Source organism: Paenibacillus sp. FSL R5-0636, from assembly GCF_037974255.1.
Taxonomy (GTDB): Bacteria; Bacillota; Bacilli; order Paenibacillales; family Paenibacillaceae; genus Paenibacillus_AQ; species Paenibacillus_AQ odorifer.
The window spans coordinates 5,709,471-5,940,156 of record NZ_CP150232.1 but is presented as its reverse complement, the minus strand read 5'-3'; the positions used below and the strand labels follow the sequence as shown (position 1 = coordinate 5,940,156).

Annotated in this window: 227 protein-coding genes, 2 tRNA genes and 2 riboswitches (2 of these 231 only partly in view); of the genes, 191 read left to right on the top strand and 38 right to left on the bottom strand. The window is 45.8% G+C overall.

Annotated elements, in window-relative coordinates:
• A protein-coding gene (locus MKX34_RS27180) for a CPBP family intramembrane glutamic endopeptidase (RefSeq protein ID WP_076296376.1) crosses the window boundary here: on the bottom strand, window positions 1-17 show its start. The gene continues 1,660 nt to the left of window position 1, outside the view; the window shows 17 of its 1,677 coding nt (coding positions 1-17); the start codon lies at window positions 15-17; its stop codon lies beyond the left edge, outside the window.
• Window positions 18-337: 320 nt separating this feature from the next.
• Window positions 338-513, top strand: a riboswitch (cyclic di-AMP (ydaO/yuaA leader).
• Window positions 514-577: 64 nt separating this feature from the next.
• Between MKX34_RS27180 and MKX34_RS27175 the strand changes: the two genes are divergently transcribed.
• Window positions 578-1,936: a TrkH family potassium uptake protein gene (locus tag MKX34_RS27175; RefSeq protein ID WP_235219432.1), complete on the top strand. Its 1,359-nt coding sequence runs from the start codon at window positions 578-580 to the stop codon at window positions 1,934-1,936.
• Between the two features lie 13 nt (window positions 1,937-1,949).
• On the top strand, window positions 1,950-2,621 hold the full coding sequence (locus MKX34_RS27170) for a TrkA family potassium uptake protein (RefSeq protein ID WP_036679808.1): 672 nt from the start codon (window positions 1,950-1,952) through the stop codon (window positions 2,619-2,621).
• 524 nt (window positions 2,622-3,145) lie between these two features.
• On the opposite strand, the gene MKX34_RS27165 is transcribed toward MKX34_RS27170, so the two are convergent.
• Window positions 3,146-4,048, bottom strand: coding sequence for a LysR family transcriptional regulator (locus tag MKX34_RS27165; protein ID WP_036679806.1), 903 nt, complete (start codon window positions 4,046-4,048; stop codon window positions 3,146-3,148).
• A 402-nt stretch (window positions 4,049-4,450) separates the two neighbouring features.
• Here MKX34_RS27165 and MKX34_RS27160 point away from each other — a divergent pair, with 402 nt between their 5' ends.
• The 7 genes from MKX34_RS27160 to MKX34_RS27130 all read left to right on the top strand — a co-directional run bounded on the left by MKX34_RS27160 (window position 4,451) and on the right by MKX34_RS27130 (window position 11,256).
• Entirely contained in the window at window positions 4,451-5,116 is a 666-nt protein-coding gene (locus MKX34_RS27160) for a succinate dehydrogenase cytochrome b558 subunit (RefSeq protein ID WP_036679804.1), read from the top strand.
• A 45-nt stretch (window positions 5,117-5,161) separates the two neighbouring features.
• A complete protein-coding gene (gene sdhA, locus MKX34_RS27155; RefSeq protein ID WP_076127961.1) occupies window positions 5,162-6,904 on the top strand; it encodes a succinate dehydrogenase flavoprotein subunit in 1,743 nt (580 codons plus the stop codon).
• A gap of 75 nt (window positions 6,905-6,979) precedes the next feature.
• A complete protein-coding gene (gene sdhB, locus MKX34_RS27150) occupies window positions 6,980-7,744 on the top strand; it encodes a succinate dehydrogenase iron-sulfur subunit (protein ID WP_036679800.1) in 765 nt (254 codons plus the stop codon).
• A 210-nt stretch (window positions 7,745-7,954) separates the two neighbouring features.
• Window positions 7,955-8,746 carry a DUF3891 family protein gene (locus MKX34_RS27145; RefSeq protein ID WP_076296377.1) on the top strand — a complete coding sequence of 264 codons (792 nt, stop codon included), beginning with the start codon at window positions 7,955-7,957 and terminating at the stop codon, window positions 8,744-8,746.
• Between the two features lie 57 nt (window positions 8,747-8,803).
• A complete protein-coding gene (locus tag MKX34_RS27140) occupies window positions 8,804-9,733 on the top strand; it encodes a metallophosphoesterase (protein ID WP_081383869.1) in 930 nt (309 codons plus the stop codon).
• Window positions 9,734-9,771: 38 nt separating this feature from the next.
• Entirely contained in the window at window positions 9,772-10,314 is a 543-nt protein-coding gene (locus tag MKX34_RS27135; RefSeq protein ID WP_051491088.1) for a GNAT family N-acetyltransferase, read from the top strand.
• A 210-nt stretch (window positions 10,315-10,524) separates the two neighbouring features.
• On the top strand, window positions 10,525-11,256 hold the full coding sequence (locus MKX34_RS27130; RefSeq protein WP_256717607.1) for an NADPH-dependent oxidoreductase: 732 nt from the start codon (window positions 10,525-10,527) through the stop codon (window positions 11,254-11,256).
• Window positions 11,257-11,399: 143 nt separating this feature from the next.
• On the opposite strand, the gene MKX34_RS27125 is transcribed toward MKX34_RS27130, so the two are convergent.
• Together MKX34_RS27125 and MKX34_RS27120 are read right to left on the bottom strand one after the other, a co-directional pair.
• A complete protein-coding gene (locus MKX34_RS27125; RefSeq protein ID WP_076296378.1) occupies window positions 11,400-12,209 on the bottom strand; it encodes a histidinol-phosphatase in 810 nt (269 codons plus the stop codon).
• A gap of 71 nt (window positions 12,210-12,280) precedes the next feature.
• Complete coding sequence (locus tag MKX34_RS27120) at window positions 12,281-13,183, bottom strand: LysR family transcriptional regulator (RefSeq protein WP_038573173.1); 903 nt, start codon at window positions 13,181-13,183, stop codon at window positions 12,281-12,283.
• Between the two features lie 254 nt (window positions 13,184-13,437).
• Here MKX34_RS27120 and MKX34_RS27115 point away from each other — a divergent pair, with 254 nt between their 5' ends.
• The 6 genes from MKX34_RS27115 to MKX34_RS27090 all read left to right on the top strand — a co-directional run bounded on the left by MKX34_RS27115 (window position 13,438) and on the right by MKX34_RS27090 (window position 26,379).
• Complete coding sequence (locus MKX34_RS27115; protein ID WP_036679793.1) at window positions 13,438-13,893, top strand: chemotaxis protein CheX; 456 nt, start codon at window positions 13,438-13,440, stop codon at window positions 13,891-13,893.
• A gap of 28 nt (window positions 13,894-13,921) precedes the next feature.
• The gene (locus tag MKX34_RS27110) at window positions 13,922-14,698 is read left to right on the top strand and encodes an SDR family oxidoreductase (RefSeq protein ID WP_036679791.1); all 777 of its coding nucleotides are present in this window, start codon (window positions 13,922-13,924) and stop codon (window positions 14,696-14,698) included.
• 97 nt (window positions 14,699-14,795) lie between these two features.
• Window positions 14,796-16,304 carry a DEAD/DEAH box helicase gene (locus MKX34_RS27105; RefSeq protein WP_038573172.1) on the top strand — a complete coding sequence of 503 codons (1,509 nt, stop codon included), beginning with the start codon at window positions 14,796-14,798 and terminating at the stop codon, window positions 16,302-16,304.
• A complete protein-coding gene (locus MKX34_RS27100) occupies window positions 16,301-17,047 on the top strand; it encodes an ABC transporter ATP-binding protein (RefSeq protein ID WP_036679788.1) in 747 nt (248 codons plus the stop codon). The genes MKX34_RS27105 and MKX34_RS27100 overlap by 4 nt, the downstream gene beginning before the upstream one ends.
• Before the next feature lies 1 nt (window position 17,048).
• Window positions 17,049-18,269 carry an ABC transporter permease gene (locus tag MKX34_RS27095; RefSeq protein WP_038573169.1) on the top strand — a complete coding sequence of 407 codons (1,221 nt, stop codon included), beginning with the start codon at window positions 17,049-17,051 and terminating at the stop codon, window positions 18,267-18,269.
• Between the two features lie 262 nt (window positions 18,270-18,531).
• On the top strand, window positions 18,532-26,379 hold the full coding sequence (locus MKX34_RS27090) for a glycoside hydrolase family 3 N-terminal domain-containing protein (protein WP_256717605.1): 7,848 nt from the start codon (window positions 18,532-18,534) through the stop codon (window positions 26,377-26,379).
• A gap of 558 nt (window positions 26,380-26,937) precedes the next feature.
• On the opposite strand, the gene MKX34_RS27085 is transcribed toward MKX34_RS27090, so the two are convergent.
• The 3 genes from MKX34_RS27085 to MKX34_RS27075 form a co-directional block, all read right to left on the bottom strand.
• Window positions 26,938-27,057, bottom strand: a complete 120-nt coding sequence (locus MKX34_RS27085; RefSeq protein WP_212592220.1) for a YjcZ family sporulation protein — start codon at window positions 27,055-27,057, stop codon at window positions 26,938-26,940.
• A 150-nt stretch (window positions 27,058-27,207) separates the two neighbouring features.
• Window positions 27,208-28,509 carry an aminotransferase class I/II-fold pyridoxal phosphate-dependent enzyme gene (locus MKX34_RS27080; protein ID WP_076212747.1) on the bottom strand — a complete coding sequence of 434 codons (1,302 nt, stop codon included), beginning with the start codon at window positions 28,507-28,509 and terminating at the stop codon, window positions 27,208-27,210.
• A 111-nt stretch (window positions 28,510-28,620) separates the two neighbouring features.
• Complete coding sequence (locus tag MKX34_RS27075) at window positions 28,621-29,238, bottom strand: pyridoxamine 5'-phosphate oxidase family protein (protein ID WP_036679785.1); 618 nt, start codon at window positions 29,236-29,238, stop codon at window positions 28,621-28,623.
• 143 nt (window positions 29,239-29,381) lie between these two features.
• Here MKX34_RS27075 and MKX34_RS27070 point away from each other — a divergent pair, with 143 nt between their 5' ends.
• From MKX34_RS27070 to gpmA, 3 genes are all read left to right on the top strand, one after another.
• A complete protein-coding gene (locus MKX34_RS27070) occupies window positions 29,382-30,887 on the top strand; it encodes a PLP-dependent aminotransferase family protein (RefSeq protein ID WP_076296379.1) in 1,506 nt (501 codons plus the stop codon).
• 313 nt (window positions 30,888-31,200) lie between these two features.
• Window positions 31,201-31,986: an AraC family transcriptional regulator gene (locus MKX34_RS27065; protein ID WP_036679782.1), complete on the top strand. Its 786-nt coding sequence runs from the start codon at window positions 31,201-31,203 to the stop codon at window positions 31,984-31,986.
• 781 nt (window positions 31,987-32,767) lie between these two features.
• Window positions 32,768-33,511 carry a 2,3-diphosphoglycerate-dependent phosphoglycerate mutase gene (gpmA, locus tag MKX34_RS27060; protein WP_036679780.1) on the top strand — a complete coding sequence of 248 codons (744 nt, stop codon included), beginning with the start codon at window positions 32,768-32,770 and terminating at the stop codon, window positions 33,509-33,511.
• A 794-nt stretch (window positions 33,512-34,305) separates the two neighbouring features.
• On the opposite strand, the gene asd is transcribed toward gpmA, so the two are convergent.
• Together asd and MKX34_RS27050 are read right to left on the bottom strand one after the other, a co-directional pair.
• Entirely contained in the window at window positions 34,306-35,097 is a 792-nt protein-coding gene (gene asd / locus MKX34_RS27055) for an archaetidylserine decarboxylase (RefSeq protein WP_036679739.1), read from the bottom strand.
• A gap of 86 nt (window positions 35,098-35,183) precedes the next feature.
• Entirely contained in the window at window positions 35,184-36,278 is a 1,095-nt protein-coding gene (locus MKX34_RS27050; RefSeq protein WP_036679737.1) for a YheC/YheD family protein, read from the bottom strand.
• Window positions 36,279-36,495: 217 nt separating this feature from the next.
• Here MKX34_RS27050 and MKX34_RS27045 point away from each other — a divergent pair, with 217 nt between their 5' ends.
• The 5 genes from MKX34_RS27045 (at window position 36,496) to MKX34_RS27025 (ending at window position 45,083) form a co-directional block, all read left to right on the top strand.
• A complete protein-coding gene (locus MKX34_RS27045) occupies window positions 36,496-41,184 on the top strand; it encodes a WIAG-tail domain (RefSeq protein WP_076296380.1) in 4,689 nt (1,562 codons plus the stop codon).
• 626 nt (window positions 41,185-41,810) lie between these two features.
• On the top strand, window positions 41,811-42,653 hold the full coding sequence (locus MKX34_RS27040) for a glycosyltransferase (RefSeq protein ID WP_305953534.1): 843 nt from the start codon (window positions 41,811-41,813) through the stop codon (window positions 42,651-42,653).
• Window positions 42,650-43,570 carry a glycosyltransferase gene (locus tag MKX34_RS27035; protein WP_143763717.1) on the top strand — a complete coding sequence of 307 codons (921 nt, stop codon included), beginning with the start codon at window positions 42,650-42,652 and terminating at the stop codon, window positions 43,568-43,570. The genes MKX34_RS27040 and MKX34_RS27035 overlap by 4 nt, the downstream gene beginning before the upstream one ends.
• Window positions 43,567-44,304, top strand: a complete 738-nt coding sequence (locus tag MKX34_RS27030) for a glycosyltransferase family 2 protein (protein ID WP_076100938.1) — start codon at window positions 43,567-43,569, stop codon at window positions 44,302-44,304. Before MKX34_RS27035 ends, MKX34_RS27030 begins: the two co-directional genes overlap by 4 nt.
• A gap of 47 nt (window positions 44,305-44,351) precedes the next feature.
• Entirely contained in the window at window positions 44,352-45,083 is a 732-nt protein-coding gene (locus MKX34_RS27025; protein ID WP_038573158.1) for a sugar phosphate nucleotidyltransferase, read from the top strand.
• 65 nt (window positions 45,084-45,148) lie between these two features.
• Here the strand turns inward: MKX34_RS27025 and MKX34_RS27020 are convergent, their stop codons facing one another.
• Window positions 45,149-45,664: a GNAT family N-acetyltransferase gene (locus tag MKX34_RS27020; RefSeq protein WP_256715424.1), complete on the bottom strand. Its 516-nt coding sequence runs from the start codon at window positions 45,662-45,664 to the stop codon at window positions 45,149-45,151.
• A 195-nt stretch (window positions 45,665-45,859) separates the two neighbouring features.
• On the opposite strand from MKX34_RS27020, the gene MKX34_RS27015 reads away from it, so the two are divergent.
• From MKX34_RS27015 to MKX34_RS26965, 11 genes are all read left to right on the top strand, one after another.
• A complete protein-coding gene (locus tag MKX34_RS27015) occupies window positions 45,860-46,147 on the top strand; it encodes a hypothetical protein (RefSeq protein WP_036679726.1) in 288 nt (95 codons plus the stop codon).
• Between the two features lie 24 nt (window positions 46,148-46,171).
• Window positions 46,172-46,516 carry a hypothetical protein gene (locus MKX34_RS27010; RefSeq protein ID WP_036679724.1) on the top strand — a complete coding sequence of 115 codons (345 nt, stop codon included), beginning with the start codon at window positions 46,172-46,174 and terminating at the stop codon, window positions 46,514-46,516.
• Window positions 46,513-46,815: a hypothetical protein gene (locus MKX34_RS27005; protein WP_051491084.1), complete on the top strand. Its 303-nt coding sequence runs from the start codon at window positions 46,513-46,515 to the stop codon at window positions 46,813-46,815. The genes MKX34_RS27010 and MKX34_RS27005 overlap by 4 nt, the downstream gene beginning before the upstream one ends.
• Window positions 46,816-46,819: 4 nt before the next feature.
• Window positions 46,820-47,236, top strand: a complete 417-nt coding sequence (locus MKX34_RS27000) for a hypothetical protein (RefSeq protein ID WP_076103710.1) — start codon at window positions 46,820-46,822, stop codon at window positions 47,234-47,236.
• A 142-nt stretch (window positions 47,237-47,378) separates the two neighbouring features.
• On the top strand, window positions 47,379-47,909 hold the full coding sequence (locus tag MKX34_RS26995; protein ID WP_076296381.1) for a GNAT family N-acetyltransferase: 531 nt from the start codon (window positions 47,379-47,381) through the stop codon (window positions 47,907-47,909).
• A 1,056-nt stretch (window positions 47,910-48,965) separates the two neighbouring features.
• The gene (locus MKX34_RS26990; protein WP_256717642.1) at window positions 48,966-49,097 is read left to right on the top strand and encodes a hypothetical protein; all 132 of its coding nucleotides are present in this window, start codon (window positions 48,966-48,968) and stop codon (window positions 49,095-49,097) included.
• Between the two features lie 524 nt (window positions 49,098-49,621).
• Window positions 49,622-49,720, top strand: a riboswitch (purine riboswitch).
• Between the two features lie 70 nt (window positions 49,721-49,790).
• A complete protein-coding gene (locus MKX34_RS26985) occupies window positions 49,791-51,128 on the top strand; it encodes a 5'-deoxyadenosine deaminase (protein ID WP_036679719.1) in 1,338 nt (445 codons plus the stop codon).
• 131 nt (window positions 51,129-51,259) lie between these two features.
• Entirely contained in the window at window positions 51,260-51,832 is a 573-nt protein-coding gene (locus MKX34_RS26980) for an RNA polymerase sigma factor (RefSeq protein ID WP_076297081.1), read from the top strand.
• Window positions 51,829-53,001, top strand: coding sequence for a hypothetical protein (locus tag MKX34_RS26975; RefSeq protein WP_179089311.1), 1,173 nt, complete (start codon window positions 51,829-51,831; stop codon window positions 52,999-53,001). The genes MKX34_RS26980 and MKX34_RS26975 overlap by 4 nt, the downstream gene beginning before the upstream one ends.
• A 206-nt stretch (window positions 53,002-53,207) precedes the next feature.
• Window positions 53,208-55,106, top strand: coding sequence for an LTA synthase family protein (locus MKX34_RS26970; protein ID WP_076297082.1), 1,899 nt, complete (start codon window positions 53,208-53,210; stop codon window positions 55,104-55,106).
• 8 nt (window positions 55,107-55,114) lie between these two features.
• On the top strand, window positions 55,115-56,530 hold the full coding sequence (locus MKX34_RS26965) for a hypothetical protein (RefSeq protein WP_076297083.1): 1,416 nt from the start codon (window positions 55,115-55,117) through the stop codon (window positions 56,528-56,530).
• Window positions 56,531-56,677: 147 nt separating this feature from the next.
• Here the strand turns inward: MKX34_RS26965 and MKX34_RS26960 are convergent, their stop codons facing one another.
• Window positions 56,678-57,436, bottom strand: coding sequence for an AAA family ATPase (locus MKX34_RS26960; protein WP_038573143.1), 759 nt, complete (start codon window positions 57,434-57,436; stop codon window positions 56,678-56,680).
• Window positions 57,437-57,690: 254 nt separating this feature from the next.
• On the opposite strand from MKX34_RS26960, the gene MKX34_RS26955 reads away from it, so the two are divergent.
• The 12 genes from MKX34_RS26955 (at window position 57,691) to MKX34_RS26900 (ending at window position 69,490) form a co-directional block, all read left to right on the top strand.
• Window positions 57,691-58,791 carry a DUF3880 domain-containing protein gene (locus MKX34_RS26955; protein ID WP_036679709.1) on the top strand — a complete coding sequence of 367 codons (1,101 nt, stop codon included), beginning with the start codon at window positions 57,691-57,693 and terminating at the stop codon, window positions 58,789-58,791.
• Window positions 58,792-58,845: 54 nt separating this feature from the next.
• A complete protein-coding gene (locus tag MKX34_RS26950) occupies window positions 58,846-59,961 on the top strand; it encodes a glycosyltransferase (RefSeq protein WP_036679773.1) in 1,116 nt (371 codons plus the stop codon).
• A 53-nt stretch (window positions 59,962-60,014) separates the two neighbouring features.
• The gene (locus MKX34_RS26945) at window positions 60,015-60,185 is read left to right on the top strand and encodes a hypothetical protein (RefSeq protein WP_155288192.1); all 171 of its coding nucleotides are present in this window, start codon (window positions 60,015-60,017) and stop codon (window positions 60,183-60,185) included.
• A 170-nt stretch (window positions 60,186-60,355) separates the two neighbouring features.
• On the top strand, window positions 60,356-61,828 hold the full coding sequence (locus MKX34_RS26940; protein ID WP_076297084.1) for a glycosyltransferase: 1,473 nt from the start codon (window positions 60,356-60,358) through the stop codon (window positions 61,826-61,828).
• A gap of 702 nt (window positions 61,829-62,530) precedes the next feature.
• Window positions 62,531-63,625 carry a UDP-N-acetylglucosamine 2-epimerase (non-hydrolyzing) gene (wecB, locus tag MKX34_RS26935; RefSeq protein WP_076103696.1) on the top strand — a complete coding sequence of 365 codons (1,095 nt, stop codon included), beginning with the start codon at window positions 62,531-62,533 and terminating at the stop codon, window positions 63,623-63,625.
• On the top strand, window positions 63,615-64,601 hold the full coding sequence (locus MKX34_RS26930; protein WP_036679704.1) for a polysaccharide biosynthesis protein: 987 nt from the start codon (window positions 63,615-63,617) through the stop codon (window positions 64,599-64,601). The genes wecB and MKX34_RS26930 overlap by 11 nt, the downstream gene beginning before the upstream one ends.
• A complete protein-coding gene (locus MKX34_RS26925; protein ID WP_076103694.1) occupies window positions 64,598-65,437 on the top strand; it encodes an SDR family oxidoreductase in 840 nt (279 codons plus the stop codon). The genes MKX34_RS26930 and MKX34_RS26925 overlap by 4 nt, the downstream gene beginning before the upstream one ends.
• Window positions 65,434-66,405, top strand: coding sequence for an NAD-dependent epimerase/dehydratase family protein (locus tag MKX34_RS26920; RefSeq protein WP_076272755.1), 972 nt, complete (start codon window positions 65,434-65,436; stop codon window positions 66,403-66,405). Before MKX34_RS26925 ends, MKX34_RS26920 begins: the two co-directional genes overlap by 4 nt.
• Window positions 66,402-67,118 carry a glycosyltransferase gene (locus tag MKX34_RS26915; protein ID WP_036679699.1) on the top strand — a complete coding sequence of 239 codons (717 nt, stop codon included), beginning with the start codon at window positions 66,402-66,404 and terminating at the stop codon, window positions 67,116-67,118. The genes MKX34_RS26920 and MKX34_RS26915 overlap by 4 nt, the downstream gene beginning before the upstream one ends.
• A gap of 5 nt (window positions 67,119-67,123) precedes the next feature.
• On the top strand, window positions 67,124-67,699 hold the full coding sequence (locus tag MKX34_RS26910; RefSeq protein WP_036679697.1) for a class I SAM-dependent methyltransferase: 576 nt from the start codon (window positions 67,124-67,126) through the stop codon (window positions 67,697-67,699).
• Between the two features lie 34 nt (window positions 67,700-67,733).
• Window positions 67,734-68,456 carry a glycosyltransferase gene (locus MKX34_RS26905; protein ID WP_036679696.1) on the top strand — a complete coding sequence of 241 codons (723 nt, stop codon included), beginning with the start codon at window positions 67,734-67,736 and terminating at the stop codon, window positions 68,454-68,456.
• A complete protein-coding gene (locus MKX34_RS26900; protein ID WP_076272757.1) occupies window positions 68,453-69,490 on the top strand; it encodes a glycosyltransferase family 4 protein in 1,038 nt (345 codons plus the stop codon). The genes MKX34_RS26905 and MKX34_RS26900 overlap by 4 nt, the downstream gene beginning before the upstream one ends.
• A 76-nt stretch (window positions 69,491-69,566) precedes the next feature.
• On the opposite strand, the gene MKX34_RS26895 is transcribed toward MKX34_RS26900, so the two are convergent.
• On the bottom strand, window positions 69,567-70,634 hold the full coding sequence (locus MKX34_RS26895; protein WP_036679693.1) for a glycosyltransferase family 4 protein: 1,068 nt from the start codon (window positions 70,632-70,634) through the stop codon (window positions 69,567-69,569).
• A 201-nt stretch (window positions 70,635-70,835) separates the two neighbouring features.
• Here MKX34_RS26895 and MKX34_RS26890 point away from each other — a divergent pair, with 201 nt between their 5' ends.
• Complete coding sequence (locus MKX34_RS26890) at window positions 70,836-71,858, top strand: YhcN/YlaJ family sporulation lipoprotein (protein ID WP_076272758.1); 1,023 nt, start codon at window positions 70,836-70,838, stop codon at window positions 71,856-71,858.
• 78 nt (window positions 71,859-71,936) lie between these two features.
• Here the strand turns inward: MKX34_RS26890 and nagA are convergent, their stop codons facing one another.
• The 8 genes from nagA to MKX34_RS26850 form a co-directional block, all read right to left on the bottom strand.
• Entirely contained in the window at window positions 71,937-73,124 is a 1,188-nt protein-coding gene (gene nagA / locus MKX34_RS26885; RefSeq protein WP_036679691.1) for an N-acetylglucosamine-6-phosphate deacetylase, read from the bottom strand.
• Entirely contained in the window at window positions 73,112-73,840 is a 729-nt protein-coding gene (gene nagB / locus MKX34_RS26880) for a glucosamine-6-phosphate deaminase (protein WP_036679689.1), read from the bottom strand. The genes nagA and nagB overlap by 13 nt, the downstream gene beginning before the upstream one ends.
• Window positions 73,840-74,718, bottom strand: a complete 879-nt coding sequence (locus MKX34_RS26875; protein ID WP_036679688.1) for a MurR/RpiR family transcriptional regulator — start codon at window positions 74,716-74,718, stop codon at window positions 73,840-73,842. The genes nagB and MKX34_RS26875 overlap by 1 nt, the downstream gene beginning before the upstream one ends.
• A 228-nt stretch (window positions 74,719-74,946) precedes the next feature.
• Entirely contained in the window at window positions 74,947-75,927 is a 981-nt protein-coding gene (locus tag MKX34_RS26870; protein WP_036679686.1) for a LacI family DNA-binding transcriptional regulator, read from the bottom strand.
• 197 nt (window positions 75,928-76,124) lie between these two features.
• Complete coding sequence (locus MKX34_RS26865) at window positions 76,125-77,729, bottom strand: FTR1 family protein (RefSeq protein WP_249267721.1); 1,605 nt, start codon at window positions 77,727-77,729, stop codon at window positions 76,125-76,127.
• Between the two features lie 238 nt (window positions 77,730-77,967).
• Complete coding sequence (efeB, locus tag MKX34_RS26860) at window positions 77,968-79,305, bottom strand: iron uptake transporter deferrochelatase/peroxidase subunit (RefSeq protein ID WP_036679684.1); 1,338 nt, start codon at window positions 79,303-79,305, stop codon at window positions 77,968-77,970.
• A gap of 5 nt (window positions 79,306-79,310) precedes the next feature.
• Window positions 79,311-80,198 (bottom strand): iron uptake system protein EfeO, encoded by an 888-nt coding sequence (gene efeO, locus MKX34_RS26855; RefSeq protein WP_036679682.1) that lies wholly within the window; start codon window positions 80,196-80,198, stop codon window positions 79,311-79,313.
• A gap of 795 nt (window positions 80,199-80,993) precedes the next feature.
• Entirely contained in the window at window positions 80,994-81,161 is a 168-nt protein-coding gene (locus MKX34_RS26850) for a hypothetical protein (protein WP_169744806.1), read from the bottom strand.
• 343 nt (window positions 81,162-81,504) lie between these two features.
• Here MKX34_RS26850 and MKX34_RS26845 point away from each other — a divergent pair, with 343 nt between their 5' ends.
• The 38 genes from MKX34_RS26845 (at window position 81,505) to MKX34_RS26660 (ending at window position 109,573) form a co-directional block, all read left to right on the top strand.
• Entirely contained in the window at window positions 81,505-82,635 is a 1,131-nt protein-coding gene (locus MKX34_RS26845) for a site-specific integrase (RefSeq protein WP_076297085.1), read from the top strand.
• 532 nt (window positions 82,636-83,167) lie between these two features.
• Window positions 83,168-83,239, top strand: a tRNA-OTHER gene (locus MKX34_RS26840).
• A 23-nt stretch (window positions 83,240-83,262) separates the two neighbouring features.
• Entirely contained in the window at window positions 83,263-83,457 is a 195-nt protein-coding gene (locus MKX34_RS26835; protein WP_076275247.1) for a hypothetical protein, read from the top strand.
• Between the two features lie 35 nt (window positions 83,458-83,492).
• Window positions 83,493-83,663, top strand: a complete 171-nt coding sequence (locus tag MKX34_RS26830; RefSeq protein ID WP_076297086.1) for a DUF3797 domain-containing protein — start codon at window positions 83,493-83,495, stop codon at window positions 83,661-83,663.
• A gap of 93 nt (window positions 83,664-83,756) precedes the next feature.
• Window positions 83,757-83,966: a hypothetical protein gene (locus tag MKX34_RS26825; protein WP_076274351.1), complete on the top strand. Its 210-nt coding sequence runs from the start codon at window positions 83,757-83,759 to the stop codon at window positions 83,964-83,966.
• An 82-nt stretch (window positions 83,967-84,048) separates the two neighbouring features.
• Window positions 84,049-84,255: a hypothetical protein gene (locus MKX34_RS26820; protein WP_076274352.1), complete on the top strand. Its 207-nt coding sequence runs from the start codon at window positions 84,049-84,051 to the stop codon at window positions 84,253-84,255.
• A gap of 97 nt (window positions 84,256-84,352) precedes the next feature.
• The gene (locus tag MKX34_RS26815) at window positions 84,353-84,601 is read left to right on the top strand and encodes a hypothetical protein (RefSeq protein WP_076297087.1); all 249 of its coding nucleotides are present in this window, start codon (window positions 84,353-84,355) and stop codon (window positions 84,599-84,601) included.
• Window positions 84,602-84,625: 24 nt separating this feature from the next.
• Window positions 84,626-85,387 carry a hypothetical protein gene (locus MKX34_RS26810; protein WP_076297088.1) on the top strand — a complete coding sequence of 254 codons (762 nt, stop codon included), beginning with the start codon at window positions 84,626-84,628 and terminating at the stop codon, window positions 85,385-85,387.
• Window positions 85,388-85,647: 260 nt separating this feature from the next.
• Complete coding sequence (locus tag MKX34_RS26805; RefSeq protein WP_076297089.1) at window positions 85,648-86,133, top strand: hypothetical protein; 486 nt, start codon at window positions 85,648-85,650, stop codon at window positions 86,131-86,133.
• Window positions 86,130-87,989 carry a phage terminase large subunit family protein gene (locus MKX34_RS26800; RefSeq protein WP_076297090.1) on the top strand — a complete coding sequence of 620 codons (1,860 nt, stop codon included), beginning with the start codon at window positions 86,130-86,132 and terminating at the stop codon, window positions 87,987-87,989. The genes MKX34_RS26805 and MKX34_RS26800 overlap by 4 nt, the downstream gene beginning before the upstream one ends.
• Before the next feature lie 28 nt (window positions 87,990-88,017).
• Window positions 88,018-88,248: a DUF6148 family protein gene (locus tag MKX34_RS26795; RefSeq protein WP_076274358.1), complete on the top strand. Its 231-nt coding sequence runs from the start codon at window positions 88,018-88,020 to the stop codon at window positions 88,246-88,248.
• Complete coding sequence (locus MKX34_RS26790; RefSeq protein WP_076297091.1) at window positions 88,245-89,933, top strand: phage portal protein; 1,689 nt, start codon at window positions 88,245-88,247, stop codon at window positions 89,931-89,933. Before MKX34_RS26795 ends, MKX34_RS26790 begins: the two co-directional genes overlap by 4 nt.
• Before the next feature lie 5 nt (window positions 89,934-89,938).
• Entirely contained in the window at window positions 89,939-91,042 is a 1,104-nt protein-coding gene (locus MKX34_RS26785) for a head maturation protease, ClpP-related (protein ID WP_076297092.1), read from the top strand.
• On the top strand, window positions 91,042-91,434 hold the full coding sequence (locus MKX34_RS26780) for a head decoration protein (protein ID WP_076297093.1): 393 nt from the start codon (window positions 91,042-91,044) through the stop codon (window positions 91,432-91,434). The genes MKX34_RS26785 and MKX34_RS26780 overlap by 1 nt, the downstream gene beginning before the upstream one ends.
• A 16-nt stretch (window positions 91,435-91,450) precedes the next feature.
• Window positions 91,451-92,491 (top strand): major capsid protein, encoded by a 1,041-nt coding sequence (locus MKX34_RS26775; protein WP_076297094.1) that lies wholly within the window; start codon window positions 91,451-91,453, stop codon window positions 92,489-92,491.
• 21 nt (window positions 92,492-92,512) lie between these two features.
• Entirely contained in the window at window positions 92,513-92,704 is a 192-nt protein-coding gene (locus tag MKX34_RS26770; RefSeq protein ID WP_076297095.1) for a hypothetical protein, read from the top strand.
• A gap of 12 nt (window positions 92,705-92,716) precedes the next feature.
• Window positions 92,717-93,031 carry a hypothetical protein gene (locus MKX34_RS26765; RefSeq protein ID WP_076297096.1) on the top strand — a complete coding sequence of 105 codons (315 nt, stop codon included), beginning with the start codon at window positions 92,717-92,719 and terminating at the stop codon, window positions 93,029-93,031.
• On the top strand, window positions 93,028-93,612 hold the full coding sequence (locus MKX34_RS26760) for a phage tail protein (protein WP_076274365.1): 585 nt from the start codon (window positions 93,028-93,030) through the stop codon (window positions 93,610-93,612). The genes MKX34_RS26765 and MKX34_RS26760 overlap by 4 nt, the downstream gene beginning before the upstream one ends.
• Before the next feature lie 65 nt (window positions 93,613-93,677).
• Window positions 93,678-94,058 carry a hypothetical protein gene (locus tag MKX34_RS26755; RefSeq protein ID WP_339203824.1) on the top strand — a complete coding sequence of 127 codons (381 nt, stop codon included), beginning with the start codon at window positions 93,678-93,680 and terminating at the stop codon, window positions 94,056-94,058.
• Window positions 94,055-94,381: a hypothetical protein gene (locus MKX34_RS26750; RefSeq protein WP_081383993.1), complete on the top strand. Its 327-nt coding sequence runs from the start codon at window positions 94,055-94,057 to the stop codon at window positions 94,379-94,381. The genes MKX34_RS26755 and MKX34_RS26750 overlap by 4 nt, the downstream gene beginning before the upstream one ends.
• The gene (locus MKX34_RS26745; RefSeq protein WP_076297097.1) at window positions 94,381-95,838 is read left to right on the top strand and encodes a phage tail protein; all 1,458 of its coding nucleotides are present in this window, start codon (window positions 94,381-94,383) and stop codon (window positions 95,836-95,838) included. The genes MKX34_RS26750 and MKX34_RS26745 overlap by 1 nt, the downstream gene beginning before the upstream one ends.
• Before the next feature lie 18 nt (window positions 95,839-95,856).
• Window positions 95,857-96,375 (top strand): phage major tail tube protein, encoded by a 519-nt coding sequence (locus MKX34_RS26740; protein WP_076274368.1) that lies wholly within the window; start codon window positions 95,857-95,859, stop codon window positions 96,373-96,375.
• 11 nt (window positions 96,376-96,386) lie between these two features.
• Window positions 96,387-96,701, top strand: a complete 315-nt coding sequence (locus tag MKX34_RS26735; RefSeq protein ID WP_076274369.1) for a phage tail assembly protein — start codon at window positions 96,387-96,389, stop codon at window positions 96,699-96,701.
• Window positions 96,702-96,703: 2 nt separating this feature from the next.
• A complete protein-coding gene (locus MKX34_RS26730) occupies window positions 96,704-96,895 on the top strand; it encodes a hypothetical protein (RefSeq protein ID WP_076274370.1) in 192 nt (63 codons plus the stop codon).
• Between the two features lie 3 nt (window positions 96,896-96,898).
• Window positions 96,899-99,739: a phage tail tape measure protein gene (locus MKX34_RS26725; RefSeq protein ID WP_076297098.1), complete on the top strand. Its 2,841-nt coding sequence runs from the start codon at window positions 96,899-96,901 to the stop codon at window positions 99,737-99,739.
• The gene (locus tag MKX34_RS26720) at window positions 99,736-99,939 is read left to right on the top strand and encodes a tail protein X (protein ID WP_076297099.1); all 204 of its coding nucleotides are present in this window, start codon (window positions 99,736-99,738) and stop codon (window positions 99,937-99,939) included. The genes MKX34_RS26725 and MKX34_RS26720 overlap by 4 nt, the downstream gene beginning before the upstream one ends.
• A gap of 1 nt (window position 99,940) precedes the next feature.
• The gene (locus MKX34_RS26715) at window positions 99,941-100,972 is read left to right on the top strand and encodes a late control protein (RefSeq protein WP_076297100.1); all 1,032 of its coding nucleotides are present in this window, start codon (window positions 99,941-99,943) and stop codon (window positions 100,970-100,972) included.
• Window position 100,973: 1 nt separating this feature from the next.
• Complete coding sequence (locus tag MKX34_RS26710) at window positions 100,974-101,189, top strand: hypothetical protein (protein WP_076274374.1); 216 nt, start codon at window positions 100,974-100,976, stop codon at window positions 101,187-101,189.
• A gap of 2 nt (window positions 101,190-101,191) precedes the next feature.
• Window positions 101,192-101,596 carry a phage tail protein gene (locus MKX34_RS26705; protein WP_256717643.1) on the top strand — a complete coding sequence of 135 codons (405 nt, stop codon included), beginning with the start codon at window positions 101,192-101,194 and terminating at the stop codon, window positions 101,594-101,596.
• A complete protein-coding gene (locus MKX34_RS26700) occupies window positions 101,593-101,928 on the top strand; it encodes a GPW/gp25 family protein (RefSeq protein WP_076274375.1) in 336 nt (111 codons plus the stop codon). The genes MKX34_RS26705 and MKX34_RS26700 overlap by 4 nt, the downstream gene beginning before the upstream one ends.
• Window positions 101,929-101,932: 4 nt before the next feature.
• Window positions 101,933-103,060, top strand: a complete 1,128-nt coding sequence (locus tag MKX34_RS26695; protein ID WP_076274396.1) for a baseplate J/gp47 family protein — start codon at window positions 101,933-101,935, stop codon at window positions 103,058-103,060.
• Window positions 103,053-103,604: a phage tail protein I gene (locus tag MKX34_RS26690; RefSeq protein WP_076274376.1), complete on the top strand. Its 552-nt coding sequence runs from the start codon at window positions 103,053-103,055 to the stop codon at window positions 103,602-103,604. Before MKX34_RS26695 ends, MKX34_RS26690 begins: the two co-directional genes overlap by 8 nt.
• An 11-nt stretch (window positions 103,605-103,615) precedes the next feature.
• On the top strand, window positions 103,616-107,197 hold the full coding sequence (locus MKX34_RS26685; RefSeq protein WP_339203817.1) for a phage tail protein: 3,582 nt from the start codon (window positions 103,616-103,618) through the stop codon (window positions 107,195-107,197).
• Window positions 107,198-107,211: 14 nt separating this feature from the next.
• A complete protein-coding gene (locus tag MKX34_RS26680) occupies window positions 107,212-107,751 on the top strand; it encodes a hypothetical protein (RefSeq protein WP_339203815.1) in 540 nt (179 codons plus the stop codon).
• Between the two features lie 50 nt (window positions 107,752-107,801).
• Complete coding sequence (locus MKX34_RS26675) at window positions 107,802-107,936, top strand: hypothetical protein (RefSeq protein WP_256720307.1); 135 nt, start codon at window positions 107,802-107,804, stop codon at window positions 107,934-107,936.
• Window positions 107,937-108,032: 96 nt separating this feature from the next.
• Window positions 108,033-108,431 carry a hypothetical protein gene (locus MKX34_RS26670; RefSeq protein ID WP_076297422.1) on the top strand — a complete coding sequence of 133 codons (399 nt, stop codon included), beginning with the start codon at window positions 108,033-108,035 and terminating at the stop codon, window positions 108,429-108,431.
• 2 nt (window positions 108,432-108,433) lie between these two features.
• Window positions 108,434-109,291 carry a M15 family metallopeptidase gene (locus MKX34_RS26665; RefSeq protein ID WP_076297193.1) on the top strand — a complete coding sequence of 286 codons (858 nt, stop codon included), beginning with the start codon at window positions 108,434-108,436 and terminating at the stop codon, window positions 109,289-109,291.
• Between the two features lie 3 nt (window positions 109,292-109,294).
• Window positions 109,295-109,573 (top strand): holin, encoded by a 279-nt coding sequence (locus tag MKX34_RS26660; protein WP_076297192.1) that lies wholly within the window; start codon window positions 109,295-109,297, stop codon window positions 109,571-109,573.
• Window positions 109,574-109,615: 42 nt separating this feature from the next.
• Here the strand turns inward: MKX34_RS26660 and MKX34_RS26655 are convergent, their stop codons facing one another.
• Window positions 109,616-110,128 (bottom strand): hypothetical protein, encoded by a 513-nt coding sequence (locus MKX34_RS26655; RefSeq protein WP_076297191.1) that lies wholly within the window; start codon window positions 110,126-110,128, stop codon window positions 109,616-109,618.
• An 80-nt stretch (window positions 110,129-110,208) separates the two neighbouring features.
• Entirely contained in the window at window positions 110,209-110,805 is a 597-nt protein-coding gene (locus tag MKX34_RS26650; RefSeq protein WP_076297190.1) for an Ltp family lipoprotein, read from the bottom strand.
• A gap of 130 nt (window positions 110,806-110,935) precedes the next feature.
• Here MKX34_RS26650 and MKX34_RS26645 point away from each other — a divergent pair, with 130 nt between their 5' ends.
• The gene (locus MKX34_RS26645; protein WP_076297189.1) at window positions 110,936-111,280 is read left to right on the top strand and encodes a LytTR family DNA-binding domain-containing protein; all 345 of its coding nucleotides are present in this window, start codon (window positions 110,936-110,938) and stop codon (window positions 111,278-111,280) included.
• 549 nt (window positions 111,281-111,829) lie between these two features.
• On the opposite strand, the gene MKX34_RS26640 is transcribed toward MKX34_RS26645, so the two are convergent.
• Window positions 111,830-112,246, bottom strand: coding sequence for a helix-turn-helix transcriptional regulator (locus MKX34_RS26640; RefSeq protein WP_076297188.1), 417 nt, complete (start codon window positions 112,244-112,246; stop codon window positions 111,830-111,832).
• A 159-nt stretch (window positions 112,247-112,405) separates the two neighbouring features.
• On the opposite strand from MKX34_RS26640, the gene MKX34_RS26635 reads away from it, so the two are divergent.
• From MKX34_RS26635 to MKX34_RS26395, 49 genes are all read left to right on the top strand, one after another.
• The gene (locus tag MKX34_RS26635; RefSeq protein WP_256717649.1) at window positions 112,406-112,675 is read left to right on the top strand and encodes a helix-turn-helix transcriptional regulator; all 270 of its coding nucleotides are present in this window, start codon (window positions 112,406-112,408) and stop codon (window positions 112,673-112,675) included.
• A gap of 295 nt (window positions 112,676-112,970) precedes the next feature.
• Complete coding sequence (locus MKX34_RS26630) at window positions 112,971-113,924, top strand: ParB N-terminal domain-containing protein (RefSeq protein ID WP_076297186.1); 954 nt, start codon at window positions 112,971-112,973, stop codon at window positions 113,922-113,924.
• Window positions 113,917-114,354: a hypothetical protein gene (locus MKX34_RS26625; RefSeq protein ID WP_076297185.1), complete on the top strand. Its 438-nt coding sequence runs from the start codon at window positions 113,917-113,919 to the stop codon at window positions 114,352-114,354. The genes MKX34_RS26630 and MKX34_RS26625 overlap by 8 nt, the downstream gene beginning before the upstream one ends.
• Window positions 114,351-114,872 carry a sigma-70 family RNA polymerase sigma factor gene (locus MKX34_RS26620; protein ID WP_076297184.1) on the top strand — a complete coding sequence of 174 codons (522 nt, stop codon included), beginning with the start codon at window positions 114,351-114,353 and terminating at the stop codon, window positions 114,870-114,872. Before MKX34_RS26625 ends, MKX34_RS26620 begins: the two co-directional genes overlap by 4 nt.
• A 21-nt stretch (window positions 114,873-114,893) precedes the next feature.
• Window positions 114,894-115,148 carry a hypothetical protein gene (locus tag MKX34_RS26615; RefSeq protein ID WP_076297183.1) on the top strand — a complete coding sequence of 85 codons (255 nt, stop codon included), beginning with the start codon at window positions 114,894-114,896 and terminating at the stop codon, window positions 115,146-115,148.
• Entirely contained in the window at window positions 115,145-115,315 is a 171-nt protein-coding gene (locus MKX34_RS26610; protein WP_179089314.1) for a hypothetical protein, read from the top strand. Before MKX34_RS26615 ends, MKX34_RS26610 begins: the two co-directional genes overlap by 4 nt.
• Window positions 115,312-115,503 (top strand): hypothetical protein, encoded by a 192-nt coding sequence (locus MKX34_RS26605; protein ID WP_076297182.1) that lies wholly within the window; start codon window positions 115,312-115,314, stop codon window positions 115,501-115,503. Before MKX34_RS26610 ends, MKX34_RS26605 begins: the two co-directional genes overlap by 4 nt.
• Window positions 115,500-115,859 carry a type II toxin-antitoxin system PemK/MazF family toxin gene (locus MKX34_RS26600; RefSeq protein WP_076297181.1) on the top strand — a complete coding sequence of 120 codons (360 nt, stop codon included), beginning with the start codon at window positions 115,500-115,502 and terminating at the stop codon, window positions 115,857-115,859. The genes MKX34_RS26605 and MKX34_RS26600 overlap by 4 nt, the downstream gene beginning before the upstream one ends.
• 380 nt (window positions 115,860-116,239) lie before the next feature.
• A complete protein-coding gene (locus MKX34_RS26595) occupies window positions 116,240-116,512 on the top strand; it encodes a hypothetical protein (protein WP_076297180.1) in 273 nt (90 codons plus the stop codon).
• Window positions 116,513-116,543: 31 nt separating this feature from the next.
• Window positions 116,544-116,810, top strand: coding sequence for a hypothetical protein (locus tag MKX34_RS26590; RefSeq protein ID WP_076297179.1), 267 nt, complete (start codon window positions 116,544-116,546; stop codon window positions 116,808-116,810).
• Window positions 116,811-116,900: 90 nt separating this feature from the next.
• A complete protein-coding gene (locus tag MKX34_RS26585; RefSeq protein WP_076297178.1) occupies window positions 116,901-118,532 on the top strand; it encodes a hypothetical protein in 1,632 nt (543 codons plus the stop codon).
• Between the two features lie 3 nt (window positions 118,533-118,535).
• Window positions 118,536-119,330, top strand: a complete 795-nt coding sequence (locus MKX34_RS26580) for a RecT family recombinase (RefSeq protein WP_076297177.1) — start codon at window positions 118,536-118,538, stop codon at window positions 119,328-119,330.
• Window positions 119,311-119,967: a hypothetical protein gene (locus MKX34_RS26575; RefSeq protein ID WP_076297176.1), complete on the top strand. Its 657-nt coding sequence runs from the start codon at window positions 119,311-119,313 to the stop codon at window positions 119,965-119,967. The genes MKX34_RS26580 and MKX34_RS26575 overlap by 20 nt, the downstream gene beginning before the upstream one ends.
• Window positions 119,957-120,775 (top strand): PD-(D/E)XK nuclease-like domain-containing protein, encoded by an 819-nt coding sequence (locus MKX34_RS26570; protein WP_076297175.1) that lies wholly within the window; start codon window positions 119,957-119,959, stop codon window positions 120,773-120,775. Before MKX34_RS26575 ends, MKX34_RS26570 begins: the two co-directional genes overlap by 11 nt.
• Window positions 120,776-120,798: 23 nt before the next feature.
• Complete coding sequence (locus MKX34_RS26565) at window positions 120,799-121,104, top strand: hypothetical protein (RefSeq protein ID WP_339203807.1); 306 nt, start codon at window positions 120,799-120,801, stop codon at window positions 121,102-121,104.
• A complete protein-coding gene (locus MKX34_RS26560) occupies window positions 121,094-121,282 on the top strand; it encodes a hypothetical protein (protein ID WP_339203805.1) in 189 nt (62 codons plus the stop codon). The genes MKX34_RS26565 and MKX34_RS26560 overlap by 11 nt, the downstream gene beginning before the upstream one ends.
• Before the next feature lie 16 nt (window positions 121,283-121,298).
• The gene (locus MKX34_RS26555) at window positions 121,299-122,186 is read left to right on the top strand and encodes a hypothetical protein (RefSeq protein WP_076297173.1); all 888 of its coding nucleotides are present in this window, start codon (window positions 121,299-121,301) and stop codon (window positions 122,184-122,186) included.
• A gap of 20 nt (window positions 122,187-122,206) precedes the next feature.
• Window positions 122,207-123,154 carry a hypothetical protein gene (locus tag MKX34_RS26550; protein ID WP_076297172.1) on the top strand — a complete coding sequence of 316 codons (948 nt, stop codon included), beginning with the start codon at window positions 122,207-122,209 and terminating at the stop codon, window positions 123,152-123,154.
• Window positions 123,084-123,497 (top strand): hypothetical protein, encoded by a 414-nt coding sequence (locus tag MKX34_RS26545; RefSeq protein WP_076297171.1) that lies wholly within the window; start codon window positions 123,084-123,086, stop codon window positions 123,495-123,497. Before MKX34_RS26550 ends, MKX34_RS26545 begins: the two co-directional genes overlap by 71 nt.
• Window positions 123,478-124,830, top strand: a complete 1,353-nt coding sequence (locus MKX34_RS26540; protein WP_339203802.1) for a replicative DNA helicase — start codon at window positions 123,478-123,480, stop codon at window positions 124,828-124,830. The genes MKX34_RS26545 and MKX34_RS26540 overlap by 20 nt, the downstream gene beginning before the upstream one ends.
• On the top strand, window positions 124,827-125,075 hold the full coding sequence (locus tag MKX34_RS26535) for a hypothetical protein (RefSeq protein ID WP_076297169.1): 249 nt from the start codon (window positions 124,827-124,829) through the stop codon (window positions 125,073-125,075). Before MKX34_RS26540 ends, MKX34_RS26535 begins: the two co-directional genes overlap by 4 nt.
• 211 nt (window positions 125,076-125,286) lie before the next feature.
• Entirely contained in the window at window positions 125,287-125,826 is a 540-nt protein-coding gene (locus MKX34_RS26530; RefSeq protein ID WP_081384008.1) for an AP2 domain-containing protein, read from the top strand.
• Window positions 125,823-126,470, top strand: coding sequence for a hypothetical protein (locus MKX34_RS26525; RefSeq protein ID WP_076297168.1), 648 nt, complete (start codon window positions 125,823-125,825; stop codon window positions 126,468-126,470). The genes MKX34_RS26530 and MKX34_RS26525 overlap by 4 nt, the downstream gene beginning before the upstream one ends.
• Before the next feature lie 174 nt (window positions 126,471-126,644).
• Window positions 126,645-127,328 carry a hypothetical protein gene (locus tag MKX34_RS26520; protein ID WP_076297167.1) on the top strand — a complete coding sequence of 228 codons (684 nt, stop codon included), beginning with the start codon at window positions 126,645-126,647 and terminating at the stop codon, window positions 127,326-127,328.
• A 5-nt stretch (window positions 127,329-127,333) separates the two neighbouring features.
• Window positions 127,334-127,759: a hypothetical protein gene (locus tag MKX34_RS26515; protein ID WP_076297166.1), complete on the top strand. Its 426-nt coding sequence runs from the start codon at window positions 127,334-127,336 to the stop codon at window positions 127,757-127,759.
• 16 nt (window positions 127,760-127,775) lie between these two features.
• Window positions 127,776-128,450, top strand: coding sequence for a dUTP diphosphatase (locus tag MKX34_RS26510; RefSeq protein ID WP_076297165.1), 675 nt, complete (start codon window positions 127,776-127,778; stop codon window positions 128,448-128,450).
• A 2-nt stretch (window positions 128,451-128,452) separates the two neighbouring features.
• A complete protein-coding gene (locus tag MKX34_RS26505; protein ID WP_076297164.1) occupies window positions 128,453-128,722 on the top strand; it encodes a hypothetical protein in 270 nt (89 codons plus the stop codon).
• The gene (locus MKX34_RS26500) at window positions 128,703-129,275 is read left to right on the top strand and encodes a hypothetical protein (protein WP_339203798.1); all 573 of its coding nucleotides are present in this window, start codon (window positions 128,703-128,705) and stop codon (window positions 129,273-129,275) included. The genes MKX34_RS26505 and MKX34_RS26500 overlap by 20 nt, the downstream gene beginning before the upstream one ends.
• Window positions 129,272-129,502: a hypothetical protein gene (locus MKX34_RS26495; protein ID WP_076297162.1), complete on the top strand. Its 231-nt coding sequence runs from the start codon at window positions 129,272-129,274 to the stop codon at window positions 129,500-129,502. Before MKX34_RS26500 ends, MKX34_RS26495 begins: the two co-directional genes overlap by 4 nt.
• The gene (locus tag MKX34_RS26490) at window positions 129,499-129,882 is read left to right on the top strand and encodes a hypothetical protein (RefSeq protein WP_076297161.1); all 384 of its coding nucleotides are present in this window, start codon (window positions 129,499-129,501) and stop codon (window positions 129,880-129,882) included. The genes MKX34_RS26495 and MKX34_RS26490 overlap by 4 nt, the downstream gene beginning before the upstream one ends.
• A 26-nt stretch (window positions 129,883-129,908) precedes the next feature.
• Entirely contained in the window at window positions 129,909-130,916 is a 1,008-nt protein-coding gene (locus tag MKX34_RS26485) for a DNA cytosine methyltransferase (RefSeq protein ID WP_305953668.1), read from the top strand.
• A 160-nt stretch (window positions 130,917-131,076) separates the two neighbouring features.
• Complete coding sequence (locus MKX34_RS26480) at window positions 131,077-131,340, top strand: hypothetical protein (protein ID WP_076297159.1); 264 nt, start codon at window positions 131,077-131,079, stop codon at window positions 131,338-131,340.
• A gap of 66 nt (window positions 131,341-131,406) precedes the next feature.
• On the top strand, window positions 131,407-131,592 hold the full coding sequence (locus MKX34_RS26475; RefSeq protein WP_076297158.1) for a hypothetical protein: 186 nt from the start codon (window positions 131,407-131,409) through the stop codon (window positions 131,590-131,592).
• Entirely contained in the window at window positions 131,589-131,996 is a 408-nt protein-coding gene (locus tag MKX34_RS26470; protein ID WP_076297157.1) for a hypothetical protein, read from the top strand. The genes MKX34_RS26475 and MKX34_RS26470 overlap by 4 nt, the downstream gene beginning before the upstream one ends.
• Before the next feature lie 2 nt (window positions 131,997-131,998).
• Window positions 131,999-132,283 (top strand): hypothetical protein, encoded by a 285-nt coding sequence (locus tag MKX34_RS26465; RefSeq protein WP_076297156.1) that lies wholly within the window; start codon window positions 131,999-132,001, stop codon window positions 132,281-132,283.
• Window positions 132,280-132,657, top strand: coding sequence for a hypothetical protein (locus tag MKX34_RS26460; protein WP_076297155.1), 378 nt, complete (start codon window positions 132,280-132,282; stop codon window positions 132,655-132,657). Before MKX34_RS26465 ends, MKX34_RS26460 begins: the two co-directional genes overlap by 4 nt.
• Window positions 132,658-132,769: 112 nt before the next feature.
• Complete coding sequence (locus MKX34_RS26455) at window positions 132,770-132,922, top strand: hypothetical protein (protein ID WP_155986620.1); 153 nt, start codon at window positions 132,770-132,772, stop codon at window positions 132,920-132,922.
• Window positions 132,923-132,950: 28 nt separating this feature from the next.
• Window positions 132,951-133,460 carry a hypothetical protein gene (locus MKX34_RS26450; protein WP_076297154.1) on the top strand — a complete coding sequence of 170 codons (510 nt, stop codon included), beginning with the start codon at window positions 132,951-132,953 and terminating at the stop codon, window positions 133,458-133,460.
• 66 nt (window positions 133,461-133,526) lie between these two features.
• Window positions 133,527-134,003, top strand: coding sequence for an ArpU family phage packaging/lysis transcriptional regulator (locus MKX34_RS26445; protein WP_076297194.1), 477 nt, complete (start codon window positions 133,527-133,529; stop codon window positions 134,001-134,003).
• A 44-nt stretch (window positions 134,004-134,047) separates the two neighbouring features.
• The gene (locus MKX34_RS26440; protein WP_076297153.1) at window positions 134,048-134,260 is read left to right on the top strand and encodes a helix-turn-helix domain-containing protein; all 213 of its coding nucleotides are present in this window, start codon (window positions 134,048-134,050) and stop codon (window positions 134,258-134,260) included.
• 196 nt (window positions 134,261-134,456) lie between these two features.
• Complete coding sequence (locus tag MKX34_RS26435; protein ID WP_019908812.1) at window positions 134,457-134,681, top strand: LuxR C-terminal-related transcriptional regulator; 225 nt, start codon at window positions 134,457-134,459, stop codon at window positions 134,679-134,681.
• 166 nt (window positions 134,682-134,847) lie between these two features.
• Window positions 134,848-135,609, top strand: coding sequence for a SagB/ThcOx family dehydrogenase (locus MKX34_RS26430; protein ID WP_036679680.1), 762 nt, complete (start codon window positions 134,848-134,850; stop codon window positions 135,607-135,609).
• A gap of 192 nt (window positions 135,610-135,801) precedes the next feature.
• Complete coding sequence (locus MKX34_RS26425) at window positions 135,802-136,827, top strand: AraC family transcriptional regulator (RefSeq protein ID WP_076103689.1); 1,026 nt, start codon at window positions 135,802-135,804, stop codon at window positions 136,825-136,827.
• Between the two features lie 172 nt (window positions 136,828-136,999).
• On the top strand, window positions 137,000-138,781 hold the full coding sequence (locus tag MKX34_RS26420; protein ID WP_076103738.1) for an ABC transporter ATP-binding protein: 1,782 nt from the start codon (window positions 137,000-137,002) through the stop codon (window positions 138,779-138,781).
• Window positions 138,778-140,517 (top strand): ABC transporter ATP-binding protein, encoded by a 1,740-nt coding sequence (locus MKX34_RS26415; protein WP_076297152.1) that lies wholly within the window; start codon window positions 138,778-138,780, stop codon window positions 140,515-140,517. The genes MKX34_RS26420 and MKX34_RS26415 overlap by 4 nt, the downstream gene beginning before the upstream one ends.
• 32 nt (window positions 140,518-140,549) lie before the next feature.
• The gene (locus MKX34_RS26410) at window positions 140,550-140,966 is read left to right on the top strand and encodes a hypothetical protein (RefSeq protein ID WP_081384007.1); all 417 of its coding nucleotides are present in this window, start codon (window positions 140,550-140,552) and stop codon (window positions 140,964-140,966) included.
• Window positions 140,967-141,118: 152 nt separating this feature from the next.
• Window positions 141,119-141,676: a hypothetical protein gene (locus tag MKX34_RS26405; protein WP_076297151.1), complete on the top strand. Its 558-nt coding sequence runs from the start codon at window positions 141,119-141,121 to the stop codon at window positions 141,674-141,676.
• 146 nt (window positions 141,677-141,822) lie between these two features.
• Window positions 141,823-142,722 (top strand): hypothetical protein, encoded by a 900-nt coding sequence (locus MKX34_RS26400; protein WP_076223484.1) that lies wholly within the window; start codon window positions 141,823-141,825, stop codon window positions 142,720-142,722.
• A gap of 93 nt (window positions 142,723-142,815) precedes the next feature.
• Window positions 142,816-143,280 carry a phage tail protein gene (locus MKX34_RS26395; protein WP_076223472.1) on the top strand — a complete coding sequence of 155 codons (465 nt, stop codon included), beginning with the start codon at window positions 142,816-142,818 and terminating at the stop codon, window positions 143,278-143,280.
• Between the two features lie 173 nt (window positions 143,281-143,453).
• On the opposite strand, the gene MKX34_RS26390 is transcribed toward MKX34_RS26395, so the two are convergent.
• Window positions 143,454-144,446: a hypothetical protein gene (locus MKX34_RS26390; RefSeq protein WP_339203786.1), complete on the bottom strand. Its 993-nt coding sequence runs from the start codon at window positions 144,444-144,446 to the stop codon at window positions 143,454-143,456.
• Here MKX34_RS26390 and MKX34_RS26385 point away from each other — a divergent pair, their 5' ends adjacent.
• Complete coding sequence (locus tag MKX34_RS26385; RefSeq protein WP_339203784.1) at window positions 144,447-144,623, top strand: hypothetical protein; 177 nt, start codon at window positions 144,447-144,449, stop codon at window positions 144,621-144,623. It begins immediately after the preceding gene.
• Window positions 144,624-144,746: 123 nt separating this feature from the next.
• On the opposite strand, the gene MKX34_RS26380 is transcribed toward MKX34_RS26385, so the two are convergent.
• The 4 genes from MKX34_RS26380 to MKX34_RS26365 form a co-directional block, all read right to left on the bottom strand.
• Entirely contained in the window at window positions 144,747-145,913 is a 1,167-nt protein-coding gene (locus MKX34_RS26380) for a DUF4179 domain-containing protein (protein WP_076296899.1), read from the bottom strand.
• Complete coding sequence (locus MKX34_RS26375; protein WP_038573112.1) at window positions 145,900-146,433, bottom strand: sigma-70 family RNA polymerase sigma factor; 534 nt, start codon at window positions 146,431-146,433, stop codon at window positions 145,900-145,902. Before MKX34_RS26375 ends, MKX34_RS26380 begins: the two co-directional genes overlap by 14 nt.
• A gap of 324 nt (window positions 146,434-146,757) precedes the next feature.
• Window positions 146,758-147,306, bottom strand: coding sequence for a hypothetical protein (locus tag MKX34_RS26370; protein ID WP_076103681.1), 549 nt, complete (start codon window positions 147,304-147,306; stop codon window positions 146,758-146,760).
• A 104-nt stretch (window positions 147,307-147,410) separates the two neighbouring features.
• On the bottom strand, window positions 147,411-148,622 hold the full coding sequence (locus MKX34_RS26365) for a sugar efflux transporter (RefSeq protein WP_051491080.1): 1,212 nt from the start codon (window positions 148,620-148,622) through the stop codon (window positions 147,411-147,413).
• A gap of 248 nt (window positions 148,623-148,870) precedes the next feature.
• Here MKX34_RS26365 and MKX34_RS26360 point away from each other — a divergent pair, with 248 nt between their 5' ends.
• On the top strand, window positions 148,871-149,797 hold the full coding sequence (locus MKX34_RS26360) for an aminoglycoside phosphotransferase family protein (protein ID WP_076296906.1): 927 nt from the start codon (window positions 148,871-148,873) through the stop codon (window positions 149,795-149,797).
• A gap of 201 nt (window positions 149,798-149,998) precedes the next feature.
• Here the strand turns inward: MKX34_RS26360 and MKX34_RS26355 are convergent, their stop codons facing one another.
• Entirely contained in the window at window positions 149,999-150,184 is a 186-nt protein-coding gene (locus MKX34_RS26355; protein WP_036679656.1) for a hypothetical protein, read from the bottom strand.
• 507 nt (window positions 150,185-150,691) lie between these two features.
• On the opposite strand from MKX34_RS26355, the gene MKX34_RS26350 reads away from it, so the two are divergent.
• From MKX34_RS26350 to MKX34_RS26235, 24 genes are all read left to right on the top strand, one after another.
• Entirely contained in the window at window positions 150,692-151,603 is a 912-nt protein-coding gene (locus MKX34_RS26350) for a dihydrodipicolinate synthase family protein (RefSeq protein WP_038573110.1), read from the top strand.
• On the top strand, window positions 151,572-152,249 hold the full coding sequence (locus MKX34_RS26345; protein ID WP_339203778.1) for an SGNH/GDSL hydrolase family protein: 678 nt from the start codon (window positions 151,572-151,574) through the stop codon (window positions 152,247-152,249). Before MKX34_RS26350 ends, MKX34_RS26345 begins: the two co-directional genes overlap by 32 nt.
• Before the next feature lie 148 nt (window positions 152,250-152,397).
• Entirely contained in the window at window positions 152,398-153,804 is a 1,407-nt protein-coding gene (locus MKX34_RS26340) for an extracellular solute-binding protein (RefSeq protein ID WP_076296898.1), read from the top strand.
• An 84-nt stretch (window positions 153,805-153,888) separates the two neighbouring features.
• Window positions 153,889-154,764 (top strand): sugar ABC transporter permease, encoded by an 876-nt coding sequence (locus MKX34_RS26335; RefSeq protein ID WP_036679648.1) that lies wholly within the window; start codon window positions 153,889-153,891, stop codon window positions 154,762-154,764.
• Window positions 154,765-154,777: 13 nt separating this feature from the next.
• Window positions 154,778-155,620, top strand: a complete 843-nt coding sequence (locus MKX34_RS26330) for a carbohydrate ABC transporter permease (RefSeq protein WP_080742596.1) — start codon at window positions 154,778-154,780, stop codon at window positions 155,618-155,620.
• Between the two features lie 24 nt (window positions 155,621-155,644).
• Entirely contained in the window at window positions 155,645-156,334 is a 690-nt protein-coding gene (locus MKX34_RS26325) for an N-acetylmannosamine-6-phosphate 2-epimerase (RefSeq protein WP_036679646.1), read from the top strand.
• A 23-nt stretch (window positions 156,335-156,357) separates the two neighbouring features.
• Window positions 156,358-157,236 carry an ROK family protein gene (locus MKX34_RS26320; protein ID WP_076103677.1) on the top strand — a complete coding sequence of 293 codons (879 nt, stop codon included), beginning with the start codon at window positions 156,358-156,360 and terminating at the stop codon, window positions 157,234-157,236.
• A 23-nt stretch (window positions 157,237-157,259) separates the two neighbouring features.
• A complete protein-coding gene (locus tag MKX34_RS26315) occupies window positions 157,260-158,114 on the top strand; it encodes a MurR/RpiR family transcriptional regulator (protein ID WP_051491079.1) in 855 nt (284 codons plus the stop codon).
• A 30-nt stretch (window positions 158,115-158,144) separates the two neighbouring features.
• Window positions 158,145-158,618: a YhcH/YjgK/YiaL family protein gene (locus MKX34_RS26310; protein WP_076103676.1), complete on the top strand. Its 474-nt coding sequence runs from the start codon at window positions 158,145-158,147 to the stop codon at window positions 158,616-158,618.
• 236 nt (window positions 158,619-158,854) lie between these two features.
• Window positions 158,855-159,847 (top strand): ABC transporter substrate-binding protein, encoded by a 993-nt coding sequence (locus tag MKX34_RS26305; protein WP_094902111.1) that lies wholly within the window; start codon window positions 158,855-158,857, stop codon window positions 159,845-159,847.
• Entirely contained in the window at window positions 159,828-160,604 is a 777-nt protein-coding gene (locus MKX34_RS26300; RefSeq protein WP_076103674.1) for an ABC transporter ATP-binding protein, read from the top strand. The genes MKX34_RS26305 and MKX34_RS26300 overlap by 20 nt, the downstream gene beginning before the upstream one ends.
• A complete protein-coding gene (locus tag MKX34_RS26295) occupies window positions 160,598-161,350 on the top strand; it encodes an ABC transporter permease (RefSeq protein WP_081383954.1) in 753 nt (250 codons plus the stop codon). The genes MKX34_RS26300 and MKX34_RS26295 overlap by 7 nt, the downstream gene beginning before the upstream one ends.
• Before the next feature lie 469 nt (window positions 161,351-161,819).
• Window positions 161,820-164,399 (top strand): alpha-L-arabinofuranosidase C-terminal domain-containing protein, encoded by a 2,580-nt coding sequence (locus MKX34_RS26290; protein WP_081383953.1) that lies wholly within the window; start codon window positions 161,820-161,822, stop codon window positions 164,397-164,399.
• A 75-nt stretch (window positions 164,400-164,474) separates the two neighbouring features.
• On the top strand, window positions 164,475-165,911 hold the full coding sequence (locus MKX34_RS26285) for an extracellular solute-binding protein (RefSeq protein ID WP_076099485.1): 1,437 nt from the start codon (window positions 164,475-164,477) through the stop codon (window positions 165,909-165,911).
• 166 nt (window positions 165,912-166,077) lie between these two features.
• Window positions 166,078-169,008: an extracellular solute-binding protein gene (locus tag MKX34_RS26280; RefSeq protein WP_052097293.1), complete on the top strand. Its 2,931-nt coding sequence runs from the start codon at window positions 166,078-166,080 to the stop codon at window positions 169,006-169,008.
• Entirely contained in the window at window positions 169,005-169,970 is a 966-nt protein-coding gene (locus MKX34_RS26275; protein ID WP_052097291.1) for a sugar ABC transporter permease, read from the top strand. Before MKX34_RS26280 ends, MKX34_RS26275 begins: the two co-directional genes overlap by 4 nt.
• 1 nt (window position 169,971) lies before the next feature.
• Entirely contained in the window at window positions 169,972-170,832 is an 861-nt protein-coding gene (locus MKX34_RS26270) for a carbohydrate ABC transporter permease (protein ID WP_038573103.1), read from the top strand.
• Window positions 170,833-170,840: 8 nt separating this feature from the next.
• A complete protein-coding gene (locus MKX34_RS26265) occupies window positions 170,841-172,334 on the top strand; it encodes an NHL repeat-containing protein (RefSeq protein WP_179089301.1) in 1,494 nt (497 codons plus the stop codon).
• Window positions 172,331-172,945, top strand: a complete 615-nt coding sequence (locus MKX34_RS26260) for a YIP1 family protein (protein ID WP_036679624.1) — start codon at window positions 172,331-172,333, stop codon at window positions 172,943-172,945. The genes MKX34_RS26265 and MKX34_RS26260 overlap by 4 nt, the downstream gene beginning before the upstream one ends.
• A gap of 18 nt (window positions 172,946-172,963) precedes the next feature.
• Complete coding sequence (locus tag MKX34_RS26255; protein ID WP_076296896.1) at window positions 172,964-175,336, top strand: DUF5696 domain-containing protein; 2,373 nt, start codon at window positions 172,964-172,966, stop codon at window positions 175,334-175,336.
• A 4-nt stretch (window positions 175,337-175,340) separates the two neighbouring features.
• Window positions 175,341-176,216, top strand: a complete 876-nt coding sequence (locus MKX34_RS26250) for a sugar ABC transporter permease (RefSeq protein WP_081383952.1) — start codon at window positions 175,341-175,343, stop codon at window positions 176,214-176,216.
• A gap of 3 nt (window positions 176,217-176,219) precedes the next feature.
• Complete coding sequence (locus MKX34_RS26245; RefSeq protein WP_051491074.1) at window positions 176,220-177,212, top strand: carbohydrate ABC transporter permease; 993 nt, start codon at window positions 176,220-176,222, stop codon at window positions 177,210-177,212.
• A 208-nt stretch (window positions 177,213-177,420) separates the two neighbouring features.
• A complete protein-coding gene (locus tag MKX34_RS26240; RefSeq protein WP_076296902.1) occupies window positions 177,421-178,509 on the top strand; it encodes a low temperature requirement protein A in 1,089 nt (362 codons plus the stop codon).
• A gap of 132 nt (window positions 178,510-178,641) precedes the next feature.
• Window positions 178,642-179,418, top strand: coding sequence for a Cof-type HAD-IIB family hydrolase (locus MKX34_RS26235; RefSeq protein ID WP_076138104.1), 777 nt, complete (start codon window positions 178,642-178,644; stop codon window positions 179,416-179,418).
• Between the two features lie 147 nt (window positions 179,419-179,565).
• Here the strand turns inward: MKX34_RS26235 and MKX34_RS26230 are convergent, their stop codons facing one another.
• Entirely contained in the window at window positions 179,566-180,561 is a 996-nt protein-coding gene (locus MKX34_RS26230; RefSeq protein WP_081383951.1) for a serine hydrolase, read from the bottom strand.
• Window positions 180,562-180,674: 113 nt separating this feature from the next.
• On the opposite strand from MKX34_RS26230, the gene MKX34_RS26225 reads away from it, so the two are divergent.
• From MKX34_RS26225 to MKX34_RS26200, 6 genes are all read left to right on the top strand, one after another.
• A complete protein-coding gene (locus MKX34_RS26225; protein WP_036679615.1) occupies window positions 180,675-183,047 on the top strand; it encodes a YcdB/YcdC domain-containing protein in 2,373 nt (790 codons plus the stop codon).
• A 706-nt stretch (window positions 183,048-183,753) separates the two neighbouring features.
• The gene (locus MKX34_RS26220; protein WP_076296895.1) at window positions 183,754-185,406 is read left to right on the top strand and encodes an extracellular solute-binding protein; all 1,653 of its coding nucleotides are present in this window, start codon (window positions 183,754-183,756) and stop codon (window positions 185,404-185,406) included.
• A gap of 183 nt (window positions 185,407-185,589) precedes the next feature.
• A complete protein-coding gene (locus MKX34_RS26215) occupies window positions 185,590-186,495 on the top strand; it encodes an ABC transporter permease subunit (protein WP_076296894.1) in 906 nt (301 codons plus the stop codon).
• A gap of 19 nt (window positions 186,496-186,514) precedes the next feature.
• Window positions 186,515-187,402 (top strand): carbohydrate ABC transporter permease, encoded by an 888-nt coding sequence (locus tag MKX34_RS26210; protein ID WP_076099478.1) that lies wholly within the window; start codon window positions 186,515-186,517, stop codon window positions 187,400-187,402.
• An 83-nt stretch (window positions 187,403-187,485) separates the two neighbouring features.
• Window positions 187,486-189,249, top strand: a complete 1,764-nt coding sequence (locus tag MKX34_RS26205) for a histidine kinase (protein ID WP_036679602.1) — start codon at window positions 187,486-187,488, stop codon at window positions 189,247-189,249.
• On the top strand, window positions 189,236-190,888 hold the full coding sequence (locus MKX34_RS26200; protein WP_339203765.1) for a response regulator: 1,653 nt from the start codon (window positions 189,236-189,238) through the stop codon (window positions 190,886-190,888). The genes MKX34_RS26205 and MKX34_RS26200 overlap by 14 nt, the downstream gene beginning before the upstream one ends.
• Before the next feature lie 78 nt (window positions 190,889-190,966).
• Here MKX34_RS26200 and MKX34_RS26195 read toward each other — a convergent pair whose 3' ends face one another.
• On the bottom strand, window positions 190,967-191,794 hold the full coding sequence (locus MKX34_RS26195) for a TerC family protein (RefSeq protein WP_036679597.1): 828 nt from the start codon (window positions 191,792-191,794) through the stop codon (window positions 190,967-190,969).
• A gap of 662 nt (window positions 191,795-192,456) precedes the next feature.
• On the opposite strand from MKX34_RS26195, the gene nifB reads away from it, so the two are divergent.
• The 10 genes from nifB (at window position 192,457) to MKX34_RS26145 (ending at window position 203,390) form a co-directional block, all read left to right on the top strand.
• Window positions 192,457-193,833: a nitrogenase cofactor biosynthesis protein NifB gene (nifB, locus tag MKX34_RS26190; protein ID WP_076179396.1), complete on the top strand. Its 1,377-nt coding sequence runs from the start codon at window positions 192,457-192,459 to the stop codon at window positions 193,831-193,833.
• Between the two features lie 3 nt (window positions 193,834-193,836).
• On the top strand, window positions 193,837-194,706 hold the full coding sequence (gene nifH, locus MKX34_RS26185; RefSeq protein ID WP_235219430.1) for a nitrogenase iron protein: 870 nt from the start codon (window positions 193,837-193,839) through the stop codon (window positions 194,704-194,706).
• Between the two features lie 75 nt (window positions 194,707-194,781).
• Window positions 194,782-196,245 (top strand): nitrogenase molybdenum-iron protein alpha chain, encoded by a 1,464-nt coding sequence (gene nifD, locus MKX34_RS26180; RefSeq protein WP_076179397.1) that lies wholly within the window; start codon window positions 194,782-194,784, stop codon window positions 196,243-196,245.
• Window positions 196,242-197,783 carry a nitrogenase molybdenum-iron protein subunit beta gene (gene nifK, locus MKX34_RS26175; RefSeq protein WP_076296892.1) on the top strand — a complete coding sequence of 514 codons (1,542 nt, stop codon included), beginning with the start codon at window positions 196,242-196,244 and terminating at the stop codon, window positions 197,781-197,783. Before nifD ends, nifK begins: the two co-directional genes overlap by 4 nt.
• 77 nt (window positions 197,784-197,860) lie before the next feature.
• Window positions 197,861-199,225, top strand: a complete 1,365-nt coding sequence (gene nifE / locus MKX34_RS26170) for a nitrogenase iron-molybdenum cofactor biosynthesis protein NifE (protein ID WP_036679585.1) — start codon at window positions 197,861-197,863, stop codon at window positions 199,223-199,225.
• Window positions 199,215-200,552 carry a nitrogenase iron-molybdenum cofactor biosynthesis protein NifN gene (nifN, locus tag MKX34_RS26165; RefSeq protein WP_076296891.1) on the top strand — a complete coding sequence of 446 codons (1,338 nt, stop codon included), beginning with the start codon at window positions 199,215-199,217 and terminating at the stop codon, window positions 200,550-200,552. Before nifE ends, nifN begins: the two co-directional genes overlap by 11 nt.
• The gene (locus MKX34_RS26160; RefSeq protein WP_036679578.1) at window positions 200,518-200,922 is read left to right on the top strand and encodes a NifB/NifX family molybdenum-iron cluster-binding protein; all 405 of its coding nucleotides are present in this window, start codon (window positions 200,518-200,520) and stop codon (window positions 200,920-200,922) included. Before nifN ends, MKX34_RS26160 begins: the two co-directional genes overlap by 35 nt.
• The gene (locus MKX34_RS26155; protein WP_076296890.1) at window positions 200,906-201,472 is read left to right on the top strand and encodes a DUF269 domain-containing protein; all 567 of its coding nucleotides are present in this window, start codon (window positions 200,906-200,908) and stop codon (window positions 201,470-201,472) included. Before MKX34_RS26160 ends, MKX34_RS26155 begins: the two co-directional genes overlap by 17 nt.
• Before the next feature lie 38 nt (window positions 201,473-201,510).
• Window positions 201,511-202,263, top strand: coding sequence for a HesA/MoeB/ThiF family protein (locus MKX34_RS26150; protein WP_076223453.1), 753 nt, complete (start codon window positions 201,511-201,513; stop codon window positions 202,261-202,263).
• On the top strand, window positions 202,260-203,390 hold the full coding sequence (locus tag MKX34_RS26145; RefSeq protein ID WP_038573087.1) for a homocysteine methyltransferase: 1,131 nt from the start codon (window positions 202,260-202,262) through the stop codon (window positions 203,388-203,390). The genes MKX34_RS26150 and MKX34_RS26145 overlap by 4 nt, the downstream gene beginning before the upstream one ends.
• Window positions 203,391-203,481: 91 nt before the next feature.
• On the opposite strand, the gene MKX34_RS26140 is transcribed toward MKX34_RS26145, so the two are convergent.
• The 3 genes from MKX34_RS26140 to MKX34_RS26130 form a co-directional block, all read right to left on the bottom strand.
• Window positions 203,482-204,372 carry a carbohydrate ABC transporter permease gene (locus tag MKX34_RS26140; protein WP_038573086.1) on the bottom strand — a complete coding sequence of 297 codons (891 nt, stop codon included), beginning with the start codon at window positions 204,370-204,372 and terminating at the stop codon, window positions 203,482-203,484.
• A 27-nt stretch (window positions 204,373-204,399) separates the two neighbouring features.
• On the bottom strand, window positions 204,400-205,284 hold the full coding sequence (locus tag MKX34_RS26135; RefSeq protein WP_036679565.1) for a sugar ABC transporter permease: 885 nt from the start codon (window positions 205,282-205,284) through the stop codon (window positions 204,400-204,402).
• 207 nt (window positions 205,285-205,491) lie between these two features.
• A complete protein-coding gene (locus MKX34_RS26130) occupies window positions 205,492-206,868 on the bottom strand; it encodes an extracellular solute-binding protein (RefSeq protein WP_036679562.1) in 1,377 nt (458 codons plus the stop codon).
• Between the two features lie 238 nt (window positions 206,869-207,106).
• On the opposite strand from MKX34_RS26130, the gene MKX34_RS26125 reads away from it, so the two are divergent.
• From MKX34_RS26125 to MKX34_RS26105, 5 genes are all read left to right on the top strand, one after another.
• Window positions 207,107-208,927 (top strand): sensor histidine kinase, encoded by a 1,821-nt coding sequence (locus MKX34_RS26125; protein WP_076296889.1) that lies wholly within the window; start codon window positions 207,107-207,109, stop codon window positions 208,925-208,927.
• Window positions 208,928-210,583, top strand: a complete 1,656-nt coding sequence (locus MKX34_RS26120; RefSeq protein WP_038573084.1) for a response regulator — start codon at window positions 208,928-208,930, stop codon at window positions 210,581-210,583.
• A gap of 71 nt (window positions 210,584-210,654) precedes the next feature.
• Window positions 210,655-212,346, top strand: coding sequence for an alpha-glucosidase (locus MKX34_RS26115; protein WP_076272773.1), 1,692 nt, complete (start codon window positions 210,655-210,657; stop codon window positions 212,344-212,346).
• A 151-nt stretch (window positions 212,347-212,497) separates the two neighbouring features.
• Window positions 212,498-213,232: a class I SAM-dependent methyltransferase gene (locus MKX34_RS26110; protein ID WP_076099469.1), complete on the top strand. Its 735-nt coding sequence runs from the start codon at window positions 212,498-212,500 to the stop codon at window positions 213,230-213,232.
• Complete coding sequence (locus MKX34_RS26105) at window positions 213,232-214,281, top strand: MBL fold metallo-hydrolase (RefSeq protein WP_339203759.1); 1,050 nt, start codon at window positions 213,232-213,234, stop codon at window positions 214,279-214,281. Before MKX34_RS26110 ends, MKX34_RS26105 begins: the two co-directional genes overlap by 1 nt.
• A gap of 1,729 nt (window positions 214,282-216,010) precedes the next feature.
• On the opposite strand, the gene MKX34_RS26100 is transcribed toward MKX34_RS26105, so the two are convergent.
• Window positions 216,011-216,619 carry a phosphatidylglycerophosphatase A gene (locus MKX34_RS26100; protein WP_036686950.1) on the bottom strand — a complete coding sequence of 203 codons (609 nt, stop codon included), beginning with the start codon at window positions 216,617-216,619 and terminating at the stop codon, window positions 216,011-216,013.
• A 269-nt stretch (window positions 216,620-216,888) separates the two neighbouring features.
• On the opposite strand from MKX34_RS26100, the gene MKX34_RS26095 reads away from it, so the two are divergent.
• The 3 genes from MKX34_RS26095 (at window position 216,889) to MKX34_RS26085 (ending at window position 219,602) form a co-directional block, all read left to right on the top strand.
• Entirely contained in the window at window positions 216,889-218,022 is a 1,134-nt protein-coding gene (locus MKX34_RS26095; protein ID WP_179089323.1) for a GerMN domain-containing protein, read from the top strand.
• 163 nt (window positions 218,023-218,185) lie between these two features.
• Window positions 218,186-218,944: a ribonuclease PH gene (rph, locus tag MKX34_RS26090; protein ID WP_036686952.1), complete on the top strand. Its 759-nt coding sequence runs from the start codon at window positions 218,186-218,188 to the stop codon at window positions 218,942-218,944.
• Between the two features lies 1 nt (window position 218,945).
• Window positions 218,946-219,602 (top strand): XTP/dITP diphosphatase, encoded by a 657-nt coding sequence (locus MKX34_RS26085; RefSeq protein ID WP_038573081.1) that lies wholly within the window; start codon window positions 218,946-218,948, stop codon window positions 219,600-219,602.
• A 412-nt stretch (window positions 219,603-220,014) separates the two neighbouring features.
• Here MKX34_RS26085 and MKX34_RS26080 read toward each other — a convergent pair whose 3' ends face one another.
• Window positions 220,015-222,417, bottom strand: coding sequence for a glycosyl hydrolase family 18 protein (locus MKX34_RS26080; RefSeq protein WP_081384036.1), 2,403 nt, complete (start codon window positions 222,415-222,417; stop codon window positions 220,015-220,017).
• Window positions 222,418-222,477: 60 nt separating this feature from the next.
• Window positions 222,478-224,427, bottom strand: a complete 1,950-nt coding sequence (locus tag MKX34_RS26075; RefSeq protein ID WP_076297345.1) for a glycosyl hydrolase family 18 protein — start codon at window positions 224,425-224,427, stop codon at window positions 222,478-222,480.
• A 512-nt stretch (window positions 224,428-224,939) separates the two neighbouring features.
• Between MKX34_RS26075 and MKX34_RS26070 the strand changes: the two genes are divergently transcribed.
• The 4 genes from MKX34_RS26070 (at window position 224,940) to MKX34_RS26055 (ending at window position 227,949) form a co-directional block, all read left to right on the top strand.
• Window positions 224,940-225,464 (top strand): NfeD family protein, encoded by a 525-nt coding sequence (locus tag MKX34_RS26070; RefSeq protein ID WP_256718601.1) that lies wholly within the window; start codon window positions 224,940-224,942, stop codon window positions 225,462-225,464.
• Window positions 225,464-226,399 carry an SPFH domain-containing protein gene (locus MKX34_RS26065; RefSeq protein ID WP_036686962.1) on the top strand — a complete coding sequence of 312 codons (936 nt, stop codon included), beginning with the start codon at window positions 225,464-225,466 and terminating at the stop codon, window positions 226,397-226,399. Before MKX34_RS26070 ends, MKX34_RS26065 begins: the two co-directional genes overlap by 1 nt.
• 102 nt (window positions 226,400-226,501) lie before the next feature.
• Window positions 226,502-226,957: a cupin domain-containing protein gene (locus tag MKX34_RS26060; protein ID WP_036686965.1), complete on the top strand. Its 456-nt coding sequence runs from the start codon at window positions 226,502-226,504 to the stop codon at window positions 226,955-226,957.
• 155 nt (window positions 226,958-227,112) lie between these two features.
• Window positions 227,113-227,949 carry an aldo/keto reductase gene (locus tag MKX34_RS26055; protein WP_076225256.1) on the top strand — a complete coding sequence of 279 codons (837 nt, stop codon included), beginning with the start codon at window positions 227,113-227,115 and terminating at the stop codon, window positions 227,947-227,949.
• 112 nt (window positions 227,950-228,061) lie between these two features.
• Here the strand turns inward: MKX34_RS26055 and asnB are convergent, their stop codons facing one another.
• The gene (gene asnB, locus MKX34_RS26050) at window positions 228,062-229,906 is read right to left on the bottom strand and encodes an asparagine synthase (glutamine-hydrolyzing) (RefSeq protein WP_076297346.1); all 1,845 of its coding nucleotides are present in this window, start codon (window positions 229,904-229,906) and stop codon (window positions 228,062-228,064) included.
• 144 nt (window positions 229,907-230,050) lie between these two features.
• Here asnB and MKX34_RS26045 point away from each other — a divergent pair, with 144 nt between their 5' ends.
• Together MKX34_RS26045 and MKX34_RS26040 are read left to right on the top strand one after the other, a co-directional pair.
• The gene (locus MKX34_RS26045) at window positions 230,051-230,407 is read left to right on the top strand and encodes a hypothetical protein (protein ID WP_036686975.1); all 357 of its coding nucleotides are present in this window, start codon (window positions 230,051-230,053) and stop codon (window positions 230,405-230,407) included.
• Window positions 230,408-230,616: 209 nt separating this feature from the next.
• Window positions 230,617-230,686: transfer RNA gene (locus MKX34_RS26040), tRNA-Arg, on the top strand; it runs 4 nt beyond the window's last position.

Sequence of the window (230,686 nt, the reverse complement as noted above, 5' to 3'; positions counted from 1 at the left end):
TGGCCGACGGGATTCATGTAACGCCTCCTTGTTATGTACTGACAATATTATGTTCCATTATAGTATTAGTGCCTGGCTGGTTACAAAAAACATTATATGTCCTTTTTATGGGTAATAGAGATAGTATAGAATAGTCATGTGAATTTATACCATGAATTTTATCGTGTTCATTTGTGTACGAATGGTGAGAATCGGTGTAATTGCAGGGAAAACACGGAAAAGTGATGAGAAAAGGTACTCCATTTGATGCAGTCTCTTTAAACCGCATTTTTTCATGTGAATGAGCATTAATTGTGTCTTTGTGAATTCACTAAATAACGTATATAATTTGTATGCAATTGTATAGTAGCCGAATTTCTGGTGAAAACGGGGGAACCATAAGAAGTGATGAAAAGTGGAGTGTACAAGATAAATGGCACTTTCATCAGGGGTGAATTTCGTTCTAGGAACGAATAGGGCAGCCTGCACAGTCCGAATCCGTCAGCTAACCTCGTAGGCTAATTTACTGCAGGAACCAAGTTAGCATTGGTTTTCCAGTGCTTTTTTTGTTGGAATTTTTGATAAGAAGGTGAGCATAGTGGCTTCACAGTTTCGCAGGATTTCTGAATTTAAGTTTCTGAAGCTCTCGCCGCCGCAGATACTGGTGCTTGGTTTTGCATCGATTATTCTGATAGGGGCCTTGCTGCTTATGTTGCCCATTTCAAGCACAAGCGGGAATTCCGTGGAATTTATTGATGCATTATTTACTTCAACTTCGGCAACCTGTGTAACAGGGCTTGTTGTGCTGGATACCGGAACTTCGTTCACGATTTTTGGGAAAACCGTAATTATGATCCTGATCCAGATCGGCGGCTTAGGTTTTATGACCATGGCCACTCTATTTTCACTGGTGTTAAAGCGTAAAATTTCTTTGCGGGACAGGCTAATCCTACAGGAAGCCATGAATCAAGGCTCTATGGAAGGAATTGTGCGACTGATCCGGAGAGTCCTTATATATTCTCTTGTCATAGAAGGCTGTGCCGCTTTGCTGCTGTCTATTCGCTGGGCTTTTGATATGCCACTTGGAAAAGCGATTTATTTTGGCGTATTTCATGCGGTGTCTATGTTTAATAATGCGGGGTTCGATATTTTTGGGGATTTTCGCAGTTTAACTGATTATGTATATGATCCGCTTGTGAATATTATTGTGATGTTTCTGATTGTCTCCGGCGGGATTGGTTTTATTGTAATGTCAGATCTGGTGGAGTTTCGGGTAACCCGCAGGCTGTCTCTACATAGTAAAGTTGTCCTGTCCACCAGCACAGGGCTGATTCTGATCGGAGCTTTGGTTATTTTTATATTCGAGTTTACTAACACTCGTACCCTAGGTTCACTGAATTTTGGCGGTAAAATATTATCAGCCTTCTTTCAATCCGTGTCTCCCCGTACGGCTGGCGCGAACACAGTTGATATTGCTGGACTTCGGCAGGCTACACAATTTTTTATAGTGATTCTTATGTTTATTGGTGCTTCTCCAGGCTCAACGGGCGGCGGGATCAAGACAACAACCTTTACGATGATGATTGGTGCTGTTATTGCTATGCTGCGTGGACGGGAAGATGTTGTGTTGTTCCGTTATCGGCTGGCTCAAGAGCGCATCTACAAGGCATTAACGATCACACTGCTGGCTTTGTTGTTAATCGCCTCTGTGTCGATGATACTCTCCACAACTGAAGACAGTAATTTCTTGGCAATCTTGTTTGAGACGACCTCCGCCTTTGCTACGGTAGGACTGACTATGGGGCTAACTCCGGAACTGTCAGCGATCGGTAAGATTCTACTCTGTCTGACGATGTTTGCAGGTCGGCTAGGTCCACTAACCTTGGCGTATGCACTCGGTCCCAAACAGGGTAAACCACTGTATAAGTATCCTGAAGGTAAAATAATTATTGGATAGGAGTTAATTAGAAATGAAAGCACAGCAATTTGTAGTAATCGGCTTAGGTCGCTTCGGTTCAAGCCTGGCGCTTGAGCTGATGGAAATGGGCTACGAGGTGCTCGGCATTGACCACCATGAAGAACGCGTGGAGGAAATGAGCGATCAGCTGACGCATACGGTAGTAGCAGATGCTACAGATGAGGGAATTATGCGCTCGCTTGGTGTACGGAACTTTGATTGTGGGATTGTTGCGATTGGTGACAATATGGAGAGAAGCATTCTGGCGGCCATTTTGTTAAAGGAGATTGGAGTTAAGCAAGTGGTGGCTAAGGCAATCTCCATCCTTCATGGCCGCGCTCTGTCGCGGCTGGGGGTTGATCGGGTTATTTTTCCGGAGCGGGATATGGGGATTCGTGTGGCACACCAGCTGGTGACGCCCAATTTGCTGGATTATATTGAACTGTCCAAGGATTATAAAATTGTCGAGCTGACCGTGCCATCCTGCATGAACGGCAGAAGCTTGTCCGATTTAAATACAAGAGCTAAATATGGCTGCAGCATTGTTGCCCTAAATAGGGAAAGCGGAATAATCGTCGCTCCAACTGCCCATGATTATTTAAGTGAAGGCGATGTTATGGTACTCATTGGTCCTAATGAAAGTATTGACCGTTTTGAGAGTGAAGTTGTGAACCAAGAATCATAGTAAAAGAAGCTGACTCAAAAGTAGTGAATTCTACTTGGGGGGCAGCTTCTTTTTTATGGAGTAAAGAGTAGGAAAAGTAATGGATTTTACTATGCCATATGACTATAGATCACGCGTAGTGATCTGTGCTATTGGGGTGTGTGGTGGGCGAGTTACTAGGTGTGATATTCGTACGGCTGTAGTAGATGATTTGTGGTATCTGTGACAGTGGACTATGGGCGAGATGCGTTCTTTGTTTGTACGATGTACAGAGTGGGTGTGAACTAATTAGGGAAAACTTCCCTGAAAACAGCCGCTATTCGCTCTAAATGAACGAAATTAGGGAATTTCTCCCTAATAATTAGAGGGATTCCTTATTAGCTACTGAATCGGCCAAAAATTAGGGAAGTTTTCCCTAATTATAAGTCTTATGAACAAAAATCTCTGAATTTTAGGGAGAAATCCCCTAATTTTTCGATAAGTGCTTCACTTATTGCCTCATTTGGAGATCAATAGGTGCGCCCCTTGATTCATTTGGTCCGGCTTTACTGCTCACGTTCTGTCAGAAACATCTCTTCGGTTACTTGCACCAGACTGCGAGCCGCCGTGCTCATGCTTCCATCGTCACGGTAAATCAGGCAGGTGGTCCGTTGAGTCTGCTCCAGCTCCTTGATATGTAAGGACACCAGTCCGCCGCCGTTCAGCAGCTCTGGACGCAGATAAGACTTTGGCAGCAACGCAGCCGCTTTGACAGTCGGAAGCAGCCGCACGATGGCTTCGAAGGAGTCAATCTCCATGCGCACATCGGGATCAATCCCGCAGCGCTGGAATAGATCGTCCGTCAGGCGCCGGTACCAGGTACCCTTTGAGAAGAGAATCATAGGCAGCCGGGATAGATTATCCATGGTTAGCTTGGAAGATAAATTTAAAGGATGCTGCTCTGAGACGACCAGTCGCAATTGATCCTCAAACAGAGAAATGCAGCGTAACCCGGGTTCTTGAATAGAGGAAGCGATCAGACCTACATCTGATTTCCCCTCACTAACTGAGGATACGATCTCATGCGTTCGGCCTGTAATCAGCTTCAGCTCTGCGGTCGGATATTTGTCCATATAAGCGTTAACCAGCGGCGGAAGCGTGGTCTGCAGTGAGGTAAGACTAGCCCCCAAGGTGACAAGCCTTGGCTCCCCCTCTTTGAATTTAGAAAGGGCTTCCAGAAACTTGGAACGCTGCTGCCGTTGTTCAAGCGCATAGGAATAAGTGAGACGCCCAACCTCGGTTAACTCCAGTCGTTTGCCATAACGATTAAACAGTGCGACCCCCAGACGTTCCTCGAGTTTAGAAATTTTGCGAGACAAGGCGGGCTGGGATAGATTGAGCTGGCGTGAGGCCCGGTTTAAGCTGGAATGTTCCACAACTGCTGCAAAAACATCTAAATCGTCAAACATAATTGAGTTCCTCTCCTAATGCGATGTACGATCAGTAGTGATGAAATTCATAGCCGTAAGAGTAACTGTTCTTATTACATAAGGAAAATCAGGTTATGTCGGAAAATGTTGTTTCGCTAAATGAGAATTATTATCATATAAAATCTATTCTTATGCGTTTATTGTATAACGTTTAATAATTAGATTGCAATTCCCTTATAAGCGAAAAAAGAGTAACATGAAAAGTGACACAAGATATTCACATTTTGTGAAAAATAAAACTAAGTCCGGTAAACTCTAGGATAACGGTAAATTAAGGAATTATGTCATTGGATTGTCAACGTTATCCTGTGTCAAATGTAGTTCCGGCGGTGAATACCCATTAATGAAAACGCTGTTTTAATCGGAAAGGGGTTACTTTGTATGAAAGGATTTTATTCCAGAAAGATTCATTCCTTGCTAGGCGTTATCCCACTTGGAGCCTTCTTCATTGAGCACATGATGACGAATTTTGCGGCTGTAGAGGGTGGCGCTTCCGGTTTCACTGACAGCGTGTTATGGCTGAACAGCTTACCGCTCGTCTTCTTCCTGGAATTGTTCGGTATATGGCTTCCTCTGCTGTACCATGGGGTATACGGACTTTATATTGCGTATCAATCCAAGCCGAACTTGAACCGTTTCAACATTGAAAGAAACTGGCGTTATACCCTGCAACGGATTACAGGTATTGTTACCTTTATCTTTATCGTCTGGCACTTGTTCCAAACACGGGTTCAGGTGGCAGTGGGTAATGTGGAGCACGAAGAATTAGGCGGTCTCATGCACGATATCGTGACTCAGCCACTTCTGCTGACACTGTATATTATCGGTATCGTTGCTGCATGCTTCCACTTCTCGAACGGTCTCTGGTCTTTCTTAATCAGCTGGGGAATTACCGTCGGTCCTCGTGCACAGCGGGTATCTTCTTACCTCTGTCTTGGCATATTTGTCTTAGTAACGTTCATGTTCCTGATTTCGCTGGTTACTTTCCGTGACAGTGAATTTCAAACTGCAGCAACTATTGCCCAGTCCATAAAGACCTTCATTTAATTTAAGAATCCTTTCTGATATTTTCGATAAAAGGAGTGAACTATCATGGCAACATCCGATATCATTATCGTGGGCGGCGGTCTGGCCGGCTTGATGGCTACCATCAAGGCAGCGGAAGCTGGTGCGCATGTCCATTTATTCTCATTAGTTCCTGTAAAAAGATCACACTCCGTATGCGCGCAAGGCGGCATCAATGGCGCGGTAAATACAAAAGGTGAGGGCGACTCCCCTTGGGAGCATTTTGACGACACTGTCTATGGCGGTGACTTTTTGGCGAATCAGCCGCCGGTTAAGGCGATGTGTGAAGCTGCGCCAGGTATCATTCACCTTATGGACCGGATGGGCGTTATGTTCAACCGCACACCGGAAGGTCTGCTCGATTTCCGTCGTTTCGGCGGAACGAAGCGGCACCGTACAGCTTTTGCCGGCGCGACAACAGGCCAACAGCTGCTGTACGCGTTGGATGAGCAGGTGCGCCGGTGGGAAGCTGAAGGTCTCGTAACTAAACGCGAGAACTGGGAGTTCCTTTCGGCTATTATCGACGACGAAGGTGTATGCCGCGGCATCAGTGCCCAGAATCTTAAGACGATGGAGATTGAGACTTTTCCTGCGGATGCTGTTATTTTGGCAAGCGGCGGGCCGGGTATTATTTTTGGCAAAACAACGAACTCCGTTATTAATACAGGGACAGCCGCAAGTGCGGTGTACCAACAGGGCGTACATTATGCCAACGGAGAATTTATCCAGATTCACCCAACCGCTATTCCGGGAGATGACAAGCTCCGCCTGATGTCGGAATCGGCACGTGGCGAGGGCGGCCGTATCTGGACTTATAAAGACGGGAAACCGTGGTATTTCCTCGAAGAAAAATATCCGTCCTACGGTAACTTGGTGCCGCGCGATATTGCTACACGTGAAATTTTTAATGTGTGTGTGGATCAAGGGCTGGGCATTAATGGCGAGAACATGGTGTATTTGGACCTCTCTCACAAGGATCCGAAAGAGCTGGACGTGAAGCTTGGCGGGATTATTGAAATTTACGAAAAATTCATGGGGGATGATCCCCGTAAAATACCAATGAAGATCTTCCCGGCTGTACACTATTCTATGGGCGGCATGTGGGTTGATTACAATCAAATGACGAACGTTCCTGGTCTTTTTGCAGCCGGAGAATGTGAATATCAATATCATGGAGCGAACCGTCTAGGCGCCAACTCACTGGTATCTGCTATTTACGGCGGTATGGTCGCAGGACCAAAGGCTGTTGAATACATTAAAGGCCTGAAGAAATCATCGCAGGATATCTCTTCTTCCGTATTCGATAGCTTCCACAAAAAGCAAACGGACAAATATGAATCTCTGTTAGCGATGTCAGGTACAGAGAATGCTTATGTGATTCACAAGGAACTGGGCGAATGGATGACCGCCAATATGACCGTGGTGCGGCACAATCCGAAGCTGGAAGCGACCATTGGCAAAATCAAAGAGCTTAAGGAGCGTTATCGCAAGATCAATATGAATGATGCATCGCGCTGGAATAACCAAGGTGTGGCCTTCACTCGCCAGCTCTGGAATATGCTGGAGCTGTCCGAAGCGATGACACTTGGAGCGCTTATGCGGAATGAGAGCCGTGGTGCACATTACAAACCGGAATTCCCAAATCGTAATGATGAGGAGTTCTTGAAGACCACAAAAGCAGCCTGGACTGCAGAGGGTCCACAAATCTCCTACGATGAAGTGGATGTCTCGCTGATTCCTCCACGGGTACGCGATTATTCGAAGGATTAATGCTTTCCAGTAACAGAATAGCTTGCGAGGCAAGCTTCATGAAATAAAATCAGGCAATTTGAGGAGGGAACCATTATGGCGGAAACAGCTGCAGCTCCCAAAAACGTAAAGTTTATCATCACCCGCCAGGACGATCCACAAAGTTCATCGTATGTCGAGGAATTTGAACTTCCTTATCGTCCAGGTATGAATGTGATCAGTGCTTTGATGGAAATTCAGCGTAACCCTGTGAATGCCAAAGGTGACAGCACAGTTCCCGTATGCTGGGATTCCAACTGTTTAGAAGAAGTGTGCGGAGCTTGCTCCATGGTGATTAATGGCAAACCCCGCCAAGCCTGCGCTGCACTTATAGACAATCTGGAGCAGCCTGTACGCATTGAGCCTATGAAGACATTTCCGGTGGTGCGTGACTTAGTCATTGACCGTACCCGGATGTTCAATGCGCTAAAAAGGGTGAAAGCATGGATTCCGATTGACGGTACGTACGATCTTGGACCGGGACCGCGGATGCCGGAGAAAAAACGGCAGTGGGCCTATGAATTATCCAAATGTATGACCTGTGGCGTATGTTTGGAGGCTTGTCCGAATGTCAACGAAAAGACGGATTTCATCGGACCGGCAGCCATTTCTCAAGTACGTCTGTTCAATGCTCACCCTACAGGTGAAATGAACGCTGACGAAAGATTGGACGCTCTTATGGAGGATGGCGGGATCGATGGCTGTGGTAACTCACAGAACTGTGTACGCGCTTGTCCAAAGGGGATTCCTCTTACGACATCTATTGCAGAAATAAACAAGCAAACAACGAAGCATATGTTCAAACGTTGGTTAGGTGTGTAATTAATAGTACCGCCAAATGTTTATCTATTGAGCTATCCTCAAAGTGGATTCCATTCGCTGGGGGTAGCTTTTTTTATGTTGTTAAGACTCTCTTAACTGCTTGAGGCGGGAAAGTCTTGCAGGGCTGGAGTAAGTTCAGAATATTGACCAATTTATGCTATAATATCCATTGTTAACGTAATGTTAGCTGTGGAACAAGGAGGAATAATCGTGATTTGTCGGGAGCAAGATGGAGCAATTGTAATGGTTAAGCAGCATGATCACGGGAAACTTGCCGGAGAGCTGGCCATTGGGTTCAAAGAGCAGCATGTGCCAACTGAAGGACGCCGGGAAGAGGTACTGTGGGCAGTAGCCCAGCATGATAGGGGTTGGATTGATCTCGATGAGACCCCTTTCTGGAATGATGCGGAGCAAGCACCCTACACCTTTATTGATTTTCCTGTAGTGCCTAAGTTGACCTTTTATAAGCGTGGATTAGATGAGATCGAGGAACACACACCGTACGGAGCGTTGCTGTGCAGCTTGCATTTTGAGCGGCTTATTAAGATTTCGGGACTCGATTATCCAGAACTAACGTTATATCAAGAACATGAAGAGGAACGCAGAGCACGTATCCATCGGGAGCTTGAAGCTTCTAAGCCTATCGGAGAAGATGAGCTGTATTATGATGCCCGCCTTTTAGAATTTTGCGATGATCTGTCCTTGTATTTGGCCTTAAATGAGCCGGGGTGTTCGAAATCAGAGGAGCATCCATGGTGGCGTGAAGGGTTCTCAGGCACTGAAGATTTCAGTTTTACGTCAGGTCGTGTTATCACAGCGGAGTGGCAGGATAAGTCAACGTTAATGCTTGAACCGTTTCCTTTTGTAAAAAACCTGGAAGTAGCATTTATGCTGAGACGAGTTCAAAAATCAGAAATCGCAAAAAAAGGGATTGCACGCGCTTACAGCGAAACTCCGGAAGAAGAATGCCGGATTGTTCTAACTGCCCGAAATAATATATAAGTTATTATTTGGACCGTCTGTTTTTCGGGGAAAAGGTAAAGAAAGGAGAATCTCCCTATGAAGATACAATCGTCTGGGGCTTCTCCCAATAAGAATGGCGATAAGATCCACAAGGACCCCTCTAAGGGGCGTTCTGGTAGCGAGTCTACAATTACCCGCCGGCAGTTCCTGACTCGGAGTGCGGCTGCTGTAATCGGCGCAGGATTGCTTACAAGCGGATATGCATGGCAGGGGGAGCCGAACTGGATTGAGGTCACTAAGCTGGACTTGCGTTTTAAGGAGCTTCCTTCCGCTTTTTCAGGGATGAAGCTTGTTCATTTCAGTGATACGCATCTCGGATTTAATAAGGATGCCAGGGATCTGGCCCGACTCGCTAAACATATAAGCAAAGCTGAACCGGATCTTATTTGCTTCACGGGTGACATTGTGGACAGCGATCCTGAGGATCTTGTTGAAGCCATACCGGTGCTGGCAGCGTTAAGTGCGCCATTGGGTAAATTTGCGATATTAGGCAATCATGATTACAAGAATACCCAGCTGGTTACCGAGCTGCTGGAGTCTGCGGGCTTCCGGGTGCTGAGGAATAAATCCTACCTTCTAAAAAGAGGCGGGGCAGTCATGGCGGTTACGGGTCTGGATGATCTGTTACACGGTAAACCCGACCCAGCGAAAGCCATTACTGGTGTTCCAGAAGGAACCTTTAACGTCCTTTTGATGCATGAGCCGGATTATGCGGATACAGCACAGGCCTATTCATTTGATCTACAGCTTTCCGGGCACAGTCATGGCGGACAAATTCGCCTGCCCTTTATAGGTGCGCCATTTACACCTTATGGATCTCTTAAATACATAAATGGATTGTATTATACAGAAGACAAAGCCATGCCTGTGTATGTGAATAGAGGGTTTGGAGAGACTTACATGCCTTTTCGGTTATTGTGTAGGCCAGAATTAACGGTTCTGACGCTGCATCGGTCCATGAGCTGATTAGGCTGGAATTTTAGCTGCACGGAAGGGGAGAGAAGATGAGCACCTATGGAGCAGTGTTGTTAGAGACACAACATGGTTTAGCAGTTGATCTGAGGCTGATCATGCCTGAGGATGTTTTAGCTTTGCGGCAGCTGCTCTCCCATCCAGATGTGCAGCGCCATATTCTAGTACGCTCTGGCCCTGGATCAGCATCTGCCCAGGTGGAGAAGCTGGTAAACCGGATGTTATTTGCCTTCGATCCTTGTGCGCTGCATGCCGGGATCTATTTAAAGGGGCAGCAGCGGTTGATCGGTATAGTGGCTTTGCAGAATTGGAACCGCCGTGAGGGCACAGCTACCTTAGGATATATGCTGGACCCGGCATGGTGGGGATGCGGGCTGGCGACGGAGGCCGTGGGTTTGTTTTTGAACTATAGTGTTCATACCCTTGGGATAACAAGGATCGAAGGACGCTGCACAGGAGATAATATTAGATCGGAACGTGTGATGCTCAAGAACGGTATGAAGCTGGAGCGGGTGATGCCCAAAGTCGGCTCCTTGGACGATGTAATGAAAGTATTCACATTGTTACACAAATGAAATAATGCCGTTATCAAACTCTAACAGTGTGCGGTTAAACTAAGTACATGACCCCCTTTTAAAAATATACTGCTTTGGGACCCGATGATTCGGGTCCATTTTTTTTGATTGAAAAGAGTAGCGTAAGTGATTGGCAGTACCGAATCCGATCGTTTATGATTAACATACTATGGAGTGGAATGACCAAGGAGGCGTAACATTTTGAATGAAGTGGTACAAACATTAAAAAATCATCGTTCTTTCCGGCAATATTCAGACCAGCCTGTGGAGCCAGAGAAGCTACAAATTATGATTGAATCGGCTCAAGCCGCACCGTCATGGGTTCATGGACAGCAGGTATCGATAATCGCCATCAAAGATCCTGTGCGTAAGCAGCAGCTTTCAGTTTTGTGCGGAAATCAGAAGCATGTAGCGGCAGCACCGGTTTTTTTGGTATTTTGCATGGATTTTTATAGAGCTAAAGTAGCTAGTGAGCTGGAAGGCAAGTCTTTTGAAGCCGTGAAAGATGTGGATGCACTTTTGGTTGGAGCTACAGATGTGGGAATCTCATTGTCTAACGCGATTGCAGCGGCGGAATCCATGGGACTGGGCATCATTCCTATTGGGGGTGTGCGACGCAACACAGCGGGTGTTATTGAACTGCTGAAGCTGCCGGAGTACGTATTCCCTGTCGTCGGCCTTTGCGTGGGATACCCAGCGGAGGAGGTTTCTCAGAAGCCGCGGCTGCCACTGGAAGCTATATTTCATGAGGAGCAATACAATCCGGACGTACAAGGCCTCTTGGAGGCGTATAATCAAACCCACCGTGAATTCTTGCAGCAGCAGGGGATGACGGAGAGAGATTGGACCAGTACGATTGCTCATTTTTATGATATCAACCCGGAATATGGAGATGCGAAACGTACGCTGAAACAACAAGGTTTTAGCTGTGATAATCTGTAAATAAACAAAAAGATGCACCAAGCTGAGATTGGTTTAACGGAGGGTGAACCCTGCCCCTAAACCAATAACGCTTGGTGCATTATTTAATTTCTCGCTTAAACGCTTACCGTCCTTATAGGGACGGTGAAGGCGTTTAAGCTTGTTTACAGAGAAACTTTGACTTTTTGGCGCTGCTTGTAATAAACCCAGTGTGTAAAGCCTATTTCTTTAAGCTGTGCAGCTACCGCATCCCGATCCTCGGCGACCCGGGACGGCTTATGTGCATCCGAACCAAAACTAACCTCTACGCCAAAATGTAGTGCCCGCTCCAGAATATCTTCAGAGGGATACCAGCCGCCGACCAGCTTAGTCCCGCCTGAGGTATTGATTTCGATGGCCACGCCACATTCACTGATTACACGCAGACAATCGTCAATCGGCTGAGGTGCAGGGATTTCGGAAAAAGGAGGATAATTCCCCTTCATCGCATCAATATGTCCGAGTATTTGGAACATACCACTGCGTGCGGAATCAGCAATTAACCGGTAATATTCAGACTTCACGCGGATCTTCTCATTTTTGCTAAGGTTTTTCCAGCGCCCTTTGTTAAAAATGCTGACTCCACCAACACTATGTACCGATCCAATCACATAATCAAAAGGGTAGGCGGATAATGTCTTACGGTATATCTCAGCATGTTCGGGGAAGTAATCTGATTCGATGCCTAACAGTACGTCGATAACGCCTTCGTACTCTTTTTTGAGGGAGAGAACATCATCTACATAATTAGCAAATTCGGATTTAGCCATTGCGATTTTGGGAAAAGCCTGATCGGATGGATCTCCGAAATAGGGAGTATGATCGGAAATACCTATAACTCCCAATCCAGCGGCAATCCCAGCTTCGATATAATCTCTAATCGTTCCGTCAGCATGGCCACAGCGGAAATGGTGGGTGTGTAAATCAAATTTCATCAAGAACATCTCCTTTAAACAAGGTTATGCAATCAGCTCAGAAGTAATCGGTTCCACTTTGTGGGTGGGATTTATTCAGACCCGATAAATTGGGTTTCTGGCATGCCTTTAAGATCGCTTAGGAACTGCCTCATAGCAGAGTTTACGTATTTTCCTGATTTTGTGATCACGCCAACAGGATGGGTGACTTCCAGCTCAATAATTGGCACAATTTTGAGGGTGCCGGCTCGAACCTCAGCGGTTACTGACTGCTTGGAAATAATGGCGGCGCCCAAATCGAGCTCGACCATCCGTTTCACTTCCTCGCTGCTGGTCAGCTCCATAATGACCTGAGGTTGAATGCCATGTTTGTTCAGAACCTCATCCGCAAATTTACGGCCCACTGTATCTGGTGAGAGCAGAATTAGCGGGGTCTTGCTTAAGGCTTCTATCCCAGCGGTCTTCACTTGAGCGAGAGGGTGTCTGGGAGAGACCACCAGTTCGAAGGTATCATAATACAAAATGGAAGTAGACATGCCCGGGCTACGTCCAATTAAATAACCGATGCCGACATCAACAATGCCGTTTTCGACATGCTGATAAATTTGTGATGAGGACATAGAGGAAATTGATGTTTTGATATGGGGGAACTGGTCTTTAAAATAAGATAGAATACGCGGTAAAATTTGAATGGCGATTGAGGTAGTTGTGCCTAGAACTATATGACCTTGGGGATTTTCATCAAGATCTGCAAGCCGTTCCTTAAGTTCCTCGACAATCCTCACTATTTGTTCCGCATGCTCCAGAAAGACAGTCCCTCTATCCGTTAATGTAACAGGCTGGTTTCGGTCAACCAGCTGAGTCTTGAACTCTTCTTCAAGGCTCTTAATCTGTGCTGAAACCGCTGGTTGGGTCAGATTAAGCAGTTCTCCGGCCTTGCGAAAGCTCATCGTTTTGGAAATTGTTATTAGTGTCTCCAGCTGGCTGATGTTCATGGAATACCTCCTTTGGACCATCGAATTGGATGTGTAATTGCGTTAATATCTTACGTTCCACGTTGGCATTTGTTTAAATTATAGGAGATAATACCCGGCAGAGCAATGTTGCTGCGTAAACTATCTTGGGTTTGAATTCGACATATGCATTAATTTTTGCTGAATTGTGCCGATATATAAAGTATAATATATCCATATTGCTTGGGACTTTTGGTATATGACCAAAGCACGATAAAGGGGGAGACTAGACATTCATGAAAGCAGAAGTAATTAATCCGTTTCTAGAGTCTGCACGGACTGTTATAGAACAAGTAATTCAGGTCTCGCCTTCTACGGGGAGTTTAGGCATTAAAGAAATTGAACTGATCGATAATCATATATGGATTCAAGTAGGGATGACAGGCCAACTGAGCGGAAATATTATATTTGGTATCGCGGAGCAGGTAGCCTTGCGAATGGTATCGATTATGATGGGAGGCTTTGTGATCACCGAGATGGATGAGATGGGTCAAAGTGCGATTTCAGAGCTGAGCAATATGATCAGTGGGAATGCCAGTACCATTCTATATAATCAAGGTGTTTCGGTGGATATAAGTCCTCCTCAGATTATGAAGATGGAAAGCATGTCTTTTATGCCTCGTAAAGCGCTTAGTATTCCGTTGTTGATGGATGGGGTTGGAGAGATGGATATTCAGGTGATGATCTCTTAGGCAAGAGTTAGGAGCTGAAATACTTTTCATGGTACTCAAAGATAAGGTTGTTGTGATTACAGGAGCGTCAAGCGGCATTGGTGCATTAACAGCACAGATGCTTAGTAAAAAGGGGGCAATCCCCGTCCTGGTAGCACGTTCTGAAGCGAAGCTGAAAGAAACAGCGGCCGGTATCCCGGGCGTTTTTGGACTGTACACCTGTGACGTAACAGATGCTGAAGGTGTTCAAAAGACCTTCGCACAAATTTTGGCCGCATATGGCAGAATTGATATTTTGCTAAATAACGCAGGGTACGGCAAATTTGCTGCTTTTACGGAGATGGAGCCTCATGAATTTGACGATATGATGGATGTTAATTACATGGGGATTGTCCGGTGCACGAAGGCTGTTGTTCCACATATGCTGGAGCGGGGAAGCGGCCAGATTGTAAATGTGGCTTCCATGGCAGGGAAGATAGGCACAGCCAAGTCCGTAGCCTATACAGCTACCAAACATGCTGTACTCGGATTCACAAATGCGCTCCGTCAGGAGCTGCGGAAGAGTGGAATTATCGTCTCGGCTGTGAACCCGGGGCCGATTGCCACCGATTTTTTCAAAACGGCTGACCCGTCTGGCAATTATGAGAAGAGTGTAGCCCGGATGATGATGACCCCAGAGCATGTATCTTCCAAGATCGTTAAGGTTATGGAGACCGGCAAAGAAGAGCTCGATCTTCCGGGTCTGGCAGGGTTTGGCATACGGCTTTACGGGCTGTTTCCTCGCCTGGCGGACAAGCTTACTTATAATGCGATGAACAGAAAATAGACCCTGTTGTCAGCTTTATTGGCCTTCCATTTGGTGGAGAGGCCTTTTTGGCATATAATGAAGATATTATCTCAAGCGAAAAGGATGAATTACACTTATGAATAAAGCTTCTTTTGCGGCTATCGGCATTCAGGAAGACCTCATTGCCCGGTTGTCGGAATTCGGCATTAACGCTCCATCCCCGGTACAAGAGCAGACAATACCGCTTCTACTAGAGGGAAGAGATGTTATTGCAGCTTCCCAGACTGGAACGGGTAAGACGCTGGCCTATCTATTGCCGCTGCTTCAAACGATTAATCCGGAGCAGAAGGTGGTCCAAAAGCTGGTGCTCGCCCCTACACAGGAGCTGGCGATGCAAATCTTACGCGAGGCGGAACGTTATGGCGAACAGCGCGGAATCCGAGTTATGGGTCTTATTGGCGGGGCCGCAATCAAACGCCAGATTGACAAGCTGCGTGAGCATCCACAGCTAGTTGTGGGAACGCCTGGGCGGATCCGCGAGCTGATTGGACTTCGTAAATTGAAGATGCATGAAGTCAGTACTATTGTTCTGGATGAGGCGGACCAAATGTTCCAGCTTAGCGGAGCTGGCGAAGTTACAAAAATTGTCAGCAGTGCGCTGCGTTCACGCCAGCTCGTTATGCTGTCGGCAACGATCGGACCAGAGACGAAAGCGCTGGCTAATCGTGAAATGAAGAACCCGGCAGAGGTCGGAATTGCTCCAGGTGTAATGACAGCTGAAAGTTTGGAGCATCATTATGTTGTTGCTGAAGAGCGTAACAAAATGGACATGCTGCGCCGGGTGATTCGCCATTACAATCCCGATAAAGCGATTGTGTTCGTGAATGCTACAGATGATATTGCCGAGGTTGAGGCTAAGCTGAATCATCTTGGGCTTACTGCGGCAGCACTCTACGGAGATGCCGATAAGGTAACGCGCAGCAATGTATTAAAAGGTTTCCGGGAAGGTAAATTTCGTGTGCTTGTTGCCAGTGACGTAGCTGCCAGAGGACTGGATATTGAGAATCTTTCTTTGGTAGTTAGCTACGATCCGGCTTTTGATTCTGAACATTATGTACACCGTGCAGGCCGTACCGGACGGATGGGACGCCGCGGCTTATCTGTAACGATTGTTACAGAGCAACAAACCTTTATCATGCGGAAATTCGCCCGCGAATTGGATATTGCGCTTGAGGAGCGGGAGATGGTCGGTGGTAAGGTGCTTGCAGCAGATGAAGCGCGCAGCGCTTTGCGCAATGGACGGGGACGGAGTAGTGAAGGCAGTGGGCAACGCCGTGATGGATCCGCTCCAGGCAGCGGCAAGCCGCCTGTAAGCACATCTGGAGCCTCCAATGTTCAGTCGCCATCCGTTGGAGCAGGTACACCGCCTGCCAAAAGAATGGCTACGATTAACACAAGTGAAACAACAAGCGGAGAACAACAGCGCGATCCACAGCGCAGCGTGAATCCTTCTGCGGGAGCACGCGGAGATGCGACTCCTGCACGGAGCAAACGCAGCAGCAATGCGGAACGTGAGAAGAACCGTAAAAATAAAGGAGCTCCAAAGTGGTTGAAAGACAAAACTCCGAGAGGTGACGGTCAATGAATAATGCTCCCGTATTGCAAATTACGGGTCTCAGTGGTGGGTACAGCCTGAATAAGCCAGTGCTGCATGATATTGCACTTCAGGTGCAGCCTGGCGAAATGGTTGGTTTGATTGGTTTAAACGGAGCAGGAAAAAGTACGACGATGAAGCATATTCTAGGATTGATGTCGCCCCATAAGGGCGATATCACCGTACAGGGCAAGACGCGTGCTGAAGATCCCGTTGGATACAATAATGCGTTGTCTTTTGTACCGGAATCGCCGCTACTGTATGACGAAATGACGGTTCGTGAGCATGTTGAATTTACTGCCAGAGCTTATGGGGTAGATCAAAAGGATTATGAATCCCGCACCTCGCATCTTGCCAAGCTGTTCCATATGGAGGATAAGATGGACACCCTATCGACCCATCTATCCAAAGGGATGAAACAGAAGGTTATGATCATGTGCGCTTTCGTTGCACGACCTGCATTATATGTCATCGACGAGCCCTTTTTAGGATTGGATCCGCTAGGTATCCGCTCCTTGCTTGATTTCATGATGGATCTAAAGAACTCTGGATCGTCGATTCTGTTAAGCTCTCATATTCTTTCCACAATAGAGAATTATTGCGACCGTTTTATTGTATTGCATAAAGGTAAGGTGATTGCACAGGGTACGTTGGCGGAAATAGCGGCAACTGCCGGGCATCAGGGGCTGACTTTGGAGCAGCTGTTCTACGAGCTGGTTCAAGGAGGGAAATAATATGGATTTGAAAGAGCTGCGGCGCACGCGGCGCGGTCGATTCATGGGAAGCATGCTTCCTTATGTGGGATATATCATTCAAAGCGGCGTAGCCATGGTTTTCCTGTTCGTGTTGATTGTCTTCTCTGCTTGGTATACATCGCTGCTACAAAATGTACCTGAAGGCATTCCCATTCGCTGGATTATGTTAGCATTACTGTTGCCTGCGACAGTGCATAGCGGCTTCCGAACCTATTTGCAGACCCCGGATACGATCTTTCTGCTGCCTCAGGGTCACCGCATGAAGGAATATTTTGCACCCTCCTGGGTCAGTGGAAACGTGTGGAAGATCATTCGTTTGTTATTTGTACTGATCACCCTTTGGCCGTTGTACATACGTACAGATGATTCTCCTAAGCGACTTTTATTTACAGTGTTGATCCTGATTGCTGTGAAGCTGATCGCGAGCTATGGATTATGGAAAGAGATAGCTATGCTGTCACGTCCGATGGCAGGTGTGTTTGCTTTCTTGCGCTGGGCAGTTGGAGGTTTGATTATTGCCGCTTGGCTGTGGCAGCCTGCCGGCCCGAGCCTGATATTTATGGTGTTATTGGCAGCAGCCTATCTTGCTGCACTGTCTGTGCCCGGACGTCACGCTGTGCCATGGGAAAGACTGATCGCCATGGAAAACAATCAAGGTGCACGTGCGCTGATGGTTCTGGGCTGGTTCGTGGATGTACCGGGCCGTGAGCAACGGGTGTATTCCCGCCGTTATCTTTCCAAATGGGGCGCTAAGCTGCCTTGGCGTAAGGATACTGCTTATCGGTATCTGCTAACCAAAAGCTTTGCCCGGGGCGATATCTTTGGAATCATTATGCGGATATCGGTGCTGGCTCTGCTGCTGAATTGGTGGAACCGTGATAGTTACTTTGGCACCGGAATTTATTTGTTCTTCCTGTTCATCATTGGTGTTCAATTGTCGGCACTCCGCAAATTGCATAGCGAGTCTTTTTGGCTGACAGTGTATCCTTTTCCTGAAGGCAGTAAGGCGGACAACACGACACAATTTGTATTCCGTGCGCATCTGGTTGTGGCATTGATTCTTGGATTACCTTTCTTAGCTTCCATAGGTGACCGTCTGATGCCAGTGGTCTTTACCTTAGCGGCAGGTGTTGTGGTAGTCTTTCTGTTTAAAGGATACTTGTCCCGTAAATCGGCACGATTGGATGATGACGATCTGTAAGGCAATTTCATAGTCACAATAAAAAGGCTGTCTCACAGTAGAGAAATTCTACGAATGAGAGAGCCTTTTTTTGCTGGAATCATAATTTGAGCCGGGCAAGTCCTTAAATTTGCAAAAACGGAACAGAGTATTTAAAAAATGCTGTATGTCTTTTACCAGATAGCTCCAGCATAATAAGCCTGTATCTTACATCATGTATACGCTTCCATTCATAGGCGTAGTCATCCGTACCAACAAAACAGTATTGGGGGAGGATTCAGGCGTGAAAAGAAGATTATCAATATTCATGGTGGCGCTTTTACTATCATCCTTATTCTTGAATGTGCTTGAGGCGGGTATACCACGGGCCGCAGCGGATGCCGCAGGAGTTCCAGTGTACTATGATCCCACAAAAAGTGTGGAGGAGCGCACTGCGGATCTATTATCCCGAATGACGCTGGAAGAGAAGATTGGGCAGATGGTTCAAGCAGAAAGAGCTGCCGTCACTCCTGAGGAGGTACAGAAATATGCTCTTGGCTCTGTACTCAGCGGGGGAGGCTCATTCCCTAACGGAAAAGAAAGTGACAGTACCCGCGATAACTGGAGAGACTTGATAGATAGCTATCAGGATGGTGCATTGTCTACCAGATTAGGCATTCCGCTGCTCTATGGGGTGGATGCGGTACATGGACATAACAATGTCAAAGGCGCAACGCTTTTTCCGCATAATATTGGCCTAGGGGCTGCTAATGATCCCGCATTGACTGAGCTTATTGGTGCAGCTGCTGCTAGGGAAGTAGCCGTAACAGGAGCGAACTGGACATTTGCCCCAACGATAGCCTCCCCTCATAATGCAAGATGGGGTAGAACCTATGAAGGTTTTAGTGATAATCAGGATATTTCAGCAGAACTAGGTGCGGCTTATGTGTTTGGACTGCAAGGACGGACTGCTGCTGCATTGGCAGGGACAGATACAATCACGGCAACAGCAAAACATTATCTAGGTGAAGGTTATACGGATAATGGTGTAAATCAAGGCAACATCACTAAATATACCGAGCAAGAGATCATGGATAAGGATTTGAAAATTTATAAAGCAGCTGTAGACGCAGGGGTGCAGACGGTTATGGCCTCCTATCACAGCATCCAAGGTCTTAAAATGCATGCCCATAAACATTTACTGACCGATGTTTTGAAGGGTGACAAGAAAAATGGCGGGCTTGGCTTTACCGGTTTCGTGATTTCGGATTATAACGCTGTGCAGCAAATCACAGTGGATAGCGAGGGCAAAGCAGTTAGCGGGTTGAAGAACCAGCTGTATGTGTCCGTAAACGCCGGAGTCGATATGTTCATGATGCCGACCGTTTGGAAGGATACGATTAAGTACATCACAGAACTTGTAGGCGAAGGTAAAATTACTACTGAGCGCATAGATGATGCGGCAGAACGTATCCTGCATGTCAAAATCGCTTCAGGATTGTTCGAGCATCCCAAAAGCGAACCGGATCTGTTGAGTGCATTTGGCTCAGCAGAAAGCCGCAAATTAGCCCGCCAAGCTGTGGCGGAGTCGCTTGTTCTTTTGAAGAACGATGAGGTAAATGGAAGTCCAATTCTATCCCAATTAAGCGGGATGGATAAAATATTCGTAGCAGGTAAAAACGCTAATAATATCGGTAACCAAGCCGGTGGTTGGTCGATCACTTGGCAAGGGAAGTCGGGCAATATAACTGAAGGCACGACGATTCTCGAAGGGATAAAGGAGGCTGTTCCTGCTTCTACAACGGTCACATATAACCTTAATGGGCGTGGGGCTGCTGGTTATGATGCAGCGATCGCAGTTATCGGTGAGACACCTTACGCCGAGACCGATGGCGACCGGACCAGCTTGAATCTGGATGAGCAGGATCTGGCGACACTTGCGAATATACGTGCTGTTGATCCTAATATTCCGCTTATCGTTGTATTGGTGTCTGGACGTCCAATGACGGTAGCCAGCCAAGTGGAAGATTGGGATGGGCTTGTGGCAGCTTGGCTACCAGGTACAGAGGGTGCTGGAGTAGCTGATGTGTTATTTGGTACTAAGGATTTTGTAGGCAAAAATCCAATTCGTTGGCCATTCGCTTTGAACAATTATCCGGCAGACAATAACAGTACTAATGTGTTGTTCAAAACAGGATATGGCTTGACCAAAAATGAGAAAACACCAAAGCTTCCAACTGCTCCTGTCGATCCGGAAGCTCCAGAGATTCCTTCACTGCCGGTTCCCGGCAAAATTGAGGCAGAGGACTTTTTGAACAAAAGCGCAGGACTGCAAACTGAAAATACGCAGGATATAGGTGGCGGTCTCGATGTCGGCTATACCTCGGCTGGACAGTGGCTCGAATATAACGTGAATGTGGAGCAAGCAGGTACGTATCAAGCCGATTTCCGCTATTCCGTTAATAGTGGCACTACAGGCATCAACATCAAATCAGCAGAGGGAACCAAGCTAGGAACATTAAGCGTGACCTCAACAGGTGGCTGGCAGAATTGGCAGACGAAAGCTGTAGAAAACGTTGTGTTTAAGAAGGCAGGATTGCAAAAGATCCGTCTGGAATTCACCGGTGGGGATATCAACCTGAACTGGGTGAGCTTCACTCGAACAGGTGATGTGCCTGTAGATCCATCAAATCCCGGAGATGGCGGGGAAAGCACTAAAGATGTTATTAAATCAGATGTAGTTAGCTCCTGGGTATCGAGTGAGCGAGATCCTTCCGATCGGAAATGGTATTATGCTGACCGTTATCAAGAGGGTGATTTGAAGCTGGAAGAGCAGACGAAGCTGGATATTGTAGTTCCCGACGTGAAGGCAGGTACAGAGATCCATATTGATCCGGACCGGAAATATCAATCTATTCTAGGGATCGGTACCTCCATGGAGGAATCGACGGTTAATAATTTGGCGAAGATGTCTGCGGCGAAGCAGGAGGAATTGCTGCGGAAAATGATTGATCCTGTATCTGGGATCGGAATGAGTATGCTACGGTTGACGATTGGGACGGCTGACTTTACAGATAAACAATTTTATACCTACGATGATATGCCTCCAGGACAAACCGATATTAATTTGGAGCATTTCTCCATCCAAAAGGACATTGACTACCATATCATCAGCACGGTTAAAAAAATTCAAAACATCAATCCGGACATTAAGTTTTTTGCTTCACCTTGGAGCCCGCCCGGTTGGATGAAGACTACAGACAGTATGATCAAAGGCCAAGTGAAGGATGAATATCTGCCTGTACTGGCCAAATATTATCTCAAATTCGTACAGGAGTACGAGAAGCTGGGGATTACCTTTGAAGGTTTGACCTTGCAGAATGAACCTTTGCTGGAAATTGAATATCCAAGCACCAAAATGCCGTGGGAGCAAGAAGCACAGCTGGCTAAACTGCTGCGGAAGGAATTAGATGAACATGGTTTTAAAGACGTGAAGCTGTGGACATTTGATCATAATCCTGGTGACACGATGGCCTATCCAGCACAAATCCTAGGCAATCCTGAATTAGGTGCCTACGATGCGGTGGACGGAACTGCTTTTCATGATTATGGCGGTGACCTTGGTCTGATGACCCAGCTCCATAATCTCTATCCTGACAAAAATGTATATTTGACCGAACGCGCAGTCTGGGGTACCTCAGGCGCAGACCGCATTGCCCAATATTTCCGTAATTGGGCCCGCAGCTATAACTCCTGGGTAGCGATGCTGGACAGTGATATTGCCTCCCATCAGTGGACCGGAACGCCAGACCCAACCCCGATTGTGCAGGATTCGGGAGACCGTAACCATTACTGGCTGCTGCCAGAATATTATCTGATGGGCCAATTTACGAAATTCGTTAAACCGGGGTACGTGCGGATTGATAGTGACTACGGCTCAAGCAGCACTATAACGAACGTAGCTTTTGCTAGTCCGGATGGAAAAGAGATTGTGACGGTAGTGATCAACCAGACGTCGGATCCACAGCCGTTCAAATTGCTAGTGGACGGTGCGCAAATTAGTGCTGTGCTGCCGGCGAAATCAGTGGGCACTTATAGCTGGGAACGTCTGAATGGTATACAGACGGTGCCGGGTGTAGTGAATGCTGTTGATTTTGAAGAAGCGCAAGGGGTTTACACTGTAAATGAGCAGGGTTATATTGGCGGGTTCGCGCCAGACGCCTCGTCCACCTTCGACTATGTGATTGATGTTAAAGAAAGCGGTAAATATTCACTTCAATTTAAGCATGCCGCTCAATTCAGCGATGGCGCCGGAAAATCGGTGGAGATTAGTGAAGATGGTAAGGTTATTGCTACGCTTCCAATTGTGCAGCAGACGGAGAGTATGACCGATTTTGCAGATTATCAATCCTTGATCTCTCTGAACAAGGGCATTCACAAGCTCACCTTGAAGACGAACGGGAACGGTTATAATATCCGTTCATTAGTTTTACGCCAAGCGTCTTCCGGATCACATGAGCTTCCTGTTGTGCTTCAAGGACAAGACTACACGACAGCTTCAGGTGTATTAGTAACGGGTGGTGCAGTGGGTTATACTGACCCCGGCGATTGGGTGAAGTACAAGATTAATGTACCTGCCAGCGGTACCTACCCACTCCTGATCTCCTATGCTACTAATCAGGATGATGCAGAGCTGGAACTGCTGACGGGAGAGGATGGAGCAACGGTAACGGCAGCGACTTATGCTTTGACGAAGACGGGGGGATGGTCCAATTGGCAAATAGCTAATGGAACAGTAACCTTGCCTGCCGGGGAGCAGACGCTGACCATGAAGGTAAATGGAACAGGATTTCATCTGCAGTCGCTTACGATCGGACCCGCGCTTCAATCGGAGACTGCTTTGGTAGAAGGAAATGAGGAGGGTGCAGAAGTTATCGTCAAGCTAGTAAATGACAAATATGCACCTGAACTGGATACCGCTTATTGGTCTATTGAAGGTTACGAGGGAACGGTTGTGGATAGCGTATACCGGGTGGATGATTATACAGCGAAGGTCGTATTAGCGGGGACGCGAGCTATTGATTTCGACACTGATCGTACGCTTACGGTTACCGCTGATGTGTATCAGACAGAATCAAATCAGTCTTTTGGCAGCGTCCATGTTCTGAAATTGCCACTTATAGTTACAGCAATCAACGACGAAGAGAGCATCAGTCTTTCTCCGAGTGCTCTTCCATATCAAGTGAACGGGAATGAATTGGTAGTCAGCCTTACAGGAGGGACATTTAATCCTGATGCCATTCAGAGCATCTCTGTCTCTGGCCCAGGTAGGGATCAGGGGCATGTAAGTATTGGGGCAGCTGCCTTACTTGACCCAACCCATGTGAAGCTGACGCTGGCATGGAATGATCATACCCCGTATTATAGTGATTTGCAGCTTACCGTGAATGTGCCTGCAAATGTTTATGCCGATTCAAGTGGTGGCGTGCTGCGTGCGGAGGTTAAGCTCTTAGGAACAACTAGTGCTACAGCACCTATAGAAGTCACAAGTTTGAACGCACTCGATCAATTCTACCAGCTTCAAGGTATCACAGTCAGCGGCCAAGGCAGTGGAGCGAAGCTGACCGGCATTGATGCTGGAGACAGCATTGATTACTGGGTAAATGTGCCGCAGGATGGAAACTATGCTTTTACGCTTACCGTGACTTCCGCGAATGGTGCTCCTAAGGGCATTATTTATAAAACGGAGGATGGGAAGACATTAAGAACCGTTGATGTGCCGAATCTTTACTCGCAAACCGTTGGCATACGCACCGTTCTTCAATTGAAGGCTGGTGAACAGAAGCTGCGCCTGCAAGCTGGATCAGCAGGATACGAGCTTAGTGGTATTAGAATAGAATCTTATACTGAAGTAATCATGGATGGCACTGGTTCTTTGAAAGTGGAAGCCGAGAATTATTACGATGCTACACCCAATGGAATTCAGAGTACCATGACTGGCGATGTGCTGGATTTTAGAAATGTCGGGTTTACCGTTGCAGGCGGTTCTATGGATTATATGCTTGATATTACTGAAGCCGGATTTTATAAAATCGTATATCGGTATGCTACAGCACAAGGCGGAGTAAGCACTACGCTATCTGTAAATGGTACAAAACTCTCGACAGTGCCTATGCCTACTACAGGTGGCTGGTCGAATTACACGCTGGCGAGTGGTGTCGTACAACTTGCGCAAGGAAAACAGGTAGTACGGATGAACTTCAATAATGACGGTGCCAATCTAGATTGGTTCACGCTTGAACGGACGGAAGAAGGAGAGCAGCCGATTCATTCAAAGACTTCCTTACCTGTTTCTTCTTTGAAACCGGGAGCTTACAGCGGATTACAAACGATCAGCCTTACTACAGCGACATCAGGAGCAGAGATTCATTACACAACCGATGGGTCGTTGCCTACAGCAGACAGTCCACTTTATACCGGAACTATTGACGCAGCAGGAGTCACAGTTCTTCGTACGATAGCGGTAAAAGAGGGCATGGAGAACAGTTTTGTAGCTCCATTCACGTATGTGATCAGCGGAGCGGTTGATATGAAGACGGTGTCAGCACCGCAGGCTGATCCTGCCGGGGGAACTTATACAGGGCAGGTTGCTGTGAAGTTAACTACAGCTACAGCTGGAGCGTCTATTCACTACACGTTGGATGGCACTGTACCTACAGCAGCCAGCGAACTGTATAGTGGAGTGATTTATGTAGGCAAGAGCAAGACGATTAAGGCGATTGCTGTAAAAGAGGGCTGGAAGCCAAGTGATATTTCCAGTTTTGAATATATCGTTTCTGCGGATAAACCTGAACCAACACCAACACCTACACCAACAGCAACGCCTGAACCAACCCCAAGTCCAACCTCTGAACCGACTACTCAGCCAACGACAGCACCAACTTCCGGAAGCGGGGGTACCTCAGGTGGTGGCAACAGCGGAACAACAGGGGGGGATTCAAGCGGAAATGCAGGCAGTGTAACAGGCAGCACCATCCTTACAGCAGCACCAGTGCTGAACAGTAATACCGGTGCGGCAAGAGCAAGTATAGACCTGGAAAGCTTGAAAAAGGCTGCTACAGCAGGCTTAAGTGGAGCAACTTCAGCGGTTACTGTTGATATACCGGCAGTAGCTAAAGCTAAGGGTTATGAGCTGCAATTGCCAAACGGTATAATCTTTGCAGATGATAAGACTTCATTGGTCGTTCATACTGAATTTGGTGTGCTGGAGCTGCCAGGTAGTCTGCTGAAACAAGCGGCAAAAGAGGCAGGAACCCCATGGGTAATTACGATAACCAAGGTGGATTCAGATTCTCGCCCAGAATTTAAACTGAGCGTAACTATCAATGGCAAGGAAGCCGTATGGAACAGTTCTGACATGCGGGTTAAGGTGTCCCTGCCGTATACTCCACAATCAGAAGAACGTGGTAAAGAAGGACATATAACGATTCATAGTCTGAATTCGTTGGGGATTCTAACGGTTGTTCCAAGTGGCAGATATAACGCTGCTACGGGGATGGTTTCCTTTACAGGAATTCTCTCTGGTACGTACAGTATCACCTTTACGGAGAAGACATTCCGGGATATCGGCAAATTTGAGTGGGCCCGCAATGCGATTGAGGTGCTTGGCTCTAAAGGCATCATCAACGGAATGACAGAGGATCAATTTGTGCCTCAAGCGGAAGTGAAGCGGGGAGATTTTGTGCTCCTGCTTATAAAAGCGTTTGGCTTGGAAGGAGATAGTGCAGAAAGCTTCACAGATGTGCAGCCTGGCGATTACAGATATGAAGCGTTGGCTATGGCGAAGCAGTTGGGGATCACCACTGGTCGTCCAGATGGAAGCTTTGATCCTAACGCTTCTGTTACGCGGCAGGAAATGATGACACTGGCTGCAAAAGCGATTGCAGCAGCCGGCAGACAGCTTCCAGCCGGCAACGGAGCTTCAATGTCCAGTTTCACGGATAGCCAGCAAGTATCAGCATTTGCACGTGACAGTGTGGCAGCACTAATACGTGCTGGCCTGATCAAGGGAGACGGCTTGCGGATTCATCCACAAGGTGTTACCACCCGTGCAGAGGCAGCGGTCTTGATCTACAACCTGTACAATCTGTAATACATCAGTTGTAAAGATACTTTAGCTTTTGGGCTGTCGCATCCGTAGATTTTCTACGTTTGCGACAGCCTTTTTTAGGTGTGGTTATTGGGTGAGTATCTAAGTTTAGAAGTTCGCATTAGCTAGATCTACATTAAGCCTGCAACTCCGCCGCCGATCATAATTATCCCCGGAGGCTTACGGACCCCGCAGACGTTATTTGCAAATATATAACCTTTATCGGGGAAATTCGGACACCAGTGGCGTTATTCCCTATGAAGAGGTTCATATTTGGGGTTTGGCATGCTAATAACGGCTTTGGGGTCCGTAAGTAAGTAAAATATGGGATTATACTGCCTTTAGGGTCAGGGGTGTCCGATAGCTGCTTTGTGCGGGCAAATGTGATCTGGGGTAACGAAGGTTGGTGCGGTTGGTGCTTAGACCAAGGTGGAATAAAAAAAGACGTGGACGTCACAGCAGCCATTATCATGACCTACTGGACACCCACGTCTATTGTAAAAAAAAGGGATTGAAAATAGGAAAGAGCTTAAAGCTCTCTCCCGAGACTGTCATTAATGGTTAGACAAAAAGTGAACGGCTGATGATAACCAGCAAGATAAAGAGAACCAGGATGGCGCCAGTGCTAGTGAATGGGCCACCTCCACAACATCCATATCCGCCTCTAACTTCTTCGCTCATGTTCATTCCCCTTTCGGTGTGTGTGTTGTACTTGAGTACATCGTATTGTATGTGCGGAGAGAGGGGCGTGTATAGGCCAATGTCGGAGTCGTGTACAAAAAAAATCAGCTCCATGAAAACGGAGCTGATTGTAAGCTATATAAAGTTCAGTTAGGCTTTTTCTAAATCGCGAACACCTGCGTATACAAGATCGAAAAGATCTTCGAGCTGTTCCTCTTCGATACATGAGAAGGCAATACGTAGATCAGTTTCACCCAAAGCAATAGTGCCTAGTCCGTAATTATGAATCAGGTGAAGCCGGAGCTCTTCAGCCGCAACTGTGTGCAGCTTCAGACACATAAAGTAACCGGAGTTAAAAGGATAATACGTCCATACATCCTCGCCGTATTTACCGCTATCGAGCAGTGCTTTTACTTTATTCGCACGGCCTTTCATGATCTGGAACTTCTCTTCCTTCTGTGCTTCGAATTCCGGCGACTTCAAGGCGTCTAGTACGAAGGTTTGCGAAGGATGCGCACCGCTGGAAATGGTGGCACGGATGATACCTAGTGTTTTTTGCTCCAATGCTGCCAGCAGGTCTTTGTCCTCCGAGGCATAAGTGATGAAACCCACACGGAAGCCCCAGACAAATTCTTCTTTGGTCGCACCGTCAATCTTGATTGGAAGCACACGAGGATGCAGATGAGCCAGTTTGCCGAACAGCGATTCTTTTAGTGAATCCTCAAAGAATAACCCGAAGTATGCATCATCACTTACAACAACAACGTTGATGCCTTCCTCAGCCGCACGAAGGATAGCTGCGACGATCTTATCGCCTTCCTTAATTCCTGGAGTATATCCGGTAGGATTGTTAGGGAAGTTCAGCAGCACAATCGCTTTGCCGCGTTCTTTTTGAGCGAGCAGCGCGTCTTCCAGACCTGCACTGTTGAAAGTCATTTCTTCTGTGAACAGCGGATAGTTAACGGTCTCCCCATGGCGGCGGATTCCGAAGGTTAATTCGTAGTTCTCCCAGTTCTTGTCCGGGTAGATAATCGCGTCACCTGGCTCTGCGAAGAGGTCAGCGACAATGCTAAGCCCGTGAGTCAGGGCATTGGTTACAACGGGATTGCTGATGGTTTTACCTTCTAGCGATGGATTTTCGCGCAGCATCTTTTCACGCCATACAGTACGCAGCTCTGGTTTACCTGCCGGAGGGGCGTAACTATAAAGATCCTTAGGACTGTAAGCGGAGAGTTTATCCTGAATGACGCCGAGGTGCATAGGTACGCCACCTTCAGTAGCAATACCGATGGTTGCGTTGTATTTCTTGGCGTGAGCTCCTGCTTCAGCGGATTGGCTCAGGATGCCCTCTTTTGGGAAGTAAATCTCTTTGCCAAGCGTAGAGAGCATATCATACACATGTTCATTTCCTGCTTTGATACTTTCGTTTAATTGTCCAGCTAGTGGATTCATCAGTTTCATCCTTCCAGGGTTCTTTGGGGATAACATACTGTTAACATTGCCTAACATTATATCACCGCCAATTGCAACCGTCACTTGGAAAGATACGATTTTTAAAAAATATCATTCGGCGTGGAAAGGGCAGTATTTTTTCATCATTTCTATCGTTTCTTCATCACGTGGATTATTTCTTTCGGACAGGCCGGAAATGATGCCGGAGCGCTCTTCTTCTTTTAGGTTTTGCCCAAACTTAAACTTCGCAGTGATCTCCTCGGGGGTAATGCGCACAACGGCAACTCCTTTTAGACGGGGACGGTATCTAGGGTCCTCTGCATCGATGGAATCATACCCCCCCTCGGGCTGGAGCTTTTTCATAAATAAGGAGAGTACGCCGGCTTTTTCATTAATGTCTTCGACAGGTTCGGCTGTGCCGTAGGCGGTCACACTTTTAAAATAGGCGGTTGCAGGGCATGCCAGCTCGGGATCACTAAAATAAGACGGGATAAGAGCATACTCATCCGCTACCGTAAAGCAGACCTTCTGCTGATTGCGGATCGACTTCATTTTGCCACCAGCATGACTGCCATGGAAATAGAAACAACCATCTGTATACACAAAATTCAGCGGTGTCACCCGCGGTTGCCCCTGTTCATCGCTTGTCCCGAGAAAACCAAAACTCATTCCGTTTAGAAAAGAGACCAATTCTTCCTCCTGATCTACTTTAAATTCTTTTCTGCGCATAGGGATCACGTCCTCTTTCTTTTTAGTCTAGAGCGTCTGCTCCAATGTAATTGTTCTTTAAAGAATAGTAGAGTGGTTGACAATTAAAAAGGACCAATTAAGATAGTTTTTAATGGACCACTTGCTGGTCAAGGAGGATAACGATGAATATCACGCTGGCATACGATCAATATCTGGCGATACACCGCTACAAATATTTAGCGTTATATCACGCGCTCCGCGCAGGAATATTGGAAGGAACACTTCCGGGAGGCACTCCGTTGCCGTCTACACGAAGTCTTGCTAAGCACTATGAGCTGTCGCGCGGATCGGTCTCGCAGGTGTATGAAATGTTGCTCGCTGATGGGTATGTAAGGACTGAAACGGGGCGGGGGACATTCGTATCGGAAGATAGCTTTGCTTCAGCTGCCAGTCGCAGTGACGGTGAGAATCAGGCTTTGGGTGAAGCCACAGATGCTGCTGGAGGAGATTGTGAAATCGAGACTACGATTCCTATTTCAGCATGGGGAAAGCGGCTGCTTGCGCGCCCGATACCCTTTTATGAAAAGAGTAATAAGAAAGCAGTGAGCTTCCAGAGTAGTGGTATGCGGATGGAACATTTTCCTTACTCCGAATGGCGCAGTGCGCTCTCTTATGCCGGAGGGAAGGAAGGTGGATTGCTGCAAAGCACTTGTCCACCTCAAGGCGATGAAGGACTTCGGAAAGCTATCGCTGCACATCTGCGGATTACCCGCGGGATTCGCGCGGATGCAGAGCATATCGTATTGTTCAGCGGTTCGATGCAAGGCATCGTTATTTTGACGCAGCTGCTGCTGGATGCAGGGGGCTCAGCGGTCGTAGAGGACCCGGGCTTTCACGGGATCCGGCGAGCCGTAGAGATCACTGGAGGCCGATTGCTGGCAGGGAAGCTGGATGGCAACGGCCTTATTCCGGAGGATTGGGATGCCCGGCTGTTGTTTGTTACGCCGAGCCGTCAATTTCCTACGGGTGTGGTACTGCCTTTGGAACGACGACGGACCTTGTTGGAATGGGCGCAGCGGCATAATGCAGTAATCATTGAAGATGATTATGACAGTGAGTTCCGTTGGGCTGGGCGTCCCATCGAGCCCTTAAAAGCACTGGATCGCGAAGAGCGAGTCGTGTATGTGGGCTCCTTTTCAAACACGATGTTTTCAGGCCTTCGGCTCGGCTTTGCAGTGCTTCCGCCCTCTCTGGTAAAGCCGACTATCGCCGCCAAGGCGCTATATGAGCCCTTGCCGGTAGGGCTGCTGGAGCAGCGAGCCTTGGCGCGGTTCATGAATACAGGCGGCTATGGCCGTCATCTGCGCCGGATGACACGCATCTATGGTGAACGCGGACGCATCCTCAGGACGCTGCTGTCGGAACGGCTTGAGGAGCTCTTCGAGCTGCTGCCTGGTGATGCGGGCTTGCATGTATATGCCCGCTGGCTGCGCAGCAGCGAAGAGTTTGTTGCTTTCCGAGCGGCAGCGCTTAGGCGCGACACGGATTTTAGAGATGCCGCGTTATATCAGCTATCACCGGGAGCGCCGGCCGCTTGTTTTTCTTTTGCCCATCTGAATGCCGAGGAGCTGGAGGAAGGGATAACAAGCCTGCATCTGGCGTGGGAAGATGTACAAAATGCAACATGACAAGGTATGATAAAGAAGATGAAATGCAAAACTAAGCGAATGCTTACGAATTTTGACGAAGAAACTCGGAGTAGATTAAGCTAAACAAAACTATATGGACGCTGCGAAGTCAGAGCAGATTTTGTTGACAATACTAAGCGGATGCTTACGAGGCAAGTTTTGCTAACAAAACAAAGCGGATGCTTACGAAGCAAGTTTTGCGAAGTGGTTCAAGGTAGATTTGCTAACAAAACAAAGCGAAATGCTTACGAAGCAAGTTTTGCGAAGTGGTTCAAGGTAGTTTATGCTAACAAAACTTTTAGGAGGGAACGTTATGCTGCATGCATCGCCGTCCTCTTTTGTTATTTTGCCGGCTCTGGCTAAGATTGTATGCGAGCCGGGCTGGAAATGGCAAAAAAGAGAGAAGTCGCTGCAAAATTATGATTTATTTTATGTATGGAGCGGGGAAGGGACGGTTGTGCGTAACGATGAACCCTTTCAAGTAGGTAAGGGAAGCTGCTTCCTTTTTCGTCCGGGTGACCATACAAGTGCTACACATAATCCGCAAAAGCCACTTGTACTTACATATATTCATTTTGATGTCTCCGAAGAGGTGACGGATATTCCGCTGCCCTATCGTGAGCTTACAGAAACCGTTGAATTTGAACATCTGCTTGCTAGGTACGTTCGACTATTTCTGGTGGATACTTACGCCGCTGAGGAAGAAGGGCAGCTTGTACTGAAGCAGCTGATGATTCATCTGCTGAGGGAGGACCGTGTGAAGCCAGTAGAACGTTATGTTAGCAACCATTTGACAGAAATCATTCACGAAATAGCGAACTATGTGAGCCAGCATCCGGGGATTGCACATCGTGTAGAGGATCTTGCTGCTCGTGCGGGGCTTTCGCCTCGGTACTTTTCAATTAAGTTTAAGGAGCTTACGGGCTCTTCTGTGCAGTCTTATGTCATCCGAGCCCGGATTGAGCGTGCGCAGCATTTACTGCTGTACGCAGGAATGAATGTTACTGAGGTCGCAGATGCGCTCGGATATCGTGACATTTTCTTTTTCAGCCGCCAGTTCAAGCAATATACCGGAAAAAGTCCATCTGAGATCCGCTGATTCACTTTTTTTGTTTCAGTTTGTTCAACCAAGGGTAAATACTTTGCAGTTTAGTTTACAGAGAATTTACATAACTTCTTGGAAGGAGACTCTTGGCATGATCATCAGACGCAGAATCTGCAACACGGATTGTAAGAGTGGAGGCGGAGGTATTTTTAGAAACCGCTTAAAACGGTTAAAGCAGGCGAACGCTTTTGTCGTGGACAGCTGGTTCTAAACGGAACAAGCAAGCATACAATCGCATGATATGACTAAAAATATAAATAGCCGGGGCCATGAGGCATCCGGTTTTTTTGTGTTGTTAGAAATTGATATATATAATGAACTTAAGTCGAAGACTAGAGTAACTGATGGACATTACATCGTGCCTCACGTTGTATTTTGTACAATGGGATTGAGTCTAAAAGCAGTCGGATTTGAATTCTGTTGCACATCTCACATTCAAATTCAGGAGAAGCAGCCTTTCTAGAGATCATCACGATAATCTATTGCACGAAGTACAATGTAATGTATTTCCAAGTAAAAGTTAAGATTTTCTGTTGCACATTCTGCAATGAAGCGTAAGCTCATGTACCGCACTATCCACACGCCGTTCACGGTCCATGCACGCCTCATTCACGTACCTTTGAGGATGTTTAATTGGTCTAACTATGAGGTAGCGGTAGATATTTATTTCTACGATTGGGTTATTACTAAGGTGAGAGCTTTCCGCGATACGTTTCGCATAATGTTGTTCGTCGGTAAAATATATAAGGTCCATAGTTGGAAGGAGAGAGAGAAAATGTACGAAATCGTACTAATACGTCATGGTGAGAGCCAGTATAATGTACAGAATTTGTTCACAGGCTGGAGTGACCCGGATTTAACTGAGAAGGGTATCCAAGAGGCAAAGACTGCTGGCAAGCTGTTGAAGGACGCTGGGTATACATTTGATCTGGCTTTTGCTTCGGTACTCAAACGCTCGATTAAAACTCTTAACTATGTACTGGAAGAGATGGATTTGCTGTGGATACCCGTGCAAAAGTCTTGGAAATTGAATGAACGCCATTACGGGGCATTGCAGGGATTAAGTAAAAGCGAGACAGCGCTAAAATATGGAGATGAGCAGCTGCATATCTGGCGGCGGAGTTTATCGGTGAGACCCCCGTTGCTGGAGCTTGATGATCCTAGGTATGCCAGAAACGATATTCGCTATAGCGGTGTTCGTCCGGAAGATATCCCGCGTGGAGAGAGCCTGGAGGACACTGTACATCGTGTAGGCGATTTCTGGGGAAACCGGATCGTCCCTCTTTTGCGTAAAAAAGAACGGGTGCTTATCTCAGCCCACGGCAATACGCTGCGTGCATTGATTAAATTTATGGAGGATATTGATGAAGCGGCATTGCTGGAGCTCAATATTCCTACCGGAGTACCGCTCGTGTACAAACTGGATGAGGACATGAATCCTATCAGTCGCTTTTATCTAGGAGATCCGGAACAGGTAGCGGCCAAGGCGCTTGATGTTGCTAAGCAGGGACATGTGTAATTGGCGTGTAATAAGCGTATAGGCGTAGCAGGTGTATTAAGATAACGGTGTGGCAGGTTGAATAAGCAAAACAGGCGGCGTAATAATCACATTAGGGCGTAGCAGGTTAATAAGCGTAACAGGCGTATTAGGTGGTTTACATGAAAAGATAAAAGGACAGCCACGGGGCTGTCCTTTTTGCTATTAGTGTGTTTGTGACCAATCAAATGTGCGAAAATGGCGCGTATAAGGTCAGCTGGGTGCGAAAGCGTTGAATGTTAACCGTTGACCAACTCTCCGTAGATCCTCGACCAACGCTCCACTAGCCCTCAAATCCTCAACTAACTCTTGACCATCCCTCCACCAACTCTCGACTAGTCCTCCACTAATGCTCAACCATCCCTCAACTAACTCTCGACCAACCTCGACCAACGCTCTAGCAAATGCTTACGGACTCAGCAGCCGCTATTTGCCCATTTATCGCCATTTGAGCGGAGTTTCGGACTCCAGCGCCGCTATTGCCTAAGAATCGACTCTAATAAGGCGTTTTTGGTGCCAATAGCTGCGGTGGAGTCCGATAGAATCGCAAATGTGTCAAAAATCCGCGTATAAGGTCAGCTGGGTCCGATAGCTAACGATAGGTATACGATAGCTAACGATAGGTACACGATGGTTAGACGATAGGTATACGATAGCTAGAGGGTTCGTGTCCGCAACTGTGCTCCACACTAAGTCCCCAAAATTAGAGGGCACCCCAGCAGCCATTTCATGGCTTTTGAGGCACCCTCTAATTTTTTACATTCGCCCAACTCTCCCTACAAAGGTCGATGCAACGTTCCCAGTAGTTCGCCCATCTTTACCTTCGAGTTGACCTCAAGCTTGGGTCTCGGGGTAAAGGTACCGCTTTCCGTGAGCAGCACTACGGTGGAGCCAAACTCAAAATAAGCCAGATCATCGCCTATTTGCCACTCGGCAGCCGTAGCATCCGTATAACGGATGCTACTGACGTTCATTGCGCCTACCTTTACTACCGCGGTTTCCCCGTAACTCCCGGCAATATACGTAATGAGACGTTCGTTGCGGTTCAGGACACCCTTCATATGTCGCATTCCGAAATCGTTGACAGGATAGGCCCGTCCGCGAATATAATCGCTCTCCACCTTTTGTCCGGTAAGGGGAGAGTGAATCCGGTGATAATCGGTAGGACTCAAATAAAGAACGAAGAAAAAACCCTTCTTGTACAGCTCCAGATGCGGGGAGTGATTAAGGAGATCCTCGATCTTATAATCCTGCCCTTTTACATTCATAATCGTACCGGCGGTAATGTCACCCATAGCAGTAATCGTTGCGTCTACGGGACTAACCAAAGCGTCAGCATCGGTTGCAATAGGCCGCATGCCCGGCTTCAGCCGGCGGCTGAAAAACTCATTAAGAGTGAGATATTCTCCAGGATTTTTCTCCGCTTGAGCGGAGGGGATTTGATAAGTCTTAATAAATGCCGGGATAAGAAAACGGCTGATTCTACTATGAGAAAAAGATCCCATTAACCGTGAAAGCCACCGGTGTGAGGATAGCTCGGTCATCAGCCGTAGCAATTGTTTTACCATGCCCATCTCCCTTCCATAATGCAGCAGTACGGTTGTATACGGGTCGTCTCTGCTCTGCATTATATTGACATAGAATAGGAGACAAATCAATAACTGTTATATACCGTACTGTTCGTTTCTATTAAAAAACGCGCGTATCCCATAGGTCTGCGATAGCTGTCTTTCCAAATTTCCGTAAGGCCGGCTTTATGAAATCCGTAGCGTTGGTCGCGACCGTTACATTCTATGAAGAAGAGTCGTCCGTCCTTAGTAATGCCTATATCCAGTCCGATATCGGCCAGTCCGGGAAGGTCTTGCTCCAGACACCGTGCGATTGCAAGGCTAAGTATTTCGACAGACATACGGATGTGGGCCGCTGTGGATCTTGAAAAGGCTTTTTCTAGCGCCAAGGAGGAGCTTAACGCTTCTCCTCCGCGGGCTATATTGGAGACAAAGCCCCCTGGGGCAGCCAGTTTGGCGAAGAGCCCAGTGACCTGCCAATCTCCTCCCCAGCCGCGCTGAACGGTGACGCGTAGATCAAAGGGACGTCCTCCAATCTCAGCAAGGGGAATACGTTCTTGAACAAGATAAGGCACGGAGGTTAGGCGTGCGCGGAGCGCTTGTGGCAACGCCGCCTGATTTACGGGAATATTTCTCCAGCGCTGCATCGAAGGGGAGAGGTAGCTCAAGGTCCAACGCTGAGATCCCTTGCGGACCAGCCGCATGACCCCATTCCCTATACTTCCACGGCAAGGTTTAAGAATGAGATCGGGATAAAGATTCATCATTTCTTTTAGGCCTGAGACTCTCGTTGTTACGGGTAAATATTCGCGAAGCTCCGTATTTTTTTCAAGCAGCTGATGGATCTCATCTTTGCCGTATCGATTACATGTATTGAAAATCAGGGGATAGTGCTTCAGCAGACGCTGCATCCCAGGGCTGTTTTTGCTGTATATTGCCCGGTTATGGATAACAGCAGGCGTAGGAACAACTACGCTTTTATATCCGTTGGCTCCCTTTATATAGGCGGCACTAAAGCCTGTGTCCGTATCGATGTCCGCGAGCTTCAGGAAGCAAGGGACTAAACCGTATGCCGCCGCGGCCTCTTCATAGTTGGATAGAGACTCCTGTCCTGTTTTTAGCCGGGGAACGCCCCGGTGCATATCGGCATTTAGTAATATTCCAACGAGCTTATGCCCCATGTTTGTTCCTCCTGTTTCATCGGTTACATGATCCCTGCTTTTTCTACTCTTGTCATAGTATGTTTGTACCCGCGTGTCAGGGTGGACGAATGCGCGAAGGCAGATGCCTTTTTTTACACATAATCTTATGAAGGCCTCATCGCAAAAGGGTGTCATAAGCCCATACCGCTGCATATGATGCCTAGGAGAAACATTAGATGGAAGGAGGAGACTGCTTGTGAGGGGTTCCAAAAAAAAGCAGCCGCGCAGTCCACAGAAACGACTCTATTTTGTAGATAATCCCAATAAAGAGGAACTGAGTATGCTGGATACCAAAAGCAGCTCTAGAAGCTCGGGGAATAACAGTGACGGAGTCAGTGAAGCAGAGATCGCGGAAGTTCAGGTAAGTGGGGGAGCAATAGCTGAAGTCGTTCTAGAGGAGCCAACTTCTGCTCCAGTTCTACAATTGGAGCCGGAGCTTATAGAGGAAGCGCAGCTTCAGAAACAGGCGGATAATCTTCCTGAAACCGTATGGTTCGCTCCTCCAGAGAAAGAACGTTTTCAGCCCGTTTATACAGATGATCTTTCGGATGCAGCGGTGACCGGAGCCAAAATCGCTCCACGTACCATTGACGGTTCTAAGCTAAAGTTCGGCATTATTGGTACACCTTGGCTGCAAGATTACGCTGTACAGAGTATCAATATCGCGGACAAGGCAGTCACTTCTGCAAAAATCGCACCAGAATCGATTGTGGGCGAGCATTTAGCAGAAGGAAGCGTTAGTGGCGGTAAGCTGCTGGATCATTCGATTAGTGGAGAGAAGCTGAAAAATGGCAGTATTAGTCCAGAGAAGCTGGCTGATCGGATTATAGGCGGCGGTCAAATTGCAGATAAAGCCATTGAGAGCCGCCATTTAAGCGATTTGATTATTACTGCGGATTTACTGGAAGATGGAGCCGTTACTAGTGACAAAATAGGAAGCAGCAGCATCACAAGTCGCCACCTAGCTAACGGCAGTGTTGACCGTTCCAAGCTGGCCGATGCAGCGGTATCTGGCGATAAAATTGCTGATGGTGAAATCAGCAGTTCAAAGCTAGCGGATGCTGTTATTGAAGGCCGCCATCTTAGCGACGCTTTGATAACCGCCAGACATCTGGCCCCGGGAGCGATTGGTTCTGATCAGCTTGCCAGCAAATTGATCGGTAAGGAACAGCTGCAGTCGGGTATTATCGAAGGCGGGCATTTAGCTGATGGAGCTATAGGCTCTAAGCAACTTGGTGCAGATGTCGTGAGAAGCGTCCATTTAAGCCCAGAAAGTGTGAATGGTAATCATATCGGTGATGGCGAAATATCGAGTCGGCATTTGGCTGACCGCAGCATCTCTTTTTTAAAGCTGGCTGAGGGTGCAGTAGGAACTGCACAGTTAGTGGAGCAAGCGGTAACCTCGTCCAAAATTGCTGACCAAAGCATTCTCCCACATAAGCTGGCAGACGAAGCAGTGACCACAAGACATATTGCTAAATCCGCCATTCGCGGACCGCAAATTGCTATGCAAGCCATAACTTCTATTCATCTGGAACGCGAAGCAGTGAATCATTCGCATATAGCGGCGGAAGCGGTCGGCTCGGAGCAGCTTAAGGAAGAAGCTATTCAGACTCAACATTTATCTTCCGGTGCTGTGACTGGAGAACAGCTGGCTTCAGAATCTGTGGGCGGGGAGCATCTTCGTGCACAGAGCGTTACTTCTGCCAAGTTGGCAGATGGAAGTGTAAATGCAGCTAAGCTGGCAGCAGGTGCAGTGATTGGGAGCACGATTGCGCGTGAAGTAGTCAGTGGTGAACATATCGCTTTTTGTACAGTGGAGGAAAAGCATCTGGCGGATGCCAGTGTGAGCGGCCGTGTATTGCAGGATGCTGTGGTAAATAAGGATCATTTGGCCACGGGAGCCGTGGAACGAAGACATCTTGGTGAAAATAGTGTGACTTCCGCTGCGATTCAATCGGGCTCAGTTTCAGGAGATAAGCTGGCTTCCGCTGCGGTGAGAGAAATTCACCTGGCAGCAGGAGCTGTGCAGCCTCACCATCTGGCCGATCATGCAGTGACCTCGTTGAAGCTTTCACCGGAAAGTGTCTCAACGGATAAAATCAGTGATTTAGCAGTCACTTCGGCTAAGCTTGCAGACGGCAGCATAGAATCCAGTAAACTGGCAGCGTCAGCAGTTCATGCTGAGCATTTGTCGGTAAATGCTGTAAGTTCGAAAACCATAAGCGAAAGTGCCGTTCAAAGTAGACATTTGAATCCCGGCAGTGTCAGTGGGGCGCATATCCGGCCGTTGTCTATAGGGAATGGTCATATCCTTCCGAATTCTATTTCTGCGGTTCAAATCCAAGAGGGCAGTATTAATAGCTCTAAGCTGGTAAAAGGTGCCGTGGATTCTCAGCATCTTTCACCTGGTAGTGTAGACGGCAGCCATCTGTGTATCGATACCATTGAAGGTCGTCATATCCTACCGGGTGAGATCACGCTGGCTCATCTGGCGGAAGAGGTACGTAGCTCTGAGTTGCTGCCAGACGGCTGCATAACTGGGGAGAAGCTGGCAGAAGGATCGGTAGATTCCAACCATCTCCTGCCTGGAAGTGTGAACGGAAGCCATTTGAATTCGGGTTCTGTAGAAGGTCGACATATCCTACCGGGTGAGGTCACGCTTGCTCATCTGGCTGCAGATGCATATACCTCCGACTTGCTGCCTGAAGGCAGTATTACCGGGAAGAAGCTGGCGGGAGCATCCGTGGATTCTATTCATTTAGTGTTTGGAAGTGTGGAAGGCGGACATCTGAGTTCAGGTTCCGTCGAAGGACGTCATATTGGAAATGGTGAGATTACTCTGGCTCATCTCGCCGATGAAACCCGAAGCGCTGATCTGCTGCCAGACGGTAGTATTACTAGAGAGAAGCTGGCGGAGGAATCCGTAAGTTCTATTCACCTAGTGCCTGGCAGTGTGGATGGCAGCCATTTAGGCCCAGACACAGTAGAAGGCCGTCATATCCGATACGGTGAGATCACGCTGGCTCATTTGGCAAAAGAAACACGCAGCTCCAAATTGCTGCCAGACGGTAGTATTTCTGGTGTAAAGCTGGCACATGCTTCCGTAAATTCAAATCATCTAGTACCTGGCAGTGTGGAAGGCGTTCATCTAAGTTCAGGTTCTGTCGAAGGGCGCCATATTGGAAAAGGTGAGATTACGTTAGCTCATCTGGCCGAAGAAACACGTAGCGCTGACTTGCTGCCAGACGGTAGCATCACTCGGGAGAAGTTGGCGGAAGAATCCGTAAATTCTAATCATCTGGTGCCTGGAAGCGTAGATGGCAGTCATTTGAGTCCGGACACAATAGAAGGACGTCATATCCGATATGGTGAGATCACGCTGGCTCATTTGGCCGAAGAAACACGCAGCTCCAATTTGCTGCCAGACGGTAGCATTACTGGGGAGAAACTGGCGGAAGCATCCATAAATTCAAATCACCTTGTACCTGAAAGCGTGGAGGGAACTCATCTGAGTCCGTCTGCAATAGAAGGACGCCATATTGGAAAAGGTGAGATCAAGCTAGCGCATCTGGCGGATGAGGTACGTAGCTCCGAGCTGCTGCCAGACGGAAGCATTACTGGGGAGAAGCTGGCGGAAGCCTCCGTAGAAGCAATTCATCTAGTGCCTGGCAGTGTGGATAGAACTCATCTGAGTCCGTCTGCAGTAGAAGGTCTCCATATTGGAAAAGGTGAGATCAAGCTAGCACATCTAGCGGATGAGGTACGCAGCTCCGAGTTACTGCCGGATGGCAGCATTACCGGTAAAAAGTTGGAGGGTGGATCTATTACTGCCTACCATTTGGCTCCTGGCAGTGTCTATGGGGGACACTTAGGGGGAAATGCGGTAGATAGCCGCCATATCCGTGCTGGAAGCATTACTCTGAATCATTTGGCAGAAGAAGTGCGCAGCGCTGATTTATTGCCGGAAGGCAGTATTACAGGCGAGAAGATTGAAGTCGGAACGATCCAGTCTTTCCATTTGGCCCAAGGCAGCGTCTCTGGAGGTCATTTGGCCGGGGATGCGGTGGAAGGCCGCCATATTCGATCGGACAGCATCACCCTGAAGCATTTGGCAGAAGAGGTACGCAGTGCGGATTTGTTGCCAGATGGCAGTATTACTGAAGAAAAACTCGCCGAAGGCTCCGTGAGTTCTTCACATTTACAACCATGGAGTGTTTACGGAGAGCATCTTGCTGACAAGATCGTGGCAGATCGGCATTTGCAGCCTGGCATCATCAAATTAGAGCATCTTGCGGATGAAACACGCAGCTCAGCACTGCTCCCGGATGGCAGTATCAACGGAGCTAAGCTGAAGGAAGGCAGTATCGAGTCCGCTCATCTGACAGAAGGTGCAGTAGGGACAACAGAGCTTCAGGATGAAGCGGTAGTAGCATCCAAAATCTCTTCGTTTGCGATTCAAGCCCGCCATCTGGAAGAAGAGAGTGTTCAGGAATATCATATTTCCCCAGGTGCAGTAAACGGGACTCATCTGGCACCGAACTCTGTAAATACAGATCATCTGTCCTTCAGTCCGATTCAAACAGCTGGGAAGCGAGAAGCACTACAGCAGTTTGGAATGACAGCATTTATGTTCAATGGGGATGCAGAGAGTGTAGAGGTGACCGTATCGTTTGATGAGAGCTTTGGGCATACGGGTTATGTGCTTGTTGCCATGACCAATCAGCCTTACTTCTACGCTTCCTTAAAGAGCAGAGCCAATGGAGAAGCAGTGATTCAAGTAGTGCGGTTGCGCGAGACTCCGCATTTCTATGGGGTTATCTCTTGGATTGCTATAGGCGCTCCCTTAGCTAAGCCGGCAGCAGATGATCGCGTATTTGATTGAACCTTAAGCAGTTCCTCTTAAAAATAGAAGAGTAGCGAATCTCCTTATTGGAGATCGCTGCTCTGTTTTTTTGGGGGGAACGGTACATGTCAGCATCGCCGGGTTCTAATCATTCGCTGTGGCTACGGCTCTGTCCGATAGCCTGGTAGTCTAAACATCCGCTGCTACTTACGGACCCAGATGGCGTTATTTGCAGGTTTGTCGTTTTTTGAGGCTGGTTTCGGACTCTAGTGACGCAATTGTATAGAAATAGAGCATTATTGAGTTCTTTTCATGCCAATAGCTGCTACGGAGTCCGTTAATAATCCATAAGTGTGATAATGCGGCGAATAGGAGCAACTGTGTCCGATAGCGCTAATGTCTAAACATCCGCTGCAGATTCGGTTTTGTCCGATACCGCCCTAACCTAATCAACCTGCTGTGGTACTGCGTTCGTTACCGTCGCAGATTGTGTCCGCGGCAGCTGGCTATGCGCAATGTATCTAAGCTGAAGTTTGGTGGGGAGTACATTTGTCCTGTTTTCAGAACGACAGGAGACAATTGCCGTTACCCTGTGCGTTGTAGTACATAAACTGTGATGTAACCCTCAGCCTGAAGAATTGGCTCTGTAAGGAAGGTGGATGAGCATGAAGCCCAAACGAACTTCTGCCCGCCGCACAGGACGGCGGGTCTCTCGGATGAAGCGGCGGACTTCACGCCCAGTGCGGCAAGTCGCTGTAGTCCCTATAGTTAACCATCCTAATCCCTATGTTTCGGTTATTATTCCAGCCATGAATGAAGCTCAGACCATTGCGGGAGTGATATCTGGAGCCAGAGGGGTCCATCCGCGCTGCGAGGTAATTGTGGTCGTGAATGGATCCACTGATCAAACGGCAGGGATTGCACAATCGCTGGGTGCGCGTGTTATTTCCTATGAGTTGCCGCTTGGACACGACGCTGGCCGTAGTGTGGGAGCTGAGGCTGCCAAGGGAGAAATCCTATTGTTTACAGATGGAGATTTGGTGATACCTGCTTCGGGGCTGCGTCCTTACGTCACTGCTGTTAGTGGTGGAGTGGACATAGCGCTTAATGATTATTCCGGTCCGGTCCGGAAGCTATCCCCCCATCCGGTGGTGCTGTCTAAACATGCACTGAATATTCTGCTTGGCCGTCCAGATCTGAAGGGATGTTCGATGACGGCAGTTCCACACGCAATCAGCCGCAGAGCACTTGATATTTTAGGGAGCGATTCATTATCACGTCCTCCACTGGCGCATGCCCAGGCAATTCTTAGTGGACTGCATGTGGTAGCCGCTCACAAAGTGCCTGTAGGGAAATTGAATGCGGTAAGACGCAAGGAAGACGGCAAAGATCCATTGCAGCAGTTGATTACAGCGGATCATATGGAGGCTGTATCCCTGTTGCTGGAACATCGGGGGATCAGAGCGGGCTTTGGCGACGGAGCCCGGCGCAGAGAGATGGTGAGATGATGGTTGCAACTTTACGAGGCACAGCAGCTCGAACGGCAAAGAAACGCCCAATCCGTCACAGGTCAGTCAATCGCTCTGTAAAAGGCAACGCTGCTACTCGCCCGCTTCTGTCTCGGCAATCGAAGGCAGGCAAGGAGACTCGGAAGTTACCGAAGTTACGCGGGACTTTGTCAGTCATTATCTCCGCGCGTAATGAGGAGCAGACCTTGTCACGTCTGCTGCATCAGGTTGCACGGCTTGAACCTGCAGAAATTATCGTCGTACTTAATGGCTGTAGTGATAACTCTTTTCCTATTTCTAGACAACATCGTCAAGCCATTGTAGTACACTGCCCAGAGTCTGTCGGACATGATGTGGGTCGGGCTATCGGTGCGAAGCTGAGTCGCGGGGATATATTGCTTTTTCTGGATGGAGATATGGTCATTCCGGCCTCTCAGCTCGGTTCATTCACGGCGGCTGTAGATCGTGGGATTGATGTAGCTCTTAATGATTTAGACTCATTGATGCCCTCTTTTGGATTATGTGATGATGTCACCCGCAGCAAACTGTTTCTGAATTATGCTCTGGATAGGTACGATCTCGGAGTTAGCTCTATGACAGCTGTTCCTCATGCGCTTTCGCGGCATGCGCTTGAGACCATAGGCTACCGTGAATTAATGGTTCCACCTAAAGCCCAAGCTCGTTCTGTATTAGAAAAGTTACGGGTGGAGAAGGCTGGGACGGTAAATGTTATTAAACATAATCGGCTGCGCAAGGCAAATACAGGGGTTGGAAATGCTGTGGAAAAACTGATCATAGGAGATCATGCTGAGGCTCTACATGAGGTTCTTTCCCGGCGAAAAGCTGGCGGTCTGCTAAGTAGTGAGACTCAGCGCGAGTACCGCAGACAGGTAGCCGCTTGGAGGAATCGCATATGACGCTGACGAGTATTATTATTCCAACCTACAATGCGCTGCCCTTGCTGCGGGCCTGTGTGGAATCTATTCTTGCCTACACTCCGCCGCCTTATGAGATTATCGTAGTGGACAATGCTTCAACGGACGGAACAGACACTTATTGCCGTGCGAATCATATAACGTTTATTTCATTGCCTGACAATCGCGGCTTTCCAGCTGCATGCAATATGGGGCTACAGCTAGCTTCAGGTGATGAATTACTGCTGCTGAATAACGATGTAGTGTTATCTCAAGGATGGTTAACTAATCTGAAGAGAGCTCTATATAGTGCTCCTGATGTTGGTATTGTTGGGCCAGTCACAAACTATGCTAGTGGACGTCAACAGGTGAAGACTGATTATGAAGGTCTGATAGATTTTCATCAGGCTGCTGAGAGGGCGAACCTTCCAAATCCCCAGAAATGGTTGGAGACGAGACGGCTGGTAGGATTATGTTTTTTATTCAAAAGAGAGCTGCTTACTTCCGTAGGTCTACTGGATGAGAGATTCTCACCTGGACATTACGAAGATGATGATTATTGTTACCGTACCAGGATAAAGGGATATCGGTTGCTTATCGCCGGGGATTGCTTGGTGCACCATGAAGGAAGTGCAAGTTTCAAGCAAGTTTACAATACCGGACTGCAAGAACTGGTGGAACGAAATCGCAAGATTTTTATAGATAAATGGAATGTAGACCCTATAAATTTCATATGAAGTGCAGATCCGAAGGCAAAGGACGTAGATAAAGAGGAGGAAAGTAAGTGAAAGGAGTCATACTGGCGGGCGGAACAGGATCTAGACTTCAACCGCTGACCCGGCTTATGAACAAACATTTGCTTCCGGTCGGCAAATATCCTATGGTCTGTTACGGCATAGACCGGCTTCGCCGGGCAGGAATTACCGACATTCTTCTGGTCATAAGCAAGCAGTCTGCTGGCCTGTACACGGATTTTTTAGGTAGCGGTGCTGCATTTGGTGTATCTCTGACCTATAAAATTCAGGAAGCTGCCGGAGGCATTGCCGAGGCGCTTGATTTAGCAGAAGGGTTCATTTTCCCGGGGGAACGATTTGTTGTATTGCTCGGGGATAATCTTTTTATGGATGATCTGAAGCCTTATGTGGAGAGTTATCTCCGTCAGCCAGCGGGCACAGCAAAGGTGTTGCTGAAGCCGGTGGAGGACGCGCGCAGATACGGTGTACCTGTGTTTGATAGTCAAGATGCGGCATGGATTGCTTATATCGAAGAAAAGCCGGAGCATCCGAAGACCAATTATTGTGTAACTGGTATTTATATGTACGATGAAGCTGTATTTGATATCATCCGGCGGGTATCACCTTCCAAAAGGGGGGAGCTGGAGATTACTGATGTAAATAATATATACGCCGCTGATCGCAGACTTAGTTATGATGTGCTTAAGGATTGGTGGAGTGATGCGGGGACGTTCCAGTCTTTGCACGAGGCGGGGGAAAAGTTAAAGGATGCACTGCCATAAGGCAGTGCTTTTTTTGATGTAATCTTGCTATAGATAGCCGCAAGGGCTTTGAAATCACGCGTTACTCAGAGGGCTCGGGGGTTGGAAATCCTCCACCAGATTAAATCCTCAGTTTCTTTGTATCTCTCAGAGCCTAGACGCTCCAATACTTTGTGGGAGGCTGTATTATCTTTTTCAGTGTCAGCGATTACATAGACAGCTTGGGGATGGGAGAAAATCCATGCAGTAATTGTGCGTAGTGCCTCTGTTGCATACCCTTTTCTTCTATATTTCTCATCAATCCCATATCCTATAATAACCTCGCCTTTCTCATTCGGGTAACCTTTAAGGATAATGAATCCTATAATACAATGATCTTCCCGATGGACGATGGCCCAGTTCGTTAACCATAGGTAATGGTCGGGGTCCTGCTGCACCTTTTTTAGCCTGATCTGCATAGCATATTGCATTTCATCATCAAGCGCCGCACTGATGGCAGCTAAGCCTAATTGTTGCTGTAGCTCCGAATAGTTATCTATTGCTAGTGAGAGCTCTGGGGCAGTTAAAGGTATTAGATCGATCCGCTGGCTTTCAAGCTTCATATATTCCCCACCAATCATTGGTAAACTCAGGATTGCGCATTTCACATTTTAATCCTTTTAAATGTACTTAGCAATAACGTAATCTTTATGTCATCCAGTCACTTATAGAGCCTTAACTTGTCGAGGATCCCCGGCACCGTAACGGCTCCTGCCGCATATGCTGTAGCAGGGCGTTTGAGCAAAGGAGACATGAAGGTGCAGAGTAAAATAACTAAAGTCCTGCAGCACATGGCCCATACGCATGAACAGATGGCGCGGATTCTAGACGCTGAGCGCCATGTGGCTGTCCGTATGTCGCAAATTGTCCACGATCTGCCAGATGCGGAGCCTGATTTTGATGGGATCAGCGGGATGATCGAAAGCTCAACTCAGGTAAACAAGAATATTATTGCTTACTTGAATGCACTTGCAGATCTGGAAGAAGCGATGGCTGATGGGGTAGGCAGAGTGATTAAGGAATTGAACGGTCAAGAAGAAGAGTAACGCTATAGGAGCGGGAGGCGGAAGATGAGCAGAGAAAAGGCTTATCTGCAAATGCTGGAGTCCACCGCCGCCATCCAGTGGAACGTTGCGTTGATTCTGGAAGCTAAGGCGGTTGAAGCTGAAAAGGTAAAGCAGTGGGCACAGCATCATATCCACGCTAGAGCCTTTGATTCCCACAGTGAGCAACTGAAGGAGTCCCTCTCTATACACGAGGTCATCGTGGAGATGGTCGAAGGGCTGACCAAACTGGAGAACGGACTCTACAGCAATTTAAAAGCAGTGCTGGGCAGTGGCGAAGACGATGGTGGCGGGGAAGGTTTTGGAGACATGTCAGGTGATGGCTTTAGTTTTGGAGAAGACAGCAAATGAGCGGGGACCGTCTCTCTGAACATGCCGTCAAGCTGGAGATGATTCGCTCCATTTCGCGCAGTCAGGCTGCTTTGGCGGCCATCTTGGAGAGCATCGCCGAATTGACGGAGCAATCTGAGTTGACGGCCCGCAAATTGAGCGACAATATCAGGATTTTAAGTGGGTATCAGAGTGCGATGTGCCGGATGATGTCCGGGATTTCACTACATCGTCCTAAACGGGGAATTCCTGCTGCGCCATGGCTGAGTAAGGCATACGCCGTAGGAACCTCCAGAGAACATGGAGCACAGGAGGAGTAGAAGCATGAAGAAGAAAAGCCGCAGAACGCTACGTTCAGGCAGAACCCGTAGACGCACATTGCTGCTCTCGCGGAGAGCAAAAGTTCGTAAAGGGCTAGCCCGTAAAACCCGCAGAGTTCTTGCCCGGAAAACTGCTCGTTATGGGAAGTCGAAAAAAGGCCTATTGCTACGCAAGAAAAGAAGACTTCGTCGTAAGCTTGTTCGTAAAGTAAGGGTTTCACAGCCACCGGTGCTTGTGGTACCCGTGAGCGAGGCTCCGCCTGCTCCACAGGTAATTCCGCTCCCCCCGGAGCTGGGCGTTTCGCCGGAAACGCCCCCGGCAGACGCCTTTCAACAGGGCTACACCGAAGCATACAACGTGGGGTTCGACGCCGGTTTCGCCAAGGGCTTCGAGGACGGGCATAAGCTGGAATTCAGCTAGGGGACACAGATGACAAGATCCGCTCCGCCCGTGAGCGGGTCTTGCGGTTTTCGTGCGGACTGGTTTGCTGCGCTGCCGATGTGATAAACTTCATAATGAAAGTGAAAATAATATGAGGTTAAGATGAAGGCAGGGATGATTCATGGATACTGAGATTCGCAGAGCACGCAAAGATGAGATTGATGAAATTATGGAGTTGATTGCCAAATGCGTACAGGTGATGCAAGCAGGTGGCAGCGATCAGTGGGACGAGCATTATCCGAACCGGGAGATCATCTCCCTTGATATTGAACGTGGCAATCTATGGGTATGTGAGGAGAACAATGTGGTGGCCGGCATTCTAGTGTTGGACGAGCACCAATCCGAGCAGTATGGGAAGATTGACTGGACAGAAACGCAAGGGCCTCATTTAATTATGCATAGATTGGCTGTGCATCCTGAAGTTCAAGGGAAGGGAATTGCACGCCGTCTTAGCACTTATGCAGAAGAATATGCTCGCCAGAATAGTTATTCAAGTATCCGTCTGGACACATATGCTAAGAACACTGGGGCACTCGCCCTATATCCCAAGCTGGGTTATGACCTCAGGGGTGAGGTAACTTTTCCAGGGCGTACCGCTAATTTTCCGGTGTTCGAGAAGGTTCTAGAAAAACACGGGAATTCGGAAGCTTAACATAGCGAGAGAACCAGAGGATATCTCATGAGCCATCTAATGGCTACTGAGATATCCTTTTTTTGTGGAAATAACACCGTTTTCTAAACAAAAACTTTGTTTGATTAGGTAGCAATTTGCGCTTACGGAAACCCTGCTCAAAAGGCGATAAGTGTGCAAATAGCGTCATTGGAGTCCGAAAGCATCAGTGGCTGAGTGTGACTCGACAGTAACGGACCCAGCAGACCTTAAATGCGGAATTTCCCCACACTTGGAATGCTATCGGACTCCAGAGCAGCTATTGGTATAAAACACACTGCATATGGGCCTGTAACGAGGGAATAGCGCCACTGGAGTCCGAAATCTTGCTCAAAAGGCGATAAATGTGCAAATAGCGTCATCTGGGTCCGAAAGCATCAGTGACTGATTGTGACTCGACAGTAACGGACCCAGCAGATCTTAAACGTGGCATTTCCCCACATTTGGAATGCTATCGGACTCCAGAGCAGCTATTGGTATAAAACACACTGCATATGGGCCTGTTTCGAGGGAATAACGTCACTGGAGCCCGAAACCATGCTCAAAAGGCGAAAAATGTGCAAATAGCGTCATCTGGGTCCTTAAGCATCAGTGGCTGAGTATGACTCGACAGTAACGGACCCAGATGACCTTAAACGTAGCATTTCCCCACATTTGGAATGCTATCGGACTCCAGAGCAGCTATTGGTATAAAACACACTGCATATGGGCCTGTTTCGAGGGAATAACGTCACTGGAGACCGAAACCATGCTCAAAAGGCGAAAAATGTGCAAATAGCGTCATCTGGGTCCGAAAGCATCAGTGGCTGAGTGTGACTCGACAGTAACGGACCCAGCAGACCTTAAACGTGGCATTTCACCACATTTGGAATGCTATCGGACTCCAGAGCAGCTATTGGTATAAAACACACTGCATTTGGACCTGTAACGAGGAAATAGCGCCACTGGAGTCCGAAATCTTGCTCAAAAGGCGATAAATGTGCAAATAGCGTCATCTGGGTCCGAAAGTACTTGGGAGGATTATGACTCGCCTGTGGTGTGGACGTAGCGAGAGCAGTAGAAGCAGAAGCAGAAGCAGAAGCAGAAGCAGAAGCAGAAGCAGAAGCAGAAGCAGAAGCAGAAGCAGAAGCAGAAGCAGAAGCAGAAGCTCCAGACGTAGCAGTGGAATAGGCACAAGGGGAACGCAGAAGTGCGGAAGTAGGAGTAGTGTAGTAGCCGTAGCAGTGCTGAAGTAGCAGTTGAGTAGCAGTAGGGAAGGCATAGGTTCAAATGATGAATAGAGCTAGACGTACACTTTCGGGCTCTAACCAGTCCACCATACCGCGCTATATGCACAGCGGTTTAGCACAACGCGTTAGAGTAAGCAGAGATACTGTCCGAAATGGCCGATCTAATCATTCGAAATGTTCGACCTTATCGTACGAAACGGCTGTCTCTTAAGCCATGAAATAGCTCTCGGATAGCTTATTTTCTATGTTTTTATGACAGTAAATATGACACAATTCACAAGGTAGCGTAATCACAAATCTTTTCAAACAGAATAATCGTGATCAAAAAGTGTTATGTGTTATTTAAAATAACATGTAATACTGATTCCCTTTTATAAATCACTATTTAAAATACATAATCGATATTGTGTGTAATGTATATTGACATGTAACCTGTCTTTAGATTATTATTGGACTATTCAAATTACAAATGAATAGTCTTTTTTTCGTATATCCTTAATAATTGGTTTAAGGGTCTCTACCGGGAACCGTAAATTTCTGGCTACGAAAATATGCTCAAGCATATTTTTGTGGCCTTTTTGTGTTACAAGCGTGAAGTTGTGCTGGAATTAACTCAATGAGGGGGAGAAGGGCTATGGGAAATATTTTGATCAAAAATGCCGAAATCATTACGATGAACAAGCAAGAGGAAATTTTACACGGGGATGTCCGGATTAAGGATGATCTCATCGTTGAAATCGGCACTGGCCTGATCCCGCAGGGTGACGAGAAGATCATTGATGCTACGAACCGTACATTAATTCCGGGTTTTATCCAAACTCATATTCATCTATGCCAGACGTTATTCCGTGGTAAAGGGGACGATCTGGAGCTGATGGATTGGCTGCGCAAACGAATCTGGCCATTAGAGGCCGCGCATGATGAAGAATCCCTTTATTATTCGGCTATGCTTGGCATCGGCGAACTGATCACCAGCGGCACGACGACGATTGTGGATATGGAGACTGTCCATCATACGGATTTTGCGTTTCAGGCTATAGCTAAAAGTGGAATCCGGGCCTTGTCCGGCAAGGTGATGATGGATCAAAAAGGGGGAGATGTGCCTGAGGCGCTGCAGGAGGATACCGCATCTTCTTTGCAGGAAAGTGTCGATTTACTGGAAAAATGGAATGGTTATGGAAACGGCCGGATTCAGTATGCATTTTCTCCACGTTTTGTGATTTCCTGTACAGAGCCTTTATTAACCGAGGTGCGGGATCTGTCCGCAAGATACGATGTGAAGGTGCATACTCATGCATCTGAGAATTTAGGGGAAATTGAGATTGTGCAGGCCATGACTGGCATGCGTAACATCGTCTATCTGGATCATCTAGGATTAGCCAATGAAAGGCTTATACTGGCGCATTGCGTGTGGCTGGATGCTGAGGAGCGGCGGATTTTGCGGGATCGAGGAGTGCATGTAAGTCATTGCCCGGGTTCCAATCTGAAATTGGCCTCCGGAATTGCGGACACACCAGGGATGCTTCATGAGCATGTTTCTCTTAGTCTGGGAGCGGATGGCGCTCCATGCAATAACAATCTGGATATGTTTAATGAGATGCGATTGGCGGCGATTATTCAAAAGCCTCATCACGGACCCACAACCATGGATGCCCGCAGCGTATTCCGTATGGCTACTATTGGTGGGGCGAAGGCCGTAGGGATGGAAGATAAGATCGGGAGTATCGAGGTAGGCAAAAAAGCAGATCTAGTGCTCCTCAATCTCTACAATTTTCATACTTTTCCCTCTTATGACGTAGATCCCATCTCTAGAATTGTATATTCCGCTACGCGGGCAGATGTGGAGACAACGATAATCGACGGGGAGATCGTGATGGAAAGAGGTTTGCTAAAGACTGTGGATAAAGAAATTGTACTAAATGAAGCTAACCGTTCTATTAAAAGATTACTTACGCATACCTCGATCGTTTGAGGAGAGAGGTCGATTCGGATATCTTATCATTTGCAGGGGATCACTGGACCCCCTGTTTTTTTATGAGAAAATATGAACATAAGGGAACTAAAGTGCCTTTTATGAGGTCGTATTAAGTGAGGTGAAGCTAATTGGAACTGGAAGGTCTTCAGCATAGCGAGACGATGAATGAACAGCAACTAAGAGAAATCATGAGCCGTTACGGAGAGGATATATGGAATTATATCTATTATCTTACCAAAAATTCTGAACAGGCCGATGATCTGGCCCAAGAAGTATTCATTAAATGTTATTACCGGATTGGCACGTACCGGGGGAATTCTTCATTTAAAGCATGGTTGCTTGCGATTGCCAGGAATACTGTTTTTTCGCACCGGAAATCTCGCTTTTTTCGTTCGGGCTTATGGGGCGGTGTACAGCCATTGTCCACGGTTGATGTGGAGCAGCGGGAAAAAACTATTGAACCTCTTGGCACAGCCCGATCTGCGGAGATGGAGTATTTGGGTAATCAGTCCATTGGTGAGATATGGGATTTAATTATGGCATTGTCTCCCAAGCTGCGCGAAGTATTGGTCCTGGATTTGAAATATGAGCTCTCTATAAAAGAAATAGCTGAACTGATGAACTTGAGTCATGGAACGGTAAAATCAAGATTGCACCGAGCGCGGCAAAAAATTCAGAACAAATTAAAGGGGGTAGAATGATGGAGGATCATCAACCGGAATGGTATGCTCAGGCCCGAAAAGGACCTTTTGGAAATGAAAAGTTTACTATGAGGCATGCAGACAACGTCATTCGCCGAATTCAAGAAGATCAACAGGGAACGAAATCTTTTTCAGGAAAAAGACTATCTGTGCAAATGTGGGCTGTGGCAAGTTTTATTGTACTGTTGGGCTTAGGCATATTCTTTCTGAACGGAAGGTTCCTTGGTAATGAATCAAGCAACCCTGCGCAAACTGAGGTTTCGTCGCATTTCACGGAGGCTGAGCTACAGCGGAACGCAGATCAGGTGATGCAGAGTTTACTTGGAAAGACTTATCCGCTAGATCACCGGGAATGGCTTAAGGAGCAACAGCAGATATTTTACTCTTACCAGAAAGGTGAGGACTCCGCATATATCTGGATCAATTATGTGACAGGAGAACTGGTGCAAACGAAGATGAGTACGATTCTGACAGCTGCGGAGATCGACGCTGAAATGAAAACCCGTGCGGAAGAGATCAAGGGCAAACTGGGTTATGCGAATGATTCAGCTTATGATGTGCTCAGATATGTTGAATATGATGCTACACAAAATTCTTCTGGCGTGAAAATTGAAAATAACTTTAGGGCGGAGAAATGGCGTATCGGATTTGTAAATGGTGAATTCGATTACGCATCAGCCACGCTTGAGGCCTCGGCGGTATCAGAAGAGATGCGTCAAGCTGGGGAAGAGGCATTGAAGATGTTGAGAGGTACCGGAGGTGATGAAGAGCTTAGTTTAGTATTTCGGGCTATGGACAAGGACCAGGATAGACTTACGCTGCAATACGGATCAAAGGTTTCGGTTACGCTAAATACTGTTACTAGAAGGATTGAGCAGATTAGTGATTCAAATCCTCGTGCTAGTGATAAAACAGATCCCAAACAACTAACGGTATTAGACCGTGAGCTGTCTCTAATTGATGGGGATCGTCTACGTGAGAAGGCCGCGCCTCTGCTGACTAAGATATTTAGCGTTGCTGATGTGGGCGAATATAGCTTGCTTAAAAGAGATCAGGAGCCCGGGAATCTCACCTTTCATAAGCTTGGCAGTCCTGAGATCACTGTATATTATGATAGTGATTTAACGATCTGGAAGGTGAAAGAGGATTCGCCAGCAAGCCAGTCTTAGATTGAAAGGCATAACATAATAGGCTTAAATAGGGAGGCTCCACAGCCGAAAAGGCGTGGGGTTTCCCTATTTGTAGTGGGAGCGAACGGTGCACATTTTTGATAAAAAAAGTAAGTATTGTTATACTAGAACAATCTGATATTTTACAGAAAAGATGAATAGATTTCATAATCAGAACAAATGAAAAGGTAAGAGGGGATTAAAACGTGAAAAAGCACGGGCCGAATCGAGCTCAGTTCTATATTGTTGTCCTGCTGCTATGGTTGAAGCTGCTCCTGCTGAGAGTGCTGTTCTTTGATAGAATTGCTTGGGAGTGGATTGCAGCAGATGTTGCTCCAGTCCTCTTCATCATGGGGATTCTGACGGTCATTACTCCTTCGCGGGTGAGAACAGCCGTCTATTGGACATTTAACGGGATATTATCGCTGCTGCTGTTCGCAGCCAGTGTATATTTCAATCACTTTGGTTCTGTTCCGACGTATCTGGCTTTATATGAACTGAATCAGGTATTTCAAGTGAAGGCAAGCGTAGAATCAACGATACAGACTATTGATTATTTATTTTTCGCTGATCTTGTGATCATGGTGATCTATGTCTTGATCCGCAGATGGAAGCATGGAAAAGCCTATCCGCATGAGCGTGAGCGATTCAGCTCCCGGAACACACGATTGGCACATATGATGGTGATTCTGGTGGCTATTCTTGGAGGTTTTGCTTTTTCGGCCAATTCTGTCAATTCTGCGCGGGGAATTACAAATGAACTTGTGCAGGCAGAAAGTGCCGGATTCCTGAATTATGAGGTCGTTGCCGCAATCAAGGTCAAGGAAGATAACAATCTCATTGGAACCGGAGATATTAAGGATACAATCGCGAAGATTGATGAGCTGCAAGCTTCCTATCCTTATAGTAGTAAAGCCGCGGGCACAGCACCTGAGTATTTCGGCTCGCAAAAGGGCAAAAATGTAATTGTCATTCAAATGGAAGCTTTTCAAAACTTCCCGTTGCATCAATCCCTGAAGGGTCAAGAGCTGACTCCAGTGTTGAACAAGTTGGCAGATGAGGGATTTTACTTCCCCCATGTCTACCAACAGATTGGTCCGGGCAATACTTCTGACGCTGAATTTATGAGCAACACGTCGATTTATCCAATCGGGACGTTGGCAATGTCCACTGGATTCGGGGACAGAGAACTGCCGAGCCTACCACGTCTGCTGAGAGATAAAGGATATGAGGCGTACACCTTTCACGTGAATCAAGTAGGCTTTTGGAATCGGAACGAGCTATATCCAGCGCTTGGCTTTAACGGTTATTATGACAAGGATTATTTTACTAATGATCATTTTAATGCGTTTGGTGCTTCCGATGAACAGCTTTATATTACGGGTGTCGAGAAAATGGCAGAATTGCAGAAGAAAGGAACTCCTTTCTACGCACAAATGGTGACGGCATCCAGCCATCATCCCTTCCAAATTCCGGACTCTTTTAAGAAGATCTCAGTGCCTGATGAGTTGAAAAACACGATGCTTGGCGATTATTTGACTGCTATTAACTATACTGATTATGCCATTGGAACTTTAATAGAGGGTTTGAAGAAAAACGGAATGTGGGATAACACTGTGCTGGTGATGTATGGTGATCATTTTGGCTTGCAGCCGCGGGATGTTCCACCGGAGCAAGTGGAAAGTGCACTGGGGATCCCATACGATTCCCGGATCAGTCGCTTTAATATTCCATTGATTGTACATGTACCAGGAATGGAGCAAGGGAAGGTAGTAGAGCGAACAGGTGGACAGTTGGATATTCTTCCTACAATAGCTAACCTATTGGGGGTTTCTTTAAGGGAAGAAGGTTATACAGCATTTGGTCATGACCTCTTGAACATTGATCGTAACGTGTTAGGGATGCGGTATTATTTACCTTCCGGTTCATTTTTTAATGATGATATTCTCTATGTGCCTGGTAAAGATTTTGCTGATGGTGAAGCTGTGTCGCTGGATACGCTTAAGCCAGTATCGGATTTTACAAAATATCAGACTGATTATGATTATATTTTGAAGCTAATGAATTTGTCCGACGAATATGTGAAGCTGTTACCACAGAGATAGGGGGAATCATGAAAAAGTTCTGGAAACCGGAGTATCTCGTAGGCCTTGCCGGCTGCGGTATCATTATTTATTTGCTATTCGTAGGGCCATTTATTGGTGTTGCCGATAATGGAGATTTTCTGCGTATGATGAATACCATCGGTCTGAACTACTACGATACTGCTGCATCGTATGCCGATCAGTTTTTCAGCTTTAGCCATTCTCGTTTTGCGTATGAGGATTTGTTTAGGGGCTTTTATCCTTCCTCACAGATTTTTATAGTGCTTGTGCCGAGGTTGATCGGCGGGCTCATCCATGGCAGCTTTTTTGATGTTCGTTTGCTGGGTGCAGTTTATGGGCTTCTTTTACTGGCGGCAACTTGGCTGCTGGTGAAGTATAATGCTCGTGGCTCTTATGTTACAGGACTGCTGCTGGGTGCAGCTATCTTATTTGTATTTTATGATATCGGGTATGTGGCCTATTTCAACTCCTTGTTTGGAGAACCGGTGTCGATGGTGTTTATGTTGCTGACATTTGCATTAGGATTAAGATTAACTAGCCAAGAGAAGCCAACCACTAAAGGCTTAACTTTGTTTTTTATCGCGATTCTGTTTCTGGTCACCTCCAAAATCCAGAATGCACCGATTGGGATTGCCTTTGCTGTGATTTTCTTGCGGTTTATGATGCTTGACGGAGAGGGCAAATGGAGGAAGCTGGCTTTACGTTTTTCGATTGCCATCTTTCTTGTATCCATCGTTTTGTATGTGGCAGCGCCAAAAGATCTGAAGCATATTAATCTGTATCAAACGGTGTTTTTTGGGATTTTAAACGAATCGCCGGATGTGAAGGGAGACTTGCAGGATCTCGGATTACCGGAGCGGCTGGAGGTACTGGCGGGTACGAATTATTTTCAGACCGATACAGCGATTAAGCAGGATGATCCTTCGCTGGTTCCGGACTTCTATGACCGTGTATCTCATAAAGATGTGTTGTTCTTCTATCTGAAGCATCCGGACCGATTGATAGATAATATGAAATATGCTGCGAGTAACAGCATGGCGATTCGCCCGTATTATCTAGGAAACTACGAGAAAAGCGAGAATAAACCAGCAGGTGCATTATCCTATACTTACAGTGGATGGAGCCAATTCAAAAATAAACATATTCCGCACACGCTCGGATTTCTCTCCATATTCTATCTGGTGTATTTTGCGGGAGCCTTGTTCCAGTATTTCCGCAGCAGAGATATTCGCGGCAAAATTGCCGGCGAGCTGCTGATGCTGCTAGGGCTGATAGGGATTTTCTCCTTCTTGGTTCCGATTCTTGGGGACGGAAGGGCTGACATCGGTAAGCATTTATTCTTGTTTAATGTGTGCTTCGATATGATGGTCGTGGTCATGTTTGGGTGGATTGTTCACAAGGTAGTGGGATTTGTAAGACGTTAGCTTATGGAACAAATCAAACAGCAAGTTTCCGATTATGGAGACTTGCTGTTTTTATTAAAATATAAGAATTTATATGTTCCATATTGTAAATTATCCTTGTATTTCTCGCTTAAACGCTTACCGTCCTTATAGGGACGTCGAAGGCGTTTATGCTTGTTCATCCTCAAATAACTCACGCAGCATCCCTTGACGATCGTTCATAAACGCTTTGGTCACGGTATAATGTTCAGTTTCCTCCAAGGCGACGGACCGTATTCCCTCCCCCTCCAAGAGAAAAATTTCAGCACCGGGATAGGACATCAGAATGGGGGAATGCGTTGCGATAATGAACTGTGAATCCTGCCCGACCAGCTCATGCATACGCACCAGCAGAGACATTTGACGTAAGGGGGAAAGCGCTGCTTCAGGCTCGTCGAGGATATAAAGACCGCGGCCGCCGAAACGGTGAACGAATGTAGCTAAAAAAGACTCTCCGTGGGACTGCTCATGCAGAGATTTGCCTCCGTAGGAGTCTTTGATCGGTGGGCCACCGGGTTGTTCATCCAACTCATCAATATAAGAAGCCACATTATAGTAACTCTCCGCACGTAGAAAAAAGCCGTCCTTCGGCCGTCTAACCCCTCTAGCAATTCTAAAATACTCATAAAGATTCGAATGCGAGGAACGAGTGTTAAAAGAAAAGTTTAGCGTTCCACCCTCAGGGTTAAAGCCCCAAGCAGCAGCAATTCCCTCTAACAAGGTTGATTTGCCCGTGCCGTTCTCTCCAACAAGAAAGGTCACTGGTTTTTGAAAAGTCAGGCGATCCAGCGTTCGAACAGCAGGCAGATGAAAAGGATAGGTTTGAAAGGATGGCACCAGATCACGCAGCAGCTCCGCGTGTCGCAAATACAACGTGGTGTTATTCATAGTTCCCCCCTTGTGAATTTCAAAAAATAATCATCTTCGGACAGATTGGACAGAGATGACAAGTTTAGTGCCTCTAGCTAGACCTTTATAGTATAACAGCATCCAGCGAGTGGATGAAATCTTGACGGGGTTCGGGCAAGCCGGGCAAAAGACAGGGTACATCTGCCAATTTAGTTCTAGTAATGACAGATGTCCATGAGGCGAGTGCTGACTCCGCATATAGTTATACTGTCTTGAGAATACAACGGGGCAGGGTGAAGGCCGTGAAAGCAAAAAGGAGAAAACACAAGCGTCCGCGAGATTATCGCGACGGTTATCACGAAGGATATCGTCTCGGCATGTGTGAGGCTGTACAGCGTCGGAGTACTGTAGAGGTCGAAGCCTCTCGGCCATTTAAGCTAATGTATGTTCCTCAAGGGTTCCATGCAATCGATACTGGGGTAATTGAGGCGCTCCAGCAGCTTGTAAGTGAGCTTGTGATTAGCACTCCAGAAGCTATGCTGGAGACTGCGGCTCGGGAGATGCCCGGGGCAGTGCTGGTTATGAATGGACTGCATGTTTTTCCGGAAAATCATTTAGAACAGATTACAGAAATCAGAAAGCTGGGCATTCGGACTGCGATCTGGTTTGTGGATGATCCTTATTTTACAGAGGATACTTCAGTGATTTGCCGGCATTATGATCACGTTTTTACGCATGAGCTCGGTTGTGTGGAGTTTTATCAATCCTTTGGGGTTCCATCCGTTCATTATTTACCGCTTTGCGTCAATCCAAAGATGTTCTATCCGCGCCGTACGGCACCGCAGTATAAGTACGACATTGTGTTTATTGGCAATGCATTTCATAATCGGACAGCGCTGTTTGATGAACTTGCCCCCTATCTAAAGGATAAGAAGGTGCTGATCGCTGGGGGGTTCTGGGAACGGCTTGCGACTTATGACCAGCTTGCCCCTTTTATTAGCAATGGCTTTATCCCGCCTGAGGAAACTGCGAACTATTACAGTGGCGCAAAGCTAGTCATTAATATTCACCGTCCGTGGGAGGAGGGGCAGGATAACCGGAATAGCTTCCGTTTACCATCACGCTCTATCAATCCGCGTACTTATGAGATCAGTGCCTGCGGTACTATGCAGCTTACGGATGTTCGTGAGGATCTGGGCAATTATTATCGACCAGGTTATGACTTGGATACTTTTGGCTCTGCTAAGGAATTGCAGGAGAAGATTGAGTACTATCTGAAGCATGAAAAAGAGCGCCGAATTTACGCTTTACGGGGACTACAGACAACCATGCGCAACCATACATTCACTGCGCGTTTGCCTCATTTGCTGAATGTGATTGCTTCAAGTGTATGAAATCTATAACGGGACAAAGGAGCGAGGATGATGATGAACAACAATGAATTTATTATGCCTGCACCACCGCTACCTCTGACACCTCCAGAGGAAGAAAAGCTTCGTGGTCGTCTGAGTGGTTTTAAGGGCGGATATGATGAGGGATATTTACGGGGGCGGCTTGCGATTTTGGATGGTCGGCCAGAAGAAGTATTTCCTGTACGGAATATTCATGTAATGTATGTGGCTTCTGGTAAAGGATATCCCTACTCTCCATTAGACGATGCAGTCCTCTACGCGCTGCAAAAATTAACCGCACAAGTCACGATAACGGATGTACGCCAAAACTTAGTGGAGTTAGCCGCCGCTCAAAGACCGGATCTGGTACTTGTGCTGGACGGTATGGATTTACCGCTTGAGCAGATCTCCGTTCTTCGGGCTAGCGGGATTAAGACAGCCATTTGGCTTACAGATGATCCTTATTACACTGATTTTACAGTTAAAATTGTGGCACATTACGATTTTGTGTTCACGCTTGAGCGTAATTGTATTGATTTTTATAAGGGACTGGGCTGCCCTGAAGTTCATTATCTTCCTTTTGCCGCTCACCGCGAGCATTACCGTCCAACTACAACACGTTCACCATTGAATCGCGAAGTTAGTTTTATTGGCTCTGCCTATTGGAACCGGGTTAATTTCTTCCGTGAGATTCTTCCGGATTTGATGAACTATAACACGGTGATTAACGGCATCTGGTGGGACCGTCTGCCTGAGGCGGCACTCTATGGAGATCGAATTGAGATTGGCAAATGGATGTCACCACAAGAAACCGCGGTAGCTTACAGCGGATCCAAAATCGTCATCAACCTCCACCGCTCGCACATTGATGAAGTAGTGAACAACAATACGCTTTCGATTCCGGCGGTATCTCCTAATCCGCGTACTTTTGAAATCGCGGCAACGGGTACGCTGCAATTAGTGGATGCCAGAGATGATATGGGATCCTTTTACAAACCTGGTGAAGAAATTGAGACTTTTGCAAGCCCTCAAGAAATGATGGATAAAATCCGTTATTACCTGACTCATGAGGAAGAACGCCGTGCGATAGCCCTGCGCGCTTTTGAACGGACGCTTAAGGATCACACCTACACTAAACGTATACACCAGCTGTTAACAGTAATTTACGGCTAGGTCATATGCCCGAAAATGGAATGGAAATGTGCGCTTACCAGGGGACAGGTGTCGTGCCGGCATCTGTTTTTCCTCGATATACTGTAGAACCGAACCTCAGCTTATGCCTGTGGCCTGATGAAAAGAAGCAACGTCTGGAGAGGGCTTGTATAGCGGAGCGGAAGCGACTGGCTAGATTCGAGAGCAGAGTGGAAGCGAAGGGGCGAAGCTCGGGAGCGAAGTGAAATTGACTGACGAGATTCTAGAGCTAAGCGGAAGCGATGTTGCGAGTCACAGGAGCGACTATCTTCAAAGAGAGTTTACTACGAAGGATAGAACTTAGCGCAAAGTTTGTAAATTTTTTAAGGAGGTGAATGGCTGCTCCAGGCCCCTCGTTAGGGAGCGCCGAAACGCCATGGCTGACAAAGCTACAATCGTCCTCTTTTCACATGTATCCAATACACGCAGTATTACGGGAGCGGAGAAGCTATTGTTGTTTTTCGCTCAGGAGCTTTCTCCGTACTTTAATTGTATTCTCGTTGCACCTCAGGACGGCAAGCTGACTTCTCAGGCTCGAAGCTGTGGAATAAGTGTACAGTTGCTTTCGATTCCTCTTTTATATGGAATGTACACTCCTTATGCAGGGTTGGAGGCAGATGCTCAGAAATTCCAGGAAAGCAGGGAGTATCACGAGTTAACAGACTGGCTGAATTCCCTGCGCCCGGCGTTTGTTATTACAAGTACCTGTGTGCATGCTCTGCCAGCAATGGCTGCAAAGTCACTGGGCATTCCGGTGATATGGAAAATATCAGAGACGATAACAGACAATGAATATACACCTATTAGTGTAGGGCTGATTCATCGGAATAGTGATGAGATATTAGCTATTTCACAAACAGCTGCAGCTTGCTTTCCAGAGGACGTGAGAGCGGAAAAAGTGATCCAGCTGCCTCCTTCTTGGAATGATAAAGAGATGATGATTGAGGCTTGGAGCAAGCTTCGGAGCGAACGGCGGCGGGAATTGCGGGTTAAACCGCATGAACAGCTGGTCGGTTATATTTCTTCTTTTATCAACAAGGAAAAAGGGCTAGAACATTTTGTGAAAATGGCTGTGCTTGTGCACGCGGTTCATCCAAGCTCGAAATTTGTTGTCATTGGGTCTGCTGGTGATAAAAGCTACTATGAGCGTTGTGTCCGCAAGGTGAAGCTTGAGGGACTGTACACCCGGTTTAAATTTGTTGGTTATGCTGAATGCCTTCCATCCGCTTATTGCGCCATGGATGTGCTAGTGGTTCCTAGTCTGATCCGCGAAGGCTTCGGCATGACTGCTCTGGAAGGAATGGCTTTTGGAAAACCCGTGGTCGCTTACGACTCTGGGGGTTTACGAGAAATTCTGCACGCAGCGGGCTGCGGCGAAAATCTCGTGCCAGCATCGGACATTTCCGCGCTGGCAGAAAGAGTCAACGTCATGCTGGCGCAGCCAGGAATGGCGTTAACTATAGGCAGTCAAGCGCGGGAGCGCGTCGACGCCGTCTATGGTCCGGCGGCTTATCGGAGCCGCCTGCAGGGTCTTGCGGAGATGTGGAACCTCCGCTATTGCAGCGCACCCGCGGTGCGCGAGGCTGACAGCGTGGTGGTGGTGGAACCACCCGCTGTCCAGCCTGACTTACACGCAGCGTCGCCGGCTTTGCCGCCGCGAAGCAAGGGCCTGCCGAGCCGCGTCGCCCGCAAGCGGCGCGGTAAAGCCCGGGCGCGCCGGCGAAGCGGGCGCCCGTTGGTTTTGCGCCGCGTTGCTCGCAAGCGGCGTAAAGGTTCTGCCCGGCGGCGCAGCACCGCCGGGGGCAAGCGCCGCCGGGCCCGCCGCGGTGGACGGCGGCGCGCGGCGTAAATGCCTCGATTGCAGCGAAGTGGCAAGCTGAGTACAAAGAGAGATAAAAATGCTCTTCATTGAGCTCAATCCAGCAACCAGAGCCAAATGAACGGTACATTTCCCGCAAAAAGAGCTCAATCCAGCAACCTGAGCCAAATGAACGGTACATTTCCCGCAAAAAGAGCTCAATCCAGCAACCAGAGCCAAATGAACGGTACATTTCCCGCAAAAAGAGCTCAATCCAGCAACCAGAGCCAAATGAACGGTACATTTCCCGCTAAATGAGCTCAATCCAGCAACCAGAGCGCAATGAACGGTATAAGTCCCGCAAAATGAGCTCAATCCAGCAACCTGAGCCAAATGAACGGTATAATTCCCGCTAAATGAGCTCAATCCAGCAACCAGAGCCAAATGAGCAGTATAAATCCCGCAAAACAAGCTCAATCCAGCAACTTGAGCCAAATGAACGGTACATTTCCCGCAAAAAGAGCTCAATCCAGCAACTTGAGCGCAATGAACGGTAAAAATCCCGTTTAAAGAGCTCAATCCAGCAACCTGAGCCAAATGAACGGTAAAAATCCCGCAAAATGAGCTCAATCCAGCAATCTGAACGCAATGAGCGGTATAAATCCCGCTAAATGAGCTCAATCCAGCAACCAGAGCACAGTCCGCTGACTGAGCCAAGTCAGACCATAATTAAACAGGCAGGGGAGTGAACTCATGAAGATCATGACGATTTTAGGCACGAGGCCTGAAATCATTCGCCTCAGTGTAATCATTCCGCTTCTCGACGAACATGCTGAGCGGCACATCCTGGTGCATACAGGCCAGAACTTCACCGCCAGTCTCAGCGGTATTTTCTTTGCTGAGCTGGGACTGCGGGCACCGGATTATGTGCTGCAGGATAAACAAGCAGGACTAGGCGGTCAGCTTGCCGCCATGTTCGGAGGGTTAGAAAGCATTTTACTAAAAGAACAGCCAGATCGTGTCTTGCTTCTGGGCGATACGAACAGCGCGTTATGCGCGATTTTGGCTGAACGTATGGGAATTCCGGTGGTGCATATGGAAGCGGGCAACCGTTGCTATGACCTCCAAGTACCAGAAGAGAAAAACCGCCGTGTCATCGACGCCGTTTCGACCATTAATATGCCTTATACGCAGCAGAGCAAAAGACATCTAATCAGCGAAGGTTTCCCCAGCAGGCGTATCGTGTTAACAGGAAATCCGATCCATGAGGTCATGACCCATTTTGAGCACAAAATCCAAACTAGCGACATTCTGGAGCAGCTGAAGCTTACCTCAGGACAGTATTTTCTAGTCACGGCCCACCGTGCTGAGAATGTAGACGATCCAGAGTCCCTTGTACAAATTATGTCGGGTCTTAACGCAGTGGCTGAGCATTTTGGAATTCGTTTAATATGCAGCATTCATCCTCGCACTCGCTCCAAACTTACCGAGCAATTTTCCCTTCCAATGAACCCACTAGTTGAATTTCATGAACCTTTCGGATTTTTTGATTTTGTCTATTTGGAACAGCACGCCTTATGTGCCATCACCGACAGCGGGACTGTACAGGAGGAATGCTGCTTGATGAAAGTGCCAACAGTTACGATTCGCAGAACGACGGAACGTCCAGAAACAGTGGATTGTGGCAGCAATGTAGTCTCAGGTGTAGATCAGAAAAGTATTCTTCGCAGCGTCAAGCTGATGACGGCGCTCAATCGGGATTGGGAGGCACCGGAAGGATACATGACTCCGGATGTTTCGGTCAAGGTAGTTAAATTCTTGCTTGGAGGGAACCTGCATGTTCAATAATAAAAGGATTGTGGTCACAGGCGGAACTGGTTCCTGGGGGCATGAGCTGATTAGGCAACTTCTGCCACAAAATCCTAAGGAAATCATCGTATTCTCCCGCAGTGAATCCGCTCAAGTGGCGATGAGCCGGGAGTTTGAAGATCAACGTCTCAGCTTTATCATTGGCGATATCCGTGACAAGGATGCGCTGATTGCAGCCTGCCGTGGCGTTGATTACATCTTTCATCTGGCGGCGCTCAAACATGTTCCAGTCTGTGAAGATCAGCCTTATGAAGCACTCAAAACCAATGTAGTGGGAACTCAAAATGTGATCGAAGCTGCCATTGTAAATGGCGTTGAAAAAGCAATTTACATCTCTACCGATAAGGCTGCGAACCCATCCAACTTCTATGGAATGACCAAAGCGATCGGGGAAAAATTGTTCGTTTATGCCAATCTGATTGGCTCAAACACCCGGTTCGTTACTGTACGCGGAGGTAATGTGCTCGGAACGAACGGCAGCGTCGTGCATTTGTTCATGAAGCAGATTAAGGATAAGGGTCAGGTACGCATTACGGATATGAAAATGACCCGCTTCTTTTTTACCCTACGCGATGCTATTACATTATTATTTAAAGCTTCTGAGGTTAGCTTGGGTGGAGAAATCTTCGTCATGACTATGCCTACCTGCCGAATTATCGATCTTGCTGAGGTGCTGATTGAAGCTTCCGGAGAGTCCAATGTGAGTATTGTCGAGACCGGGATTCGTCCGGGGGAGAAAATCCACGAGATTCTGATGAGCGATTTCGAAAGCTTAACTACCGTTGTCTACGATGAACAGTATCTAGTAATTCTCCCTACGCTGAACATGCCGGAATTAAAGGCACATTATAGCGCTTATCCTCATGTCTCTTTCAATAGCTTCAGTTCAGAGACGAATCTGATGGATCGGGAAGAGATCAAAAGCATCTTGATCCGGGGAGGGTTCCTGCAATGAAGCTGCTTATCCTAGGTGGAAACGGTATGGCGGGGCATATGCTGGCGGATTATTTTCGCCGCCAGGGCAAGCATCACGTCTTCCATACAACCCGGGATAAGAGCGATCTTGGCGGGCTGTATGTAGATGCGAACGATATAGCCGGAGTTGAGAAGCTGGTCGATATCGTTTCCCCTCATTGCATTATCAATGCAATGGGGGTTCTCAATCAATTCGCGGAGCGTGACAAAATTGGGGCTTACCACGTGAATGGCTTTCTCCCTCATCACTTGTGGCGAAAGGCGGAGGATGTTCAGGCAAGGCTCATCCATATCAGTACCGACTGCGTGTTCGAAGGAACACGCGGAGGGTACACCGAAGAGGATGCTCCTGATGGAACCTCTGTATATGCAATTTCGAAAAGCCTCGGTGAGGTGCAAAAACCCGGGCATCTTACGATTCGCACTTCCATTATTGGCCCCGAAATCCGCTCAGGCGGTATTGGTCTGATGGATTGGTTCCTGGCGCAGAGTGGTAAAGTTTCAGGATACCGGCGGGTGATGTGGAACGGGGTCACAACGCTCCAATTAGCCAAAGCAGTGGATGTAATGCTGGATTCCTCCGTATCGGGGCTGATCCATTTAGCGCATCCAGAGCCAGTAAGTAAATATGAGCTGCTTCAGCATATTCAGGCGGCTTTTCATAAAGAAAATGTGGAGATCATCCCTGAGGATGAACATATTCAGGATCGTACACTAGTGAATACAAGAGCGGATGTCCTCTTGCCGCTGCCTTCATATCCTTTAATGCTGCAGGAACTGGCTGACTGGATGAAACAGTCAGAGATGTATTTATGACAGGGCAAAGACTTCTGATTACCGGAGCCGGTGGATTCACCGGGCAACATGCGGTTCGATTATTTTCGGCTGGAGGGGCTGAGGTTATCGCTGTATTGCGGCCGCAATCGACAGCTGCCTCCACTCTTTTTCCAGAAGGAGTAAAGATATATGTTTGTGATTTAAGTGACCGGAAAGCAGTAGCTGAGATGATCAAGCAAACTGCGCCGGACGCTGTCCTTCATTTGGCTGGGAAGAACTCCGTACCCGAGTCATGGCTTAATCCCTTGCTTTATATGGAGACAAATGTGATGGCCACCTTATATTTACTAGAGGCAATGCGAAGCTTGCCGAGCAGTCGGATTCTAGTGGCAGGCTCCAGACTTAAGTTCAAACCGGGTGTGGTGGCTGGGCCACCACACCCGTATAGCCTTAGCAAAACAATAGAAGAGCTGGTGTCCCTCGCTTGGGGCACCTTATTTAAACAGCCGGTTCTGCTGGCTGAGCCGTGTAATCTGATTGGTCCCGGTCCTTCCACCGGCTTCTGCTCTTTATTAGCACAGCACATTGTTCGAAGTGAAGTCCAGCCAGATGAGGAAATACCTCCATTTAAGCTCTCTTCTCGTTATGCGCTGCGTGATTTTTTAGATGTTAGAGATGCCGTTAGAGCTTATGACTACATTTTGCGTAAAGGTACAAATGGAACCATCTATCGCATCGATTCGGGGAAGCAGCGGGAACTCGGGGAGATCGCGGAGCAGCTGCTCAGTCATTCTGTAGGACCAGTGCCAATGGACTGGGGACCTGCAGATGCTGAACGGGCTATTTCAGAGATCGCAGCCACAGCGGATAAGAAGGTTCATTCAGAAGCATCAACCCCTGAGGCTGATGTGTTTTCACTGGGCTGGCGTCCGGAGATTGGGCTTAGCCAATCGTTAATGGATATTTTGAATTATTACCGAGTTAACGGGGAGGGGAGGTTGTTATGAGACCGAAGGTTTCGGTAGTGATTCCTTTTTATAATTGTCCTTATATTGAACACGCCCTGCAAAGTGCGCTCTCCCAGTCTTGGGAACCTTACGAGATCATTATTGTCGATGACGGCTCGCACGCTCATAGCAATCTAATTACACCGTATCTCTCCCGAATTCATTATTTGGGCAAAGGCAACGGGGGAACCGCCTCCGCACTGAATCACGGCATTTTGAATGCAACAGGGGACTATGTGGTCTGGCTTAGTTCAGACGATTTATTTTATCGGGATAAGATCAACAATCAGGTTCTGTTCATGGAGCAGAACCACTTGTTAATCTCCTATACCAACTTTAATTATATTAACGCTCAATCGCAGCTGGTTCAGCTGAATGCTGCGCCATTGTTTCCTAGTCACCTGGATTACTTACGTTGTTTTTTACACGGTAATCCTATTAATGGCTGTACGGTGATGTTTAAACGAGAGGTGTTTGGAGCCATAGGGCTTTTTGATGAATCACTTCCTTACACACATGATTATGACTTATGGTTCCGCGCCATTCTGAACGGATATCCACCTGTGATGTTGAATCAATCACTTACAGCTTACCGGACTCATGATGGCATGGGAACGATCAAATATTTTGATGTAATTATGGCAGAGGCAGCTGCGACCAATGCCCGCTACAAGAATTCGCTGCAGCACTTGATTTCTTCTATGGGGGGCTGAAGGTAATGTACCGGGAAATTGAAGTGAATGACTTTCTGCCAGTCTTACTGGAACAGTTGAAATTCTGCGAGAGTATTCTGGATATCGGCAGCGGCACCGGTACCCTGCTTGAACGATATGAAGCCGCAGTAGTGCTTGGATTAGAAATTCACAGGCCGTACCTGCTGCATCGTCAATATAAGTCACCTCATATTATTCCGGTACATGCAGATGCCAGTCATATGGATAAATTGTTCCTCCCCAAAACATTTTCAGCGGTTACCTTTATTGATTCAATAGAGCACTTTAATAAAAATGAAGCGAAGACACTGCTCGGGATGGCCGAAAGAATCGCCAATAACCGAGTAGTTGTATTTACCCCTCGGGGCTTTTTTCCACAGGAGGGTATGGATCATTATCATTTGCAGGGGGAGCATTATCAAAAGCACCGGAGCGGATGGGAGCCGGAGGATTTTATTGCACTGGGGTATGAGGTAACGGTACTGAAAGGCTTCCATCATGCCCAAAACCCATCGTTTCGAGAAGCGTTCGGTGAAGACCATGCACCAGTAGATGCCTTGCTTGCTTGTAAAACAGTATAAAAAGTTGAGCTCCGGGTGAAGGAGGTGAGCGCGTATGAGTGAAGAACCTAAAGTATCGGTGATCATCCCATTTTATAACTGTTCGTATGTGGATCTCGCCATCCAAAGTGTCTTGAATCAAAGCTATCCGAATATAGAACTCATTGTAGTCGACGACGGTTCTACCCTATGGCTGGAGAAGTTGACTCCCTTCCGTGACAGGATCATTTATATACAAAAGGATAATGGCGGGACGGCCTCTGCTTTGAACAAAGGGATAGAAGTGGCTACCGGAACGTATTTTGCCTGGCTCAGTGCAGATGATCAATTTCACCCGGATAAAATCAAAAACCAAATAGAAAAGCTCAAAAGTACGGGCACTTTGTTTAACTATACAGCCTATTATTATATAAATGAGCAGGGAGAACGGATCTCAGATACGGTAAGTATGCTTTTTAGCAGCAGGGCCCATTTTATTGAGACTATGATGTTGGGTTGTCCGGTGAATGGGAGTACAGTTCTTCTTCATATGGATATATTTCGTGCTGTAGGAACGTTCGATGAAATGTTGTTATATACTCAAGATTATGATTTATGGCTGCGTATTTTACCGCATTTTAGCTGGTCTTATATTGAGCATCCGCAGCTTGATTATCGAGTGCATCAAGAGATGGGCTCAGTGATTCATAGTGAGGCGCAGAAAAGAGAGATAGAACTGGTACAAGCAAAACATCACGGGGTTCTATCGCATCTGCTGCTAAAGGAGAGAGGGGAATGAAATTAATATTTCCTGTTCTAACTCTATCTAGGGGCGGAGCACAACGGATGCTGGCAGAACTGGCTAATCGTCTGTCAGAGATCGGTCATGAAATTACGATCCTCTTGCCCAGCGATGGTGTCGTTGAATACGAGATAAATTGTGAATTGCGTTATGCGGCAGATGATGATTTGTCGGCCAGCGATTTTCCAGTGGGGGACGTGATTGTCTCCAACTTTTATACCACAGTCGAGGTATCGCAGCAGGCAAGTAATGAGGGGAAAGGGATTCATATTCGCTTAGCACTTTGCTACGAGCCCACTTTTTTACCTGACAATAGCCGTTCTTTTGCATCTTATAGTTTAACCAGCAATCTGCTCGTACTTTCCCGCTGGCAGCAAGAAATCGTCCAGATGAATCATGGCATTAAGGGGACAATCGTGCCCATTGGTGTGAATCCTGTTTTTAGAAACCTGAACATTCGTGAACCTGAAAATAAGCTTGTAGTTTCCGCGGTTATGCGAAAGCCGGAGGGAGGATTCTCAGGTCATCGTGAACAAGATTATTTGCTTGAACAGTTAAATCGGGTCAGAAGACTTCATCCAGAAGTTGAACTTTATTTGATTATTCCTCCTGGTGAATTTGCTGAGTCGACTACACTGCAAACTTTATTAATGGATGAAAGATATCATATAAGGACTCCTGCAAATGATACTGAACTTTGTTACCATTATAGTGAGAGTGATATTTTTGTAAGCTCAAGTACGTATGATACGGGATCGCTACCAGGCATCGAGGCTATGCGTTGTGGAGCAGCACTCGTTACTGTTTACTCCGGTGGGAATATGGAATATGGCAGGCATGGCCACAACTGCTTAATGTCCTACCGGTTTGAGAATCGGCTCGCGGATGATATCTTAACCTTAATTAAAGACCCGGATTTACGCCAGCGGCTGGCTCGTAAGGGGGAGCAGGATTCACAGCATTTCACTTGGGAAAAAAGCACACAATTGTTTCAGAATGCACTGTTTGAGATCGTAGCGAGGAACTCTTAGTAATATGTCCTTAAAATATAAAAAACCTTCAGTACCACTTGAGAAGTGGCTTGAAGGTTTTTTTGCTTGATTTCGGTTAGAAGATGGCATATGAATTCATCATTTCACGAAAAGACTGCGCATACTTCTCGGTTCCGAAGCGTGAGACCATATATCCTCTTCCTTGCTGACGGAGACCCTCTCGCAGAGGAATATTGTTCATAAGCTCCAGTCCTTCGTTGACGGCAGTTGGAATATTGCCAAGCGGGTAAAATTTACCCGTGACATTATGAACAATAAAGGATCTGACACCATCGGAATCTGTACTAAGTACTGGACAAGTGCAGCAAATCGCTTCGGCAACAGCATATCCAAATCCTTCTGTAATGGAGGTGGCTAACAGGAATCCACCAGAATTGGCTATCGAGGAATAATAAATCGGCATTACATGATTAGGAATATTGGTAAAAGTACTTAGACGATCATTCAGCCCTAAGGCGTGTAGCTCCTCCTGAAAGGATTGTTTTTGATCCTCTGCGGCTAAATTAGGATCATGGAACATCCACAAATGAAGATCTGGTTTATAAAGGCGAATTTCATGGGCGATTCTCAAGTATTCCCGCCAATTTTTATTGCTCTCTAGCCGGCCTACCCAAGCGATAACCGGATTAGCCGGAGGTTCAGCAGGGATATGCTGAAAGGACTGGACATCAACAATATTCGGAATTACATAACGATGCAGCCAGGGACAGATTTCAATAAACAGCTCCAACAAATGATCGGTTGGCGGGATTAGTACCGCATTACAATAAGAACGTAAATAAGGGACAGCATCTCTGATCAGAGTTTCCGCATGACTGCGTTTTCCAAGGCCTTGAGATTCGTATATCATAATACCGCGGTAACCGAGTTCACGCAGACGTTTCAGTAATAAATAATCTGATGTAACAATAATAGCATCGTAATTATGGGTATCCAGCAAATTTTTAATTTCTTCATCTGAAGATGAGACAAATACCGGAAAATTGGTCGTATTCTGGCCTGAACCCGGCATTAGATATAAAACATGGCATTCGATCCCACTTCGCTGGAGACTTTCACATCGCAGCTTATTTAATGTCTCCACCCCGCCACTCGGTACATAAAACGTAAATAGAACTTTCATGCACAAGCCTCCTGACTTTTGCGGAGCAATACCGACTTGTTGAGATATGGCTTACTGTTTATAAGATACGCCGATCTGCACTCGCGGGTGACGGTCAAAGTGGCATAGTTCCAAATCCTTTCAGGATAGCTTGTTCTTCAGAAGGTCATCCTAACGATCGTACACTGCACACATACAACATTAGAGATGGAGGATGAATTCATGTTGCGATCCAAGATCAGTATGTCAGTCTCAGCTGCATTGCTTCTCGGCTTGGTGAGTATTACAGGGTGTGGAACCAATACGGCAGAAAAATCTAATGTGCAAACCAATAGTGTCCGGGGAGTAGATGATGGGCGTATTGGTGTAAATTCCGTACGCGGTGGCACGCATAACATCACTAAGATGGAAGTTAGTCAGGAGCTTGCAGACCGGATTGCTGCTATGCCTGAAGTCCGTTCAGCGAATGTAATGCTTGCAGGTAAAAGCGCGTATGTAGCAGTAACTTTAAATGATGCAACTGCTGGCTTGCGTGCCAAAGGGACTCCATCGTATCGGGCAAAATCTTCAACCACTCCTCACAATTATGGACCGACTGGCGTAATGTCTGGTACAGGAAGAGTGAAAATTGGCCGTGATGGAATGAATGATACTGGAGCCGTAACAAATGGTATGAACGGAGCCTTAAGAGGTACTGTAAATACAGTTCCTGGTACAACAAGTACTGGACCAGCAACCAGAAATGGAATCAATGGTATGGGTAATTTGGGAGCGGGTATGTTGGGTACAGGTACAGGTACTATGGGAACAGGTACGACAAGAAACCATACTTATAATAATGGTCCTCTGCTGAACAGCGATGGCTCGAAACATGATGTAGATATGGGGATGGGAAAAGGTATGGGAACTGGAATGGGCATGCGCAGTACCACTCCTAGTACCCATGACACGAATTACAGAAGTAATTCGACGCATATGTACAACACCAATAGCACGAATAACTCAAATAACACCATAAATACAAGAGAAACAGAAACAGTTACCAAAGCAATTAAAGATAAAATTGCTGCAGAAGTTAAAAAACATGATGCGAGAATTAAGGATGTATACGTATCAGCAAATCCTGACTTCGTGGAACGCGCTAATGTTTATGCTGAAGAGGCTCGTGCTGGTCATCCGATAAAAGGATTTGTGGATGAATTCCGTACCATGGTTGAACGAATTTTTCCAACACGTAATTATTAATGATTTTTGTGATCTAAATAAAAAAGCAACAATCTCACCATCTGGAGAGAATTGTTGCTTTTTTGTTTGGAGCTAATTTTATGAAGTGGTGATTGGACGTCCGCCGATCCATACGCCGCAAATATTAAATTCAGCATCAAGGCGCAGGATATCGCCGCGTTTTCCAGCCTCCAAGGAACCAATGCTACGCTCCATTCCAATGGACGCCGCTGGCGTAAGGCTTGCAGCACGGGAGGCTTCTTCCAAGCTGAGTCCTACCTCTTGGATCAGATAACGGAAGCCGCGAATCATCGTTAGTGTGCTTCCAGCTAGAGCAGCAGGATTATCTTTAAGGGTGGCGATGCCATCTTGAACGAGTACAGGTAAATCACCAATTGTATATTCACCATCACTAAGTCCAGTTGCAGACATGGCGTCAGTAATCAGTAATAAATTGTTCTCTTTCTTGAGACGGGTCAATATAGAAATGGCTGCGGGATGAACATGAATCCCGTCGGCTATAATCTCTGCGCGAATGCGTTTATCGAACAAAATAGCTCCAGCCGCTCCAGGTTTACGGTGATGTAGGGGTGTCATCGCATTGAACATATGCACAGCTTGGTTAAGTCCAGCATCTGCTGCGGCAATAACCTCTTCAAAGGAAGCATCCGTATGCCCGAGCGCTGCAGTTATACCGTGCTTGCGCAGCCAGAGAATAGCTTCGAGGGCACCTTCACGTTCCGGAGCAAGCGTGACTTGCCGGATCATTCCTGGATAATCGTTCTCCCATTGTGCTAGCCACTCAATATTGGCAGGAACAATATGCTCTGGATTTTGTGCGCCGGACCATTTCGGGCTGATGAAGGGTCCTTCCAGATGCATGCCTGCAATTTGTGTGTAAGGCATTTCAGCAGCACGATAAGCGCTGACTTCGGAGAATACTTGGTCAATAGCAGACTTGGAAGCGGTCATGGTTGTAGCCAGCATTGTTGTTGTTCCTTGGGAACTATGGAACTTAGTGATGGCATTCAGCGATTCAGTATCACTGTACATAAAGTCGTGGCCAGCTCCACCATGAACATGTACATCTACAAATCCGGGGATCAGAAGATCCGTTGCTTGACCACTGGCAGGCCAATGAGCGTAACGCTCTGGGAGCCAAGCCGCATCGCCAGCATAGTGGATCTGCTCTCCAGATACGGCAATCACACCATGCTCAATTAAACCTTGGGGAGTCAGTACCTTACCGAACAGCAACTGTTCTAGTTCTTTATTTATTTCAGCCATTTGCCTGCTCCTTCATCTACGAGAACGATTACATTTGGATGGCTCTGCAGCAAGGATGCAGGGCATTGGGTTGTAATCGGGCCTTCAACAGCATTGCGGATGGCTTCAGCTTTGCCGGCACCACGAACTAATAAGAGAATTTGGCGTGCTTTTAGGATGCCTCCAATGCCCATTGTGATCGCTTGCCGAGGTACCTCGTCCAAACTGTCGAAGAATCTGGCATTCGCTTCCCGGGTATCATCAAGCAGGTCAACGACATGGGTTTTGCTGCTGAGGTTAGCATCGGGTTCGTTGAATCCAATGTGGCCGTTGCTGCCAATACCGAGAATCTGCAAGTCAACGGGTCCGTTTTCTTCCAGCATTTTATCGTATGCAAGGCATTCTGCTTCCATATCCGCTGCGTTTCCGTTAGGGATATGTGTCTGTCCTGGATCAATATCTATATGGTTAAATAATTGCTCGTTCATGAAACTGCGATAGCTCTGTGGATGGTCGACAGGCAAGCCAATATACTCATCCAGATTAAAGGAAGTTGCTTTAGAGAAACTCACAAGTCCTTTTTGGTGCATTTCAACCAATTTGGCATAAACACCAACTGGGGAGCTTCCGGTCGCAAGACCGAGCACGGCTTTAGGATTGCTTTGCAGTAGGCTGGCGATAAGATTCGCACCCGTTTGTACGAAATCTTCATCACTATGGAACTTTAGAATATTCATTAGGATTGTCCTCCTCGTTTGTTTCGGTATTGTTGGACATTGAGATAAGATTGCTCCAGTCTAGGAATAAAATCCCCAAAACGGGTGCTGACCATTCCAGTGAACAAAATATCAATGATGTGAAGCTGAGCTATGCGTGAGGCCATGTCTCCCCGGCGCATACCTTTCTCCAAAGATGAGGAGAATAGGGGGATATCCGCCAGAGTAGCCAAGGTGCTGCTGCCATAAGAGGTTAGTGCGATAGTGCTTGCTCCGCTAGCCTTCGCACACATCAAGGCATCAATGGTCTCGGGAGTCTCTCCCGAATAGGATACTGCGAACACGACATCACCTTCGGAGAGTGATGAAGCAGAGGTAATCTGCATATGGGAATCAGCAAAAGCAGTGCAATTTACGCCTATGCGGATCAGCTTCTGATAGAAATCCTGAGCAACAATGGAAGAGGTCGCCATCCCGTATAGATCAACGCGGCGTGCTTGGCACAATAAATTAACTGCTGCCTGCAGTCGCTCCAGATCTAACAGGGAAGTAGTGTCCCTGATGGAGGTCAGATGGTTCGTCTGCATCGCTTCCACAATCACGGAGAGTGGGTTGCCTGCTACAATATCTTGATAAGAAGAGCCACCATCCTGCGGCGCGGCATCACTATGAGCAATTTCTGCTGCCAGCTTCACCTTGAAGTCGGGGAAGCCTTTAAAATGAAGCACCTTACAGAAACGTGTGATCGTTGCCGGGCTTATTCCGCATTGTTCTGCTAATTCTGTAATGCCCATATGAACGATTTCGCCTGGTGAGGAGAGAATTCGTTCAGCCAGCTTTCGTTCCATTTGAGAGAGCTTGGCCTTCTCATGCTCGAGTGCATGCAGTATTGGGGACATCCATTCATCCACCTCGTTTCAATGGGGTATTGAAATTATTTTTATAATTATTAACTAAATGTAGAAAATTATTTTCATACTTAGGATAAAACAAATTCCATTCGGAAGCAAGGGATAAAAATGAATACTTGAGGGGAATATGCAAAAATAAAAAACGGCCTACTCGCAGAAGGCTGCAAAGTGGACCGTTAAATGATGTAATTACGGAGATATAAGATAAAAGGGATGCTATACTGTATTGCGTTCTATAATACGGTACTCAAGCTTGCGGTGAACGGGTTGTCCATCATTTCGCTGGATCTGATCATAGATAATCCGAAAAGCGGATATGCCCATTTCAGTTAACTGATTATCTACAGTGGTCAGACCTAACGTTCGGCCGATAGGCTGATCATCAAATCCGATGACGGCCAGATCCTCAGGAATGCGGATACCCTTTTTCCAAGCTTCGATGATTAAACCGGCCGCTATATGATCGCCTGCTGAAATAATCAGGGCATCAGGACGATTCTTCATCTGCAGCAGTTGGTGTAGTACGCGGGCACCGTCCTCTTCGGTCACACAGTTATAGATCATCCATTCATCAATGTAAGGCTGATCTGTAGCCGCCAGAAAGTCTCTAAAGGCAATTTGTCGGATAGAGCTGCTGCTGCCGTATGGTCTTCCTTCACAGTAGCCAATATGGCGGTAACCTTTATCATTCAAATATTGAAGGCCGCTGCGAAAAGCAGAATAATGCTCAATATATACAGAAGAAAATTGGCGTTCTCCTCTATCCTGACATACCACAATAGGGCCATAAGCTGTATATTCTTCAATAGCTTCTGAGCTCATTGTTGAAGAGACCATAACCACACCGTCAATTTCTTTATTGCGCAGCATCTCAAGCACCTTAATTTCTTCTTCAGTACGATAATCGGTTTGGCACAGAACGAGCCGGTATTGAGCCAGCAGTGCTTCTTGAGCCAAGCCTGCTATAATGACTGAGAAATAAAATAAGTTGGTATACGGAATAATAACAGCTATAGCTTGAGTCCGCCCAGTGATCAGATGCACAGCGTTCATATTACGCGTGTAGTTTAATTTTTCAATTGTAGTTAGAACTGCGGTTCGTTTGACTTCACTTACATAAGGGTGATTATTGAGCACCCGCGAGACTGTTGTCACGGAAACACCAGCCATACGGGCAATTTCTTTAATATTAGCCATTAGAGTACAACAGCCTCCCTTTGGTGCTTGTGTATAATCATTTTATTTTATCATATTGTCCGCAAATAACCTCCCAAATAAAAAGCTTGCTATGGAATCCATTTCATAAATTAGACTGTAAATGCAAGAGATTACCGGACTAAACCGGCGTAACCACAAGGGCGTGACGGACCGGTAGATCTATTGTATTAATAAAACTAAGCTGTTCGTGAAGCTTTTGGCGATCTGTTCCGAAGCAGCTCCCACACAATAAACAGCAGGACAAGCAGCTGTGGAAGCAAGGTTTCCCAAGTTGGATACATGCCAAGCCAGTTAATTGAAGGCAAGCCCTCTTGTACATGCGCAGGAAGTTTGCCAGCGACCTGAAGCGAGTGAATGCTCTCCCCAAGAAAGCGGAATACTAGGTAATAAATAAGAATTGTAGCTGTACGGAAGAAGGCGGCAATCGGCAATTTTGCACTCAAGGCAATCATTGCATAGCCTACAATACCAAGAATAATCAGAGCACATCCAATCCCAAGCAGTAATTGAGACAGCTTGATGGATGGAGCCATGCCCACATAAAAAATAGTAGTCTCTGCACCTTCACGTAAAATCGCAAGCGCTGCAACGGAGGACAGTGACCAAAGGTTTCCTTTGGCCAGCGCGCCATCAACTTGCCTACCCACGTAGTTGTTCCAGTTCGCAGTGTTTGATTTGCTATGCAACCAGCGTCCGATGGTGAGCATCATAACTACCGCGACAAGACCAGTAATCCCTTCAATCATCTCCCGCGCTCCCCCGGAAGCTGCCCGAGAAATGGTATAAGTGAGCACAACAGCCAATCCGATACTTGCAGTGAGGCCGACAGCTGCACCGGACCAGATCCATTTTTGCGCTTTGGCGTTGCCATCACGTTTCAGGTAAGCAAGAAGAGCTGACAAGACGAGAATAGCCTCAAGTCCTTCGCGCAACAGAATCAAAGCGGCATCCCAAGCATTATAAGTGGTCTCACCAGCCAAAGGCGTTAGTTCACTAAGCATATTGTCCATGATGGTTAAAGCTTGATCCAGTTTAGGTGGATTTGAGAGCAGGTAACCTGTGACAGCCGCACTCTCGTTTTCGATATTGTTGTAGACTGTTGGTGAGGCGATCTGGACTTGCCCTTCGGCAGAAGGCCAGGCTACGATGAATTGCTCCATGATGTTAGCGGCCTCTGTGCTGTTATTGTCTTTGGCAGCGGAGGATGCTTTGTTCAGGTAGTTGATTAATCCCTCTATAGAAGCTGGTTCACTGGAAGTGTCCCCAGCGTCAATGGTTTTGCCTTCACTGTAATCAGCCAGCAGCTGATATAGTGCTTCTGCTTCCGATTTCGCCGACGCCTCACGGAGCGGTTCAGCCTGCAGCGCAATCCGCAGCAGGCTTATTCGCGTCTCCAGCAGGCTGTAGACGGCGGAATCGTCCGCCCGGATGTTGCGCTCCGCCGGCTTCCATCCGCTGACGATGTCGCGGTACGCTGCCGCTGCCGCGCTCCAGTCGGCGCTGCGCGCCGCATCCCGCGTGCGTTCCGCCGCGGGCAAAAGCTTCGCCGCCGTCTCGCGTCCGGCGGCTCCAGTGTCACCGCCGACCGTGCCGGAGGCGGCGGTGACGTACGCGTCCACGCTTCTCGCGAGCGTGGACAGTGCGGTTTTGGCGGGCTCGCCGCCGCCCGCCGCAAGGGCTTTCGCCGCGTCTGCAAGCGCGGCGTCAACGGCAGCAGCCGGACCGGCGAGTGCCGGGTCCGGCGTGCCTGTGTTCGCGGTGCGCCACAGCGCAGCGAACACTTCTACATCGGCGGCGGCCGCGTCCCAGCGGCTCTGGCCGGCTTCGACGAGCGCGCTGCCGACCGGCGGCAGGAGCTCGTCGACCGTGCCATCGCCCTCCGCCCCCGCGGGGCTGGAGAGCAAAAGCATACACAAAAAGCCAAAAAGAATCAGCAAGGCAACCTTTGGCATTTGCCGTTTAGGATGCGTAAGAGATAACATCGGGATAATCCCCCTTCAATAATGGACAGCCATAAATTTAGCTTAGTAGTGTTTCCCCGATAAAGCCGCCACTGCGGATACCCGGGAAGCAGGCAAATACCGCGCTGCCGGTGTGAGTCATATATTCGTTCAGGAGATCAGTCTTAGAGAGGCGCTGCTGAATGGCAACGAATTGTTTCATTAAATCACGTTGAAAGCTTATGAATAACAAACCTGCATCAAGCTGGCCCGTGGTGACATCCAAACCGCTGGAAAAAGAGTAGGAGCGGCGCAGCATTTTGACTGTACCGTCACCATGCGCCAATGCGGAGTGTGAATTCGCCGGAATGACAGGTTTCCCGAAAGCGTCCGCCGCTGAAAGATCCAACTCATCGAATTCATCCTTAGCTCCGAGTGGAGCTCCGGTGTGACGATAACGCCCGAAGGTAGCCTCCTGATCACTTAGCGAAGACCGATCCCAGACTTCAATACGCAGACGCACCCGGCGTACCGCCATATAAGTGCCGCCGCTCATCCAAGAAGGACCGTCACTGCTGCTGTTCCAGACCACTTTGTTCATTTCAGCGTTATCAGTTGTATCGGGATTGCCCGTGCCGTCTTTGAAACCCAAAAGATTGCGTGGCGTAGCCCCCTTGGGATCCGCTGCTCCAGTGCGTTGAAAACCTTCCTGTGTCCAGCGTAGTACAGCAGTCCCCCGGGCAATACGAGCCAGATTGCGGATCGCATGAAATGCAACCTGCAGATCATCGGCACAGGCTTGCACACAAATATCCCCGCCACACCATTTCGGATCAAGATTGTCACCCGCAAATGCCGGAAGATCGGCCAATAGGGCTGGGCGTTTCGAAGCTAAGCCGAATCTTTCATCAAAAAAGGAAGGGCCAACACCAAAGGTCAGCGTACACCGTGCAGGGTTTAGCCCGTCCGCTTCCCCGGTGTCTGAGGGCGGAAGATTGGGATTGTCATTTACGTCACCAATAAGCTCGCCAGTAGTAAGAGCGGCAGCGGCAGTGGTCCATGCTTGCATTAGTTTTTTCACATCGGCCAGTTTGGTTGTGGTGAAATCAAAGGCAGCAAAATAAATAAAGTTTTGTGCAGGTGTCAAAATTCCCGCCTGATGGCTCCCATAAAAAGGAATGGAACTGGAATCACCTTCTGCGGCTTTCGTTGGCTCAGCTACAGCATTACGCGCAGCTATAATTCCACCGACACCTCCGCCCCCTAACAAAAGACCAAGGCCAGTGGCGCCAGTAAGCCGCAGCATATCGCGGCGGCTTAATTTTTTACCAAATATAGGCTGATTCTTCGATTGATCATTAAGAGGGGGACTTTCAGGATTACCTGGTACTCCAGTGAACTTGTTATGTTTATTCATGAGGGTCACACTCCTAGAATAGTTCCCATGTTGGACAATGGCTCAGCCAAGGCGTCCAAATTCTGACTCAGTTTACGTACTTCATCTTCTTTCAGCTCTTCATAGGAAACATATCCATCTCCGGATTTGAAAGGGGCAAGCTCAGCTTGCAAGGCAGCGAATCGTTCACCAATGGTTTTTTCAAGATCGGCATCCTTTTTAGCTAGTTCTGGTTTTAACAGCTCGTATATCTTTTGCGCGCCCTCAACGTTTGCGACGAAATCATACAGGTCTGTGTGCGAGTAACGTTCTTCCTCTCCGGTTACTTTGGAGGAGGAGACTTCATTTAAAAGCTCAACAGCACCAGTTACGAGCAGATTCGCGTCGATCTCAACGGTCTCAACTTTCGCACGTAACAGCTGTGCATCCTTCAACAATTGGTCAGCAACTTCTGTCATATCTTTAGTTGTATTGTCCTGCCAGAGTGCTTTCTCAAGCTTGTGGAAACCGCGCCACTCTGCCGCATCTACATCATTTTCCCGGGCATCGATATTTGGGTCCAAGTCGCCAAGTGCTTCTGCAATAGGCTCAATCCGTTCATAATACATGCGGGCAGGAGCATAGAGCGCCTTAGCCTCATCAATCTTGTCCTCTTTTACAGCGTTGGTGAAACTCTCTGTTTGCTTAACAAATTCATCACATTGCTGGATGACGTATGTGCGATATTGATCTATAGCTGACGTGAAGTCAGCGGCGGCAGTCTCCGGTGTGTTGGTAGCCGCAGCAGTCGTCGGTGTGTTGGTGGCTGTAGTGCTGTTGGTAGCAGTATTTGTAGAATTGTTGTTATTGGCACATCCGGTAAATAGTATGGAGGCTGCAAGCAGACCTGCAGGCACCGCATAAGTAAATTTCATTAAAAAAACACCCCTTTTTTATATCTAAATGATAATCGTTATCAATTATGCTGGACTTATCATAAGTCCGTATACAATTACTGTCAATATAAAAATGTGATGTATCTCATTGTAATAATTGCCCGACAAAAAACTCCCAGGGTTGGGAGTATGGTTTGTGGTAATGTATCCGATTACAATTGAAAAAGCAGAATAGTAACCGCCCCAGCGAACAAGCGAACGTACACAGTACTATGTAATCGGCCCAACTATTCTCTTCGCATATTCAGCAACAACGAACTCAGCTCTAGCCCCAGCGAACCTTTGCGCGTACGCAGCAGTAAAGGCCCCAGCGAACCTTTATGCGTAGTCAGCAGTAACCGACAAGTTGATCTTTGGGCATACGCAGTAACTAAAGGACTCAGATGACACTAAATGCAGCATTATTCGATATTTGAGTCGCTATCGGACCGCATAGTCACTATTGACTTGAAAAGTACCGAATATGGGCCTGTTTCTAAGGAATAGCGTCACTGGAGTCCGAAACTTCGCTCAAAAGGCGATAAATTTGCAAATAACGCCATCTGGGTCCGAAAGCCTCAGTAGGGGCTGATGAATACACTATTGGAGCGGGCAGCCGACGGTCCACAACATAAAGCAGCGATTCCCATTAATGGCGAATCGCTGCTCTATATTGTTTACGATGTTTAAATGAAGCGAACCGTCTCATTTATAGTTAATTAAGCTGTTAATGCGACAGTCCCATTCTTTGAAGGTTTGATCTGCTTAAGAATAAGATCAAAGGTCATCTGCTTTTTATCGTTCATTATGGGATTCATGATCGGCAGAGGGTTGGTTTTCGAACACTTCTGCAGCTTCCTCTGCAGAAAATTCAGGTTCGAATTTACCTACGAGTGGTAATTTGTTTAATTTCGTAGTTTGTACTTCTGCTTTGGTGGGTTGATTGTTTTTTGAATGGCTCATACATACACCTCCTTTAATAAGGAACAACAAACCGTAGTTTGCCCTGAAAAAAGATGTTCTTATTCATGAAAATTTCAGGCTTTTGCATTTGAATGAACTAAGCCCATTTTATAATTGTTACAGCACCATTAACATCAACAATACATAATATGTTTTGACTGTATCCCTTTACCTTGTTATACCAAACAAACCCAGGGCAAGGAGGGGTGACACCATTGAAGGGTATTGGCTAAATCCTACGATCCCTTTATATATAAGGGGGAAACTGAAAATTTATTTGCTAAAATGATAATTTGGTGTTAATTTGGTGTTAATCAACTAAACTCATAAATGAGGTGGATTAATGTCAGTTCACAAGAACAAAGACGCTAAGAAGAATAAGTGGTACTACGTGTTTTATACAGGAGAGAAAGTGAACGGGGTCCGGGTACGGGCGAAGGCGGGGGGGTTTAAAACGCAGAAGGAGGCCATCGCTGCTGAAGCCGAAAGGAGAGACGCCCTGAACAAAGGGACGTACTTTGAGCCGGCAAAGACGCTATTCAAGGACTATATTGCAGACTGGCTGAAGAATAGGAGAAGTATATCGCAAGAAACAGTTGAACTCTACGAGAATAACCTGCGGCTCTACATAAACCCGGTGCTAGGGGATATCCCTCTATCAAAACTGAATGCCCAGCATGTAGAGGACTTCCTGACATCAATGGATGATAAAGGGCTGGGGGAGTGGTCCATAAAACGAGCATTTTCTATTCTTAACGCGGCGCTTAATTCAGCGGTGACGAAAGACCTCATACTGAAAAATCCAGCATCTAAGGTAGAGAAGCCGAAAGTGACCCGCAAGAGTATGGCGGTATGGGAGCCTGATTTCACATTCGAGTTTTTAGAGAAAACCAAAGGGGAAAGCAGATACTGGATCGCTATATATTTGGCGATCATGACCGGTATGCGGCAGGGCGAGATACTGGGGCTGCGGTGGTCAGATATCGACTTCGACAACAAGACTCTCCATATCCAGCAGACCGTAACGAAGCGCAGACGGATCAAGGATGGGGCGAAGACTCCGAGCAGCATTAGATCTGTGGCGTTATCTACAGACACGGTAGATAAGCTGAAAGAACATCGCAAGCACATATTAGAAGACCGCTTGATTGCCGGACAGAGCTATCTTAACCACGACCTAGTGGTTTGTACGGCAGTTGGCGGTCCTGCGACAACAAGGAGCGTGTATAGGGCCTGGGAAAGGTTCCTCAAGAAGTATGAAGCCCCACACATCACTTTCCATGACCTGCGGCATACACATGTTGCCATGATGATCAAACAAGGCGTTCATATGAAAGTAATCTCAGAACGGCTCGGGCACTCTTCTATATCTGTAACAATGGACATCTATGGGCACCTGCTACCAAACATGCAATCAGATGCCGCCGAGCTCATGGATAAACTGAATACAAGATTAGACGGAACCAACAAGTAACAACAGATACTCCCGGATACAGAGGAATAATAGAAGTAAATACAAAGGATCAACGATGAGCATTAGGTTTTTGATATGTTATTCTTATAGCATAGGAAAACAAAGAGAACAGTACCCGACACAAACATCTGTCAGCTGAGGCGGTTAGCCAAAGGACAGCATACACGGGCTGACTGTTCTTTTTGCTTTCTTAGATGTGGTGGCGGAATAGGTAGACGCTTAGACATAAGGCAGATACGACTCGGTGAGCCCCGGCACAACTGACAGGCGTGGAGAGAGAACGCCGAGCTCCCACTGAAGGAAGTAGAACCGGAACAAGGCCAGGGGAACCATTTGGGGAAGTCAGGGACGCTGCTACCCGTTGCGGGAAATGCTGCTATGCAAGGTGCAAATCCTTGCTCACATCATTAACGACATATCCTATCACGCCGTCTGAGGGCGCGTACCACGCGTTTTAGGTAGTGACGGGACAAATACACTCCATGTAGTACAGGCTGTACGAGAGGACTTCGTGCGGTCTGTCAGGGGCTATGTGGGGTTGGTGTAACGGTAGCACCTCGGCTGGGAACGGCCGATAGTGGAGGTTCGAATCCTCTTCTCCGCTTAAAAATATTGGAGGGATGTACATTGGAACAACCGTTGTTAGAAAAATATGAGTGTCTGTCAGAAGAGTGTGGCGGTCAATTCTTAGTTAATATGGAAAAGTCGAAGGGAAAGAACCTTGCTTGTCCGTTTTGTGGAGGAACCGCTGAAGCAACGGCTAGCGAAAATCCAGAAGCTGAGGAACGTGGCTTAGTGTATGGCTGTCTGTTTCCTCGCTAGATTACCAAGCGTTAGCCAACTTGGAGGGAATGATTATGAATTTCACAGAAGCGATTAGACTTTCGAAGAAGTATGCTGAGTGCCCAAAGTGCGGGAATGGAAATATTGGAGCAGGTGAAGGAACAGTCGATATTGACGAGAACTCATTTGAACGCACCTGCAAGTGCGGCTGGAGCATAACGGTGAAGGACAAACAGAATTCATAACGTTTTACAACTTCATGAGAAATAGGAGAATGCTAGTATCTCTTTTACGGTGTAGAATAGTCTCATATTACATCGAAGGAGCGAATACACATCATGAAAAATGACCCTTTTCTTCAAAAAAAGCTGAGTTGGCTAAAAAGACAGAAGGAGATCCCTGTGATACCTCTTTCAGGTTCTGGCGTTGTCTCCATACAAGGTAGGGATATTCTTTATTTGCAGTATGAGGACAATGGTGCTCTGATGGCTGTGACCGAAGTAGAGGACTTTTACTTAATCCCAGCGCATCAATACGAGAAAAAATAGTCTTAAGGAAAGTTTTCCTTACCCGGGGTCGCTGAAAAGTGGCTCTTTTTTGTGCTCAAACCAAATTGAGAGGATGTTTATCATGCCAAATCCACAAATCGAGAACAATTTTAAGTACCATGCTCCTAAACTAGGACAGCCTGAAATCTATGAGGAAATCCGCAACAAGGCGAAAGAGTTGGCTGAATTGATTGATGAGAAAGTACCGAACAGCCGCGAGAAGGCTTCAGCTCTGACCAAAGTAGAAGAATCTGTCTTTTGGGCAAACGCTGGGATTGCGCGTAATTAGGCAAGAGCACCGTTTGGGGATGAACACCCCGGTAATTAAATAAGCAACACATAAAGCCATCCATAACCTGGGTGGCTTTTTCTATACCCAGAAAGGAGTGAACGATCTGGATAAACGTATTAACATTCTATTACAGCTGATCTTTATAGCGGCTATAACATTAACCATCTGGAATGGTATAGAAGGAGTAAGACTGAACGAGCGATATGAGCGGTCTATCCAACGTCATGAGCAGAGCACTAAGCAATATGAGCAAAGCGTAAAAGAATACAATGATTATCTGCAGAGTACCAAGGCACGCATTGAAGAGAGAATCAGAGAGATAGAACAGGCTAAAGTTAATTAAACATTGAGAGGATCGGTGAACAAGATGATTAGAGTAGAATATCGCAATCGTGTTGGTGACGCGGATATCGAAAGGATCATAGAAGTGGGTGACATCAGTCAACTGACAGTGCAAGAACGCGCTGTAGTCATAGGGTTGCCCGTGCGGATAAGCGAATCAGTGTGTGAGGATTGCTGCGCCGAACGTGAAGAAGTTGACAACAGTACAACAGAAGAAAGGATGAACGATATGCAATTCGATCAAGTAGGAGCAATCATGTTCTATGATAAGGACAACGCGCTGGTAGGGAGTGTGGGAGTTGAGTCTGGCACGTACACTGAGGAACAGATTGAGTCTATCGCACAAGGGGCTCTAATGGATGTCTTCTCCTCTGAGGAGGTTAAACGTATCGCCTACTTCACTGTAGAGACTCATCACCTTATACCCTATAAAGGTGAGTGCACAGAGCCCGAAGGGCAGGGAGACTCAACAACAATATCTATACATCCAACAGAAGAGAAGGTAGAGGGGATCTCTGAGAGGCGTATTGAATTACTCCTACAACAAGGTGGATCTATAGAGGGGGTAGTTGATAGAGCCTCTGCATCCCATGTACAGAACCTTGTAGAGCATGGACTGTTTGAGAAGGACTTCTATATTAAGCATAAGCTCGAAGCCTTGCGTATCCTTCACGGGGGAGAGAGCTTTAAAGTTCAACAATCCCTTATTGTTAAATCATTAATGAGTGATCTCGGCATTGATAACGAGGAATGCGGCGTAAATACGTCAGAATTTGATTTAAAATAACTTTTTTTAGCTTTTGGGTCCCTCTGAAAAATAAAAAAATAATGCGGGTGCGCGTGAGCCCGAAAACCGTTCAGATTTTATTTTTGGTTTTCGCTTTCCCTTTACCTTATCTTTACGCCTTCTGAGGGCTTCTCTGAGGGGTTATTTAGCGTTGCTTGGAGAATAATCCCTTCTAATAATGAGGCGCTATAACATGGCTTAAATTCGCTCTGAGAACATAGTTGAAATCATGAATCAAAAAGGAAAGTGGTGAACGACTTATGAGGAAAGGAGAAAACAAAACGGAGGGCATCGTCGGCACAAGTGAATTAGCTGCTGTTGTGGGGAAAACGAAACAATGGATTGGTCAATTGACACGTGACGGGGTGCTTGCTCAGGTAGCACGGGGGAAATACAACCTAGCTGAATCAGTGCAGGCTTATATTCGGCATGTGACCGGAACAGCGGAAGTAGGAAAGATCAGTTACAACGATGAGAAGGCACAGCATGAACAAATAAAGAAGGAAATTGCGATTCTGGAGTTGGAGGAGAAGAGAAACAACCTGCACACAACGGGGGATGTGCTGGATGCATGGGGCGAATTGGTTGTGAATTTTCGGGAGAGGTTGCAGGGTCTGCCTCCGAGGATGGCAACCGAACTGTCACACATGACTGATGAAAAGGAAATCCGTTTATTAATGGAATCCAAGATCAACGATGCTCTAACTGAGCTCGCTAAATATGACCCGTTTGCTGAGAGAGAATGAACGCACAGCGAAAACAGACCTTTACTCTCTTGCGTCAGGCAATCCAACTCGTCAAACCTCCGGAACCGTTAAGTATTGCAGAATGGGCTGACCAACACCGTGTTCTTTCGCCGGAAGATTCCTCGGAGAAAGGACCATGGAGAACAAGTCGATCTCCCTTCCAGAAAGTGCCGATGGAAGCCATATCCGATCCCGAAGTAGAGTCTGTTGTCATGATGTGGGGTGCTCAGCTAGGTAAAACAGCCGTTCAATTGAACACAATTGGCTATTATACGGGGCATGATCCGGCTCCGATCATGGTAGTTCAGCCGGATTTAGTAGTCGCGAGGGACTTTTCCAAGGACCGACTTGCTCCAATGTACCGGGACTCGCCGCAATTGGCGAAGCTCATAACCAAAGATAAGAGCAGAGACACCAGTAATACCATACTATACAAGTCCTATCCAGGCGGCAGAGTCAACATAGCAGGAGCGAATTCTCCGGCTTCACTAGCTTCCAAACCTATTCGTGTTGTTATCGCGGATGAAATTGATCGTTTCCCAGTGTCCGCTGGTAAGGAAGGAGACCCTGTGTCACTGGCTACAGCCCGTACAGACACGTTCTATAACAAGAAGCTAGTGTTTGTATCCACTCCTACGCTTAAAGGCTCCTCAAGGATTGAGAAGCTGTATGAAGACAGCACGAAAGAAGAATGGTGTGTACCGTGTCCATCCTGCGAAACGTACCAGCCGTTCAAATGGGCTCAGATCAAGTTTGAGTACGATGAGGAGACTTCTAATTGCGTTGAAGTGAACATGGCCTGCAAGGACTGTGGAGCCCTGCACCCAGAGCATGAGTGGAAGCATGACTACGCCGAACGTGGTAAGTGGATCGCGGGTAAAAAGCACGCAACAACACGGGGTTTCCACTTGAATAGTTTGGCTGGGACAATAAATGTTACTTGGAAAAAGCTTGTTAATGATTGGATGAAGGCTCAGCGGGGTGGATCTCAGCTGCTAAAGACGTTCATTAATACCAAATTGGCTGAGACTTGGGAAGAAAAAGGACAGAAAGTAGAGCATGAAGTGCTCCTCAATCGCCGTGAAATGTATCAGGCGCGGGTGCCGGAAGGTGTCCGTTACCTCACTGCTGCGGTCGATACGCAGGATACACGCTTTGAAATAGACGTGATGGGCTGGGGAAAAGGTTACTCAAGCTGGCGAGTTCAACGTCATATCATAGTCGGTGATCTCAATCAGCAGCAGCCGTGGGACGAACTAGATGAATTTCTGTCGCGAACATGGAATGATGTCTGGGGCAGAACGTTCCGACCGGTTAGGATCCTCATCGACTCAGGTGGTCACCACACGCTAAAGGTGTACAAGTTCTGCAAGCCCCGGCAAGGTCGGAATATCTACGCTCTGAAAGGCGAAGAGAAGGGTGACGGTACGGAGACCCCACTACTTAACGGGATCAGCACAAACAATGTGGTTAAGGCTACTGTAATCCGCGTAGGCGTCTCTGAGGGAAAGGCTACAGTATTTGCCTCTCTTAAATTGGAGCCAGGGAAGCCAGGGTCATGTCGATTTCCGTTGCCACACCCGGACAACCCAGATGCTTTCGTATATGACGATGAGTATTTCATGCAACTAACAGCAGAACAATTGGTAACCCGGTACAAGGAAGGTCTGCCTTACACCGTTTGGGTGAAGACTCGAGCGCGGAACGAGGCGCTTGACCTTGCAGTGTACAACCGGGCTGCCATTGAAATGATAAACCCAAACTTTGACCTTCCATTGCCGGATCCGGTGAGTGCGCGGGCGGCACCGACAAAAACAAAAAAGCCAAAGAAAAAGAATGTAGCCAGCAGCATATAGACCAGACGAAGGAGGTGAGAAAGGGAAAATGCCTAGAATACCTTATGAGGAAGCTAAAGCCAAATATCAAATGTGGAATGAAGCTGAGGATGCTATAGCTACAGGGAGTTCCTACAGTATTGCTGACAGATCATTAACCCGTGCCGATATGGCTACCGTTCTTATGATGAAAAGAAAGTATGGACGTATTGTTGATGCTTATGAGAATGGTGGTAAACGCCGTTCTAGGACAGCGGGATACTACCCTGTTGACCGATGAATATCATCGATAAAACACTTAACCTAATTGCTCCTGGAATTGCCGCTAAGCGGGAACAAGCTCGAACTGAGGTTGTAAGGCAACAGGTGGTACGCAATGTCACCAGCCAATTAATCGGAGGCTCCGGAAGTAATGGGCGGGGTTACGGCAAGCATGGAGCCAGTACAACCAAGTCATCCATGCTTTTCTGGCAAACACCTGCAGGAGATGCAGACGTGGACATCCATCAGAACGTCCCTAAACTGCGGGAGCGGGCTCGGGACTTGCATATGGGTACTGATATCGTAGCAGCTGCACACAAAGGGTTACGGACAAATATCGTTGGAACCGGATTGCGCCTCAACCCTGCTTTTGATGCTAAATTCTTAGGTTTGGATGAGGTTAGGGCTGAGGAACTACGAAGTTCTATTCAACGCGAATGGGCATTATGGGCGGATACAACGAAATGTGACGCTGCTGGACTCAGTGATTTTTATCAATTACAGGCGTTAGCGTTCATATCAACCATGATGAGTGGTGATGTATTCGCACTTATGCCGAGTAAAAATCGCCCGTGGTCAGTATACGATCTCAAGGTGAATTTAATCGAAGCAGATAGATGCGCAACGCCGCCAGATAAAGTGATTACAGACAGGGATAGAGTTCAGTCTGGTGTTGAAATCGATGATGATGGAATGGTTGTAGCATATCATTTCAGCAATCGACATCCGGGAGCAGATGGATACAACTTGACCGGAGTGAATGAATGGGTGCGCGTCGAGAAATATGGCAAACGAACTGGACGGGTAAATGTCCTTCATTTGTTTGAAGCAGAACGTCCGGGGCAGCGCAGGGGTATTCCTGTTATTGCGCCAATCATTGAATCACTGAAGCAACTAAGTCAGTACACAAGTGCAGAGCTAGCGGCAGCTGTTATTACTTCTATGTACACAGTTTTTATCACAACCCCTGCAGATGACGAGGGCAGTACTCCATTTGATGGCGTTGGGATGGATGACGATGACTTAGATGGTGCAGGAAATGTGCCGGGTTCTACTGGTGACGAAATCAAACTTGGTCAAGGTGCTATCATGCGGACTGATCCGGGTGAGGATGTGAAATTCGCCGACCCGACTAGACCTAATCCAAACTACGAGGCGTTTGTTCGTGCCATGCTTAAGCAGATGGCAGCAGCGCTTGAGTTGCCTTATGAAATATTGACTAAACAATTCACCAGCTCATATTCAGCGAGTCGAGGCGCCCTTCTGGAAGCTTGGAAGATGTACCGCATGCGCCGTTCATGGCTATCAAAAACGTTTTGTCAGCCTATCTATGAAGAATGGTTTGTAGAGGCAGTTCTTAAAGGAAGAATTAGTGCACCCGGCATCTTTGATGATCCGGCTATTTTTGCTGCCTATACAAAAGCAGAATGGCACGGTCCTTCGCAGGGATTGCTTGATCCAACCAAGGAAGTTGACGCAGCTGTTAAACGGATGGAAAACAATCTTTCCACAGCAACGCGTGAAACTGCTGAGATTAACGGCGGCTCATGGGAGGACAACGTTCGGCAACGGGCGTACGAAAAGTCTCGCTTAAGAGAGCTAGGGTTAACTGAGTCTCCAGCGGGACCATCAACTCCTATAACGCCACCCGATCCTTCGAAAGAAGGTGATGAAGATAATGATGACGAGGAAGGAGGTGATTAAAAAGAATGGCAAAAAAAATCAAACTTAACGGAACAGTTGTAGGAGATAGAAATGCTCGCGTTTATGAATGGCTTGAGATTCCGCACATCAGCCCTTCCTCAGTAAGTAGGTTGCTCGAAGAAGCAAATGGCGAAGAGATTGAGATATACATTAGTTCAGGCGGGGGCGATGCTTGGGCTGGCAATGAAATCTTTACTTTAGTGAAGGAGTATAGCGGGTTTGTAACTTCAAAAATCCCTTCCATTGCCGGCAGTGCCGCATCTGTATTTGCAATGGCAGCTGACAAAGTCCTAATCTCACCAACTGGTCAAATTTTCATCCACAATTCAGCGACTTGGACAGATGGGAATAAAGAAGATCATCAGCAAACAATTCAAATGCTTGAAAGTGTTGATGAAGCAATGGTCAATGCTTATGTTCTCAAAACAGGGAAAACGCGCGAAGAATTGCGCAATTTAATGAAAAATGAAACGTTTTTTAACGCACAGCGTGCGGTTGAATTGGGGTTTGCAGACGAAATTATGTTTGCAACTGAAGAACTTAGCCCGACAGCAAATCTGTCAATGGGTGCAGAGTTACCACCGGATGTACTGGATAAAGTACGTAATAAATTGCTTTCCATGACACCAGTGAAGGATGGTTCAAACAGTCAAATTGAATCGTCTGTGGTGAAGGCGAAAGAGCCTAAGGCAGCAGATAAAACAAAGGAGGAACCAAAGACAATGGATATTAATGAATTAAAGGAAAAACACCCTGAGCTTTTTGCACAGGTAACTGGCGATGCACAGGCAACTGAGAGAATAAGGGTTGCTGCAATTACTGCCCTAGCAGAAAAGACACCTGGCTCTGCCGAACTTGTTAAAGCTGCGATTGCAAATGGTGAAACCGCTGGCGAACTTGCGATTAAGATTGTAGAAGCATCGCAATTGCGCATTAGCACTGCTGCTAAAGAACGCGAACTTGATGTTGAAGAGAGTGGAATTGATACAGTGGAATCATTAGAAGCTAAAACGCCTGATGCAACTAAGGAAGAGGATGCAGAGGCAGCAGTCACCAGTATGATTGCAATGGCACAAAAAATGAAACCCAAGAATGGAGGTCGTAGATAATGTCAGAGTATACTAGCCCATCGTTTGATGAATTGTTTGCAGGTGGAGTAAAGCCGGAGAGAATGACGGCGATCATTATTAAAGCTGGTTCCGGGATAGTAACACGGGGAACTGTATTGGGCGCTGTGTCTCAGCTGCCTGAAACGGATTTATACGCTGGAACACCTATCACAGCTCCAGTTGATTCTACTAAATCAGATGGCTCTGAAGCACCATATTGCATTCTGGCGGATAGCAGCATTGATGCAACCACAGTTGATGTACGAGCTGCTGCTTATCTAGATGGTGAATTCAATCGTGATGCTCTTAAGTTCGGCGGTACAGATAAAGTAGCCACACATGAAGTGGCTATGCGCAAGATCGGCATGATTACAAAACGAGTAGTTAAATAAGGGAGGATAAAAAAATATGCCATCATATCATGACATTTTAGAAATTCCAACACTAGTACGAGTTGTTGAAGCATTTCCTGAAGACTCGTACTATCTGACAACCACGTTCGCTAGCGAAGGCGAGACATTCACGACTGATGAAATTGAAATTCAAACAAAAAAAGGTCATCGTCCACTGGCGCCATATGTAAACGAGTTGCTGCCAGGGAAGGTAGTCCTTCGTACTGGGTTCACAGCCAAGACGTATACTCCTGCACTATTAAAACCGATGCGCGTCATCACTAGACACGACCTGAAGGTTAAACAAGCAGGAGAAACACTCTTGAATCCAAAGACTCCCGAACAACGTTATCAAGAGTTGATCGTAAAGGACCTGTCCGAGCTTACGGATACTATCGATAGACGTAAAGTGCAGCAACTATCTGAAATTATGTTTACAGGTAAGACCGAACAGATCGGTGAAGGCGTCAGCCAAGTGCTTGACTGGGGCTTTACGAATATTGAGGTGTTGTCTGGTACAGATTTGTTCTCCAACCCAGACACCAATGTCATTGAGTACCTTACCGACTGGGTGCAGGAAGTCATGGATAAGAGTGGCCGCACAATGCGCCGTGTACTTACCACCGCGAAGGTAGCTCGGACCATTGTAAACCACCCAACATTGACGAAGCTGATCGAAGCAAAGAAAGAAACTCTTGATGTAGGTGATCTGAATCAACAGATCTTACCTGAAGGTGTTATCTATCATGGATATCTGCGTCAGGCGAATCTTCAAATTTGGTCGTACACTAACTCCTATACGGATGAAGCTGGCGATGAGGTGAGTTATATCCCAGAAGGAACACTCGCCCTGTTACCGGATGGTCAGCCATTCGAATTTATGTATGGTGCGAACTTAGTTGCTGATAAGGATGGCGACTTCATGTTTGCCCAAGCTAAAATCTATCCGCAAGTACTGAGTGAAGTGGAACCGCCAAGCCGTAAACTGCAATTGCTTTCCCGTCCAATCTGTGTTCCTGTTAACGTTGATGGCTGGTATGTCGCAAAAGTTCTTTAATTCAAAGGAGGATATTTACTCATGGTATATATTGCTGAAATGAACATTCGTCACAATGGTAAGAAAATTGCGATCGGGGAACAAATTCCCAAGGACATGAAGAAAGAAGAAATTGAACGTTTGCTTTCTATGAAAGCAATTAAGGATCCGGAAACTGAGGCTAAAGCAATTAAAGAAGCGGCAGCAAAGAAAGCAGAAGCGGCTGGCGAGTAAGGGGTGTTTGTTGTGAACCTCCGTGATCAAATCAAAATTGATAATCAGCGAACATTTTTAAACACAAATGAATTCGCTGATGACTATATCATCAACGGAAAGCCAGTTAAGGTAGTTCTTAACGCAGCTACCGACAACAAGCACCCCCTGGCATATGCTGAGGGGGTTTCGCTTGTCAACGATACATTGCATGTGGATGTGCTGGAGCTAGGCTACACACCAAAGCAAGATGAATGGCTGAACATCAACGGCACCGAACATAAGGTAGTGCGAGTAGCGTCCGAAAAGGGAATGCTTGCAATTTATCTGGAGGCGAATGTCGGATGAAAGTAGAAGGCTTGAGCCTAGCAATCAAAGGCACAAAGGCTCTAAAGGATAAGATGCAACCAGCAGCCTCGCTCGCTCTTAACCGTGTTGGTAAAGGTGTTGTAACCGAAGCCTCACGCAAGGTAAAGGAGACTTATAACATCAAGTCAGCAGACGTTAAAAACGCTATGCGGCTGGTGTTATCGTCTCCTGATGCTGGAGAGGTTCTGATTAAGTCCAAGGGGCGAAATCTTCCAGTTACCCGTTTCAAAGTTACACCAAAAGCACCGACAGGTAAGCGGCAGAAGATGGTCAAGGTCGCAATTAAGCGCGGAGATGCTAAGAAGGTCGGCAATGCCTTTGTAGCGGTACGAAGAGGCGCTGTTGGGATTATGAAACGGCAGAAACCTACCGGGCAAAGTGGACGAGCGCGTGTAACGAATGCGAAAGGTTTTAAACCGGAGCTACCGATCGAAGAACTTCACGGACCAGCTATCCAACGAATGCTTAACGAACCACAAGTTGTAGAACATATCCAAAATGAAGCGCAAGACCGAATGGAGAAACGTTTAATCCATGAGATCAACCGCATTTTGAAGTGAGGTGATAGGTCATTTCTACTCCTATATTACTTATCCAAGCGATAAAAGGGTTTATCGAGAATGTGGTGAAAGACGGAGTAATTGATGTGCCTGCTGTTCACTTGGGCTTTTTGCCTCGGAAGAACAGAGATAATGCCGATGCTCCAGAATTTCCTTACATCATAGTCCGCCCTGCAATCGGCATTGATAACGATGATTGTAAAGTCACTGTGCATTTGTTGTTTGGGAGCATGGCTGATGATGATCAGGGGTTCCTTGACATGTTCAATCAAATGGAACGAGTACGAATTGCATTGCTTAAGCAGGAAGTAATAGAACGGCGGTTTCGAATGGAGCTGCCTTACAAGTGGGAATTTCCGCCGGAACAACCGGAGCCATACACCATTGGGCTTGTAACAACCATATGGACATTGCCAGCGGTACAAAAAGAGGAGGGGTTACTTTGAGTGTTAAGAAGGAAAAAGAAGTACCGGATTTTGAAATTCCTGATGTTTTGTCTAAAGAAGAATTGCCGCAGGAGTCCGGAGGTGTCAAAGAAAGGATTGCTCCGTTAATTTACTTGGGACCAAACCTGCCGGGTGGGTTGTTATCCGGCAACACCGTTTTTAAAGGTGGAAAACCTGCACACATTGAGGAGTTAATCACTGCACAGCCAGAACTCGCTAATCTCATTGTCCCAGTGGATAACATTAATGAAACGTTGGCTCGCATTAACAGAGCAGGAACTGCGGAATACCAAGCCTATAAGGCTTTGAAGGAGGATAAGTAATGGCGTTTAATCATGGTGTTACCACTTCGGAGAGAGCAACGTCAGTACTCTCCACAGCCAGCGTAAGCGCTGGTATACCGATCGTGTTCGGCACGTCTCCTGTTAATCAGTCTGGACTTACTAAAGCCCCTGTAAATACCCCAGTGCTTGTTAACTCCTATGCAGAGGCTGTAAACGCCTTTGGATATAGTGACGACTGGGGATCGTACTCCATCTGTGAATTTATTAACGCATATTTCCAACTGAACGCTCTAAAACCTGCGATCCTAGTCAACGTCCTTGATCCGTCAGTACACAAGACCGTTGTTGCGGCTGCATCTAAAAACGTAGTCGAAAAATCTGTCATTATTGCAGATTCTGGAGTCATACATGATGCTACTTTGACTGTTAAATCATCGGATGGAGCTACGCCTTATGCTAAAGGCACGGATTACTCTGTAGCTTTTGATGGTGATGGTAATACGGTTATCTCCATTAAGTCAGGAGGTGATATTCCGAGTGGCGTTTCAACTTTGAGTGTAGCTTACACAAAGCTTAATCCGTCCGTTATTGATGCTGACGATATTATCGGTGGCTTAGACGCTGGTACAGGATTGGCAACGGGGCTAGAGCTTGTCAATCAGGTATTCCCACGATACGGATTGGTTTCGGGGTTGATCCTAGCACCTGGCTACTCCCATAACCCTACGGTCGCTGCTGTGATGGTCGCTAAAGCTGGTAACATCAACAGCACATTTACGGCATTCGCATTGACCGATATGCCTACAGACACTTTAAAGCAATACACCGATGTACCTGCTTGGAAAAATATAAACGGGTATACATCAGCATCGCAAGCACCGCTCTGGCCTAAGGTTTCCAAAGGCGGAAAACAATACTACATGTCTACGCACATCGCTTGTGCAATAGGGGTTGCTGATGCTTCAAATGAGGGTGTTCCTGTAGCTTCCCCATCCAACAAATCTCTTGTCATTGATGCGGCAGTCCTTGCTGATGGCACTGAGGTTCTCCTTGGTCCGGATCAGGCTAATTTCCTGAATAGTCAAGGAATTATGACTGTTTTGAACTTTGTCGGAGGATTTAAAGTGTGGGGTAACTATACAGGAGCTTATCCGGCATCTACGGATCCTAAAGATGTATTTATATCCATCCGTAGAATGTTTATTTGGGCAAAAAACAGCATCATCTTGACGTATTGGAGCCAAGTGGATAACCCAGCTACCCCACGACTGATTGAGACGATTACTGACAGCATTAACATTTGGCTTAACGGTTTAACTGCGAGCGGATATCTACTTGGTGGACGCGTGGAGTTCAATGCCGCAGACAATCCTGTCACCGATTTAATGGCGGGTAAATTTAATTTCCAGATTTATATCACACCACCGGGACCAGCTCAGGAGTTGGCGTTTACGTTTGAATATGACGCTGCATATCTTGAGACGTTATTCGGTTAAGGGGAGGGGAAATAACTTATGGCAGTAATACCTGAAAGACTAACGGGTTATAGTGTGTTTCGTAATGGATCTGAGAGAGTGGGTACATCGGATGTAGAGCTTCCAAGCTTGGAGGCTCTAACCGATACAGTTAGCGGAGCTGGGATTGCGGGGGAGGTGGATTCTCCAACAATTGGGCACTTCGGCAGTATGCGGACAACTCTCAACTTTCGGACGCTTGACATTCCGATGTTTAAACTTTCTGGACCCAAATCACAAGCCCTTGACTTCCGAGGCGCTCAACAGGTTTACGACTCCTCGGCAAGCGAGTACAAGAGCATTCCTGTCCGGGTTAGCGTTCGAGGTATCCCCGTGAATACAACGTTGGGAACTTTTGAAAATAATGCTGCGACTGGTAGTTCTATTGAACTGGAATGCACATACCTGATGGTAATGGTAGACGGCGTTAAAGTAATCGAGATCGACAAATATAACTACATCTGCTTTATCGATGGCGTGGATCACCTAGCTGTCGTTAAACAGCAGTTGGGACTGTGAGGGATATGAAAATGAGTGAAAAGAATATTGCAGTAGAGGCTGACGAGCGTGTGTTTACGCTGAGTCGGCCTTTTGTTTTTGAAGAGAAAGAATACACGTCGTTGATGCTGGATTTTGATGCATTACTCGGAGAAGACCTGATCCGTATCAATACACATTTTGATGCAGCACAAAAAAGCCCAGTGTTTGTAAAAGCATTATCCTTGCAGTATCAACTCAATATTGCAGCAGCAGCCGCAGGTGTGCCTGTAGAGTTTTTTAACAAGATGAACGGTAAGGATGTCTCCAAAGTGGGGCTGCTGGCACAGAATTTTTTGCTCATTTAGGATTGGCAGACAAAGAGGGGGCGCGAAAGCTGAAAAAGCTTGCAGCGTCCCTTTCTTCTGCTTATTTTTCGCCAATCCCATATTGGCTAGGTATGCCTGTTAGCGAGATGTATGACTGGGTTGATACCGCCAACGAAATGAACAAAGAACGAGAGCATAACCGGAAGCAACAGCAACGGGGAAAGAAGAGGTGATCTATGGCCGGAAAAGAGTATAAAATTGCGTTTGACCTTCAGGCAAAACTTGACTCCTCTTACAACGCTGGTATGCGTAAAGTGCTTGATAATCTCAACGATTTGCAAACTACAGCCCGTGCCATAGAAGCAATTCGAATCTCAGGGGATATGGTTCGACCGCTGCGTGAAGGTTTACAGGCAGCAGAACGAGAGTTTGATCAATTACGCCGAACACCGCGTATTGATGGAATATTCACTGAGACGGTTAAGGAGCTCAAAGAGGCTGTAAAGGAGTCAGCACAGTTAAGCCGCAACCTGCAGGAGATCGCACGTATCCGTATGCCGTCCAATATGTTTGGTAATGACCTACAACGGTACACCCGAGATATGCAAGATCTCGAACGCCGTATGCGGGAGATAAACGATATTCACGGTCCGTCTCCTGGTGAGGGTGGCGGTGGAGGCGGCGAAGGCTCAGACGGAGACAGTTCCGGTATGTGGGCACTTGGTGGCGCTGTTTTGGCTGGAGGTGCTATTGCGGGAGTTGCTGCTGGAGCAGGATTGGCTGCTCATGCTGTATTTTCGTTTTCGGAAGAGTATCAGGTAGCCATGAACCAGATTCAAGCGAGTACCGGCGCTTCTGAACAACAGATGAGTGGTTTTAGTGAAATAGCTACTAATATCTACAATCAGAATTTGGGCGAGAGTTTTTATGATATCGCGCAGAATATGAGCATAGTGCGTCAGGTTACCCAACAATCAGGAAAAGCGCTTGAAGATGCTACAAAAAACGCAATTATGTACAGCGATGTTTTCGGAGAAGATGTAACTGAATCGGTGAAAGCAACTGATACTATGGTGAAAAACTTCGGGATTACATCGACTGAAGCGTATAACTTATTAGCGCAAGGTGCTCAAAAAGGGCTTAACAAATCAGGAGAATTACTTGACAGCGCGAATGAATATAGTCCGTACTTTGCGAAACTAGGTTTTTCTGCTAATCAGATGTTTGATACATTTAGCGCCGGATTAGCGGCAGGTGCTTTTAATCTTGATAAAGTCGGGGATGGAATCAAAGAATTCGGTATTAGGACAAAAGACCAATCAAAGTCAACCTATGAAGCATACAAAGCGATCGGATTAAGTGGCGCTCAAATGACTACTCAGTTTGCGGCTGGCGGAGAAACAGCTCAGAAAGCATTTCTGACAACAGCTAAAGCTATAAATGCTATTAAAGATCCAGTTGTTGCAAATGCAGTTTCCGTTCAATTATTCGGAACTCAGGCTGAGGATCTTGAAGCGCGTGTTGTGAAGGCGATGACTTCAGCTAAAAGTCAGTTCGATATGACTAAAAACACTATGGAAGATATCAGTAACGTTAAGTATGACACCATCGGCAAGGCTTTAGGAGGAATAGGTCGGACGTTGCAAACCAGCCTGATCCTACCCATTTCCAAAAAACTCCTCCCTTTCTTTCAAGGATTAGCGGACAAGATGGTAGACTGGGTTCCTGCGGTTATGGCTTCGTTTGATACAGTGGGTGGGGCAATATCAAAGACATTCGGATTCATTCGGAATCTTTTTGCGCAGGGTTCATCTGGAGGAGGCATCCTTACTAGTCTAGGGTTGGACAGCAGTTCATCTCAGATGATCATGAGTACGATCAATAACATTTACGACAGCGTTAGCGGTGTGCTTAGTAACGTAAAGAAACTGTTCACGGGTGAAATCAATATCGCTGAAATGTTTGGGTTCAAGAAAAAAGACATGAAAGGCATCACGTCAGGGTTCAAGGATATTATTGGTGGACTCATGGATTATTGGGCTGATTTTGGCAAGGGATTGATAGGACTATGGCCGAGCATCAAGGGCATCTTCGTCTCACTTGGAAATATAGTTAAATCAGTTGCACCTGTAGTCGGGTCGCTAGTGACAACTGCGGTGGCTGGATTCAGGGCGGTGTACAATGCAGTATTACCGATTGTGACGTATCTTGCAGGCAAGCTTTGGCCTATTATCCAGAACATATTTAATTATCTGAGTACACAAGTTTTTCCACAAGTTGCAGCTTTAATTGCTGCTTTGGTCCCAAAGATCATGAGTATAGCAACTAAGGCACAAGAAGCTTTTGGAGCGATTGGCGGCTGGATTAGTCAGATGTTCGAGGCTATTAAACCTACCCTTGACAACCTTTTTGCAACCTTCGAGTTTGTATGGGGAGCCATAAAAATTGTGGTGTCCAACGCTATTGATGCTATCGGCGGCGTGATCAGTGGTCTGCTAACAGCGTTAGGCGGGATAATAGATTTTGTAACTGGCGTTTTTTCTGGTGATTGGGGAAAAGCGTGGCAAGGGGTGAAGGATATTTTTTCGGGTATTTTTGAAGGGCTTGGAGCCATTCTTACCTTCCCGATTGATGTTGCAATCGATGCAATTAACGCCGCGATTCACGGTATCAATAAGATTAGTTTCGATTGGCCAGAGTGGGTTCCAAAGTTTGGCGGTGAACACTTTGGTTTGAACATACCGGACATTAATCATGTCGGAGGGTACGCAAAAGGCGGGTATGTTGACAGTCCGGAACTTGCATGGGTCGGTGAGGGAAGATCACCCGAGTGGATCATACCAGAGAATAACTCAGCACGTTCCCAAGGGTTGCTGCAAGCTGCAAACCGAAGTATGGGCGGCGGTAATACAAGCGATAATACAATTGGCGATTTTATTTACAATCCTATTTTTAATTTTAATGGTCCAGCTGACAAAGAAGCAGTACAACAGATGGAACAAAGGAATCGTCAGGAATTTGGCAAACAGTTTGCGGATTATAAACGTCAAGCATCGAGGGTGAGTTTATCGACATGACCTATACAACAATACAAGGCGATACCTGGGATGGTATCGCCTTTAAAGTTTATGAACAAGCGAATCTCATGAACCTGCTTATAAACGCCAATCCTGAACATGCTTCGACCGTATTGTTTTCTGGAAACATTAAGCTAAACATTCCAGAGAAGCCCGCTGAATCTTCTGACACGCTTCCACCATGGCGAAGGGAGGAATAGCATGAAACTAATGCAGGATGCCCGTAGAGCGGTTCTGGTGATCAACTACAACGGTAAAGATGTAACCACTGATCTTGCCAAATCTCTTACAGACTTTTCCTACAATGACGCAGCTCCCGGCGATGCTGATGATATATCAATTAACTTGGAAGACGGAGCGCAAAATTGGCAAGGTCCTTGGTCTCCAACCGAGGGAGATAAGATAAAAGTAGAGATCCGGACAATCAATTGGGACAAACCGGGAGAGATTAAAAAACTTCCTCTCGGATCTTTTGAGGTGGACACATTTGATTTCACAGGACCACCAGATTCTGTATCCATTAAAGCCCTATCCATACCCATTGGAGCGGATATAAGGCAAGAAAAACGTTCGCGAAGTTGGGAAAAAGTAGCGTTGAAGACAGTCGCTATGCAGGTTGCGAAAAGTGCAGGGCTGAAGCTTCTTTATGAAACTAAAGATAATCCTTCTTATGATCGGTTGGAACAGAGCAGTATGTCTGACCTATCCTTTCTGGTTGATGCTGCGAAGAAAGAGGGAATCGCAGTCAAGGTTGTAGGCGGGAAGCTGGTATTATTTGACGAAGCTGAATATGAAAAAAAGGCTCCTATTACGACGATTACACGCGGTAAGGATAATGTAATATCTTATGCTTTTAATTGGAGCACTACATTGGTAGCTTACCGTGCTTGCGAAGTATCCTATACCGATGCAAAGAAGAAAAAGACATACAAAGCAATGTACTCCCCTCCAGGAGCACCAAAGGCTGGTCCGGTATTAAAGCTTAATGAACAGGTTGATTCGCAAGCTGCTGCTCTTAGGTTAGCCCGTAAGAGCCTCAGAGAAAATAACAAAGAGTCTGGTAAGGGTAGTTTAGTCTTAATGGGAGATATAAGGATGGCTACTGGATTGACGATCAACGTAAAGGGATGGAAACGATTTGATGGTAAATACATCATCGAATCATGTACACATGCCGTTGGTAGTGGCGGCTATGTTACTAACATCGGAATCAGGAAGGTATTGGGGTGGTGAAATGATCAGAATTGGGACAGTATCTACGGTTAATACGATAGCGAGAACGGTAAGGGTTTCGTATCCAGATAAAGATGATCTTGTTTCTGGTGAGCTGCCGGTTATCGGTCCAATAACATTAGAAATGCCTATACCTGGAGAAACAGTGCTTGTAGGCTACCCTGACAACAGTACAGATGGGTACTGCATCGGAGTTATTCAGGGAGGTGCCGAATAAACATGGCGATGAGTAAGCTAGGAAATCTCGGTCCGATCGTTTTTGTTGTGTCACCCGAAGCCATACGAACCTTTCAGGAATTTACACGGGCTAGTGCGGGAAGGTGGGCAAAGCATGAAATCATCGGTCAAAAGCCCAAAACACAATTTCTCGGACCGGGGCTTGATACGATCTCGTTTACCATGTGGTTTGATGCGCGGTATGGTCTCAATCCCCGTAAGGAGTTAGATAAGCTTACCGAGATTGACCGGGCGGGGAAGGCACTACCATTGATCGTAGGAAAAAAAGGTGTTGGCACAGGATTGTGGGTCATCACAGGGTTATCTCAAGCTTGGACCAAGGTTGATAATGTAGGTAATATAATCCGAGCCACAGTGAATGTCAGTTTGGAGGAATACGTAAAATGAGCACATACACAGTAGATATGACACAGCCATCTAATATTATTTTTGCTCCAAAGGATTTAGCAGAAGAGGTCAGCCAGAATATAAGGACAATCCTTTCCACGGCAATTGGGAGCGCGCCACTGGCACGAGATATTGGAATTGACTATAGCATTGTGGATGAACCTTACCAAATTGCAGAGGCGCGGTTAACAGGAGAGATACACACTGCTATTGCTGATCAGGAGCCGCGAGCGCAGATAATTGAAGTGTCTTTTAATGGAACAATAACAGATGCTTTGACAGGTCGGATAGCGGCTATAGTAAGGTACACGCTGGCAGAGGGGGTGACCTGATTTGGTGGAATACGTAGATTTGCCGGAGATACAGTTTGTTGCAGAAGATGCGGCGGACATACAACAAAATATTATCACTATGTACGAAGGTTTAACCGACAGTACACTTCAGTCTGCCGATCCGGTAAGGCTTTTTTTATCTTCGTTAGCAGCTATTATTGTGCAGCAACGCGTACTTATTAACCGGACATCCAAAGGTAATTTGTTGCGTTATGCAACCGGAATTGTATTGGACTACAAAGGTGCTGATTTTGGTTTAATCCGGTTAGATGCTTCTCCATCAATTACTAACTTGCGCTTTACTCTCTCAATTCCGCTGGCATCAGTGACAACCATCCCTGCGGGTACGCGAGTTGGGGCGCAGGGTGGGGACGGCTCCATATATTTTTCAACAACCGAGTATTTGGAGATTCCGGCAGGCGCTACAACTGGTATGGTGACGGGCGAGTGTTCAACGGTAGGCACGACAGGTAACGGATTCATGCCTGGGCAGGTCAATGTTTTGATGGATCCTCTACCATTTGTTCAATCGGTCACCAACACCACTGAGAGCAGTGGCGGAGCAGCAACAGAAACAGACGAAGCATTTCGTGAACGCATTCGAACCGCACCAGAATCTTATAGTACCGCTGGTCCACAAGGATCTTATGAGTTTTGGGCTAAATCTGCATCTGCTGCCATCTTGGATGTACATGCTTATTCTCCATCTGAAGGCGAGGTTACAATTGTCCCTTTACTCGCTGGCGGTGTGATTCCGGGAGAAGATATGCTCGAAACTGTGGCGGAGACGCTAGAGGATCGCGGTATCAGACCTTTGACTGATCATGTGACAGTCACAGCACCGACAGCTATGCCTTATACAACTACACTGACTTACTATATCAGTCGTAACCGCGCGTCAGAAGTTACAGCTATCCAGACAGCAGTTACATCAGCGGTGGAGGCTTACCAGCTCTGGCAAAAATCTAAGCTCGGGAGAGATATTAATCCATCTGAGTTGATTGCACGTGTCATGGCTGCCGGAGCGCTGAGGGTAAATGTTATAGCACCAGTTTATACACTGCTGACAGCAACTCAAGTTGCACAGCAAGGTATAACTACATTGACTTATGGAGGGCTTGTTGATGATTGATATCGGACAGCTAAGCCTTCGAGATATCCTGCCAACTAGTATCGCCAAAGATCCGGCTATTGCTGCAGCAGCCGCATCACTGGATACAGAGTTACAGGTGACCACATCGGAGATCCGTAAGTTAGACATTCTCGGACGATCTGAGGAATGGAGCAGCGAGGAAGTTGATGAACTGGCGTGGCAGTATAAGCCTCCTTACTATGATCCGGAGTTGCCTTTGGAACAGCGGCGCGAGTTGGTTAGAACAGCCATACAATTCCACCGTAAGAAAGGGACTCCTAGAGCTGTTGAGGATCTAGTTAAGCTACTCTTTGGCGAAGGTCGCGTTGAGGAGTGGTTTGAATATGGAGGTCAGCCATTCCATTTTCAAGTTATGACAAACAATTCTGACGTAACGACTGTTCGCGCCCAAGAGTTTATTAGGGCAGTAAATTCAGTCAAACGACTGTCCACTACGCTAGATCGAGTGACAATTTCAGAAGGCGCAGATATTAATATGTTTTTTGGTGGCGCTTTGCATGTAGCAGATAAGTTCACAATTTAAGGAGGGGTAATATGTCCTCATGGGGTGGGATGACACTCACAAATAAAGGCATGATATTGCAAGGCAAGGCACAAGCAGGAGCACAGTTAATATATACACGGATAGCTGTTGGAGATGGAACGCTTAGTGGACAATCAGTGCCGGCATTAAACGGATTGATATCGCAAAAAAAGAATCTACCCATTACCAGACTTCGAACACAACCACCTAACAAGGTTATGATTGGAACGACTCTTTCTAACGCTGATGTTACGACAGGGTTCTATTTTCGTGAGGTAGGGTTATTTGCTACCGATCCAGATGCAGGAGAGATATTATACGCCTATGCTAATTCTGGTTCTACCGCCGATTATATCGCTCCAGCTGGAGACGGGGTCATCGAGAAAACTTTTGATACAGTTGTTGTCATCGGTACAACTTCAAATGTTTCAGCTATTATCGATGATTCTTTGGTATTTACAAGAGAGTCTGAATTTAACGCTAAGTTTGACGCGTCCGGAGGACATAAACACACAGGAGCTGCAGGTGATGGTCCTAAACTCACAGCAGCCAGCCTAGCCGCAGGCGCAGCTACTGACACCGTTATAGGTGATCGCACAGCTGACCCAGCTACAGCTACTGCTTATGGTTTAAAGGGTCCCATCACCCAGTGGTTCTCATGGATAGCTAAGTATTTTAAAGCTATCACAGGCAAAGCCAACCCATTCGATACGCCTGATATCACACTTGCTGCGACTAAGGTGCACGTAGATAGCACTATAGTGCACGTCACTGCAGCAGAACGCACAGCTTGGAACGGAAAGGTGGACAAAGTAACTGGTAAGCAACTCAGCACCGAGGACTACACCACACTTGAGAAAACAAAATTGGCGGGAATAGCTACCGGAGCTAATAATTATACACATCCTACCGGAGATGGTAATCAACACGTACCAGCTACGGGTACTAGTAACAATGGCAAAGTACTTAAAGCTGGAACAACAGCTGGGAGCATATCTTGGGGAAACGTTAACGGATCTGAAGTTGTAGAGGATGCTACACATCGTTTTGCAACGGATACTGAAAAGGTAACATGGAACGCCAAAGAAACAACAACAGGATCTCAAGCTAAAGCAGATGCAGCAGTGCTTCCGATTAATAACAGGCTAAACACTGAATCTCTCATCTCTATCAATTTAGTGGCTGGTCAGCAAATCTTGAACGCAACAAAGAACGCTAGACTACAAGGATTAAAGGTACAGGGTAGGAGTATTATAGATTTATTTGGTGGGACTGGGAGTGGAGAGAGTTTAACGGGGTGGGCACAAAATGGAACTGCCATAACCCTAACCCTATCATCTACTCAAAAACGTAGTGGTAGCACAGCCTTTAAATTTTCGCCGTCTGCCGGTGCCGCATATATAACTAAAGACTTCACTTCACCATTAGATGCGTCAAAATACTATGTGATGGCGGGTTGGGTGTTTATTGAGTCCTATGTAGATGGATCTCTTAACCTCGCACTAAGAGATGTAGGCACTATGACTGGTAGGTATAATATGTCAATCAATGCCTCATTGATAGGCCAGTGGCAGTTTGTATATTTAAAAATACCCACTAACAACACGTTATTAGGTACGGGCTATAGATTAACAGCAGGATCTACGGGAAGCGGGACAAACGTAACATACATGGACGAGATCCGTCTATACGCCGTATCCGCAGCAGACTACGCTGCCATTGGAACCACAATCACGGGCGAAGCTATAGACCGTCTCTTACCTTATGTACCTCCTGGTATTAATGGAGTAGATGGGCTGTATGTACGGAGATATGGACGTAATTTGCTGCCGGATAAGCCGGATACGTTGCATGCTAATGCGCGGGTTAATGGACCGTATGATATGACGCTTGTGGCTACGGCAGGATTTCAAAACACGTATATCTACGCTGATGCCTTTGAGATTAGGCAATACACGTTGTCTGTTGCAGACGCAGTGACAAGTAATCAGCAATTTGTCGTAGATTGCTTGGATGCGAACAGTGCGAAAATATCAACATCATTCGTAATGACCAGTGGGCGCACATTGACATTTACAACACATGCTGGAACGAAACGACTGCGCCTTATTCCGACGAGTGCGGCGGTTGGTACGTACATCTTCCGCAATTGGCAACTCGAACTAGGAAGCGCCGACACACAGTTTCAGCCACGTGAAGACAGCCTTATCGCCTTTGGTGGAGTAGAGTTACACGCTAACCCAACGGATGGCAGCGAACCGGATATACTGCGTGAGGTTAACGGGCGGTATGAGGTAACGAGGTTATGGCGGGAAATGGTGTTGGATGGCTTACTGTCGTGGATATGGTTGGCTAACCACACGGGATTTAAACGAGTTCGTTTAGCCATAGGTGATACTTCTATAAACAACTATGGAATTGATGGCGGTTTTGTTATTAAGTACAATGGCGCATCTTTGCAAAGGGATAATATAAATAATGCAACTAGTGCAGCTGATAGTTTTAGATTGAACAATTCTTACAGTGGGATGGTGATTTCGATTGCCAATGCTGACTCCGGTTGGGGAGACTCCTATACACCGAGTGCTGACGAGATTAAAGCTTACTTCAACGGGTGGAAGATGTATGATGGATCGGCATCGGACGTTAATACAACTCGTAATACACCGTACACCACAGGGCAAAAATTTTGGCGAAATCAAGATAATACGGTGTGGGGATATACAACAATCCCGAGCGCAAGTGCACCTGGTTGGCAGCCATACCAACTCCTATACCGCCTTGCATCCGTAACAACGGAGACAGTCCAAGAAGACGGCAGCCTATCATTATTTGAGGGAGATAACTTTATAGAAGTAGGTAGTGGGTATGTCAGCCGTGAGCGAGTTACGCCATCAACAGACACAGGTAATTGGTATATCAATAACGATCCAAGTCTATACTCCCCGGGCGGAGATTCTCGTCTTAAAAATAAAGCTCGTGAGATACTCAATGTTTTTAAAGATTCAAGAGTTGGGGCATGGATCATAGAGAAAGCGGCGACTGCGGGATACGGAAATTCACGAGCAAATCAGCCACCTGCTATATATGATCCATCCGCCTCTTATAGCGTCTCTTATATCAAACTGGATAAATCCCCTGTGCCGGGAGTTACTGGCTTTTACGCAGCCTCTGAGAAGGCGCAGTTACATGATCTTACAGATGGAGTGAATGAAGCTCTAGCGAGAGTATCCGTGGTTGAGGCTAAGAAAGCGGAGAAGGACGTACCGGCGCAGATAACACCGACATTGCTTAATGGATGGGAGACGTATAGCAGCAGCAACGCACCTTACTATTACAAAGACACGCTTGGATTTGTGCATATCAGGGGCATGGTTAAGAGCGGGGTCAACGGGTCGCCAATCTTGACGTTACCGCCTGGATATCGCCCATCAGCAACAGCCGGAATCGAGTCAATATCCGTATCCAATAACGGCAGTGGTGTTTTAATCGGCAATGTCGAGGTGGACTATAAAGGCCGTGTAACCCCATATTCTGGAGGCACAACATGGCTAAGTCTCGATAACATTCCTCCGTTCTTGGCGGTCAATTAAGGAGGCATAAAACGATGAAAGAAGCAATCATAACAGATATTAATGGGCTATACACAGACGTGACGATTGTCTCTGATACTGAGTTCGGAGTCACGCCACTTTATGAGATTCCGACGTCCGAGTACGATCACGACACGCCAGCACACGAAACACCGGAGCCAGTGCTTGTCGGCTATCGTGTGGCTGTACCTGTATCTGCTGGACTATATAAGCCACACTTTGATTTAGTTGCATGGAATGCGTGGCAGGACGTTGTACTAGAGGCACAGAGCGACTATGCCGACGAGCTGCATGATTGGCGGGAGCAATGGGCGGAGGGTGAGAAACAAGGTCCTGAGCCAGTTTACACACCTCCAGTACAACCTGATAACCTTTGGGTCGAAGGCTTAACACCAGAAGAGATTGCGGAGTTGACAAAGCCTGGTGAGCTCTCAGAAATTGAGATGTTAAAAAAAGAGAACATGCTCTTAAAAGCACAGAACAACGCAATAACTGAACGTGCCGATTTTATTGAGGACATCATTGCTGAAATGGCAATGCAGATATACCGATGATAGCGCGCATTCTTTACTGGTTCATGTCAAAGAGGAAAGGGGGTGACATCATGATGGCTATGTTTTTCGCACAGCGTGTAATCTTAGGTAAGACCAAATATATTGAGGTTCCATCTACTTTGAGACCAGGAGTAAAAGAAATTTTGGTTGATAGCGGACTTGAATTCCTTACAGAAGAAGAATAAATAAAGTAGGCGCCCATTGAGGCGTTTTTATTTTGCCCTCGGATCTGATCCGGGGGCTATTTATATTGATCAATAGATTGAGAGGGGAGTTGTTTTATGTCAATTGGGGGAGCAAACCAAGGAGGAGGGGGCGGTGATGTAATGCCGATGCACCGATTGGAAGATGTTGAAAAGGGCTTACTCGGTCTTTCCAGTGAATTTGCACGAATATCCGCAGACCTAGCCAATACTAATGCAAAAATGAACTTACTTGAAGCAGCCGGTCTGAGACACGAAGAGAGCATTTTACAAATGGAGAAATCCACAATAAAAATGGAAGTTAAGTTTGGTGAGATCATGGGGAAATTTGATTCTCTTGAAAATAAGATATTTATGCTATTGCAGCAAGCTAATAAGGATAGTGGATCAGAGCGTAAAATGTGGCTTGATTTTGTTAAGTACATCATTGGTATTACCATTGGCGTGATTGTGGCTAACCAATTTTTAGGGAGGTAAATATGCTTACACTAGACCAAGTAAAGAGTAAATCATCTGCGAGATTGATAGGGTTGCATCCGGTTGTATTGGCTGCTGCAACAGTTTTAATTGAACGCTGTTACGCTCGGGGAGTTCCTATCTTGATAACTCAGGGGTTGCGGACAATAGCTGAGCAAAACGCTTTATACGAGCAAGGGCGCTCAAAGCCAGGAGTAATCGTCACCAATGCCCGAGGTGGATATAGCTATCACAATTTTGGACTCGCTGTAGATTTTGCCTTATTACTGCCGAACGGGTCCAGCGTGTCATGGGATATGAATCGAGACTACAACGATAACAACATCAAAGACTGGATAGAAGTAGTGGAAGAGGCTAAGAAACTCGGCTTTGAGTGGGGCGGTGACTGGACATCATTTAAGGATTACCCTCATTTCCAAATGGTTTTTGGCTTAACTCTTACTCAGCTGAGAACTGGTAGCAAGCCATCTGAAACAGCAATGGCAAAAGCAACGGCTATTATAGATCGACTAAAAGGGGAGGCAGATGAAGATATGAGTAGAATTGCAGAACTGGAAGAACAAGTGAAGGAGCTATTGAAAGTCGTAACAGGCTTGACTAATAGCAAAGATGTACTTAAAGAACAGTCTCTCAAACAGGCTGCAGATATTAAGGAACTTAGCACTATATTGTTGGAATTGACGAATACGAACCCTCCTGACTGGTCCAAAGAGGCTTTAAAGGCATTCGCATGTACACCGTCAGTTATCAATGGCAAGCCAGTTATTGATACACCGGGATCAGCAACATATTCGGAAGCACGGATAATTACAATTCTGTATCGGCTTGGGCTGGCAGCACAACAAAAGGGGGACAAGTAAAGTATGGAAAATCAAAACTTAACGGATGTATTGGCGTTCGCTTCGGTGATCGCTGTTTTTGTGTTGGCAGGAGTGCAGTTTGTAAAGACTTCGTTTAACGTACCTAAAAATATATTGCCCTTGATTGGATTAGTTATCGGCCTGTTGATCGGTGCATCTGCTTATCCGTTTACAGAGTTAGGCTTAGTGCTTCGATTATGGGCGGGTGGTCTAGCTGGACTATCAGCAACGGGATTGTTTGAACTAGCGTTTAGTAAGAGGGATGGAACGACTAAAGAATAAATTTAAAGCCCTACTAACCTATAATGGTTGGTAGGGCTTTTTTTATTTCAGTAATTCGAATTCTATTTCTTCTGTGTTGGAAAGACCTGTTTGAGCCACACCTTTACTAGAAAGAGCGATCTTGCCTTTAGCGATATACCCAGGCAATCCGGGTTGTTGGATATCTACGAAAACACTTGTAGCACCGTTATTATTCTCAAGTGCAAGGAGACGAGCATTTTCGACCAAAGCTTTTAATTGACCCTCATCTGTCGCTTCTGTAGATAAAGTTAGATACCACATTCCCGATTTATCTAACCGTTCATCAATGATCTCATATGTTGGCAGTTCTATTTGCGTCTCGACTTCATTTACAGCAGTGTCATTTGGAGTTGAGGCAGGATCCTCAGTAGGTTTAGATGTTTGTTCAGAAGCAGTTTCTTGTGTCGGTTGTGCAGTAGTTACAATCGCTACATCCTTTGCAGGATCATCCTTTCCATTTAATATTCCGATTATGCCACCTATAACGATTACAATGACCCAAAATACCCATTTTTTGTAGAAAGGTTTCTTCATGATGTTCCCCCTAATATTTGATGGATATTTATATTTTATTCTATCAGATCAAAAGAGGGCAATCTATGAGTACAGTAATCTTATTTTAAATTATCTATCGCGTACTGCGCTTCTTCGGCAGTGAACTTTTCCCCGTATTCTGAAATCAATTGATCGTAAATAGCCGAATCTGACATACTCATAGTCTCTGCGTATGACTGTGCCTTTATTAATGCATTTTCTTTCCAATCAAATACAATGTTATCGATAGCATATTGAGCGGCTTCTTTAGGGAAGTTCTCCCCATACTCAGATGTCAATTGTTCGTAGATGCCTTTCTTTGACATATTCATAGTTTCTGCATATTGTTCTGCTTTTTTTAATGCCGATTTATGTTCCCTAGGGATACTTTCCTCTTTTACCTTGGCTTCATCCTCAGCTTTAGCTACTGCTTCTTCTTTAGCCTTTTTCTCGGCGTCCGCTTTTTCAGCAGCTTCGTTAATTATTTTCAGTTCTTCTTCGGTCGGTGTTGCAGCTGGTTTTTCAGTTTCTTTGGCTACTGCATCTACCGCCTGAGCGCTAGGCTCAGGATCTGCAAGAGTTGTAGTATCCTTATCATTCCCCAAACTTCCTATCCATCCAATTACAAGGATCAGTACTAACCAAAACCACCATTTCTTATAAATCGGCTTCTTCATTTTATCCCCCTATTTTTAATAATAATTTACATGGCAAGTCTAACAGACACAGGAAAATATTTCTACAAATTCTTACAATGTTTGTATGATCGCCTTATATTAGCGAAATGCTATTCATGAGGTGATAAGCATGGATATCCTAGTGGTCCATATAAAATCCGGTATAGCTGGAGTGATTGATTCAAGTGATGTAATCTTTTTACAGACAGAGGGTGAGTACACGGTGCTGCATACAAAAGAAGAGGAGTATCGTCCAGCTGTAGCCCTAAGGGATTTTGCAGAGATTCTTGTGTTAGAAGGATTCGAACCATTAAGTAAATCCAATCTCGTTAATTTAGAAAAAGCTGAAATATATGACAAATTAACAAAAGAATTATTTTTCGACAAACACCTAAAAGGAAAGCATACAAGAGTATCGAGGCGAAATATTGAAAAAATAAAGGACGAAATACCGTTCGCCGACCGTGAACGGTAAGAGATAAAACGACATAGAACGACAGCATAAGTCGGGACAAGAGGGTATGCTTATTACAACGCAAATGTTGTTATCCTATTGGGTGACAATAACCTCGTGGGAGAGTAGAAAATCTACTCGCTCCTGTCATTCACGACTTCAAGAACATAAAGATCGGTGGTGCGACATCCAAGGATATGAGCAGCGTTTATCGCAAATTCGAATGACATCTTGCGCTCGCCACTAATGATTCTGTTTACAAATTGGCGGGATACATTCATGCGTTTTGCGAAATAAGCTTGTGTCCACCCATGTTCGTCAAGTCGATCAGACAGAAGACAATCCCCGAGTTTGAAACCCATGGGCTGCTCCTTTTGTGAAAGTTATAAAAAAGTGTTCCCATTATGTTCGTATTTATGGTATGCTTGTTCCAATTATCGCGGCGGGAAATATTCACATCATGGGAGTGATGACGTATTACAATTTATTCAATAAGAACAGAAGAACTCCTGCTTCATCTCCACAACAAAGGTTTAGACATAACAGAAGCAGAAGAATACTTAAGCGGTATTACTGATCAAGTAGATCAGCAGCAGACTGCAAAATTTGTACTAGACGTTTCTTTTGATCATCAGTAAGCGGTTTTCCATTCCGAGTAAGATTATGTATATGTAAATTTTCTATAGGTAATTCCCCTAAAGCTTCCCCAGTTAAATACTGCGGGGAGCTTTCTTTAATTTGTGCAGACCCCCTAAATGTGGGATCAATATCTCCATGCGCTACATCAAGAGCATCACAAATCATTTGTAGATTTCCAGGAGACATGAGCGTCTTAGCATTTGTGTAGTCCGATATAGCGCTAGTCGATAGTCCCGTCTTTTCAGCCAATTCCTTTTGAGTTACTTTCTTCTTTTCCAGAATTGATTTTAGATTTTTTGCCATCTCTGCCATTAATACTTTTTCTACCTCGGCATATTTCTTACGCACTTTTCATCCGTCCTTTTCTCGATCCATATTTACAGGATATTTTCCTTCATTATAGCGCACTTTTCCAAAAAAACAAATAGAAAAATCCAGTTTTTACGGTTGACAGTCCAGTTTTACCGGATTAATATAGGGGTACACCAAAAGAAAGGAGGGGCACAGATGATACTTGAAAAACAGAACAAAATATTCAAAATAACACTCCGTGCAGCGAGAATAAACTGTGGATTGACACGTGAAGAGGTTGCTATAAGAGTAAACAAGAGCGTGGATACAATCCGAAAGTATGAATCTGATTCATCGGATATACCTCGTGATCTACTAGTAGCGTTGCTTACAATGTACGACGTGCCTGACGAACATATTTTTTTCGGCAAAGAATCCGTGAAAACTGGATTTAGTAGAGTTTTATATCAAAAGAAGACTTCCTAATTAAAGGAATGCTCTTTGAAAATAACATAAGTTTTCTTAATAGGGATGTGAATGATTTGGCTCATGTATCAAAACAGGCACTACTAAACATCTCTTATAGAGCTGCTGTGGCTCTGGAATTTAAAGGTGGATGGGTGCGCAAAGAAGGAGAGTCGAAATGGTTCAGATGGATCCAAATGTATCGACATCTCAGTTATCGATTGAAGCAAGAGAAACGACTTCAAAATCCGTAGTAACATCGTACCGCATACACAGCATTAAGGTTTTACGATTTAGTCAGAAAGGATGGCGAACAATGCTCACACCAATACACACAATTAACATAGGTAGCCGGATCCGTGAAGACATGGGCGACATTGCAGGGCTGGCAGAGAGCATCAACGCTCGCGGTTTATTGCATCCCATAGTTATTGATGAGTCAGGCAACCTGATTGCTGGACATCGCCGCTTGGAAGCTCACAAGTTGCTGGGTCGGGAGGAAGTTGAGACCAAGACAATATCTGATCTTACTGACAAAGAAAAGCGGTTGATTGAGTTGGAGGAGAACACGAAGCGCAAGGCGCTAACGGAGTTCGAGGCTTCGAAAAATCTCGTTGAACTCGCGGATGCCGCAAAGGAAGTCTTAAAAGACGACTTTTCATTGCTCAGTAATGAAAAGTCGATGGGCAGACCACAAAAGCCGGATTCTGAGGAAAAGGTTGCTGAACTTATAGGCGTACCACAGCCTACACTCAGTCAAGCAAGAAGCCATGTTGCAGCTGTCGAACAATTCCCGGCACTTGAATCTCTAGGAAAAAAGGAAGCCATTAAAACCGCTAAAGACCCAGACAAGGTAGAGCTTTACCAGAAGGCAGTGAATGAGTTTCCAATCCTTGGGGAGGCAAAGCTTCCAGCAGATGTGGTTATTCAAGGAGCTGAGAAGCTACGGAGCGCACCGCCTGAAGTCGCTCAGAAAACACTGGAGAACATCGCTGCTGAAGAGAAACGGTCGGCACTACATCAGCAACTTATTGATGAGCAGTACAAACAAAAACGGGTTGTGGACAACATCATTGATGCCGCTGGAAGAATGTCGGGTGCAGTAACGGAGGAGCGTTGGCTATCGTGGATAGAGTTACAAACTGACCGAATCGTTATTGATGTTTCGGCAAGTCAAGTTCAGCGCGGTATTGAAGAACTTCAGCGGCTTCATTCCAAAATGAAAGATGCACTGAAGGGTCCTCGAAAGGTGGTGAAAGGTCGTGGCTAAGTACAGATTGGTTCGGGAGGATCGGACGGATTTCGTTTTGGGGCATCTTCACAAAAAAATAACTCTTGCTGATGCGGTAGCCTTTCTGAAAGAACGGATTGTACTGGATGAAAAGAAGGCAATTGATGATGCCTGGAACGATAAGGGACGTCAATTACTTCGCAGTTTTAAGGACAGTGAAGGTGTCCGGCGGCTAGCTGCTTATAACGATTCACCCGAGGGCGAACAGCGCCGGATGGTTTATCAGATGATTGATATCTGTAACGATGTCGAAGTTCTCGAGAAACAAATACGTAACATGTCCAAGAATCGGGACGGATCAGATAAGTTGATTAAAAAGGCAGCGGATCGTATTGAAAAAATTGCGAATCAGTCAGACGAAGCTTTGACCTTTGATTTCGAAGAACTGGAGGAGGGGGCATCCCAATGACCGCAACCGCAATACCTGAAAGAAAACTAACGCCGGACGAATTGATTCAAAACAACATGGGACTGGTTAGATCGGTTGCTAATAAAATCAGCAAGACAACTGGTGTGGAGTATCTGGAACTATTTCAGGAAGGTTCCATTGGACTTGTAAAGGCAGCTCGATCCTTTGATGAAACAAAGAACTTTAGGTTTTCCACCTATGCTACCAGATGCATCCAGAATGAAATGTTGGTTTATCTTCGTAAAGGACGCCAAACGATTAAGTGTAAGAGCTTGGAATTAATTCCGAACTGGCATGACAGAGCAGGTAACTATGATGGTGATATGTCACTCATAGAGGTTGATTCAAACGCTTTGGAAAGCATGTCTATCAAACACAAGAGAATGATGCTGTTGCTTTCAAAAGGGTTATCAATACGGCAGGTGGCGAAAGAAATGAGAGTGACCCCAAAAGCAGGCTATAACATGTTATATAAGGCTCGGGCGATCTATGAGAAAGCATCGGGATTCAGATTTTAAATCAGAATGGAGGTCCTGCAAATGGCAGTATTCATCCATCCTACACATCGCGCTTTAGCTCGCATTACTTACATGAATAGCAACATTAAAGGCGAGCTTATCATCGGAGAAGCAGAACTAGCACTGATTATGCCCTTACTCATGGATAACTTGAACATCGTCCAGCAGGTGGATGGCATTAAAGAAGCGACATTAGCGGCGCATTGTACAGGAAACATGGATCTTGCGCAGCACTTCACAGATAAATTGAATGAATGGGAGGCACAACTGAAATGAGCGCATCAGCTGATTTATCAAATGCTTTACAGGACTGCAAACGACGGGGCTGTACTAAGGAGCAGATGCAGTGTTTTATCGACAGAGCTCGGAGCTATTGGTCTGGGAATGCAGGAATGCTGGTGGTCGTAGAATCATTGCAATTAGAACTGGAGGGGATCGCATGAATGAGAAAAAAGACGCTCTCAGATTTCACCGCCAAGAAATGGCGTACTGGCTAAGTGTTCAGAAAGATGCTCAATGGCGTGGTGATATTGAAACGGAACAATTTGCTGTCAAGGAACGCCGCAAACATCGTGATGCTGTACTCGCAATCTGGGCTTCTTCAACGGAACAACTGGCGGTGTGCATATGAGACATTATCCTAAGCGTGGGGAAGTATGGTGGGCAGACATGGGGACGGGCGTTGGTAGTGAGCAGCGAGGAGCACGCCCAGTACTGGTAGTTCAAAATAATATCGGTAATATTCATAGCCCGACTATCATCGTAGCAGCAATCACTGATGCGAAGAAGAAATACCTTCCCACTCATATCAAACTAAGCAAAGAACATGGTCTACCTAAAAACTCGGTTGCCATGCTTGAACAGATTAGGACGCTGGATAAGAGGCGTTTGAATAGAAAGGTCGGCGAGCTGAATGATCAAGATATGAAAGATTTGACTGAGGCATTAAAGGTGAGTTTCGGACTGGTTGAGGTTGAAAGCTTATGACAGTAATCATTTGCAGCACAGTCAGATGCCCTTATCCCAATTGTGGTCATACAGGTGATGTAATCACAGTAAATCATTGTCGCACGGCTCATAACATGCAGCGCAAAGAACTGTTTGGGAGATATGGTAAGCCACAAAAAATCGGATACGATCCTCAAGCAGCCAACAAGAATCTAGAGGGACATGTGCCAGCTCAGAAGGTTAACATAGGTTACCCTAGTGATTCTACATTTGCGAAAGATAGGAGATCAAGTAGACGTAAAGGGAGGTGAACAAGGTTAATCGGAAGGTCTTAAAAACGGCGAATTCTCGAAGGCTTATTATTTTTTTGCCAAAAACGGGGTTTTGAGCCCAAAAACACTAGAAAGCGAGGGTAAACGATGGACAGAAAGACGCTTGAGTACATGACGGATCGCACTAAGAAGGCTACTGCAATAGTAAATAAAATTGATCAATTATCCAAACAAGCAGAGGAACTCGTTAATGCAACAGAGATTAGGTTCAAGGGCAACAAGTGTCTCGTTGATGTGGAGGATTACGCGTCAAGAGGTAACCGCGACTCGGCTCGGGTTGTAGCAACCATCAAGACATTCGCGGTAGAAGCTATCAACGAAGAAATTCAGCAACTCGAAGAAGAATTGGCTGCACTGTAACAACAAATAAATCATATCGGAGGAATCATTCATGAAACACAACTTCAAAATCAAAACCAATGCTACCATCCTGCTCAAACAAGCCACGGCAGCTCGACAGTTCGCACTCTTCAAATCCCGCCGCCAGTTCAAACACGAACCATCCGAGAAGACAGCGTATAAGCCCGGAACACTTGGTTCTTCTGTGGTTGCAACAGCAATCATTAAAGAATATGGCGGTATTATCCCTCGTTCTCTTCGTAAAGCCAAGGCTAAACGCACAGGAAAACCATTCATCAAGTTCTATAGCCATCAGTAAAAACGCCCCTGGCTGCAACCGGGGACGTTAGTCAAACGCTTATTCAAAAAATCACGGTCACTATAACATAAAAATCAGGAGGATGTAAAGATGCTGCATATCAAACGGATTAAAATAACGGATTGGCTAGGGATCAGTGAACTAGAAGTATCTCCCGGCAAAATCAATAAAGTTGATGGTGACTCAGGCGCAGGAAAAACCAGTTTGATAGAGGCGCTGGAAAAGGCACTGACCAATAATAGTCGGCGTACAGAGGTCATCAGCCACGGACATGAAGAGGCTGAATTGTTTGTAGAGCTAACGGACGGTCTCCAGATCACCCGCAAGGTTAGGTCTGAAAAGGCGGACTATCTCAAGGTTAAGCATGATAGCAAGGCAGTGAGCAGCACAGAAGCTTTCCTACGCAAGCTGATTAACGGTGATATTTTCCGACCGATTGAATTTGTACAGAAAGATGCTAAAGAGCAGACCAAAATTATTCTCAACATGTTGCAGATTGATTGGACAGTTGAAGATATCAAATCATGGTTTGGAGAACTACCTGAGGCGGACTATCAGCTTCATATCCTGCAAATCCTGCAGCAGATCGAATCAGCATATTTCGAAGAACGTTCCAGCATTAACCGTGAAATTAACCTACTACGAGCAAACATCGAAGGGATTAAGCGAGACCTTCCACCGAACTATGATGGCGAAGAGTGGCGCGGTGTTGACCTGCAGAAGCTTTACCGCAAACTGTCAGATGCTCAGGAATCCAATAAGAAGTTGGAAGAGGCAAAGTCATTAATCGACGGGTTGACATTGCGGATCGAGGACATAAAACAGAGATCTGCTAACGCTACAGAAGAAAGGGTCCTGGGTTATCGGAGACAACGCGACACACTGCAAGATAGCATCAAGCGGTTAGAGGAGCGTATCGAGCAGGATCAAAAGATCATCGACGATGCTGACCGCCGAATCGCAGATGCATCCCTACAGTTAGACAACGAAATGGAGCAGGCGATTGATCGCCTCAAGCTTCAATATCAACAGAAAAAGCTCAACGTCCGGGAAGATGTCCAACGTGAGGTTGAACTGAATAAGGGATATGTCAGCGAGCACCGCCAAATGATCGCAGAAAAGTCTTCTTCACTTAATAATATCGAGGAGCATGAGCGCAAGGATCTGGAAAAGATCAAAGATCACGAAGCCAGCCTAATTTCGGCAGAGAAAGCGAAGTCAGGCGATGCTGAGCAAGTGATTGCAGATGTTGAATGGATTGACCCAGAGCCTTTACAGGTTGCTGCTCATAAAGCAGCTGAAATGAAAGAGTATCTTCGAGAGTGGGAACGGATGAACGATATCATTCGCGAGAAGTTGTCTCCGAAAGAAGCGCGGTCCGCTGACCTAACTGCCAAGATTGAGAAGGCTCGCGAGTTGCCGAAAGAATTGCTTAAGACTGCTGCACTTCCAGTGGATGGATTGACTGTAGATGATAAAGGACGTATCCGGATTGATGGCACACTTATCGATGGATTATCTGAAGGGGAGGCGCTGGACTTCGCATTTAAGCTTGCTAAGGCTCAGTCAGGTCCGCTAAAGGTAATCTGCATTGATGGTTACCAGAACCTCGGAAGCAAGCAACAATCGATTTTGGAGAACGCTCAACACGATGATTACCAATACTTCTTGCTCTCCACGGTTGAGGGCAAAGATCTGAATATCGAAATTCTGGAGGGATAAGGAATGTCAAACAATCAGTTAGCCACGATACACAACAATCTGGAAAGATTGATCGATTCCGAAAGAGATGCAATGCCTTCCAGCTTTAATAAAACCCGGTTCTTACAAAACTGCATGACTGTATTGCAGGACACTTATGGAATTGAAAAGGCTGATCCAGTGAGTATAGCCCGAACCATGCTCAAGGGTGCATTCCTCGGTTTGGATTTCTTCAATAAAGAATGCTACGCAATCATTTATGGCGGCAAAGTCGAATTCATGACGGACTATAAGGGTGAGGTTAAGCTTGCCAAAAAATACAGTTTAAATCGGATCAAGGATATATATGCCAAGGTAGTACGGGAAGGAGACGAGTTCGAAGAACTCATTGAAAAGGGCAAGCAGACTATTAACTTCAAGCCGTTACCATTCAATGATGGAGAGATTTTGGGAGCCTTTGCTGTAGCTGTTTTCGAAAATGGTTCTATGATCTACGACACCATGAGTGTTAAGGACATCGAAAAGATTAAGGAGAACTTTTCTAAAAAGTCCAAAGACACGGGACAGTTTTCTAAGGCGTGGGTTGTCACTACAAGCGAAATGTACAAGAAGACGGTCCTGCGGAGGCTCTGCAAAAATATTGAACTGGACTTTGACACCATTGAGGCGAAGCAAGCATTTGAAGACGGCGGGGATTTTGAATTCAATAAAGATAAAAAGCCAGCACAAGAGAGCCCATTGAATCCTAAAGCAACTGTGATCGACGGAGAGTTTACAGAGGTCGGGGAGGGCGCGACTGATGGGCTCGCTCAAGAGTGATCTGACTGGTAGGAAGTACGGTAGGCTTCTTGTGATAGGCATCTCTGAGAAAAGAAGTAAGTCTACCAAATGGATTTGCAAGTGTGATTGCGGAAAAGAAAAAGCGGTCATTGATTACAACCTTAAAAGCGGTCATACCAAGAGTTGTGGATGTTTAAGAAGAGAGACAGCAAAGCTTTCAAATACGACCCACGGGCTGTCAAAGACAAGGTTTTATCAATGTTGGAGAGATATGATCGACAGGACAACAAGGGAAGAAAATTCCGCATATGAAAATTATGGTGGTCGCGGAATTTCAGTTTGCGAGAAGTGGAAGATATTCGAGGGATTTATGAATGATATGCATGAGTCATACCTAGCGTACGCCGAAGCGAACGGAGAACAAAATACAACGATAGACAGGATTGATCCCAACGGAAACTACTATTTCGATAACTGCAGATGGGCAACACCTAAAGTCCAGTCGCTAAACAGAAGAAACAATAAAAAATATATGGTCGATGGCGAGCTACTCACAGCCAAAGAAATATCTGAAAAGTACTGTATCTCGTATTCAGCAGTGATTCATAGGATCAATCGCGGATGGAGTAGTGAAGAACTTAAATTACCGACTGGAGGCGCCAGAAGTGGAACTTAATCGAGAAAATTATTTTTCTAATGAAGCAAATCGTCATTATATGTCTGTTTCGCAATTTAAGAGCTTCCTACCTTCCTATGGAGGGTGCGAGGCTCAGGCTATGGCAAAGATCAACGGGGAGTATGTGCAACCTCCAGTCATGGCATTTATGGAAGGACACTATGTTCATGCATGGAACTCAAATGAACTCGATGAATTCAAAGCAGATAATCCGGATCTATACAGCAGCAGGGGCCCAACAGCAGGACAGCTTAAATCAAACTTTCAACACTGCAATAAAATGATCGAGGTCCTAGAGAACGATCCTTTGGTAATGAAGGCACTGGCTGGAAAGAAAGAGGTCATAATGACCACGGAAATGTTCGGTATCCCTTGGAAGGTCATGCTGGACAGTTACCAACCTGAACATAAAATTTTCGCTGATTTAAAAACCATGAAAGAGATGGACGGGAAGTTTTGGAACCGCGAGGCTCAGGCTTATGAGAACTTCCTTGATCACTACGGCTACATCATTCAGATGTCCGTTTATGCCGAGGTTGAGCGGAGAGTATCTGGACGCAAACAAGAGGAGTGGCTGCTCCCACACATGGTTGTTGTAACCAAGCAAGACCCACCGGACCACGATATCTTGTATTTTGACTTTGATGATATCGCTGCACACCTTCGAATCGTTGGTAACCACATCGAGCGTGTCAAAGCAGTCAAGTCTGGTCAAACAGAACCAGTGCGCTGCGAAAAATGCGAGTACTGTCGAATGACAAAGAAGATCACTCGGATAAAACACCACAAAGAATTGAGCCTTTACTGATGAGCGCCTTTGGTTTCCACCCAGTGAAGAAGCCAAACCATAAACGAAATAAGCCCACCGCCAAAGAGCGAGGCAAGATTACATCCGAGGTATACAACGCGGCTATGGAACGATCAGGTGGTCGCTGTGAGCGTTGTGGAAGCATCAAAGGCTTACAGTGTGCCCATCTAATCAGGCGCTGGCAGATCGACGGTAAAACTACTGTGAAGGATGTGGCGATGCTCTGTGGTCCTAGTGTTAATACTGGGACCTGCCACAACTGGATTGATTACACGAAGGATGGCAAACAGTGGGCGGTAGATTTCAGGGATCAGCTCTATGAGGAATGAACCCATCGTACAAGTAGAGATACACGTCCTTAGTCCAGATTGCAAGGTATGTGGTCAAGAGATCAACCCAGATCGCGAGGAATACATTGGACGCACTTGGGTATGTCCTCGCTGTTATGGTGAGCTGACTAGCGGCAGGGATCGCAAGGATCGGAAGTATAGAATCAAAAAACTATGAAATAGAGGTGCAGCAGATGCCAATTGAAATAAAGGTTTTCAAACAGGCTAAAGGATTAAACCCAGGTGTGTATGAAGCACGCTTAATTTATACAAGTGGACTCAACGTTTTGTTTCCTAAAGCAGCAAATCTACCAGCTCAAATAATAAGTGGTCCAGCCGCAGGGGTGATTGTTCCATATGAAAATTACATCGAAATCAGTAACTTACCTGCACAGTCAGACTTGGTTGAACACAATGAAGATTTGACCGAGAGATTAGCTAACGCTGGGATAACTATAAAAAATCTAGAAAAATACATCAATGATCGCAGAGAGTCATGGGATCAGGAACGAAAGAGCCTTGAGAAATCACTTGCAGAAGGCGGCTTGATGGTTGGTGAACTAAAAAAGGAAAATGAGAAACTTCGTAATGGTGAATACGCCATAAACCTTGCCCCTCATATCGGAGCGCTTAAGGAACGTATTCAACAGCTAGAGTGGGAATTGGAATCTTGGCGTAACAGCAAGAAAGTACAACTACCAAGGGAAGTGGCTGCTGAACTTGATGAATTAATTATTAAAGGAATATCAAATTCGGCTATAGCGAATAGGTTTTTCACGGCTGCAGATGAGGACGAAGAACACTATGGAGTGAGCGAACTTTTAGAATGGACGGAGCACGGTCGAACAGAGCAAGGCAAAGTTCGAGTAATGATTTTTCTATCAGCCTTAGTCAATGGATACACCGAAGCCCCAGAGCCGGAGAAGGATGTTCCATCGAATATTCGATCAGAGGTAACTGAAATTATTAAGTGCTGGATGGGCACGCCTCCTGTAGCAGATGAGGGAAACGACGCTGAACGTTTGACTGAATGGATCTTTGATCACTTTCAGCGGCACGGGGATGACAAATTGCCCTTTTAAAGTAAAGCAGGTGAGGTAGTATGAGTGGTTACATCCAGATCGGACGAGAGTTGCAAAACCACTGGCTAAGGCGTGATAAAGACTATTGGATGGTCTTCTGCGAAATGTACTTTATCGCTCGGTTTTCGGATAAGCCTGAAAAGCGAACTATCGAAGGCATTGAGGTAATAATCCATCAAAAAGAGTTCATATTTGGACGTCCTGCTTGGAGTCGGAGGCTTGATATTTCAGAGCAAAGGTTGAAGACATTGGTCAAAAAGCTGGTTGATGAAGGCTTCATAAAGGTGACCCAAAAGCACAATAAATTCACTATTTATTCCTTCGAATATGTGCCAGAAATCAACCAGCAGAACAACCAGCAGAACAACCAGCAGAACAACCAGCAGGATTCTCCAGAGCAACCAGCAGAACCCCTTGCCCCGCAAGGCTTTGAGGACGATAGCAACCAGCAGGGCTTTCCCAATCAACCAGCAGAGCAACCAGCACAGCAACCAAAGAAAGAAAAAGGTATTAAAGAAAAAGGTATTAAAGAAGAATGTTTAAAACCCATAGGGGGGAAGAAGATGCCTAAAATATCCGAGGCTCAAGTTAAAAAAAGCCGGGTTGATAAGGTTGAATTCGATGACGAAGTCTGGCTTAAACAAACTGAGTACGAAAAACTTGTGAATGAATTGGGAGAAGAAGCGGTAACGTGGATGATTCAAACGCTCAGTTCATACAAGGTTTCAAACGGAAAGCCGTATTTGAGCGATTATGCCACTTTCAAAAAAGGCGGATGGGTTCGGGAAAGATACGCAGATTACCTTACCAAGAAAAAGGACGGATATAAAAACAAATCGCAGCAGGCAACCAGCAATTTTAAAGGTATGAAAAAATTATTTACAGGGGGTGTTGAGCTTGGTAATAACGCTCGAACAGACGGCAGCCCTTCTATCGAGAATCCAAATAGCATACCCCGCCTTCGTTAACATATTTGAGGAGGATGATTACGGGAACGTCATTAACGCTCCAACCGCTCAGTTATGGCAACAACGGTTGTCTGCAAACGGGATAACAATTGAGCAAGCTGTCCAGGCATTGGATAAGCACATTGATACCAGTCAATTTGAACCGAAAATAGCGGACATCATCAACAACAAACCGCAATTATCCATTTACGACATACAGGCGCAGGAGAGACGGCAGGAACAGCTTGCGCTGCTGGAGTACCACGAGAGCAACGAGGTTATACCAATGCCGGACCATATTCACGAACTGCTGGAGCGTTTAGAGAATAAGCGAACGTTAGGCGGTGACGACAACCTTGAATGATTACAACTACTTGTACGAAGCTGAAATAAACGTTCTCGGAGCGATTATGAAGAAGAAGGTTCTCATGGAAGAGTGCGTGCTGAGCGAAGAGAGCTTCAATCCTGAATGGGACAATGGACTGATTCTTCAGGTACTGCAATACGCCTATGATCAATTCTCAGGCAGAGAAGATCCATTTTATATCCCTGATTTGATTAATCATTGGGGCGATAAGCTTTCAAAGGTTGGTGGCGGCGTAGCGTTGATGGATATCTCAAAGAGCGTTCCAGAAACATCAGCTGCAATGTTTAAGCACTACATGGGAATAGTCAACGAAGCTCATGTCCAGCGCGAAATTGAGCGGGTGGCACGTGAACAATATTCTCGCGGATCACTGGAAGATATGAAGAACGAGGTTGTACGGATTGAAGCTATACAGGCAAAGACATCCAGTGGCTCAGAAGTAGTGCGGGTATCTGATTTAATTAAGAGTCACACTTCACTTCTCATTAAACGTTCCCAGAATCCAGGAGGAATCACTGGGCGAAAAAGCTGTTCTGATGACCTTAATAATCTGACCAAGGGACATCAGGAAGAGGATTTCATTGTTGTAGGCGCTCGACCATCGGTTGGTAAGACAGCCTTTATCTGTAATGATATGCTGGCATCTACGGCGGACGGATCAGCTGCCCTGCTCATTTCAGGAGAAGACGGCAAGATGAATATTCTTGAACGGACGATTGCAGCTTCCAGCCGCGTTGAGCTGGCACATATGAAATCCGGCAGAATGACTGAACGGGACTGGGAGCGTTACGGATTTGGTGCTGAGCTTATTGAAGGGCGGAATATCTTTATTGATGATACTTCAGCCCCGACAATTGAATCGATCCGCCGGAAAGTTTCCAAACTGATTCAAAAGTTTCCGAAACTTACGCTTTATGTTGATTATCTACAACACTTACGCAGCGAAAAACCATTCGCTTCGGATCGTGAAATGTATAAGTACATCAGCTACGAATTAAAGCAGATTGGACGAAAATACCACGTCCCGGTTGTATGCTTAGCCGCACTGAGCCGCAAGGTGGATGAAAGAAATGATAAGCGACCACTCATGTCCGACATACGAGATTGCGGAAACATTGAGAGCGATGCTGATGTGGTGATCTTCTTGTACCGCGATGATTATTACAATGCCGATAGCAATCGAAAAGGACTGATTGATCTGATTGTGGCTAAAGGGCGGAACGTTGGTACAGGCACAGTTAGCATGGTGTTTGATAAGGCATGCCAACAACTCATTAACATTACTGCAAAAATAAAAGAAGAACGGAAAGAAAAAGGACTCACATCATGAGTAAGGATGGAAGAATACCCGACGATGAAGCTTATGAAAATTCACTTGCATGGCTATTCGAAAAGGCGAAGCTATTGGATGATCCTTTAACGCTGGCAGCGGAAGAACGACACAAACTGCAACGCACTTATGACTTCGTTGAGCAGCGCATTCATGAATATAAACGCGGTCAGATGCTTCTTGCAGACCCGGGACGCATCAAGCTATACAAGGCTGCAGGGGTTTCATATCAAGAATTCAAATAGGAGGGATGATAGATGAATGAATGTGAATGTCCTAATTGCCATTCAGAAGCTACACATACATGGGCGCTAGTGCCATTGTGTCAAGAACACTTTGAAGCAGTGAAACAAGAAACACACCTTTACTATAAAAAGCGAATCGCATATTCTGCACGATTAACATATATGAGCATCATTTACTTGATTCCTTGTAGTCGGAAGGAGTGAGGATATCATGAATAACGGTTATGAGATCAGAGGCGACACTACTGCGATCTTTATCGAAGGCAAGGGTCAGCATATGGAGACCATTATAAGCACAAATAAACTTCAGTCTGCCTTGTCTTTCCCAAACAAATGGCATGCATCATGGTGTCCTTTACGTAAGGCGTTCTACGTCACTGGTCATCCCCCTCGAAACGGCGGGCCATCTAAAACAATCTGTTTACACAGATGGATATTAAGGATTGATGACCCGAAAATCGAAGTGGATCATTTCGATAATAATCCACTTAACAATACGGATGGTAATCTACGCCCATGCACGAGAGAGCAGAATCTTCAAAACAGAACAATTCAATGCAATAACAGTTCAGGTTTTAGAGGAGTTTGTTTCCACAAAAAAACAAAAAAATGGCAAGCTAATCTAAGAATTGATGGCAAACAAGCATATTTAGGGATCTATGATTCAAAAGAAGCGGCGGCAGAAGTAGTTGCTGAGGCTAGAAAAAAACACATGCCGTTCTCTAAGGAAGCTTCGGGGGTGGTGAAGTGACCCGCTTCGTAGGAATTGACCCCGCCACAACAACTGGATTTGTAGCACTGGATGAAGAGGGAAATGTCCTTGTTGAAACGGACCTTAGAGGCGAAGGGAAGAGAGAACCCGGAGGAATTAGCATTGGGATGCTGGTATCACTTGAAAATAAAGTATATGGACTCTTGAAACCTGGTGACATTATTGCGATTGAAAAGGCTGCCTTCAAGACAGACATGGGTGTGACTACTGGAATGATCCACGGCGGATTGCGAACCATGATTCTAAGAAAAGGATTGAATCATGTTGACATCAATGTCCAACACACTAAAAAGTTCGTGAATCGGAATCAGCGGGTACCACATTCTGAAAAGAAAAGTTTCATTGCTGCCGGAGTTCTGGAACATTACGACTATGCACACAAGAGCGACAATGTTACGGATGCATATATCATAGCCCGGATTGCTCAAGCCTTGCATCAAGTCCGCAATGGACATCCTTTGGACTTATTCACATCCTATCAACAGCACGTAATAAGAGCCATCCTTTATCCAGATGAAACACCGACCAAGCCAAAGAGTAAATCAAAAACGAACAAACGCACAGGGAAGCCTGCGGCGGCGGGCAGTCACGCTCAAAATACAGAACAAACGTGCTTGTTTTAAGGAGGCGGAAGGATTGAACTGGAAAAAAGCGACTCTCCCTCAACTCTATGAGATTGCGTACCACGATAGCGGCGCGCCCCTAGTGCATAAGCATGCTGCCCTAGCTGAGATCCAGCGCAGACAACCTCATCGGCGTGAAAGGGTCAATCACAAAATCAAGGCGGTGTATCCAAGATGAGCTATTACGATAACGATTTTTATAATGAGCCTAGTGAGTTCGAACAGCAAGTAGACGAATTCAAAGAATCCTTGATGAAGGCTGTCAAGGATGAACATAAAGCGGAGATCGAACGGTTGCGGAAGGAGAACGCTGAACTGCAAGAGGTTAAACAGAACCTTGAAACGATCAAGCGAGATTACAACCAAAAGATTGTTGAATTGGATATGCAAAAACGAAATCTAAAAAACGAGGTTCGACGTGAACGACTCTTGGAATTAATGGGTGACTCAAAAATGGAGCTATTTACAGCACGAATGAATTGGAAGAGTGGTCCGAAATGTGACAAGTGCGATGCTCTTAGACGTATTCAATTCTTATCTCCGTCAGGAAAGAAAATGATGGAGGAGTGTATTTGTAAGAATAACATTTCTTTTTATGCGCCACGAACGCATATCTGCTCATCGTTTGAGTTTAGAAATGGCAAGTTTATGGCTTGGTACAAACCATACTCGGACGCAGATGGCATGGAATTGGAGTACCTGGGAGGATCAAGTGTACCAAGGATCATTTATTCAGGAGAATGTTTTGAATCCATCCAAGAAACACATTACAACGTTTATTTCCGCACAGAAGAAGACTGCCAAGCATATTGCGACTGGTTGACTGAGAAGGAAGCCAACAAGCTAAAGGAGCGTTGATCAAAGTGAACAAGTCAATCTATAACCCAACTGTTCAAGAGCTTTTTTACCACGGACACATATATCACGAAGCGCTTTTGACATACGAACAACATCTTGAAAAGAAGCATGGTGAAAACATGCGAACAGCTGATCCAGATGATAACACGAACTGGGGAGCGCTGGACTGGTACAAAAACGGTAGCATGTCTTTTGCTGAAAAAGAATGGTCAAATTTCATCTCACACCTTCGCGATTGTTTTAAAGTTCATTGCGGGATGGGTTTCTATCTCAAAGAAGACTGCACACAGTATTTTTACCACTCTGGTTCTGTCCCTGGTCTGAAAGGAACTTTCTTACTCCGAAGCCACATCTATATCCAACATTTAGCAGGTGTAGGAATGGATGAAGAACGATTTATGAACGACCTAACAAAAATCGGTAGATGGTAGGGAGCTGAGATAAACAATGGAATCCACATTAACACTTGAACAAATGTATGAAATGCAAAAGGCGCTGGATGCACGGATCATCGAGGAAAAGGGGCTTGAAGGCATTGACCTGCTGCCTAATACGATATTAGCTCTTCAGGTAGAAATCGGAGAACTGGCGAATGAATGGCGCGGATTCAAGCATTGGAGTGATCGAAAAGAACCAAAGCATGGGTACAGCGCAAAAATTGATTGCGACAGATGCAGCGGCAAAGGTTTTTGGTTCGAAGGTGGGCGCGTTCATTGCGGAAAGTGTGGAACAACTGGCAAGGTTCTTAATCCACTGCTCGAAGAATACGTAGACTGCCTGCACTTCTTTTTATCAATCGCACGGCAAAAGGACTGGTCGCAACATCTTGGTATCTGGGAAGAAGCAATTGAGGATACGCGGGCAAAAGGACTGGACGGTGGAATCGGTGGAGCTTTACTTGAGGTTATGTACTGGTTGATGAAGTTTTACATGGAAAAGGGCAAGGACGAAAAGATTGAACAAAAGCTGGGAAAGACCAAGCAAGAGTTTGAGTTTGCAAACGCTTGGTACGTATTCATCGTTATTGGTCTTGTAGGCTTCGGTTGGGATTTTGATGTTATTACAGCTGCCTATACAGCCAAGAACAAAGTAAACCATGATCGTCAATCCAATGGATATTAGGAATGAGATCTGCTGAAGAAACACTTGAACTGCTCTTGCAAGGTATGGATAAGCGGCGGCAGTATCTACGTCGGAAGCTCCGTAGGATTGAGAAGCATGGTACGAAGCCGCGGCGCGGTGGAGGAAACGAACTGAATAGGCTCAAATACTCTGGGCGCGCCGGCATGCTATCCGAGCACGCGACAATCCTTTGTATGCTTGAGGACATACGCCACAGCCGCCAACACCCAGACAATCTATATAACGAGGACGATGACACGGACGATGACTAATCCTATGACACCAGAACGGATAGAAGAGATCAAGCCCTATTTCACGAATGAGCAATTAGATGAATTGAGTCGTGAGTATCGGACGATGCCTACAGATGGCGAAGGATATGCCATTGAACCGGAGTACGAAGGGATGGTAGCACGTGGCTATATTGTAAAGCTAATATCAGATGTGAAAACCGCTCGGACTGCTCTAGAAGAGGTAGAGCGTAAGCATGGCGATACAGGTAATGCACTTGAAATAAAACGCATGCTTTTGGAAAAGGCAAATTACGAAGCTGGACGTCAACGAGTTTTCAAGGAATCGGCAGAGAGGAAGCTGGCAGAGGCACAGCAGACCATAGCCACCTTACAATCGGAAAACGAGCGCCTATCTAGCCTACTACCTGTCCTGATGGATGCTATGGACCTGTTTAAGAGTGAAGTGGAATTAAAGGTTACTATTCCTGGGAATGAGGAAGCGCGGAAAATGATATACAAATGGCTGCTGGAGAATCCTAGCCCAGATTTCCAAGAAACCATAGGAAATAAGGAAGGGAGCGACAAGGCATGAGCCAAGAAAAGCCAATCGTAATAACGGTTTTGGTCAAGGGTGGTGGATACGACACTATAGGTATCCTGCCAAGTATGATCGGACCATTAGCAGAAGCAATTCGCAATAAAGGGTATGAGGTTGCTCATCTGCCCAGTAAGTCAATAGAGGTTGAAGGCATCCTAATAACAGGAAAAGGGATCGGCGAGCGAGTTATCATGCTCGGAATGGAGGGAGTCAAGTCATGACACAGGTAAAGGATAAGACAGACCAGCAGCTTAACCGGGCGCTGGCGGAGTTGATGGGGTGGACGAATATCCAAATCGTAGAGACGGAGCGAATTTGGGCTAGAAAGCCAGATGATGGATGGTCCAAAGAATTACCTGACCATCAGTGGTCCGATTATGTGCCTGACTATGCTGGAGACCCAGCTGCCTCTCTAGAGATACAGACAGCAGCCTGTTCCAAGAAAAAGACCTTATATATCGGAAATCTTTCTTATATCATGCTCGGAAAGTCATGCCTTTATTTAGATGCTGTGAGCTTGGAACTTGCGGCAGACTTTTGTAACGCCAGCCCCCGAGAGAGGGCAGAGGCGGCATATATCACGCTTAGTAGTAAGCAGTAGACGTATACGGTTCAGGAAGGAGTGGATTGGCATTGATTAAATTACTTTCGCTTTTCGGGGGCATAGGGGCCGACATTAAGGCTCTGAAAAATTTAGGCCAACAGGTTAAAACCATTGATTATGTGGAGTGGAAAGAAAATCGTGTGAAAGCCTACAATGCCATGAATCCTTTTCGTTATCGCACTCAGGACGTAAGGGCGTGGGATCTAAAGCCAGACATCCTGGTGCACGGCAGCCCTTGCCAAGATAACTCAGTAGCCAACCTGAACGACGATAAAGGGCGCTCTCAACTAATGCTTGAGACACTTCGGATTATCCGTGAAATGGGAGAGTGGCGCCCTGCAATTGTCATTTGGGAGAACGTCAAGGGAGCAACCTTCCAAAGTAAAATGCCTATTTTTAAAGAGTACTTGATAGAAATGGAGAGGATGGGCTATCGGAATTCTTCGGAAGTGCTCCAAGCAATGGATTTTGGTATACCGCAAAGCCGTGAACGATTGTTCTGCATTTCTATTTTGGGTGACCATACCTTTGATTTTTCCAAATTAGAAAAACGGCCTCTGCGTCCTATAGAAGATTTCTTGCAGGCTGAAAGTGAAATTGATCTTGAAAAGTATATCGTCAGCATCCCTTCTATGCTAAACCGGCTGGCCGACCTGGCAACTCAGGAAGAGATCGAGGCTAATAAATCTAAGTTCCGGTACGTCGAGACCGTGAGGTCGCACTTCTTTACATTAACCGAGCGCCCGGACCGATGCCCAAGCCCAGGAGTCATAAAGTTGAGTGATGGGCGGTACCGGTACCCAACAGAGCGTGAATACTGGCGGCTGATGGGATTTGATGATGCGGACTTCGATCTCATGCTAAAAGAGTTCCCTGTCAAACCAAACTACCGGAGTCGAACATTGTACGCTTTAGCTGGTAACAGCATTGTTGTACAAATGTTGGAAGCAATATTCGAAGTTATCATAAACGAGGACTACGGAACAGATTTAACGGAAGCTGCGGATGGGCAATTACAATTTATTTGCTAATGTGCAGAACGAAGAGATGATGCACTAGGCCGACAGGCCACCGTAACGACCGAATAGGCGCGAGCCGTAAGAGATCATTCAGATCATTAAGGGAGTAGGAGTATCCCTCCTCTCCCAAAGGCAGAGTAGACGAAAACACCACATTGAGAGGATGAAAAGAATGAGTAACATAGAAAACCTTAAATCTTGCCCATTTTGTGGAGGAATAGCAAAAATAACGGTTAGCGACGCAGAAGGAAATAGCCGGGATGAAGAGTATGAACTTGATCCGTGGTCTGGATTAACATTTAGGATTTCACATGCGCATGAAGAAAATGAAAATTGTCCGATAGCTGTTTACGAGGCAGACGGGGCGGAATTAGGCGTTTATCTGTACGAAAGCCGCGAAGAAGCAACTGAAGCGTGGAACAAAAGACAGAACTAATTCACAGCAGTATATACAGGGACAGAGAGGGTTAATAGCCCTCCTCTCCCACAAGGAGGATATACATTGATTAAAAAAATACGCATCAAAATTAGAAAACCCCAAAGTTCAGGTATATTCCATAACTCGCGTGAAGATGTAGCAGCTCTTGGAGATGTATGTAACGCACTCATTGATAAAGTAAATGAACTGGTAGATAAGGTAAATGAATTAGAGAACAAGGTCAAAAAGATGGGGGAGGAAGCCCAATGACACAAAGGGACTGGCAAAAGGACTGGGATCGAGCAACGATGTTTGACGATATTGAATTTTTAGTAAACAATCCACGACCTTTGCTCAACGTTAACAATTACGAACCTCCCTATGTACTTTTGAAATACTGGCTCCAAGAAGCCAAAGAGCGCGGAGAACGGGAACAACGGCTGAAAGAAATGGTGGAAAATGAAATCATGTATTTAGAGGCTGCTGGATTAACTCGAGCAAAGTTGTTGAAAAGAAAATTTAATTCCCTTTACCCAGATACCCCAGCACCCAAGGAGGGGATAGACTGGCTTAACGAAGAGTCTTGTGCCCGTTGTGGAAGAAATAAGCCTGTTGAAGGATATGAATGGTGTTCAGAGTGCAGACCGGATTTGGAATCCAAGGAGGGCGAATAGACATGCCAAAGTATAGAAAGAAACCTGTGGAGATAGAAGCTATTCAGTGGCACAAAAAAACTATGATGATGCATGATGTTCTGAAACATTTCGGCGGATTAAATGGAATGGCTGCAAAATCAATGAGCAGACATTTTGGAGAGTTGATGATTGAAACGCTGGAAGGAATCATGACCGTAAGTGACGGTGACTGGATCATACAGGGCGTGAAAGGCGAGTTGTATCCCTGCAAGCCTGATATTTTCGCAGAAACCTATGAGGCGGTTGAGGAAGGAGATAACCAATGACACTCACAAGGGAAGAGATACTGGCGATGGAGCCTGGGCGGCTGCTGGATGCTAAAATCGCTGAGTTGGTAATGGGGCTGAATATGGTTGATGGTCAACTGCCGCAGCTACCGAGATACTATTTAGCCGACTATGAAAAGACGATCCACCGGGACATTCCTTTGTACAGTTCGGATATATCTGCAGCTTGGGTAGTGCTGGAACACATGCAAGACTCAGGATGGTCATGGGATATGAAGATGAACAATCTGGCGAAAGAAGTCGAGGTACGTATTGGACGGGGGCAAGCAGTTAGTAAGAGTGTGCCTGAGGCGATCGGGAAATCTGCCCTCATTGCCAACTTAGACGCCATAGAGTGGGCGACTGATGTCTAATTGGCAGCACTGAACTTATAACGGCCGTCAGGACTCCGAAACGACCGCAATACTTAGCGACAGCGGAGGCCGCAGGGTTGGCTGTACTGAACTTATAAGGGGGCTGAGACCAATGTGGATTAAGATCATCTTTGCAATTGTAATCATAGTATCTTTAGGATTTCCGATAGACAAAAATGACTGGAACAGAGAAAGAAGCATGCATATGGCTGCAATCTGCATTGCAGGGATTCTGGCACTAGCTGCAGTCGTTATTTTCTCATAAAACCCAAATTTGAGAGGAGCAATTATAAATGAAAATTCAAATAGCAGCGCATTTCAATAAGCAAACGAAGGATTCCAAAAAGGAACTTGTACAGTTCCACGTAAAGGGTGATGACGAGAAGAAGCCTGAGCTTAATGCTATGACGAGATCGGTGGTTGTGTTGAGTATTGACGGTGTGGAGCAGTCCCTGACAACCGAGTTCAGTAAGAGTACGAAGGATGCCAAGAAGACAGTACTGGAGTTCATCGTCAAGGGTGACACATCCTCTGAAAACTCCTATGAATTCTATCGGAAGGCTGGATCAGATGTGGTCTTGGAAATCGCTGAATCTCAAATGAGCATCGAAGAGTTCCGAGGTGATGACGATGAAGAGGATCGTGAGGAGCCAAGAGAGGGCGTGCGAGGCAAGGTTAATCCGGACGGTACTATTGAATTGGAAGACAAGGATCAACTCACGATTGAACAGCTCGCTGAAGCAGAAGTTGGTGCTGATGATGGTCCTAAAATCCCTGAGAGTGATGACGATCTGCCGTTCTAAGATGATATACGCCCCGGCTTCGGTCGGGGGATTCTCTTTACAGATAGAGGTGATGAAGTGACACAGATGTCGTTTGAGTTGCCTGAATTGGACAGAAGGCGGACACAGACTGCCGTTGAGGCTGCTTTAGAGAAATACCGCATATTCAAATCAACTATATTCGAGGATCGGGAAGCAAAGACAACGGCGGCGTGGTCAGACTCTCCGAAGGGGTTCACAGGAACAGTCAGTGATCAGACGGCAAACATAGCTATCTATAATGCTGATGAGCCCGCAGCGCGCAGAGCTTACTGTGAGCGGATAGAGAGGGTGGTTAGCAGACTCCCCAGGAGAGAACGGCTGCTGATTTCGGAAAGATACCTTAATACAGACTGTGACTTTGATTATGTCGTGTATAATGACGCCTTCGATCCGCCGATTGGAGAGACCACTTATTACAAGCTGAAATGGAAGGCATTCTATAAGATTGCGCTGGCCCTTAATATACAGGTGATCAAAGACGGCAAAAAGGAAACAGAGAATACAGCAAACCAGCAGGAGTAATAAAACAAGCGTTTATCCGAGTAAGCATATAGTGAGGTGATCAAATGGAAGCTGAAGAGAAAAATAGCAGGGAACTGCCACCGGTGCTACAAGTTGTTGATATACAAAATTACTTAGGAATTGGCAAGAAGCAGGCATACGAGCTCTGCAATTCAGGTCAGTTCCATGTGGTGAGAGTGGGGCGGCTGATCAAGGTATCGAGAGAAGTATTTGTAAAATGGATGAATGGAACAGGCGATGAAAAGCAGGGAGAATGACTCCTGCTTTTTTTATTTTTTCAGGGCTGCAATTTGGTGTTATTTCTGGTGTTAGAATACCGATAAATAGCGCTGTACCATAGAATACCAAAGGCATTTTGCTATAGATATCACGAAGCAACATGAGAGACTGAAACCCAATCAAAACCGCTGTCAGCCACTGCTTGCGCTTATGGATAAATGGCGATTTATACCATTGAAGGGGAACGAACACCACAGCAAATTTCTGTTGACTCATCGTGAGCGCGAAGTTTTTGAGCTTCTCGTGCAGGACAAAACGACTCGTGATATCGCTGGCTTATTATTTATCAGCGAAAAAACAGTTCGAAACCACATTTCCAATGTAATGCAAAAACTAAACGTTAAAGGCCGTTCACAAGCGGTTGTCGAGCTGATCAAGCTTGGGGAGCTGAAAATATAGCTGGCCATGTCTTCGGAAGTGACGCGTTTAAGCCTTCTTTTGCCCTTCGGGGCAAAGGGAGGTTTTTTGTTTACTCACCAAAACAACTGAAGAGTGAGTTAGATCACCGTATGATTTTTATGACATGATAAATTAGAGATATTAAGGTAGTTCAGGAGGATCTGTTATGACCAGATATGAACAACAAAGAAATTTTCTGAAATCCAATTTTCATGAATTCAAACATATCAAAACAGATAAGATCAAGGGAATTGCACAACCGCCAATTGTTAAGCCATTTGATTCAGATGCACTAATTATTGATTTGCCCAAGGTCAGCAAAGACGTTGTGAGTAAAGAAAATATTTTTGATTGTATAGATCAAAGAAGAAGTACACGGTTCTATTCTGAGGATACTGTGAGTCTGGAGGAGTTATCCTATTTATTATGGGCTACCCAAGGGATTAGCGGTATGAATAAGAACGGACTTACGCTGCGGACTGTACCCTGCAGCGGGGCGACGCACACCTTTGAAACCTATTTAATGATTATGCGTGTAGAGGGTATTGGGCAAGGGATCTACAGATATCTGCCTGTGGAACATAAGCTCTTATTTATGTTTGAATTAGATCAACTTGAACAAAAGATTGATGCTATTACTTTGGATCAGCCCTTTGTCCCTAACTTTGCCAAAAAGGCTTCTGTATTGTTTGCCTGGAGTACCACACCCTACCGCTCCGAATGGAAGTACGATATTTCTGCTCACAAAAAAATCCTCATCGATGTTGGACATGTCTGCCAGAACCTTTATTTAGCCAGCGAATCCATCGGTGCAGGTGCTTGCGCAATTGGAATCTATGATCAAAAGTTGATAGATGAGATTTTAGAATTAGACGGCGATGAAGAATTTGTTATCTATCTTGGTGCAGTTGGCAAGAAACGAGAATAGCTAGGAATGCTAGATATGTCTTTGAAGTGATGCGTGTAAGCCTTTTTCACCCTTCGGGGTGGGGAAGGTTTTTTGTTTATATTCCAGCTTATTTGCCCAACTGCTCAGTTTGAACGAAGAGGAAATCGTAATGTTTAATTGATAATCATTCTCATTGCATATATAATTAACCCAAAGTAAGAGGAAGCAGGGATGAGCATGGAGCGAAGCAATGGACTGAAAGAAGCAGAAACGATTGATGCCCATAAGACGCTTACATGTGAAGGGGTAGATTATAATTACCGTTTTAATGGGGCTCATTTTGAGATTAAACCCCCAGTCGAAATAGGGGAAGGCAGTTGCCGCAGCCTGCTTAGCCATGGGTATATCCAGATGACAGATTTTAATCTCCGGTTTAATCGGGATATCGAAGCAAAGGGCAATTTTAGCACTCCGCGTACGGAGCTGGCTTTCTGCATAGGGCATGGCATTGAGTGGGGGACTTCGCTGAAATCGGACTATTTTATTATAGATACGGGAGAAATTGCGCTGTTTCATGGCGGGGTAAGAAGTGAAAACTGCACATACCTGAGTGGGGCGGGGTACCGATTCATCAGCATAGATATGAGCCCGGCACAATTTGAGCGGATGACCAGTGGTCTGACCGAAGATACACGGCTTCGCATTGGAGCTGGTGCGGGTTTGTTTTTTGGAAAAAATAACATCACACCATCCATCCGCTTCATTCTGTCGCAGATTGCGGATTGTTCCTATAGCCATGGCATGCGTGAACTTTATCTGGAGGGCAAAATGCTGGAGCTAATGGCTGTCTATCTCAATGAATCTTTATATGAAGCAGAGCGGATTCCGTGCTCGGTCAAGCTGTCCAGAGAGGATATGGAGAGCCTGCGGCTCGCTAAGGAGATTTTGCAGCGTGATTATTTGCACCCGCCAACGCTTGCAGGCCTTTCTCGCATTATATGCCTCAATGAGTTTAAGCTGAAAAAGGGCTTTAAGGAAATGTTTGGTTATACCGTGCATGCTTACGTTATCGAACAACGGATGCAGAGAGCGCAGCAGCTGCTGGAACAAGGGAGTATGACTGTAAGTGAAGCAGCCTCCAGGGTTGGATACGGTAATGTGAGTCATTTCTCGGCAGCCTTCCGCAAAAAGTTCGGTGTGCGTCCAGGAGAATATCTGATCAGCGGCAGGCAGCGTCTCTTCGGTATTAAGATGTAAGTCCGTATTCTGCACAGATGCTCCTGATTTGGTTAATTATAATCCCTTAAACGGTAGCAATCGTGAACAACGTTCCTATACACTAGTGCACAGAGAATCATTCTCAGTGCACTTTTTTTTGTGCGTAATTACCAAGAGTGGGGGAACAGCTGTGAGTAAAACCAAAACCGGCATGCCAAGGCTGCTGGAGATCGCCGGAGAGAAGCGAGGTTTGCTGCTCTTGTCCGGAATATTGTCATCTGTCAGCGCTGTATTAATGCTGATTCCGTTTTTGTCTGTTTATTTCATTTTGGCAGAGCTGCTGCGCCATGCTTCATCGCCTGGACAGGTCGACGGTGCGTATATGATCCGCTGGGGGTGGATTGCACTTGGAGGGTTAATCGGAGGGCTGGTGACTTCGTATTGTGGTATTATGTGCTCGCATATTGCGGCTTTTCGAATTCAATATAATTTGCGTGTACGAATGACCGAGCATTTGGGCAGATTGCCGCTCGGTTTCCTGAATGGGACATCAACTGGCGTGGTCAAGAAAACGCTAGAGCAGAATGTCGACAAGGTGGAAAATTTCGTAGCGCATCAGCTTCCCGATTTAGTCAGCGTGCTGGCTTCTACGGTGCTGATGATCGTGGCGATGTTTTGGCTTAGTCCGCCGTTGGCGGTAGCTTGCCTGCTGCCGATAATTATAGGATTAGGTGTGCAGTCAGCGCTTATGATGAGCAGCAGAGGCAAGGCCAGTGTGAAGCAGTATCATGATTCGTTGGAGCAGATCAATACTTCGGCGGTGCAGTATGTACGGGGGATGCCGGCGGTTAAGGTGTTCGGGCAGACGGTGCATTCTTTCAGAAAGTTCTACAGTGATATGACCAGCTACCGCGATTATTGTCTGGAGTATACGGACCGTTATCAAACAGGTTATATCTTATTCAAAACATTGCTGGCGTCACCGTTTACCTTTATTTTGCCGGTGGGCATCTTCATGCTAAGCGGCCGACCGGATTCCATGTCTTTTGCGCTTGTGCTGCTGTTCTTTCTAATTATGGCGCCCGGCGTTTCATCTCCGCTCTACAAGCTACTTCTGCTGGCTTCAAGCACTCGGGATATTGGCGAAGGCGTGGAGCGGATGGACCGTCTCTTGGCACAGCAGCCTGTACCAGAAATAGCAGAACCGCTATCCCCGCATACTTTTGACGTTGAATTTGTGGATGTAACCTTCTCCTACAGTGAAGATGCAGGGACTGCAGCGGCGCTCAGCGAAGTCTCATTCCGTGCGGAACAAGGGAAGGTTACAGCGCTGGTAGGGCCGTCAGGTTCGGGAAAATCGACGGTGGCCAGCTTGGTGCCGCGGTTCTGGGACCCGCAAGTGGGTGCGATCCGTATCGGTGGAGTCGATATTCGCCATATGGCAATCCATGAATTAATGAATACAGTTGCTTTTGTATTTCAGGAAACCTTCCTGTTCTATGACACTTTGTATGAGAATATTGCTGTCGGCAAACCGGGAGCGACTCTGGAGGAAGTCCAGGCTGCAGCCAGAGCGGCACAATGCGACGAGTTCATTACTCGGCTGCCGCAGGGATACGATACGTTAATTGGTGAAGGCGGTGTCTATCTCTCGGGTGGTGAGGAGCAGCGCATTGCGGTAGCTCGGGCTATTCTCAAAAACGCACCAGTGCTCGTGCTCGACGAAGCGACTGCTTTTGCCGACCCGGAAAATGAGTTTCATATGCAGTTAGCACTTACGGAGCTTATGCGCGGCAAGACGGTTATTGTCATTGCTCACCGACTCTCCTCTATACGTGAAGCTGCACAAATTCTGGTGCTGAGGGATGGAGAAATCGTGGAACGTGGAGAGCACGCAGGTTTGATTGAGGCGGACGGGCTTTACGCCAAAATGTGGCATGCCTACAGTGACGCCGGAGATTGGCATATGGAAAAAGGAGGGGATCAGCTATGAAGGTATTGCATAATATTACTGCCGGCAAACCGCAGCAGTTGCTGAAGCCTGTACTTTTTTCCTTGCTGGCTAATCTAGTTAGTGTGCTTCCGTTCGCGCTTGTAATTGAGGCGGTGCGGTTGATTTTTGCTCCTTATATTACTGTGGGCGCAGAACTTCAGACAGAACGCCTTTGGTGGATCTGCGCAGGGCTTGTCGCCGTCATGGTGCTGATGTTCCTGAGTGAGATCCCCGCCTATCGCACCGCTTACCGCGGGGCATACAATGTTGCTGCACAGGGACGTGCGGAATTAGCAGAACATCTGCGGAAGCTTCCGCTGGGTTACCTGACTCGCCGGGACCCAGGTGATTTAGCCAATATGATGATGGGCGATTTCACGCTCGTTGAGACGGGCATTTCACATCTGCTGCCACAGCTTGCGGGGGCTTTTGTACTGCCGATATTTGCACTTGCTGGTTTACTGTTTCTGGACTGGCGGATGGCGATTTCCATGTTCGTAGCGCTGCCGGTTGCTCTTCTGATCATGTATATATCGGGCAAGCTTCGGCGGAGACTCGGAGCGGATCATATGAAGGCCAAGCTGAACGCTGCGAACCGATTGCAAGAATACTTGAACGGCATACGGGTGATGAAGGCCTATAATCTGACAGGAGAACGATTTGTCCGTCTGGATAACTCTTTTAAAACTTTGATGAAGGAAAGTGTGAAGCTGGAAGGGATGTTCGGTCCGGTTATTCTAACCGCTATGGCTCTTCTCCGTGCGGGGCTGACCTTAATGATATACGTAGGTGTTCATCTATTATTAGGCGGGGAGCTCGGTATTTTGCAGTTGGCAGTATTCCTTATTGTCGGCACACGAATCTATGATCCATTGACCACGGCGCTAGCCAATTATGCCGAATTCCGCTACAACGAACAAGCGGGTGAACGTATAGTAGACCTGCTGCGCCAGCCGGTAATGACAGGTGCTACGAGTCCTCTTCCTAAAAGCAGCACCATTAGGTTTGACAATGTAACCTTCAGCTATGGAGGAGAGCCTGTTCTCAAAAATTTAAGTCTGGAAATGCCGCAAGGTTCACTGACTGCAATTGTGGGTCCGTCAGGCAGCGGCAAGAGTACAGTGCTGCGCCTGATCTCACGTTTCTATGATCCTGAAAAAGGGAGTGTTCTGCTAGGTGGGCGCAACATCAAGGAGATTGATCCAGAACATCTGCTAGGATCCGTATCGGTGGTGTTTCAGGATGTGTACCTGTTTCAAGATACCATTGGGAACAATATTGCTTTTGGGCGGCCGGGGGCGTCGCAGCGGGATATTCAGCAGGCAGCGGAAATGGCTCACTGCCATGATTTCATCATGAAATTACCGCTTGGTTATGATACGCCGGTAGGCGAAGGCGGAAGCACGCTCTCCGGAGGGGAGAAGCAGCGGATCTCCATTGCCCGTGCGATTCTCAAGAACGCTCCAATTGTGCTGTTGGATGAAGCTACTGCATCGCTTGACTCGCAGAATGAGGCCGAAATCCAGAAAGGAATTGATGCGTTGATTACGGGCAGAACCGTCATTGTTATCGCCCACCGGCTGAAAACTATACGCGGTGCGGACAACATTATCGTACTGGAAGACGGTCGGCTGGTCGAGCAGGGACGACATGAAGCCCTGCTGTTGCGCGGCAGACTGTACGACCGGCTCTGGAAGCTGCAACAGCAATCCGTCGGATTCCGCATCACATCTTAAGCAATGCTCAGCACAGTTTAGGAGGGATATGTATGGCTATAACAAAGGATGAATCCGCTTGGCCGATCATAAGCCTTAGTTTGGGGGAGGCGTTTGATCAGGGGACAGTAGAAGAATATATCGCTTATTGGGAAGAGCTGCTCGCGCGCCGATCTGCCTTCGGCCTGCTGATGGTGCATTCTGCTGAGAAAAACACACGTCCAGAGCGTGCGGTTACACAGCTGTATATGAACTGGTGCAAGATGAACAAGCGGGAAATCGCCCAATATTGTTCAGGCATCGCGGTCGTAATGCAGAATGCTAAGTTGCTTGCTGTCTACAAGCCAGTTACAGCGTTGTCCACTAAAAGAACCTACGGCTGCCCCGGAGGTGCTTTCTCCGGAGAGGCTGAGGCGATAAGGTGGCTGGAGGAGCAGTTGGCTAAGACACCCTCGGGTACGAAAACCTAATATAGCTGCCCATATTTTGGGGATACACATTTAAGCTTTCTTCACCCTTTTAGGTGGGGAAGGCTTTTTTTGTCTAGAAAGATAAGAATCCGCCAACCCCTCACAACCAACGTGTCAGAGTAAGCTTTTTAAATATAAACGGGGTGTGTTGGATGAAGATAAATAATAATTATTTGAAAGAACAATTAAAACATGTATATTGGCTAAATGGTGGACCTTGTGCTGGAAAGACTACTATGACCAAGAAGTTTGTAGAGGAATTAGGTTTTCAAACATTAGGGGATGATCTCTTAAAATATAGACCATTCTCTAGTCCTATTGAATATCCTGCCCTTCAATTCCCTAATCCTAGTTTAGATTGGAATAAGTGGTTTAATAAACCTGTAGATGAACATTGCCAATGGTTATTTCAAGTGGTCGAAGAGATACCGTTTATCCCGGAAAAGAGAATGATATGTTTTTATACGTCCGATGCGGAGATAGAGAGATTATATTACTTTAGAGAAGACCATAAGATGATTCTGGACTGCATTAACGCTTATACGTTAAATCCAGAAGAAACAATTAAACACAGTAATAAATCTATGATTAAGTTCTCCAATGAAATAAAGAACGCTTGCACTAAGCTGGGCATCAAAACCATAGAAAGAACACTAAATATGAGCGTAGAAGAACAATTTAGGTTAGTTCGTGAACATTTTAAAATGTAGGGATGACTGTAAGGTATACCTACTCAAAGAAACCATTCCTTTGTCAGGTATGGTTTTTTTAATACCTAGAAAAGTACACAGGTATGCCCGTATAATAAATAGGAGTAAGTAATTGGCAGTAGACTGATGATGAGGGGAGAGAAGACATGTTTTTCTTTAAGAAAAATAAAGGCATCACAAAAGAGGAACTGCAGGCCCTGGTTGAAGGCTTGGAGCAGGCTTATATGGATAAGGATGAAGAAGGTTTGAGCAAAAGATTTCATCCAGATAAGAGGGGAATGTCCTTTTTAAATCACTTTCAATTAATGATGACATTTCAAATCTATAATATAAAATCTGAAATTCTCGAATTTGAATTGCTGTCAATGGATGCTACTAAAGCAGTCTTTACATACACTCGGAAGCATATTCATACCTGTATCAACCCCGCCGATGAACGTGAGGAAAAAAGAAATCAAATTATCAGTTATTACGTTGAGGCTGTGAAGGAGAATGGTTCAATTTGGATTACGAGGTACAGCCCTTATAGCACGATTTTTGTAGATAAGAAGGGTGATTTCCTTAGTGGTGTGGATGCGGTCATTCCTCCTGGAGAAGAGATCAATTCAGGCATTGCGCGATTCATCCCTTATTTTCAGCTTGATAGTTATGTACCTGCAACATTCCATGTCTACAGTAACAGTCAATTTATCGGATATTATCCGCTAGGAGAATATCATCGGTACGAACCTTCGCATACGTTCACGATTAATTATTTTGATAAGATAGAGGCATCTTCTGTAGAGAAGCATACAGCGGATTATATCTCCCAAGAGACCTTGTTGACCGCTCAAGTATTGCATCAGACTGATAATAGCTCTGTAGTTGAGACGCAGTTGATGAACAATAATGTATTAGAGCATGAACTTGTTACCAGCCTGCTTACGAAGGATGGGTTCTATATGATTAGATTTCTGTATGACAAAGGGGAGCCGATACCGCCAGAGGAGCGAGAAAAGTGGAAGCGTGAGATGGTCACTTTAATAGAAAAAGAGCACAGCAGTTAACACAGAAACTTGCCGTTACAGACAGCAAGCGAACTGTATCCTAAGTAACGATAAGTTTTTTTTGGGAATAATGAGAGAAAAGGAGAGATGGAAATGTCCTATATCGTTGATTTTAAAAATGTGTCTACGGTTGGGTTAGAATCTTCACCTGTAGTAGATGCGCTTGCTGGTCTGCGTGCTAATGAGGCCCGTTATTTTATGAATAAATACAAGCATGAATTTACGGTTGTACAAGCCAGCGAAAGCCAGGAGACCCTTGATTATGTGAACCGAATTTTAAAAGAAGAACGTGATATTGAGTTTGCGGCCAATCCTTTAGAAACGTCGCGTTTTCAAGTGGAAAATATTAAATTTGCTTATGTCTTTTATGAGGATGGTCTTGCAGTCAACGTTATGTATACGGTGGATGACCCTAAGAAGCGTGCTGTTGGTTTTAAGCTTTCTGAGGGGATGGAGATCCCAAAGGAGCTAGAAGAGAAGTTTAAGTTTGCCAGGCAGAAGTCCAAGCTAGCTGGAACAATTCGGGGTTCGTTTTTTGTAATTAAAGGAGAGTATTAAGGTAAGCAAAATTGCAACTTAATCAATGAGAGGGCCATCCTATAAAAGGATGGCCCTAAATCTTTTCGGTATAGATAATTTGCGTAGGTTATCTATGGGAATGGACTCCCATTCAAGAGGCCGAATTTATTATATAGAGCAACGAAAACTGGAGTAGCGTGCCTACTTCACAATTATTTTGCATGAGTAGCTGAGATGCTGGAATGTACGGTATAAATCCCGTAGAAAAGAGCTGAGATGGCTGGAGCGGTGGAATGTACCGGATAAATCCCGTAGAAAAGAGCTGAGGTGGCTGGAATAGTGAAATGTACGGTATAAATCCCGTAGAAAAGAGCTGAGGTGGCTGGAACGGTAGAATGTACGGTATAAATCCCGTAGAAAAGAGCTGAGGTGGCTGGAATAGTGAAATGTACGGTATAAATCCCGTAGAAAAGAGCTGAAGTGGCTGGGACGGTGAAATGTACGGTATAAATCCCGTAGAAAAGAGCTGAGGTAGCTGGAACGGTGAAATGTACGGTATAAATCCCGTAGAAAAGAGCTGAGGTGGCTGGAACGGTAGAATGTACGGTATAAATCCCGTACAAATGAGTTGAGGTGGTTGAGATGCTGGAATGTACGGTATAAATCCCGTAGAAAAGAGCTGAGGTGGCTGGAATAGTGAAATGTACGGGATAAATCCCGTACAAATGAGTTGAGGTGGCTGAGATGCTGGAATGTACGGTATAAATCCCGTAGAAAAGAGCTGAGGTAGCTGGAATAGTGAAATTTACGGTATAAATCCCGTACAAATGAGTTGAGGTGGCTGAGATGCTGGAATGTACGGTATAAATCCCGTAGAAAAGAGCTGAGGTGGCTGGAATAGTGAAATGTACGGTATAAATCCCGTAGAAAAGAGCTGGAGTAGCTAGTATGCTGGAATGTACGGTATAAATCCCGTAGAAAAGAGCTGAGGTAGCTGGAATAGTGAAATGTACGGGATAAATCCCGTACAAATGAGTTGAGGTGGTTGAGATGCTGGAATGTACGGTATAAATCCCGTAGAAAAGAGCTGAGGTGGCTGGAATAGTGAAATGTACGGGATAAATCCCGCAGATAAGAGCTGAGGTGGCTTGGCTATATCGACTTGGTTGGAGACTCTCCGGGGGCATCAGATTTGATCCATTCAAATGTGTTCGACAAGCCACCTATCATTTGACAAAACATGGAAGATGTTGAATGCGGTCAAAAACAATCGAATTATTGAGATTGATATGGAAAAATATTTTGCAGCAGATTCATACTCCTCCTTGTTACAAGCTGAAGATATTGCCGACAAATTATCGAAGCTGGCTTCATCGAAATAATCTTATTAGATTGAATCTACCTGAAGTCATTTAAATAAAAAGACGAAGCCTATTATGGCTTCGTCTTTTGTAGTTTTGCATTCCCTTTTCATCCTAGAAAATAAGGTCCCTTTTACAAATGAACTATTGGACCGAAAGTACAGTCTCCAGCTCAGGTATATATTCCTTGACCATATTGTTGTCTTCCCACAGTCCTTTAGTCCCAGCTGGGGCTTGACCTTCGGAAACGACTAAATACGGTTTGATGGTTACGGTACTCGGTATAGTCTTGAAGGGTTCAAAACGAATATTATAAGATTCGCTTAAGGGGTGAGCACCAACGGGCTTCAGTTGAACGCCACGTTCATCCACAATATCAAACTGAAGAGCGATACCCCCGTTAGCACCCTTATATTTCGAAGGGATAGAAGTGAGCATTTCTTCTACGCTCTGGCCAGGTTTGGTTTTGTACTCAACGGAGACCTGGGTTGTAATTGGGGTGATTTCCACCTTACTGATCTGCAAGTTAATGTTATCGTGATGCTTGGTCTCCTCTGAAGTTAGAGTTGTAAAAGGCGTTGATTTTGTAACGGGCAGAACGAATTCGAACGGGACATCGTAACCCTTTAACGTTATATTTACAGTCAAGTCAAACTGATCAGGGAACTGGACAGTCTGTGTTGTTGTGCTCGGCTCATAATAAGTGTTCAAAACCTGAACCATTATGCTGGAAGCAGTCTCACCATCCATGTGTTCGTAACTCCAGAGCAGAGGTTGGCCTTTATAGAGAACCTCAAACTTATCCACCGCCCCTTTATTGGCATCGGAAGGCGGCGAATTGGGCTCCGAAGCCAGACGGTTTCCAGGAGTGGTTAGGTTCATAAGAATTCGGGTTCCGTCAAATAACAATGTTGGGATATTCATCGTCACATCGCCATGGGTCACGCTTTGGTTTACGTTTGTGATGAAATCCTCGGCTTGTTGAACACCGGGATCTAAGTTTTTTTCGCCCCATAATGAATAGATTTGTCCCAGAACCGGAATTTGCTTGAGTGCATCAGCTATTGCGGGCGATACAAAGCCGGAAGCAAGGAGTGTAACTCCCAGGATTGCAGCGGCTGCAGTGGAAACCCACCATTTATTAAAAGTTCTTGATACATCTATCTTTCTCTGAATGGGGGAAATAGAATTATCGGTCTCCCTGATGATTTGGTAAGTCTCATTCAGCTTGGAGCGGGCAATATCCGATAACTGATCGGGAAGTAAGCTTTGGCAGTTCTTTAATTGTTTTTCTAACTTAGTGTTTACCATGTCGCAACCTCATTTCTTGATTGAATTGAGATGAATGCTTTAGCTTTTTGCGGGCGCGATGCAGCCGGGTCTTCACGGCTACCGTAGAAATTTCGAGAATGTCGGAAATTTGATTGATCGGCATGTCCTGTAGGTAATGAAGGTGAATGACAATCCGGAGGTTCTCCTCAAGATGTTGAACGGCATCCCATAATTCGATTTTCTCATAATCCTTGGAAGTGGAAGGGACTTCGGGAAGTTCTCCATATGGGAGGGTTCTTGCGTTGTTTTTGAGCATTTTATTGCATTCATTAATCAGAATCCGGAAGATCCACGTTTTGAAAAATGCGGGCTCTCTGAGTGTATGGATGTTCTTAAAGGCTTTTAGCATCGTCTCCTGCAGGGCATCTGCACAATCTTCTTCTTTGTTGACGATGGACCTTGCAGTTCTGTATAAAGGTAACTCTATCTCCTGCATCAACTTCACGAATGCTTCAGGGTCCCCAGCTTTGGCTTTGACGACAATAGGATCTATATGCAAAGATTTACCTGCTTTCTTGACTAGAAGTCTTAGGATGTTCGTAACGTTACTTAAATATTAGATCGGGTAGGTAGCTAGAAGGTTACCACAAACATGATTCTATTCTCCTCATCTCACAAAGGATGAAGATTACTTTTGCTGTCTGTAGCTAGTAGCAGGGTATCCTTCGCATAATGGGAAGGCATTTCACGGTGCTCTTCCGAACGATTAATGTGTAACTGAGCTAGCAAGGTGAGAAATTGGTTTTTTTCACAAAAAAATCGCCGTTCAAATTCCCTGTCAGGAATCGGACGACGATTTTTCATAAGCTAGTCAGTCAGTCAATCAATCAATGATATAAATGACCCATTTCCCTTGATCGTTTGGCCGAATAGCGTATAGCATTTTTACATTTTCAACGGTCTCTGCGGCCATATCCAAGCGTTGTCCGATTACCGTTATATTCACCTGATGTTCGTTGGGTAACATGGAATCGATGCTTTCAATGTCTGTGAATTTGTACTGATATTGTTCGTTATAATAAGGCTCCATAGCCTCTGCTAGTTTTTTGTTTACGAACCCGGATTGATAAAGTGTGTGGTCATGCTCAACCAAAGCGGTTAGGTTTTTTTCCAGCACTTCAAGTGCGGGGAGATCATTCTCTGTCAATTGATCTGAATATGATTTCAGATTTATCGACAATTCTGCTTTAAAGCTGGTTTCATTTGGCTGCTGGGGTTCTGTGTTTTGCGGCTTCTGCGTATTAATCACTGGACTTTGGGTTGGCGTATTTGCTCCTGTGCTCGGCTCCTCGATTGGTTTAACGTCCCCTGCACATGCTGCCAGAAAGATTAAAGACATCAACATGACCATTCTTGCAATAGTTTTTAACATCTAACCCCTACCTTTTTTTTGAGGATATGTTAGTTAGTCGCGAGAAGATATGGAGAAGTTTCAAGGGCTGAATGAAGCCCGAAAAAGCGGATTAAACCGCTAGATTAAATCGCTAGTTTTTGTGGATCATCTACAGAGTAACGTCCGCTTACCGCAAGCATGATTGTAGAAATAATGACGAGTATGAAACAGAGCACAAATGAATACCGGTACCCAACAACACTAGCTAATAACCCGCCAACAAGACTGCCAATCAGTCTGCCAATCGTGGATGAGTTAGAGTAGAGCGTGGATGCATACCCAGGCATGTTTGGAAGCAGATCCTGAATGTAGCTAATGCCAATCGCTGAAATAACGGCAACAAAAAAGGCAAGCAAAATTTGGGCTGCAAGCATTTGCCACATCGCGCCTGAAGTAATGACAACGAGATAATAAGCTCCTCCGAAAATGGCTCCGCACATCATCAGGATGCGGTTACTGTATTTCGCACTAAGTAGTCCCAGCATGATCATAAAAGGAATTTCCAGCGCAGCACAAATACTGCTGACTAAACCGACATCGCTTGTTGTTCCCCCTAGATTGTTGGTAATAAAGAGGGCAGTATTGATGCTACTCGTCCAGTGGGCTACATACATGAGTATCATAATCAGAAAAGGAAGCAGAACATTACGGTTCTGACCCAACCGGAAACTTTTTACTTTTACTTCTGCAGTACTGCTTTTCACTTCTGTATTTGATTTCAGGAATAGTGAAATAAGTAAGGCAACCAGCAGGAATACTCCGATGGTGCCCGAGAAAATCCCCTTAAACCCAACAGCAGCAATTAGCAGAGTACCGATTAAAGGACCTGTAATAAAGCCGAGAGAGAAAGCAGAACGCAAGGTAGAATTTGCAAACGCAGTATCTGTAAAATCGCTCTTATTCACTGCTTCTCTAGCTATGGCGAACAATTGAGGCATCCCTGGTGCACCGAGTGCGGTGAACACAATCATGTAAATGAATAAGATCGTAAAATCCCCAATGAGCAAGTATCCGCTATAAGCAAGGGCATTACAGAGCGTGGAGACAAGGTAAATGTTTCTTCGATTTAAGCCAAGGTCAGAGCGTCTCCCGATTAGTGTACTGATCCATATTCCGGCAATTAACGTGGTGGCCAGAAAAACACCAAACAGCCCGACAGATACTCCAAGCTGTTCCGTAAAATAAATGGATAAAAAGGGTGCGCTGAGTGAAATCCCCACCCCCTGCAGTAACATACATAAAAAGAGTAAGCCATAAGAGGGAATCGAAAATAGTGCAGTTAGTCGTTTGAACATGTTGTGAAAGTACTCCTCTATATTTGTTTAGATATTTCATAAAAAAAAGCCGTTGAAATTGATTCCAACGGCTTTTTGTATGCTTGTTTTTTTCAAGACCTTATTCAACATCATAATTGATCGGAAAGAATAAGTCTATACTTTCGGCTGGATTTTATTTACTATTGTGAAGCCGGCAAAACCTAATAAATGGAGTGTTGTTAATGGACGTTACTTGTCATCTCGATAAGGCTGACTTACAGGATTATATTAGTAGGGTTTTTGGCAGCAGTTATTTCGTTGCTCGTGTTTCGCGCATGCATGGCGGTGCACAAAAGGTGGTCTACAAGATTGAGTGCAGTAATGGATTTTCCTGCGTTTTGTATGTGTGGGATCTTTCGATGAATTATTTTAAAGAAGAAAAAGCAAATGAAGATATAAATGAACAATCCTATGGAAGTCATTTATTCGAATTAAATAACAGGTACTTAACACAACATGGAATTCAGACCCCTGCTCTTTATGATCTGAATAAGGCAAGAGATCGTTACTCTTTCGATTATGCTCTGGTTGAATATATAGATGGAAGAATGGCAGAAACCTATTTTCATCATCCCGATTCACGTGTTCAAGATAAAGTTTTTCAGCGTGTGGGGGAAATGCTTACTGCTATGCATACCAACGAGAGGCATGTTTTTGGGAAAGCAAATGCTAACGAGAGCAAGGGGGAATGCCATTTATTACAAATGGAAAATGCGAAAGTGCAGCTAGCTTATGCCTCCCAACATATTGAGAAGATCAGGTCTAATCAAAGCAAACTGCTCGATAAGTTGTACGAGCTTGAATCAAAAATTCAACCCAGACAGCAATATGGGTTTATTCACGGGGAACTGGGTCCTGACCATGTTATGGTTAATGATAAACTGGAACCCTTTTTGATCGATATCGAAGGGGCAATGTTTTATGATATTGAGCATGAGCATAGTTTTTTGCAGATGAGATTTGGGGATTTCTACCGGTACTTAAAGAACGATGCTCTGGATCATGATAGGCTGTTATTTTATCAATTCCACCATCATGTCTCCTTAACTTCAGGTGGATTAAAGCTGCTGCATAGAGGATTTCCTGACCAACAATTCGCCCAAGGCCTAGCTGATTATCAATCGGAACGCGCGCTGAGGTTTATCGAAGGATGAACTAAACAAGGCGTTTGGATTGATAACCTACTGCCAAGTCCTCGAAAGTAACCTATTAGCCTTCTTCACCCTTTAGGGTGGGGGAGGTTTTTCCGTTATACAACTACAAGGCATAATAAAAGACCGCATCCACTGGAATTGCTTCCGGATCTGGCGGTCTGATGTCTTCGTTATGAATCAATCTTTATCTGAAAGGGTTAGTTAATGAAATTTAACGGTCTTGATGCGAGCCTCTTCTTCATAGCTAAGTGGTTTCGGAGATTGCGGAGTGTGCAGATGACGCTCCACGGAGTACTCCATTTTCCGGTAGTCCTCATTACCTGTATTCAATGTTGGATTCCAGTTTTCTGTCACCCAATTTTTAAGTTCCTTAAGTCCTGCTAGCATTTCCTCCAGCCTCCTTTGGCGAAGAAACAAAATAGATTTTGTAGTTCTTTGTTTACGCTTTCATTATAATCCTAAACTCCATTTTTTAAAAGGTGTGTCCGTCTGAAAAACACAGATTATTCAGTGAACATTGTGTGTTATTTAGGTTTTGTGCTTCATCTGGAGAGAAGTGTCTCCCTGTAGGAGACATTTTTAGTGGAGCTGAAAGGATACTCATTAGTACCACTTTTTTAATTTTTTTTACATCCGTATATCCAACAAATACTAACCTGAAGAAATAAATTTAGGGTGGAATATTTACAGGATTATTTTCTAATGAATATGGAAAAATAAATGATTATTAGCTGCGAGTTGCACTGAAAACCATTATTTTGCTAATCATAAATAGGATTGGTGGAAATAAATTTTATTTTTATAAAAATAGAGAAAATAATTTACAAAACCAAAATATAATGATATTTTGTTTATGTAGAAAAGAAACCGCTCACAACTTAAGGGGGATTAACAATGACACTCACAAAGTTCCACGGAATTATACCTGCCTTTTATGCCTGCTATGACGATCAAGGAAATATTTCGGAATCCCGGACGCATGCTTTATGTGATTACTTATTTGAAAAAGGAGTTCAAGGTGTATATGTGGGAGGCAGCTCAGGGGAATGTATTTACCAGAGTCTCGACGAACGCAAAGCGGTACTAAGCTACGTAGCTAGTAACCTGAAAGGTAAAATGACACTGATTGCCCACGTGGGTGCCCCTTCGACTAGAGATAGCATTGAGTTAGCGAAACATGCTGCAACCTTAGGATACGATGCATTATCCGCAATCCCGCCTATATATTTCAAGTTACCTGATAGTGCGGTCTATAAATATTGGAGCGAGATTATGGAGGCAACCCCTCTTAGCTTTATTATCTACAACATTCCTCAGACTACTGGATATACACTGACTCCTTCCTTATTTGAGAAGCTGCTTGCGAACAAAAAGGTGATTGGTGTGAAGAACTCCTCCATGCCGACTATGGATATTGAAAGATTCAAAAGAGTGGGTGGAAAAGATGTAGTGGTATTTAATGGACCGGATGAACAATATGTTGCGGGAAGAATCATGGGAGCGGATGCGGGAATCGGTGGAACCTATGCCGTTATGCCTGAGCTGTTCCTGCAAGCTAATGAATTTGTTAAGGCTGGTAAGTTCGAAGAAGCTGGACAAATTCAAAGCGATATCAACGATATTATCATCGCCCTTTGTTCGCTGAAAGGTGCCATGTATGCCGGAATAAAAGAGATTCTAAAATTAAGAGGCGTAAACATTGGCAGCGTAAGAGCACCGCTTGAGGCAGTAGCCGCTGAGGATGCTGGTCCGATCGCAGACATTATGAAATTGATTGATCAAGCTATTGAAAGATATTGCGGTTAAGATAATGAAGAAATCCATCGTATGCTTTGGCGATTCTAATACTTGGGGCTACGACGCAGAGACAGACCGCAGATTTAAGGATGATATTCGTTGGACGGGAATTCTTCATACAGAATTGGGTGACGCCTACCGAATGATCGAAGAAGGGCTTCCCGGCAGAACAAGTGTCAGTGAGGACCCTCTATTTGAAGGACTTTCTGGAATCTCCTATATCTATCCCTGCCTGATGTCACATTCGCCATTAGACTTGGTTGTGATCATGCTTGGGACCAATGATACAAAAGAAAGGTTTGGACTAACTTCTTATAACATCGCACAAGGTATTGTTAGGTTGGCTCTTAAAGCTAAAGATAGCGGTGCAGGACCCGAGGGGAAGGCTCCAGAGGTTCTAGTAATCGCGCCCCCTCCGATTGGAGCAGAGTATATTCATACCCCTATTGGCAAACCAATGGGTAGCGGATGTAGTGAGAAGTCTATGGAGCTCGCTGAGCATCTTGCAGCTTTACTAACGGAAACTGGTATCCACTTTATAGACTCCAGAGATCATGTAGCGATGAATGAAATTGATTATATGCATCTTGATCCGCAAGGACATCGCAGCATGGCCGATTTAGTGCAATACCATGCCAAACGGATTTTAAATTAAGGGTTCTATGCTTTCGAAGCAAGTTTTGTACGAAGTGATTCAAAGAAGATAATGCTTACAAAACTTTAAGCATATGCTTTCGAAGCGAGTTTTGTACGACGCGATTCAGAGAAGTTAATGCTTACAAAACTTTTAGGGAGGTTTATAAATGAAGAAAAAACGTTTACTCTCGACAATGGTTGCGCTAATGGTGATTATTTCTTTAATTTCAGGTTGCTCAGGTAACAATGCTGCGAGCTCTAATACATCCGATAATTCTTCTGCATCTGGGAAGGAAAAAGTGGGGATCAGAGTATGGCTGACTCCACAGTGGAAGGGTGTTGTGGATGCCACGGAGGCAGGCGCGGACTATGATAGCTTCCTAAAGCACGCCGCTGAGAAATTCAAAGCACAATATGATAAATATGATGCGGATATTCAAATAGAGGTCATTGCTGGAGATCAGCGCGATCAATTGCTTAACGTTAACTTAAGCGGAGGAACACCTCCAGATGTGTTCTTTGAGAGTGTATTCCCGATGGGGGATTACGTTCACCGTGGAGCATTGGTTCCTTTGACCGACATCATTGATGAAGACGCGAAGAGCGATATTGCTCAAAACTACTGGGACGCTGTAACGTTCGGAGAAGATATTTATTTCTATCCATTCCAGCACAACCCAGGCACCTTGGTTTACAACGCGGACATGTTTAAAGCAGCAGGCTTAGAAAAGTTTGTGGGTGAAGAATCCGAAATCAAAACTTGGAACTTGGATGAATATCAACAAATTCTTGAGGGTCTGAAAAACAATCTGCCGAAGGATAAGTATTCGAATGCATATCCAATGGCATTATTCGCTGTAAATAATCAGGGCGATACATGGAACCTTGCCTATATGAGAATGTTCGGCAATAAGTTCTTTGATGATCAAGGCAACATTGTCCTGAACGATGAGAACGGAGTTAAAGCTGCAACTTGGCTGAAAAACCTATATGACGGCGGATATACAAATCCAGGAGCAGAATCTGTTTCTTCAAATGATGCCAATGCTATGTTCCAAAATCAGCAATTAGCGATCAGTTTCACTAATCCGATTCTGTTTAATGGTACGAAAGCTAATATGGCGGATGGTACGGCAGCGAAATTTGATATGAGACTTGCTAATATTCCGTCGGAAAGCGGCGATCCTCTATCCTTTACTTATGTAGTAGGCGCTAGTGTATTCAAGTCCAAAGATGCTAAGAAGACTGAAGTAGCTAAAGATTTCGTGAAGTTCTTCTCAAGCGATCCTGAGTTAGTTAAATCCTCTAAGAATGGTATTCCTGTAAGAAGTTCTGTAGCCGAAGCACTTAAAGCGGAGAATCCACTGTTTGCAGCTTACGATGCCAACTCTAAATATTTGTTCAACTTCACAGGCAACGTTCCAGGATACAGCCAATTAAGAGAGGTCTTATATCCAGAGCTACAAGCACTTTACATGGGAGCTAAGACACCGGAACAGTTTGCGCAAGATTATCAGGCAAGTGGCAACAAGGTGATTGAGACCAATAAAGCTGGCTCTGTAATTTTCCAATAATCTAAGACCAGATAAACAATACACGATTGATAGCCTTTAGGGTCTGAAGAGACTCTGGGGCTGTTAATTAGAAAGGTAAACGATATGAAACTACGTAGTAATTACCTAAAAGAGAATATTACAGGTTATCTGTTTATTTTACCTCAGATGATAGTATTCTTAGCCTTTCTTGTCTATCCGATCTTAGAAGGGATGCGGCTGAGTCTATACCAGATTAATTATGACAGTGAGAAATTTGTGGGTTTTGCCAATTACACCACATTGTTTAATGATCCGGTATTTTTTAAGGCTACCATCAACACCGTTGTGTTCGTAATATTTATCGTTCTACTTACAGTGGGGTTTGCATTGTTCGTAGCCTCTGCGGTATTTGATAAAAATGCTAAGTACGTTTCCTTTATTAGAGGAAGTTATTATATCCCGGTAATGGTGTCCATGGTGGTTATGAGTATGGTCTGGAGCTTTTTGCTGAATCCGGCTAACGGACTTATCTCTTATCTATATAAAGATATGGGGCTAGGGACGATTAATCTGCTGGGAAATCCAAAGACGGTTCTGCCAGTCGTGATATTTGTAACCTTCGCAACTAACGTGGGCCAGGCAATTATTCTGTATATAGCTGCGATGATTGGTGTCTCGAAAGAGCTTTTTGAAGCAGCCGAAATCGACGGTGCTAGCAGATGGCAAGTGATATCAAAGATCCTGATTCCTTCGGTAGGACCTACAACAACTTATATTACGATTATCAATATTATTGCCGTATTAAAAATCTTTGTAGTCATTCAGTTACTGACCGGTGGCGGACCGAACAATTCCTCCGTAACACTGATGTACTACCTTTATAATAATGCCTTTAAATATAACCAACTCGGCGTAGCTTCTGCGGTAGGGGTTATCATGTTCGTGATTACATTGATATTGTCTGTGCCACAGCTACGAAGCATGATTAAGGTGAAGTGAGGGGGAATACAACATGTCGAAGATTAAAAACAAGAAAAAGAGAGAGAAGTTTGATGTGATATCGAATGTGATCATTATCCTCTTCGCACTCCTTAATCTTTTTCCACTATATTGGTTATTCACAAGTTCACTCAAGAACAGCTCGGATGTTGTGAAGATGCCTCCAGACTGGTGGCCCAAATCGATTACATTCTCCAACTATGTGGATGTATTTCAGAACCAGCCGGCTTTAAGATGGACGTTTAATAGTATTTATGTATCAGGTGTTTCTACTATTTTGGTTATTGTTGTAGGCTCTATGGCCGCCTATGCATTCTCAAAGATTAATTTTAAAGGTAAAAATATAATCTTCATTATCTTTATATCAAGCTTGATGATTCCTAAAGAAATTATGATTGTACCCTTATTCCGGATCACCCAACAATTTGGAATGGTAAATAGTTATAACGGTATGATTTGGCCGAACGTGGCGGGTGCATTTGGAGTGTTCCTATTAAAGGGATTCTTCGATTTAACTCCTAATGCCTTAAGAGAAGCCGGGAGAATAGATGGTGCAAATGAATGGAGAATCTTCACACGCATCATGCTGCCTATTGTCAAACCTGGTATTGGAGCCTTATTTATTCTGAATTTCGTGCAAGTCTGGAATGATTACTTGTGGCAGCTGGTTATAGGCCAAGAGAACAAAATGAAAACATTAATGGTTGGTACTGCGACCTTAATGCAGGATTTGAATCCTAATTTCGCTTATAAAATGGCCGGAGCTACCATCGCTGCAATTCCGATGTTGCTAGTGTTCATGTTATTCCAACGGTTCTTCACCAATGGGATTACGGCAGGAGCAGTTAAAGAATAAATAAAAATGTGGAGTGGGTTACTGATGAATACTGAAAATAATGTACTTAAAAAAATAAAACATAAATTAGTCGTCTCCAGTCAAGCCTTACCAGAAGAACCGCTGCATAGCCCGTTTATTATGGGGAGAATGGCTTATGCTGCTTACTTAGGCGGGGCTTCTGGAATTCGGGCAAACAGCGTAGCGGATATTCAAGAAATCAAAAAGCAAGTGAATCTGCCGATCATTGGGATAATCAAAAAGGTGTATGAAGGCTCTGAAGTCTTTATTACACCCACTCAAAAGGAAGTCGATGAGCTGTACCGCGAAGGGGTAGATATCATTGCTATGGATGCTACAGACCGTATTCGCCCGGATGGATCTACCATTTCTGAACTTTTTCCACTTTTAAAAGAGACTTACAAAGATCAACTGTTTATGGCGGATTGTTCTACATTTGCGGAAGCTGCGAAGGCTGTTGAGCTGGGATTTGATCTGATTGGAACTACCTTGAGCGGTTATACAGAGGCTACTAAAGGGCGCAACTTGCCAGATTTTGAATTGGTTCAACAAATCGTCAACAACTTCTCTGTTCCCGTTATAGCTGAAGGTGGGGTTTCCACTCCTGAAGAATTAAAGACCATGTTTGATTTAGGTGTGTATTCAGCAGTGGTTGGCTCTGCGATCACGAGACCGATGGAGATTACGAAACGGTTTGTGAACGCTATTCAGTAGAACGCCAGAGAGGGTAGATGGAAATGAGGATTGTAGCCGTAGATATTGGCGGTACCAATACCAAGATGTGTATATGCGATAAACAGGGGAATGTACATGACTTCAAGGAGTATGCAACAGAAAGCTACTTGGGGGGACCTCATGTAATCTCAAGAATGCTGGAAAAGATTGCAGAATACGATCATTTTGATGCCATTGCCATAAGCACCGCGGGCCAAGTTAATGCAGAAGAAGGATTTATTGTCTATGCTAACGAAAATATACCTAGATATACTGGAATGAAAATTAAGGATATTGTCACCCATCATTTTCATAAACCTGTTATGGTAGAGAACGATGTGAATTCAGCAGCATTAGGCGAGGCTTATTTTGGGGCTGCTCAGAGCTTTAACAATTTCTTATGTCTAACCTTTGGCACAGGCATTGGCGGTGCAATCGTCATTAATCGCCAAATCTATAAAGGGGCTAATGGGGTAGCGGCTGAATTTGGCCATATCTTTACTCACCCATTGTCGGCCACATCCGGAGTAGAAGGACTGCCATATTATGAGAAATACGCTTCAACTACAGCTTTAGTGAAGATGGCTCAGCTGGCAGATCCCGAATGCACGGATGGAAAAGCCTTATTTGATAAAATACAGAGCGGAAATGAGCAGCTTGAACGTATTTTAGATCTATGGATTACTGAAGTGGCTGTTGGTTTAGCTTCTATCACTCATATCTTCAATCCATCCGCGATTATTATTGGTGGCGGCGTAATGGAACAAGAAGATTTGGTTCGAAGGGTAGAAGAACGAACGAAGTCTTTGCTTATGGAAAGCTTTGCGGGAGTGAGAATTGTTAAAGCCTCATTAGGGAATAAGGCAGGTCTGCTGGGAGCTTCCTCCTTATTCGTACATTAATTTATTGAAAAGGAGGGGCTTTTTTGCGGACAATCAGTATTTTTTCTTCAATTCATTCTAAATACAATAATTTGACGAATACGGAGAAGAAGGTAGCGGACTATGTACTGGAGAACACGAGAAGTGTAGTCTACATGTCGATTACTGATCTTGCAGATGCATGTGATGTTGGGGAATCAAGTATATTTCGATTTTGCAAATCTTTAAGTTATAAAGGGTATCAAGAGTTCAAGATCGCATTGGCACATAGCATCACTGTGGAGAATGAGATCCCGCAGCTTACCGATCAAATTCTGATGGATGATACGATTGAAGCTGTTGCTTCTAAAGTGCTGACCACGAATGTAAGTGCACTCAACGAGACCTATAATTTAATTGATATACAGAAGATCAGTGAGGCTATTGAGTATTTGATTAATGCAGAACGTGTATTATTTTTCGGTGTGGGCTCTTCTCTAGTCACAGCTATGGAAGCCAAAATTAAATTTATGCGCATTACGAACAAAACGGAATGTTTAATGGATTCACATCTGCAGATGATGTCGGCAGCACTGATGTCTAACCGGGATGTCGCTGTTGTGATTTCTTATTCCGGCTCGACCAAGGATAGCATTGAGGTTGCGAGAAAAGCAAAGGAAAGAGGAGCCAAAGTAATATCCATTACTAGGTTTGAAAAGTCACCGCTAACCTCGTACTCCGATCTGACCCTGCTATGTGGTGCTAATGAAGGACCGCTGCAAGGGGGTTCATTATCTGCAAAGATATCGCAGCTCTATCTGCTTGATATTTTATATGTAGAATATTTCAAGAAGACTAGTGAGCAATCCATAATTAATAAAGAAACAACAGCTTCAGCAGTCAGTGAGAAACTGGTTTAGTACATTAAGATGTGAGGGGAATGGAAAGCTATGATCTTAGGTTCTTTGTCATCTTGGGAAGAGCATATCAAGTATGAGAATCCTGTCATTGTTGAGGCTATCGAGGAATTGAAAGTAATCTTACAACATGATCCTGATCTTGGACGAATCGAAATTCGCGGGAACGAAATGTATGCTTCGATTATGGCTCTTGAGGCAAAATCGCTGGAGGAACAAGTCGCAGAGAAGCATGAGGCCTATATTGATGTGCATTATCTGATCGAAGGTGAAGAAACGATTGGCTGGGCAACCCTGCAAGAAGGGATCGAACCCATTAAGCCTTACGATGCCCAAGGAGAATATGCGCTTTATCCCCCATCAGCAGATGAAATATTGTTATCTTTGAAGCCTGGCATGTTCGCGGTCTTTTTCCCTCATGATGTTCACAGACCGGGTATGGGTCAACCGGGGCAGCAGATTAAAAAAGCTGTCATTAAAATCCACACAAATCTACTAACTCCATAACATTGAGATTGAGGCTGGTAGCGGAACCATTCCGCTGTCAGCTTTTTTTGCGTCGCTTCTATTTACTTATATCTAAATTTATAAATATACAAAATATAAAGATTGGTGGTAAACTTAACATGCCTAAAGCTTTTTTTGTAGAGCTTAAGGATTTTTTTGCATGCACATTTATGAGTGAGCAAAGAATATTACAGAGAATTACACTATAGAAAGAATAATGGAGGCAGGAGAGTTAAATGAAGAATAAAGGTCTAAAGAGAATGTTGTTGTTATCTATGATGGTTGTTGTCATCGCTGCACTTGCAGTCGGCTGTGGTTCGAAAAATAATACAAATACAGAATCGTCAGAGGGAGCTGCTCCAGAGGCTGCAAAAGAAGTTACCTCCTTGTCGCTAGGTTTATTGCCCTCGATTGATGCTATTCCTTTTATCATCGCACATGAACAAGGTTTCGATAAAAACCACGGTGTGGAGCTGGATATCCAAACATTTAAAAGCGCCAAAGATCGGGATGTAGCTTTTCAAGCAGGCAAGCTGGATGGTCTAAGCGCTGACCTGGTTGCGATCTCCATTTACAATGAGGCTGGACTGGATGTGAAGATCGCCAGTACAACTTTTGGAGAGTTTGATTTGCTGACTGGAAATGAATCCATCCAGGATGTGAAGGATTTGAAGGGTAAAACCGTGATTTTGTCCAAAAATACCTCCACACAATATACAGTGGCAATGATGCTGAAACAAGCGGGCCTGACCGAAGATGATATTACAGTCACAGAGGTTCCACAGATTCCGACCCGTTTAGAATTGCTTAAGAATAATAAGGCGGATGCGGCTATTTTGCCGGAACCTTTTGTAACTATGGGCAAAACCTCAGGGTTGCGTGTACTGAGCTCAACGCTAACTGCGGGAGTAAATCCGTTCGTTTTAGCTTTCCCGCAAACTGCAATTGATGCCAAAGCAGAGGCTATCCGCAGTATGTATGCTGCATATGATGAAGCAGTAGCTTATATGAAATCCCATGAGCAATCCGAATATATCGATCTTGTAATCAAAGAAGTAGGATATCCGGAAACATTAAAAGATGAAATCAAGGTACCAGATTATGTACCAGCTTATCAAGTGGATGTGAAGGAAGTAGAGGCCGCATTTGCTTGGGCACGGGAAAAAGGTTTGCTCAGCAAAAATATCTCGGCCGAAGATGTGATTTCTGATGTCCAATTCAAGAAATAAAGGACTCGTTATAAAGGATCTGAAAGTAGAATATAAGAGCGGACAATTGGCCTTGGGTCAGGTAGATTTAACTTTGCCGGAGCACGGGATTTACACCATTATCGGACCCTCCGGCAGCGGGAAATCAACTTTATTACGGGCGATTGCGGGCTTGCTGCCTAGCTATCAGGGACACATTCTTTTTAATGAGAAATCTGTGCATGAGAAAGAAACGTTAATCGGGCTGGTGCCGCAGAACTACGGGCTTCTTCCTTGGAAGACTGTACATGATAATATTCAGATAGCGATGAAGATTACGCATACGGCAAGTTCATCCAAGCAAGAACGGGAGACGCAGATTAAGCAGTGGATTTCGTCGATGGGGATCTCTGATTTAGCAGAACGTTATCCCTTATCCCTTAGTGGAGGCCAGCAGCAAAGAGTGGCGATTGCCAGAGCTTTTGCCATTTTGCCTACTATTCTGTTGCTGGACGAGCCATTCTCTGCACTCGATGCGATAACAAGGGAAACGCTGCAGGTCCTCTTTTTAGATAACTGGCTGGCTAACCCTACGACTACGTTATTTGTCACTCATGATGTGGAAGAAGCGATTCTGCTGGGGCAAAAGATTATTGTCATGCCTTCCAACAAAGAAACTACACCTGAGATTATTGATAATCAGTTGGTGTTTCATATGAAGCATGAGGATAAGCGGGACAGTGTAGATTTCTTTGAGCAGACTAAGCGGATTAGAAAGGTGATGCAGGAGATATGGTAAACAAACGTCGACTTCATCATCTAGTAAGGCTTCTATTTGTATTTGTCTGTATGAATGTAGTCTGGTATATCGCATTTTTACTTATGAATCATTCGATTTTGCCAAGTCCCTTTGCTGTATATAAAGCGATGTTTCAGTTAGGGGCGCAGGATATTGCTATAAATGTGGGGTATAGCTTGTTCAGAATTTTTGCGGGTGTGGTGCTGGCGTTAATTATTGGACTGCTCATAGGTCTTCTAATGGGACGTTCGTTGACCTGGAACAAACTGCTGGACCCTGTGGTTTACTTGACCTATCCGGTTCCCAAAATTGCCCTGCTTCCAGTAGTGATGCTGTTCTTCGGGCTTGGGGAAACGTCCAAAATCCTAATGATCATGCTGATTCTATTGTTTCAGATCATCATCTCTGTAAGGGATGGGGTTAAGGCTATTCCGGACAATACCTATGATGTCTTAACTAGTATAGGTGCCAGCGCTGTGCAGAAGTTCTGGCATGTGACACTGCCGGGTGCATTGTCAGTGATTCTGAGTACGATTCGTATTTCGCTAGGGACAGCGATATCTGTACTGTTTTTTACGGAGATTTATGGAACAGAGCACGGCATGGGCTTTTTCATCATGGATGCGTGGTTAAGATTAGATTATCCGGAGATGTATGCGGGAATTATGTTGTTCAGTTTGGTCGGTTTTATTCTCTTCTTGCTTGTTGATTTTCTTGATTACAAGTTTATGAAGTGGCGGAATTAAATTTAGTTGAGATATAACTATAGCTTTCCTTTGCCCGAGTTTAGGCAAAGGGGAGCTTTTTTTATATGATTTTTTGGTGAGAATAAAATTAATTTTAATTTCATTATTATTTGAATGGAAAAATAAAACAGTAAAATAAATGGAGGAAAAAATGAAAAATAAACTTACTTATAGCTGTAAACCCCCGTTTATTTTAGAGGAATATAAAGATGGTGAGATGAAAAGAGGGAATTTATTTTAAAAAAACTAATAAATCTCTTAATTTCTTGCATATCTATTGGAAATTATATTCATAAAAGTATAAAAAGGTTTAGTTTAATTTATTTACAACCAGATTTTAGTATGGTATTTTATCAATGGAAACGGATTCATTTAGGTTTTGTGGAATGATTTTAAGTTAATGCGAATGGAAGTGTCTATTCACTTCATAAAAATGAAAACGCTAATAAAAGGTTGGGGGTAATTATTTTTGAATAAATATGGACGGAAGCTATGGCTTACGGTGCTGATTTTCGTGATTGTAGTTGGCGGTCTGACGTATTATTGGGCTTCTAAGGGAGAAAACACCGCGCCACTGTCTCAGTCTAAGGAATCTGCCGTAGAAGCAACGGGTGAAGCGGGAAAGGAAACTGTTCCACCGGCGACAGCAGCTAATACAAGTAGTGGACCCGCGTATACGTTGACCGTGGATACGGAAAATCCGGGAGCTAAGATAAGCCCGATGTTGTACGGAGCCTTTTTCGAAGAGATTAATCATGCGGGAGATGGAGGGCTATATGCAGAGCTGATTTCCAATCGTTCCTTTGAGGATAGTTCGGTCACATTGTTCAATTGGTGGATTGATGAAAAAGGAGGCAGTAAAGGGAAGCTTGCTCTGACCGGCACTAAGCTTTTGAACGAGGCTCAGACCCAGGCAATGGCTTTAACAGTATCATCTGCTGCCGAGGGCGGTTCGGTATCTGCTGTGAATAACGGTTACTGGGGGATCGCTTTGACGAAGGATGCCAGTTACAAGTTGTCTTTCTATGCGCGGCCAGAGCCAGGGAACATTATGCCACTGCGTATAACGTTAGAAAGCCCGGATGGCAAAGAGCTATATGCAGAACAGACCGTTGATAAGTTAAAAGAAGGATGGAACCCATATACATACACACTGACTTCTACAGGTACTGTAGCAAACGCACGAATTGTAATCTCTGCTGCAAATGTAGGTACTGTTTATCTCGATATGGTGTCTTTGTTTCCTGAGACTTGGAACAACAGGGAGAATGGACTTCGCATCGATTTGGCTGAAAAGGTAGCTGCGATGAAACCCGCATTCGTTCGTTTTCCGGGGGGATGTTTTGTGGAAGGGAAAACGCCAACTGATGCTTATCCATGGAAGAACACCATTGGTCCGATTGAAACGCGTCCCGGTCATAAGGGATATTGGGATTACCGCTCCTCAGATGGGCTGGGCTTCCACGAATATCTGCAATGGGCCGAAGATCTGAAAGCGGAACCATTATATGTAGCTTATATCGGGATTTCACATAACGGAGATCCTATAGCCAAGCAGAATACCGTTCCAGTCAGTGAAATTCAGCCGTGGATACAAGATGCGCTGGACGCCATTGAATATGCAAATGGACCGGTTACTAGCAAATGGGGGGCACAAAGAGCCGCCAATGGTCATCCGGAGCCTTTTAATATGAAATATGTAGAGATTGGTAACGAAAACAATTTCCAGATGAGTGAATATATTAAGCGTTATGGCCTGTTTTATAAGGCAATTAAAGAGCAGTATCCAGAGATTCATCTCATTGCCAATGCGGCAGTTGAAGGTGAGCCTATCGAAATGGTTGATGAGCATTACTATGAAACCTCTGAATGGTTCCTCAGCAACTCGAACAGATACGATACTTATGACCGGAGTGGTCCTGAGATTTATGTTGGTGAGTATGCGGTGACCAAGGGTGCCGGAGAAGGCAATCTGAACGCTGCAATCGGCGAGGCCGCTTTTATGATGGGTATGGAACGGAATTCTGATATCGTGAAAATGTCCTCCTATGCTCCGTTGTTTGTGAATACGAAGGATCGTACTTGGAACCCGGACGCTATTGTATTTGATTCATCGACTAGCTACGGAACACCTTCTTATCATGTGCAGCAGATGTTCGGAAGCAATAAGGGGGATGTAGTTCTTCCAACCTCACTTGTGGCTCTAGGTCAAGAAGAACCCCCCGGTAAGCAATCCATTCAAGGTGGAATTGGATTGGGGACTTGGGCCACGCAGGTAGAGTACAGTGATGTACGAGTAGCGAAAGGTGATGACGTTCTTTTTGAAGATCATTTCAAGAAGGATTCCGGAGCCTGGACTCTAAACAATGGGGACTGGGAACAATCCAAGGGTACTTTTAAGCAGACTTCTAATGATATTGATATTCGTGCAGTTGCCGGTGAGGCTTCATGGAGTGACTATACACTTTCTCTTAAGGCGAAAAAGACTGGCGGAGCAGAAGGCATGCTCATTATGTTCGGCTCTAAAGATGAAGGCAACTTCTATTGGTGGAATCTTGGCGGCTGGGGAAATACGCAGAGCGCGATTGAAAAATCAGTAGGTGGAACAAGAGCAGTCATCGGAAGAACGGTTCCTGTAAGGATTGAGACTGGGAAATTGTACGATATCCGCATTGAATTATCCGGTGCTAATATCCGGCTCTATATCGACGGCAAGCTTATACAAGAGGTGAATGATGAAAGTCCGGCAGGGCCGCTGTTCCAAACTGCGAGCCGTGATCTTGCCACAGGTGAGCTGATCGTTAAAGTCGTTAATGCAGGTGACACTGCTCAGCGCACGGATGTTTCTTTTGCCGGACTTGCCACATCAAGCCTGGAAGGAACAGGTACCGTACTTCAGTCGGACGATTTAAATGCTGAGAATAGCTTCGCTGAACCTGACAAGGTGGCACCTGTAACTCAAAAGATAAGTGTAGACAAAGGTAGTCTGGAGTTTGAATTCCCGAAATATTCCGTGACCGTGTTAAGACTAAAGGAAGGGGGGGAATAGCTGGTCACGGAGGGAGGTTCACTCCTTCACTATAAACAAGCATTTATTTGTTCAATTTAAGAGGGAGGTTAGGTTATGATTTCGCAAAGAAAAACGAGCAGTTTAGTCGTATGTATGTTAATGGTTTTTGTGCTTATTCTGTCAGCCTGTAGCAGCGCTGGAAGCTCAACGACGAATCAAAATGCATCTAACAACGTAAAAACGAACACTGAAAAAACCAATAATGCTAGTGAGCCAACCAATGCAACAGCTACAGAGGGCACGGAAGCAACAGATCCTGCCAACGACCTGCCAAGCAAAGATATTCAAGGTGAGGTTACGGTTTGGGCCTTTAATGAAAAAGTATTTGATGAAGTCGGCGCTGCATTTATGGCTGAATATCCTGGTATTAAGCTGAAGACGGTAGTTATGCCCTTTGGCGACCTGCATGACAAGCTGCAAACCACAATCGCCGCAGGTAGCGGGGCACCGGACGTAGCAGAAGTAGAGATGTACCAGTTGAACCGTTATATGGCGGGAAATGTTTTGGAGAATCTTTTGGAAGAGCCTTATAACGCTGGAAAATATAAAGATCTGGTTGTTCCGTATAACTGGGAACGTTGGATGACACCGGACAGCTCACAGCTGCTTGGTATGCCTTGGGATATGACCCCGGGGGTTTATTACTACCGTGCAGACATTTTTGAAGAGCTTGGATTGCCAAGTGATCCTGCTGAGCTTGGCGAATACATGCAAGATGAAGAGAATCTCTTGAACTTGGCTCAAATTTTGAAAGCTAACGGTAAATATTTTATGGAGTGGAGCGATGGCCCGATCGTATGGGCAGGAGATGAAGTCGGTTACTTTGATAAGGATATGAACTGGACACGTAATACGGACAAAATGGTGAAGGTTCTCGATATTACAAAACGTGGACAACAGCTGGGCTGGGCACCACATATCGGTTATGGCTCAGACGAAGGTAAACAGCTAGTTCTAAAAGGTGATTTGGTTGGTGTCGTATCGGGTTCATTCGGAGCGCGCGGACTTCAAGAAACATTCCCTGAGCTTGCCGGAAAATGGAAGGTAACCCGTTTGCCAATAGGAATTAACGTGGGAATGGGCGGATCAAGCTTTGTTATCCCTTCGCAAAGCAAAAATAAAGAAGCGGCATGGGCTTACATTCAGTGGAGCATGAGAAGTGAAAATGCTTGGAAAATTTGGACAAAACATTCCATTCAGCCGGGTTACAAGGATATTTCCAGTCTTGATTGGTACGCAAACACTAAAAATGAATATCTGGGTGGGCAAGAGGAATTTAAACTATATGAACAATTAAGTAACGATATTCCAGTCAAACACCTTACACCAGTAGATAACAAGGGCTGGGAAATCTTTATAGCGGCGATCGGTGATGCGCTTGCTAAGAACACAGATTCCAAGACGGCTATTCAAAAAATTGGCGATGATGTATTGAAGCAAGCTTCCAAAGAAATTGCTGGCTTTAAAAAGGCAATGGGAATGCAGCCGTAAGGAATCTAATAACAGGAGGGGCAGCCTGCAATTGCCAGAGCTGCCCTGCTTGTATTCACTTGAGTCCGAGAGGCCCGTAAAGATGGGAGGAGACCGATGCGTGTTACGCATACTGCGAAAATATAAGATTAGTTTGTTGTTACTGGTACTTTTAGGAGTCTCCCTAGTGTGGTGGAATCAATCACGAGGGTTTGATAATTCAGCGATGGATGGCATCCCCGTTTATGCGGATGTTGATGAAAGCTCTATTTTAGAAAGCGATAGTGTGAATTCAAAACTCGAAGCCTCTTACTTAAGCTATTACGAGGAAAAACAGCAGGATGGAGCAAAGGACTCATCGGATTTTACGCTTGCTATTCCTTCGGCGGATTATAAGGCCATTAGTTCTGAAGGTACAGAGGTAATGACGGATCTTGGTGGGAGACCCGGCAAGGTACTAGCGCTTAAAGCAGAGGATAGCTGGGTGGAATATAAATTTACGGTTCCGGCAGATGGGTTATATCAGATGGGGATGGAGTATTATGCCCTTCCTGGTAAACGATCCTCGATCATTCGAAGCGTAAAGATTGATGGGGAGTATTTATTCTCTCAAGTAAAAAAAATGGAATTCCAGCGGATGTGGAAGGAAAGTGCAGAGCCATGGCTGGACAATCAAGGGAATGAATTTAATCCCAAGCGGGAAGAGGTAACAGGCTGGCAATATCGGGAGTTTCGAGATGCCGAGGCCAGAACTGCGGATCCCTTTCGCTTTTATCTGACCAAAGGGGAGCATACGGTGAAGCTGGAAGCCATCCGGGAACCGGCTGCACTTAGTGAACTGAGAATATTTTCTCCAGAACCGCTCCCGACTTATGCGGAAGTGAAGCAGGAGTATGAGAATAAGGGTTACAAGCCTGTTCAGAATCAAGTGATCAAAATTCAGGCAGAAGAATCCTCCCTTCGTTCAGATCCAACGCTGAAGCGGATCGAGGATCGGGAGCCACTCACCGAACCTTTTAACAAAGATGCTATTGTGCTTAATAGTTTTGGGGGTGTCGGGTGGCGTACGGGTGGACAATGGGCGGAATGGGATTTCGAGATTCCTGAGTCAGGGCTCTACAATATCGCAATTCGTTACGGCCAGTGGTTCCTAAACGGGATACCGGTGGAACGCCGGATTATGATTGATGGCGAGGTACCGTTCCAAGAGCTGAATGCCTTGAAATTCCCTTACAAAGCGGAATGGCAAGTAAACAAGCTAGGGAATGAGGATGGAGAGTACTTCTTTTATCTAGAACAAGGTAAGCATACGTTGCGGATGGAAGTTCAAGTATCGGGCGTTGGCGGAATGATTGAAGCTGTGCTGAACACTACACATAAAATGTCTCTTTTGGGACGTGAAATCACGCAGGTAACGGGAACGAACCCTGATCCAAACGGGGATTGGCAGCTGGAGCAGAACATTCCTAATCTTGTGCCACGTTTACATTTGATGGCGCGGACGTTGGATGATGCTGTGCAGGATATGTATGCTTTTGGCGTTGCCGATGGAAGCTCTGAGCTGAGTACGCTTTATGAAGCACGTGACCGGTTCCTGGAAATGGCGAAGGATACCTCAAGTATTCCAGGTCGTCTTCAGCAATTTACGGATCTGCAGTCATCGCTTGGCTTATGGGTCAACGGATTAATGAAGCAGAGTATTGTAATGGACTATATTGAAGTGAAGTCGGAAGATCAGCCATGGCCTAAAGACGCGGCTCCTTGGTATACCCGTGTAGGGACGATGACGTATGACTTCTTTAGTTCTTTTACAAAGGATTACAGCGGCATAGGGAATACGTACAAAAATGAAAAGGTGCTGGATGTCTGGATCTCTCGTGGACGTGATTGGGCGGAGATCATTAAGCAAATGGTGGATGAGGACTTTACACCAAACACGGGCATCAAGGTGAACGTCAATATTATTCCTACGCTTGCAGCGGATCAGAAGCAGATTCTGTTATTAGCCAATACTGCCGGACTTGCTCCCGATGTGGCACTGGGGGTTGAGGGTGAAGTGCCGATTGACTTTGCGGTGCGGAATTCACTCGTGAATCTGAATGAATTCTCAGATTATCAAGAGGTTGCTGAACGTTTCAGAGCGGGTGCACTGATTCCTTATAAGTATGATAACGGAGATTTTGCCTTACCTGAGAATCAGAACTTCACGATGCTCTTTTACCGGAAAGATATTATGGCACAGCTGGGCATTAGCGATAAGGATATTCCGGATACGTGGCAAGAGGTTATGGAACTGATTCCTGTGCTGCAACAAAACGGGATGGACTTCTATTATCCACATGCCCCGAACAACCCGAGTCTAGCCATTAATGAGTTTGCACCGTTCTTATTCCAGTATGGCGGGGATTTCTATAAGAATAATGGGATGTTGTCTGATCTGGATTCACCAGAAGCACTGACAGCTATGAAAATGTGGACGGGACTCTTTACGAACTACAAGCTGCAGAAACAAGCGGATTTCTATAACCGTTTCCGTTCTGGAGAGATGCCAATCGGCGTTGCTGATTATTCCACATACATTCTGTTATCTACTGCCGCACCTGAATTGACAGGCTGGTGGGGCATGAAACCAATGCCGGGTATTGAACAAGCCGATGGACAGATTAACCGTTCTACAGGCGGGCTTGCACAGACAGGAATTATTTTTAAGGATACGGAGATGAAAGAAGAGTCTTGGGAGTTCCTGAAATGGTGGACCAGTGCGGATGCACAGGAGAACTTCGGCTCAGAGCTTGAGTCTTTGCTGGGTGTTGAAGCTCGTTGGAATACAGCCAATGTTGAAGCACTCAAACGTCTGCCGTGGCAGCAAGATGATATCGACGCCATTATGGAACAGTGGGAGTGGTTTAAAGAGCGCGAAGTGGTGCTTGGAGGATATTACACGACCCGGCATATCGCCAACATCTGGAATGAAATTGTGCTCAACGGTAAATTCCCGCGGGAGGCGATGGAGCAAGGTGTACGTGAAATCAATAAAGAGCTTAGTAAGAAACGCGAAGAGTTCGGAATTGAAACTTCCCAGACTTCAAGCGCCAAAGAGGAAGGAGGTCAGAAATGAGTAGTGAAATAATTACACCGGCACAGAACGAAGCCGTACAGATGCAGCCGACGAAAACTCCCGGGAAATGGACTCAGCTTTGGTTAGATATCAAGAAAAATAAAGTTTCCTATTATTTCTTGGCCCCTTTCCTGATTCTGTTCACCGTTTTTACTATTGTTCCTATTATCATGTCCGTCGTTCTAAGCTTCAGCTATTACAACATTATTGAGACACCGAGATTCATTGGCTTCTCTAACTATAAGCTGTTGTTTGTAGACGATGATATCTTTCTTAAAGCTGTTGGGATTACGCTGAAATTTGCCATTATTACAGGTCCGATAGGTTATATTATGGCCTTCTTGCTGGCCTGGCTGATTAGCCAGATTCCGCAGAAGTTCCGCTTTTTCTATACCCTATGCTACTATGTGCCATCGATTACAAGTGCAGTAGCAATGTCCGTGGTTTGGTTGTATTTGTTCGCCGGCGACCGCAAGGGGTTGCTTAATCACTGGCTCATTCAGCTGGGGATTATCAATGAACCTTATTTATTTCTGCAAAATGTGGATTCCATTGTACCCGTTATCATCATAGTTTCCTTATGGATGAGTATGGGGGTAGGTTTCCTTGCTTTTCTGGCCGGACTTCAAAATGTACCGACAGATTTATATGAAGCTGGCTCAATTGATGGGGTCAAGTACCGCTGGCAGGAGCTTTGGTACATTACGATTCCATGCGTCAAACCGCAGCTGTTATTCGGTGCGGTGATGCAGGTGGTCGGTTCGCTTACCGTATTTGACGTCAGTATGCGGCTTGTTGGATTTCCGAGTCCCCTTTATGCAGGCCATACGATTATGGCGCATCTGTTCGACTACGCATTTATCCGCTTTGAGATGGGATATGCGTCAGCGATTGCTGTATTACTGTTCGCTTTGATGCTTGGGCTCAACCGTCTCATCTTCAAAGTGCTGGGGAGGGATTAGGATGCACAAAATAAATTTACGGCGTATTGACTATGGCGGCATCTTTTTATATCTGTTCTTAACGGTGTTTGGCCTAATTATGCTGCTGCCACTTGTCTATATGGCAGTGACTGCTTTAAAACCAACAAGCGAACTATTCCTGTTCCCACCGCGGTTTTTCGTAGTGAATCCGACAATGGTGAACTTTCGTGATTTGTTGTTAATTACCGGAACCTCGGCGGTGCCGTTCTCACGGTTTATTTTCAATAGCGTGGTCGTTACATCGGGGATTGTGGTCGGGGGTGTCTTAATTTCAGCAATGGCGGCTTATCCGCTTGCCAAGCACAATATGCCATTTAAAAGCGCTATCTTTAGTATGATTGTGGCGGCGCTGATGTTCTCACCCTTAGTATTGCAAATACCGCAATATCTGCTGATTAGCCGCAGCGGATTAATGAATTCGTATTTTGCAATGATCTTACCTTATCTGGCTGCACCCATGGGAATGTTTCTTATGACCCAGTTCCTGCGGCAGCTTCCAGACGCTTTATTAGAGGCGGCCCGCATAGACGGGGCTTCAGAATGGAAGGTATTCTGGGTGGTTGTGATGCCAATGCTTAAGCCGGCGATTTCGACTTTTGCTTTATTTAGCTTCATTTCTGCTTGGAATGATCCGTATCCTTCAATGGTCTATACGACTGTTCAGGAAATGAAGACATTGCCGCTCGCCATCCAAACTATCAGTGGTGGAGCCGGAGTCGTTGCTAGGGTAGGCACTTTGGCAGCAGCAAGCTTCTTGATGATTCTCCCGACTATTCTTGTCTTTATATTAACGCAGCGGATGGTGCTTCAGACAATGGCCCATTCGGGGCTGAAGGAATAGGGGGAGTCATGATGATAGGACGTAATATGAAAAAAATGCTGCTAACAGGGCTAATGGTGACGCTGACACTGCCAGTGCTGCTGCTTCCAGGGCAGGCGCTAGCTGGTGAAGCCCCATATGAGGGGTATACGTGGAATCAGTCCGGCAATGAGGTCCGCTCGATTAATGGTTATCTCTACGATTCTTCTATCGATCCAACAGGAACAGATACGGGGTCCTTCAAAAATCCGGAATCTCTCTTTATTAGTGATGACGATTCACTCTACGTAGTAGACACGGGCAATAGCCGTATTGTTCATATGGATAAGGACGGTCGTCTGCTAAATCTGATCGGCGATACGGAAGGCAGCGGCAAGCTGCAAGAGCCGAAGGGTGTATTCGTGAAAGAGGATGGAACGGTATATGTAGCAGATACAAAAAACGCGCGTATTGCTATTTTTGATAAAAATGGCAAGTTCGTAAAAGAGTTTCTAAAACCGGACAGCCCATTACTGGGTGCTAATTTCTCTTATTCTCCTTCTAAATTAGTCGTAGATAAGCGTGATTATATGTATGTGGTGAGCGATGGTAACACGCAGGGGTTGCTGCAAATTGACTCAGGCGGTAAGTTCAAGGGGTTCTATGGAGCGAACCATGTAGGCTTCTCCTGGACACGACTCTTAATTAAGCTGGTGGCCACCAAAGAGCAGCAGAACCAGCTGGCGACCGTTAAACCTTCTGAGTTCTCCAACGTGGATCTGGATGAAGAAGGATTTATCTACAGCACAACCCTGGGCGAAGAGTATAACCAGATCAAACGGTTATCTCCGGTAGGCGTAGATACGCTGAACATTGGTAAACGCTGGTACGGCGATTATTACTCTGAGGGTCCATTCAGTATGGCTTCCTTTATGGGGATCAGTATTGATAAGAACGGATTTATAACCGCGCTGGATTTGCAGTCCAGTAAAGTCTTTCAATATGACAAGCTGGGGAATTTGTTATTCAGCTTCGGCGGGATCGGGGATCAGAATGGACTCTTCGTGACTCCTTCCGCCGTAGATCAAACCGCTGATGGCCTGATCTATGTAGTGGATAAAGGACGGGGCAGAATCGATCGCTTCCGGAACACGCCGTTTGCGGATTTGGTTCATCAGGCATCTTTGCTATATGTAGATGGCAGCTATGACGAAGCGCAATCCTTATGGCAAGAGGTGCTGCGATTGAACGCCAATTATGATATGGCTTATCAAGCTATCGGCAAAGCGCTATATAAAGCAGAGCAATATAAGGAATCTATGAGCTACTTCAAGCTTTCAAATTCCAAAGCTGACTATTCATCTGCTTTCCGCGAATATCGTAAATTGTATATCCGGGAGCACTTTACTTATTTCTTCGCCGGCGGAATTGGACTGTTCTTAGTACTGCTCTGGAGTGTGCCGAGATTATACCGGAGATTCCATACCTGGCTGTATAGAGGAAACAAGGCAGTATTGGATCCGGCAAAGGGGGAGATTGGATGAACACTTTGCGAATGATTCATCAGGTTGTAGTTCATCCTTATCAGTTCTATAACGATATTCAAGGAAAGCAACGTATCCGCTGGATACAGGGGATTGCCATCGTTCTACTGACCTTTGTGGCACGAATGATCTCGATTCTGATTACAGGGTATGCTTTTCAAACAAGAGAGCCGCATGAAATCTCCATGTTTCATGAGTTTATTTGGCTTATCGTTCCTTGGTTGACCTGGTGTGTCTCGAACTGGGGTGTCAGTACGATTATGGATGGTGAGGGGAAATTCAAAGAGATTTTTGTGGGCAGTGCCTTTGCCCTTGTTCCATACATGCTCTTTATCCTTCCAGTCACACTGTTAACGTTGGTCCTTTCGCTGGATGAGGCTTCAACCTTCAATCTGCTGCACAAGTTTGTGATTCTTTGGGTGGCTTGGTTGATTTTAATGAAGGTGAAGATCCTGCATGATTTTGAGATTCGCAAGGTTATTTTTATCACCATAATCAGTGTAATAGGAATCGCCATTATCTGGTTCGTAGGTATTTTGCTGTTTGGTATTTCCAATCAATTTGTTTCATTTATTGTCGATCTGCTCAAAGAATTGAGATTGCGCGCGTAAGGAGGGAAAGGTAACACGATGAGAAAAAAAGTTAAAGTGCGGGGCATTCTCTGTATTGTTGTGATGATGCTGTTCGCAGTGATAAATGTTCAACCCCTACACAGTTCCGCCGATCCGTCCACCGCTGCGCAGTCTGTTCAGACTGAAGAAAGCAAAGAGGTTGGGCAAGAGCAAACATCGGTGGTGACTGAACCAGTTGAAGGGCAGGCCACTGCTGTGAAAGAAAAGGAGACTGCGGTTCCTGCAGAAGAGCAGACTCCAGCCGTCGTAGCAGCACCTGTTCAGAAGGTTGAGCTGCAGCCGGTCACGCCTGGAACAAAAGCACTGGAGAACGAACGCTATATTTTGTATGTAGATGAGAAATCGGGAAATCTTCGCATCACAGACAAAATCACAAACAAGGAGTGGCTTGGATCTCCACAGCTGGAGCGAACAGCCATGCCAAATATTAAGAAATACACAACCGCGCCGATTTATGCAAGATACACACAGGGGGCTGACATTACACAGGTCTACCCACTTAAAGATGAGGACTCCACGGTTACCGTAACGATTGAGCAAGATGTCGTCCGCGCGGAGTTTGCTTTTATTAGCCTGAAGCTTTCTTTTGCTCTGGAGTACAGACTGACGGCTAATGGATTTGAGGCTTCCATTCCACAGGAGTATTTGAAGGAAGAGGGGAATGCGAAATTCACGAGTCTGGAGGTTCTGCCATTTTTTCATGCGGCTAGAGAAGATGCAGAGGGGGCAATGATGCTTCCAGATGGTTCAGGGGCATTGCTGGAGTTTCGTAAAGAACATCCCGTTTATTTGAAAGGTTATTCTGAGTACATTTACGGCGGGGACGAAACCTTCGTGAAACAAAATCATGAAATTACGGATAACTCTTGGCAAAAGGCGGCACCTCTTAAAAAAGCTATCGCTTTGCCAGTGTTTGGGATCTATCAGGGAGACACCGGATATTTAGCAATTGTTACTAAGGGAGATACCGACGCTAAAATAAACGGTGTTCCATCAGGCATTCGCGCTATTTCGCTTTATAGAGCATCAAGTGAATTTACCCTGCGCAAGGATGATGTTATTTTTGTCGGCAATTCCGGCCAAATTCCTTATTATCAGGGTGAGATGATCAAAACCGATCGTAGCGTACGTTATGTTCTGCTCCAAGGCGAGGAAGCTAACTACGTTGGGATGGCGAAGGAATACCGTAATTACTTAATGGAAGAGAAAAAGGTCAAGGAAGTAGTTCTTGAGAACACGCCATTGTATCTTCAAGTGCTCGGTGGGATTTCTCGTGATGAAGTCATCGGTTCAACTTTTATAGAAGCAGCTACGTTTAAACAAATCAAGGACATGATTGATCAATATCAGGCAGAGGGTGTTACTCAGCTAGAGATTACGATCGAGGGATGGTCCAAAAATGGTTTATACGGAAACCAGCCAGAACAATTTCCGGTTGAAAAGAAGCTGGGAGGTAAAAAGGGACTTAAAGAGCTTCAGGAATATGCCGCAGGCAAGGGCGTAAATCTTTATTTGAAAGCTAACTACGTGAAACCTTACCAAGATAGCAACAGCGTGAAGGCAAGCAGAGATGCTGTGCGCGGCATTAATCGTGAAGTCTTGAAGCAGTACGTTTATTATCTCTCTACCCGGTGGAATACGGATGATTATTTCTATTTAATGAAACCTAGTGTTATCGCAAAACGCAGTAATGCTGAGCTGAGCAAGTTCCAGTATTTGGGTGTAAAGGGTGTACAGTTTGAACACTTTGGAAGCTTGCTATACTCCGATGAGGATAATAAATCCAATACGGACCGCCAGCTTACAGAAGATACTTATGTTAATGCATTGGATAACTTCCGTAAGGGTGAGCTTAACACGGCAGTAGATTATGGTTTTGCCTATACATTAGGACATGTGAACCGGATTGATCAAGTGCCGCTCGACTCCAGTCAATTTGTCTATACAGATCGGGCGATTCCTTTCTATCAACTAGTGTTACACGGCTTAGTGCCTTATACAGCAAGCCCGGTTAATCTGTACGATGATTCCCGTAACCAAACCTTACGGGCGCTGGAATATGGAGCCCTTCCAAGTTATGAATTAACTTATGCTCCGACTAGCGATCTTCAGAGAACCATGGCAGACCGGCTGTTCAGTTCTAGTCTTGAGAACTGGCTGGCACCTTCTGTACAGAATTATCTCGCATTGAAAGAGGTCTATGACAGCATTAGTAACCAGCAAATGACGAATCATGAGCAGCTGCAAAGTAAGGTCTTTCGGACGACTTATGCAAACGGTGTGAGCATTATAGTCAACTATAATGAGCAGTCTGTTGACGTGTCTGGTCAGACCGTCGAGGCATTCAGCTATGCGGTAACAGGAGGATGATGAAGTGAAAAAATCAAAGCTATCGATGCGAGCGCGTTATTTCGTTGAAGGATATTCCTTCATCGGCCTGTGGCTGGTCGGATTTCTGGTGTTTATGGCTGTTCCGCTGGGCCGTTCCTTGTATTATTCCTTTCAGGATCTCCAAGTGAGCAAAAGCGGCTTACTGGCCACTTTTGTTGGGATGGAGCATTATCGCGCCGCTTTTACTACAGATGTTAATTTCTTGCCACTGCTCAAATCGACGATGGTGTCGACGGTGACTCAGGTTCCGTTAATTCTTATCTTTTCGCTCTTTTGTGCGATTCTGCTAAATCGAGGACTCGTAGGAAAAACCTTTTTTCGTGGCGTGTTCTTTTTGCCGGTCATCATTGCTTCAGGGGCGATCCTGGGCAAATTGATGGATCAGGGTGCCGCAAATTTACCGATTTTTTATAATCAGGATTTATATGATAAGCTCCATAACTTTATCCCCGGCGACATTTTGAAGTCGTTGCTGAAATATGCAGAATCTTTAACGCTGGTGATGTGGGATTCTGGCGTGCAAATTTTGATTTTTCTAGCGGGGTTACAGACGATTTCTGTTTCACTGTATGAAGCGGCCAAATGTGATGGAGCAACCGCGTGGGAAAGCTTTTGGAAAATCACCTTCCCGATGATTATGCCGATGATGCTCGTAAACACATTGTTTAGTATCGTCAGCTCATTCACGAAAACAGATAATCAAATCATGAGTCATATTTTGAATGTCGTCTTTAAGAATAATGATTTTGGATATGGCTCAGCGATGGGTTGGATTTATTTTGTGTTTATTTTCTTGGTTCTGGGTTTGGTCTTCCTGTTATTCAGCAAGTCGCTCGGTGCCACCGAAGGGAGGAAGTAGAAGATGTTGAAGGAATCCGTAAAGCAGGTTCGGACAACGAACATGGAACATCTGACAACTCGTTTAAAAGCAAGCGGCAAGCTGGACAGAGTCGTAAAACGTTCGCTTCAGGTGCTGAATATCGCTTTTTATTACTTGGTTATTCTCAGCTTAACGTTCGTATTCCTATATCCCTTGTTATACATGGTATCCAAATCCATGATGCAAGTAACAGACGTGGCCGATGCCACAGTGCAATGGCTTCCGAAAAAGATTAGTTTTGGCAACTATTTTCTGGCATGGGATTCGCTAAAATTCTGGGCCGGGTTCGCAAATAGTGCGATTATTTCCTTCGGGAGTGCGGTTCTGCAGATCTTAAGCTGTTCCTTAATCGGTTATGGCTTTGCCAGATACCGTTTTCCAGGCTACGCAGTGTGTTTCGTTCTGCTGTTGTTTACTTTTCTAGTTCCACCGCAGACGATTGTTGTGCCACTGTATTTGTTCTTTAGTGACTTGGGGTGGATTAATACACATTTGCCGTTTGTGGTTCCTTCTATGTTTGGGCACGGGTTGAAGGGGGCATTATTCGTACTGATCTTTATTCAGTTCTACCGCGGAATGCCTAAAGTGTTGGAGGAAGCAGCACGTATCGACGGTGCGGGCGCATTCAGAACGTACTGGAAAATCATGTTTCCTATCGCCAAGCCGGCAATGCTGATCGTATTCTTATTCTCTGTGGTATGGCACTGGAATGACAGCTTTGAACCGAATACCTATTTAACAACACCGGATTTCTATAATCTGTCGCAGCGATTAGCGATGTTTTATGGTTCCAATAATCAGGCAGCGGAGACGATGTCGCAAATGACTTCGGGTTCTATTGGGATGGCCCCAACTGGACTGAATCAGGTTATGGCGGCGTGTATTCTAACTATTCTGCCAATTCTGATTCTGTATTTGTTCGTACAGCGTCATTTCGTAGAAAGTGTGGAACGCTCCGGTATTGCCGGGGAATAAGAACAAAGCTCTAGTCAGAAAAAACCAGCAAGCCTCCCGTATGTGGGGGCTTGCTGGTTTTATTTTAGGCAAAGGGGCTTCAAATTAGTATATCAATTCGGTTAAGATGGATAAGTATTCGATAAACTGTATTAGAAATACACATCCAAACCAAGGGAGTCAGACGATGAATAAACGCACATCGGGATTTGAGCACAGTACAGCATCCATTGCTGAGAAGAAAGTTACTTGGCTGGAGCTATTTTATGATCTGCTTTTTGTAGCAGCAGTTTCAAAAGCGAGCCATGTCCTATTGCATGTACAGGCGGGTACAATCCCACTTGAATACTTATCCAAATTCATCTTAATATTTATTCCGATCTGGTGGGCTTGGGTAGGGCAATCGCTTTTTGTAAATCGGTTTGGTCAAGACATCTTTTCACATCGGATATTCTTGATTCTACAATTATTTTTTGTATTAATAATGACGGCGAGCTTGTCGGTTAACTTTGATCAATATTATATGCCATTCTTAATTGGTTATGTTGGTTTGAGAGCTATGACAGCCATTCAATATCTTACGATAAATAAGAATGAAGCGGCTGATAGAAAGGGCACTGCCCGGTATTTGGGAAGCAGATTTTGGATTGGATTAGTGATTTCTTCTTTATCACTTTTCTTTGACTCTTGGATGCGTTATGTAGTTTTGTATGCGGGAATTACTGTAGACATTCTGCTTCCATTAGTAGGCCGGAAATACTTGGTGAAAAGTCCGATCAATACTCATCATTTATTGGAACGCTTCTCGTTGTTTACGCTTATTCTGCTTGGCGAATCAGTGGTCAGTATCCTTGCGGTCTTACAGTCTAGCCACTGGACGTGGCAATCTATTGTATTTGCATTATTAACTTTTCTATTAATCATAGCTATGTGGTGGCAATATTTTGATAATGTTGAAAAGAAAGTGGACAAGACTATAGAGACTGCCGGACAAACCATAATTTACGGGCATTTATTTATTTATGTATCCTTGAGTATGATTGCAGCTTCGATCCAACTGTTATTTTTAGATCAATTAAATTATACATTTATGGTGTGTTTTGTTTTTGGATCGGTCCTGCTCTACTTCTTCTCTACCTCACTGGTCTTCCATAAATATAGACATATACAGCAACGGTTAGGGATATTTCATTTGACGTTATTATTAGGTTTACTTGGTGTTTTTTTCGCAGTAGATTTGTTGTTCCTTATACCTAATTACCTGATCATTGGTGAAATGATGTTATTTTTTGTGGTATATGCAAAATTAACGACGTAAGCTTGTTGTGCCGAAGCTGAATAATGAAAACAAGAAGGAAGCCGATCCGTGTGATCGGCTTCCTTCTTGTTTTAGATCCCATGAAATATAATCTATCTAGTTACGTTCGAACGGGGAGGCTTATTTCATAACATGTATAAGATTGTATTTTTTGATGTGGACGGTACTCTAGTAAGTGAAATTGATAGAAGCATTCCGCTTAGCACGCTAGAAGCAATTGAGAAGTTGTTAGAGAGAGGAATTAAAGTCGTAGTTGCAACAGGGAGACCGCATAACTTATGTGAAGAGTTCAAGTCTATGGGCATTGATACCTTTATTTCTGCTAACGGTGCGCTTGTCAAATGTAAGGATAACGTTATCTATAAATCAACGCTTTCAACAGAAACCGTGCGGGAACTCTCGGCTTTTGCTGAGTTGAACGGACATGGCATGTCCTATTTCACCGAACTTATAACCATGAACGGAATGGGTTCCGAGGATGAGCGCGTTATGAAGGCATTAAAGGAGACTTTGAGTCTTACACAATATCCCGAAAAAATGAGCGCTCTGCCAGAGGAGGTTTACTGTATATGCTTGTATGCGGACGAAAATGAAGCGCAAAAATTCCAAGATAGATTTTCTGAATTACGGTTCGAACGTTTTCACGGATACGTTATGAATGTGCTTGAAGAAACAAAAGTTTCTAAATCAACGGCGATTAAACAAGTGCTGGATTATCTGAATATTTGCAAGTCAGAAGCTATCGCGTTTGGTGACGGTGGAAATGATATCGACATGTTGGAGTATGTGGGATTGGGCATTGCGATGGGAAACGGTGCGGAACAGTTAAAACAAAAAGCCGATTTTGTTACAAAAAAAGCAAGTGAAGGCGGGATAGCCTACGCATTAAAGAAATTTGGTGTCATTTAAGCTTGCAGCAAACGAGTTGAAGAAAAATTAAGAGCGATCATTTGTACAAATCTAACAGCGACTGCCAAGACTTTATCAGTCTATGGCTGCGGCTGCTTTATGGATTGTGTGGTACCCACACATAGAACTGCATGTGATTTCTGGTTCTTACTGCCCTAGAAGAGCTGGCACAATAAATCGGCCGAAAACATTTGCAGGAGAGCCTTTTTTGTACTTATCCGCGGTGATAACGGCAACCAGCTCGTAAGCAGGAACTACAATGATATGCTGCCCTTTAAAGCCGAGTGCAAAATAATAAGGGATCTCGTTCGGCTGTTGCTCTGAACCTGCATTGAATTGGGATACCCACCAATGCCAGCCATAGAATCCTTTTTGCGGATGATTGGCTTCAACGTAAGGGCGAGTAGATTGCTGAATTGTATCTGAAAAAAGGATCTGCTGATCCTTCCAGCGTCCCTCCTGCAAATAAAGTAAGCCGAATTTCAGCATATCCTCCGGCTTCAGATGAAGTCCGAACCCACCGGTATGTATGCCTTGCGGATCGCTCTCCCAGTGATAGCTTTGAATGCTAAGCGGTTGAAACAGCTGATCTTCGGCAAATTCCGCAACCGCCTGTCCAGAACAATCACGCAGGATTGCGGACAAGAGCTGAGAGGAGCCTGAGTTATAAGTCATCACGGTTCCTGGTGTATGAGCTAAGGGCTGTGCAAGCACAAATTTTATCCAGTCTGCGGTTTTAGTCATGGCCGGAAAAGAATTCTGCCCGCCGAACTCTGTCCAGTTAAAGCCACCGGTCATCGTTAATAAGTGTTCGATAGTGATCTCTTTTTTACGTGGGTCACGATCTTCTTTTAATGAAGGAAAAAATAAAGAAATAGGTGTGTCTGGAGGTGGAATGATTAGTTTATCTATGGCTATGCAAACTAAGGCAGAAAGTACGCTTTTGGTGCACGAGTTGATTTTGCCAAGCTCTCCAGCGATTTGTGGATCACGGTAATGCTCCAGTATGGTTTCTCCATGTTGAACGATTAGACAACTGCGAATGTCTAGGCTAGTAATACCGTCAATAAGCGGCTGAAGGTTCCAGTCAGTAATGTCGGTGACCCCCTTTCTAGATGAATTATTGCTGCAACTGTTTACCATTATAGCTCACATCACCAAAATGTCGTAATTTCCTGTCGTTAAATAATTATGGAAAATACAAGAAAATATCTGTATAATAATATGAATCACGTGTTAGAGGAGGATGAATTCTTTTGAAAAGCAATAGTACTCTTTTTGTTCATCAAACGGCTAAAACGGTATTGATCACTTCAGTTGCACTCGCGTTACTCTTACCCCCTGGCTTAGCCGCAGCCGATTCTATATCTGTTAGCAGCAATACTTCCGTAACGCAGGTTAGTACGCAATCAGCGGCTCCAGCTACGACTACGAACTCTGAGGCTGATCCTACAAAAGTGAAATTCACGCAGGAGCAAGCCATTGCAAAGTTAAAAGAACTATTCCCATCCCTAAAAGATGCAACTGTAAACAATGTTCAACTGGGATCTAACCAAAGCTACCCAGCACCAGCAAATCAAATGATCTGGCATATTCAGTGGCAGGTTCAAGAAGGGAATATGGGATATGGTTTTAGCAGTGAGGTAGACGCCATTAATGGTGATATCATCAATACCTATCTCTCATTCTCGCAGGAAAAGAACGAGTCCTATTATCCACCGAAAGTATCGCAGACTCAGGCATTGGAGATCGCCAAGACTTTTGTGGCTAAGGCAGCCTCATCAGTTAAGAGCAGTGAGCTGCAATTAAATGAGAATGTCGGTTATAGTTATTTTTCGGAATCATTATTCGGTCCTGTTCAATATGGGTATAACTTCAGTATTCTGAAGAATGGTATTCCTTCTGGATCGGACAGCATTAACATAGTTGTGGATGGTAACGGAAATGTAACGCAATTCTCTAAGTCTTCTCAAGGGCTTGAGTACCCGTCTGCACAGCCCAAGATTACCTTGGAGCAAGCACAGAAGCAATTTGCGGAACAGTTTGATGTGGGCCTATTTTACATTCCTATTTATAAGAACGGAAAACCTAACAACTGGATTCTAGGCTGGCGTCCAATAGATCAGTCTCTATATCCTATCGATGCATTAACGGGCAAGCGGATAGATTATGAAGGAAAAGAATCCGTATCCACCTCAGTCGTGTATTCAGAAGTAGCGAAGAGTAAGGATGTTTTTCAGGCAAGAAGTTCTAGTACAGAGCTTTCTGCAAAAGAAGCAGCACAACTTGTAGAGAAGGTTGCTTATATTCCAGCAGATCGTAAATTGATCTCGCAAACCTTGAGAAATGACTATCAGGATTCAGATCGAAAAATCTGGCAGCTATACTGGGGCAGTAATGGAAATGATCGTTACATTGGTGCTGGCTTTCCAGAACAATCCTCTGCCGAGATCGATGCAAAGACCGGTGAAGTATTGCAGTACCAGGTTCAAGCTTATGGTGCTATTCAGGATAAGAAGAAGGAAGAGCCAGCACCTGCTGGAGGTAAGAAGCTTAGTGAGGCTGAAGCGAAGGTGAAAGCGCTTAGTATAATTAATAGTCTATATCCTCAGGCGAGCCAGAAGCTAAAGCTGGTAGAATACGGGGATAATTCGAGTTTGACTTCAGACGGATCAGGATATGGATATCAGTTTATTAGATATCATCAAGGAATTCCTGTGAGTGGCAGCACCATTACGGTAAGCTTGGATCTTTACGGCAGACTGACTTCTTATATGGGGAATCGGATAAGCAGTATCGATGAAATCACATTATCGCCTGATGCAACAATTTCCAAGAAAGAAGCGCTCGAAAGTTATAAACCTAAATATCAGACTAAGCTGAAGTATACTCAGGTTGGTGGATACAATACTTATAGAAACTATGTCGCACCGAAGGTGAAGCTGGTATATGATACAACCTTTGATGAATCTAACGGATTGAATCAGGTTTTGGATGCAGTCACTGGAAAATGGATTGCGGTCTATGATTATCTCGGTCAGCAGGATGCTCAACTATCTGCAACGGATATCAAAGGCCATACAGCAGAGCGGGAATTATCAGAATTGGTAAACCACCATGTGATTACACCGGATGCCGATGGCAAAGTGAACCCGGATCAAGAAATAACTGTCGGTGATTGGTTAACCTATCTTGCCAAAGCTTCTAGCCCAAATTTCACCAATTATTATAATAATAATGAACGGAAAACTGTAGCAGGCGTGAAGCCAGAGAATTCATATTATGATGCTGTTATTTTTGCAGCGGATCGTAAATGGATCAATAAGGATGAAAGCCTGCAAGTAGAGAGTAAGTTAACCCGGGAACAGCTTGCTGTTCATCTGGCTAATTTCTTGAAATATAATAAACTCACAGCTTATCTTGATAAAGATGTGACTGTAAGTCAGTTTAGTGATAGCTCAGCTATAAACAATAAGGGGGCGGTGGCTCTTGTTGTGAAATTGGGACTCTTAAAGGATGACAACGGCAAGTTTAATCCGCAGCAGAATGTAACAAAAGCGCTGGCGGCTTCGGTGATCATGAAGCTAGTGGAGCTGCAAGGAAAGACTGATCAGATCATAGGCCAATAAGTGTTAAAAAGACAGCCAGGCAGCGATTCTCCGACGATTGGAGAAGCGCTGCCTGGTTTTTTAGTTTGCAGCGCGGCGGAGTGACTGAAGCATCTCTATCTGGCAGCTGCAGTTTTCGGTCTCCACCCAGCAATTTTTGTGCGCCGATTCTTGCTGGAATCCGGAAAATAACTGTATTCTATACAGCTATTTCTTGTGCAAAAGGTGAATGTGAATCTTTAATTGCATTCTCTGCAACTAAAAACTAGAGAATTCACCTATCGGCGAGAAAAGCAAGGATATAAGTGTACGAAATACACTTATATCCTTTGGCCGAGTGATTTGATGCATTATAAGTGTACTAAATACAATTAAACGCGTAATGCCGCGTAATTCAATGCTTAATTTAATCCTCAGCGCGATCCTCAACGCGATCCTCAGCGCAATCTTCCTACACTATGCACCGCCGGCTCATTATAGGTAATCTAGATGGCTAAGATTCTTAAGGGATAGCATAAGGATCAGCCTCTTTTTGTGTAATTAATTACCAATACATAGACACTTACAATCTCACAGTATTATGATAATCAGAGTGATCCTAAAGCGGAGCTTTGTTAGGCGAACATGAATAGGTAAAGAAAAGATACCGAATGTAAACGGTTCACACTCGCTGTGTTAACGCTTTCTTCTTACAATTAGGATATAGAAAATAAGGGAGGTTCAATAGATGAAAAGAAAGATTAAAGGCTTGCCTTTAATGGCATCGGCCATAGTTTTATCATTAGTTTTCAGTGGTTGCTCCAGCAATAATAGTGGAAGCAGTAGTAGTTCCGCAGAGGGAAACACTAGTGCGCAAACGGAAATGGAAGGCGGCCCTTTAACCAAATATGATCCGCCGATCAAACTTCGCTCCACGATGAACGAAACAGGCAAAGAGACGTTGGCGCAGGGCGATACACATTCCAATAACATCTGGACCAGAGGATACGAGGAAGAACTTGGGATTAAAGTGTCCTATGACTGGATTGTGGCTGATGCCAACTATAACGATAAAATGAACGTTACCTTGGCGAGCGGGGATTTGCCTGATTTGTTAAAGGTGTCCACGGTGCAATTCGAGCAGCTTTATGAAGCTGGCATGTTGGAGGATTTGACCGGGGTGTTTGATAAATATGCTTCGGATCTTGTCAAAGAATATTACGCTGAAGAAGACGGAGCAGGACTAAAGCCGGTTACGAAAGATGGAAAACTGATGGCGATGGTAAGCTTCCCGGGTTCGCTGGATTCCTCTGATATGATATGGATTCGAAAAGACTGGATGGACAAGCTGGGTCTGGCAGAACCAACATCCATGCAGGATATTATTAAGATTGCAGAAGACTTTACATTTAAAGATCCAGACGGAAATGGCAAACAGGATACTTACGGCATTTCGTTGAACAAGGACTTGCCAATCAATGCGTTTCTTCTCGGGTACCATGCCTACCTGGAAACTTGGATCAAAAATGCCGATGGCGAGGTTGTGAATGGTACGATTCAACCGGAGGTAAAAGCTGGACTTGCGGAGCTGCAAAGATTGTATAAAGAAGGAGTCATTGATCCAGAGTTTGGGGTAAAAGACTTTGCCAAAGCGATGGAGGATGTGAATGCTGGTAAATCCGGTATGTTATTTTTGCCGCAATGGGCCCCTTTCCAAGTAAAGGACATGATTAAAAAAGATCAAAATGTTAACTGGGTGCCTTATCCAGTACAATCTATTGATGACCAACCTGCCAAAACTCAAAACCATCTTACAATTGGTGGCGTATTCGCGGTCCGTAAGGGCTACGAGCATCCGGAGGCATTGATCAAGCTGCTTAACTTCCAAGCAGAGAAAATGTTTGGGGAGTCCGCTAAAACAGAACGGGCAAAATATTTGAACGGGGACACAGGTCTGGGCTTCCAAAACGCGGTTGTATCCAACCTGCCACCGAACAAAAATGTAAAGGCACAGGATGAAGTGGAAAAAGCCCTTGAATCGGGAGATACCTCAAACATGGGCCTTGAAGCTAAATTATTCTATGATGATATTCAAAGCTACCGCGGTGGAGATCTTGATAAATGGCATATGGAACGGATCTTTGGGCCGCTTAGCTCACAATCGGTTATCAAACACTACCGCGACAATGACTTGGTGTTGATGAATGAGTTCATTTATGCCCCAACCAAAACGATGAACAGCAAAGCGGCTACCTTGGATAAACTGCGTGCAGAGACCTTTGTCAAAATCATTTACGGAAGTCTTCCTATCGATGAATTCGACAAATTCGTAGCCAACTGGAAAAAGCTCGGTGGAGATCAAATAACGAAAGAAGTAAATGATATCGTAAAAGCAAACTAGTAAAAACTACGCAGAAGAGGACTGCCCCTAGTCATGATAATGACAAACGGGCAGTTCTTTTTTTGGCTGAGCAGCTATTCGGTTCGATAACCAGGTCAACAAAAGATACTTAAAGTCAATACGCTACACTATTAAGGCAATTTGGGGCTGCTCTATAATTGAGATACAAGGAGGAGAAAGCATATGCACTTTAATACTAAGCAATTTCTACGTAATATTCCGCTCCATTTAATGATTTTACCTGCCTTAATAGTAATCATTATTTTCAGTTATATTCCGATGGCTGGCCTTGTAATTGCCTTCCAGAATTTTTCCCCGATTTCAGGGTTTAAGAATATGAACTGGACAGGGCTCGAAAACTTTCGTTATTTGTTTGAGCTTCCCGGTTTTGGTCAGGTCGTATGGAATACTGTATTTATCTCCGTCATGAAAATTATTGCTGGGCTGACCGTGCCAGTTATAGCGGCTTTATTGCTTAATGAGGTTCGTGTAAACGGCTTCAAACGTTCGATTCAGACGATTATTTATATGCCGCACTTTTTCTCATGGGTTATCTTGGGCGGGATTATCGTAGATGTACTGTCTCCGAGCAGCGGGATTGTCAACATGCTTTTAAAAGCATTAGGCATGCAGCCTATTCAATTTCTAGCGGACAATAGCTGGTTCCCATACGTACTAGTGATCACAGATCAATGGAAGGAGTTTGGATTCGGGACGATCATTTATTTGGCGGCTTTAACCAGCATTGACACCTCCCTTTATGAAGCTGCTGTAATCGATGGTGCCGGAAGATGGAAGCAGACCTGGCATATTACGCTTCCGGGCATTCGCCCGATTATGATCCTGATGCTGACGCTCAGCCTTGGCAACGTCCTGAACGGGGGATTTGACCAAGTGTTCAATCTGTACAATCCGCTAGTGTATGAATCAGGCGATATTTTGGACACGATGATTTACCGAATTGGTCTTCAGGATGCTCAGTACTCTGTATCGACCGCATTAGGATTGATAAAATCTGTAGTTTCCTTCGTATTTATCGGGCTGGGTTACTATCTGGCGTATCGTTTTGCTAAATATCGGATTTTTTAGAGAGAAAGGAGTGGACTAAATGCACCATACTTCAACTGCTTATCGTTGGTTTCTCCGCTGCAATTATGTATTTCTGACTTTGCTCGCAGTGCTTTGTCTTTTTCCGATCGTGAACATTCTGGCGATCTCCTTTAGCTCCAGCGCAGCTGTTAACGCGGGTAGCGTAACCTTCTGGCCTGTGGATTTCACACTTTCTTCCTATAAATATATCCTTCAGAACAACCAGTTCATTCACTCCTTCGGAACTAGTCTGCTCCGGGTAGTGCTTGGCGTATCCGTTAACCTGTTGTTTACGATTCTAGTAGCTTATCCATTGTCTAAAGAGGCAAAGTCCTTCCGCTCACGGACCGTGTATGCCTGGGTTTTTGTGTTCACGATGCTCTTCAGTGGGGGTCTGATTCCTGGCTATTTAATTGTAAAAGAAATGGGGCTGCTGGATAGCATCTGGGCGCTTGTTATACCGGGCGCGGTGCCGATCTTTAATGTTCTGCTTATGCTCAATTTCTTCAGAGGTTTGCCAAAAGAATTGGAGGAAGCCGCATGGATGGATGGCGCAGGACACTTACGTACGTTATGGAGTGTGTATCTGCCGGTATCTATGCCAAGTATTGCGACCATTACGTTGTTCGCTTTGGTGGGTCACTGGAATGCATGGTTCGATGGCATGATTTATATGAGAAGCCCGGAACATTATCCGCTGGCCACCTATTTACAATCCATACTTCAGCAGGTATCGATCCAGACTGAAAATATTACTTTTGAACAAGCTGCGTTATTAAATCAAATCTCAGACCGTACAACGCAAGCCTCCCAGATCTTCTTGTCTATCATTCCGATCCTGGCGATTTATCCGTTCCTGCAAAGATATTTTGTGCATGGACTAGTCGTGGGTAGTGTAAAGGGGTAAACTGGACTGGACCTAAATATAAGAAGGAGCCTGAACATGGCTCCTTCTTTATTATTATTCGATAGAAGAGGGAGAAAATTCCAATGAAATCATTCTCCATCGGGTGGAACCCCGATTCCATTGTGATCAAGCTGATCGGAGCTTTCCTATTGGTCATGCTTCCACTCTGTGCGCTGAGTATATCTATTACCTACTATAGCTCCAACCAAATGCAAGCTGAAGTGGAGAGGGCGAACGAATCGAAGGTTCATTTTTACTATAGCCATCTTGAATTTGAGCTGCAACGGATAACGGGCTTAGTCACGGAGTACTCTCAGGATGAAACGCTGGCTACCTTCAGTACCCGTATTCCAATTATGAGCCGATACGAAGTGGATTCTAATCTGAACAATATATACACCAAGCTAAAACAAATCAAAGAAACCAGTCCTTATATTAGTGATGTTGTGTATTATGTACCGGAAATTAATAAGCGGGTTAGCGCTGCGGTGGGGGTTAGGGATGTCACCAATGAGGAATGGCAAAGTCTGCTGGCCACTATGGGCAATCTGAAGGGCGCTTTATCTAAATACGAAGACGAGTTGTATTTACTGCGCAGTAATCCCTATAACCTGGATCGCAATCTTTCACCTAATTTTTTGCTGGGAGTGAAGCTTTCGTCGCCTGAGCTTGAGTTGCGTTTGAAAGAATTTGCTGTATCAGGGGGGAGCGATATTACGTTGGCCTTCGGCAATAACGATTATGTGATATCAACTTCTGACCAGAAGCCCAGGTTATTCCCAGTAGAGAAACCGCTAAATAGTGAAGATACTGTAAGTGTGCAGCGGTATCGTTATGATGACTCTTTTTATTATTCGCTCTACGATCACAGCAATAACTTTAGGCTGACCGCAAATATTCCCAACACGGTGCTCATGAAGCCGATTCATGTGTACTCATTGCTGCTGTGGCTGTTGTTCGTTGTCTCGATAGTGATCATTATCTTGTTCTCTTTATGGACGTACAGGATGATTCATCGACCGATGTCTATTCTTATCAGAGGATTTAAGAAAGCGGAGCAGGGGCAGACGGGGATCTTTATTACTCACTCCCGCAGGGATGAGTTTGGGTATCTATATTCTCGTTTCAATGAGATGCTTAAGCATTTAAATACACTAATTGATGAGAACTACGTGCAGCGTATCCGGACAGGGGAAGCGGAGCTTAAACATTTACAATCGCAGATCACGCCTCATTTTCTCTACAACAGTCTATTTAGCATAAAACAGATGGCTGAGGTGGAAAATGTAGAGCTGATCAAGGAGTTCTCTGATTATTTAGGGCAATATTTTCGGTACATGACCCGGGATTCCGCCCAGGAGGTTACTTTGCAGCAAGAGCAGGAGCATGCTTTGGTCTATCTGGCTATACAACGGATTCGTTTTGGCGCGAGAATTAGAGCTGAAGTAGATGAGATTGCAGCGGATTGCCGGGACATCAAAGTCCCACGGGTCCTCCTGCAGCCCATTATTGAAAATGTATTCGAGCATGGGCTTAAGCAAAAAAGCAGCAATGGCCTATTAAAAATGAGTTATGAAAAAGTTGAGCATACGCTGACTATTATAATAGAAGATAACGGTGACTCGCTTAGTGAGGACAAGTTAAATCTCTTGCAGCGCCAGTTCTCCGAGCAGAATGCTATTCAGGGGGAAATCACGGGTTTATTAAATGTGAATCAGAGATTGAGGATCAAATTTGGTTCTCCTTATGGCTTGCAGGCAGAGAGAAGTTGTTTGGGCGGGCTTTGTGTAAGAGTCAATTTACCGCTTAAAGGGGATGTGCAGGATGCAACGAATGATGATAGTTGATGATGAGCCTAATATTTTGGATGGGCTGTACGAATTTTTTGTAAAGGCAGATTTTAAAGATTTAGAGATCATAAAGGTTCATTCAGCGGATCATGCCATAGATTGGCTTAATACCGTAAAAATAGATATTGTGCTTAGTGACATCTGTATGCCAGGTATGGATGGGATGGCGTTAATTCAGGAAATTGTCGACCGCTGGCCGCGTTGTAAAGTAATTCTGCTGACAGGACATAATGAATTTGATTTTGCCCATCAGGCAATCCGAAATCCATGTGTAGTTGACTATTTATTGAAGACAGAGGGGATGGATAAAATTCGTGCCGCTGTGGAGCTGACTTTGGAGAAAATATCTTCAGAAGAGGATTATTTCTATAAAAGCCAATGGCTTCGCGATAAGCTCCCGCGTGCTCTGCCCCAGTTACAGCAGCAATTATTACACGATATTCTAAGACGCACTGAACGGATAGACCGGCAGAGCTTACAGGTTGAATTTGACGCCATTCAGCTCCTGTTCAAAGCGGATGGACCCGTCCTGCCTATTATTCTGCGGATGGAGGCTTGGCGAAATTATGAAACGGCTTCAGACCGGAGCTTAATTCGTTATGCGGTAGCCAATATTGCGGAGGAGCTGCTCAGCGACAAAGTTGAAGTTAAGGCTGTGGATCTGGATCCGGGGACGATAGCTTGTTTTGTTCAGCCTAAAATCGAGAATGTATCCTCAATCAAGGAAGAAGAGCTCTGGTTAAAAACGCTCCGTTTCGTCCACGGAACAATGGAATCCGTTCAGCAAGCCTGTGGCAAATGTCTGCAACTATCTGTGTCTATTATCGCCAGTGATCAGGAAGTGCATTGGCATGAGCTGAACTATGCCTTGAACCGTTTACGATTAGCCATTTTTGATAGCCCCGGACTTGGGATGGAAAAGCTGCTGAGGATAAATACCAAGGAACTGAGCCCAAGTCCAGGTTCTATGCATAATCGAAATGCAACAGCGGAACTGCTGCTCGACTATTTAAAACAACGGCTGCTTGAAGGTGATCTCGATTGGGGCACATCTTTTCGCAAATGGGTGGAGATCTCGGGGGAAGGTGGGCCGGAGGATCCTTTTTTGAGATTAAGATTAATGTCGGGGATCAGTAATACCCTGCTGCAGACTTTACAAGAGTTAGGTTTAACGGAAAAAGCCCATAGCGGTATGAATTTATCACGCATGTTATATTTTAATATCAATACACACTGGTCGGATGTCATCTCTTTTTATCACACGTTTTTTGAATGGATTATCTCGAACAGAAGCGCAACCTATAAACATGATGAATCGAATATCCTGTCCATGATCCACCAATATATTAAATCCCATCTGGCCGATGATTTGTCCTTAACCCGGATTGCGCAGGAAGTCTCACTTAATCCGTCCTATCTGTCACGCTGGTATAAAAGAACGACAGGGAAGGGGATTTCTGATTATATTCTGGAGAAAAAAGTGGAGCTAAGTAAGGAGCTGCTGCTTGGAACTGCTCTAAAAATGCACGAGATCTCCGGCCAGCTCGGGTTTAGTGATCAGCACTATTTTTTTCGATTCTTCAAAAAAACCGTTGGCTGTACGCCGCAGGAATATCGAGAGCAAAAACGAGGATAAATAACAATACCCCGAAAGACGTACACCTGTTCAGAAGGTGCATCTTACGGGGTATTGTTTGTGGCTGTATTTTAACGATTATTTACCGAGTTGTTTGTCTACTTCTCTAACCGGATTCTCGCCAACATTCTCTTCAACCTTGTGGCTACTCATAAACCAGCCGATTACAGCGATGAGTACAAGCACAACGTAGAAGGTGGCTTTCCACCAGGTACTATGAGCGAAATCTTCGGACAGAACACCAAGTGAAGGGTGCGCCAATGTAATGACTGAGAGCTTAACACCCACCCAACCTACGATAAAGAAGGCTGCAATTTCAAGTCCTGGACGGGAATGCAGCAGCTTAACGAAGAAGGAAGCTGCGAAACGCATAATGACCAGACCGATAAATCCACCGGCAAAGATGACGAGGAATTGTCCGCCATCGAGGCCTCCGATTTTTGGAAGACCACTTGCAGGAAGAGCAACCGCGAGTGCAACTGCGGCTAGGATGGAATCGACCGCGAAGGCGATGTCAGCGACTTCTACCTTCAGAACAGTAAACCAAAAGCTGGATTTCTTTTTATTGACCGCACCGTCAGTGCCGCTTTCAGCAGCTTCATCTGTGACGGGCTTCTTAAACAACAGTTTTCGGAAAATATGATTACCCGCGATAAATAATAAATAAATCGCGCCGATGGCTTGTACTTGCCAGATATCGACCAGATAGGAGATGACAAATAGCGAACCGAATCGGAACACGAAGGCCCCCGCTAATCCGTAAAACAGCGCTTTTTTTCTTTCCTCATCAGGAAGGTGCTTAACCATAATTGCCAATACCAATGCGTTATCTGCGGCGAGTAGTCCCTCTAGTGCTACCAGAACAAGCAATACCCAACCGTACTCTAATAATAATCCCCAATCCATTACTGTTGTCCTCCCTTTTCGAATGCAAATATCTACCAAAAGATATCTACCCTACCATTTTAACCAAATTTATATAAAAAAGACCTTTACCAAACAGATTAGCCTTTGGAATAAAGGTCTAACCTGATTGGTAAAGGTCTCGCTAACAATGTGAATTGCCAATAAAGCCGGAGAATATCCTCATATTCTCGTATTGACGACTTTATTTAACAGCTACTCCCCTTTACGGGATATATTAAATTTTTAAGATTATTCAATGTGTTCTTGCCTAAAGAGATCATATACGAGATGAAAGTCATTGTCAATAAAAGTTGCAGAAATAAATGGATTCTATCTTTTAAGAATCATTAAAATGGCCAGAAACATGACATGATGACGGAAATCAACAGAGATTGAATAAAAATGGAAACGGAAACATGATACATTCAGGTTATATAAACTAACATTTAATATGACGAAACTGCAAACATAAGGAAAAACAGGACTTAAAAAGGAAAAACTCGATTGACGATGTAGGTTGATGAAAATATGATGAAACTAATCAAAGCAATCGAACATGATTTGTGTTAACTAAAATTACATCAGTTGTTCTGTTGAAGTGAGTTTTACTGCGAAGAAGTACTAGAAGTTCATGCTGCATAAAACTTTTAGGAGGTGGGGAAATGCCGCAGACGTCATCGAGGTTATCCATTGAAGCAGAGGAGGAGCTCAGCCGCCATCCCTGCTACAGCGAGGAAGCTCATCGTTTTTTTGCTAGGATGCACATCCCGGTTGCTCCCGCCTGTAACATCCAATGTAATTACTGCAACCGAAAATTCGATTGTGTAAATGAAAGCAGGCCTGGTGTAGTTAGTGAAGTGCTAACTCCAGAGCAAGCTGAAAGAAAAGTGAAAGGTGTAGCCGCACAGCTGATGCAACTGTCGGTAGTTGGGATTGCAGGTCCGGGTGATCCACTGGCGAATCCAGAACGAACCTTTGACACGTTCGAACGAGTCAAGCGGCAGATCCCTGATGTTACCCTTTGCCTGAGTACTAATGGATTGACCCTTTACAGGCATGTAGACGCCATACTAGCGCTAGGTATCCGTCATGTCACGATCACCATCAATGCCATTGATCCCAATGTGGGCCGTGAAATTTATCCATGGGTTGTTGACGAAGGGGTCCGGTACGAAGGACAAGAAGCAGCGGAGCTGCTGATCAGCCGCCAGCTTCAAGGTTTGGAGCTGCTGGCACAGCAAGGTATTCTTGTTAAAGTTAATTCCGTTATGATTCCAGGGGTCAATGATCATCATCTCCCTGAAGTATCGCGAACAGTTAAAGCGCTCGGGGCAACTCTGCATAATGTGACGCCTTTAATTATCGCACCGGGAAGTCAGTATGAACGGGATGGGCGCAAGGCGCCGCGTCCTAAAGAACTGCACAACCTGCAGGAAGTGCTTGGGCGCGAAGGAATGAAGGTCATGCGCCATTGTCGGCAATGCCGTGCTGATGCCATTGGGCTGCTGGGTCAGGATCGTAATCAGGATTTTATATTAGAAAAGATGGATGCAAATCCAGTTATAAATGAGCAAGCTAGAGCGCTTTTTCAACGTGAACTTGATGCCAAAATCCGTCAGCGTGTCAAAGCCAAAGAGCTAAGGCAGAACTCTTTCCAGCAAGGGCAGCACACCACCAAAGTCGCTGTTGCTACACGCGGTGGGGATAAGGTCAATCAACATTTTGGCCACGCGACAGAGTTCATGGTTTATGAAACAGATGGAGTAAGCGTGAAGCTGCTAGGTGTCCGAAAGATTCAGGCCTATTGCCACGGTAAAGCGGATTGTAATGGGGATAAGAATGCCACGCTACAAGAAATTATTTCTATATTAAAGGACTGTCAAATATTGCTCTGCTCTGGCATTGGCGATGTCCCTCGCGCCAGCTTAAATAAAGCCGGAGTATTGCCTCTGGTGCGTAAAGGTGAAATACAGGATGTGATTCTCGAAAGTGTGAAGATCAGCTCTTATTTTGAAAATATATCGATTTCGAAGGGATGATGAATGATGAGACAAATTGCTTTTTACGGTAAGGGCGGTATCGGTAAATCCACAACTTCGCAGAACACTTTGGCGCAGCTCGCCACTAAATTTGGTCAAAAAACAATGATCGTAGGCTGTGATCCTAAAGCGGACTCCACACGGTTGATTCTGAACACCAAAGCTCAGAATTCAGTGCTCCAATTGGCAGCTGAAAGAGGAACGGTTGAGGATTTGGAGCTTGAGGATGTAGTTCAGTTGGGATATGGCGACATTCTTAATGTGGAGTGCGGTGGACCTGAACCGGGTGTGGGGTGTGCCGGCCGCGGGATTATTACAGCGATTAATTTTTTGGAGCAGCAAGGGGCTTATGAAGGATTGGATTTTGTATCCTATGACGTACTTGGTGACGTGGTATGTGGTGGATTTGCAATGCCGATCCGTGAGAATAAAGCACAGGAAATTTATATCGTATGCTCCGGGGAAATGATGGCTATGTATGCGGCCAATAACATTGCGCGCGGAATTCTAAAGTATGCCAACAGCGGTGGCGTAAGATTGGGCGGTCTGATCTGCAACAGTCGTAATACGGACCGTGAGGATGAGCTCATTATGGAGCTGGCACGCCGTTTGAATACACAAATGATCCATTTTGTCCCGCGGAATAATGTGGTTCAGCATGCAGAGCTGAGAAGAATGACCGTAGCCCAATATAATCCTCATCATCAGCAAGCTAGAGAATATGAGATTTTGGCAGAAAAGATTCTGAATAACAATATGATGACAATCCCGACCCCGATTTCTATGGAAGAGCTGGAGGATTTACTCATGGAATTTGGTGTGATTGAGGATGAAGAGACCGCGCTGAAAAAGCTGAAGGCATCTGGCCAATAATTAGGTTCGTCCGGTGAACAGGAGTGGAGAGACGGCTGTTCACCGGATCACTCTAAGGGATGAGGAGGATTCAGAATGGGGCTAAATATCGAAGATAACCAAAAGATGCTCGAAGAGATTCTTGAGGTTTACCCGGAAAAGGCACGGAAGGATCGTCAGAAGCATTTTGAAATCAATAATGAAGAGTTAATAAACTGTGGCAAATGCGCCATCAAATCGAATATGAAGTCCCGTCCGGGGGTTATGACCCAAAGAGGATGTGCTTATGCCGGTTCGAAGGGCGTGGTCTGGGGCCCGATCAAGGATATGGTGCATATCAGCCATGGTCCTGTAGGTTGTGGACAATATAGCTGGGGAACAAGACGGAATTATGCCAATGGAACACTGGGCATTGATAATTTTACGGCTATGCAGGTGACGAGTGATTTTCAGGAGACAGATATTGTATTTGGCGGTGACAAGAAGCTTGAAGTCATTTGCCGTGAAATTAAAGAAATGTTCCCACTGGCTAAAGGAATTTCGATCCAATCAGAGTGTCCTGTGGGGCTAATCGGAGACGATATTGAAGCGGTGTCCAAAAAAATGTCTATCGAGCTAGGTATCCCGATCATTCCCGTTCGTTGTGAAGGGTTCCGTGGGGTTAGCCAATCCTTGGGTCATCATATTGCTAACGATGCGATCCGTGATTTTCTGATGGGGAAGAAGGAGCTTGCGGAATGTGGTCCTTACGATATTAATATTATCGGAGATTATAACATCGGCGGGGACGCTTGGGCTTCACGCATTTTACTGGAGGAAATGGGGCTGCGTGTTATTGCGCAGTGGTCTGGGGATGGAACCATCAATGAATTGGCGATCGCGCATAAGGCGAAGCTCAATTTGATTCACTGTCATCGCTCCATGAACTATATGGTAACGACGATGGAGAAAGCATATGGGATTCCTTGGCTGGAATACAACTTTTTCGGGCCGACCAAAACAGCTGAAAGCCTTCGAGCCATCGCCGCAAGGTTTGATGAGTATATTCAGGAAAATTGCGAGAAAGTCATCGCTAAATACACGCCACAAATGGAGGCGATTATCTCTAAATTTAAACCCCGGCTGGAAGGTAAAAAGGTCATGCTGCTGGTAGGCGGATTACGTGCCCGCCATACACTGGGGGCTTATGAGGATCTGGGTATGGAGGTAGTGGGCACAGGTTATGAGTTCGCTCACAAGGATGATTACGAGAAAACATTCCCTGAACTGCCGGAAGGCACTATTATCTACGATGATCCAACCGCTTACGAGCTGGAAGAGCTTGCGCAAAGACTTGATATTGATCTGATGGGCTCGGGTGTGAAGGAGAAATATGTGTATCACAAGATGGGTATTCCTTTCCGGCAAATGCACTCTTGGGATTATAGTGGTCCTTACCATGGCTATGACGGGTTTAAGATTTTTGCTAAGGACATGGACATGACCATTAACAGCCCAGTGTGGAGCTTGATCAATTCAGGGAAAACAGGATCACTCCCTAAAAAGGAGGCGGGCGTATGAAGGACAAACTGGAGATCTCGGATTACAATACATTATTTCAAACTGAACCCTATGTGAAGCAACGTGAAGGGAAAAAAGCATTCGAGGCACCCTGCAGTGAGCAAGAGACAGCAGAAGCATTAGCCTACTCGAAGTCGTCTGAATATAAGGATAAGAATTTTGCTCGCACCTCACTGGTAGTTAATCCTCATAAAGCATGCCAGCCCCTAGGAGCCTTGATGGCTGCGCTGGGATTCGAAAAAACTCTGCCGTTTATACATGGCTCCCAAGGCTGCACTGCGTATTTTCGTAGTCATTTGAGCCGTCATTTCAAGGAGCCAACCCCCGCGGTTTCTTCCTCTATGACAGAAGATGGTGCGGTGTTCGGAGGGATGAACAATCTTATTGATGGTCTTGAAAATAGTGTGGCGCTCTATAAGCCAGAGATGATAGCTGTATCCACTACATGTATGGCTGAGGTTATAGGGGATGATCTGCAGGCTTTTATATCCAATGCCCGCCAGAAGGGTGCAATTTCGAACGAAATTCCAGTGCCCTACGCCAACACGCCAAGTTTTTCCGGATCACATATTACAGGTTACGATTCCATGTTAAAGTCCATCCTCAGTACCTTGTTCATCCGCTCTGGGATTGAAGCTACCCCTGGCAGTGGAGAGGGAACTGGAGAGAAGCTGAATGTCATTTTAGGGTTTGAGCCTTATACGGGGAATTTTGCGGAAATTCGAAAAATCCTTGCCGCGTTTGATACAGGCTACACCTTCCTTGGTGACCACAGCGGCAATTTTGATTCCCCGGCTACAGGAGAATATTCCTATTATTATGGGGGAACGAAGCTGGCAGATGTGCCGAAGGCAGCTAATGCGTTGGGAACTCTTTCTCTTCAGAAATATTCTGTCAAAAAAACGTTGGAATACATCAGCGGCACATGGAAACAACAGACCGTTGCGATGTCGACTCCGCTGGGCATTCATGCCACAGATCGGCTAATAGAGTCTATCAGTGAATTAACGGGATTGCCCATTCCGCCTGAGCTTGTGGAAGAACGTGGCCGGGTAGTGGATGCTTTGCTCGATAGCCACCCTTATCTGCATGGCAAACGAGTGGCTTTAGTTGGCGATCCGGATTTGCTGATCGGCCTGATTGAATTCTGTCTGGAAGTCGGTATAGAGCCTATTCATATTGTGTGCTCCAATGGGGAAAACGGATTTAAAGAAGAAGCGAAAGCTCTGCTTGCTGCCAGTCCCTACGGAGCAGAAACAACGGTTCATATCGGAAATGATTTGTGGCATATGCGCTCGCTGCTGATTGATGATCCTGTGGATCTGGCCATTGGAAGCTCTCATCTTAAATTTGCTGCCAAAGATGCCGACGTTCCTTTGATCCGTGTAGGCTTCCCTGTCTTTGATCGCCATCATCTGCATCGTTATCCGATTATCGGTTATCAAGGTGCCTTGAACTTGTTAACTACTATAGTAAATACAATCCTGCAGGGGTTGGATGAGGATTCATCTGGCTTCAACCACGATCTTGTTCGTTAGTCCAATATTTATCGTAGTGACACTGAATAATTGAGCATTTTAAGAGTAAGGAGTATTCAGTTACGGGAGGTGGTACGATGGAGTCCATCAGAAACGATGTATTCGACGCGCAAGCTTGCGGGAGCTTAACTCCGAAATCGAAGCCATGTCCACGCCCCAAGCCGGGCGAAGCGGCTGGGGGCTGCTCCTTCGACGGAGCCCAAATCACGCTGCTGCCGATCATGGATGCTGCGCATCTCGTCCATGGGCCGGCTGCTTGTGCCGGGAATAGCTGGGAAAGTAGAGGGGCTTTGTCAAGCGGGCCATCACTTTCACAATACGGATTTACTACAGATCTCAACGATAACGACATTATTTTTGGCGGAGAAAAGAAACTTAAAGATAGCATTGACTATATTGCCGGGCGCTTTATGCCTCCGGCAATATTTGTATATGCGACCTGTGTGACAGCATTGATTGGCGAGGATTTGGATGCGGTATGCAAGGAAGCGGCAGGCAGATTGGGGCTTCCTGTGATCCCCGTGAACAGCCCTGGATTCGTAGGCAGTAAGAATCTTGGAAATCGGCTGGCTGGTGAAGCGCTGCTACAATATGTCATTGGCACAGGTGAACCAGAGATTGAGATTCCTTTAGGTGTGAATTTGATTGGAGAGTACAATATCGCGGGTGAAATGTGGGATATCGAGAAATTAATGAAGAGTGTTGGAATTACGCTAATGTCCAGAATTACAGGGGATGCAAGATATAAGGAAATTACATGGGCACATCATGCAAAAGTGAATATGGTTGTGTGCAGCCGTGCATTGTTAGGTCTGGCAAAAGAAATGGAGGCAAGATACCACATTCCCTATTTCGAAGGCTCCTTCTATGGGGCCAAAGAGACAACTTATTCCTTACGTCAAATGGCTTATTTGCTGAATGACCGTGAGATGGAGCGGCGTGTGGATCGGTTGACGGAACGAGAGGAAAACAGACTGATTCAGGAGCTGCGGCCCTACCGCAAGCTGCTTAAAGGAAAGAAAGCAGTTCTCTATACGGGTGGAGTAAAAAGCTGGTCGATTATTTCCGCACTGAAGGAGTTAGGCGTTCAGGTGGTAGGTGTAGGCACGAACAAAAGCACGGAAGATGATGTACGGCGTATAGCGGATCGTGTTGGTGATGACACCGAATATATCCCGGAGGGCGGGGCAAGCCGAATTATCAAAACCGTCCGGGATCGTAAGGCAGATATTATGATTGCTGGCGGACGGAATATGTATGTGGCAATGAAAGAGCAGATTCCGTTTATCGATATTAATCAAGAAAGACACAAGGCCTATGCTGGTTACGAAGGTTTACTAAGGCTGGCAAAGGAGCTGACGTATTCTCTTGCTAATCCAATCTGGAAGCTGGCTGCCAGTGCCGCTCCCTGGGATAAGGGGGAACCTTCCTATGACCGTTAACAAAAGGAGTAAACCGACTTCGGTTAATCCAATGAAAATAGGCCAATCCCTTGGTTCCGTACTGGCATTTCAGGGTTGCTACAAGGCATTGCCTATTGTGCATGGTGCGCAAGGTTGTTCCGCATTTCCGAAGGCGCTGCTTACCCGGCATTTTCGTGAGCCTATAGCCGTACAGACCTCTGCTTTGCAGGAGATGGATGTAATCTTTGATGCGAATCGTAATTTAGAGGAAGCTCTAAATACCATACTCAGTAAACACCGACCAGACATTATAGGCATTATTGGGACTGAGCTGACGGATGTGGCAGGAGTGGATTATCAATCCATGCTCAAGACCTATAAAAGGGAGCGGAACATGCGGGGTGGGCTTGCTTTTTCCGTCACCTTACCAGACTTTCGTGGTTCATTGGAATCGGGGTTCAGCTCTACCGTGGAGGCGATGCTTGATGAGATGATCCAGCAGGTAGGCCATCGGGGTTCAAGGAGTGTAAATACACGTCAGATTACCCTCTTGCCGGGATCGTTTCTGACGCCGGGTGATGTGATGGAGCTGAAAGAAATGATATCCTCCTTCGGTTTTGAGGTAATCGCTGTACCTGATATTTCGACCTCTTTGTCTGGGCATCTGCTGACAGGATTTTCACCGCTGACAAGAGGTGGGGTGCCTCTGGATTCGATGCTGCAAAGCTTGCATTCGGGTCTAACCATTGCCATCGGCGGAAGTATGGAGCGTCCAGCTAGAAGACTGCATAATGCGCTGGGAACTCCCTACAAAGTATTCGAGAGTGCGATGGGGCTTAAAGCAACGGATGATATTTTGCAATTCCTGCATCAAATTAGCGGGGAGCCGGTACAGCTTCGTTATTGCTGGCAACGGGAGAATTTATTGGATAGCATGCTGGATGCTCATTTTCAATTTGCGGGGATGTCTGCACTTGTCGCGCTGGAGCCAGATCATTTGTATACCGTATCTTCTTGGCTCGAAGAGCTGGGGGTGGAGCAAAAGGCCCTGGTCACCTCCTATGAAACTCCTTTGGTGGTTGAGATGGAACGAGAGGTATGGGTCGGTGATCTGGATGATGTTGAGTTTTTGGGTAAAGGTGCAGATTTATGGATCGGTAACTCACATGGGATAAATGGAGCGGCGCGGTTAGATGCAGCATTTATGGCGGCTGGATTTCCCGTTTGGAATGAGCTTGGTGCTTATATGGCCACCTCTGTAGGGTATCGGGGAGCGATGGAGTGGACGAATAAAGCGGCGAATCTGTTAATGCGAAGGGAGGAGGAACATCGTGAAAGTAGCATTCGCTACAGAGGATGGAATTAGAGTGAATGCCCATTTTGGGCAGAGTCCGATGTTCGCAATTTATAAAGTTACCAAAGGTGGCGGGGAGCTTATAGGTCTTCGTAAACTGCCAACGATTCTCAATCAGGATGAAGCAGGCAAAATAGAGAGTCGTCTGGAGGTGGTAGAGGATTGCACGCTAATATTCATCATGCAGATTGGAGCCTCAGCAGCGGCAAGAGTCACACGTCGTAAAATTATGCCGGTAAAGGTTCCGCCAGGCAGTCCTATTGATGAGCAAGTGAAGCGGATTGTTGAAATGCTACAGGGCAAACCACCGATGTGGCTAGCCAAGGTATTACATGCTGAAAATGAAGCGGAAGGGGCGAGTGTAGATGGATCCCATAGCTAATGAGAGTTCTGCATTAATGGGCCGGGTTGCTCCGGAAGCGGCAGTATTAAAACGTCGTTGTCGAACCACGGAGAAAAAGCTGGATAAAGATATAGCAGAGATGCTCATACGCCGGTTGTGTCAATTGCTTGATACAGAAGACTTTTTTGGAAGGCATGATTCTCTTTCACCACAGAAGAAGATCGAACGATTGTTTCTCGCTTCCCCTGAAGACAAGAACAAATCTGATTTTAACTGCGCGGTTTCTCCAAAGGTCCGTTTGCAGGTTCCTCTCTTGTTTCAGGCGGTGGCGGGCGTGATCGAGGAGAAAAGTGGGGTTCTGGTTCAGAGCTCTTCTGAAATAAATGGGGAAGGATTTGGGCGTGCTCTTTTATATAGTGATCGGATTATTCTTGTGTTAAAAAGCTTGAGAGCAGGTTTTCCGTTTCCTTTTACCTCGGAGGATAAAGTAATTCGCTACGGCGTTGCTTGTGTAGAAGAAGGGCTGGCCTTTATGGATAAATTTAATGAAATGACAGCTCTCTATGGAACGGATGGTCTGGAGGGTTAGATTCCAATGATGCAGCTCAGCCACAGGGAGGGAGCAAAATGGAGCAGCTTGTAGGCGGCACCGAACTGGAACGATACGCACGCCAATTGAAGCTGCTTGGAGAAGGCGGGCAGAAAGCGCTAAAAGAAGCTACAGTGATGATTGCTGGAATTGGTGGGCTTGGAGGCACTGCCGCACTTTATTTAGCTGCTGCCGGAATCGGCAAGCTGATCTTGGCGCATGAAGGAAACATTGTGCCTCCAGATTTAAATCGACAGATTTTGATGGACAGTGATCATTTGGGTATGGAAAGGATGAGCACAGCAATTCAGCAGCTAAAACGTCTGAATCCAAATGTTGAAATTGAAGGATATAATTCGAAGATTGAATACAATATGGCAAAACCTTGGGTAGAGCAAGCTAATATAGTGATTGATGCACGGTATGATTTTCCGGAAAGATATACGTTGAACCGCCTATGTGTAGAAACCGGCACGCCAATGATAGAGGCGGCGATGTATGGATTTGAGATTTCACTAACAACGGTTATACCTGGTGAAACCCCTTGCTTAGAGTGTCTTTATCCGGATGTTAATCCAGAATGGGAACCGTTTGGCTTTCCAGTATTGGGAGCAACCTCCGGAATTGCGGGTTGTCTGGCTGCGTTGGAAGCCGTAAAATGGGTTACAAGGGTAGGGACGACTTATGCGGGCGTAATGCATCGCTTCAATTCACTCGACTTCGCCTGTTACAGCGTCCATATTACCCGTAATCCGAATTGCACTTGCTGCGGAGAGGAAGGTAAACCGTGAAAAGTCTCAGGCTATGTGACACGACACTTAGGGATGGTGAACAGGCGGCTGGAGTTTCATTCACGAGGGAAGAAAAGCTGGAAATCGCAAGGTTGCTGTCGGAATGCGGAGTGGAGCAAGCAGAGGTAGGAATTCCTGCCATGGGCAAGCAAGAGCAAGAAGATATTGCGGCTATCGCTGATTTAGGTCTTCCTATGAAGATGATGACCTGGAATCGGGCCTTGGAAAGTGATATCGACAAAGCATGGGCGACGGGTGTGAACTGGAGTCATGTATCGATCCCTGTCTCGGAAATTCAATTACAAGGTAAGCTAGGTTTAACACCTGCCAAAGGTCTGACAAGATTACTGCATGCGACGGAATATGGTCAACGGCTAGGAATGACTGTGTCGGTGGGGATGGAGGACTCTTCAAGGGCGAGTATGGAGTACTTGGTTGAACTGGTAAATACATTATATAAAGAAGGCATTCGTTGGTTCCGTTATGCAGATACGGTATCTGCTCATCATCCGGGTCAAATGGCAGAGCGGGTAAGCACATTACTTAGTGCTGTTCCTGCAGATGTAGAGCTTGAGGTACACTGCCACAATGATTTTGGTCTTGCGGCTGCAAACACACTTAGCGGTATTGCCGCGGGTGCGGTCTGGGCAAGCACTACGGTGGCAGGGATTGGTGAACGCACCGGGAATGCAGCATTGGAAGAAGTAGTGATGGCTTGGCGTTATCTTTATGGCGGGGAGAGCAGCGTGCGTCCAGAGTGTCTGAAGGGGGTGGCGGATAGGGTGATCGCAGCCTCGGGCCGAAGTGTCGGCGATGCCAAACCAATCGTCGGATCACTCGCCTTCACACATGAATCTGGGATACATGTTGACGGTTTGTTGAAAGAAACAGCCACCTACCAGACCTTTGATCCCACTGAGGTGGGGAGAGCACATCATTTTGTGTTAGGTAAACATTCCGGAAGTGGTGGAATCATGCATGTTCTGAACGCACATGGTTTAGAGGTTAGTGCGGGAACCGCGGGACGTTTGCTTGAACGGGTGAGAGACTATGCCGAAGTTAATAAAGTGAATGTGCCAGAGCTCCTCTTGGTTGAATGGCTGAGGGAGGATTGGCAACGACCGTAAGGGATATAATAAGAATGAATAAAGGCTGACAAGACGGGTACGAAACCTGTCTTGTCAGCTTTTTTATGTTGTTATGATTAAGTTTATTGTGTTACCCCTTAACCGCTCCAGCGGTAATTCCCTTGGTCATCTGTTCTGTAAAGAGCAGGTAGATCAGGATGGTTGGGATAGCGATGATCGTCATAACCGCGAACTGTGCACCATAGTTGGATGAATACTCACCAGTGAATTTCATAATGGAGAAGGGAATCGTCTTAAGATCTTCCGAGGTGAGGAAGGTGTTCGCCATAATGAATTCATTCCACGTGCTGATGAAGTTGAGCACACAGATGGTTGCCAGCGCCGGTTTGGTGATGGGCAGGATGATACGGAAGATTAACCCGTAAATGCCACTGCCATCAATAACGGCGGACTCTTCAATAGCCCGTGGGATGGTCTCCAGGAACCCGGTCATAATCAGCACACTCATGGGGATGACAATGGCTGAGTAAGGCAAAATCAATGTGTACATATTGTTCAGCATCCCAAGCTTGTTAAACAGAATGAAGTTTGGCAGCAATGTGGCGTGAATGGGAATGATCATGCCTAACATGATTAGAGAGAGGACGATGCCACTTAGCTTCCATTTCATCCGGGTAAACGCATATCCCATCATCAGGGACACCAGCGCAGAGAGCATAACAGTAATCACTGTAATGATAAGACTGTTGGCAAAATAACGTGGCACACGCCCGTAGGTAAAAGCGTTTCGATAGTTCTCCCACTGGGGTGGAGAGGGCCATTTCAGAAATGAGCTTCCAAAGAACTCACCGCTCTTGAGCAGGGAATAATCGATCAACCAAATAAGCGGAAATAACTGAATCAACGCCATGATACACAGGAACACCATCATTAGGATTTTGCCCGTTGTAGGCTTTCTGCGTTCTTGTTTGTGAAGGTTTAGCTTAGGGGGTGAAGCGGCAGGCGATAAGGAATTATTCATAGGATTTCCTCCGGTTACAGGGTTTCTTTAAAATTCTCCGATATCTTTCTTTAAAATCTTGTTGAGGATAACGGTTAGGATCAGGCAGAACACAATAAACAGAATCGAAATGGCATTACCATAACCGTATAGCGATGATGAGAAGGCAGTTTTGTACAGATAGTTCCCTAGGAACTGTGTGCTATTTGCAGGGCCACCGTTGGTCATTAAGAATACGGTTTCCATTTGCTTAAGGCAGGTGGTGACGGCAATGATGATGGCAACCCGCATCATCGGCGAAAGCAGCGGAATGATGATACGCGTGTAGAGGGTGAAGTTGTTGGCGCCGTCGATTCTTGCGGCTTCGCTTAAATCTTCCGGAATGCCTTGCAGACCTGAATAATACAGCAGCAGTGCATACCCAAAGCCTTGCCACATAACAACAATGATGATGCACCAGATGGCCGTCTTTGGATCACCGAGCCAATCATGCGTAAGTGCATCCAATCCAACTCCGCTTAGCAGCTTGTTGAGCAGTCCGTAGTTTGGATGGAAAATTCCGGTCCACAGCTTGGCTGTAACGACGACGGAAATTACAGCGGGGATAAAAAAGATCGTCCGGAATATTTTTTCGTATTTGCCGGAATTGGTTAGGAATATCCCCATGAGAATGGCAAAGGGATGTTGTAAAAATACAGTGGCGGCGGTCAGGAGCAGGGCATTGACTAGCGATCTCCAGAACACTTTGTCATGAAATAGAATTTCACGGTAGTTATCAAAGCCGATGAAATTGTATTTGCCGATTCCGCCCCAATCCGTAGAACCGTAATAAGCGCTCATGAAGATAGGGATGCAGATCATAAAAGCAAATAGGAACAGTCCAGGTGCGATGAGTAAGAATATCGCTTTTTTGTCGCTTAACACTCTGTGCATGGAAATCTCCGTCCTTTTAAAGAGTAATCTATCTATTACCATCGTAACGGGAAGCCAGGCACCGGAACATGCCGTAAATTTCAGATCGGTGTATACATTTTTTCGAAAACAAAACCCCGGCCTCTGGGGGAAGCCGGGGTTTGCGCACTGCCATCTATTAGGTTACTTCAGGAGCGCTAAGGTTCATGTTTTTTGTAGTTCTCTGGTTTATTTACCAGCGAATTTATCGGATGCAGCATCCAGTGCTTTGGCGAATTCCTCAGGGGTAATTGCATCAGAAAGCAGGCTTTGATGCGCCTCCATTACCTTTTGCTTGAACTCATCGTCACCCACATCCTGCAGTGGAGTACCGCTGGAAGAGGTCATGGAGCTGAATACTTCAATCAATTCTTTTTGCAGCTGGGTTTCGTTACCCGTTAGGAATTGATCGAATTGCTGCGCAGGTGTACCCGCGCCGGCTTGCCATAGCATTTTAGACCAATGCTCTGGAGCGAAGAAATATTTCAAAAAATCAACAGCGGCTTCAGCATGTTTGGAATTTTTGCTGACTGCATATCCGCCACCATACCAAGCGGCATCATCGGTTGCTTTACCTTTATCTGAAGCTGGGAAAGCGAAAGCACCTACGTTATTGCGGAATTCTTCAGAGAAGTTCTCGTCTGTTGCCAGACCCGACTCCCAAGCGCCCATAAAGAACATGGCAGCTTGCCCTTGTCCGAACAAGTTGCGTGCAGCACCGTAATCGGCAGTCAGCCAGCCATCGGCAAAACCTTTAGCATCGGCAAATTGCTGCATTTCAGTTGCGGCTGCAACGAGACTAGGATCTGTAAAGGATATTTTACGCGCAACAGCTTCATCCATTGTATTGAAATCGCCAGTCTGACGTTGGGCTACAAATTCATACCAGATAGGCAGTGTCCAAGCGTCCATACCATTCATAGCGATCGGGTTAATTTTCTTGGCACGAAGTGTTTTGACGGCGGCAAGCAAATCATCTGTGGTTTTTGGAACCTCGATGCCGTTGTCAGCGAATATTTTTTTGTTATAGTACATGACCATGTAGTCGGCACCACGCGGCAAGCCGTAAAGTTTACCATCTTTACTGAAGCCGTCCATGGATCCGGACACAAACTGATTACCTTCGAAGTCAGCGCTGTTCAGTTCAAGCAGCAGATCGTTATCCAGCAGGGGACTCAGGAAGGAGGGCTGACCCCAGGCTTGAATGATATCAGGCAGCTGATTGCTGGAGGCATACACTTTGATTTTTGATTTGTAAGGTTCATCTTGAAGCGCTTCCACTTCAATCTTGACGTTAGGGTTCTCTTTCATGTAAGCATCGATAATGTCTTGCTCTACCTTACCTGAACCATTTGCCCGATCCGCGAGCGCGGTGAAGAACTTCAGTGTGATTTTTTCGGCGGGTGTGTTTTCCCCTGCACTAGCTGTTGCTTCGGCAGTAGCTTCGGCCTTGTCATTTGTAGGTGCATTAGTAGCTTTCGCATTGTTATTCCCGCCACCGCAGCCTGCCAGCAGAGCTGGTAGCATTAGACTCATAAGTGCTAGCTTTATTCCTTTACCTTTCATCAAAAACCCACCTTTTTTATGAGATATATTTCCACGAGAACGGCTGTCATCAAACGAGGATGACGATGTCGTTTCTTCTTGCATCCCCATCTTAAGAGTTTATGACCGATAGAAACATGGTCCATATTTAAGAACTATGTAGGCATTTTTCAGTGATTGTAAAAAGCTGGTTCAGGGTTTAATGATTTCAGTTATACTTGGTTTACACATTTATTGATTATACATGAAGGTGGTTCTCATGAATCGAAACATCCGCTTATTAAGCCGTTATCGCCATCTTCCGCTCCAGTTTAAGCTGTTATTATGGTTTGTGCCGCTGCTTCTCGTGACTATATTCGCTATGGGGTGGAACTCCTATCAGATCTCTTCGCAGCAGGTGGTGGAGAAAATGAAACAGTCACAGGATCACCTGACCCGAAAAACAGCAGAGCAGATTGATGAGATGGTGAGGGGAATGATTTCTTTTTCCAATACACTCTTTCTGGATGAAAGTGTGCAGCGGCTCTTAGTGTCGTCAGAAGCACAAACAGAACGTAATTCCGTATTTAAAACGGTCACCAACCTGATGGTCGCTGGCAACTCGATTCAATCACTGATTCTATACTCTTTGGAAGACCAGAATAACGGGGCGGAGCCTTTTGCTGCGAACCAAGCCGGATTGACAACTGGCATGAAGTTCTCTAACTTTATCCAAACCTCGTACTACAAGGAAGCCGTTGAAGCCGCAGGTAGTCCAACCTTTGGATTGTCCAGACCCACGGATGGCATATTTGTTGGTGATCATTATCATAAGATTGTACTTTCCAGAATTATCAAGAATGTATATACTTTAAAACCGGCAGGGCTTGCGGTGATCGGGGTCGATGCTGGTAAGATTGGAAGCCAATATCTAGACAACTCTGAAGATGATGTAGATATGTTTGTGGTAGATCGAGACGGGCTCATCATTACGGCTTCTAACCGGAGCTGGATCGGCAAAAGAGATCTTGATCTTCCGTATTTTGCGGACAGCGATCCTAAGTTGAGCCTAAAGGAGAGACTGGAGTCTACAGCGGATCACAAACAGTGGATTGTCTCGCATCTGCAGTCAGAAACGACGGGTTGGTATGTAGTGGTGGTGCATTCCAAACGGCAGCTTGTCAAAGAGCTGGGACAGATTTCACAGGTCACGGTGACGATCGCTTTTCTGTGCTTAGCAGTTAGCTTAATGGTTACCTGGCTCGCCGCCGCTTCAATAACCAAACCGCTGAAAAAGCTTTCCCGCTCCATGCGCAGATTCCAGACAGGGGATTTCACGCAGCGCGTATTTTTTGAAGGAAATGATGAGATTGGTCTCTTGGGCCATGGTTATAATCTAATGGTGCAGCGGATCAAATCGCTCATCAATGATGTATATGCCTCCAAACTGAAGCAGCAGGAAGCAGAATTGAAAACGCTTCAGGCGCAGATCAGGCCGCACTTTTTATATAACACGCTGAATACGATTTGTTGGGAAGCTGAGAAGAAGGGCGACAAAGAAATAGCGGATATGGTCTATTCGCTTTCTCAAGTATTCCGGCTGAGCTTAAATGATGGGCGGGATACGTTTACATTGGAACAGGAAGTAGAGCTTGTGACGAATTATTTGTTCCTGCAAAAAAATCGGTTTCGAGAACGTTTTGAGTTCGAAATTGCCTTGGATGAGAGTATCAAGGATTTCACAGTTCCGAAGCTGCTGCTCCAGCCACTGGCGGAAAATGCAGTGATTCATGGGATCGAGCCACTGGCTGGAAGTGGGCTAATCTCGATTCGCGCCTTCCGCAAAGATAGAACTATTGTACTCGAAGTTCAAGATAACGGGGTGGGAATCACGCCGGAAAGACTTCAGGAGCTACATCAGCATTTAGCGAGAGGAAGCTCTATTTCGGAGGAAGAGGAGAATGCTGGACGTTCAGGGTTTGCACTCTCGAATGTACAGGAACGTTTAGCTTTGTTTTTTGCCGGAGCCTCATTGCAAGTAGAGAGTGTAGAAGGAGCAGGCACACGTATTATCATTCATATCACTGTGGAGGGTCCCTAAATGATGAAGCTGAAGCTGCTGATTGCTGAAGACGAAGACACCATCCGTGAGGGTATCGTCAATATGATTGACTGGAATTCGCATCAGATTGAGGTAATGGGCGAGGCGGGGAACGGAAGTGAAGCGCTGGCTCTGATGGAGTCTGAACAGCCGGATTTATTGTTAACGGATATCCGCATGCCGCAGATGAATGGTCTGGAGCTAATCGAAGCTGGACGGCGTCGCGGTTACGACTTTCGCTCGATTATTTTATCTGGATACAATGAGTTCTCTTATGCGAAACAAGCGATTGCGCTGGGGGTTGTCGATTATGTGCTGAAGCCGTGCCGGCCGGAAGAAATTCTGAAGACGGTACTCAAGGCTAAGGAGCTAATTGAAAGGCAGCGTTGCCAGGAGAATGAGCAGCTAAAAAGAGATCGTTCCTGGCATAAAAATGCACCGCTTGTCAAAAGCCAAGTGCTGTCCCAATGGATTCATCATCCTCCGGTTCCGCTGGAGCGGCGGCAGGAGCTGATCGGTGAGTTAGCTATGGCTATTAGCCACGAAGGTCCGCAGATTGGGCTGGTCAGCTTTGATTTTGATCCTCCCTCTGCTGGTGGGTCTGGGCAGGATTTTGTACTTTTGCGTTACGCGGCCCTAAATATTATTAGTGAAACCTTGTCTCCTATCTATAAAGGAAAAATCGAGACCTTTCATGATGGCAATCTCCTGCTCTGGATCGGCAGTGGTTTAGCTGGAACGGATTCCCGCAAGTCTTACCGAACCCCCATCTATTTAAAAGAGCAGATCGGGATGCTGCAAAGCAATCTGGAGAAATACCTCAAGCTGTCAATCAGTATTGCTGTAGGCTCCTGTCGTGCGGATATTTCGGAAGCTCACCTGTCTTATAAAGAAGCGCTTCAGGCCATGGAATCCCGCTTTCTGAACGGGAAAGGCGGCGTTTATTTTTATACAGAAGGCTCGGGAGTTATTGGGGGTGGCGCACAGGAGATCGGGATTTTAGATGATCCTGAATTAAATGTGCTGGAGGATGAGATGCTTGTGGCAGTCGGTGCAGGAAGTAATGAGCTTGCCCTCGATCTGCTGGAGCAATGGCTGGAACGTTTTCGCGGAAACCCCGGATGCCTCAAGCAGGAGGTGAATATTCGGGCAACAGCTTTTGTCGTTCGCCTTAAGAGGCTTGCGCAGGAAAAACAAGTAGCTGGATTCGAATGGAAGCAGCATTTGGTCAATTGGATGGAGCAGGCACCACAGATCGAGACGCTGGAAGAATTGTCTACGATCCTGAATAAGATCATGCAGAATGTGGTGGAGGCTTTTTCTAAACATCGCCCTCTGCATCGAACAGTAGTTACAGCGCTCGAGATCATCCGTAACAAATATAATACCAATCTGTCTCTGGAATATGTTGCGAAGGAAGCTTATGTATCTAATACTTATTTAAGTTCACTGTTCCGCCAGGAGCTGGGTGTGAATTTTCTCGATTATTTGCATCAATACCGGGTAGAAGAGGCAAAAAAGCTGCTCCGCCAAAACTTAAAAATGTACGCTGTTGCAAAGTTAGTAGGCTACGGGGAAGAACGCCACTTCAGTGCTACTTTTAAGAAATGGACCGGACTTACGCCCTCACAATATCAAAAGGGACTAGGGAAGTAGGAGCAAATTGTTATCTACTAGGCTTTGTGTGGTTAAACTCTACATATAGCTAAATAGGAGGTAACCGAGAAATGAACCCGAAATGGTGGAAAGAAAGTGTCGTGTACCAAATTTATCCGATTAGCTTCATGGATAGTAACGGAGATGGGATTGGAGACTTGCAAGGAATCATATCCAGACTGGATTATTTGCAGGATTTAGGTGTAGACGTGATTTGGGTCTGCCCTATTTATAAATCGCCAAACCATGATAACGGTTATGATATCAGTGATTACTGTGACATTATGAAGGAATTTGGCACGATGGATGATTTTGACCATTTGCTGAGGGAGATGCACTCACGTGGGATGAAGCTGATGATGGATTTGGTTCTGAACCATACGTCACATGAGCACCCATGGTTTGTTGAATCCAGATCGTCGAAGGATAATCCGAAACGGGACTACTATATTTGGCGAAAAGGAAAAAATGGAGGTCCCCCGAATAACTGGGAGTCTTATTTCAGTGGTTCGGTGTGGGAGCTTGATCCGCGGACCGATGAATATTACCTTCACCTCTATTCCAAATATCAGCCTGATCTGAACTGGGAGAATCCGGTGGTCATTGATAAGCTGCATGAGATGGTGGAATGGTGGCTGAAGAAGGGTGTGGACGGATTTCGCTTTGATGCCATTGCACATATCGTGAAGACGAAAGGTTACCCGGATGCGGATAATCCAGGTGGAACACCTACCGTACGGGCTTATGGAATGTTCTCCAATCTGGCAGATGTGCATACCCTGCTACAGAATTTATATGATAAAGTGCTGTATTTCTACGATATTATGACGGTAGGAGAGACCTCAGGACTTGGACCGGAGCAGGCGCTAGATTATGTAGGTGATGGTCGCCGGGAGCTGAATATGACTTTTCAGTTTGAGCATATGTTTCTGGATGCCGCTTCGGCAGGTAGTGGAAAATGGGATGTCGTCCCATGGAGTCTACTGGAGCTGAAAAAGATTATGAGTAATTGGCAGACGGTTCTGCATGACAAAGGCTGGAATGCGAATTATCTCTGCAACCATGACCAGCCGCGTGCGGTTTCCCGGTTCGGAAACGACCTTTTTTACCGGATTCCTTCGGCCAAAATGCTGGCGACCTTCATTCACATGCTGGAAGGCACACCTTATATTTATCAAGGCGAAGAAATTGGAATGACGAATGTCTGTTTCGAATCCATTGATGATTACCGGGATGTAGAGACGCTTAATTATTATGAAGAAAAGCGAAAAAACGGCGTTCCAGAAGAGCAGATTATGTCTGCCATTCATCATAAAAGCCGGGATAATGCCCGCACCCCGATGCAGTGGGACGATGGTCACGCAGGTGGTTTTACGACGGGGACACCTTGGATTGAAGTGAATTCCAACTATATGGAAATCAACGCTGGCAACGCGATTAAAGATCCCGATTCCATCTACAACTACTATAAACAGCTGATTGCCCTGAGAAAAAAACATAAAGTCATCGTTTATGGAGCCTACGAGCTGTTGCTTGCAGAGCATACAGAGATATATGCGTATACCCGGACATTGGAAGATCAGCGGCTGCTGGTTATTCTGAATTTTTATGATGGAGAGCCTGTATTCGAATGGCCAGCAGAGTTCCAACCAGAAAATATAGAGCTGTTAATTTCTAATTATTCCGTGGAAAAAGATGAGCAGATCCAACCGCTTAAACTTCGACCTTATGAAGCACGAGTATATTTGCAGCAGCTTGTGTAAAGGAAGCTGTAGGAATGAGTTGTCATGAAGGGGCTGAACGCTCACTGTGACAACTCTTCTTTGAGTTTGTGAGTAAAAGACTGTACAATGGCGATACATTAACATACATAGAGTGGAGTTACAGGAAGACGCCTGTGGGAGGAGAGACAACATGACTGAATGGTATGAAAAGAGCTTCGGAGAGGATTATCTGGTCGTATACAAACATCGAGACTTTGGTGGAGCTCGTAAAGAAGTTGAACGAATGATCTCGTGGCTGGGACTACCGCCAGGCTCCAAAGTGCTGGATTTATGTTGTGGGATGGGACGTCATTCACTGGCGCTTGCGGAAGCAGGGTACGAGGTAACTGGAGTGGACTTATCAGAGGTATTGCTGCGTGAGGCAAGATCTCAAACAGGAGCGGAGCAGGTAACTTGGCTGCGTTCTGACATGCGTGACCTACCGTTAACTGGAGGTTTCGATGCTGTGGTTAATCTATTCACTTCCTTTGGTTATTTTGAAGAGGATGAGGAGCAGGTAAAGGTTTTGCGTGAAATCTATCGGATGTTGAAGCCGGGTGGCAAGTTTGTTATTGATTATCTGAATCCTGCGTATGTGATTCGTCATCTGGTGCCGCATTCTACCCGCGAGGATGGAAAAAATCTGATTGATGAGTCGCGGCGGATCGAAGATGGGTACGTGAAGAAGGACATCATTTTAACCTCTAAAAATGATTCTACACCTCGCCAATATCATGAACGTGTGAAGCTGTATTCCTTGGAGAAATTCAGCGGGATGATCGAGGAAGCGGGTTTACAGCTCGAAGCTGTGCATGGCAGCTATGAAGATGAGGTTTATAATGCAGAAAGCTCCACGCGGATGATTTTTAGTGGAATTCGATCGTAATGGTATCAGGAAAAAGATTCAAAGGCGGTGATCGCACCATGTCTAAGGCGGATATCACTTCATGGGACGAGAACATTCTTCAGGTCTCGGTGCCCATGGACTCGCCGCTTCGTCAAGTGAACAGCTATATTCTGCCCGATGAGGATGGCAGAATTACTATTATTGATCCCGGTCCGCGTAGCCCGGAGACAGAAAAATGCTGGCAGGCGATCCTGCAGGAGCTGGGATTGTCGTGGAAGGACGTGCGGGATATCGTCGTAACACATCATCATCCCGATCATTATGGATTGGCGGGATGGTTGCAGTTACAGACCGGATGTAAGGTATGGATGACTGAACGTGCTCATGCCGAAGCGATGTTGATGTGGGGCAGTGACACGGATATCAATGAAGTTTTGCCGTTATATTTCATCGGACACGGAATGTCGGAAGAATGGTCGAGTGGAATAAAAACGCATTTGGAGAGCTTTGACGCTCAAGTGGAGCCGCAGCCGGTTGTAACTTATCTGAATGAGGTAGAGCCTTTCGGGATGGGGGGCCGTGAATGGCAATTGATTGTAACTGGCGGACATGCACCGGGACATGTGAGCTTTTATCATGCGGACAGCGGGCAAATGATCTGCGGCGATGCTGTGCTGCCGCAGATTTCGCCCAATGTCAGCCTGCTTCCAGGCAGCGATCCACAGCCGCTGCAGACGTTTCTTCAGGGGCTGCGGGAGCTGGGCAGCTATCCGGTCAGCATGGCGTTCCCGGGCCATCGGGAACCGTTCACGGGTTTTGCGCACCGGGTCAGCAGCCTGCTCGCTCATCATGAGGAGCGGCTGGATACCACGGCAGCCTTGCTCGCAAACGGCCCGCTGAGCGGCTTCGCAGTCTGCGAAATTCTGTTTCGCAGCCGGGTAACCACCGTTCACCAGATGCGCTTTGCGATGAGTGAGACACTGGCGCATTTAGCGGAGCTGATGCGCCGGGAGCGGGCTGTGATGATAGAGGCGGACGGTGCTATATTGTTTGCAGCATCTCAAAGTGCTGGAGACCATGTTAGTTAGAGTTTCTAGCGGGCTCGAAGAGTGATGAGTGATGAGTGATGAATGATGATTGATGAAATGAATTGAGATGTGAAGGTAATGATCGAGTAGAGGTACAGAGCAGTCCTGTGTTATTGGGACTGCTCTTTTTTTGGGTTTTGGTTTTAGTGACTAAGGAGAGAGTATAATTCGGTGCTATTTATATGAATATTGAGCTCCTCAGTCCGATCGCATACCAAACTAACCTTTGATTACATACTCATGCGTTAGGCTGATCATTTGGACTAACATTTGATTACTTTGCTTACGCGTTACACAGGTCATTCGGACTCAGATGCAGCTATTCGTGAGTTTTGGGGCTTTTGAGGTTAGTATCGGACCGGAGAGGCGTTATTGCTAGTGCAGAGGGTAGTTATTGGTCATTTTTGAGTGAATAGCGACTCTGGAGTCCGAAAGTGACTAAATCAAGGGTGTTTTATGGAAATAGGGTCACCTGAGTCCGATCGCATTACCAAACTAACATTTGATTACTTAACTCATGCGTCAGGCTGAACATTCGGACTAACATTTGATTACTTTACTTATGCGTCACACAGATCATTCGGACATAGATGCAGCTATTCGTGGATTTTGGGACTTTTGAGGTTAGTATCGGACCGGGGAGGCGTTATTGCTAGTGCAGAGGGGAGTTATTGGTCATTTTTGAGTGAATAGCGACTCTGGAGTCCGAAAGTGACTAAATCAAGGGTGTTTTATGGAAATAGTGTCACCTGAGTCCGAACGCATTACCAAACTAACATTTGATTACTTTACTCATGCGTCACACAGATCATTCGGACTCAGATGCCGCTATTCGTGGGTTTTGGGGCTTTTGAGGTTAGTATCGGACCGGAGAGGCGTTATTGCTAGTGCAGAGGGTAGTTATTGGTCATTTTTGAGTGAATAGCGACTCTGGAGTCCGAAAGTGTCCAAATCAAAGGGGATATGTGAGTATAGTGTCACCTGAGTCCGAACGCATTACCAAACTAACATTTGATTACTTAACTCATGCGTCAGGCTGAACATTCGGACTAACATTTGATTACTTTACTCATGCGTCACACAGATCATTCGGACTCAGATGCCGCTATTCGTGGGTTTTGGGACTTTTGAGGTTAGTATCGGACCGGAGAGGCGTTATTGCTAGTGCAGAGGGTAGTTATTGGTCATTTTTGAGTGAATAGCGACTCTGGAGTCCGAAAGTGTCCAAATCTAAGGGGATTGTGAGTATAGTGTCACCTGAGTCCGAACGCATTACCAAACTAACATTTGATTACTTAACTCATGCGTCACACAGATCATTCGGACTCAGATGCCGCTATTCGTGGGTAGAAACACATCTTGCCGAGTAACTAAGTGTTGGTATTGACTAATTGGGGAATTCCTCCCTGTTTTTTGAGGATTGTTGAGGTGTAGAGTGGATATTAGGGAATTTCTCCCTAATATTCTACGAATGTAGCTATAAATTAAGGTTTTCGTAGAGTTATTAGGGAAGAATTCCCTAATACCTTAGGTTTTGAACGATTTTCGGTATTTATTAGGGAGTTTTTCCCTAAAACGGTCCCAAGCCAACCCAAGCCAACCCAAGCCAACCCAACCCAACCCAACCCAACCCAACCCAACTCAACCTCAAAAAAAGCGATTGTCTCATAACCCGCAAGGGCTACGAAACAATCGCTTTTTAATTCTCAGAGTGTACCCAAAACACCGGTTACTCCGGTTGTTTTTCATGTTCTGCAAGTTTCCTCGCAGCTTCTTCGCGATCCTCAGGTGAATGCGGAAGTTCGAGGTCTATCTCACGCTCCGCTTGCTTACGGTGTGCGATTCGGCTACTAGCTGCAGCGGCTACAGCTCCGACGATATCGTCGAGAAAGGTGTGGATCTGCCCGGTGTTTTTGTCGTTCAACCGTTCAAGAACGCCTGGCTTAAGCTTGTCCACATAACCATAGTTGGTGAAGCCAATGCTGCCGTATACATTTACGATGGAGAAAGCCAGAATCTCATCCACTCCGTATAATCCCTCATCATTTTCGATCATATCCTGAAGCGGCGGAAACAACTTCCCCTCCTCCGCGAGCATGTCCAATTGAATGCCCGTAAGTACTGCATTTTGCACTTCCCGTTTGCTGAGTACCATCTCAACGTTATGGACACACTCTTCCATTGTTAAGTTTGGATAATATTTTTTTTGCAGAAACATAACGAGCTCTGCGATTTCCTGCAGATTCACTCCACGCTTATTCAACCACACTTTGGTCGCATCTGCGACTGCCTTGCTGTTCAGACTGTAAGGTATTTTTGCGATTGGTTCATCAGCCATGATTAGTCACCTCGTAAGTTAAGTCTTTGCATTACAACGTTCGTTAGCATGATGTTAAGCGCTGGTGTTATCTCAGATTGTACGTTTAGAAGAAGTATTTGTCCAGAAAGCGGAGTCTATGTGAATTAAAATCTAGATCCAACCCAACCTGAAAATAAAGTACACAGGCTTTTCCAACAATTTAGGATAAGCAGTTGTTATTTTTTGGACAAAGGTCTCGTATACATAGCAGTACAAATGCTATCTAACCTTGAAAGGGGTAATAAATGATGAAAACAATGCAACAAATCCGCGGGATTTCCGCGGTCTGCCTACTCGCAGTTCCACTGGCACTGTCCGGTTGTGGCTTGTTCGGTTCGGAATCAGCATCGATTGATGCTCCGCCACCTGAGGTTGAAGCGCAGATGCTACAGACAGAGGGAAATAACACTTTGGATTCAGGTGTATTTGGTCCAGTGGCTCAGGATGATGCACAAACAGCTGTTAAGGACAGCACCAAAACCGCTAAAGCAACGGATAAAACAACGGCTTCCGGTGACCGGACGACCGTATATTTGGAAGATGGAAACGGCTTACTCGCTCCAGTGTCGCTAAATCTGCCAAAAAGCAAAGATTCCAGCACGCTCAAGAACTCTTTAATGGCATTAGTGAATAAGGGAGAATATGCGTCCTCATTGCCAGAAGGCTTCCAAGGCATTCTACCAGCTGGAACTGAGGTGCAAAGCATTACGGTAGACAAGTCGAATCTGGCAGTTGTTGAGTTCAATTCGGAATTTAACAACTACGATGCTGCGGATGAACGCAAAATCCTTGAAGCGATCACTTGGACGCTGACCGGTCAAGATGACATTAAAGGTGTACAGTTCTGGGTAGATGGTAAAAAGCTTACGGAAATGCCGCTTCAAGGTACTCCGCTGGATCGCCCGCTGTCCCGCACAATGGGCATTAACCTGCCTAAACAAGGTCCATCTTTGATGAACTCTAGTGCGGTTACTGTTTATTTTTCCACAACATCTCCTGACGGTATCCAATATTATGTTCCGGTTACGCGCTTTGTACCCGCAGGGCAAGAACAGCTGACTGCTGCTATCAATGAACTGATTGCGGGACCTGAATCCGGAGACGGTCTGGAAATGGTTATGACACAGGGCACATCACTTGATTCGGTTGAAGCCGGACAAAACGGTGTTGTTACTGTATCCTTGACTGACGATATGTTCGCAGATGGGAAGGAAGTTCCTGCCGAATTGCTGGAATCGGTTGTTCTGACTGTTGCGCAAAATACGGAAGATGCTCTGGTTCAAATTCGTTTGAACGGCAAACAATCGATTACTGACACTGACAATGTGGATTATAGCAAACCTGTTTCTGCACCTGAATTTTTGAACGAGCTCTCGTTATAGAATGACCTTCTAAGGTTTAAAAGATGCTTTTGTGCCTCCTCTTTGGTAGAATAAAAGTTGCTCAAAAAGACGTAACGTCCCGAACGGTGAACTGCCGCAATGAACAACAGGGAAACGGGACTCACACTAAACTATTAGCTATACGATGTAGGAGGCAGAAAAGATGAGATCAAACGGGCGAACTGACGACCAATTACGGCCGCTGACAATAACGACCCAAACGAATAAATATGCTGAGGGCTCCGTGATCATTGAGATGGGAGACACCAAAGTCATTTGTACGGCTACTGTAGAGGAAAAAGTGCCTCCGTTTCTTAAAGGACAAGGAAAAGGCTGGGTAACTGCCGAATATTCGATGCTTCCACGGGCCACCCAGTCCCGTAATCAACGTGAAGCTGCACGCGGTAAACTTACCGGACGTACAATGGAGATCCAACGGCTGATCGGCCGTGCGCTTCGCTCCGTGGTGAATTTACAAGCGTTAGGTGAACGCAGCATTACGCTGGATTGTGATGTGATTCAGGCGGATGGGGGAACTCGGACGGCTTCGATAACAGGCGCTTTTGTTGCCATGGCATTTGCTATTAATAAAATTGCACTACAGCACAAGCTGGCTGTTTTTCCTATAACAGACTTTTTGGGAGCAATTAGTGTAGGTGTTGTAGGGGATAAAACACTGCTCGATCTGAATTATGAAGAGGATTCCAAAGCCAAAGTGGATATGAATGTAGTCATGACCGGCGGCGGTGCTTTTGTTGAGGTACAAGGAACTGGCGAAGAAAGACCATTCTCGCGTCAAGAGCTGGATCTTTTGTTGGGTCTAGGTGAGAAAGGGATTTATGAACTGATTGCCGCACAAAAAGAAGCGCTCGGAGCGATTGCTCTGAAAATCCCTTCCGGCCAGCCGGGCCAAGAGGTGTAACATGAATTCCACGGGCAATATTCTCATTGTCGCTACGAAGAATAAGGGGAAGGTGCGCGAATTCGAGCACGCTTTTGCCCCGCTGGGCCTGACAGTTAAGAGTATGTATGACTATCCGCATCTGCCCGATGTGGTAGAAGACGGAGCTACTTTTGCAGAAAACGCTTTTAAAAAATCCAAAGCCGTAGGTGACGCACTTGGAATTCCGGTACTCGCTGATGATTCGGGTCTTTGTGTAGATGCTTTGGATGGCAGACCTGGTGTGTACTCTGCACGTTTTGCAGGTGAAGATGCTACGGATGGGGAAAATAACCTAAAGCTGCTTAGCGAGCTAGAGAGATTGAAACAGGGGGAAGACACAGATCAGCCTTTGCTGAGCACGGCTAGGTTCGTCTGTACTTTATCGCTGTACGATCCAGTTTCCAAGCAGGAGCTAACCGCAGAAGGTGCGGTCGAAGGTTGGATTACTTCAGAACCATCAGGTGCCGGTGGTTTCGGTTACGACCCGCTATTCTACCTGTCGGAACATGAAAAAACTATGGCCGAGCTTACGCTGGAAGAGAAGCAGCAGATCAGCCATCGAGGAACTGCACTGCGACTGCTGACGGCGAAGCTGGAGAAGAAACTGGCGGCTGAAGGCGGCCTATCGCCGGAATAGAGTTTTTTATAAAAGTGGGGGTGTCCAAAAGCCGCGAAATGGCTGCTGGGCACCCCCGTTTTTTATACCTTCCCTTTGAACTAAGCCTCAAACTTCGTTCGATTCTAACACATTTACCCGTATGAAGCTGCCACCCGGACACAGCTGACCTTAAACGTAGCTATTTCCGATAATTGAGATTCTACTGGACCCCAAAGTCGCTATGGGCACGAAAAACACCCCAAAAGAAGCATTTCATAAGGAATAGCAGCACTGGAGTCCGAAACATAGCTCCAAAGGCTTGAAATTTGTAAATAACGTCAACTGGGTCCTTAACGTAAGCCCCAGAGAATGAGTATGACTCTGCACTAATAATGGGATGTTCTTCTTGTAATGGGACAATCTTCTTGTTGGAATCAAAGAGAGCACCCGATTATATCAGCTTCCAAAGAGCAGGTGTAGAAGCTGGCTCCCACCCCTGAAGTGAAGTGTGAGGCTGCAAGCAGGTATACGTTTTTCCACTGTAGGCAACGACATCACCTACTTTATAAGCAACTCCTGTTACCCAGCTAGACCCTCCCGAAGTAGGTGTAGCAGTCGGTAATGGAGTTTGCGTGGGTGTTACGGTTGCTGTAGGCGTCGGTGCCACCGTTGGTGTCAAAGTCGGTGTTACCGTTGGAGCTACAGTTGCCGTTGGTGTAGACGTTGCTGTTTCACATACGCTGATGTATTTCCAGACACCGTCCGGTCCGCTAAGATCGGGACGATCGCCTTGTGTCCACCACTTGGCTTCATAGAGTGAACCGTTGTAGGAAACGCGTTGTCCGCCAGTATATGCGGTTGCCGCATTCCAGGTCGCTGCCGAGCATTGTCCCGGCGTAGGAGTAGGTGTTGGCGCTACAGTTGGCGTTGGCGTCACGGTTGCCGTCGGAGTCGGTGTTGTTGTAGGTGTTGCCGTTGGTGTTGCTGTTGGTGTAGTCGTCGGAGTAGGTGTTGCTGTCGGTGATGCAGACGGTGTTGGTGTTGGCGTAATGCCACCGTACAGTTTATCGTATTCCTGTTGAGACGAGTTTCCGTTCAGGGTGATTCGCTGTGGACCGCCTGAAAAATTCAGCTTCATCATACCCGGAATTTCAAGTGAAGCTCCGTTTGCAATGGTTTGAGTAGCTGTACCTGTAATACGGTAGCGGTTGAAATCCCAGGCCGTGGAGATTTGCTCAACGCTACCGGCTCCCCATGCCGAGGTTAGGGTTGTAGTTGTTGGCAGGTCGAATTCCAGCTTCCAGCCACCGGGAATATCCGCACCGGTGTTGTTCGTTATTTTTAATGAATAGGTATAGTTCGGATGATCATAAGCGCCGCTGAAGCTGAGGTTGAAGTTTTTAGGTTCAGGCAACTGCGGCTTAGGAGCTCCGCCCGGCGGCGAGGCTGTCTTCAGCTGATCATAGGCAAAATCGGTCAGAGAATTGCCGTACGTATAAGTGCCATCGCTCTGCTCAGAGTAATCGCCCGTTAATTCCCAGAACATCATGCCTCCCAAGCCTTTTTGTTTAATGTAATCCAGCTTGTAGCCTAGAGATTCCTTATCTTCATACGTAAGAAAAACCTTCTTGTCTGCGTTGAACAAGTACGGTGTTTTGGTAACAGGATCGAAGTAACGTTTATTCGCTGGATCTTTGAGCAGATTTAGCACATGCCAGATCGGATTTGCACCAGCAGGCTGCTCTGGTGCGGGATCATTCCAGATGCCGTATTGGCCATCTGCTCCCCCACCGGTTGTCGGAGCTGTGCCGTAAAGGCCGGTATTGTTGATGCCTCCATTCACATTTTTCCAGCCTCGTGAATAATAAGGAACTCCGATCACGATTTTTTCCGGAGGAAGCGTACCGAGATAGTATCGGACCGCCCAGTCGGTATTCAGAACCGGAGTACCCAGCGCAGCAGTTTCAGTATCGCGGGAATCCGGGTACAGTGCAGAATGCGGCCCTACATAACCATTCCACGCACCATGGAAATCATAGGTCATAAGGTTCGCCCAGTCTAAATACTGATTGGCTTCCCCAAGCTTCATGCCCCCAAGAATCCAGGAAGAGGCGGTGGCCGCAATAGTCAGGTCATATTTCTGATTGTCTTGTGAACCTGCCAGATCGAGTTTTTCGCGAAGTTTTTTCATAAGAAGAACGTAGTTGTTGTAATTAACTGTACGCAGCGGTTCTGCCACGGCAAAATCGTTAGGATTACCGGACTGCCCAGTGCCAGAAGGGTACTCCCAATCGATGTCCACTCCGTTGAACTGATAGGTACGCAGAAAATCCACAACACTATTGGCAAAAGCTTCTCGCCCGGCTTCCGAATTCGCCATGTTGAAGAATCCTCCGGAACCCGACCAGCCGCCAACAGAAATTAGGGTGCGTACATCAGGATAGAGCTGTTTGTACTTGATCAGTTGGTTAAAATGCCCCTTAAAAGGCAGGGTAGTCAGCTGACCGGGATAGTCTTTTTCGATTGCAGCTGTACGGTCCATGAGATCAATCTTGTTTGTTTGAGGATTTACCTTGGCGAAGGCGTAGTTAATATGGGTAATTTTATCCCACGGAATTTTGTCTACGGTGTAAAATCCTTTGTTCTCCTGATCGCCCCACTCTGGGAAGTAAGCAACGATTTTGCGAGGATGGTCAGCTGCTGGAGCGGGAGCGGAAGGTGTTGTTTCCGTTGCATGGGCCACTGGTAAGGATGCACCTGTCCCGGTGTAAAGTGGAACCAGAACGATTAGGCTCATTAGCGCAGCAAGGTAACTTATGGATATTTTGCGCTTAGCACGTGCTTTTGCAATCATATTTAATATACCTCCAAGGGGGGATAATGTTATTTAGGGAACGCTGCTTCCTGCATGACTTTAATTGAGCTTCCAAAGAGCAGGTGTGGTGGCTGGCTCCCAGCCCTGAAGTGAAGTGTGGGGCTGCAAGCAGGTATATGTTTTTCCGTTGTAGGCGACGACATCACCTGTTTTGTACGCAACGCCTGTTCCCCAGATAGACCCTTCCGAAGTAGGTGTAGCGGTAGGCAAAGGAGTTGGCGTAGGTGCAACGGTTGCAGTTGGCGTTGGCGCGACAGTAGGCGTAGGTGCAACGGTTTCGGTAGGCGTTGGTGCTACCGTAGGTGTTAAAGTTGGGACCACAGTTGCAGTTGGCGTTGGTGTCGCTGTTCCGCATACGCTGATGAATTTCCAGACCCCATCAGGTCCGCTAAGATCAGGACGATCCCCTTGCGTCCACCACTTGGCTTCATAGACTGAGCCATTGTAGGAGACACGCTGTCCGCCAGTGTATACGGTTGTTGCACCCCAGGTCGCTGCCGAACATTGTCCCGGTGTAGGCGTTGGGGTTGGCGTCACGGTTGCAGTTGGCGTTGGCGTTGCTGTTGCCGTAGGAGTTGGAGTTGCCGTAGGTGTAGGTGTTGGTGATGTGGATGGTGTCGGTGTCGGCTGCACCACTCCGCCACCAAGATCGGCGTTTAGTTTATTGGTTAGTGTTTTGTTCCGGTCACCACTTGTTTCCCAGAACATAGCACCTGCAAGACCCTTGGACTTCAGGTAGCTGATCTTGTGGCCAAAGGATTCTACGTCGTCATAGCTGATAAAGGTTTGATTTGTTGGATTATAGAGATAAGGCACTTTGGATGTATCATTCCAATAGCGGGTATAGCCGTTTTTGTTGATATAATTAGCTTCGAGATCATAGAAATCATAGCTGCCTTTTTCCCATGTTCCTGTTGGTGAGATGCCAGCGGATACCTGATATTGGCCGTTTCCTGAAGCAGGAGCTCCGCCCCAACCACGACCGTAAAAAGCCATGCCAAGTACAAGCTTGTTCGCAGGTACACCATTCGCAAGATAGGAGGTTACCGCTTTATCGATGTTAAAATTTTGCGGTTCGGTTAAGCCCGAAGCGGAAGCTGCGGGATCATAGTACAACGGAGCATTATGTCCGGTGGTGGTGTTCCAGCTCCCATTAAAGTCATAGGTCATAATATTGATCCAGTCGACAACGGAAGCAATGCCGGCCAGGTTATTGTTGTTGATATACGTTGGGCCTGCCCCGGAAGCAATGGTCAGCAGATAGGTTTTTCCATCCGCCGCGCCGGCTGCATTTAGCTTTTCGCGAACTTTTTGCAGCAGCAGTACATAGTTTTCTTTATCTTCAGGACGGTAGCTATTGCCTGCGAGTCCACCACTTACTGGATATTCCCAGTCGAGATCCACGCCGTCCATCTTGTATTTTTGAATAAAATCAACCGCGGAATTGGCAAAAACCTCACGGGTCGCAGCTGTCGCAGCTACATCCGAGAAACGGTTCGACCAGGTCCAGCCCCCAACGGAGATTAGGGTCTTCAGGTTCGGGTTCTTTTCCTTCAGCTTCCATAGCTGCTTCAGGTTACCTTTGATGGGATCATCCCATTTGTCATCCCCGAAGCTTTTTCCAGTGTCAATCCAAGGGTCACCAAGAACAATCGTACCGTTCGGAACGCTGATGGCTTGGCCTTGTTCATTCTGGCAAGACCAGGTCACCGGATTAGGGCCAGTGGGGTCGGGATTGCCATGAATGCCATTCCAACAAATATCCGCAAAAGCGTAGTTAATGACATTCATTTTGGTAGGATCGATATCTGTTACATTGTAAGCACGCCCGTAAGCGGCCCATGAAGCGTAATAACCAACCAGTTTGTAATCCTGTGCGGCGTTGGCTGTTTTGGGACTGCCACCCAGGGTGGAAAAGAGTGTCAGAACAAGCGCGGCGATCATCGCAATTGCAAAGGTTTTGCGTGAAGCTTTTTTCGTGAAGATCATTGAATTTCTACCTCCTAGATTCAAAGTGTAGTTCGAAATTCTTTTCGGCAAGATGTCCTGACCTTCACCTCCCGTCGGTTGTAGTGCACCATCACCCTTGGCGTCCCTATCATTCTATTGAAGTTCAATTCGTAGATTCAGCAGCAAAAAAGCAGCGGTCCAAATCAAGCCTTACCCAATCAGTAAGCGCTTTCTTTTATGCTTTTTGTGTGCTGCTGTTTCATTGATTTTAAAAGATGTAACATGCTGTGTATGGTTTGAATGAATAGAGGAGGATGTTTGGAAGTTGGATAATTAGGATGAATTAGATATAAATGGGTGATGGTAACTCTTATTCTCAAGCATAGCTTGCAATTGCGCTAGGGATAAAATCAGGTGATATAGGGGGAGAATTTTCTAATTTATAGTGACTCGTCAAAAAGTGAACCCTTTTGGATTTGTATACTCGCCTTTTATCAAGAAACTCATGAAGAAACACATAACCACCGATGTAATGAATATAAATTATATACATGCCTGAAATATTTTTTTATGGAACTATGCAACGCATCGATGTTTCTTTTCGTTATAGTAGTATCATACGGAAGGTGGTGGGCTCACCGATGGTTGTGTGGGTGTTTTGGCTGATCGCAGCCGGTGTCCTGTTTGTTGTAGAGATGATGACGCTTACTTTTTATTTATTGTGGCTTAGTATTGGTGCTTTGGCCGCAGGTTTGGTGTCGCTGATTGTTCCCGAAGCCATTTTGTTTCAGGTGGTCCTTGGATCACTGGTCGCACTTGGTCTGACTATATTCTCGAAACCACTGGTTTCTAGATTTCGCCATTCACGTGGGTTCAAGGATACAGGTACAGAAATCATCGGTAGGCAAGGAGTAGTTGTTGAGCCGATAGAGCAGGGACGTTACGGGCAAGTGAAGGTAGGCGGAGATACGTGGAGCGCGACCTCTGAACAGTCTCTGGGCAAGGATGAGGTTGTAAGAGTAGTGAAAAGAGGCACGACGATTATCGAAGTAGAACGATGGGGGGAAATGAACTAATGCAATGGGCAATTATCGCAATTATTATTGTAGTGGTCGTAGTTTTTGTGGCATTAACAGTCAAAATCGTACCACAGCAGCGGGTAGGTGTAGTGGAAAGGCTCGGTAAATTTAATCGTCTGCTGACACCGGGGCTGAACATTCTGATTCCTGTAATTGATCAGGTGCGCACCTACCATGATTTACGGATTCAACAAGCAAATGTACCTCCGCAAACGGTAATTACAAAGGATAACGTGCAGGTGCAGATTGATACGATTATTTTCTACCAGGTGGTTGGACCAGAGGAAGCTACTTATGGTATTTCTGATTATGTCTATGGGGTAAGAAACATTTCGACGGCAACGATGCGGCAAATCATCGGTAAGCTGGAATTGGATGAGACCTTGTCTGGACGGGAAAAGATTTCGACGGATATCCGTCTTGCTCTCGATGAAGCTACTGAGAAGTGGGGCGTACGGATCGAGCGTGTGGAAGTTATCGATATCAAACCGCCGTTGGATATTCAGGAAGCGATGGATAAGCAGATGAAAGCAGAGCGGAGCAAACGTGCCATTGTTTTGGAAGCGGAAGCTGCCAAGCAGGATATGATCCTGCGCGCTGAAGGGGATAAACAGAGTAAGATTCTAAAAGCAGAAGGCGATAAAGAAGCGCGTATCCGTCAAGCTGAGGGTTCACGGCAGGCGCAGGAACTGGAAGCACACGGTGAGGCTAAAGCGATTCAAGCCGTGGCAGAAGCAGAAAAATCACGCATTGAGCTGATTCGTTCAGCAGGTCTGGATGAGCAGGTGCTGGCTTATCGTTCCTTCGAGGCTCTGGCTGAGATTGCCAAAGGCCCTGCTAATAAAGTGTTCTTGCCAACTAGCGCTGTTGAAACGCTGGGAAGTCTTGGAGCGATTGCGGAAGTCTTCAAAGCGAGCAAGGACAGTAAATAGATTTTACAATTCGAGCTTATTCCGTTAAAGTAAAAAGCAAAAACAACCTTATGCATATGAAGCTATTGTTGTTCATGCTAACTTTGAAGGAGAGAAGCTACTGTGACGCAAAAAGAAATTTCACCGCTAGTTGAACTGCTTGGATTACAGCCTCACGTTGAGGGTGGTTGGTACAAAAGACTTTGGAATTCGGAATTTGAAATTTCGCAGGAAGTGTTAGGCGATAGCTATTCTGGATCACGTCATTCGGCATCTTCAATTTATTTTCTGCTTCACGAAGGCGAACAATCTGATTGGCATACTGTATTGTCCGATGAAGTTTGGTTGTGGCATTCCGGTAGTCCAATCGTGCTTAGTCTCGGAGGTAATGGAGATAAGCCTGAGGATGTGCAGGAAGTTATTCTGGGTCTCGATATTGCTGCAGGCCAGCAGCCACAAGTGGTTGTTCCAGCGGGAGTATGGCAGGCCGCGCGTTCGTTAGGCAAAGAGCCGACGCTGGTATCCTGTATTGTTTCTCCTGAATTCCATTTTGATGATTTCAAACTAATTGAGAAATAAAGAAGAGCGGGGGCGCTTACGCCTCCGTTTTTTTATAAGGATTTGGGGAATGATGAAGCCATCTGCTATACTTTTTATGGTAGCGTTTGCTTCTTAAGTGGGTAAAAAGGTTAAGTATGTTTAACGAAATAACAATAAGCTTGGAGGGTTAAGTGATGAGTGAATTGAATGCACCGTTCTCGGGTGGTCCTACTTTAAATGATGGGGTGACCATGCCGTGGCTGGGTCTTGGCGTGTATAAGACTAAAGATGGCGAAGAGGTTATTCATGCGGTCAAAACCGCAGTGGAATTAGGATATCGAAGTATTGATACGGCAGCCGGATACAATAACGAAGAAGGCGTAGGACAAGCTATTCGTGATTGTGGAGTGGCCCGGGATGAGCTGTTTATTACGACTAAAGTACGAAATCCTGATCAAGGTTATGAGTCTACGCTAAAAGCGTTCGAGGATAGCCGGCGCAAGCTAGGTCTGGACTATCTAGATCTGTATCTCATACACTGGCCGGTGGCAGGAAAATATCGTGAGACATGGAAGGCCTTAATTCATCTGCAAAAAGAGGGCCTCATCAAATCTATCGGCGTGAGCAATTTTCAGGTTCATCATCTGAAAGATATCATCGAGGATACCGGAGTGGTACCAGTGGTGAATCAGGTGGAATTCCATCCGCTGTTGACTCAGCGTGAGCTGCTGAAATATGCCAATGAACAGAGCATTCAGCTTGAAGCATGGAGTCCATTAATGCAAGGGAATCTTGATCTACCGCTCTTAAACGAGCTGGCTGAGAAGTATGGCAAGACCCCTGCTCAAATTGTACTTCGCTGGGATTTGCAGCAAGGTGTCATTACGATACCTAAATCCGTACATGCGGATCGAATCAAGGAGAATGCGGGGTTCTTTGACTTTACGCTTAGTGATGAGGATGTCAAAGCTATCGAGGGCTTGAACAAAGACCATCGATTTGGCCCAGACCCGGACAACTTTAACTTTTAAGGATCGTTCAGATAAGATCGTAGAGAATTATTGCAAATACAAGCCAAACAGCAAGTCCCCGTATCCGGTGACTTGCTGTTTGGCTTGTCGATTATCTCAGTTCTCTACGCGCTTATTGGATGGAGACGTTATATTTACGCAGCCAGAGATCCACTTGGGCGAGGTAAGCAAACAGCTGAGGACCGGACATGAGCTGGCCGAACCAAGGCAGATTGGTTGAGGATTCCGGGGAAGCGGCGACCTCACGGATTTTGGCAGCATCAATTAACGGAAGTAGGGGTGAAGTGGAGTCATCCAGAATGTTTAATACCTGAGTTCGTACCGCATTTAAATAGGCAGGATTATGAGTTTTGGGGTAAGGGCTTTTTTTGCGGTAGAGCACATCGTCTGGAAGAATGCCTTCAAGAGATTTACGTAAAATCCCTTTTTCACGGCCCCCCAGATTCTTGATTTCCCACGGAATATTAAATACATATTGAACGAGTCGGTGATCACAATAAGGAACGCGTACCTCTAGCCCTGCGCCCATGCTCATTCGGTCTTTACGGTCTAGCAGAGTAGGCATGAAGCGGGTGATATTCAGATAGGACATTACGCGCATTTGTGCTTGTTTTCCCGTTTCTCCATCCAACTTCGGAACTTCAGCCACCGCATCGCTATATCTGTCACCCAAATATTCCAGTGGACGGATCCACTCGTTAATTTCTGGGGAAAGTAGACTTGCACGCATTTTCGGAGCAACTGACCAAGGAAAAGTGCCTGAGGAGAGCATTTCCTCACGGTGGAACCAAGGGTATCCGCCAAAAATCTCATCCGCAGCTTCACCGGAAATAGCTACTGTCGCGTTCTTTTTAATCTCCCGGCAAAATAAGTACAAAGAAGAGTCTACATCGGTCATCCCTGGTAAATCCCTAGTGTACAAAGCATTATCCAGCGCTTCTACAAGCTCCGGGGTATCGAACGAGATGTAGTGGTGGTTTGTATTCAATTCATCGACCATTCGTTTAATCCACGGCCCATCTGCTCCCGGCTGGAAAGTATGACTTTTGAAATGTTTGTCGTTATCTACATAGTCTACGGAATAAGTATCCACTTGTCCCTGACCATTCCGGTTGTAGTAATCCACTGCAAGTGCCGTCAGCGCACTGGAATCCAGCCCTCCCGACAAAAGAGAGCAAACAGGGACGTCTGAGACCAGTTGGCGTTCGAGTGTATCTTGGAGCAGTTCACGCACCTTAGCGGCTGTCTCTGCTTCATTGTCAGTATGCTTTGCGCTCTCCAGCTTCCAATAGGCATAACTGCGCAAACCTTCACGGCTGTAGATCATAGCATGACCTGGACGAAGCTCTTGCATATCCTTATAAACACCATGACCCGGTGTACGCGCTGGACCGATGATGAAGATTTCTGCGAGACCTTCAGGACCCACGATTGGTTGTACCTTAGGATGCTGCAGCAACGCTTTAGGCTCTGAGCCAAAAACTAGCACATCATCAACCTTGCTATAGAACAGGGGTTTCACACCTAAACGGTCACGTGCAAAAAAGACTTGGTCGCGAAGACCGTCCCATACTGCAAAAGCAAAGATTCCATTTAGCTTCTCTGCGCAATCCGGCCCCCATTCGATATAGGAATGCAGTAGCACTTCTGTATCGCACTGGGTGCGGAATTGATGCCCTCGCTGTTTAAGTTCTTGTTTGAGTTCGAGGGCGTTATATAATTCGCCGTTGTAAACAATCGCGTATACCTGTTCCTCATGGCGGGTGATCATGGGCTGGGCACCGTTCTCCGGATCGATAACGCTAAGTCTGCGGTGACCGAAAGCACAGGGGCCTGAGATCCAGGTTCCGGCTGCATCGGGGCCGCGGTTTGCTAAAGTTTCAGTCATTTTGACCAGCAGCTGCGAGTGCTGAGTGAGATCTCCGCGCCACTGGATAAATCCGGTTATTCCGCACATGATGGTTCATCCTCTCTTTTGTGCGATTGTTGTCCTTACTTTTTTGCCAAGTAATACAGATATATGCCGAAGGAAGGCATAAAATGTATGTCCTTATCCGAACACTAGGGGAGAGGGGAATTTGCCAGGAGGGAAGGATGACAGGTGTATTATATTAAAGACGCCAAAATTCGCAGAATGATGGAGTACGATGGTGCGCCTTGTGCAGAAGTGGGTGTTTTGCCGGGTGCTGTTAGTGATCCTGCGCTTTTGGTGTATATCGTTGAGGATCGGCGTGAAGAGGGATATGAGATTGTCCGTATTCTGACTAATGATGCTGATACCTCTACCGATTGGTTTGATAACAATATGCATGACGCTTTTCAAGATGTGACCTCGAGTGCATTTACAGGCAGCAACTTCATGTCGCCAGAAGATGAGCATTCAAAGTTTCAAAGAGAATTACTCACTTTTGGGGATTTGAAAAAGCAGCTGGAGAAGCGTTTTCGAAAGCTGGAGTAAATAACGAAGGCTTGTAAAGTGTACACTGGAATCGCTGAAAAGGACGGCAGAAATGCCGTTCTTTTCATTTCCTGTGGTTACGCTGACGTGTGAAAAACCCGCACCGAAAACTCTTTTATTATTTTTCTAAGTTGTTTTGACTTGAAAAATCCGCTGAATAAGGTATAATAAATATCGTTGCGTCAATACATAGTATTTATTTCTTATATGTCCCGGTAGCTCAGCTGGATAGAGCATGCGCCTTCTAAGCGCACGGTCAGGGGTTCGAATCCCTTCCGG

Coding starts and splice junctions, on each gene's coding strand:
- MKX34_RS27170 (WP_036679808.1), top strand. CDS start 1,950: ATGAAAGCACAGCAATTTGTAGTAATCGGCTTAGGTCGCTTCGGTTCA.
- MKX34_RS27165 (WP_036679806.1), bottom strand. CDS start 4,048: ATGTTTGACGATTTAGATGTTTTTGCAGCAGTTGTGGAACATTCCAGC.
- MKX34_RS27160 (WP_036679804.1), top strand. CDS start 4,451: ATGAAAGGATTTTATTCCAGAAAGATTCATTCCTTGCTAGGCGTTATC.
- sdhA (WP_076127961.1), top strand. CDS start 5,162: ATGGCAACATCCGATATCATTATCGTGGGCGGCGGTCTGGCCGGCTTG.
- sdhB (WP_036679800.1), top strand. CDS start 6,980: ATGGCGGAAACAGCTGCAGCTCCCAAAAACGTAAAGTTTATCATCACC.
- MKX34_RS27140 (WP_081383869.1), top strand. CDS start 8,804: ATGAAGATACAATCGTCTGGGGCTTCTCCCAATAAGAATGGCGATAAG.
- MKX34_RS27135 (WP_051491088.1), top strand. CDS start 9,772: ATGAGCACCTATGGAGCAGTGTTGTTAGAGACACAACATGGTTTAGCA.
- MKX34_RS27125 (WP_076296378.1), bottom strand. CDS start 12,209: ATGAAATTTGATTTACACACCCACCATTTCCGCTGTGGCCATGCTGAC.
- MKX34_RS27120 (WP_038573173.1), bottom strand. CDS start 13,183: ATGAACATCAGCCAGCTGGAGACACTAATAACAATTTCCAAAACGATG.
- MKX34_RS27115 (WP_036679793.1), top strand. CDS start 13,438: ATGAAAGCAGAAGTAATTAATCCGTTTCTAGAGTCTGCACGGACTGTT.
- MKX34_RS27110 (WP_036679791.1), top strand. CDS start 13,922: ATGGTACTCAAAGATAAGGTTGTTGTGATTACAGGAGCGTCAAGCGGC.
- MKX34_RS27105 (WP_038573172.1), top strand. CDS start 14,796: ATGAATAAAGCTTCTTTTGCGGCTATCGGCATTCAGGAAGACCTCATT.
- MKX34_RS27100 (WP_036679788.1), top strand. CDS start 16,301: ATGAATAATGCTCCCGTATTGCAAATTACGGGTCTCAGTGGTGGGTAC.
- MKX34_RS27095 (WP_038573169.1), top strand. CDS start 17,049: ATGGATTTGAAAGAGCTGCGGCGCACGCGGCGCGGTCGATTCATGGGA.
- MKX34_RS27085 (WP_212592220.1), bottom strand. CDS start 27,057: ATGAGCGAAGAAGTTAGAGGCGGATATGGATGTTGTGGAGGTGGCCCA.
- MKX34_RS27080 (WP_076212747.1), bottom strand. CDS start 28,509: ATGAATCCACTAGCTGGACAATTAAACGAAAGTATCAAAGCAGGAAAT.
- MKX34_RS27075 (WP_036679785.1), bottom strand. CDS start 29,238: ATGCGCAGAAAAGAATTTAAAGTAGATCAGGAGGAAGAATTGGTCTCT.
- MKX34_RS27070 (WP_076296379.1), top strand. CDS start 29,382: ATGAATATCACGCTGGCATACGATCAATATCTGGCGATACACCGCTAC.
- MKX34_RS27065 (WP_036679782.1), top strand. CDS start 31,201: ATGCTGCATGCATCGCCGTCCTCTTTTGTTATTTTGCCGGCTCTGGCT.
- gpmA (WP_036679780.1), top strand. CDS start 32,768: ATGTACGAAATCGTACTAATACGTCATGGTGAGAGCCAGTATAATGTA.
- asd (WP_036679739.1), bottom strand. CDS start 35,097: ATGGTAAAACAATTGCTACGGCTGATGACCGAGCTATCCTCACACCGG.
- MKX34_RS27050 (WP_036679737.1), bottom strand. CDS start 36,278: ATGGGGCATAAGCTCGTTGGAATATTACTAAATGCCGATATGCACCGG.
- MKX34_RS27040 (WP_305953534.1), top strand. CDS start 41,811: ATGAAGCCCAAACGAACTTCTGCCCGCCGCACAGGACGGCGGGTCTCT.
- MKX34_RS27035 (WP_143763717.1), top strand. CDS start 42,650: ATGATGGTTGCAACTTTACGAGGCACAGCAGCTCGAACGGCAAAGAAA.
- MKX34_RS27030 (WP_076100938.1), top strand. CDS start 43,567: ATGACGCTGACGAGTATTATTATTCCAACCTACAATGCGCTGCCCTTG.
- MKX34_RS27020 (WP_256715424.1), bottom strand. CDS start 45,664: ATGAAGCTTGAAAGCCAGCGGATCGATCTAATACCTTTAACTGCCCCA.
- MKX34_RS27010 (WP_036679724.1), top strand. CDS start 46,172: ATGAGCAGAGAAAAGGCTTATCTGCAAATGCTGGAGTCCACCGCCGCC.
- MKX34_RS27005 (WP_051491084.1), top strand. CDS start 46,513: ATGAGCGGGGACCGTCTCTCTGAACATGCCGTCAAGCTGGAGATGATT.
- MKX34_RS27000 (WP_076103710.1), top strand. CDS start 46,820: ATGAAGAAGAAAAGCCGCAGAACGCTACGTTCAGGCAGAACCCGTAGA.
- MKX34_RS26995 (WP_076296381.1), top strand. CDS start 47,379: ATGGATACTGAGATTCGCAGAGCACGCAAAGATGAGATTGATGAAATT.
- MKX34_RS26985 (WP_036679719.1), top strand. CDS start 49,791: ATGGGAAATATTTTGATCAAAAATGCCGAAATCATTACGATGAACAAG.
- MKX34_RS26975 (WP_179089311.1), top strand. CDS start 51,829: ATGATGGAGGATCATCAACCGGAATGGTATGCTCAGGCCCGAAAAGGA.
- MKX34_RS26965 (WP_076297083.1), top strand. CDS start 55,115: ATGAAAAAGTTCTGGAAACCGGAGTATCTCGTAGGCCTTGCCGGCTGC.
- MKX34_RS26960 (WP_038573143.1), bottom strand. CDS start 57,436: ATGAATAACACCACGTTGTATTTGCGACACGCGGAGCTGCTGCGTGAT.
- MKX34_RS26950 (WP_036679773.1), top strand. CDS start 58,846: ATGCCTGCACCACCGCTACCTCTGACACCTCCAGAGGAAGAAAAGCTT.
- MKX34_RS26940 (WP_076297084.1), top strand. CDS start 60,356: ATGGCTGACAAAGCTACAATCGTCCTCTTTTCACATGTATCCAATACA.
- wecB (WP_076103696.1), top strand. CDS start 62,531: ATGAAGATCATGACGATTTTAGGCACGAGGCCTGAAATCATTCGCCTC.
- MKX34_RS26930 (WP_036679704.1), top strand. CDS start 63,615: ATGTTCAATAATAAAAGGATTGTGGTCACAGGCGGAACTGGTTCCTGG.
- MKX34_RS26925 (WP_076103694.1), top strand. CDS start 64,598: ATGAAGCTGCTTATCCTAGGTGGAAACGGTATGGCGGGGCATATGCTG.
- MKX34_RS26920 (WP_076272755.1), top strand. CDS start 65,434: ATGACAGGGCAAAGACTTCTGATTACCGGAGCCGGTGGATTCACCGGG.
- MKX34_RS26915 (WP_036679699.1), top strand. CDS start 66,402: ATGAGACCGAAGGTTTCGGTAGTGATTCCTTTTTATAATTGTCCTTAT.
- MKX34_RS26910 (WP_036679697.1), top strand. CDS start 67,124: ATGTACCGGGAAATTGAAGTGAATGACTTTCTGCCAGTCTTACTGGAA.
- MKX34_RS26905 (WP_036679696.1), top strand. CDS start 67,734: ATGAGTGAAGAACCTAAAGTATCGGTGATCATCCCATTTTATAACTGT.
- MKX34_RS26900 (WP_076272757.1), top strand. CDS start 68,453: ATGAAATTAATATTTCCTGTTCTAACTCTATCTAGGGGCGGAGCACAA.
- MKX34_RS26895 (WP_036679693.1), bottom strand. CDS start 70,634: ATGAAAGTTCTATTTACGTTTTATGTACCGAGTGGCGGGGTGGAGACA.
- MKX34_RS26890 (WP_076272758.1), top strand. CDS start 70,836: ATGTTGCGATCCAAGATCAGTATGTCAGTCTCAGCTGCATTGCTTCTC.
- nagA (WP_036679691.1), bottom strand. CDS start 73,124: ATGGCTGAAATAAATAAAGAACTAGAACAGTTGCTGTTCGGTAAGGTA.
- nagB (WP_036679689.1), bottom strand. CDS start 73,840: ATGAATATTCTAAAGTTCCATAGTGATGAAGATTTCGTACAAACGGGT.
- MKX34_RS26875 (WP_036679688.1), bottom strand. CDS start 74,718: ATGTCCCCAATACTGCATGCACTCGAGCATGAGAAGGCCAAGCTCTCT.
- MKX34_RS26870 (WP_036679686.1), bottom strand. CDS start 75,927: ATGGCTAATATTAAAGAAATTGCCCGTATGGCTGGTGTTTCCGTGACA.
- efeB (WP_036679684.1), bottom strand. CDS start 79,305: ATGAATAAACATAACAAGTTCACTGGAGTACCAGGTAATCCTGAAAGT.
- efeO (WP_036679682.1), bottom strand. CDS start 80,198: ATGAAATTTACTTATGCGGTGCCTGCAGGTCTGCTTGCAGCCTCCATA.
- MKX34_RS26850 (WP_169744806.1), bottom strand. CDS start 81,161: ATGAGCCATTCAAAAAACAATCAACCCACCAAAGCAGAAGTACAAACT.
- MKX34_RS26845 (WP_076297085.1), top strand. CDS start 81,505: ATGTCAGTTCACAAGAACAAAGACGCTAAGAAGAATAAGTGGTACTAC.
- MKX34_RS26830 (WP_076297086.1), top strand. CDS start 83,493: ATGAATTTCACAGAAGCGATTAGACTTTCGAAGAAGTATGCTGAGTGC.
- MKX34_RS26825 (WP_076274351.1), top strand. CDS start 83,757: ATGAAAAATGACCCTTTTCTTCAAAAAAAGCTGAGTTGGCTAAAAAGA.
- MKX34_RS26820 (WP_076274352.1), top strand. CDS start 84,049: ATGCCAAATCCACAAATCGAGAACAATTTTAAGTACCATGCTCCTAAA.
- MKX34_RS26810 (WP_076297088.1), top strand. CDS start 84,626: ATGATTAGAGTAGAATATCGCAATCGTGTTGGTGACGCGGATATCGAA.
- MKX34_RS26805 (WP_076297089.1), top strand. CDS start 85,648: ATGAGGAAAGGAGAAAACAAAACGGAGGGCATCGTCGGCACAAGTGAA.
- MKX34_RS26800 (WP_076297090.1), top strand. CDS start 86,130: ATGAACGCACAGCGAAAACAGACCTTTACTCTCTTGCGTCAGGCAATC.
- MKX34_RS26795 (WP_076274358.1), top strand. CDS start 88,018: ATGCCTAGAATACCTTATGAGGAAGCTAAAGCCAAATATCAAATGTGG.
- MKX34_RS26790 (WP_076297091.1), top strand. CDS start 88,245: ATGAATATCATCGATAAAACACTTAACCTAATTGCTCCTGGAATTGCC.
- MKX34_RS26785 (WP_076297092.1), top strand. CDS start 89,939: ATGGCAAAAAAAATCAAACTTAACGGAACAGTTGTAGGAGATAGAAAT.
- MKX34_RS26780 (WP_076297093.1), top strand. CDS start 91,042: ATGTCAGAGTATACTAGCCCATCGTTTGATGAATTGTTTGCAGGTGGA.
- MKX34_RS26775 (WP_076297094.1), top strand. CDS start 91,451: ATGCCATCATATCATGACATTTTAGAAATTCCAACACTAGTACGAGTT.
- MKX34_RS26770 (WP_076297095.1), top strand. CDS start 92,513: ATGGTATATATTGCTGAAATGAACATTCGTCACAATGGTAAGAAAATT.
- MKX34_RS26760 (WP_076274365.1), top strand. CDS start 93,028: ATGAAAGTAGAAGGCTTGAGCCTAGCAATCAAAGGCACAAAGGCTCTA.
- MKX34_RS26745 (WP_076297097.1), top strand. CDS start 94,381: ATGGCGTTTAATCATGGTGTTACCACTTCGGAGAGAGCAACGTCAGTA.
- MKX34_RS26740 (WP_076274368.1), top strand. CDS start 95,857: ATGGCAGTAATACCTGAAAGACTAACGGGTTATAGTGTGTTTCGTAAT.
- MKX34_RS26735 (WP_076274369.1), top strand. CDS start 96,387: ATGAGTGAAAAGAATATTGCAGTAGAGGCTGACGAGCGTGTGTTTACG.
- MKX34_RS26725 (WP_076297098.1), top strand. CDS start 96,899: ATGGCCGGAAAAGAGTATAAAATTGCGTTTGACCTTCAGGCAAAACTT.
- MKX34_RS26720 (WP_076297099.1), top strand. CDS start 99,736: ATGACCTATACAACAATACAAGGCGATACCTGGGATGGTATCGCCTTT.
- MKX34_RS26715 (WP_076297100.1), top strand. CDS start 99,941: ATGAAACTAATGCAGGATGCCCGTAGAGCGGTTCTGGTGATCAACTAC.
- MKX34_RS26710 (WP_076274374.1), top strand. CDS start 100,974: ATGATCAGAATTGGGACAGTATCTACGGTTAATACGATAGCGAGAACG.
- MKX34_RS26705 (WP_256717643.1), top strand. CDS start 101,192: ATGGCGATGAGTAAGCTAGGAAATCTCGGTCCGATCGTTTTTGTTGTG.
- MKX34_RS26700 (WP_076274375.1), top strand. CDS start 101,593: ATGAGCACATACACAGTAGATATGACACAGCCATCTAATATTATTTTT.
- MKX34_RS26690 (WP_076274376.1), top strand. CDS start 103,053: ATGATTGATATCGGACAGCTAAGCCTTCGAGATATCCTGCCAACTAGT.
- MKX34_RS26685 (WP_339203817.1), top strand. CDS start 103,616: ATGTCCTCATGGGGTGGGATGACACTCACAAATAAAGGCATGATATTG.
- MKX34_RS26680 (WP_339203815.1), top strand. CDS start 107,212: ATGAAAGAAGCAATCATAACAGATATTAATGGGCTATACACAGACGTG.
- MKX34_RS26675 (WP_256720307.1), top strand. CDS start 107,802: ATGATGGCTATGTTTTTCGCACAGCGTGTAATCTTAGGTAAGACCAAA.
- MKX34_RS26670 (WP_076297422.1), top strand. CDS start 108,033: ATGTCAATTGGGGGAGCAAACCAAGGAGGAGGGGGCGGTGATGTAATG.
- MKX34_RS26665 (WP_076297193.1), top strand. CDS start 108,434: ATGCTTACACTAGACCAAGTAAAGAGTAAATCATCTGCGAGATTGATA.
- MKX34_RS26660 (WP_076297192.1), top strand. CDS start 109,295: ATGGAAAATCAAAACTTAACGGATGTATTGGCGTTCGCTTCGGTGATC.
- MKX34_RS26655 (WP_076297191.1), bottom strand. CDS start 110,128: ATGAAGAAACCTTTCTACAAAAAATGGGTATTTTGGGTCATTGTAATC.
- MKX34_RS26650 (WP_076297190.1), bottom strand. CDS start 110,805: ATGAAGAAGCCGATTTATAAGAAATGGTGGTTTTGGTTAGTACTGATC.
- MKX34_RS26645 (WP_076297189.1), top strand. CDS start 110,936: ATGGATATCCTAGTGGTCCATATAAAATCCGGTATAGCTGGAGTGATT.
- MKX34_RS26635 (WP_256717649.1), top strand. CDS start 112,406: ATGATACTTGAAAAACAGAACAAAATATTCAAAATAACACTCCGTGCA.
- MKX34_RS26630 (WP_076297186.1), top strand. CDS start 112,971: ATGCTCACACCAATACACACAATTAACATAGGTAGCCGGATCCGTGAA.
- MKX34_RS26620 (WP_076297184.1), top strand. CDS start 114,351: ATGACCGCAACCGCAATACCTGAAAGAAAACTAACGCCGGACGAATTG.
- MKX34_RS26615 (WP_076297183.1), top strand. CDS start 114,894: ATGGCAGTATTCATCCATCCTACACATCGCGCTTTAGCTCGCATTACT.
- MKX34_RS26610 (WP_179089314.1), top strand. CDS start 115,145: ATGAGCGCATCAGCTGATTTATCAAATGCTTTACAGGACTGCAAACGA.
- MKX34_RS26605 (WP_076297182.1), top strand. CDS start 115,312: ATGAATGAGAAAAAAGACGCTCTCAGATTTCACCGCCAAGAAATGGCG.
- MKX34_RS26600 (WP_076297181.1), top strand. CDS start 115,500: ATGAGACATTATCCTAAGCGTGGGGAAGTATGGTGGGCAGACATGGGG.
- MKX34_RS26595 (WP_076297180.1), top strand. CDS start 116,240: ATGGACAGAAAGACGCTTGAGTACATGACGGATCGCACTAAGAAGGCT.
- MKX34_RS26590 (WP_076297179.1), top strand. CDS start 116,544: ATGAAACACAACTTCAAAATCAAAACCAATGCTACCATCCTGCTCAAA.
- MKX34_RS26585 (WP_076297178.1), top strand. CDS start 116,901: ATGCTGCATATCAAACGGATTAAAATAACGGATTGGCTAGGGATCAGT.
- MKX34_RS26580 (WP_076297177.1), top strand. CDS start 118,536: ATGTCAAACAATCAGTTAGCCACGATACACAACAATCTGGAAAGATTG.
- MKX34_RS26575 (WP_076297176.1), top strand. CDS start 119,311: ATGGGCTCGCTCAAGAGTGATCTGACTGGTAGGAAGTACGGTAGGCTT.
- MKX34_RS26560 (WP_339203805.1), top strand. CDS start 121,094: ATGAGGAATGAACCCATCGTACAAGTAGAGATACACGTCCTTAGTCCA.
- MKX34_RS26555 (WP_076297173.1), top strand. CDS start 121,299: ATGCCAATTGAAATAAAGGTTTTCAAACAGGCTAAAGGATTAAACCCA.
- MKX34_RS26550 (WP_076297172.1), top strand. CDS start 122,207: ATGAGTGGTTACATCCAGATCGGACGAGAGTTGCAAAACCACTGGCTA.
- MKX34_RS26535 (WP_076297169.1), top strand. CDS start 124,827: ATGAGTAAGGATGGAAGAATACCCGACGATGAAGCTTATGAAAATTCA.
- MKX34_RS26530 (WP_081384008.1), top strand. CDS start 125,287: ATGAATAACGGTTATGAGATCAGAGGCGACACTACTGCGATCTTTATC.
- MKX34_RS26520 (WP_076297167.1), top strand. CDS start 126,645: ATGAGCTATTACGATAACGATTTTTATAATGAGCCTAGTGAGTTCGAA.
- MKX34_RS26510 (WP_076297165.1), top strand. CDS start 127,776: ATGGAATCCACATTAACACTTGAACAAATGTATGAAATGCAAAAGGCG.
- MKX34_RS26505 (WP_076297164.1), top strand. CDS start 128,453: ATGAGATCTGCTGAAGAAACACTTGAACTGCTCTTGCAAGGTATGGAT.
- MKX34_RS26500 (WP_339203798.1), top strand. CDS start 128,703: ATGACACGGACGATGACTAATCCTATGACACCAGAACGGATAGAAGAG.
- MKX34_RS26495 (WP_076297162.1), top strand. CDS start 129,272: ATGAGCCAAGAAAAGCCAATCGTAATAACGGTTTTGGTCAAGGGTGGT.
- MKX34_RS26490 (WP_076297161.1), top strand. CDS start 129,499: ATGACACAGGTAAAGGATAAGACAGACCAGCAGCTTAACCGGGCGCTG.
- MKX34_RS26480 (WP_076297159.1), top strand. CDS start 131,077: ATGAGTAACATAGAAAACCTTAAATCTTGCCCATTTTGTGGAGGAATA.
- MKX34_RS26470 (WP_076297157.1), top strand. CDS start 131,589: ATGACACAAAGGGACTGGCAAAAGGACTGGGATCGAGCAACGATGTTT.
- MKX34_RS26465 (WP_076297156.1), top strand. CDS start 131,999: ATGCCAAAGTATAGAAAGAAACCTGTGGAGATAGAAGCTATTCAGTGG.
- MKX34_RS26460 (WP_076297155.1), top strand. CDS start 132,280: ATGACACTCACAAGGGAAGAGATACTGGCGATGGAGCCTGGGCGGCTG.
- MKX34_RS26455 (WP_155986620.1), top strand. CDS start 132,770: ATGTGGATTAAGATCATCTTTGCAATTGTAATCATAGTATCTTTAGGA.
- MKX34_RS26450 (WP_076297154.1), top strand. CDS start 132,951: ATGAAAATTCAAATAGCAGCGCATTTCAATAAGCAAACGAAGGATTCC.
- MKX34_RS26445 (WP_076297194.1), top strand. CDS start 133,527: ATGTCGTTTGAGTTGCCTGAATTGGACAGAAGGCGGACACAGACTGCC.
- MKX34_RS26440 (WP_076297153.1), top strand. CDS start 134,048: ATGGAAGCTGAAGAGAAAAATAGCAGGGAACTGCCACCGGTGCTACAA.
- MKX34_RS26430 (WP_036679680.1), top strand. CDS start 134,848: ATGACCAGATATGAACAACAAAGAAATTTTCTGAAATCCAATTTTCAT.
- MKX34_RS26425 (WP_076103689.1), top strand. CDS start 135,802: ATGAGCATGGAGCGAAGCAATGGACTGAAAGAAGCAGAAACGATTGAT.
- MKX34_RS26420 (WP_076103738.1), top strand. CDS start 137,000: ATGCCAAGGCTGCTGGAGATCGCCGGAGAGAAGCGAGGTTTGCTGCTC.
- MKX34_RS26415 (WP_076297152.1), top strand. CDS start 138,778: ATGAAGGTATTGCATAATATTACTGCCGGCAAACCGCAGCAGTTGCTG.
- MKX34_RS26410 (WP_081384007.1), top strand. CDS start 140,550: ATGGCTATAACAAAGGATGAATCCGCTTGGCCGATCATAAGCCTTAGT.
- MKX34_RS26405 (WP_076297151.1), top strand. CDS start 141,119: ATGAAGATAAATAATAATTATTTGAAAGAACAATTAAAACATGTATAT.
- MKX34_RS26400 (WP_076223484.1), top strand. CDS start 141,823: ATGTTTTTCTTTAAGAAAAATAAAGGCATCACAAAAGAGGAACTGCAG.
- MKX34_RS26395 (WP_076223472.1), top strand. CDS start 142,816: ATGTCCTATATCGTTGATTTTAAAAATGTGTCTACGGTTGGGTTAGAA.
- MKX34_RS26385 (WP_339203784.1), top strand. CDS start 144,447: ATGTGTTCGACAAGCCACCTATCATTTGACAAAACATGGAAGATGTTG.
- MKX34_RS26380 (WP_076296899.1), bottom strand. CDS start 145,913: ATGGTAAACACTAAGTTAGAAAAACAATTAAAGAACTGCCAAAGCTTA.
- MKX34_RS26370 (WP_076103681.1), bottom strand. CDS start 147,306: ATGTTAAAAACTATTGCAAGAATGGTCATGTTGATGTCTTTAATCTTT.
- MKX34_RS26365 (WP_051491080.1), bottom strand. CDS start 148,622: ATGTTCAAACGACTAACTGCACTATTTTCGATTCCCTCTTATGGCTTA.
- MKX34_RS26355 (WP_036679656.1), bottom strand. CDS start 150,184: ATGCTAGCAGGACTTAAGGAACTTAAAAATTGGGTGACAGAAAACTGG.
- MKX34_RS26350 (WP_038573110.1), top strand. CDS start 150,692: ATGACACTCACAAAGTTCCACGGAATTATACCTGCCTTTTATGCCTGC.
- MKX34_RS26340 (WP_076296898.1), top strand. CDS start 152,398: ATGAAGAAAAAACGTTTACTCTCGACAATGGTTGCGCTAATGGTGATT.
- MKX34_RS26335 (WP_036679648.1), top strand. CDS start 153,889: ATGAAACTACGTAGTAATTACCTAAAAGAGAATATTACAGGTTATCTG.
- MKX34_RS26330 (WP_080742596.1), top strand. CDS start 154,778: ATGTCGAAGATTAAAAACAAGAAAAAGAGAGAGAAGTTTGATGTGATA.
- MKX34_RS26325 (WP_036679646.1), top strand. CDS start 155,645: ATGAATACTGAAAATAATGTACTTAAAAAAATAAAACATAAATTAGTC.
- MKX34_RS26320 (WP_076103677.1), top strand. CDS start 156,358: ATGAGGATTGTAGCCGTAGATATTGGCGGTACCAATACCAAGATGTGT.
- MKX34_RS26310 (WP_076103676.1), top strand. CDS start 158,145: ATGATCTTAGGTTCTTTGTCATCTTGGGAAGAGCATATCAAGTATGAG.
- MKX34_RS26305 (WP_094902111.1), top strand. CDS start 158,855: ATGAAGAATAAAGGTCTAAAGAGAATGTTGTTGTTATCTATGATGGTT.
- MKX34_RS26300 (WP_076103674.1), top strand. CDS start 159,828: ATGTCCAATTCAAGAAATAAAGGACTCGTTATAAAGGATCTGAAAGTA.
- MKX34_RS26295 (WP_081383954.1), top strand. CDS start 160,598: ATGGTAAACAAACGTCGACTTCATCATCTAGTAAGGCTTCTATTTGTA.
- MKX34_RS26285 (WP_076099485.1), top strand. CDS start 164,475: ATGATTTCGCAAAGAAAAACGAGCAGTTTAGTCGTATGTATGTTAATG.
- MKX34_RS26275 (WP_052097291.1), top strand. CDS start 169,005: ATGAGTAGTGAAATAATTACACCGGCACAGAACGAAGCCGTACAGATG.
- MKX34_RS26270 (WP_038573103.1), top strand. CDS start 169,972: ATGCACAAAATAAATTTACGGCGTATTGACTATGGCGGCATCTTTTTA.
- MKX34_RS26265 (WP_179089301.1), top strand. CDS start 170,841: ATGATGATAGGACGTAATATGAAAAAAATGCTGCTAACAGGGCTAATG.
- MKX34_RS26260 (WP_036679624.1), top strand. CDS start 172,331: ATGAACACTTTGCGAATGATTCATCAGGTTGTAGTTCATCCTTATCAG.
- MKX34_RS26255 (WP_076296896.1), top strand. CDS start 172,964: ATGAGAAAAAAAGTTAAAGTGCGGGGCATTCTCTGTATTGTTGTGATG.
- MKX34_RS26245 (WP_051491074.1), top strand. CDS start 176,220: ATGTTGAAGGAATCCGTAAAGCAGGTTCGGACAACGAACATGGAACAT.
- MKX34_RS26235 (WP_076138104.1), top strand. CDS start 178,642: ATGTATAAGATTGTATTTTTTGATGTGGACGGTACTCTAGTAAGTGAA.
- MKX34_RS26230 (WP_081383951.1), bottom strand. CDS start 180,561: ATGGTAAACAGTTGCAGCAATAATTCATCTAGAAAGGGGGTCACCGAC.
- MKX34_RS26220 (WP_076296895.1), top strand. CDS start 183,754: ATGAAAAGAAAGATTAAAGGCTTGCCTTTAATGGCATCGGCCATAGTT.
- MKX34_RS26215 (WP_076296894.1), top strand. CDS start 185,590: ATGCACTTTAATACTAAGCAATTTCTACGTAATATTCCGCTCCATTTA.
- MKX34_RS26210 (WP_076099478.1), top strand. CDS start 186,515: ATGCACCATACTTCAACTGCTTATCGTTGGTTTCTCCGCTGCAATTAT.
- MKX34_RS26205 (WP_036679602.1), top strand. CDS start 187,486: ATGAAATCATTCTCCATCGGGTGGAACCCCGATTCCATTGTGATCAAG.
- MKX34_RS26200 (WP_339203765.1), top strand. CDS start 189,236: ATGATGATAGTTGATGATGAGCCTAATATTTTGGATGGGCTGTACGAA.
- MKX34_RS26195 (WP_036679597.1), bottom strand. CDS start 191,794: ATGGATTGGGGATTATTATTAGAGTACGGTTGGGTATTGCTTGTTCTG.
- nifB (WP_076179396.1), top strand. CDS start 192,457: ATGCCGCAGACGTCATCGAGGTTATCCATTGAAGCAGAGGAGGAGCTC.
- nifH (WP_235219430.1), top strand. CDS start 193,837: ATGATGAGACAAATTGCTTTTTACGGTAAGGGCGGTATCGGTAAATCC.
- nifD (WP_076179397.1), top strand. CDS start 194,782: ATGGGGCTAAATATCGAAGATAACCAAAAGATGCTCGAAGAGATTCTT.
- nifK (WP_076296892.1), top strand. CDS start 196,242: ATGAAGGACAAACTGGAGATCTCGGATTACAATACATTATTTCAAACT.
- nifE (WP_036679585.1), top strand. CDS start 197,861: ATGGAGTCCATCAGAAACGATGTATTCGACGCGCAAGCTTGCGGGAGC.
- nifN (WP_076296891.1), top strand. CDS start 199,215: ATGACCGTTAACAAAAGGAGTAAACCGACTTCGGTTAATCCAATGAAA.
- MKX34_RS26155 (WP_076296890.1), top strand. CDS start 200,906: ATGGATCCCATAGCTAATGAGAGTTCTGCATTAATGGGCCGGGTTGCT.
- MKX34_RS26150 (WP_076223453.1), top strand. CDS start 201,511: ATGGAGCAGCTTGTAGGCGGCACCGAACTGGAACGATACGCACGCCAA.
- MKX34_RS26140 (WP_038573086.1), bottom strand. CDS start 204,372: ATGAATAATTCCTTATCGCCTGCCGCTTCACCCCCTAAGCTAAACCTT.
- MKX34_RS26135 (WP_036679565.1), bottom strand. CDS start 205,284: ATGCACAGAGTGTTAAGCGACAAAAAAGCGATATTCTTACTCATCGCA.
- MKX34_RS26130 (WP_036679562.1), bottom strand. CDS start 206,868: ATGAAAGGTAAAGGAATAAAGCTAGCACTTATGAGTCTAATGCTACCA.
- MKX34_RS26125 (WP_076296889.1), top strand. CDS start 207,107: ATGAATCGAAACATCCGCTTATTAAGCCGTTATCGCCATCTTCCGCTC.
- MKX34_RS26120 (WP_038573084.1), top strand. CDS start 208,928: ATGATGAAGCTGAAGCTGCTGATTGCTGAAGACGAAGACACCATCCGT.
- MKX34_RS26115 (WP_076272773.1), top strand. CDS start 210,655: ATGAACCCGAAATGGTGGAAAGAAAGTGTCGTGTACCAAATTTATCCG.
- MKX34_RS26110 (WP_076099469.1), top strand. CDS start 212,498: ATGACTGAATGGTATGAAAAGAGCTTCGGAGAGGATTATCTGGTCGTA.
- MKX34_RS26105 (WP_339203759.1), top strand. CDS start 213,232: ATGGTATCAGGAAAAAGATTCAAAGGCGGTGATCGCACCATGTCTAAG.
- MKX34_RS26100 (WP_036686950.1), bottom strand. CDS start 216,619: ATGGCTGATGAACCAATCGCAAAAATACCTTACAGTCTGAACAGCAAG.
- MKX34_RS26095 (WP_179089323.1), top strand. CDS start 216,889: ATGAAAACAATGCAACAAATCCGCGGGATTTCCGCGGTCTGCCTACTC.
- rph (WP_036686952.1), top strand. CDS start 218,186: ATGAGATCAAACGGGCGAACTGACGACCAATTACGGCCGCTGACAATA.
- MKX34_RS26085 (WP_038573081.1), top strand. CDS start 218,946: ATGAATTCCACGGGCAATATTCTCATTGTCGCTACGAAGAATAAGGGG.
- MKX34_RS26080 (WP_081384036.1), bottom strand. CDS start 222,417: ATGATTGCAAAAGCACGTGCTAAGCGCAAAATATCCATAAGTTACCTT.
- MKX34_RS26075 (WP_076297345.1), bottom strand. CDS start 224,427: ATGATCTTCACGAAAAAAGCTTCACGCAAAACCTTTGCAATTGCGATG.
- MKX34_RS26070 (WP_256718601.1), top strand. CDS start 224,940: ATGCCTGAAATATTTTTTTATGGAACTATGCAACGCATCGATGTTTCT.
- MKX34_RS26065 (WP_036686962.1), top strand. CDS start 225,464: ATGCAATGGGCAATTATCGCAATTATTATTGTAGTGGTCGTAGTTTTT.
- MKX34_RS26055 (WP_076225256.1), top strand. CDS start 227,113: ATGAGTGAATTGAATGCACCGTTCTCGGGTGGTCCTACTTTAAATGAT.
- asnB (WP_076297346.1), bottom strand. CDS start 229,906: ATGTGCGGAATAACCGGATTTATCCAGTGGCGCGGAGATCTCACTCAG.